Origin of the sequence: Variovorax sp. DAIF25 (genome assembly GCF_050711835.1) — a bacterium.
GTDB lineage: Bacteria > Pseudomonadota > Gammaproteobacteria > Burkholderiales > Burkholderiaceae_C > Variovorax.
Map to the genome: position 1 here is coordinate 1,968,290 of NZ_CP136636.1, position 224,827 is coordinate 2,193,116.

The following is a 224,827-nucleotide window of genomic DNA, read 5'->3' on the forward strand; positions in this document are numbered from 1 at the left end:
GCTGGGGCTCACCTTGCGGCTGCCGCTGCATGGCGGCCCAGTGCCGGGCTGAAGTTCAGCCGGGCAGGCGCTGCGCCCAGGGCAGCACCTTGTCGAGCGGCATCGGCCGCGCGAGGTGATAGCCCTGCATCAGCGGGCAGCCGAGCGCGTTGAGCGCCTCGAGCTCCTCGCCGGTCTCCACGCCCTCGGCCACCACGTCGATGCGCAGCGAATGGCCCAGCCGGATCACCGACTCGACCAGCACGCGGTTGCCCGGCGAGGCGGCCAGGCCGAGGATGAAGCTGCGGTCGATCTTGACCTGGCGCACGTACTTGCTGCGCAGCGAGGCCAGCGAGGAATAGCCGACGCCGAAGTCGTCGACCACGATCGCCACGCCCGCGTCCGCCAGCGCATGCAGCCGCGCGCTGGCGGCGAAGGTGTCGAGCGCGATCTCCTCGGTGATCTCGATCTGGATGCGGTGCGGCGCGATGCCGTGGCGCGCGATCTCGCCGAGCACGATGCGGTCGAGCGCGAGCTGCGACATCTCGCGCGGCGAGACGTTCATCGCCACCGGCACGGCCTCGAAGCGCGGGTCGGCCGCGGCCAGTTCCTGCAGCCCGACGCAGATCTCGGCCAGGATGTGGCGCAGCAGCGATTCGGCCAGGCCGGTGCTCGCGGCTGCGCGGATCACGTCCTCGGGCGGGATCCAGCCGTGGCGCGGATGCTGCCAGCGCAGCAGCGCCTCGAGGCTGTGCAGCCGGCGGCCGCCGTCGGCCAGGATCGGCTGGTACCAGACGCCGATGGCGCGCGAGGCGACCGCGCCGGGCAGGTCGCGCTCGACGTCGCGCCGCGTCACCAGGCGCTCGCGCAGCGCTTCGTCGAAGCGGCGGCAGCGGCTGCGGCCCGCGCGCTTGGCCTCGTGCAGCGCCTCGTCGGCCGAGCTCAGCATGTCGGCGATGGACACGCCGCGCTCGACGCAGATGCCCACGCTCGCGCTCAGCTTGCCGCCGTACTGCGCGGTGGCCGAGGCGATCGATTCGATCAGCGCCTGCCCCACCTGGTCGGGCGAGGGGCCGCCGTCCTCGGCGATGAACAGGGCGGCGAACTCGTCGCCGCCCCAGCGCCCCAGGATGGCGTCGCGCCCGGCCAGCTCGCGCTGCAGCCACTGCGCCACGTCCTGCAGCACGCGGTCGCCCATCTTGTGGCCGAAGGCGTCGTTGACGGCCTTGAAGCCGTCGATGCCGAGGATCAGCAGGCCGTGCTCGCGCTCCTTGCCGCCGGCATCGATGCGCAGGCTCGAGGCCTGGGTGAAACCCTCGCGGTTGAGCAGGCCCGTGAGCGCGTCGTGCGCGACGCGGAAGGCGAGCTGGCGCGTCGATTCGAGCGACAGCGTGTGCGACTGGCGCAGGCGCGCGGCCATCGACACGGCCTCGTTCTTGAGCCGGCTGCCCTCGCGGAAGCCGCGCGCGCTCTGCAGCGCCGCGCGCACCAGCGCCGCGAGGTAGACCAGCACCATCGCGGCCAGCGCGAGGTGGTCGAAGCCGCCGGCCCAGACCAGGCAGCCGAACACCGAGAGCAGCGCCGGCGTGATGAAGCTGATCGGCACCGGCGCGTAGGCGATGCCGTAGGTGACCGAGCCGGCGCAGATGCCGCAGACCACGGTCAGGTAGAACAGGGTCTGCGGCGAGGTGTAGCCCTCGCACAGGATCGGGATCAGGGCCCAGACCGAGCCCGAGAGCAGCGCGAACAGCCAGGCCAGGCGCAGCTCGTGGTCGACCGCGGGATCGCTGCCGTTGGCGCCGGGCGAGGCCACGAAGGGGCGGCGGCAGACGAAGATGCGCGTGATGTTGACGGCCAGCGAGAGCGTCAGCCAGGCCAGGCCGAGCGCGGTCAGGTCCGAGTGGTGGGCCAGCAGCGCCACCGTGAGGCTCAGCACCAGGTTGACCGGGATCGCGGCGAGCACGCTGCGGCGCACCGCCAGCATCTGCTCGGTGCGCACCATGCGCGACAGCGCGGGGCTGTCGGGCGAGCCAGCGGCTTCTTCTTCCTGCGGGGCGGAGGAGGCGTTCATGAGATGGATCGGCGACGCATCATGCACCGGTCCGCCGCATTGCGCAGCGCGGCACGGCCGCCGTGGGCGGCCTGCGCGGTTCCCCTCGGGGTCACCGCGCGCGGGAGGGTTGCCGCAACGGCACCCTTCAGCGCACCGTCGACATCACGGTCGCGCGGCAGCGCGGCTGGTCGCGCGGCGCGAGCAGGACGCAGTTGTCGAGCGCGCGCTGCTGCATGTCGCTGAGCTTCGGCGGCTCGCGGTAGACCGGCGGGGGCGGCGGCGCGGCATAGCGCTGGCGGCGCTCGTACTCCCAACGGTCGCGGTCGTCGCGGCTGCGTTCCCAGCGTTCGCGTTCCCAGCGATCGCGGTCGCGCTGGCGGTCGAAGCGCAGCCGGTCCATGCACGAGTGGAAGTCCATGCCCGAACGGCCGCTCGCGCAGTAGCGGCGGTCGGCTTCATAGACGTCCATGTCGCGCTGGGCCAGCGCGGGGGCGGTCTGGATCAGGCCCAGCAAGGCCAGGGCGGCAAGTTTCTTCATGGTGCGCTCGTCGAAGAGAAGCCGTGAGGCGGGTGGATCGGGGCGGTGCCTGCTCGGGGCCGCAGTCTGACCGTCGGCATGGCACGAAGTTTCTCATGCTCCGGACCCCTCGCTCTTCGGACGCGCGAGCTTCTTGTTGTAGGCGCGCGCGGACTGCATGCCGCGTCGCGCCTGCGCCACGCCGGCCCGGACTTCTAGCGCGGAACGGTCACCGCGCCGACGTGCATCGTGCGGCCCGCGCCGACGCCCGCGATCAGCATCGCGACGCCGACCGCGACGAACAGCCACGAGGCGGCGCTGAAGCTGCCGGTCCAGCCGTGCAGCAGCCCGGCCAGCAGCGGGCCGAAGGCCGCGATGACGTAGCCCACGCCCTGCGCCATGCCCGACAGGTGCGCGGCCACGTGCGAATCGGGCGAGCGCAGCACGATCATGGTGAGCGCCAGCGCGAAGGTGCCGCCCTGGGCGATGCCCAGCAGCACGGCCCAGACCCATACGCCGCCGAGCGGCGCGAACAGCTGGGCCAGCATGGCGGCCACGGTGAGCAGCGCGAGCGCCACGGCCAGGCCGATCTGGTTGCGCAGCCTGACCGCGAGCGCGGGGATCACGAGGCAGGTCACGACCTGCGTGATGACCGAGACCGAGACCACGTAGCCGGCGGTGTCGCTGGCCAGCCCGCGTTCGCGCAGGATCGGTGCGAGCCAGCCCATGACGATGTAGGCCAGCGCGGACTGCAGCCCCATGAAGCAGGTGACCTGCCAGGCCAGCTTGTCGCGCCACAGGCCGCGCACGGTGAAGCCCGCTTCGCTGGCGATCGGCTTCAGCGGCAGCGCCTGCGGCGCCCACAGCAGCGTGACCAGCGCGGCCGGCAGCGCCCAGACCGCGAGTGCCGCGGTCCAGCCGCCGCCCAGCGCATGCTCGATCGGCACCGTGAGGCCGGCCGCGCTCGCGGCGCCGCCGCACACGGCCATGGTGTAGAGGCCCATCATCAGCGCCGCCTGCCCGGCGAAGTCGCGCTTGACCAGGCCCGACAGCAGCACGTTGGCGACCGCGATGCCGCTGCCGGCGATCGCCGAGGCGACGAACAGCAGCGGCACATGGCCGGTGCCGCGCAGCAGCGTGCCGACCAGGATCAGCGCCATGCAGCCCAGCAGCGTGCGCTCGGTGCCGAAGCGCCGGCCGAGGCCGGGCGCGAGCGGCGCGAACAGGCCCAGGCACAGCACGGGCAGGGTGGTCAGCAGGCTGGCGGCAGTGGCCGACAGGCCGGTGGAACGGATGATCTCGGGCAGCACCACCGAGAGGCTGGAGAACACCGGCCGCAGGTTGAAGGCGATCAGCACCACGCTGGCGCCCAGCAGGATGCGGCGGCCGCGACTCGGCGCCGGGGTGGGCGGCGGCGCGGGCTGGCTGTCGACCTCGGCGTCGATCAGCAGCTGGCCGGCATCGGCATCGGCGGGCGCGTTGCGGCGGGTGGCCGTGGGGAGGGTGGTGGCGGTCATGGGCGGGACGGCGCGCGTGGGCCGCCGGTGGGGGTGTCGGTGCCGGCGGCGAGCGTCGCGATCATGGGCGTCATGAAGGCGCGCACGGCGGCGTCGGCGCGCTCGGGGTCGCGGCTGGCGATGGCCTCGACGATCGCGCGGTGGGCCGCGTCGTCGGGCTCGGGCAGCAGCGTGCCCATGGTGCTGGCGATCGTGTCCTTGATGTAGCCGCCGATGAAGCGCACGGTTTCGGCGAGCGCGAGGTTGCCCGCGATGTCGACGATGGCCAGGTGGAAGGCGAGGTCGCGCTCGATGAAGGCCGCGCCGCCGTCGCCGGGCGCGGGCGTGCCGCGGCCATCGAGCAGGGCGTGGAGCTGGCGCAGGTCCTTGGGCGTGTGGCGCAGCGCGGCCAGCCGCGCGGCCTGCACCTCGAGCGCGCAGCGCACCTCGAACTGGTCGAGCAGGCTGGCCAGGCGCAGCTTCTGCAGGCTGGCGCCGGGATCGAAGCCCGAGCGCACGTAGGTGCCCGAGCCCTGGCGCACCTCGAGCAGGCCGCGCGAGACCAGCGTCTTCACGGCCTCGCGCACGGTGCCGCGGCTCACGCCGAGCAACTGGGCGAGCTGCGGCTCGATGGGAATGCGCGCGCCGACCGGCCAGCGGCCGGCGGAGATTTCGGCGCGGATGCCGTTGGCGGCGGCTTCGACCAGGGAAGTGCGGGGGGCTTGGGCGAGCATGAGGTGCTAATTCATTGAATCATCGGATGAATTGTGTCGGGGCTTCGGTAGGCCTGCTGGTGGGAGGGGCTTGGCTGAGCACGGGGCGTTTGGGGTGCGTGCGCAGGCCACCGGGTACTCCCCTCCGCGAATGCCCCCCGGCCTGCGGCCTCCTCCTTGATTTCGCTGCGGGGAGTACCCGGTGCCCTGCGCACGTGGGCACGATGTCGGGAGTCGACGCGTGCGACGCGGGCGTGTTGCTACCTGCTACCAGCTTCCCGAGGCACCGCCGCCGCTGCTCGAGCCGCCGGAATCCGACGAGGACGACGAGGACGACGAGGAGGAATCCGACGACGAGGACGAAGAGGAGTCGGACGACGAGGAGGAACTGCTGCTCCATCCGCTGTCGCCGTAATCGCGGTCGCCGCCGCCACCCCCGCCGCCGTCGGCCGGGAAGAAGGCCACGAGCAGCGCCACCACCGTGACGGCCGCGAGCACGATCCAGAACAGCTGCGGATCGAGCTCGTCGTGCGCCAGCCCGACGAACAGGCCCACCAGCACGCACACCACGATCCAGCGCGTGACGAAGCTGCGCACGCCCTTGTGCCAGGCCTTGCGCATGCCGGTCACGATCAGCAGGCCGACCAGCACGGCCGCGCCCAGCGCCAGCATGCCGAGCAGGGACCAGCCCACGCGCTCCCAGCCCAGTTGCTGGCCCGCGATCACCACGCCCGCGATCAGCAGCGCGATGCCGGCGACGACGAGGCGCATCGTGCGCCACAGGCCGCAGCCGTAGCCGAGGCCGAAGCCCATCGGCACCGGCATCATCGCGAGCGCGATCGCGAACATCGGCTCGCCGAGCGTGGCGGCCGCGGCGACCGGCGCGGCCGCGAGGGCGCCGAAGGTCCAGGGCCAGCGCCGCAGGGTCTTGCCGGGCGCGGCCGCGGCAATGGCCGAGGCGCTTTCCAACTCGGCGGCGACGCTGGCCTGCGCGCGGCGTGCGCGCTTCGACGAGCGGCGCGCGCTGCTGCGGGCCTGCCGCGCGCGCCGCCGGGCGAGCCAGTCGGCGTCGGTGCGCAGCTCGGCCGCGCTCTTCTTCTGCCGGCTCTGCCAGAGCCCGACCAGCGCGGACCAGCCGATCACGGCGAAGAAGGCCCAGCCCTCGGGCGTGACATGCGATCCGCGCGGCTCGGGCGCCGTCGATTCGACGGGCTCGCCCGGATCGATCAGCGGCAGTTCCTGGGCCATGGCCATCGGCTCGCCGCGGATCAGCTGCGCGATGCCGTCGACCGCGGCACCCAGGCCGCCGTCGAAATCGCCGGCGCGAAAGCGCGGCGTCATCTCCTGGTCGATGATCCGCGCGGCCTGGATGTCGGTGATGCGGCCCTCGAGGCCGCGGCCGACCTCGATGCGCATGCGCCGGTCGCGGATCGCCACCAGCAGCAGCACGCCGTCGTCCTCGTCCTTGCGCCCGAGCTTCCACTGTGCGAACACGCGCGTGGCGTACTGCTCGATGCTGTCCTCGCCGGTGGTCGGCACGATCAGCACCGCGAGCTGGGCCTGGGTCTCGCGCTCGATGTCGGCGATGCGCTCGCGCAGCGCCTCGGCCTGCGCTGCATCGAGCGTCTTGCTTTGGTCGATCACGCGCGATTTCATCGCCGGCACGGGCAGGGGCCTGGCCTGCGCGCCGAACACGGCGGCGAACAGGAGCACGAGGCACAGCCACAGGCGCGGGCCGGATCGGAAGTCCAGGGCCGTCGCCTTCATCGTTGGGCGCTCTTCGTCACGACGCCCGCGCCGCGCACCTCGAGCCGGCGCTGGTCCACCACCTTGCCGCCGGCATCGACCAGCTCGATCAGGTGGCGGCCCGGCCAGGGCAGCCACTGCGCGCTGTTGCCGCGCGCGAAGTGCTTGCCGTCGATGCGCCATTGCACGCCGCGGCCTTCCGATTCGAAGCGCACGCGCTGGCGCAGCGGCGGGATATCGGGATCGAGCGCGATGATCGTGCCGTCGGCCGGTGCCGTGATGCGCGCGACGCTGGCCGCGCCCGCGGCGCCGGGTTCGTTCGCGAGCGCGAACAGCGGCTGCTCGGTGCCCTGCACGAACCATTCGTCGCGCGCGGCCTCGAGCGCATTGCCGTCGGGGCCCGGGCCGAAGTCGATGTGCGTGCGCACCAGGCCCGGCGGCGGTGCGGGCGCGCGGCTCGGCTCGCGCGCGTGCAGGAAGCGCATGACCTCGGCCCAGACCGGCGCCGCGCCGCTGGTGCCGCTCACGTCCCACATCGACGCGCCGCTCGCGTTGCCGACCCACACGCCGACCGTGTAGCGCTGCGACCAGCCCACGGCCCAGTTGTCGCGCATGTCCTTGCTGGTGCCGGTCTTCACCGCGCTCCAGAAGCGGGTCGAGAGGATGCTGTCGAGGCCGAAGGTGCGGGTGCGCGCGTTGGGGTCGGACAGGATGTCGCCGACGATGAAGGCGGCGCGCGGGTCGAGCACCGGTGCCGGGGCGGCCTTTGCGGCGGTGGCGGCGGCGGCGGTGGGGGTCTTCTTCGACCTGTCCGGCGCGGCCGGCGCCAGCAAGGTGGTCGTGCCGTAGCGCCCGCCGTTGGCCAGCATGCGGTAGGCATTGGTCAGCGACAGCAGCGTGACCTCGGCGCTGCCGAGCGCGAGGCTGTAGCCGTAGTAGTCGCCGCTCTCGCGCAGCGGCAGGCCCGCCGCGCGCAGCCCGCGCGCGAAGGATTCGGGCGACACCATCACCAGCGTGCGCACGGCCGGCACGTTGAGCGAGGCCGCGAGCGCGGTGCGCGCCGACACCGGGCCCTTGAAGCGCCGGTCGTAGTTCTGCGGGATGTAGAGGCCGCTCGCGGTGTTGATCTGCGCCGACGAGTCCTCGATCAGCGAAGCGGCCGTGAGCCGCTGCTCGGCGATCGCCTGGCCGTAGAGCAGCGGCTTGAGCGTCGAGCCCGGCTGGCGCATCGCGGTCACGCCGTCGACCTCGGCCGCCTGGCTCAGCGGCCCCGAGGAGCCGACCCAGGCCAGCACCTCGCCGGTGGCGTTGTCGAGCACCACCAGCGCGCCGTCCTCCACGTGCCGGCCGCGCAGCTCGCGCAGGTGGCGCTGCAGGGTGCCGAGCGCGAAGCGCTGCAGCGGCGCGCGCAGCGTGGTGCGCACGCTGCCGTCGCCGGCGTCCTTCGCGGCCGTCTTGGCCTCGCCCGGCTGCGTGTCTTCCTGCCCGGGCTCGCGGCCCTCGCGCGCCTGGCGCAGCGCGCGCCGCGCGGCATGCGGCGCGATGCCCTCGCTGGCATCGAAGGCGCGCCGCTGCACCGCGGCGCTGGTGAACATGTCGAGCGCCTCGCAGTCGGCCTTGCGCTGCGGTTCCATGGCGCGCAGCACCTCGCAGGCGCGCTGCGCCACCAGGGCCGGCCGCGCGTTGGGCGCGCGCACCAGCGCGGCGGCCACCGAGGCCTCGCGTGCGTCGAGGCCGCTCGGCGCCTTGCCGAACAAGGTGCGCGAGAGCGCGTCGATGCCCACGATCTCGCCGCGGAACGGCACGCTGTTGAGGTAGGCCTCGAGGATCTGGTCCTTGCGCCACTGGCGTTCGAGCTGGGCCGCGGCCACGGTCTGGCCGAGCTTCTGCGTCAGGCTGCGGCCGCCGCCGCCACGCCGCAGGTCTTCGTCGAGCAGGCCCGAGAGCTGCATCGTGATGGTCGAGGCGCCGCGCGTGCGCGTGTTCCAGAGATTGCCCCAGGCCGCGGCCGAGACCGCGCGCCAGTCGACGCCGCTGTGCTCGTAGAAGCGCCGGTCCTCGCTGAGCACCATCGCCGTGCGCAGCGCCGGCGAGATGTCGGCCAGCGCGGTCCACTGGCCGCGCCGCACGCTGGCGTCGGTGCGCACGCGCTGCAGCAGTTCGCCGTTGCGGTCGAGCACCGCGGTGTCGGACGAGCGGAAGTCGCGCTTCACCTCCTCGAAGCCGGGCACGGCCCATGCGGCCTGCGTCGTCAGCATCAGCGCGGCGAGCGCCAGCATGAGGCGCGGGAACGCGGGAGAAGGAAACAAGGCGGTGGGCGTCGGCATCAGGGCAGGGGTGCGCGCGGGGAATGCGCCGGGCTGGAAAGCGGCCGCCATTCTCGGCCATGCGCGTCGGGCTGCCGTCCTGCCGAAAGATGTAGACGGAAGTTCGAACCGGCGCCGCGCGGCATGCGCCTACTCGCGGACGCGGGGCGCACCGCCACGCGGGGGCCGGGCGCGTCGCTCACAGTCGGCAGCAGCTGCCACATCCGGTCACACAACTTCACCGCGGCGCAGCCATCGCGACACCGGGGCCCGACCTGCGTGGCCTTCAATGCGCTACCGCTGCGGTGCCCAGAGGCCAGCCGCTGCGGTGCCCAGAGGCCAGCCGCCGCGGTGTTCCACAACCATTCCAAGGAGAACCCTCATGAAGAACAACAGACTCGCCACCCTGGCCGTCGTGCTGTCGGCCTCGGCCGTGCTGGCCGGCTGCGTGGTCGCCCCCGGCTACGACCGCCCGCCGCCGCCGCGCCATGGCGACCGTGACCGCGACGGCGTGCCGAACCGCTACGACCGCGATCGCGACGGCGATGGCGTGCCCAATCGCTACGACAGCCGTCCGGGCGATCCGCGCCGCAACTGATGGAGGGGCCGGCTCAGGCCGGCCGGCGCGCCATCAGCGCCCACAGGCCCGCCGCGCTCAGCAGCGCACCGCCGCCGAGGTTGAAGCGGCGCTGCGCGCGCGGCGACGACAGCAGGCGCCGCGCCGAACCCGCGAACACCGCGTAGAGCGTGGCGTTGAGCGTGGCCATCGCGACGAAGGTCAGCGCCAGCACCCACATCTGCGGTGCGACCTCGGCCTTCTGGCTGATGAACTGCGGCAGGAAGGCCACGAAGAACACGATGCCCTTGGGGTTGAGCGCCGTCACCAGGTAGGTGTTGGCGAACAGCCGCCAGCGCGAGGCGGGTGCTTCGGGCGTCGCGATCTCGGCGCTCGACACGCCCGCGCGCAGCAGCTTGATGCCCAGGTACAGCAGGTACAGCCCGCCCACCCACTTCACCGCGTTGAACCAGAAGGCCGAGGCCGCGAGCAGCGTGCCCAGGCCCAGCAGCGACACCACCAGCGCGGTCGAATCGCCGAGCGCCACCGCGGCCACCAGCGGCACGTTGGCGCGGCGGCCATGCGACATCGAGTAGCTGATGACGGTGAGGATGGTCGGGCCGGGAATGATCAGCAGCACGGCCGAGGCGGCCACGAAAGCGAGCCAGAGTTCGAAGGGCATGAGGGTGTCTCCTGGGGTTGTGTTTGTTGGCTTGTCTGTATGTCGTCTGTCGCCGTCGTCAGGGATCGATGGCCGTGCGCGCCACGTGCCAGGTGCCGCGGTGGCCGTCGACGTAGCGCAGGGGCGAGTTGACCAAGTCGTCGAGGTCGACGTCGTCGAGGCAGGTCACGTTCACGCCATAGGCATGGGCGCCGGTCTCGGGCGAATGGCCCACGCCGAAGGAGCGCACGCCGCAGAGCTTGCAGACGATGTAATGGCTGCTGCGGCTGTCGAGCATCTGGTCGCTGAGTTCGGATTCGCCCTCGAGCAGGCGAAAGGCCTCGGGCTCGACGATGGCCGGCCAGAAGCGCGTGCGCGTGCAGATCGCGCAGTTGCAGCGCAGCGTGCCCAGGCTCAGGTCGATGTCGGCTTCGAAGCGCACGGCGCCACAGTGGCAGCCTCCGATATAGGTCTTTCTCATTCGGTCGATGTCCGCGTCTTCTTGAATGTGTTTCGGCTTGCAAGGCACGATACCAAAGGCCTTTTGGCCCTGCGCCGCGGCAGGCGCAAAAACCGTGCGCGGCGAAGGCCGAACGCGGCGGGCTCAGGCGAGCGTGCCGGCCGCGGTCACGAAAGCTGCGTGCCGAAGCGCGCCGCCGAGCGGGCCTTGGCGCGCTCGGCCTCGATCTCGCGGTCGCGCGGCTCGGCCGTGGTCACCAGCGATTCGAGCAGCCGCGCCGCGCTGGCGCTGACGTCCTCGACGGCGCGTTCGAACGCGGCCTCGTTGGCGCGCGAGGGCACGTTGAAGCCGCTGAGCTTGCGCACGAACTGCAGTGCCGCGGCGCGGATCTCCTGCTCGGTGGCGGGCGGCTCGAAGTTGTAGAGGGTCTTGATGCTCCTGCACATGGTGTCGTGTCTCCGGGCTCTTGTCGGGTACGGTCAGTTTGCCAGCGGACTTGGTCGAATTGAAGATGCTCTTCCTGGTTGGGCCGTTGGCCGGGTCTCGCCCCGGCAGGCGAGTCACTTTCTTTTGCTTCGCCAAAAGAAAGTAACCAAAGAAAAGGCGACCCACTGTCTGCGACCCCTTCGCTTCGCTACGGGGCAACCTGCGGTGCTCGCGTTTCGCGGGGTCTCGCAGAACTCGCTCCACTTCGTTGCGCTCAGACAGCTGCGAGCCCTTATCCGCGAAACGCTGCGCTCCTCGGCGCAGTCAGAGGGGTGGTTCGGGCCGTCGCTACGCTCGGCCGCAGATATCCGACGGGCCTTCGCTTCGCTCGGCCGGGAGAGGGGTAGAAGAAGGCCCAAGGCCTTCGCACTCGCACCCCACACACAAGGACGCGCCACGGCGCGTTGACCCTAATCCCCTCTGGCTGTGCCGAGGAGCGCAGGAGAAAGCGGGATAAGGGCCGCAGCTGTCTGAGCGCAGCGTAGCGGAGCGAGTTCTGCGGACCCCCGCTTTCTCCGAGCACCGCAGGTTGCCCGTAGCGAAGCGGAGGGACACAGACAGTGGGGTCGCCTTCTTTTGCTTACTTTTCTTGGCGAGACAAGAAAAGTAAGTCGCCCGCCGGGGCGAGACCCGGCCAACGGCCTAAAAAAAAACCCAACCTCAATTCAACCGCAGCACGTCCTCGACAGCCAAAGCCACCCCAGCCAACCGCGAGTCATCCCCATTCACCGAAGACAACATCAACCCAACAGGCAGTTCCCCAGCCGAATGACAAGGCAAGCTGAACGAACACCCATCCATCAAATTGACCGCAAACGTATTCCGCAACAACAACCCGTTCGCCTGAAAGAACGCCGAATCCTCAGCCAGCGACTCGATGGCAGGCGCCACGATAGGCACCGTAGGACAAAGCAACGCATCGAACCCCTCGAGCCGCCCCTCGACTCGAGAGATCCACTCCCGCCGCCGATCCAGCAGCGCGATGTAATCGGCAGCCCGCACCTCGGTCCCCAGGGCAATCCGCGCCGCAACCCGAGAATCGAAAGCCTCGCGCTTCGAAGCAAACCGTTCCCGATGCACAGCCGAAGCCTCGATAGGCGACAACCCCCCCGGCGCATTGACCGTCCCGATCTCCGCCAGCTCGCTCAACGGAATCTCCACGATCTGCGCTCCGGCTTTGGACAGCGCCTGCACCGCCCGCTCGAAAGCCCGCGCCACCCCAGGCTCGATCGCATCGAACATCAGCGTCTGCGGCACCGCGAGCCGCAACCCTTGCGCCGGCCGGCGCCGCACCACGAGCGGCGCATCGGCGATCGCGGCGTCGGCGATCAGGCAATCCTCGACGCTGCGCGCCATCGCGCACACCGTGTCGAGCGAACGCGCGAGTTCGAAGGCGCCGGTGCGCGGCACGCGCGACTGCGTGCTCTTGAAGCCGACGATGCCGCACAGCGCGGCCGGGATGCGGATCGAGCCGCCGGTGTCCGAACCCAGGCCCGCGACCGCGAGGCCCAGCGCCACCGACACCGCGGCACCCGACGAGGAGCCGCCGGGAATGCGCGCGACCTCGGCATCGGCCGGATTGCGCGGCGTGCCGTAGTGCGGGTTGATGCCCACGCCCGAGAACGCGAACTCGGTCATGTTGGTGCGGCCCACGATGGCCGCGCCCTGCGTGCGCAGCCGCGTCACCACGGCCGCGTCGCGCGTGGCCGGAGGTTCGCCCTGGCAGGCGATGGAGCCGGCCAGGGTGGTCTCGCCGGCCACGTCGTAGAGGTCCTTGATCGAGACCGGCAGGCCGGCGAGCGGCGCGGTCTGCACGCCGGCCTTGCGCGCGGCATCGGCATGGCGCGCGGCGGCCAGGGCGGCGTCGGCGTAGAGACGGGTGAAGACGTTCGCGGCCGCGGGTTGTGTGGCGCCGTCGAGCACCTGCTCGATCAGCGCCTCGTGCGTGAGTTCGCCGCGGGCGATGCGCGCGCGCAGCGCGCCGATGGTGGAGTCGTTCTGTGTTGTCATGAAGGAGAAGAGGGCGTTCAGGCGATCACGGGCAGGACGCGCACCGCATAGCGGTGGACGATGCGCCGCTGCAGGCGCGCGTCATGCAACTCGATTTCCATCTGCGCGGCGGGTCGGATGGCCTCGCCGCGCGCGTTGGGCAGCGCCGCCAGTGTGCCGCAGGTCATGAAAAGTCCCTCGGGATCCTTGCCAAGACCCGGCATGCCGTCGCGCAGCGAAGCCAGCGGCCGGATCGCGGCCAGGGTGCCGCGCTGGTAGTCGACCCAGCGGCCGTCCTCGAGGATGCGCGAGCGCAGCTCGATGGCGTCCTGGTGCGCCTCCACGTCGCGCCAGCGCCAGGCCGAGGCGGCCAGCGGCTTGGCGCACATCTGCTTGGAGACGGCGACCGAATAGCTCTCGACCTGGCGGTCGGTGTGGTCCGAGGCCACGCCGAGCCACCACTCGCCCTGCGAGAAGAACAGCAGCGGTTCGGCCTCGCCCGAACTCTGGTCGCCGAGCGCCTCGATCTCGGCGGACTGCGTGAGCAGCAGCGAGGCCATGCGGTAGTACAGCGGCACGCTCGAGGGGCGCGGCACGCCGAGCGCGGCCAACTCCTCGATGTGGTGCTCGATGGCGGCGCTGTCGCGGCCGGTCCAGCCGGCCACCACCAGCGCGCTGGGCGCGACGGCGTGCAGCGCGCTGCTGCGGGTGCCGTCCTCGGCGATGCTTTCGCACGTGATGTGCAGGGTGTTGCGGGTCATCGCTTCAGGCCTCCAGCGGTTCGTGCGCGGTCTCGCGCGCCACCAGCAGCGCGACCAGCGTGAGGCATAGCGCGCCGGTCACGTAGAGCGAGACCGCGAGCGTGCTGCCGTAGGACTTGAACAAGCTGGCGATGATCAGCGGCGCGAAGCCGCCGCCGAGGATGCCGGCCAGCGTGTAGGCCAGCGAGGAGCCGGCATAGCGCACGCGGTTCGGGAACTGCTCGGTGACGAAGGCGGCCTGCGGGCCGTACATCATGGCGTGGATCACGAGGCCGACCACCACGGCGGCGCAGATCGCGAGCGGCTTGGCGCTGTCCATCAGCACGAAGAACACGAAGGCCCAGACGATGCCGCAGAGCGCGCCGATGATGTAGACCGGACGGCGGCCGATGCGGTCCGACAGGCTGCCGAACCAGGGCACCGAGATCGCGTTGCAGGCCGCGCCGATCATGGTCGCGGTCAGCGCCAGCGGCCGCGACAGGTGCAGCACGGTGGTCACGTAGGTGAGGGTGAACACCACCACCAGCGCATAGAGCACGTCGGAGCCGATGCGCGAGCCGCCGGCCACCAGCAGGCGGCGCCAGTGCTGGCCCAGCACTTCCTTGATCGGGGTCTTGGCGGTCTCCTGCTTCTGCTCCATCTCGCGGAACACCGGCGTTTCCTCGACGCCGCGGCGCAGCCACAGGCCGAACAGCACCAGCGCCACGCTTGAGACGAAGGGGATGCGCCAGCCCCAGGACTGGAAGTCCTCGGGGCTGAGCCAGGCCGAGACGGCGGCGATGAAGCCGGTGCCGATCAGCGTGCCGGCCGAGGGACCGACCTGCGTGAACGAGGCGTTGCGGCCGCGCTCGTTCGGCTTGCCGTGTTCCATCGACAGCAGCACCGCGCCGGCCCATTCGCCGCCGAGCGCCACGCCCTGCACGAAGCGCAGCGCGACCAGCGCCACCGGTGCCCAGATGCCCCAGCTCGCGTAGGTCGGCAGCAGGCCCATGAGGCCGGTCGACACGCCCATGATCACCAGCGTGGCGACCAGCACGAAGCGCCGGCCGAGCCGGTCGCCGAGGTGGCCGAAGACGACGCCGCCGAGCGGGCGCGAGATGTAGCCGACCGCGTAGGTCGAGAAGGCGAGGATGGTGCCGGTCAGCGGATCGAAGGAGGGGAAGAAGATCGCGTTGAAGACCAGCGCCGCCATGATGTTGTAGACGGTGAAGTCGTACCACTCGAGCGTGGTGCCGATGGAGCTGGCCATCGCGAGGCGGCCCATCTTGGCGGGCTTGGCGCCGTGCGCGGCGGACGCGGCCGGGAGAGCGTGTTCGGTCATGAGGATCCTGGAATGAGGAAGAAGGTGAAGGAGGCGGTCGGTCAGGCCAGCTCGCCGGCGTGCAGCTTCCAGCCGAGCGCGAGCAGCCAGCCGCTCGCGGGATCGGCATCGAGCGCGGCGGCGGCCGTGGCGCGCGCGGCGCGGGCCGCGTCGGCGCCGCTGGTCTCGACCACCAGCATCGGCTGCAGCACGCGGCCTTCGCTGCTTTCGCGCGGCAGCGGCGTGCTCAGGGCGACATCGGGCTGCAGCAGGAAGGACTGGACGAAGCCCGGCTGTTCGGCCAGGCGGCGGCCGGTCTCGGCGGCGCGTTCGGCGAGCGCCGCGGCATCGGTGGCCACCTCGAGCGGCAGCACCGCGATGTGGCTGCCGCTGCCGAAGCCGGTGACGGCGCGCACCGCGCAGACGCGGCGGATCGGGTCGCGCATGCGGTCGAGGTTGGCGATCGACCACGGCGTCTGGCGCTCGAAGGCGGCGCGGTAGCCGGCCGAGCGGAACACCTCGAGCGAGGCGGTGCGGTACAGGCCGAGGTAGCGGCGGCCGCCTTCGAGCGAGACATAGCGCGCGCCGGAAAGGAAGCCCGGGATGCGCACGCGTTCCTCGACGTGCTCGCGGTCGTACCAGCGGTTGAAGTCGGCCTCGTCGGCCGCGGGATCGACGTCGCAGGCGACGAAGAGCAGGCCGTTCTCGGCGGCGATGGGTTCAGTGACGGAAGCGGTGGAGGTCATGGCGGCGGAAGCGGGAGCGGGCCTTCGAAAAAAGAAGGCGCGATCTTCCGTCGCGGGGTCAGGCTGTCACAAACGAGTTTTTCTGGGCGACAGCCACAAGAATTACTGGCCCCTCGATGGGGCGCAAAAGCGCTGCTCCGAGGGTTAACCCTCTATGACTCCGCTCCAGATTGGTGCGACCGCCGCGGCCGTGAACTGGTCGGAGGCCCGGCAGGCCAGCTCGGCCACGAGACGGATGGCGTCGGAGTCGGCGGCCTCGAGATGGCTCACCACCAGCCGTTGCGGCGAGATCAGCGCATCGCATTCGATGATGCGCACGTCGCCGGCCGCCACGTACTCGTAGACCGGCGGCAGCGGCACCAGTGCATTGCCGAAGCCGGCCTTCACCAGCCGCGCCAGCGCCGAGATCGAGCTCACGCAATGCACCTTGCCCAGCGGGATGCCCACCGCGCGGTAGAGGTTCTTGAGCGCCTCGTGCGGCTGCGAGCCCGGGCTCATGGTCAGCACCGGCTGGCGCAGCAGCTGCTCCACCGTCTGCGTGCCCTCGGCGCTCATCTGTCCGACCCAGCCCATGGGCATCGGCAGGCAGGGCGTGCTCACGATGCCCGCGCCCGCGATGTGGTCGGTCTGCAGCGCGATGTCGAGCGCGCCCTCGCGCAGGCCGCGGTGCAGCGCGAGCGTGGTCTCGGAGGTGAGCTGCACCTCGATGCCCGGGTAGGTGGAGCGCAGGTTGGTGAGGAAGCCCAGCAGCCAGGTGTGGACCACGGTCTCGATCGCGCCGATGCGCACCAGGCCCAGCAGGTCCTCGCGCGGGCGGCCCAGCGAGACGATCTCGCGGCGCAGCTCGAGCAGCCGCTCGCCGTAGTCCATCAGGCGCACGCCAACGGGCGTGAGCCGCAGCTCGCGCGCGTCGCGTTCGAACAGGCGCGCGCCGATGTCTTCTTCCAGCGAGGCGACGCGGTTCGACACGGCCGCCTGCGTGATGTGCAGCCGGTCGCTCGCGGCCCGGAAGCTGCCCAGTCGCGCGGCCCAGAGAAAGGCTTCGACGAATCGTGTGTTCATGCAGGTGTGTCCGCGGGGATTGTGCCGGCAATCGCGCGGCGGCCAACCCGGGACGGCCCGCATGGCTATCTGGCGGCAAGGGGCAGCGTGAGCGCGTCCAGCACCGGCACCACCGCGGCCGCGTCGTTGCTCGCGAGCAGCACCAGCGCCTCGCTGGTGGCCGGCGAGAACGCGAGCAGCGCGCGGTAGCCGCCGGTCTGGCCGGTGTGGAAATAGATGCGCCGCTGCGCGCCGCCCGCGGCCGGATCGCGCATGCGCAGCGCGTAGCCGACGTCGTACTCGCCCTGCGCCGACAGCGGCTCGCGCAGCCGCTCGGCCGCGGCGCCCAGCGGTCCTGCGCGGCCGGCCATCAATGCGCGTGCGAACAGGAGCAGGTCGGGCGCGGTGCTGCGCAATGCGCCGGCCGCGGCCAGCGCGCCGAATTCCCAGGGCGCGCGCGCCGCGTGGCCGGCGTAGCCCTGGGGCAGCCGTTTCGCGCGTGCCGCGTCGAGGTGCTGCACCGTGTCCTTCATGCCCAGCGGCACGGCGATGCGCTCGCGCACCAGCTGGTCCCAGGGCTGGCCATAGCGCTCCGACAGCAGCTGCCCGACCAGCGCGATGCCCAGGCTGCCGTAGCGCGGCGCGCAGGGCGGCGACTGCGTGAGCTCGAGCGTGGAGAGCGCCACCATCAGGTGGGCGCGGGTGGGCCTGGCGAAGGGATTGGAGTCGGGCCCGGGCGGGCGCGCCGGCAGCGCGGGCAGGTTCGGCAGGCAGGCCGTGTGGGTGATGAGCTGGCGCAGCGTGATCGCGGCCACGGGCGGCGGCAGCGTGGCCTTGTCGGCGAGCAGCCGGCCCAGCGTGTCGTCGAGCGAGAAGTCGCCGCGCTCCACGGCCTGCGCGAGCAGCAGGCCGGTGAAGACCTTGCTGATCGAGCCGATCTCGAACACCGGCTGCGCCTCGCCGGGCGCCATCGCCTTCGCCTTCGCCTTGCCGACGTGCTTAGGCGCATTGCGCTGGATCGCGTAGCGCGCCGTGCCGTCGCGCCAGGTGCCCGCGACGACGGTGCCGGGGCGCTCGCCGAGGACTTGCGCGGCGAGCGATGAGGGAGGGCTGTCGAAGCCGGCCGATTTCGCATGGCCGGCCAGCGGCAGCAGCAGCGCCGACAGCGCGAGGAGGGAGGCAGGAAGATGTCGCATGGCGCGCATCTTCGAAGCGCGAGGGCGCCGCGGCAACGCGCGGCGGCGCCCGCCGCGTCACCGCCGTAACGCGCGTAACGACGGCCCGTGGCTCGGCGCTTGTCAGCGCTTGTCGGTGGGCAGCACGTTGCGCGCGTCCTGCCGCAGCACCAGGTCCCAGAGCTGCTGCCCCGTGGGCGCGCGCGATTCCTCGCAGACATGCGCGACCAGCCCGGCGGCGCGCCCGACCAGCGCCAGGCCGCGGCCCAGCAGCGGGTCGAGGCCCATGTCGGCGAGCACCGCGCCGTTGGCGCCGGCCGCGTTGAGCGGCAGGTGGCGACCATGGTCCTCGCGCAGCACCTCGACCAGCGCGAGCGCCAGCCGCCAGTGGCGCCCGAAGTAGCCGTTGGCCTTCGACACGGCCAGGAGCGTCGGCACGCGCGGATCGCCGTCGACGTGGATCGGATGCCCGATGCCCGGGATGCTGCGCCTGGACTGCCGGCGCTCGCGCACCAGCGTGGCCGCGCGTTCGCGCAGCTCGGCATCGCTCGCGTCGTCGGTGAGGCCCGCGGCGGCCGCGAGCAGCATCTCGCTGACGTTCTGCACCGTGCCGAGGAAGTTCGAGCCCGCGCCCAGCAGGCCCGCGGCCACCGCGCCCTGCAGCGACTCGGGCGCGCCCAGCCAGGTCATGCGCGCGGCGATCGCGCTCGGCGTGAGGCCGTGGTCGGCCGCGGTCACCAGCAGCATGTTGACCATGGCCTTCTCGCGCGGCTCGGGCAGCCGCGCCATCGCGAGCAGCCACAGCATCTCGACGAAGTCGAGCTTGCCGATGATCTCGGTGGCGAGGTTCAGGCCGCGCACGTGGATCGCGTCGGGGGTGGTGTAGCCGATCTCGGTGGTGATCGTCATCGCCGGCCCCTCAGCCCGCCAGGCCCACGGTGATGCCGCCGCAGACGTAGAGCACCTGGCCCGTCATGAACGAGGCCATCGGGTGCATGAAGGCATCGACCGCGTGCGCCACCTCGGCGGGCTCGCCGAAGCGCTGCACCGGGATGCCCTCGGCGATGCGCCGCGTGCGCGGGCTGTCGGCCGGGTTCGCGGCCTTGAAGGCCTCGGTGGCGATAGGGCCCGGCGCCACCGCGTTGACCGTGATGCCCTGCGCCGCGAGCTCGAGTGCCCAGGTGCGCGTGAGCGCGTTGAGCGCGCCCTTGGCGGCCGAGTAGCCGCTGCGCAGCTCCTTGCCGAGCGCGGCGCGGCTCGTGATGTTGACGATGCGCCCGCCGCCGCCCGCGCGCATCGCGGGCAGCACGGCCTGCACGCACTGCAGCGCGGCGCGCGCGGTCACGCCGATCTGCAGGTCGAAGTCGTCGAGCGAGGTGCTCTCGAGCGGCGCCGGGCGGATCGCGGCCACGTTGTTCACCAGGCCGGTGAAGCGGTGGCGGCCGCAGGCTTCGGCGAGCGCGGCGGCGAGCGCCTCGCGGTCGCCCATGTCCACGCGCAGGTGCGCGCCGCTGCGCGCGTCGGGCGGCGGCTGGATGTCGAGGCTGGTGACCTGCCAGCCGCTCTCGATGAGGCGGCGGCAGATCGCGAGGCCGATGCCCGAGGAGCCCCCGGTGACGAGGGCGTGGCGGTCGGATGGCGGAGTCGGGTTCATGGCGTGGCGTGATGCGGTGGGGAGGTCTCGCTGCTGGCGCCCATGCGCCGCAGCACTTCGATGCGTGCGTCCTTCTTCGAGGCCTTGCCGTTCGCGGTGCGCGGCAGCGCGTCGAAGAAGTGCACCGCCTTCGGCGTCTTGACGGGATCGAGCCGCTCGCGCACCCAGGCGACGAGCTCGGCGGCCTCGCAGGCCGCGCCCTCGCGCAGCTGCACCGCGGCATGCACGGCCTCGCCCCACTTGTCGTCGTCGATGCCGATCACCACGCAGTCGTAGACGGCCGGATGGCGGCCCAGCACGTTCTCCACGTCGGTCGGGTAGACGTTGAAGCCGCCGGTGATGATCAGGTCGCGGATGCGGTCCTTGAGGAACAGGAAGCCGCGCTCGTCGAGGTAGCCGCCGTCGCCGGTGCGCAGCCAGCCGTCGTGGAAGGCCTCGGCGGTCTTCTCGGGCTGCTTCCAGTAGCCCGACATCACGAGGTCGCCGCGCACCACCACCTCGCCGCCCTGGCCCGGCGGCAGCAGCGCGCCGGACGGGTCCATGATCGCGACCTCGGTCATCAGCGCGGCGCGGCCCACCGACTCGAGGTTGCGCGGATCGAGCGCGTCCTCCACCGGCATGTAGGAGATGATGGCCGGCGCCTCGGTCTGGCCGTAGCCGGTCTCGACATGGCCGAACACCTGCTGCGCCTCCACGATCTTCGCGCTGCGCATCGGCGCCGCCGCATAGACGAAGTGGCGCAGCGCGCGCCAGTCGCGCCCGCGCGCCGTCGGGTCCTCGAGCAGGCTGTAGATCAGCGTGGGCGGCATGAACACCGCGGTCACGCGGTCGTGCTCGAGCTGGTCGAGCACCTCGCGCGGCCTGGTCGAGCGCGGCAGCAGCACCGTGCCGCCGCTGCCGAGCACCGGCAGCAGGAAGGTCGAGGTGCCGTGCGTGATCGAGGCCACCGCGAGGTAGCGCTCGTCGGCGTCGAGCTTCATCGCCTGCATGATCGAGACGATGGTCGTGTTCCACGCGCGGTAGCTCTGCATCACGCCCTTGGGCGCGCCGGTGGTGCCGCCGGTGAACTTGATCGCCTGGATCTCGGCCAGGTCATGGCGCACCGGCGCGGGCCGGTGGCCCGCGTGCGCGGCCAGCAGCGTCGAGAGTTCGCAGCCGGTGGGCGCCGTGCCGAGCGCGCCCGGCCGGTAGACCACGCGCGGCGCGCCGGTGGCCTCGAGCTTGGGCGCCTGCTCGTGCTCGGCGATCACCAGCGCGGCCTCGGTGAAGTCGACGATGCGGCACAGCTCGTCGGCGCCGGCGCGCGGATTGAGCGGCACCCAGATGCGGCCCGCGAGCAGGGTCGCGAACAGCGACACCACGTGCGCGAGGTGGTTGCCCGCGCAGATCGCGATGCGCCCGCGCGGATCGGGCACCAGCGCCTGGAACGCGGCGGCCAGCGCCTCGGTGTGGGCCAGCAGTTCGGCGTAACTCAGCGCGCCCTCGGGGCCCGAGAGCGCGATCTTGTCGGGGTGGCGACGCGCGGCGCGCAGCAGGAAATCGATCGGCCGCATCCGCTCACTCCGCCTTCGCGCCCGAGACGCGCACGATCTCGGCCCACTTGTCGTACTCCTTGCGCACGAACTGGTCGAAGGCCGGCTGCGGCATCGGCAGGATGTCGGCGCCGAGGTCGCGGTAGCGCGCCTTCACGCGCTCGCTGCGCAGCGCCTTGTCGACCTCGTCGTGCAGCCGCGCCACCACTGGCGCGGGCACGCCGGTGGGCACGAACAGGCCCGACCAGGCGGTGGACTCGTAGCCCGCGAGGCCGGCCTCGGCCATGGTCGGCACCTCGGGCAGCAGCGGCGAGCGCTGCGCGCCGGTCACGGCCAGCGCGCGCAGCGAGCCCTTGGCGATGTGCGGCAGCGAGGTCGGCAGGTTGTCGAACATCAGGTCGATCTGGCCGCCGATCAGGTCGGTCAGCGCGGCCGCGCCGCCGCGGTAGGGCACGTGCAGGATGCTCACGTGCGCGAGGTGCTTGTAGAGCTCGCCCGACAGGTGGATGCTGCTGCCGTTGCCCGAGGAGCCCATCGTGAGCTTGCCCGGCGAGCGCTTCGCGAGCGCCGTGAGCTCGGCCACCGTCTTGGCCGGCAGCGCCGTGTTCACCACCAGCACGTTGGGCACCGAGCCCACCATCGCCACCGGCACGAAGGCCTTGCGCGTGTCGTAGGGCAGGTTGCCGTAGAGCGTGGGATTGATGGCATGCGTGCCGACCGTGCCGAGCATGAGCGTGTAGCCGTCGGCCGGCGCGTTGGCGACCTCGCGCGCGCCGATGTTGCCGCCGGCGCCGGGACGGTTGTCCACGATCACCGGCTGGCCCAGCGCCTGCGCGAGCTCGGTGCCCACGAGGCGCGCGAACAGGTCGGCCGCGCCGCCGGGCGGGAAGGGCACGACCAGGCGCAGCGGCTTGGCGGGCCAGGCGGGTGTCTGCGCCATGGCACCGGTGGCGAGGGCGGCCAGCGCGAGGGCGCCGGCGCCCAGGAGGGATCGTCGTTTCAAGGCTTGTCTCCGGAAGCGGGGAAAAAGAAAGAGAAGGCTCAGGCCGCAGCGCCGGGTGCGCGCGCGATGCCGTGGCGCAGGCCGCCGTCCACCGGCAGCTCGGCGGCATTGATGTAGGCGGCCTCGTCCGAGAGCAGGAAGCAGGCGGCGTTGGCGATGTCCCAGGCGCTGCCCTGGCGGCCGAAGGGCAGCGGCCCGCTCGCGCGGCCCGGGCGCGCGGCGCTGGCGGCGCGGCCCATGGGCGTGTCGATCAGGCCCGCGCGCACGATGTTGGCGCGGATGTCGCGTGCATGGCCCTCGAGCGCGACGGCGCGGCACAGCGCCGACAGCGCGGCCTTCGAGCTCTCGTAGGCCGGGTTGCGGCCCGCGGGCATCAGCGCGGCGAGCGAGGAGACGAACACGATCGCGCCGCCGTGCTGCATGGCGGGCAGCGCCGCCTGCGCGCACAGCAGGTGGCCGCGCAGGTTCACGCCGAGGATCGCGTCCCAGCTCTCGGGCGTGACCTCGGCCAGCGGCCGGCGGTCGCTGATGCCGGCGTTGAGCACCAGCGCGTCGAGCACGACGTCGCCTTCGGCCAGCGTGGCGAAGAGCGCGCGCACCTGGGCCGGGTCGCCGATGTCGGCGGCCAGGGCCACATGCTGCGCACCGGGTGCCTGCGCTTCGAGCGCGGCCACCGTGTGCCGCGCGGCCTCGAGGTCGCGGTCGGCGCACACCACGCGCGCGCCGCGCTGCGCGAGCCGCAGGCAGATCGCGCGGCCGTTGCCCACGAGTTGAGGGTCGCCGCCGGCGGCCTGGCCGCCACCCACCACCAGCACCGTGCGGCCGGCGAAATCTCGCCTTGTTTCTGAGAACGTTTCCATATCGATTCCAAGGTTAAAGTGAGCGCCCAGGAGGCCGCAATCCATGGAACGTTTGCATAAGGGAAAACTATGAGCCGAACGCCCAGCCAGGCGGTCTCTCTGCGCGACGTGGCGCGCGCCGCCGAGACCTCGGTGGCCACCGTGTCGCGCGTGCTCAACCACAGCGGCTACGTCAGCGCCGAGGTGCGCAAGCGCGTCGAGAAGGCCGCGCAGGGCATCGGCTACGTGCCGAACTTCAGCGCGCGCCACCTGAAGACCGGGCGCAGCAAGGCGATCGGCTTCATGGTCTCGAACATGGCGAATCCCTTCCTCTCGGCCTTCTTCGCGGCGGTCGAGGCGCGGCTGCAGTCCGAGGGCTTCTCGGTGCTGGTCGGCAGCACCTTCGACCAGCCGCAGCGCGAGGCGCAGTTGCTGCACCTGTTCGAGAACCGCCGGCTCGAGGGCGTGTTCGTCTCGCCGAGCCGGGAGGACCTGCCCGCGGCGCAGGACGCCTTCGCGCGCTGCAAGCTGCCGCTGGTGGTGCTCGACCGCGAGACCGGCTTCGAGGCCGACGCGGTCTGCCAGGACCACCGCCAGGGCGTGGCCACGGCGGTCGACTACCTGGTGTCGCTGGGCCACCGGCGCATCGCGCTGTTCGGTCCCAATCCCGCGATCCGGCCCGGGCGCGAGAAGCTGCTCGGCTACCGCGACGGCCTGCGGCGTGCGGACATCGGCTACGACGAGGCGCTGGTGTGCATGCTGAGCTCGGCCATCGAGTCCTCGGCCGCGCAGATGGACGCGATGCTCGCGCTCGCGGCGCCGCCCACCGCGCTGATCGCGCTCGGCACGCGGCTGCTGTCGGGCGCGCTGCGCAGCGCGCGCGAACGCGGCCTGCGCATTCCGGCGCAGCTGTCGGTGGTGGGCATCGGCACCGACGACGCCTTCGCGCTGATGGACCCGCCGCTGACCACCTTGCGCTTCGACATCGAGGGCGCCGCGCATGCCGCGGCCGAACTGATGCTCGAGCGGGTGGAGGGGCGCGCGCCCGAGGCGCGGCGCAGCGTGCACGTGCCGCTGGCGCTCACCATCGGCGCCTCGTGCGCGGCGCCCGCGCGCTGAACGGCCTCAGTCCTCTTCGACCAGGCCGCGCGCGATGGCGAGCGGCTCGTCGCGGAAGATCGCCATCGCGGTCTTCATGCGCCGGAAACCGAGCTTGCGATAGAACGGCTCCTTGCCGGCCACCGCGTACAGGATGATCTTCTTGTGGCCGCGCGAGAGCTCGACCAGTTTGGCGACGATCTCGCGGCCCAGGCCGGTGCCCTGGCGCTCGGGGTGCACCGCCACGTCGCAGATGTAGGAGCAGTCGAGGCCGTCGGCCAGCGCGCGGCCCGCGCCGACCAGCCGGCCGTCCTCATAGACCAGGCACTTGAAGAGGCTGGCGGCGTACACCTGCTTGAGGCTCTCGGGCGGCTTGTGGCCCAGCGGCGCGATCTCGTAGAGCCGCGACAGCTCGTCCCAATCGACCGCGTCGATCGCGTGGCGCCACTCGAGGGCCATGGGCTCAGGCGGCGTAGAAGAATTCCTCGCGCACGATCTTGCCGTCTTCCACCGTGTAGAGCGCCATCTCCTCCATGGTGAAGCGCTCGCCGCTGGTCTTGAAGGTGGCGTCGATCTTGAAGCCGACGATGAAGCGGTCGTCGTGCGGCCACGGGCCCGCGACGATCATGCCGTGCACCTCGTGGTTCGAGGTCCACCATTCGCCCTTGCCGCGGATCGCCTCGATGCCGCGCACCTCGCGCGCCATGTCGGGCGGGCCGCCGGCCTCGACGCTCACCGCGTCGCTCGCATAGAGCGCCAGCGCCTCCTCGTAGGCGCCCTGGCGGCACAGCTCGACGAGCGTGTTGGCGATTTCCATCGTGTCCATCGTGGTCATGGGTAGCGGCCTTTCTGCGGATCGCAGCAACGGGGTTGGGGGGAATGGGAACGGCTGGAGTCAGTGTAGGCCGCCGGCCGCGCGGCGCCCATCGGGAAAGACCGGGAATGACAAGCGCGCCGGGCCGGACTCAGTCCGGCGCGTTGAGCGCGCGCATGCTGTCCACCGCCTCCTCCGAGGCCCAGAGCAGCGTGTTGAGGTAGGTCTCGATGCGGTCCACCAGCGCGGCGCGCGGCCCCTCGCGCCATTCGGTCGAGCCGTAGAAGGCCGACTGCTCGGCCTCGAGCGCCTCGCGGCTCGCATAGGCGCGCACGAGGTGGTAGCTCTCTTCCTCGTGGTCGCTGCGGCCGTAGCTCACCACGTCCATGCCCCTGGCGCGCAGCATGGGCACGGCGCGCGCGTGCATGGCCTCGTGGAAGGCCTCGAGGGTGCCGGGCTTGAGGCGGTAGGTGCGGATTTCGAGCAGTCGCCGGGTCATGAAGAGGTCCTTCCTGGATGCCGGCCACCGTTGTACCGCGTGCCGCGCCGGCGAGCCAGCGCGGCGTGCTTCAGCAGAACACGATCGCCGTGCGGTGCGCGATGCTCAGCCGCGCCGCTTCGTACAGCAGCAGCCAGGCCGCGTACTCGCGGTAGAGGCCGTTGTCGTCCTCGATCAGCGCGTCGATGCGCTCGGCCTCCTCGTCGCCGAGCTTGCCGTTGTTCAGGTGGATGCCGAGCGCGGGCGCCACGTAGACCAGTTCCTCGAGCAGGCGGTACGAGGAGCCGAGCATGCCGCCGGGCAGGCCCAGGGCTTCGTCGTCCTCCTCGTCCTCTTCCTCGTCCTCGATGTCGTCTTCCTCGGGGCCGCGCGAGAGGTCGACGTCCTCGTCGTCCTCCTCCTCGTCCTCTTCCTCGGCTTCATCGTCCTCGTCGCGCTCGTCGAACAGCACTTCCTTGAAGTCCACCGGCACGTAGAAGCCCTCGGCATCCGAGTGGCACAGCAGGTGGCTGTCCTCGCTGTCGAGCAGGGTCTGGATCTTCGGATCGGCCGTGGGATCGACGTCGTCGGCCAGCGGCGTGGCCACCCAGTCGGGCGCGAGCACGCGGTGCGCGTAGGCGCGGCGCAGGTAGTGGATGAAGGAGTAGGGGAAGCTCTCGATCGAGGCGCGCGAGTCGAACTCGATCGCCTCGCGCGGCTCGGTGTGCGGCGGCAGGCCGGCGGCCGCCAGCACGCGGTTGACTTCCGCCAGGTCTTCCTCGAACGCCTCGGCGCCCTCGGGGTCGTCTTCGAGCAGCTCGGCAAGCATGCCGACGCAGATGGCCAGGCCCATGGATCACTCCTCGTGGTTCGTGGCGGCGATGGTGACGAACCCAGATGAAGGCGGGATGACGGCCGGCCGCGCGTTGCGCCGAACCGTCATCCGCGCGGGCGGCTTCAGCGCGCCGCTTCGACCTTGATGCGCTCGTTCGGCACCTCGCCGAACATCTCGGGCGCGTACATCGCCTCGACGCGGCTCGGCGGCAGCGCGAAGTCGCCGACGTTGTTCAGGCGCACCGTGTACTCCATCTTCACCACGCCCTTGGGCAGGTACTGGTAGTAGCTGCGGAAGGCCTCGAAGCTGCGTTCCTCGAAGGCCGGCCAGCCGGCGCCCGACTTCTTCTCGCCCTGGGTGGCGATCTGCGAGTCGCGGCCCAGGCCGCTGCCGAGGATTGTGGCGCCGCCGGGCACCGGGTCGCTGATGACGACCCAGGTCATGTCGGCGCTGGCGTTGACCTCCAGGCTCACGCGCAGCACGTCGCCGCGCGTGTACTTGCCGGCCACCGCCTGCTCGACCGGCGTCACGGTCTTCTTGATCGCATAGCCGGCCGCGAACGGCGCCTTGAGCTGCACCGCCGCGATCGACTGCATCGTGAGCCAGGGCTTGCCCGTGCCCTGCTGGGTCACGAGCAGGGTGTCGCGCACCGGCGCGCCGCCCGGCGACGCGGCCCACGGCAGGAACATGCCGTTGTTGCGCAGGTTGCCCGGCGAGGCCGGGGCGCCGAAGAAGGTGGTCTGGTTCGGCGCGCCGCCCGGATCGCTGGCCTTCACGCGCTCGACCTTGCTCCAGTCGACCTGCGCCTTGGCCGCGCCCAGGGTGGCGGCGGTGATGCCGGCCACCGGCGTGCTCTCGAACACCTTGCTGAACTTCTCGAGCGCCAGCCCGCCCCAGAGGTTGGCGGTGGTGGTGTGCCAGGCGCCGTTCTGCTGCCGGCCGATGAAGCCGTTGGCGAGCTTGCCGATATCGTCCTTCCAGCTCGGGTCGTCCATCACCGTCAGCAGCAGGCGCGCGGTGTTGACGTCGCCGTTGGTCATCAGCCACCACCAGTAGTCGTCGCGCTCGGTGCTGAAGATCAGCTTGGTGCCCTGGTAGGACAGCCGCGCCTTGAGCACGTTGTTGGCCTCGTCCATGCGCTGCTGGCGCTGCGGCACGTCCTGCACGCGCTTCAGGATGTTGAGCCAGTCGATCACCGCGCTGGTGGGCCACTGGTTCGGCGCGATGGTGATGCTGCCGAGCATGGCGCCCGAGGCCTTGCCGTAGCGCGACAGCGCCTCGAGCGCGGCCAGCTTGCGCACGTCCAGGTCCTTGCGCGGGCTCCAGAAGTCGCGCGTGAGGCGGCCTTCGACGAAGGCGATCAGGCCGGCTTCCATCGGCGCGCGCACGTCGTCGGCGAGCGCGAAGGCAGGGTCGAGCGAGGCCGCTTCGTTCGTGGCCGCCAGCAGGTACGAGGTCAGGATGTCGCTGCCGCCGTTGGCCTCGCCGTCGCGCGGCGGGAAGTAGCTCGCCAGGCCGTCGCTGTCGAGGTAGGTGGGCAGTTGCGCGAGCACGCCCTGCCACATCTTCGCGTCGCGCAGGCCGACCGACTTGCTGGTCTTCTGCTCGAGGCAGACGAAGGGGTAGTTGGCGAACCAGTCGCGCACGCCCGGCAGGCCTTCGGCCAGCCTGGGCTGCAGCGACAGCTTCAGGCCGCCGCGGCCGGGCAGGGCGTCGGCCGGCGGCGCCACGTCGATGGTGAACGGGCCGTCGACCTGCACCAGCGTGGCCTGCTGCACCGTGAGCGGCACCGAGGGCACGATGCGCTGGCGCACCTTGAGCGCGTCGCGTGCACCGCCCAGCGTGTCCTTGGCCTCGATCTCCCACAGGATCGCCTCGGCGCGCGTCTGCGCGAGCTGCGCCGGCGCGGTCACGTTCCAGGCCACCTCGCGCGCCTCGCCGGCGGGGATGTCCACCGTCTGCGGCTGCAGCGTGAGCAGCGTGGCGCGCGGCGTGGCTTCCACCTTCATCGCCTTCTGCGTGGTGTTGCGCAGCGTGATCTGGGCGCGGAACTGGTCGTCCTCGCGCACCAGCGGCGGCAGGCCGCTGATGATCTGCAGGTCCTGCGTGGCCTGGATGCTGGCCTGGCCGGTGCCGAACAGGTCGGTGCCCGAGTCGGCCACCGCCACGATCTTGAAGGTGGTCAGCGCGTCGTTGAGCGGCACCGTCACCACGGCCTGGCCGTTGGCGTCGAGCACCACCCGCGGGTTCCAGATCAGCAGGGTCTCGAGCAGCTCGCGCGTCTGGCCCTTGCCGCCGCCGCCGCCCGCGGGCACGGCCTTGCGCCCGTAGTGGCGCCGGCCGACGATCTCCATCTGCGCGGTCGAGGTGCTGACACCCCAACTGCGCCGCTGCAGCATCGCGTTGAGCAGGTCCCAGCTGTCGTTGGGCATCAGCTCGAGCAGCGCCTGGTCGACCGCGGCCAGCGCCACCTCGGCGCCGGCGGCCGGCTTGCCGTCGGGCAGCTTGGCGGTGATCGTGACCTGCGCCTTGCCGCGCACCGGGTAGCTGGGCTTGTCGCTGGCCACCGTCACGTCGAGCTGGTGGGCGCGCGTGCTGACGCGGATCTCGGCCATGCCGAGGCGGTAGGCGGGCTTGCTGAGGTCGACCATGGCGGTCGGCGCAACGTACTCCTTGCCCTCGTACCAGAAGGCGGTCCACCATTCGCGCGGCGCCTTCCAGCCCCAGCTGAAGAAGCTGTACCACGGCACCTCGCGCAGGCGCCCGCGCAGCGCGAGCACGCTCACGTAGGCGTTCGGGCCCCACTCGGGCTTGACCTGCAGCGTGACCGTCGGGTCCTGGCCGTTGAGCTGCACCACGTGGGTCTCGATCACGCCCTCGCGCTCGACCGACACCAGCGCGGTCGCGAAGCGGAACGGGCTGCGCACCTGGAACTTGGCGATCTCGCCGGGCTGGTAGCTCTTCTTCTCGGGCAGCACGTCGATGCGGTCGTTGTCCTCGCCGCCGAACCACAGCTCGCCCTGCTTGGTCACGTAGACCGAGCTGGCGGCGCGGGCATCGCGGCCCTCGCTGTCGGTGGCGCTGGCGACCAGCTCCACCTCGCCGGCGTCCTTGAGCTCGGTCTCGCACAGCAGCAGGCCGCGCGCGTCGCTCTTGCCGCTGCAGACGGTGCCGATGTCCTTGGTCTCGGTCTTGTTGTCGTAGGTGTAGAAGCCGCCCACCATGCGCTTGCGGCTGGTGGTGGTGATGCGCGCCACGGCGCGCACGTTGAGCGTCACGCCGGCCTGGGGCTTGCCCGCGAGGTCGAGCGCGAGCGCCTGGAACTTGACCTTCTGCGCGGTCGAGACCCAGCCCTCGGTCTTGATGCCGGCGATCACGCCCGCGGGCCACAGCGTCTGCGTGCTGCGGATGGTCTGCACCTCGCCGTTCGGGTCGGCGTAGGTGGCTTCCAGCAGCAGCTCGCGCGCGGCCTTGACCTTGGGCACCTTGTCGATCGTGAGCTTGCCGGCGCCGTCCTTGTTGAGCGTGAGCGGCAGCTTGTCGGCGATCACGCGGGTGTCGCTGACGCTGTTGAGGTCCTCCTCGCCGCCCGTGGCCTCGGGGCCGGCCGCGGTGGCCGCCTGCAGGCCCGCGGCCTCCACCGGCCGCGGCGGGCTGAAGCTGAAGGCGTCGTAGTCGGAGAAGCTCAGGCTCTTGCCGCGCACCATGGCCGACACGCGCACCGGCAGGTTGGCCGCGCCGCCGCCGGCCACGTAGTTGATCTGCACGTCGGTGGGCACGGCCGTGGCCGCCACCAGCGGCTTCTTGTCGCTGGGCGCGATGCGGCCCTCGAGCACCGGCAGGCGGAATTCCTCGACGCGGAAGATGCCGGTCGCGAAGCTGCGACCGCCGCCGTCCTCCTCGTCGTCGCTCTCGTCGTTGTTCTTCTTCGCACCGCCGCTGCGCAGCTGCACCTCGTACACGCCGAGCTTGGCCGCGGCCGGAATGGCGAAGCTGTTCTCGGCGCTCAGGCCGCCGGTGGCGGTCTTGCGCCAGGCCAGCGGCTGGGTGAACTGCTGGCCGCTGCCCTGGTGCGTGATGACCAGCGTGTCGGGCGTGCCGTCGGGCAGGCCGAAGCCCTTGCGGGTCTGGGTGCGGATCAGGCTCTTCATCGACACCGTCTCGCCGGCGCGCAGCAGCGTGCGGTCGAAGATGGTGTGGGCGATGCGGTCGGGCTCGGGCTGCAGGCTGGTGGGCACGTTGAAGCGCCAGGGCTCGATGCCGCGCTGCCAGTCGCTCTGGGTGAAGGCGAGGTCTTCCACGCCCTTCTCGTCCTTGGCGCGCGCGCTGACGAACCAGAAGCCCTCGCCGTACTCGTCCTCGCCGTTGCAGTTCGGCGCCTTCGAGGGCACGCCCTCGAGCATCACGGTGCCGTCGGCGCCGGTGGTGCCCGAGGCCACGGCCTTGCCGCGGCAGTCGGACACGCGCACCTGCGCGCCGGCCACCACCTTGCCCTTGTCGAGCGTGGTGACCCAGGCCATCGAGTTCTCGCGGCCCAGCTTGAAGTGCACGGCCAGGTTGGTGGCCAGCGCGCTGGTGCGCACGTACATCGTGCGGTTGGCGCCCAGGCGCTCGTCGAGCAGCGCGTCGCCGAGCTTCTGCGAGGCGATCTCCAGCACGTGGAAGCCCGGCGTCAGCGGGATGCCGATGACCTCGAACGGGCGCGGATCGTCGCTCTCGGCCTTGGGCATGTCGAGCGACTTCACGCCCGGCTGGCCCGAGAGCAGCGACAGCGTGCGGGTCTGCACGTAGCTCTTGTCGCTGCTGTCGAGCACCGGCGGCAGCGGCGTGCGCAGGTCCTTGCGCGCCTCGGTGCGCGCGATGGTGTAGCTGTCGTAGCGGCGCACCTTGCGCAGCCACTCGATGATCTCGGCGTCGGTCTTCGGGTTGATGTCGCTGACCTTGCCGGGCGTGAGCGCCTGCACCATCAGCTGCGGCTCCACGCGGCGCACCGTCACCGGCATCATGGCCGGGGTGTCGGGCTCGGCCAGGCGCTCGATCACGCCGAAGGGCGAGGCCGCGAACTTGGCCAGCGGCGGCATGGCGCCGGTCGCTACTTTCAGCGGAAAGCTGTCGGGCGAGGCCAGCGGCCGGCCCGAGGCGTCCTCGAACTTCGAGGGCAGTTCGATGCTGAAGGAGGTGCTCTCGGCCAGCGGCGGCGCGAACTCGATCGAGCTCACCACGTCGTCGGCGTTCTGGGCCGAGCCCTCGTCGTCGAACTTGGGCGAAAGCGTCTTGCCGCCGCCCTTGAGCTGGATCGCCGCGGCCACCTTGCGCGTGACCGGCGCGTTGAACTGCAGCGTCATCGGGCGCAGCGGCAGGCAGGCGGCCTGCGCGTTCTCGCGCTCGCAGGTGAAGGAGACCGCGAACGGTTCGCGCACCGTGAAGCTCAGCCGGCGCTCGACGCTGTTGGCGATGCCCGAGGGCGTGGCCACGCCCTTGCCGTAGACGATCTGCAGCTTGCTGCCGGGCGTCAGCGTGCGGTTGCACTGCAGGGTGACGAAGCGCAGCGGCGTCTTGGCGGCGGCCTTGTCGCGGCCATGGGCCTTGAGCAGCTCGGTGCGCTGGGCGCCTTCGATCAGCTTCACGGGCACGCGCTCGCCGACGCCGTCGGCCGCGCACCAGACGTTCTCGCGCACGCTGTCGAGCGTGGCCGGGCCGTTGAGCTCGAGCATGAACATCTGCTGTTCGTCGATCTTGGCGTAGCTGCCGGGCTCGAAGTCGCGGATGAAGGGACCGCCGGTGGAGAACTGGTAGCGCTCGGGGCCGGTCAGCTCGCCGCTGGCGGGCTTGAACGAGGCGATGCGGCTGATCGTGCAGCGCACGCCGGGCGGCAGGTCGTTCTCGAAGTCGTAGACCCACTGCTTGGCGTCGGTCCAGCGGCCCTGGCCCTTGCCGGCCTGCGCGTCGGTGCAGCTCACGGACAGCGGGGCCGGTGCCTTCGGATCGCCGAAGTTGACCGCGGCCTGGTCGAACTTGGCGACCACCTGCCGCACGCGCGAGACCTCGCCCTGGGGCGTGAGGCTGGTGATCTGCAGCGCGAACGCGGGAGCGGCCAGTGCCGCAGCGCCGATGGCCAGCCAGAGGGATCGCGCACTCATCGAACTGTTCACAACTAACTCCTCCTGAGGACAGCGCACGAGGGTAGCCGATTTGCATGGCGCCACGGCAGTGCCGTCCGTCATAGGCCAGCCGGGCTGGCCCTGCGAAGTCGCCCCTTCCAGAACGTGTTCATGGTCTTTTCATAGTGCCCGCAAGGCAGCAAAACGCCGCAATCTAGGCGCGCGCCGCCGTCCAGGCTCATGCCTGGACAAGGTGCGCAACGACGAGTGCGGCGTTTTGCTGCCTTGCCCGAAGGGTTGCCCCGCAAAGCTGGCATCTGCGGCGTTGCAAATGCTCGCCGGGCCACCAGCCCGGCTGCGCTTTGCGCCTTGCACCTGCCAGCTTTGCGGGGCAACGGGCACTATGAAAAGACCATGAACACGTTCTTACAATCGCTCACCCCGGGCGAGCGTCGCGCGGACGAAGTCAGGAAACCGCCGCCAACCGATGAAACGCTACTGGGAAATCGACGCCTTGCGCGGGCTGATGCTCGTGCTGATGACCGTCACCCACCTGCCGACACGGCTGACGGACCCGCTGGGCCAGCCCTTCGGCTTCGTCTCGGCGGCCGAGGGCTTCGTGCTGCTGTCGGCCTTCGTCGCGGGACTGGTCTACAGCCGCATCGGCCATGTGCGCGGGGTCGAGTCGATGCGCAGCGCGTTCTGGCGCCGCGTGGTCAAGGTCTACCTCTGCCATGCGGCCACCCTGCTGTTCCTGTTCACCGTGATCACCGGCGTGGGGCTGCACATCGACCAGCCGGCGGTGAAGAACCTGGTCTCCTACTACCTGGCGGCGCCGCGCGACGGCTTCCTCTACGGGCTGCTGCTGGTGTACGAGCCGGCGCTGCTCGACATCCTGCCGATGTACATCTTTTTCATGCTCATGAGCCCCTGGGTGCTGGCCTTCGCGATGCGCCATGGCTGGCTGCCGGTGATGGCGGTGAGTGCGGCGCTGTGGGCGGCGGCGCAGTTCGGCTTCAGCGAATGGGTCTACGGGCTGGCGGTGCGCCACCTGGGCCTGCCGGTGCCGTACCACGAGATGGGCGCCTTCAACACCTACGCCTGGCAGTTCCTCTGGTTCTCGGGGCTGGCCATCGGCGCCAGCCGCAATGCGCCGGGCATGCGGCCGCTGCGCTTTCCGGCCTGGCTGCTGGTGCTGGCGGCGGGCGTGGCGCTCTACTGCTTCTACTGGCGCCACACCGGCATCAACGGCCAGGCGCCGTTCGGTGGCGACGTGGAGCGCAACCTGCTGTTCGACAAGTGGCTGCTCGGGCCGCTGCGGCTCGTGAACCTGGTGGCGCTGGGCATCCTCGCGGTGCGCTTCGGTCCCTGGCTGATGCGCAAGCTGCCGCGCCTGGGCTGGCTCGAGGCCATGGGCTCGGCCTCGCTGCCGGTGTTCTGCGCCCACCTCGTGGCCGTGCTGCTGGTGCTGGCCTTCTATGGCGACAGCCAGACCGCGCGGCCCTGGTGGGGCGACGCGCTGCTGCTGGCGGCGGTGTTCACGGGCATGTACCTGGTGGCGCGCGTGTCGCGCGGCGCCGACGTGCCGCCGCCGGCCGACGAGGTGCCGACGGAACCGGCCCGAGCCTAGTACCCCGTCAACGGTTCATGCCTGGCCGACCGGCTCGCCGCGGCGAGCAGGGCGTCGGGGTCCACCGCGTGCAGCGCCATGTGGGCGACGCCCTCGCGCTTGGGCACCCAGCAGCGCCAGGTCAGGAACACCTGCGCGAGGCCGCCGCGCAGGTCGACGTGCACGCCGTCGAGCATCAGCGGCACGCTCTCGGACTTTCCGTCCTCGCGCTGCACGGTCGTGCTCAGCCGCACGCCGGGAAGCCAGACCTGCACGTGCGCATGGTCGGGATGCATGTGCAGCAGCTGCAGCTCCTCGTCGCCCGCGAGCGGCGCCTCGTGCACCAGGCCCGGCGCCGCATATTGGTAGAAGCGGTAGTCGAAGTCGTCGGGCAGCAGCGGATGCTTGCGCGCGAGCCAGTCGTCGTCGTAGCGGCCCGCATGCCGCTGGCGCGGCCGCCACACCGGCGGCAGCGGCGCGAAGCCCTGCGGCACGTGGTCGTGGCGGCGCCAGTCGGCGATGGGGTCGGCGGGATCCTCGATCGCGGGCGCGGGCCACTCGGCACCAGCGTCGCAATGCGCGGCATCGACGATGCCGCGGCCCAGCGGATTGGCGCGGTGCACGTCCGGGGGCGCGCTGCCGGGGACCGGGCCGCCGAAGGCCTCGTGCCAGGCCAGCGGCACGGCGCGCGCGGGCTGCGGTGCCGACAGCGTCCAGTCGGCTTCGCGCTTCTCGTCGTCCTCGGGCGGGTCGCGCCGAACGGGACACCAGCGCCTCGGCCCATGCACGCGCACCAGCTTCTCGAGCCGCCCCAGCCGCGCGCCCACGAGCCACGACGCGGCCGCCTCGCCGCGCGGCGCCCAGCCCGTGCCGAGGATCGTGAGATCGGCCGCCGGCTTGTGCGGCACGAGGTCGCAGCAGCGCACCAGCAGGCCGTCGGCCGGGTCGCCGTCGTAGCGGTCGGCCAGTTCCAGCGCGGCCTGGCGCGGCGCCAGCGCGAGCGGCTGGCCCGGCACCAGGTGGAAGCTGCCGCGCACCGCGAGCACGGCCATGTCGGTGCCGTCGCGGTGGAACTGGGAGAAGGCGAGCGCGGAAAAGGGCGTGTGGTTGTCGAGGTCGGGCGCCATGCTCAGCGTCGCAGCAGCGTGTAGATGCGGCAGGCGCCGTCGCGCTGGCTGCCCAGCAGCTGGACCGGCAGCGCGGGCAGCGCGTCGGCCAGGCTCTCGAAGGCCACGGGATCGTCGACCGCGAGCACCAGCAGCTGGCCCGGCGCGCTGCGCGCGATCGCCTTGCGCAGCCGCAGCATGGGCTGCGGGCAATGCGTGCCGCGGGTGTCGATGCGCAGGGCCGGGCCGTGGCTGTCGTCGATGCCGTCCGCGGTGGGCGCGGGCCGGGCCGGCAGGAAGGCGGCGTGCGGATCGCTCATGGCGTGGCGCCCGGCGCCGCCAGCGTGCGGAAGTCCGGCATGGCCCCGAGGCGCTGCAGGTGCAGCCCCTCGATGCCGACCATCGACGGCTTGAAGATCACGCCCACCACGCGGCCGTCGGGCAGGTAGTGGACGATGCGGTGGTTGCCGTCGCGCAGGTCGATCGGGCGGCCGAAGGCGGTGTCGGCCGAGAGCTTGCGGCGCGCGCCCTGCGGCGTTTCGCCGCGCGCGTCGAGGCCGAAGGGCAGCGGCAGCGCGGCGGCATCGAGCTGCAGGTCGTAGAGCACCCAGGCCTGCGGGTCGGCCTGGGCGACGCGATCGGCGAAGGGATGGACCAGCGCCATGCGCAGGCCGTTCGACGCGCTCGCGTAGTCGGCCCGGGCCGCGAGCCCGGCCGGCGGGCATCCGGTGGGCGCGAGCTGTGCCCAGGCCGCGAAGCCGGCCAGCCACTCGGCGATGCCGCAGCAGCCGATGCGCTGCGCGGCCTCGTCGATCCAGTCGATCTCGCGCTTCCACAAGGCCATGGCGCCTCAGCGGATCGGCGGATTGCCGGGGAAGGGGATGCGCTCCCAGGCCGTGCCGTCGAAGCGCGCGATGTCGGCGTAGCCGATCGACCAGAGCACGCCGTCGACCACGCGCAGCAGGTGGCCGTCCTCGTACTCGGGATCGAGCCGGGTGCGGATGCGGTGCGTCGCGCCGTTGGCATGCAGGTAGAGGCCGGTCTCGGTGGCCAGGAAGATCTGGCCGTCGTAGCTCGTCACGTCGACATAGGCGCGCGTGTCGTCGAGCGCCGAGACGTCCTGGAAGCCGTCGGCATGGTTGCCGTGCAGCAGCGTGCCGCCGCGGCCACAGGCCCAGACCGAGTCCTCGCGCTCGACATGGATGCGCGAGATGGCCGGCATGCCGCTGGCGACGGCTTTCCACGGGCGCCGGCCGTCGCCGCAGTACAGCACGCCGTCGTTCACGTTCTGGAACCAGCCGCCCGCGTAGACCTCCCGTTCGTTCGCGCCGGCGATCGTCTTGAAGCTGATGCTCTTCTTCTCGCCCTTCTCGCGCAGCAGCCCGGTGTCCATGTGTTCCCAGGCCCCCGGCTTCGTCCGGCGATAGATCTGGCCGCCGCCGCCGCAGGCATGGAGCCGCCCGCCGATCTGGGCCAGCGCGATCATGCTGCCCCAGCCTTCGGAGTCGTCGCTCCACAGGCCGGCGCCTTCGATGCGCTCGGTCATGGCCTCGCCGCCGGGCGGCAGCTGCATCACGTCGCCTTCCTCGGTGAGGAAGACGAAGGCCGCGGCCGCGCCGGTGTCGCCGGGCGGGGGCGAGAAGAAGAGGCCGTCGGCGATCGTGGCCGGCAGGTCGGTGGAGCGCCAGAGCGGATCGTGGCCCGCGCGGTACTGGCACAGGCGCGCGAAGCCCTCGAAGCGCGCGTCGGCGTTGGAGCAGGCCAGGAAGAGATCGTCGCGTCCGCGCGGCGCCGCGGCCTCGATCTGCAGCCGTATCCGGTCGGGTTGGGTCAGGGGCGTCATCGTCGGGCTCGGTGCTTTCTCGTCGTCATTCCACGCGCCACGCGTTCTGCAGCAGTTCGCGCAGTTCGGCGGAGGTCTTCGTCAGGCCCCGTCCGAGCATTTCGTCGGGGATGGTCTTGAAGGCGTCCCGGATCGGCTGCTCGAACTGCCGCTTGCAATCGGGCTTGACCTCGTCCAGCGCGTCGATCGAGATGTCCAGGACATCCTTCAGCGTGACCGTGCCGTTGCTGCCTATTTTCGCGCGCATGCCTTCGGAGATCTTCCGATGGACTTCGGCATGGTCGTCCTTGTTCAGGCAGATCGACGGCCCCTTGTCGAGCGAGGGCGCGCCGGGCATGCGCACGCCCGGGTCGAGGCGGGTGCCCACGCGCAGGATGAAGTCGGGCACGACGTGGTGCGCGGCCTCGCCGTCGCCGCACTTGTTCTCGTCGTAGGGCTCGGGCTCGCAGTCGTCCTTGTCGCCCGTGATGCGGGTGCCGTCCTTGCCGCCGCCGCCGCTGGTGTCGGTGGCCGGCGCGGGCGCCGTGGTGGTCTCCTTGGCGCGGGCGCGTTCCTCGGCGATCTGCTGCTCGAGCGAATCGCGCACCTTGGCGTCGTAGGCATGGAAGCCCTTCGATTCCCAGGGCAGCAGCGACTCGAGGAAGTTGCTGCTGGCGTAGTCCTGCTTGTAGGCGGCGAGCTGCTCCACCGCCTGGTCGTAGAGCGACTGTTCGCGCGGGGTCTGCGGCGTGATGCCGGTCAGCGCCTTCTTCGCCTCGTGGATGGCCGCGTAGTGGTCGCCGATCGGCATCACCACCAGCACGATGACCGCGATCAGGTTGCCCTTGCCGCCGCCCGCGGGCTTGGGCAACTGGGTGCGCGGCATGGTCGCCGGCGGGCGCCACTTGGGCATGTCGGTGACGGTCGGCGTCTTGCCGGTGTCGAGGAAGGCCAGTTGCACCGGCTGCTCGCCCAGCGAGGCGCGCAGCAGCGAGCTGTAGCCCGACAGGTTGGCGGCGCTGGCGATCTTCGCCTTGCCGGTCTTCTCGTCGTCGCTGCCGTAGTAGGCGATCTCGGCGCCATCGGCCTGCGCCTTGGCCAGCAGGGCCTCGGCCTCGCTGTCGTCGATCGCCGGCCGGTCCTCGGGCGGCCAGCGCTTGCCGCGGTCCTTCTTGTAGATCAGCTCGCCGCCGGTGTTGCGCCTGTTCATCCAGAAGCTGTCGCCGTCGCGCACCAGCCACTGGCCGTTGACCCGCACCACCGTCGAGGCGGTCTTGGGCTCGGCGATGTCGCCCACCGTGCCCGAACTGATGCCCTTGGCCGCGCCCGGCTCGTCGCCCGTGACGTGCGTGACCTGGCTGTCGAACTTGAAGGCCTTGAGCGAAGTGAGGAAGACGTTGCGCGAGGCGTTGGCGTCGTCGCCGAGCCGGCCGGTGATCTGGTAGGGGATGGGCGGCGTGGACGAGCCGATCGGCGTCTTGCAGACGTCGGGCGAGGTGCACACCACCAGCGCCTGGCCGACGTCGCGACCCGCCTCGGGCGGCGGATCGCTGGCCGGCGTCTGCGGCCGGGGCTTGCCCACGATCACCGCGACGCGGGCGATGCGTCCCGTCGCGCCCGAGGGCAGCGCCGTGCCGAGGCCATCGAGGCCGGCGGGCTTGGCAAGCGAGGCACCGGCCTTGGGGTCGAGCGCCATGCTCAGCAGAGGTCGATGACGTGGCCGTTGATGCGCACCGGCCCCGCGGCGCGGAAGTCGAAGCGCGTGCCGGTCAGGGTCACCTGGCCATCCTTGGTCATCTCGAGCCGGCTCTTGCCGACGGTGATCACCAGCGTCTCGCCCACGTCGAGCGAGAAGTCCTCGCCGATGGTCTCGGTCTTGCTCTTGCCGACCGCCACCGTCTGCGTCAGGCCGACCAGCGAGGTCTTGGCGATGCCGACCTCCTCGGAGGAGGTCAGCGCGACGAAGCGGTTCATGTTCTGCAGCACCGTCAGCAGCTCGTTGGCCTTGATCGTCTCGACGCGGTTGTTGCCGATGGTGATGGTCTCGTCGTGGCCGACGTTCTCGGTGCGGTCGTGGCCCACCTTCACGGTCTCGTCGTGGTCGATGGTCTTGGCGCGGTCGTGGCCGACCCAGTGCGTCTCGTCGTGTTCGACCTCGATGTCCTGGTTGCGCTCGGCATGCAGCCACACCTGCTCGGCCCCCTTCTTGTCCTCGAAGCGGAAGGCGTTGGCATTGGCATCGGTCGCGCCCTCGGAACTGCGCGACAGCAGGCCGCTCTGCGTGGCGTTGGCCGGCAGGTCCCACGGCGGCATGTTGTCGGCGTTGTAGACGCGGCCGGTGACGATCGGCCGGTCGGGGTCGCCGTTCTCGAAGTCGACGATCACCTCCTGGCCGATGCGCGGGATCTGGATGCCGCCGAAGTTGGTGCCGGCCCAGGGCGAGGAGACGCGGACCCAGCACGAGCTGTTCTCGTCCTTCGGGCAGTAGCGGTTCCAGTGGAAGCTCAGCTTCACGCGGCCGTACTGGTCGGTCCAGAGCTCGCGCCCGGCCGGGCCGGTGACGATGGCGGTCTGCGGGCCCGTGGTGCGCGGGCGCGGCACGGTGGGCGCGTCGGCGCGGTAGATCTTGCTGGTGGGGATCGCCTCGAAGTCGACGCGGCACTCGAACTGCTCCTGCCCCGAGGCCTCGCCGGGCTCCTGCAGGCGCAGCCGCGCGGCGGTGACGAGGTAGGCGCGGTTGGCCTCGTTCTGCGGATGGCGCTCGAGCGTGAAGGTGCAGCCCGGCACCACCGCGCGCAGGTTGCCCGAACCGCTCGCGCGTTCGCCGCGGCTGCCGGTCTCCTCCATGCGCCGGCGCACCAGCTGCTCGCCCTCGGACTCGGCCGTGTAGTCGCCGGGCCAGGCGTAGCGCTCGCGCTCGTTCTGCGCGGTCTTGCGCGGCATCGCGCTGACCTGCTGCAGCCGCGCCTTGGGCCGCTCGAAGTCGAAGTCGTCGGTCACCCAGCGCCCGCTCTGCAGCGCCTCGAAGGCGCTGAAGCTGTCGCAGTGCTCCTCGCGCACCGTGTCCTCGGCGGCGTGGAACGGGATCTTCTCGTAGGCCGCGTTCGCGAACGGCTGGTGAGCGCCCATCTCGTCGACGATCACCAGCGTGTGCTTGTCCTGCGCATGCTCGAACCAGAAGTACAGGCCCCATTCGTGCAGCAGCCGCGCGACGAAGTCGAAGTCGGTCTCGCCGTACTGCACCTGGAAGTCGCGCGGCGGATAGCTCTGCGAACTGCGGATGTCGAGCGGCAGGCCGTAGGGCGAGAGCACCTCGCGCACGATGTCGAGCACGGTCTTGTGCTGGAAGATGCGGTAGTCGCTGCTGCGCGTGGCGAGCGTGAGCCAGGGCTCGATCACCGCCTCGTAGAGCGCGCGGCGGTGCTCCAGCCGCAGGAAGCGCACGCGCGTGACCAGGCCCGCGATGTGGCGCTCGCCACCGCCCGCGCCGGGCCGGCCGTCGAGCAGGATGTGAACCGCGAGCGGCTCGCCCACGAGCTGCTTGATCGCGACGTTGGCGGCCTGGCGTTCGTTGAAGCCCGGCTGCTCGGGCGTGGTCAGCGTGACCGTGTAGGCGTAGAGCTGGCTCAGTCCCTCGCTGCCCTCGATGGCCACCGGCTCGAGCGCCGGCGCGTTGCCCCATTGCGGCATGGCGCTCGAGGTGACTCGCAGGACGCGCGTGGATCGCGATGCGCTCGGCATGGGTTCGGTCTCCCTGGAACCTCGCCCGGGTCGCGGACCGCCGCGGCAGGCTGGGGCATGCCCTGTTCTACCGAGCCGTCATGAAAGTTCGAAGACCGCCGATGTAGGACGGCGTCCGGCGCGCCTGGAGAACGGCCGGGAAGTGCAGGCGAAAGAATTCGGAATCGGCCGGCCGGGCCTGGAGGGCAGGGGCCTCAGGGCGCCGGCACGAGGTGCGAGGCGATCACCGACTGCCACAGCCGGTAGCCCTCGTCGGTCATGTGCAGCCGGTCGCCGCGGAACAGCTCGGGGCGCGGCTTGCCGTCGGCACCGAGCATCGGCGTGAAGATGTCGATGTACTCGCTGTTGGGCAGCCGGTTGAGGTAGGCCGAGACCATGTGGTTGGTCTCGCGGATCAGCGGCATCAGGTGCTCGCGCGAGGGGCTGGGCTTGACCGAGACGAAGCTGATGCGCGCATCGGGCAGCTCGTTGCGCACCGCGTTGGCGAAGCGCACGAAGGCATCGAGCACCTGCAGCGGCGTGCGGCCCTCGGCGAGGTCGTTGTCGCCCGCGTAGACGATCACCTGGCGCGGCCGGTAGCGCACCACCAGGTCGTGCGCGAACAGGCTGCAGTCGGCCAGGGTGGAGCCGCCGAAGCCGCGGTTGACGATGCCCGGCACGCCGGCGAAGTCCTGCGAGAGGCGGGTCCACATGCGCACCGTGGAGCTGCCCACGAACACCACGCCGCCGGGCGGCGGCAGGCCGTCCTGGTCGGCGCGCGCGAAGGCCTCGAGCTCGCGGTGCCAGCGCACGCGCGCGGCGAGGTAGTCGGCCGAGGAGACGACCGGGTCGAAGCTGGCGGCGGGGGCCGGGGCGGTGACGGGGGCCTGGGCCTGGGCGGCGAGCGAGGCCGCCAGCAGGGCCAGCGCGGCGAGCGCGGTCTTCATCGAGAACATGGGGCGGGAAGGAAAAGCGGGCAGGCGGACCATCGGAAAAGCCGAAGCTGGGCAGGGAACGGGCGCCGCGCGCGGCGCCCGCCAGGCCTCAGATTGTCTTCTCGATCAGCGCGCCCTTGAAGAGCACCGGGCCGGTCGGCCCGCCTTCGCTCGGCACGCCGCCCTTGGGCTCGAGGCTGATCGCGAGCGTGGGTACGGCGCGCACGTCGGCTTCGCTGGCCGGCAGCCGCAGGCCCGGCGCGCGGTCGAGCACGCCCAGCGAGCGCGGCGCGCCGCCCGGCGGCAGGGCCCACAGCTGCAGCGACTTGTCGGCGCCTTCGCTGAAGCCGCCCACGCGCTGCAGCACCAGCTGGCGCTTCTTCGGATCGAAGGTCACGAGCATCGAGGCCGCGTCCTTGTCGTCGGACAGCACGGCCACGTACTGCACCGCGGGTGCATTCAGCAGCTGGTCGCGCAGGTTCAGGCCGACCGTGACCGCGAGCACCGTGGCCAGCGCGCCGGCCGCGGTCGCGCCGCGCCACAGCGCGAGGCTGCCGAGCCAGCCGCCCGCGGGCTTGCGCTGCTGGGCGGCGCTGGCCGCTTCGCGCTGGCGGGCCAGCGCGAGCTGGGCCTGCTCGGCGTCGATCATGTTGCGGATGCGGGTCCAGACGGCCGGATCGGGCACGACCGGGCTCTGCAGCTCGGTCATGCTGGCCAGGCGGCCCTGCCAGACCAGCGCGGCGGCGCGCACCGGCGCCTGTTCGCGCGCGAGGGTCTCGAAGCGGCGGCGCGCGCCGCCGCGCAGGGTGCCGAGCGCGTGGCTCGCGGCCAGCAGCTCCAGCAGTTCGGGATGGGCGGTGAGTTTCATGGCGGGGCTACTTTCTCTGCGCCTACGCGAAGCGTCCCATGCAGACGCGCAGTTTCTCCAGGCCGCGCCGGATCCAGGTCTTGACCGTGCCCAGCGGCAGCTTGAGCTGGTCGGCCAGTTCGCCATGGCTGAGCTCGCGCAGGTAGGCCAGGCTGACCACCTCGCGCTGCCGGCCCTCGAGCTGGCTCAGGCACTGGTGCAGCGCCCAGGCCTGCTCGCTGGCATCGGCCGTGTCGGCCGGGTTCGGTGCATCGGATTCGAGGGTGTCGGCCAGCAGCTCGTCGAATTCCTGCGTGAGCTGGGCCCGGTCGGCGGTGCGGCGGCGCAGCAGGTCGAGCGCGCGGCTGCGCACGATCAGCCCGAGCCAGGCCAGCGGCGGGCTCAGGCTGGCGCGGTAGTCGCCGGCCACGCGCCAGACGGTGAGAAAGCTCTCCTGCAGCACGTCCTCGGCCCATTCGCGCTGGCGTACCACGCGCATCGCGAGGCCCATGAGCTTCGGGGCGGTCCGGTCGTACAGGATGCGCAGGGCGGCTTCGTCGCGATGGCCGATCCGGTCGATCAGCGCCATCAGCTCGGCGTCGGGGCTGGGTGCGGTCATGCGCGGATTGTGGGGCATCGCTTTCCATCCCTGGAATACGCCCGCGCCGCGGCGCCGGATTCAACCGCTTTCCGGCGCCGGCTGAATCCATCGGCGCACCGTGCGCGTACAGGCGCAAGAGGCCGTCGAAACTCACGACAACAACGGACCGCTTCTTCTTTCACCTCTCCCGAAGCCGATCTGAAAAAGGAAACGATCATGCACATCCGCACCCTGAACGCCCTGGCCGCCGCGCTGGCCGTGGTTGGGCTCGCCGCCTGCTCCGGCATGGGCGCCAAGCCCGCCGCGACGTTCTCGCAGGCCTCCCTGCCCGACGCGGTGAAGGTGCCGGCCGGCCACACGGTGGCCATGGAAACCGTGGGCACCGGCGACATCACCTACGAATGCCGCGTCAAGGCCAACGCCGCCGGCCAGTACGAGTGGTTCTTCGTCGGCCCCGATGCGAAGCTGTGGGACCGCGCCGGCAAGCAGGTCGGCAAGTACTACGGCCCGCCGGCCACCTGGGAAAGCGCCGACGGCTCGAAGGTCACGGCCACGCAGGTCGCGGTCGCTCCGAACGGCACCGGCAACATCCCGCACCAGCTCGTGAAGGCCAACCCCGCCACGGGCGCCGGCGCCATGCAGAACGTGAGCTACATCCAGCGCGTGGCGACCCAGGGCGGCGTGGCGCCGGGCGCGGCCTGCGGTGCCTCGAACATGGGCCAGAAGCAGGTCGTGAAGTACCAGGCCGACTACATCTTCTACCGCGCGGGCTGAGCCTTCGCGCGCCTTGAAGACCGGGGCCGCGACCCCGGTTTTCCGTTGCTCCATCCCCCCGCGCGGCCCCCCTTTTGGGTGGGTCGTTTGAAACATTTGTGAACGTATACTGCCCCGCACATAACAGGAGCGGGGCGCTGCGGCGCGCGGGGCGGAGCATGAGGAACATCGCGATCGTGATCGCGCTCTGCGTGGGCGCGTGGTACTACTTCATCGGCGGTCGCAAGCTCGATGAACCGCTGGTCCGCCAGTACTACGAGCAGGAGGCGCACGCCATCCTCTCGCGCGATCCCGAGCGGCTGTGCAAGCAGCTCAGCAGCCGGGCCGTGGTGCAGGACCGCACCACCGTGCTCGGCCAGTCGCAGGACAGCACGCTGAACCGCGCCCAGGCCTGCGATGCCGCGCGCGAGAGCTTCAAGACCTTCGAGGTGATCGGCGAGGCCATGGGCGGCATCCTGACCATCGAGTACGACTACCACCTCGATTCGGTCGAGCTCGCCTCCGACCGCAAGAGCGCCATCGTCAAGGGCACCAGCCGGCTCAAGATGGGCGAGCAGGCGATGCAGTTCGCCTCCAGCTTCGAGCAGCGCATCGAGCGCGAGCTCGGCCAGGTGCGGCTGGTGCGCTCCGACCAGAGCACGCTGGTGCGCCTGCAGGGCGCCGGCGCGATGCGGCAGAGCGATTTCTTCAAGAAGTGAGGGCCGTGCCATGAGCACCCGTGACCGTATCCGCGAGGACGACGACCGGCCCGCGCCGCCGCCGTTCTGGCACCGCCTCAACAGCTTCTTCGCCTTTCCGTTCCAGATGCGCCCGCTGATGTACGGGCTGGCGCTCGCGCTGTGCAGCCTGCTGTTCGAGGCGGTGTTCTTCCTGCCCGACGTGCTGGCGATCCTGCTGATCGAGCTGGGCATCGTGCTGGCCGCGAGCCGCTACGGCTTCAAGGTGGTGGCGCTGGGCTCGCGCGGCATCTGGCGCTCGGCCGACTTCCCGCGCACGCTCGACGACGAGTGGGTCAACCTGCCGTGGAAGCTGTTCGCGATCTCGCTGGTGCAGGGCATCGCGATCGGCGCGCTGGCCAAGCTCGACCCGATGCTCGCCACGGTCGGCGTGTTCGTCATGTCCTTCACCTTCCCGGCCGCGGTGATCGTGCTGGTGCAGTCGTGCAGCTTCTTCCAGGCGATGAACCCCGGCTACGTGTGGGAGACGATGCGCATCATCGGCTGGCCCTATGCGCTGCTGTGCTTCTTCCTGTTCCTGCTGAGCACCGGCGCGCAGATCGCGATCGCCATGCTGCTGCCGGTGATGAACGGGCGCATCGCGCTGCCGATCATCAACTTCGCCTTCATCTATTTCGGCTGGGTGATGGCCAGCCTGCTGGGCTACGTGATGTACCAGCACCATGCGGCGCTGGGCATCGACCTGCTGCCCGGCGGCGGCGTGGACGACGGCGCGCCGGTGGACCGCCGCACGCCCGAGCAGATCGCGGCGCAGCGCCTCGACGCCGAGGTCGCGCAGTGCATCACCGACGGCGACCTCGCGGCCGCGCTCGGCCTCGCCTACGAGGCGCAGCGCACCGCGCCTTCGGACGACCTCGCGGCGCAGCGGCGCTACCACCGCGTGCTGGCGCTCGTGCCCGACAAGAAGGACACGATGCTCGACCAGGCGCGCCGCTTCATCCCGCTGCTGATGCGGCGCGACCTCGCGTCCGAGGCGCTCAAGGTGTTCAAGACCTGCCGCGAGAAGGACAAGGCCTTCGCGCTCGAGGACGCCGCGATGGTGATCGCGATGGCGCGCGCTGAGTGGCGCGGCGGCGATGCCCACGGCACCCTGGCGCTGCTGTCGGGCTTCGACCGGCGCTTCCGCGGCCATGCCGCGATCCCGCAGGCCTACGAGCTGGCCGCGCGCGTGCTGGTGCAGGGGCTGGGCCGCTCGGACATGGCGCAGCCGATCCTGACCACGCTCGAGAACCGCTACCCGGACAGCGAGCAGACGAAGGAAGTGCGCTGGCTGCTGCGGCCGGCGCCGGGCGTGGCGGCTTCGGCCTGAGCCGCCTCAGCTCTCCTTCCAGCCCCCGCCCAGCACCTTGTAGATCGTGAGCCGGTTGGTCTGCTCGGTGAGCTGCAGGCCGATCAGCGTCTGCTGCGCGGCGTAGTAGGCGCGCTGCGCATCGAGCACGTCGAGGTAGCTGCTGGCGCCGCTGCGGAACAGCGACTGCGACAGCGAGAAGCTGCGCGAGGTGGCGTCGAGCAGCGAGCGCTGCGCGTCCAGCCGCTCGGCCAGCGTGCGGCGCTCGGCCAGCGCATCGGCCACTTCGCGGAACGCGGTCTGCACCGTCTTCTCGTAGCTCGCGAGCTGGATCTTCTGCTGCGCCTCGGCCACGCGCAGGTTGGCGCGGTTGGCGCCGCCATCGAAGATCGGCACGCTGATCGAGGGCGCGAAGCTCCAGGCGCTGCTGCCGCTGGCGAACAGGCCCGACAGCGTGCTGCTGGCCGTGCCCGCCGAGGCGGTGAGCGCGATGCGCGGGAAGAAGGCGGCGCGCGCGGCGCCGATGTCGGCATTGCTCGCGCGCAGCGCATGCTCGGCCGCGAGCACGTCGGGCCGCTGCTGCAGCACGCTCGAGGGCAGGCCGGCCGGCGGCACCAGCAGCCGCGCGGCGGGCGCGGGTTCGGCGGTGGCTGCCGTGGCGGTGCCCGGGTCGGTCGCGGCCGGCGTGGGCAGCAGCTCGGCCGGCGGCGTGGTGCCGACCAGCAGCGCGAGCGCATTGCGGTCCTGCTCGACCTGGCTGTCGAAGGCGGCCGCGTCGGCGCGTGCCGCATCGACCGTGCTCTGGGCCTGCGCGAGCGCGAGGCCCGACTGCGCGCCCAGGCCATGGCCGCGCTGGATCAGGTCGAAGGAACGGCGCTGGCTCTCGAGCGTGTGGCGCGCGAGCTGCAGCCGCTGCTCGTCGGCCGCGAGCTGCAGCCAGGCGGTGGCGACCGCGGCCACCAGGCTGATCTGCGTGCCGCGCTGCGTGGCCTCGGTCTGGAAGAAGCTCTGCAGCGCCGCCTCGCTGAGGTTGCGCACGCGGCCGAACAGGTCGATCTCGTAGCTCGTGAGGCCGAGGTCGGCGCTGTACTGCGTGGCGTAGCGCGGCTCGCCGCCGGTCGAGAGGCTGCCCGGCGTGCGCGAGCGGCTGCCGCCGGCGCCGGCGTCGATGGTGGGAAAGAGGCCGGCGCGCGCGATGCCGTACTGGGCGCGCGCGCGCTCGATGTTGAGCGCGGCCACGCGCAGGTCGCGGTTGTTGGCGAGCGCGAGCTCGATGGTGCCGCGCAGCTTCGGCTCGACGAAGAAGTCGCGCCAGCCCGCATCGAGCGGCGTGCCGGCTTCGACCTTGGCCGAGGGCAGGGTCTGCGGCACCGGCAGCGCGGGCGCCTGGTAGTCGGGCGCGAGGTTGACGCAGCCCGCGAGCACGGCGGCGGCGACGAGCGTCAGCGAACGCAAGGGGAGGGCGTGTCGCATCAGTGGCCTCCTTGCTCGGCGGTCTGTGCGGGTGCGAGGGGCTCGTCCTTCGGCGCGGCCTTGCGCCGCCCCGCGAGCCAGCCGCGGATCAGCGCGAAGAACAGCGGCACGAAGAAGATGCCGAGCGCGGTGCCCACCACCATGCCGCCGAGCACCGCGGTGCCGATCGACTGGCGGCCACCCGCGCCGGCGCCGGTGCCGATGGCCAGCGGCAGCACGCCGAAGCCGAAGGCCAGCGAGGTCATCAGGATCGGGCGCAGCCGCAGGCGCACCGCCTGCAGCGTGGCGTCGAGCACGCTCCTGCCCTGTTCCTGCAGCTGCTTGGCGAACTCCACGATCAGGATCGCGTTCTTCGACGACAGCCCCACGGTGGTCAGCAGGCCGACCTGGAAGTACACGTCGTTGCTCAGGCCGCGCAGGCTGGTGAACAGCAGCGCACCCACGATGCCCAGCGGCACCACCAGGATCACCGAGAACGGCACCGACCAGCTCTCGTAGAGCGCGGCGAGGCACAGGAACACGAACAGGATCGAGATCGCGTAGAGCAGCGGCGCCTGCGCGCCCGACAGCCGCTCCTGGAACGAGGCGCCGGTCCATTCGTAGCCGATGCCCGGCGGCATCTGCTTCATCACCTCCTCGACCGCGGCCATCGCGTCGCCCGAGCTCACGCCCGGCGCGGCGTCGCCCACGAACTCGTAGCTCGGGCTGCCGTTGTAGCGCTGCAGTTGCGGCGAGCCGTAGCTCCAGCGCGAGCTCGAGAAGGCCGGGAACGAGACCATCTGGCCCAGGCCGTTGCGCACGCTCCAGCGGTCGATGTCCGAGGGCAGCATGCGGAAGTCGGTGTCGCCCTGCATGTAGACGCGCTTCACGCGGCCCTTGTCGAGGAAGTCGTTGATGTAGGTGCCGCCCATGGCGCTCGACAGGGTGCTGTCGATGTCGGAGGTGGCCAGGCTCAGCGCGCCGGCGCGCGCGTCGTCGATGTCGACCGCGAACTCGGGCGTGTCGTCGAGGTTGTTGCTGCGCACGTTCATCACCTCGGGCCGGCGGCTCAGCAGGTCGATGGCCTGGTCGCGTGCCTTCACCAGCGCGTCGTGGCCCAGGCCGTTGATGTCCTTCAGGTGGAAGTTGAAGCCGGCGTTGGCGCCCAGGCCGCGCACGGCCGGCGGCAGCAGCACGAAGATGCGCGCGTCGCGCACCGTCGACAGGTCCTTGTTGGCGCGCCGTGCGAGCTCGGCGGCCGACTGGCCCTTGCCGGTGCGCTCGTCCCAGTCCTTGAGCTTGACGAAGGCGCGCGCCGAGCTCTGGTCGCCGTTCTGGCCGGTGAGGATGTTCACGCTCAGCACCTCGGGCTGCCTGGCGAAGTACTGCTGCACCTGCTCGGTCACGGGCTGCAGCCGCGCGTTCGAGGCGCCCGGCGGCAGCGTCACCTGCACCTGCAGGAAGGCCTGGTCCTCGTCGGGCAGGAAGGAGGTCGGCAGGCGCATGAAGAGCAGCGCCATCACGCCCGCGATCAGCAGGTAGACCACGATGCTGCGCTTGCCGCGCCGCACGATGCCGCCGACCACGCCCTCGTAGCGCGCGGCATTGCGGTCGAAGCCGCGGTTGAAGGCCGCGAAGAAGCGGTCGACCCGGCCCAGCAGGCCGGCGCGCGGCGCCGCATGGCCGCCCTTGGCGACCGGCTTGAGCAGCGTGGCGCACAGCGCGGGCGTGAGCGTGAGCGCCACGAACACCGACAGCGCCATCGCCGAGACGATGGTGATCGAGAACTGGCGGTAGATCACGCCGGTGGAGCCGCCGAAGAAGGCCATCGGCACGAACACCGCCGACAGCACCAGCGCGATGCCCACCAGCGCGGGCGTGATCTCGGCCATCGACTTGCGCGTGGCCTCCTTGGGCGAGAGCCCTTCCTCGTGCATCACGCGCTCGACGTTCTCGACCACCACGATGGCGTCGTCCACCAGGAGGCCGATCGCCAGCACCATGCCGAACATGGTGAGCGTGTTGATCGAGTAGCCGGCCATCGACAGCACGCCGAAGGTGCCCAGCAGCACCACCGGCACGGCGATCGCGGGGATCAGCGTGGCGCGGAAGTTCTGCAGGAACACATACATCACCAGCACCACCAGCAGCATGGCCTCGAGCAGCGCCTTCACCACCTCGTCGATCGAGGCGCTGACGAAGGGCGTGGTGTCGTAGCTCACGAAGGTCTGCAGCTGGTTCGGGAACAGCGGCTTGAGCTCCTCGACCTTGGCATTCACCGCCTCGGCCACCTGCACCGCGTTGGCGCCGTCGGCCAGCACCACGCCCAGGCCGGCACCGGGCCGGCCGTCGAGCTGCGAGCGCACCGTGAGGTTCTCGGCGCCGAGCTCGACGCGCGCCACGTCCTTCAGCCGCACCACCGCGCCGTCGGGCGTCACGCGCAGCACCACGTTCTCGAACTGCTCCGCGGTCTGCAGCTTGCTGCGCGCCGTGATGGTGGCGTTGAGCTGCTGCTGCGCGGCCGCCGGCAGCGCGCCGAGCTGGCCGGCCGACACCTGCGCGTTCTGCGCCGTGATGGCGGCGTTCACGTCCGACGGCATCAGCGCGTACTTGCGCAGCTTGTCGGGGTCGAGCCACAGCCGCATGGCGTAGCCGGTGCCCAGGGTCTGGACCTCGCCCACGCCGTCGATGCGGCTGATCACGTCGACCAGGTTGCTGCTGATGTAGTCGCCCACGTCCACGGCCGAGGCGCTGCCGTCGGCCGAGAACATCGAGACGATCATCAGGAAGTCGTTGCCGCCCTTGGTGACGGTGACGCCGCGGCTCTGCACCTGCTGCGGCAGCCGCGACATGGCCTGCTGCAGCTTGTTCTGCACCTGCATCTGCGCCACGTCGATGCTGGTGCCGGGATTGAAGGTCAGCGACAGCCGGGCCACGCCCGAGGAGTTGCTGGTCGACTGCATGTAGAGCAGGTTGTCCAGCCCCTTGAGCTGCTGCTCGATCACCTGCGTGACCGAGTCCTCGACCGTCTTGGCCGAGGCGCCGGTGTAGGTGGCGTTGATCGACACGCGCGGCGGCGCGATGTCGGGGTACTGCTCGAGCGGCAGCGTGCGGATCGCCATCAGGCCCGCGAGCATGACGACGATGGAGAGCACCCACGCGAAGATGGGTCGGTCGATGAAGAACTGCGCCATGGCCCGACCTCAGCGCGCCACGGGATCGGTGGCGGCATCGGCCGCGTCGGGCGCGACGGCGGCCACCGGGCCGGCCGCGGCGCGTGCGCCGAGGTCGACCACCTTGACCTTGTCGCCGACCTTCACGCGCTGCGAGCCCTCGGTCATCACGCGGTCGCCCGGGGCGAGGCCGTCGAGCACCTGCCAGCGCGTGCCGATCGCGCGGCCGACCTGGATCGGGCGCTTCGCGACCTTGTTCTCGGCATCGATCACCAGTGCCGACGCGCTGCCGTCGGGCGCGCGCGTCACGGCCTGCTGCGGCACCAGCAGCGCGGCGGCGTTCACGCCCTCCTGCAGCACGGCGCGCACGTACATGCCGGGCATCAGCAGCCGGTCGGGGTTGGGCACCACCGCGCGCAGGGTCACGCTGCCGGTGCCGGCATCGACGGTGACGCCGCTGAAGGTCAGGCGACCGGGGTGCGGGTACTTGCTGCCGTCCTCGAGCACCAGCTGGATGCGCGCCTCGGCATCGCTGGCGCGCTGCAGCCGGCCGCTGGCGAGCTCGCGCTTCAGGCGCAGCAGCTCGCTGCTCGACTGCGTGACGTGCACGTGGATCGGGTCGAGCTGCTGCACCGTGGTCATCGCGGTGGCCTGGTTGGCCGTGACCAGCGCGCCCGGCGTGACGCTCGAGAGCTCGGCCCAGCCGCTGATCGGCGAGGTGATGCGGGTGTAGCCGAGCTGGATGCGCGCGGTCTGCTCGGCCGCGCGCGCCACGCCGAGGTCGGCCTCGGCCTGCTGCTCGGCGGCCTGCGTCTCGTCGAACACCTGGCGGCTGATGGCGTCGATCTTCACCAGCTCGGCATTGCGGCGCGCCACGGTGCGCGCGGTGGCGAGCGCCGACTCGGCCTTGCGCACGCTGGCCTGCGCACTGGCGTGGGCCGCCTGCAGCGAAGCCGGGTCGAGCTGGTAGAGCACCTGGCCGGCCTTGACCTGCGAGCCCTCGGTGAACAGCCGCTCCTTGAGGATGCCGCCGACCTGCGGCCGGATCTCGGCGATGACCGGGGCCGCGGTGCGGCCCGGCAGCTCGGTGCTCAGCGCCAGCGTCTCGTGCTTGAGCGTGACGGTGCCGACTTCCCGTTCCGGCGCGGCGGCCCCTGCCTTGGGCGTGGCGGCCTCGTTGCGCGAGCAGCCGGCGAGCGTGATGGCGATGGCCATCGCGAGGGCGGTCATGAGCAGCGGGAAGGGACGGCGTGTGTGAGCGGGCATGGGCAGGGGAAGTGACGAAGGCCCCAAATGGAGCGAACGGGCGCTCCCGAGTTCAATGCGGCGGGAGGCCGGAGGCGAGCTTTACAGAGAGGCCCTGCAAGTCCAGTGCCAAAGATTGACAAAGTCTTGTGACAGACGCTTTGCCGGATTGCAAAGTTAGATGTACTTGGGGTGCTTCATGCGCGTTGCAGCGCGCGCGTGACCATGTCGTCGGGTGCGAGCCGCAGCAGGTGCGGCAGCAGGCCCACCGCCTTGTCGCGCTCGCCCGCGTGCAGCAGCCCGTTGGCGCACACCGACAGCGTGTCGGCCAGCTCGGGATGGTCGGGCGCGGTCTTCAAGAGGATGGTGCAGAGCCGGCGCGCGTCCTCGAACTGGCGGATGCGCACGAAGCGGCGCGCCAGCCGTGCCATGTCGTCGGGCTTGAGGCGCACGCCGGGCTTCGCCTGGTCGAGGTAGGTGGTGAAGCTCGCATGCTGCAGCGCCAGCGTGTCGGGGTCGGTGGCGCTCAGGCGGAAGATGCGCCGCGCCGCGGCATGGAAGTCGTCGCCGGCCGGCTGCAGCCGCGCGGTGTTGAACCAGGCGCGCAGGGTGTCGGCATCGTTCGGGCGCAGCGCCGCGGCGGCGCGCCACTCGCTGCTGGCCGACTCGAACTTCATCGCCGCGCCCAGCCGCCGTGCGTTGGCGACGCGGCGCTGGAATTCGCCATCGCCGCCGTCGTGGTCGCGCGCGCTCGCGCGCTCGGCCGCCAGCGTCTCGGGCGCCTTCACGCGCTTCAGCGCCGTGGCGCAGGCCATCAGCGCGGCGCCGCTCAGCAGCCCGCCCAGGTGCGCCATGTAGGCGATGCCCTGGCCGCCCACCAGGTGCTGCAGCAGCTCGTTGGCGATCCAGGCCGGCAGCAGGAGCAGGGCCGGCGCCGTGACGTAGTTGAAGTAGAAGAACAGCTGGTAGAAGAAGCGGATGCGCCGCAGCCGGTACATCACGGCATACATGCCCATCAGCGCCGACACCGCCCCCGAGGCGCCGAGCCCGTAGCTGCCCTTGCCCGCATAGGCCCAGTCGGCCAGCGCCGAGGCACCGACGGCACCCAGGAGGTAGAAGCTCAGGAAGGTGGTGCGCCCGAGCGCCAGTTCGACCGAGAAGCCGAACAGGAACAAAAACAGCATGTTGCCCAGCAGGTGGCCGGTGCTGCCGTGCAGGAAGGCGGCCGTGATCCACGTCCAGGGCTTGAACTCGGCGTCCTTCGCGTAGTCCTGCGCCCAGCGCTCGGTGAAGGGCGCGGGCCACTGGGCATCGAACTGCTGGCGCTCGCGCTTCCATTCGTCGAAGCGCGGATGCGCGGGCGTGATCACCTCGTCGGCGCGCAGCTGGCGCAGGAAGACGCGCTCGTGCTGCAGGCCCTCGAGCAGCTCGTCGGTGCGCTTGAGCTTGAGCAGCTGCCGCGCGGCCTCGGCGCGCGGCGACCGGGTGCGCTCGAGCCAGTCGACGAAGGCCGGCAGCTCGAGCGCCGGCAACGCGCTCTTCGCGTAGTAGCGCGCGGCGCGTTCCTGCGCGTTCTCCTCGCTGCGCTGCGGGCCCCAGAACACCAGCATGTTCACGAGGATCAGCAGCACCGTCATCCACGGCGGGTTGCGCCAGCTCGGGCGGTTCTCGAGCGGGATGGCGTAGAACATGGCGGGCCCTGCGGGTCGCTGCGCTGCCGAGGGCCGGCGCGATCAGCCGAGGCGGGCGCGGTGGCGCGCGATCTGCGCCTTGACCTGCGCGGGCGCCGTGCCGCCGAGGATGTTGCGTGCGTTGAGCGAGCCGCGCAGGCTCAGCACGTCGTACACGTCCTTCTCGATCTTCGGGTTGAACTGCTGCAGCACCGCCAGCGGCAGCTCGGCCAGGTCGACCTTGTGCGAGGTCGCGGCCTTGACCGCGTGGGCCACGATCTCGTGCGCGTCGCGGAACGGCAGGCCCTTCTTCACCAGGTAGTCGGCCAGGTCGGTGGCGGTGGCGTAGCCGCGCAGCGCGGCCAGTTCCATCGCCTCGGGCTTGACCGTGATGCCGCCGATCATCTCGGCGAAGATGCGCAGCGTGTCCTTGAGCGTGTCGACGGTGTCGAACAGCGGCTCCTTGTCTTCCTGGTTGTCCTTGTTGTAGGCCAGCGGCTGGCCCTTCATCAGCGTGATCAGCGCCATCAGGTGGCCGACCACGCGGCCGGTCTTGCCGCGCGCCAGTTCGGGCACGTCGGGGTTCTTCTTCTGCGGCATGATCGACGAGCCCGTGGTGAAGCGGTCGGCGATCTGGATGAAGGCGAAGTTCTGGCTCATCCAGAGGATCAGCTCCTCGCTCATGCGGCTGATGTGCACCATGCACAGGCTGGCGGCGGCGCTGAACTCGATCGCGAAGTCGCGGTCGCTCACGGCATCCAGGCTGTTCTGGCACACGCCTTCCATGTTCAACGTCCTGGCGACCAGCTCGCGGTCGAGCGGGTAGCTGGTGCCGGCCAGCGCGGCGGCGCCCAGCGGCAGGCGGTTGACGCGGCGGCGCACGTCGGCCAGGCGCTCGGCGTCGCGGCTGAACATCTCGACGTAGGCCAGCATGTGGTGGCCGAAGCTCACGGGCTGCGCCACCTGCAGGTGGGTGAAGCCCGGCAGGATCACCTCGACGTTCTTCTCGGCGATGTCGACCAGCGACTTCTGCAGGGTGACCAGCAGCTCGGCGATCAGGTCGATCTCGCCGCGCAGCCACAGGCGCACGTCGGTCGCGACCTGGTCGTTGCGGCTGCGGCCGGTGTGCAGGCGCTTGCCGGCGTCGCCCACGAGCTGGGTCAGACGGGCCTCGATGTTCAGGTGCACGTCTTCGAGGTCGAGCTTCCACTCGAAGGCGCCGGATTCGATCTCGGCGCGGATCTGCGCCATCCCACGCTCGATCTCGGCGTGGTCCTGCATGGTGATGATCCCCTGCGCGGCCAGCATGCCGGCATGGGCGAGCGAGCCTTCGATGTCGGCTTGCCACAGGCGCTTGTCGAAGAAGACGCTGGCGGTGTAGCGCTTCACGAGGTCGCTCATGGGTTCCGAGAACAGGGCGGACCAGGCTTCGGATTTCTTGTCGAGTTGGTTTTGGGTCATGGGAGCCGTTCGGGAGGCAATAATGGGCTGGTTACCCAATGTATCTGCGAATGCGCAAGCCGGCGATTTTATCGGCCACCCCACCCGCCGCGTCCTCCGACCGCGCCCGCCCGCCCGCGCGCGCGCAGGCCGTGCTGTTCGACGCCTGCCAGATCGGCGTGGTGCTGCGCACCGTGGTCTTCGTCGAGGCGGTGGTGGGCGTGGCCGCGATGTTCGTCTCGGGCTCGCCCGGCGAGTGGCTGGTGCAGGCCGCCACCGTCACGGGCGGCGCCTTGCCGGCCACCCTGCTGTGGCTGGTCGCGGCCTGCGGGCTCAAGAAGCCGCTGCGGCGGCTGCCGGTGCCGTGGCAGTACGCGGTGGGCGCGCTGCTGGGCGCCATCTCGGCGCTCTACGGCTGCGGGCTGCTGCGGCTCACGGGCGTGCTGGTCAGCGCGCCCTGGTTCGCGAGCGCGCTGGCCGGTGCCTTCTTCGCGGGCATGGTGATGGCGGCGATGGTGCTGCGCGCGCGCGGCCAGACGCCGGCCGCCACCACCGCGCGGCTCGAGGAGCTGCAGTCGCGGATCCGGCCGCACTTCCTGTTCAACACGCTCAACAGTGCCATCGCGCTGGTGCGCGAGGAGCCCGCCAAGGCCGAGACCATGCTGGAGGACCTGAGCGAGTTGTTCCGCCAGGCGCTGGCCGATCCCGGCGAATCGGGCACCCTGGCCGACGAGATCGCGCTGGCCGAGCGCTACCTCGCGATCGAGCAGGTGCGCTTCGGCGAGCGGCTGCGCATCCGCTGGGACCTCGATGCCGCGGCCAGCGACGCGCGGCTGCCGCCGCTGCTGCTGCAGCCCCTGGTCGAGAATGCGATCAAGCACGGCGTGGAGCCGAGCCCGGACGGTGCCAAGCTGCGCATCCGCACCGAGCGGCGCGGCTCGATGGTGGTGATCGAGGTGGTCAACAGCCTGCCGCCGCTGCGCTGGGCCGACCAACCACTGCCGCGCGGCCACGGCATCGCGCTGGCGAACGTGAGGGACCGGCTGCGGCTGCTGCACGACATGCGCATGCAGTTCAGCGCCGGCATGGATCAGAAGAGCTACCGGGTGCGCATTGCGATACCCGCCGAATCATGAACGCATGCCATTGCGTGGGGGGACATGAATGAGCCTGAGGACATTGATCGTCGACGACGAAGCGCTGGCCCGCTCGCGGCTGCGCACCCTGCTGCGCGACTGCAGCGCGCCCGCGGCCGAGGTGGTGGCCGAGGCCGCGCAGGGCGCCGAGGCGCAGGCGCAGCTGGCCTCGATGAAGCTCGACGTGGTGCTGCTCGACGTGCACATGCCCGGCATCGACGGCATCGAGGTGGCGCGCGCGCTGCGCGAGCGCGCCGACGCGCCGGCCGTGGTGTTCGTGACCGCCCATGCGGCGCATGCCGTCACCGCCTTCGAGCTCGACGCGGTCGACTACCTCACCAAGCCCGTGCGCGCCGAGCGGCTGCAGCAGGCGCTGCAGAAGGCCGAGCGCTATCTCAAGGAGCGCGCCAGCGACAAGGTGGCGCAGGAGAGCGTGCTGATCCAGGACCGCGGCCGCGCCGAGCGCGTGCCGCTGGCGGAGATCGTCTACCTGAAGTCCGAGTACAAGTACCTCACGGTGCGCACGGCCGCGCGCAGCCACATCCTCGACGGCTCGCTCAACGATTTCGAGGAGCGCTATCCCCAGCGCTTCCTGCGCGTGCACCGCAATGCGCTGGTGGCGCGCAGCGCGATCCGCGCGCTCGAGCGCTACGACGACGGCGAGGACGCCGAGGGCTGGGCGCTGCGCCTGTCGACCGTGCCCGAGCTGGTCGCGGTATCGCGCCGGCAGCTGGCGGCGGTGCGCGAGGTCATCAAGGACGCACGATGAACGACAAGGCGCGCGAGGACGACGCACCGCGGCCGCCGCCCGCGCAGGAGGAGGTGCCCGCGCCCGAGCTGGCGCCGGTGCCCGAGGAACCAGTGACGGCCGCCGCCGTTCCCGCGCCCGCGCTGCGCCCCGAGCCGCCGCCCGCGCCGAAGTCCGAGGCCGACGCCGAGCGCGACCTGCCGGTGCTGCGCGTGCCGGTCGACGTGCGCAGCTTCTCGCTGGTGGTGCTCGCGGTGCTGGCCAGCGTGTTCGCGCTGCAGTGGGCGCAGTCGGTGTTCATCCCGCTGATGCTGAGCCTGCTGCTGAGCTATGCGCTGTCGCCGCTGGTCGACCGGCTCGAGCGCTGGTGGCTGCCGCGCTGGATCGGTGCCGCCGTCATCCTGCTCGGCCTGTGCGGCGCCATCGGCTGGACCGGCTATTCGCTCTCGGGCAGCGCCTCGTCCCTGCTCGATTCGCTGCCGGCCGCGGCGCAGAAGCTGCGCCAGGCCACGCGCACCGACAAGAGCACCGGCGGCACGCTCGACAGCGTGCAGCAGGCGGCCTCGCAGCTCGAGCGCGCGGCCGAGGAGAACTCGCGCGCGCTGGCGCGCCGCGGCGTTGCGCGCGTGGTGATCGAGCGGCCGCCGTTCAACGTGCGCGACTACCTCTGGACCGGCACCGTCGGCCTGCTCGGCGCGGCCGGGCAGCTCACGCTGGTGGCCTTCCTCACCTACTTCGCGCTCTGTTCGGGCTCCACCTTCCGGCGCAAGCTGATCAAGATCTCGGGCTCCAGCCTCGAGAAGAAGAAGATCACCGTGCACGTGCTCGACGACATCACGCGCAACATCGAGCGCTACCTGCTGGTGCAGATCTTCACCAGCGTGCTCGTGGGCGTGGCCACCGGCCTGGCCTTCTGGGCTCTCGGGCTGCAGAACGCGGCCGTGTGGGGCATCGTGGCCGGGGTCACCAACCTCATTCCCTACATCGGCTCGGTGATCGTGCTCTCGGCCGCGGGCCTGGTGGCCTTCCTGCAGTTCAATACCCTCGAGATGGGCATCCTGGTGGCCGGCACCTCGCTGCTGATCCACACCCTGGTCGGCAACCTGCTGATGCCCTGGCTCACCAGCCGCACCAGCCGCATGAACCCGGTCGCGGTGTTCGTCGGCGTGATCTTCTGGGGCTGGCTCTGGGGCGTCTGGGGGCTGCTGCTGGGCATCCCGATCACGATGGTGATCAAGGCCATCTGCGACCGGGTCGAGGACCTGCAGCCGATCGGCGAATTGCTGGGCGAGTAGGGCGGCTCAGCGCGCCGACTTGAAGGCCGGCCGCCCGCCCGGCGCCGGCTTCTCGGGCAGCTTCTTCACGAAGGTCGCCGCCGGCGCCAGCGGCTTGCCGTCGTGCGTGCGCAGATCGATGCGCTGCACCGGCTTGCCGCTCTCGCGCTCGACCAGCACCGAGTGCGGCTCGCCCTTGGCATAGAGGTGCTGCTCGCCCCAGTGGCGCAGCCCCACCACCACCGGGAAAAGCCCCTCGCCCCTGGGCGTCAGCAGGTACTCCTGGTAGAGCGAGCCGTCGGAGGCCGGCGCCTGGCTCAGCACGCCCTCGTTCACCAGGTTCTTCAGGCGGTCCGCGAGGATGTTCTTCGCCACGCCCAGGCTCTGCTGGAATTCGCCGAAGCGCTTCATGCCGTCGAAGGCGTCGCGCACGATCAGCAGCGACCAGCGGTCGCCCAGGATGTCGAGCGTGCGCGCCATGGGACAGGCGTCTTCCTTGAGGCTTTTGCGGCGGGCCATGGCGATGCGTTGCGGGTGGATGTGGTTGCAGGATTAAACCATCTCGGCGCCACCTGCATGCGCGCTGCCGCAAGACCTTGCGGCGCGGCGGGGCTGTCCGGCCCATCAGGTCGCAAATAAAAACCGATCTGCCTAGGATCAGTCAGGTTTCAAATAAAAACCAGATAGCCGATTCGATCCCTCCCTTTGCCAGCGCGCAGAAAGCCATCCATGACCGCTTCATCCGATACGCAACCGTCCCCCGCCGCCGATATCGGCCGCGGCGCCGATGCCATTCCCGGCCTGCGCGCCAGCCCCGTGCGCGTGGCCGTGGTCCAGTTCGACCCGCAGGTCGGCGTGGAGAACCTCGCGCGCAACAGCGCGGCGATCTACCAGCGGCTCGATGCCGCGGTCGCCAACGGTGCGCAGCTGGTGGTGCTGCCCGAGCTCGCCACCACCGGCTACTGCTTCAGCGGCCGCGCCGAGGCCTATGCCCATGCCGAGCCCGTGCCCGGCGGGGCCGCGGTGCAGGGCTGGGTGTCGTATGCGGCGCAGCACGGCATCTACATCGTCGGCTGCCTGGTCGAGCAGGACGGGCTGCAGCTGTTCGACACCGCGGTGCTGGTCGGGCCCGAGGGCTACATCGGCCGCTACCGCAAGACCCACCTGTGGAACAACGAGAAGCTGTGGTTCACGCCCGGCGACGAGGGCTATCCGGTGTTCGAGACGAAGATCGGCCGCATCGGCCTGATGGTGTGCTGGGACATCTGGTTCCCCGAGGTGCCGCGCATCCTCGCGCAGCTGGGCGCCGACATCGTCTGCCTGCCCACCGACTGGGTCTGGACGCCGCCGCCGCTGTACGACGCCAGCGGCACCTGCATGGCGGCCTACCTCACGATGACGGCGGCCCATGCCAACGGCATCTTCATCGCGGCGGCCGACCGCATCGGCACCGAGCGCGGCGCGGGCTTCATGGGCAACTCGCTGATCGCGGGCACCAACGGCTGGCCGATCGGCCGCATCGCGGGCCCCGACGAGGACACCATCCTCTATGCCGACGTCGACATCGGCGCGGCGCGCTCGGCACCGATCTGGACGCCGCTCAACGACCTGCACCGCGACCGCCGCACCGACCTCTACGACCCGCTGCTCGGTTACGTCGGTGCGCGGGCGCTGCCGCGATGAGCGAGACCTTCGGCTTCTTCGCGCGGCAGACGATCGCGGCGCTCGCGAACGACCTGCGCGCGGGCCGCCGCACCTCGGCGCAGTTGATCGAGGCCTCGCTGGCCGCGATCGAGTCTCGGAACCCGCGCCTCAATGCCTTCGTGCGCGTGGATGCGCAGTGCGCGCGCGCCGCCGCGCTGCGCGCCGACGACGAGCTGCGGCAAGGCATCGACCGCGGCCCGCTGCACGGGATGCCGGTGGCGATCAAGGACCTGATCGACATCGCGGGCCAGCCCACCACGCAGGGCTCGGCGCTGTACCTCGAGCACGTGGCGCATGACGACGCGGCCTGCGTGCGGCAGTTGCGCGCGGCCGGCGCGGTGCCGGTCGGCAAGACCACGCTGCACGAGTTCGCCTACGGCGCCACCGGCGACCGCTCGGTGCATGGCGCGGCGCGCAATCCGCACGCGCCCGCGCGCATGTCGGGCGGCAGCAGCGGCGGCAGCGCGGTCGCGGTGGCCGCGGGCATGGTGCCGCTGGCGCTCGGCACCGACACCGCGGGGTCGGTGCGCGTGCCGGCGGCGCTGTGCGGCGTGGCGGGCTTCAAGCCGGCCTGGGGCGCGATCTCGTGCGAGGGCGTGCGGCCGCTGGCCGCGTCGCTCGACCACGTGGGGCTGTTCGCGCGCAACGCCGAGGACGTGGCGCTGGCCTATGGCTGCCTGGCGCCGCTCGATGCGGCCGTGGCGCCCGCGGCGCGCATCGGCTGGATCGTTCCTTCGCTGCTCGCGCGCACCGATCCGCGCATCGCGCGCGCCGTGCGCGAACGCCTCGGTGCCGCCGGCCTGCCGGTCGACGAGGTGGACCTGCCCGCGCAACTGCCGCAGGCGCACGAACTGTTCGAGATCTTCTCCACGCTGCAGGCCAGCGAGGCCTTCGCGGTGCATGCGGAGGACGTGGCGCGCGGCGCCGAGGCCATCGATGCCGAGGTGCTGCAGCGCCTGCGCCGCGGCGAGGCGATCCCGGCCTGGCGCTATGTGCGCGCGCTCGCGCAGCGCGAGGCCGTGGCGCGCGCCGTGGCCGACCTGCTGCGGCGGCACGAGGTGCTGGCGCTGCCGACCGTGCCGATGCTGGCGCCCACCATCGGCGAAAGAATGCCCCGGATCGATGGCGCGGCGGTCGAGGTGCGCGCCGCGTTGCTGTCGCTCACGAGCCCGTGGAACCTGGTCGGGCTGCCCGCGATCAGCGTGCCCGTGGGTCGCATCGACGGCCTGCCGATCGCGCTGCAACTGGTGGCCGCGGCCGGCAGGGAGGCCGCGCTGTTCCGCCTCGCCGCCACCCTCGAAGGAGTCGCCTGACATGCCCTATCTGCAACTCGACGTGAACGGCCGCCATGCGGCCACCGACAAGCGGCGGCTCGCGCAGCGCCTGTGCGAAACCTATGCCGCGATGATGAGCGTGGACATCCGGCGCATCAGCGTCGCGGTGCGCGAGGCGGGCGAGGGCGGCGTGTGGCGCATGGTCGATGGCGAGCCGGCGGAGGTCTCGGTGCTGATGTGCGACATCCGGCGTGGCCGTTCGGCCGAAGTGCGGCTCGCGGTCGCGAAGGCGCTGTGCCGCGACTGCGCGGAGATCCTCGGGCTGCGCGAGGACCGGCTCAACGTCGAGTTCACCCAGCATGCGGGCGACGAGATGTACCACCCGACGCTGGGCGGCTACAGCCCGGAGTGGGCGCAGGGCGAGGGCGACTGAGGGCGCTCAGCGCGGTGGCCTGGCCAGCCGCGCGAAGCGCGCGATCATCAGCGGCCCGAGCAGCGCGCCGAGCCCGACCGTGGTCCATGCGGCGACCCAGCCGTGGGTGCTGCCGACGCCGAAGCGCGCCTGCCCCCAGTCGAGCGCGAGGCCGAACGCCCAGGGGCTGATCGCGCCCGCGCCGAAGCCCATCACCGAACGCACCGAATAGGCCACGCCCAGGCGATGCGGTGCCACCACGTCGGCCAGCGCGGTCGAGTAGACCGAGGAATCGGCGATGGCGAACAGGTTGTAGAGCGCGGCGGCCGCCGCCAGCAGCCACAGCGGCCAGCTCCACATCCAGCCGAAGGCGAAGGACATGCACAGGCTCGCGAGGGTGGCGACCATCATCACGTGCGCGCGACCCCAGCGGTCGGAAGCGGCGCCGCCCGCGATGCTGCCGAACACGCTGACCAGGTGCGCCAGCGCCGCGAGCGCGATGCCCGCGCCCTTCCACGCGGCCGGCACATCGCCCGACGCGGCCACGAGGTAGGCGGGCAGCCAGGCCCACAGCGCCATCAGCTCCCAGCAGTGGAAGGCATAGGCCCAGTTGCCGGCCATCGCGGGCTTGTCGCGCACCGTCTCGGCCAGCGCGCGCAGCGTGCTCTCGCGCGCGGCCGGCGGCGGTGCCGTGGGCAGTTGCATGCGGCGCAGTGCCGGCACGGTGAGCAGCGCGCCCACCGCGGTGCACAGCGCCGCCGCGATCAGGCCGTGGCGCCAGTGCGCGAGGCTCGCGAGCGCGGCCACCACCGCGAGCGAGAGCGCATAGCCGAGCGACGAGGCGCCGAGGAACAGCCCCATCGCGCGGCCGCGCACCGCGGGTTCGGCATTGCGCGCGAGCAGTTGCAGCCCCGGCGTGTACGAGGCACCGGCGCACAGCCCCGCGAGCCCGTACAGCAGCAGCGCCGAGCGATGGCCGCTCGCGAACAGCGCGAAGCCCAGCGCCGCGATCGCGCTGACCGCGCTGCCGAGCAGGAACACGCGGTGCGCGCCGAAGCGGTCGGCGAGCAGGCCGACGGCGAACAGCGAACTCATGTAGCCCACGTGCCAGGCGCTCTGGATCGAGCCGGCCTGCGCGGCGCTCATCTGCCAGTCGACCATGGTGAAGGGCAGCACGCCGGCATAGGCCGTGACGATCATGGCCTGCAGCAGCCGGCTCGCGCAGAGCATCGCGAGCCAGCCCGGCGCGGGCAGGGACGGCTGTGCCGCCATCAGGCCAGCGCGCGCTGCATCAGCACGGTGTCGACCCAGCGGCCGAACTTGAAACCCACGTCGCGCAGCACGCCGACCCGTTCGAAACCCAGGCTCTCGTGCAGCCGCGTCGAGCCCGCGTTGCCGCTGTGGCCGACCACCGCGACCATCTGGCGCAGGCCCCGTGCGGCGCAGCGTTCGATCAGTGCCGCGAGCAGCGCCTTGCCGATGCCGCGGCCGTGCTCGCCCTGCGCGACGTAGATCGAATCCTCGACCGTGTGACGGTAGGCGGAGCGCGCGCGGTAGGCGCCGGCATAGGCATAGCCGACCACGCGGCCCTCGCGCAGCGCGACCAGGTAGGGCAGGCCCAGGCGCAGCACCTCGAGGCGGCGCGACAGCATCTGCGCCACGGTCGGCACCTGCTCCTCGAAGGAGCAGAGGTCGTGCAGCACGTAGTGGCTGTAGATGGCCTGGATCTGGTCCAGGTGCTGGCGCTCGGCGTCGGCGATCTCGAACGCGGCGGAAGAGGGAGAAGGGTCGGAAGAAGGCATGGCGCGATCTTGACGCGCGGCTTTCGATAAATGAAGCTTCGATCACCTATGCAAGCCATGAGAAAAACTTTGGACAAGCCGCTGCAGCGCTCGCTCAACCTCGACCAGCTGCGCGCCTTCGGCCTGGTGGTCGAGACCGGCAGCTTCTCGGCCGCGGCCGAGCGCCTGGGCCTGAGCCAGCCCGCGGTGAGCCTGCAGGTGCGCCAGCTCGAGCGTCGCCTCGCGGTGCGGCTGGTGGAGCGCGTGGGCCGGCGCGCGCGGGCCACGGCGGCCGGCAGCGAGCTGCTGCGGCATGCGCAGCACATCGATGCGGCGGTCGAGAACGCGATCGAGGCGCTGGCCGACCATGCGAGCGCGGTCGCGGGCCGCGTGCGGCTGGGCACCGGCGCCACCGCCTGCCTGCACCTGCTGCCGCCGCTGCTGCGCGCGCTGCGCGAGCAGTACCCGGCGCTCAGCGTGGTGGTGAGCACCGGCAACACCGACGACTGCGTGCGCAAGGTGGAGGAGAACAGCATCGACCTCGCGCTCGTCACCTTGCCGGCCACGGGGCGTTCGCTCGAGGTGACGCCCGTGCTCGACGACGAGTTCGTGGCCATCGGCCGCGCCGACCTCGCGCCGCTGAAGGCGCGCGTGGGACCGGCCGACCTGGCGCCGCTGCCGCTGGTGCTGTTCGAACCCGCGGCCAACACGCGCCGGCTGGTCGATCGTTGGTTCGCGGCCGAGGGGCTGCAGCCGCAGCCGGTGATGGAGCTCGGCAGCGTCGAGGCGATGAAGGAGATGGTGGCCGCGGGGCTGGGCTACGCCATCGTGCCGGGCATGGCGATGCGCGGGCGCGGTGCCCATCCCGAGCTGAAGATCAGCCGGCTGGTGCCGCCCATGTCGCGCACTTTGGCGATCGTGCTGCGGCGCGACAAGCCGGTGGGCAAGGGGCTGCGCGTGGTGCTCGATGCGATCGCGCGGGCCGGGGCCGAAAGCAAGCGGCCGGGCACGCCACGCGGGCGTCCCGGCCGTTGAAGGGAAGGCTGCCGCTCAGGCCGCCACGGCGGCGCTGCGCGCACGGCCCAGCGTGACCACGATCAGCGCCGCGACCAGCACCAGTCCGCCGCTCATCACCATGGTGCTCGAGATGCCCCAGCCGTCGACCACGCGGCCGCCGAGCAGCGCGCCCGAGGCGATCGCCACCTGGAAGCCGCTGACCAGCAGCGCCTGGCCGGCCTCGGGCGCATCGGGCACGGCCTCGAGCATCCAGCCCGTGAGCGCCACCGGGATCAGGCCGAAGGCCACGCCCCAGATCACGACCACCACCGCGCCGGCCACCATGCCGGTGCCGAGCAGCGTCGACAGGATCAGCGCCGTGGCCAGCAGCAGCGCGGCCAGCAGGGTGGTGCCGCGCACGCTGCGCGCCACCATGCTGCCGCCGAGGAAGGTGCCGAAGAAGCCCACGGCGCCGTAGACCAGCAGCAGCGTGGTCACGCCGTTGGGGTCGAGGCCGAAGACCTGCTGCAGCAGCGGCTTGAGGTAGGTGTAGGCGGCGAAGTGGCCGGCGATGAAGAACAGCACCGCGAGCAGCCCGACCTGCGCCATGCGGCGCGTCAGCGGGATCAGCAGGTCGCGCGCGCCGATGGCGCGCGCCGAGGGCAGCGGCGGCAGCAGCCACAGCTGCACCAGCAGCACGGCCCCGGCCAGCGCGCCGGTGGCGGCGAAGGAGGCGCGCCAGCCGAAGGTGGTGCCGAGGAAGGCACCGGCCGGCACGCCGAGCACGGTGGCGGCCGACACGCCGGCCAGCACCAGCGACATCGCGCGCGCCTGCTGGGCCGGCGGCACCAGTTGTGTGGCGGCCGGCGGCGCGAAGGTCCAGAAGCCGCCCACGCACAGGCCGAGGATCAGCCGCGCGATCAGCATGGTGGCGAAGTTGGGCGCGAAGGCCGCGAGCAGGTTCGAGGCGATCAGCGCCACCGTGAGACCGATCAGCAGGGTGCGGCGGTCGAGCCGGCCCGAGGCCACGATCAGGCCCGGTCCCGCGAAGGCCGCGAGGATGCCGGGCATGGTGATCATCAGGCCCGCGGTGCCGTTCGAGACGTTGAGCGTGCTGGCGATGTCGGTGAGCAGGCCGATCGGCATGAACTCGGTCGAGACCATGGCGAAGGAACCGACCGAGAGCGAGCCGACCGCCAGCCAGGTCGAGCGCGAGGTCTTCGCGGAATCGGGCGGCAGCGCGTCGATGCAGGGGGCGCCGCTGGGAGCGTTCATCATGGGAAGGAAGTCCGGTGGGCATCGGCCGGCACGGCGGTCGATGCTTGTTGCAAAGGGCTTCGCAGTGTGGTCGCCGGGGCGCCCGCGACAAAGGGGGCGCGCGGCAGTTGTCAGTTTCCCCAGGGCGAACAATCGAGGGGTTTGCGTGCTTTCGGCCGCACGCAGGTGCCCGGGAGCGGCGCCTTGCCGTCCATCGACGGCAAGGGCGCGCTCAGGGCTTGGGCGGCGCGGCCTCGGCGAACGAGGGGAGGTCCTCGCCGCAGGCCATCCACGGCACGTCGTGCGAGCGCCAGATGTGCTGGCTGGGCCGCACGCCGGGATCGTCGTCGAGCGAGCCCACGCGCAGGATCACCTGCGGCTGGGCCACCCACTCGGCCACGAGGTGGCTGCCGCAGCGGCGGCAGAAGTGGCGCAGCTTGCCGGGCGTGGACTCGAAGGCCGCGAGCGCGTCGTCCTGGCCGCGCAGCCAGCGGAAGTCGGCGCGGTCCACGCGCGCCGTGCTCGCGAAGGCGGCCGCATGCGCCTTGCGGCAGGTCCGGCAGTGGCAGTGGCCGATCGGGCCCGCGAGCTTCGCGGCCTCGTAGGCCACGGCGCCGCAGAGACAGGAGCCTTGCATGCGCGCCTCCTCAGCCGGTGTTGCGCAGGCCCGCGGCCACGCCGTTGATCGAGATGTGGATGCCGCGCTGCAGCCGCTCGCCGCCGTCGCCCGCGCGGTAGCGCCGCATCAGCTCGACCTGCAGGTGGTGCAGCGGGTCGATGTAGGGGAAGCGGTGGCGCACCGAGCGCTGCATCTCGGCATTGCCCTCGAGCCGCTGCTTGGCGCCGGTGATCAGCGTGAGCGCGTCCGAGGTGCGGTGCCATTCGGCATCGATCATCGAGAACACCTTCTGGCGCAGCTTGCGGTCGCTCACCAGTTCGGCATAGCGCGAGGCCAGCGCGAGGTCGCTCTTGGCGAGCACCATGTCCATGTTCGACAGCAGCGTGCGGAAGAAGGGCCACTGCGCGTACATGCGCTGCAGCAGCGCCTGGCGCTCCTTGCGGCCCGCGGCATTGCCGGCGGCCGCGAGGAACTGCTCCACGCCCGCGCCGAAGCCGAACCAGCCCGGGATGGTGAGGCGGCACTGGCCCCAGCTGAAGCTCCAGGGCACGGCGCGCAGATCGTCGATCTTGTGGCTGGGGTTGCGCGAGGCGGGGCGCGAGCCGATGTTGAGCTCGGCGATCTCGCGGATCGGCGTGGCGCTGAAGAAGTATTCGCCGAAGCCCGGGGTCTCGTAGACCAGCTTGCGGTAGGCGGCCATGCTCGCGCTCGAGAGTTCGCCGGCCGCCGACAGGAAGGTGGCGGGCGCCGACTTGCCCTGCGGCAGCAGCGTGGCCTCGAGCGTGGCGGCCACCAGGGTCTCGAGGTTGCGCCGGCCGATCTCGCGGTTGGCGTACTTCGAGCCGATGACCTCGCCCTGCTCGGTCAGGCGGATCTGGCCGCGCACCGTGCCGGGCGGCTGCGCGAGGATCGCCTGGTAGCTCGGGCCGCCGCCGCGTCCCACCGTGCCGCCGCGGCCATGGAACATGCGCAGGCGGATGGGGTTGGCCTTCTTCTTGTTGAGCTCGTCGAACAGCGCCACCAGCGCGATGCCGGCGCGGTAGAGCTCCCAGTTGCTCGTGAAGATGCCGCCGTCCTTGTTGCTGTCGCTGTAGCCGAGCATCACGTCCTGCTCGGCGCCCGAGCGCTCGATCAGCGCCTGGATGTTCGGCAGCGCATAGAAGGCACGCACGATCGGCGCGGCATTGCGCAGGTCCTCGATGGTCTCGAACAGCGGCACCACGATCAGGTCGCAGGTGGCGTCCTTGTCCATCGCGCCGCGCAGCAGTCCCACTTCCTTCTGCAGCAGCAGCGCCTCGAGCAGGTCGCTCACGGTCTCGGTGTGGCTGATGATGTAGTGGCGGATCGCCGCGTTGCCGTAGCGCGCGCGGGCCACGCGCGCGGCCGCGAAGATCGCGAGCTCGCTGCGGGCGAGCGGCGAGTAGTCGGCATCGGGCACGCGCAGCGGGCGTGCGTCGTCGAGCAGCTTGAGCAGCAGCGTCTGCTTGGCCTCCTCGGCCAGCGATGCATAGGCGGGCTCGATGCGCGCGGTGGCCAGCAGCTCGGCGATCACGGCCTCGTGCTTGTCGGAGCTCTGGCGCAGGTCGACCGTGGCGAGGTGGAAGCCGAACACCTCGACCGCGCGGATCAGCGGCTTGAGGCGCGGCGCGGCCAGCAGGCTGCTGTGCTTCTCGCCGAGCGAGTCGTCGATGGTGCGCAGGTCGGCCAGGAACTCCTCGGCCGAGGCGTAAGGGTTCTGCGGCGCCACCGCGTGGCGCGCGGCCTCGCCGCCCGTGAGCTCGCGCAGCGTCGCCGCGAGCCGCGAATAGACACCGGTCAGCGCGCGGCGGTAGGGCTCGTCCTTGCGGTGCTCGCTGGTGTCGGGCGAGCGCTCGGCCAGCGCCTGCATCTCGACCGACACGTCGATCAAGGTGGCCGACAGCGAGAGCTCGCCGCCCAGGTAGTGCACTTCGGTGAGGTAGTGGCGCAGCGCCAGTTCGGCCTGCCGGCGCAGCGCGTACTCGAGGGTCTCGGCCGTCACGTTGGGATTGCCGTCGCGGTCGCCGCCGATCCACTGGCCCATGCGCAGGAAGGTCGCGACCGAGGGCGTCTGGCCGCCCTGTGCCAGCGCCTTCTCGAGGTCGGCATAGACGCGCGGGATCTCGCGCAGGAAGGTGGCTTCGTAGTAGCTCAGCGCGTTCTCGATCTCGTCGGCCACGGTGAGCTTGGAGAAGCGCAGCAGGCGCGTCTGCCACAGCTGCGTGACACGGATGCGGATCTGGGCCTCGTTGTCGGCGAATTCGAGCGGCGACAGCGCGTCGGTGCCGCCGGCATAGGCCTGCTGGCGCAGGCGGATCTCGTCGCGCGTGGTCAGCAGCTGCGCGATGGCGCGCTCGGCGTCGAGGATGCTCTTGCGCTGCACCTCGGTCGGGTGCGCGGTGAGCACCGGCGACAGATAGCTGTGGGCCAGCGTGGCGACGATCTCGTCGGGCTTCACGCCGGCCTTGCGGATGCGCGCCAGCGCGGTCTGCAGGTCGCCGTCGGCGCTCTCGCCGGCGCGTTCGGCCTCGGTGCGGCGGCGGATCAGGTGGCGGTCTTCGGCCAGGTTGGCCAGGTGGCTGAAGTAGCTGAAGGCGCGGATCACGCGCACCGTCTCGGCCGCGGTCAGGCTCTTGAGCAGGTTCTTGAGCGCGCGGTCGGCGGCCTGGTCGGCATCGCGGCGGAAGGCCACCGACAGCGTGCGGATCTTCTCCACCAGTTCATAGCTCTCCTTGCCCTCCTGCTCCCGGATCACGTCGCCGAGGATGCGGCCCAGCAGGCGGATGTCGTCGATCAGCGGCTGGTCTTCGGCTTGCCTGCGCTTCGGTGGGGCGGCAGGGGTCTTGCTGGCTTTCATTCGATGGTGTTCCTGGAGACTTGGAGTGCTGTTGGAATGGAGCTTCGCCGCCGTTGCTGCGGCGCAACATGCTAGCATCCCGCCGGTTTCTGTTCATGTACTTTTCGGGGGCGGTTTTGAGCAATATCGTGATTGCCACGCGCGAAAGCCGGCTGGCCTTGTGGCAAGCCGAGCACGTGCAAACGCTGTTGCAAGAAAAAGGCCATTCGGTCCGCCTGCTGGGCATGACCACGCGCGGCGACCAGATCCTCGACCGCACCTTGAGCAAGGTCGGCGGCAAGGGCCTGTTCGTGAAGGAACTCGAGCTCGCGCTCGAGGAAGGGCGTGCCGACATCGCGGTCCATTCGCTCAAGGACGTGCCGATGGAGCTGCCCGAGGGCTTCGTGCTGGCCTGCGTGCTCGAGCGCGAGGACCCGCGCGACGCGCTGGTGTCGCCGCGCTATGCCTCGCTCGACGAACTGCCGCAGGGCGCCGTGGTCGGCACCTCGAGCCTGCGCCGCGTGATGCTGCTGCGCGCGCGCCGGCCCGACCTGCGCATCGAACCGCTGCGCGGCAACCTCGACACCCGGCTGCGCAAGCTCGACGAGGGCCAGTACGACGCCATCGTGCTCGCCGCCGCGGGCCTCAAGCGCCTGGGCCTCGAGGACCGCATCCGCATCGCCTTCGAGCCCGAGACCATGCTGCCGGCCGCGGGCCAGGGCGCGCTGGGCATCGAGGTGCGCGCCGACCGCGCCGACCTGATCGCATTGCTGGCACCGCTGTCGCACCGCGGCGACTGGCTCGCCACCGCCGCAGAGCGCGCCGTGAGCCGCGCGATGGGCGGCAGCTGCTCGATGCCGCTGGCCGCGCATGCGCGCTGGCAACCCGACGGCAGCCTGCGCATCGACGCCGCCTGGGGCGATCCCGAGGGCGCCGAGCCGATGCTGCAGGTGAGCGCGCGCGCCGACGCCGGCGATCACGCGCAGGCCGATGCGCTCGGGTTGCACGCGGCCTCGCTGCTGCGCGACGCGGGCGCCCACTGAAACGCGTGGGGACCGTGGCGACGACCGCAGCGCCGACCGTCCTCGTGACGCGACCGGCGCGCGAGGCGCCGCCTTGGATCGATGCACTGCGCGACGCGGGCTTCGACGCACGCGCGCTGCCCTTGATCGAGATCGCGCCGATGGCCGATGCCGCGCCGCTGCGCGCGGCCTGGAACGAGCGCCATGCAGCGCGGATGTTCGTGAGCGCCGCGGCGGTCGACCGCTTCTTCGAAGCCAACGCCGGCACCGCGCTGCAAACAGGTTGCCGCTTCTGGGCCACCGGCCCCGGCACCGCGCGCGCGCTGCAACGGAACGGTGTTCCGCCCGAGGCCATCGACACCCCCGCGGCCGACGAAGGCCGCTTCGATTCCGAAGCCCTGTGGGCGATCGTGGGGCCACGGGTCGTGCCCGGCCTGCGCGTGCTGATCGTGCGCGGCGGCGATGCGCAGGGCCGGCCCGCGGGCCGCGACTGGCTCGCGCAGGCGCTCGACGATGCGGGCGCGCGGCGCGACACGGTGGTGGCCTACCGCCGGCTCGCGCCCGTGCTCGACGGCGCGCAGCGCCGGCTGGCCGAGCAGGGCGCCGCGGGCCGCGCGCTCTGGCTCTTCAGCAGTTCCGAGGCGATCGCCAACCTGCGCGCCGCGCTGCCGGCCATCGATTGGCGGGTCGCGCGCGCCATCGCCACCCACCCGCGCATCGCGCAAGCCGCGCGTGGCGCGGGTTTCGGCACGGTGCGCGAGAGCGCGCCGCTGCTGGAAGCGCTGGTCGCGTCGATAGAATCCCTCGCATGAGCGCCGTGCCTCCGTCCGACGAGTCTTCTTCCGCCTCCGCCGCACCCCAGGCACCCGTGCCGGCTCCGCTGACGACTTCTTCCCAATCTCCCGCCGCCCTCGCCGCGGCCGCCACCACCCTGACGCGCATCGGCCTCGGCCTGCTGGCGCTGGTCTCGCTGGGCGCCTTGCTGACGTCGATCGCGCTGTGGCAGAAGGTCGGCAACATGAAGGAACAGCTCGCGCGCCAGAGCAGCGAGGCGCTGATGCAGTCGCTCGAGGCGCGCACGCTGGCGCGCGAGGCCAAGGACACGGTGCGCGACACCGCCGCGCGCGTGGCGCTCACCGAGACCCGCGTCGCCGAGGTCGCGCTGCAGCGCTCGCAGCTCGAGGAACTGATGCAGAGCCTCTCGCGTTCGCGCGACGAGAACCTGGTGGTCGACATCGAATCCACGCTGCGGCTCGCGCTGCAGCAGGCGCAGGTCACGGGCAGCGTCGAGCCGCTCCTGGCCGCGCTGAAGGCCGGCGACCTGCGCATCGCGCGCGCCGCCCAGCCGCGGCTGGCGCCGCTGCAGCGCGCCATGCAGCGCGATGCCGACCGGCTGCGCAGCACCGCCAGCGCCGACGGCGGCGAGGCGCTGCAGAAGCTCGACGAACTGATGCGCGGCGTGGACGACCTGCCGCCGCTCAACGCGGTCGCGATGCGCGGCACCGGCCTCAATGCCTGGCAGTCCGACCCGGTGCCGGCCGACGCGCCCTGGTGGGAGCGCGCGCTGCTCACGGTGCGCAACGAGGCGCGCTCGCTGGTGCGCGTGGGCCGCATCGAGCGGCCCGAGGCGATCCTGCTGGCGCCCGACCAGACCTACTTCCTGCGCGAGAACCTCAAGCTCAAGCTGCTCAACGCGCGCCTGTCGCTGCTGTCGCGCCAGGTCGACGTCACGCGCACCGAGCTCGCCAACGTGGCGGCCTCGCTCAACCGCTATTTCGATCCCGCGTCGCGCCGCACGCAGACGGCCGCCACGCAGTTGCAGCAGCTGCAGGCGCTGGTGAAGACCACCGAGCCGCCGCGCATCGACGACACGCTCGCCGCCCTGGCCACCGCCGCGGCCGGCCGCTGAGAGGGCAGGGCTTTCCATGCGCGCCGCACTCTGGCTCCTCGCGCTGTTCGCCGTCGCCGCGGCGGTCGCGCTGTTCGCTGGCAACAACCAGGGCACGATCACCGTGTTCTGGCCGCCCTGGCGGGTCGACCTCTCGCTCAACCTCGTGCTGGTGATCCTGCTGACGCTGTTCGTGCTGCTGCATGCGGCGCTGCGCGCGCTGGCCGCGCTGTTCTCGCTGCCGACCCAGGCGCGCCAGTGGCGCATGCAGCAGAAGGAACGCATGCTGCATTCGGCGCTGCTCGATGCGATGGTGCAGCTGATCTCGGGCCGCTTCTCGCGCGCGCGCAAGGCCGCGCAGGCCGCGCTCACGCAGGAGAAGACCCTGGCCGCGCTCGGCGCCAGCCTGCCGCAGGCGCAGCAGGTGCGCGTGCTGTCGCACCTGCTCGCGGCCGAGAGCGCGCAGGCGCTGCAGGACCGCCCGGCGCGCGACGCCCATCTGCAGCAGGCACTCAACGAGAGCGCCGACCGCAACCTGCTGGCCAGTCCCGAGACCCGCGAGGGCGTTCAACTGCGCGCCGCGCGCTGGGCGCTCGAGGACCGCGATCCGGCCGCCGCGCTCACGCGACTGGAGGAGCTGCCGCAGGGCGCGCAGCGCCGCACGCTGGCGCTGCGGCTGCGGCTGAAGGCCGCGCGCCAGGACCGCCGCACGCTCGAGGCGCTCGAGACCGCGCGGCTGCTGGCCAAGCACCGCGCCTTCTCGGAGGCCGCGGCGCAGAGCATCGTGCGCGGGCTCGCGACCGAGCTGCTGTCGGGTGCGCACGATCCGGCGCAGCTGCTGCGCGCCTGGTCCGAACTCGAGACGGTCGAACGCGAGATGCCCGAGGTCGCCATCCATGCCGCGCAGCGCATGGTGCTGCTCAAGGGCGACCTGCCGGTGGCGCGCAACTGGCTGCTGCCGGCCTGGGAGCGCATGGTGTCGCTGCCGCGCGGCCTCGGCGACGCGTTGCGCGTGAAGCTCGCGCTGGCGCTCGAGGCGGGGCTCGACTCGGTCGATGCCGACTGGCTCGCGCGCATCGAGAGCGCCCAGCGCAACAACCCGCGCGATGCGAACCTGCAGTACCTCGCGGGCATGGCCTGCATGAAGCGCCAGCTCTGGGGCAAGGCGCAGCAGCTGCTGTCGCAGGCCGGCATGGGGCTGCAGGACCCCGAGCTCTACCGCCGCGCCTGGCTCGCGCTCGCGCAACTGGCCGAGGACCGCGGCGATGCCGAGCAGGCCGCGCTGGCCTGGCGCAACGCGGCGCAGATCGAGAACCACCCGGTTTCGCTGCGCTAGACCGTCCTCAGGGGCGCGAGGCGCAGGCGACCGTGGGCCGCCTGCTGCCGCCGTGGAAGGCCAGCGCGCTCAGCGCCGCGAGCACCCACACGCCGAGCGCGCCGTAGAGCATCACCCCGCCGAAGCCCTGCAGCAGTGCGCCGTGGGCGATCGCGCCCGAGGGATCGAGCGCGGCGAGCGCCGGAAACTCCGGGTGCAGCGTCGCGAGATGGCCGGCCGCGATCCGTTCGGCGAGCGCGGGCAGCGACGGCGCCAGTTCCGGCAGCGCGCGGCGCAGCGCGGCCCCGATGCCCGCGAGCAGCAGGAAGCCCATCAGCGCGATGTTGATCGCCAGCGTGATGAGCCGCGCGCTCATGTCGATGCCCGAGGCCATGCCGGCGCGGCTCGCGGGCACCGAGCCGGTGGTGGTGTTGGTCACCGGCGTGTTGATCACGCCCAGGCCGAGGCCCGCCAGCAGGCAGCCCGGCAGCAGCGTGAGCCAGCTCGCCTCGGCGACGCCGCTGCCCCAGCGCATCAGCAGGAAGCCCGCGCCGATGGCGAACAGGCCGGCCGGGATCACGAGGCCGGCGCGAAAGCGCGCGGCGAGCCGCTCGCCCAGCGGCGGCGCGACCAGGGTCGGCAGCGTGTAGGCCAGCAGCGCCGTGCCGGCCTGCACCGCGTCGTAGCCCAGGCCGGCCTGGAAGTAGATCGGCAGGTAGATCATGAAGGGCCAGAAGCTGAAGTTCATGCCGACCGAGCCGAGGATCGCGCCCGAGAACGCGCGGATGCGGAACACCGAGAAGTCGAACATCGGATGGGCGCGGCTTCGCTCGATCGCGACGAAGGCGGCGAAGCTCGCGGCCGACGCGCCGAGCAGGGCCAGGCCCGCGGCGCTCGCGAAGCCGAGCCCGGGCCCCTGCGTGATGTAGCCCGTGAGGCCGAGCACCGCGAGCGACAGCGTGACGATGCCCGCGAGGTCGAGCCGCTTCGCCTCGGGGTCGCGCGACTCGCCGATGCTGACGGCCGCCAACAGCCAGGCGATGGCGGCCAGCGGCGCATGGACCAGGAACACCCATTCCCAGCGCCACAGCGCGGCGATCGCGCCGCCGACGATCGGCCCGAAGCCCAGGCCGACGCCGAACACCACGCCCCAGATGGCGAAGGCCCGGCTGCGTTCGCGGCCCTCCTGGAATTGATGCGACAGGATGGCGATCTGGCAGATCAGCATGGTGCCGCCGCTCAGGCCCTGCAGGAAGCGCGCGCCGATCAGCAGCGGCGCGCTCTGCGCCAGGCCGCAGGCCAGCGAGGTGAGGCCGAACAGCAGCAGGCTGATCGCCAGCACGCGCTTGCGGCCATAGCGGTCGGCCAGCGTGCCGGCCGCCATCAGCACCGTGGTGCAGGCGATGGTGTAGGCATTCATGATCCATTGCATGGCCTCGAAGTCGGCGTGCAGCGTCTTCTCGAGCGTGGGCAGGATCACGGGAATGCTGGAGATCTCGAGGCCGAACATCGCGGCGACGAGGCAGAGGGCGACCAGCGCGAGGCGGTTGCGTGCGGTGGGTGAGAGGGTCATGGGGCGTCCGGTTGGCGCGGCGCGGCGAGGAGGCCGGCCGTGAGGAGCGCGATTCTGGGCAAAGGGTCTTCATGAGGGAAATGATTTAATTTCGTGAGATTCATTAATCTCTGTCACTACTCAAACGACCCGCCCACCCTCGCCATGGACTTCGATCCCACCCTGCTGCGCGCCTTCGTGGCCGTGAAGGAGACCGGCAGCTTCACGCGCGCCGCGCAGCGCCTGCATCTGACGCAGTCGGCCATAAGCCACCAGATCCGCCGGCTCGAGGAGCAGGTGGGCCGCGCGCTGCTGCACCGCACGACGCGCCGCCTCACGGTGACGGAGGACGGCGAGGATTTCCTGCGCTATGCCGAGCAGATCCTGACGACGCTCGATGCCATGACGCAGCGCTTCCAGCCCTCGCCGATCTCGGGCGTGGTGCGCTTCGGCGCGCCCGACAACTTCCTGGGCGAGCGCCTGGCGCCATTGCTGTCGCAGTTCGCGCGCGCCTTTCCGTCGGTGCGCATGGAGGTCTGCGTGAGCATGCACGTCGACCTGCGCGCGGCGATCAAGGCCGGCGAGCTCGACCTCGCGGTCGTGATGTCGCCGCCCGAAGTGGAGGAGGGCACGCGGCTGCGGCGCACGCAGCTGGTCTGGGCCGCGGCCGAGACCTTCGAGCCGCCCAAGGGAGGCTCGCTGCCGCTGGCCTTCTTTCCGAAGCCCTGCGTCTACCGGCAGGTGGCCGGCTCGGCGCTCGACCTCGCGCCGATCGACTGGCATGTGGTGTTCACCTCGGCCAGTCCGCAGGGCATTCGCGCGGCGGTGCTCGCGGGGCTCGCTGCGACGGTGATCACGCGCGAGGACGTGGAGCCGGGCATGAAGATCGTCGACGGCCGCTATGGGCTGCGGCCCTTGCCGAGCGTGGACTTCTCGCTGATCTGGAGCGAGAACGGCCACACGCCCTGTGCCTGCCGCTTCGGGCAGCTGATCCTCGAGATGCCGGGGCTGGTGGCGCCGGCCCCATGAAAAACGGCGCCCGAGGGCGCCGTCTTCATTGCACTCGAGCAGGTGCTCAGAGCGTGCGCTGCTCCGGCTGCGCTTCGCCAGCCGGTTGCTCGAACGGCAGCGTCATCGCGGCCAGTTCGCGGCGGGTTTCGACCAGCACCAGCGGGCCTTCGTCGAGCACGATCACCGGCGGGCGCTCGCGCGGCACGTGGACCGGCTTCGGCTCGGCGGCGATCGCGGCGCGCGCCTGCGCGATGCGTTCGGCGTCGGAGTTGACCCACTGCAGGCCCGAGCTTTGCGCGATCTGCGCGAGCTCGTCGAGCGGCAGCTCGAAGGACTGGACCTTCGGCAGCGCGCGGCCATTGGTGGCCGGTTGCGGCGCGCTCGCGCGTTCGACCACGATGGGTGCCGCGGGCGCTGCGGGTTGCTGCGGCTGCTCGAAGCGCGCTTGCGGCGCGGGCTCGCGCACCTGCGGTGCGGCGGCCGGGGCTTCGGCGACGACCGCGACGCTGTCGGCAGTCTCGGCGACCTGGGCCACCGCTTGCTCAGCGAACGGCTGCGGCTGGCGCGCGACGGGTGCGTCCTGCAGGTTCTGCGCCTCGGCGGGCGCGCCGTCGAAGGCGGCCACGGGTTGCGCTTCGCCTTCTTCGCGCGGTGCGCGTTCGCGGCGATCACGGCCGTAGCGGTCGCGCGAACGGCCGCGGCGCTCTTCGCCATCGCGGCGCGGTGCCTGCTCGGCGCCGTCCTGCGGTGCGGCTTCGCGGCCGGCTTCGGCGTCGGCCGATGCGGTGGCGGCGGCTTCGCCTTCCTCGTTGAAGCGCGGCTGGCCATCGTTGCGGCGCTCGCGGCGGCCGTCGTTGCGTTCGCCACGCGGGCCACGCTCTTCGCGGCCGTTGCGCGGTGCACGCTCGGTGCGTTCGCCCTGCGCGGCGTTGCCGTCTTCGCCGGCGGCTTCGCTGCGCGGCGCGTCGCCGTTCAGGTTGCGCTCGCCGCGTTCGCTGTTGCGTTCGCCACGTTCACCGCGCTCGCCGCGTTCACCCCGTTCGCGACGGGCGCGCGGTGCGCGTTCGCCGCCAGCCGTGCCTTCCTCGCCCGGCACCGCGTTCGGTGCGAGCTGCTGGGCTTCGAGGCTGACGCCTTCGAGCGCTTCGGCCGGCACGTTGCGGCCTTCGCCCTCGCGGCGTTCGCCGCGACCGCGGCGCTGATCGCCCTCGCGCGGCGGACGGCCTTCGCGGTTGTTCTCGCGCGGCTGGCCATCGGCGCGCAGCTCGGCGCTGCGGTTGTCGCGGCCTTCGCGACCTTCACGGCCCTCGCGACCGCCTTCGCGGCGCTCGCCATTGCGACCACCGCCACGGCGTTCGCCGTCGCGGTTGCCCGAACGGGCGCCGTTCTCGCCACGGCCTTCGGCATTGCGGCCTTCGCCGCCGCGGCCGCCACGGCGCTGTTCGCCGTCGCGTGCACCGCGCGATTCGCCATCGCGGCCCGGACGGCCGTCACGGCCTTCGCGGCGCGTCGGCTTCGGCGGCTCGACCGGAATCGCCGAGGGCGCGGGTGCCGGCGCGGCCGCCGGCGTGCCGCCGCCGAACCAGCTCTTGATGCGGGCGAAGAAGCCCAGCTCGGCCGGCGCGGGCGCCACCGCCACGGGCGGCGCGACCGGCGCGGGGGCGGCGACGGGCGCGCGCACCGGCTCGGGCTTGACCGGCACCACGGGTGCCGGCGCGTCGGGCAGCACGCCCTTGATGACCGGCGTCTGCTTGTTGGTGGGCTCCTGCGAGCGGCGCGTGACCGAGGTCGGGTCCTCGATCTCGTCAGCCATCTTGTAGCTGGCCTCGATGTGGTCGAGGCGCGGGTCGTCGTGCTTCAGGCGTTCGAGCTTGTAGTTGGGCGTCTCGAGCGTCTTGTTCGGCACCATCAGCACGCTCACGCGCTGCTTGAGCTCGATCTTGGCGATCTCGGTGCGCTTCTCGTTGAGCAGGAAGGACGCGACTTCCACCGGCACCTGCACGTGCACGGCGGCGGTGTTGTCCTTCATCGACTCTTCCTGAATGATGCGCAGGATCTGCAGCGCGCTCGATTCGGTGTCGCGGATGTGGCCCGAGCCGCCGCAACGGGGGCAGGGGATCGACGAGCCTTCGCTCAGCGCCGGCTTCAGGCGTTGGCGGCTCATTTCCATCAGGCCGAACTTGCTGATCGAGCCGAACTGCACGCGCGCGCGGTCCTGGCGCAGCGCGTCGCGCAGGCGGCTTTCGACTTCGCGGCGGTTCTTCGACTCGTCCATGTCGATGAAGTCGATGACGATCAGGCCGCCGAGGTCGCGCAGGCGCATCTGGCGCGCCACTTCGTCGGCGGCTTCGAGGTTGGTGCGGGTCGCGGTTTCCTCGATGTCGCCGCCCTTGATGGCGCGGGCCGAGTTCACGTCGACCGAGACCAGCGCCTCGGTGTGGTCGATCACGATGGCGCCGCCCGAGGGCAGCTGGACGGTGCGGGCGTAGGCCGACTCGATCTGGTGCTCGATCTGGAAGCGGCTGAACAGGGCGGCGTCGTCGCGGTAGCGCTTCACGCGGGCGGCATGCTCGGGCATGACGTGCGCCATGAACTGCTGCGCCTGGTCGTAGATGTCGTCGGTGTCGATCAGGATGTCGCCGATGTCGTGATTGAAGTAATCACGGATCGCGCGGATCACGAGCGAGGATTCCTGGTAGATCAGGAAGGCGCCCTTGCCGCCCTTGGCCGCGCCGTCGATGGCGGTCCAGAGCTTGAGCAGGTAGTTCAGGTCCCACTGGAGTTCGGGCGCCGAGCGGCCGATGCCGGCGGTGCGCGCGATGATGCTCATGCCCTTCGGGTACTCGAGCTGGTCCATCGCCTCCTTGAGCTCGGCGCGGTCGTCGCCCTCGATGCGGCGCGAGACGCCACCGCCACGCGGGTTGTTCGGCATCAGCACGACGTAGCGGCCGGCCAGCGAGATGAAGGTGGTGAGGGCCGCGCCCTTGTTGCCGCGTTCTTCCTTCTCGACCTGGACGACCAGTTCCTGGCCTTCCTTGATCACGTCCTGGATCCGGGCCTGGCTGGCCGAGACGCCTTCGGCGAAGTATTGCTTGGAGATTTCCTTGAACGGCAGGAAGCCGTGGCGGTCCTCGCCGTAGTCGACGAAACAGGCTTCGAGGCTGGGCTCGACGCGGGTCACGACGGCCTTGTAGATGTTGCCCTTGCGCTGTTCGCGTCCCTCGATCTCGATTTCGTAGTCGAGGAGCTTCTGCCCGTCGACGATGGCCAGGCGGCGTTCTTCGGCCTGCGTGGCATTGATCAGCATCCGCTTCATGATGCGTTGTCCTTATATGTATCGTTCTACCGGCCCTGGAGGGCCAACGATGCACGGACGACGCCCGCGAAACTTGGGGAATTGCCGCTTGGCTCCGGATGCTGGGTGCCGCGGCGCGCGAGCGCGAGCGGCCGTCTCGAGCGTCAGCTCGGTGACGACAGCCGGAGTGGGGGCGCGTGGATGGGGGCGAGCCCTTCGTGGTGCTGAGAGGCTGTCTTTTTGACAGCCCGTTGCGCAAGGGTGGCGCGCGGTTCTGGCGATTCGATGCCTGAGGCCGCTGGTCGGGACCAGGTCAGCCAGCGCAGGCATATTTGAATCAGCAGCATCAGCACAAAGGGACTCGCTTCGATCCGCCGGCAGCTGGAGGCTGCAGGCTGGTATTCCGTATCGGTGTTTCGTGGGTGTCGGCTTGACTTGGGCGTCTGGCCTGCCACTTTGCGCAGTTGCGCGGGGTTTGCAGGCTCGTCGCCAAAGCGGCATCGACCTCGCAGCGCCGCCGGGGTGTTTGACAGCAGTGCTCTAAACTTCTGTCTAATCAAGCACTTACACGACCGCGCTGGTGAAAAACATTATAGGTGCGAAGCAAGCCCCCGCGGCTAAGGAGTTTGCCGGAGAGCCGGCGGCCATCCGCTTCCTCACGATCGACGCCGAGTCGGCCGGGCAGCGCCTCGACAACTTCCTCTTCCGCCATCTGAAAGGCGTGCCGAAGACCCACGTCTACCGGATCATCCGGTCGGGCGAGGTGCGCATCAACAAGGGGCGGGCGCAGGCCGAGACCCGCGTCGAGACCGGCGACGTGGTGCGGCTGCCGCCGATCCGCGTGGCCGAACGCGCCGAGGAGGCTGCGAGCGCCGCGCCGGCGCGCGAATTCCCGCTGCTGCTCGAGGACGAGGCCGTGCTGGCCGTCGACAAGCCCGCCGGCGTGGCGGTGCATGGCGGCAGCGGCGTGAGCTTCGGTGTGATCGAGCAGCTGCGCACGGCGCGCCCGGGTGCGAAATTCCTCGAGCTGGTGCACCGGCTCGACCGCGAGACCTCGGGCATCCTGCTGGTCGCCAAGAAGCGCAGCGCGCTGGTGGCGCTGCAGGAGCAGTTCCGCGAGCGCGAGACCGGCAAGACCTACCTGGCGCTGGTCGAGGGCGCCTGGCCCGCCAACAAGAAGGTGCTCGACGCGCCGCTCGCCAAGTACCTGCTGCCCGACGGCGGCGCCGGTGCCGGCGAACGCCGCGTGCGCGTGGTGGCCAAGGACCATCCCGACGCGATGCGCGCCGTGACGCTGGTGCGAGCGCTGGCCACGCTGTCGCTGCCCGGCGATGCCACGCCGATGTCATTGCTCGCCGTCACCATCAAGACCGGCCGCACGCACCAGATCCGCGTTCACCTGGCGTCGGCCGGCCATCCGATCGCCGGCGACGACAAGTACGGCGAATCCGAGCGCCGGCGCGCGCTGCAGAAGCTGGGCCTCAAGCGCATGTTCCTCCACGCCTGGCGACTGCAGTTCAACCATCCCGCCACCGGCGAGCGTGTCGCGCTGCAGGCCGAACTGCCGCCCGAATTGCGCTCGCTGATGCCGCCCGCCGCGCTCGACGCGATGACACGACACCCCACGCCCACGACCCATGACTGACTCTGCAGACAACGCCCGTCCCCCGCGCTTCGACCTGATCGCCTTCGACTGGGACGGCACCCTCTACGACTCCACGCGGCTGATCGTGCGCTGCATCCAGGCGGCGGTGGTCGACGTCGGCGGCGCCAAGCCCAGCGAGGACGATGCCGCCTGGGTCATCGGCCTGGGACTGGCCGAGGCGCTGGCGCGTGCCGCGCCCGACGTGCCGAAGGAGAAGTACCCCGAACTCGGTGCCCGCTACCGCTACCACTACCTGCAGCACCAGGACGACATCGTGCTGTTCGGCGGCGTGCTGCCGATGCTCGATGCGCTGCGTGCGCGCGGCCACAAGCTGGCCGTGGCCACGGGCAAGTCGCGCCGCGGGCTCAACGAGGCGCTCAAGACGGTGGCGCTGCGCGACCGCTTCGATGCCTCGCGCACCGCCGACGAGACCTTCGGCAAGCCGCATCCGCGCATGCTGCTCGAGCTGATGGAGGAGCTCGAGGTGGCCCCCGAGCGCACGCTGATGATCGGCGACACCACGCACGACCTGCAGCTGGCGGTGAACGCGGGCTGCGCCAGCGTCGGCGTGAGCTACGGCGCGCACGAGCCCGACAGCTTCGCCGAGTTCAAGCCGCTGCACATCGCGCACTCGATCGCCGACCTCGAGGCCTGGCTGCTGGGCAACGCCTGACACGACAATCGCCTGCCATGAGCGAAGACAGCATTCCCCTGTGCAATGGCGCCGACCTGGTGGAGGGCAGCCAGGCCGTGCCTTTCGACGTGGTCTACGGCGGCGAGACCTGCCGCGCCTTCGCGGTGCGCTTCGAGGGCCAGCCGCACGCCTACCTCAACCGCTGCAGCCACGTGGCGATGGAAATGGACTTCCAGCCCGACCGCTTCTTCGACGACACCGGCCAGTGGCTGCTGTGCGCCACCCACGGCGCCGTGTACCGGCCCGACACCGGCGAATGCGCGGGCGGGCCGTGCCGCGGCGGCCTCGTGAAGATCGCGCTGAGCGAGCGCAACGGCGTGGTGCACTGGCATACTGCCTGGAACCTTCAACCCCTCAACTTCTAGCAAGCGCCGCGCTTCGCGACTGCCTGTTCGCCTGCCGCTTCCATGAACGACCAGAACCGCACCGATCCCCACGGTTTCGAGCCTTTCGAGCCGGCCCCGCCTTCTCTTTCGTCTTCGCCCGATCCCCAACGCACCATGTCCAACGATCCCACTCAGCGTCCCGGCTGGGAGCGCGCCACGCTCGAGAAGCTGGCTTTCGCGGCCCTCAACGAGCAGAAGTCCACGCGGCGCTGGAAGACCTTCACGCGGCTGGCCTGGCTGGCCTTCTTCATCTTCCTGGCCTGGTTCGCGCTGTCGCGCGGCGCGCCGAGCACCGCCAAGACCACGGCCCACACCGCGGTGGTCGAGATCAAGGGCGAGATCGCCAATGGCGGCGACGCCAGCGCCGAGTTCGTCGTGGCGGCCATGAAGTCCGCCTTCGAGGACGACGGCGCCAAGGGCGTGGTGCTGCTGATCAACTCGCCGGGCGGCAGCCCGGTGCAGGCCGGCATCATCAACGACGAGATCAAGCGCCTGAAGGCCAAGCACAAGAAGCCGGTCTATGCCGTGGTCGAGGAAACCTGCGCCTCGGCGGCCTACTACATCGCGGCCGGCGCCGACAAGATCTACGTCGACAAGGCCAGCATCGTGGGCAGCATCGGCGTGCTGATGGACGGCTTCGGCTTCACTGGCGCGATGGAGAAGGTCGGCGTCGAGCGCCGCCTGCTGACCTCGGGCGAGAACAAGGGCTTCCTCGATCCCTTCAGCCCGATGAACGACGCGCAGCGCGAACACGCGCAGAAGATGCTCGACCAGATCCACGAGCAGTTCATCAACGTGGTGAAGACCGGCCGCGGCGACCGCCTCAAGCTCGACACCCCGGGCCTGTTCAGCGGCCTGTTCTGGAGCGGCGAGCAGGCCGTGAGTTACGGCCTGGCCGACCAGCTCGGCAACGTCGACTACGTGGCGCGCGAGGTGATCAAGGCCGAGGAAGTCATCGACTACACCCGCCGCGACAACGTGGCCGAGAAGCTGGCCAAGAAATTCGGCGCCGCCATGGGCGACGCCACGATCCGTTCGCTGAAGTCGGTGCCCGCGCTGCGCTGAGGCGCAGTCAGTCGCCGCGCATGCCGGCCGCGGCGTAACGCGCCGAGGCCGCCAGCGCGACCGCGAACACCACCACCACGTAGAGCGCCGCCGTCAGCGAGGTGGCGCGCGCGATCAGCCCGATGACCGCCGGGCCCGCCATGAACCCCAGGTAGGCGATCGCCGAGACGGCCGCGATGCCGCGCGCCGGCTCCACGCCCGGCACCTTGGCCGAGGCCGCGAACAGGATCGGCACCACATTGGCAAAGCCGATGCCCACGCCCGCGAAACCCACCAGCGCGAGCCAGGGCCAGTCGGTGAGCAGCACCAGCGCCATCGCCGCCGCCGCCAGCAGGCCGCTGCCGCGCAGCAGCACCGCGGGCGCGAAACGGGCGCGCAGCGCATCGCCACCGAAGCGCGCCGCCGCCATGGCGGCCGAGAAGCTCGCGTAGGCAAGGGCGGCCTGCTGCTGCGGACTGCCCAGTTCCTGCTGCAGATAGAGCACGCTCCAGTCGTAGATGGCGCCTTCGGCGATCAGCCCCAGCGCCGCGAGCACGCCCAGCACCGCCAGCGCGCCGCGCGGCAGGCGGAAGCCGTGATCGGCCTCGGTGGCGCCGGCGGCCGTGGGCGGCTTCGGCAGCATGCGCGTGGCCGACAGCGCGACCAGCGCCACCATCGCCGCCGACACCAGCAGCAGGTGCGCCTGCGGGGCAAGGCCGGCCGCGAGCGCCGCGCTGCCGCTGGCCGCGCCGGCCATGCCACCGAGGCTGAACATGCCGTGCATGCCGCTCATCAGTGGCTTGCCGCCGTGCAGCTCGAGCTGCGCGGCCTCGGTGTTGATCGCCACGTCGAACACGCTGGTGACGAGGCCGAACACCGCCAGCAGGCCCAGCAGGGCGGCATAGCCGGGCATCGCGATCAGGCCGCAGAGCAGCAGCGCGTAGACGCAGCCGCACAGCGCGGCCATGCGCCGCGGTCCGTGGCGGCCGATCCAGCGGCCGGCGCTGGTCAGCCCGTACATCGCGCCGGCGCCGGCCGCGAGCATGGCGAGGCCGAGCTGGGCCTCGTCGATGCCGTAGTGCCCCTTGACCGTGGGCACGTGCACGCCCCAGGTCGCGAAGATGAAGCCCGAGGCGAAGAATTGCGCGCGCGAGGCCCAGCGCGTGGCCGCAGTCACGGCCATCGTCAGCGCCCGATCGCGAACACGGCGGGCAGGCGTTCGTCGACGCCGGCCGGCGGCTTGTTGGCGCGCCAGCCCTTGATCGTCTCGCTGCGCAGGTTCGCCTCGGCCAGCGTGAGGCCGCGCGCGACCGCCAGCCGCGTGTTGTGCTGCAGGGTCTGCACCAGCGCCTGCAGCAGGGCGGCGTTGCGGTAGGGTGTTTCGATGAACAACTGGGTCTGTCCGGTCTTGAGGGCCAGCGCCTCGAGTTCGCGGATGCGGCGCTGGCGCTCGTCGGCGTCCTGCGGCAGGTAGCCGACGAAGGCGAAGTTCTGGCCGTTGAGGCCGCTGGCGGCCAGCGCCAGCAGCAGCGAGACCGGGCCGATCAGCGGCACCACCGTGATGCCCAGGTCGTGCGCCGCGCGGGCCACCGACGAGCCCGGATCGGCCACGGCCGGCATGCCGGCTTCGCTGAGCAGGCCGATGTCGTGGCCTTCGAGCGCGGCGGCCAGCAGCGGGCGGGCGTCGAACTGGCCGGCGTGGTCGCCTTTCTTGTGCACTTCGCGCGGCAGTTCCTGGATCGCCTGCGCCTGCAGCGGCGCCGCCAGCGGTGCCACGGCGTCGATGCGCTTGAGGTAGGCGCGCGCGGACTTGGCGTTCTCGCAGATCCAGTGCGTGATGCCGGCGGCGGTCTGCAGCGTGCCGAGCGGCAGCGCGTCCTGCAGCGGGGCCTGGGTGTCGCAGCCGAAATCGAGCGGCGCCGGCACGAGGTAGAGCTTGCCGCGGCTCACAGCAGGTCGATCCCGGCGGCGCGCAGCATGCGGGCGGTGCGGATCAGCGGCAGGCCCACCAGGGCGCTGGGATCGTCGCTGTCGATGGCCTCGAGCAGCGCGATGCCCAGGCCTTCGCTCTTGGCGCTGCCCGCGCAGTCGTAGGGCTGCTCGGCCAGCAGGTACTGCTCGATCGCGGCGTCGCTGAGCTCGCGGAACACCACGCGCACAGGGGCCAGGTCGCGCTGGACAAAGTCGGTCGCCTGGCAGACGACCGCCACCGCGGTCTGGAAGATCAGTGTCTGGCCGCGCATGCGCCGCAGCTGGGCGGTGGCGCGCGCATGGTCGCCGGGCTTGCCGAGCGCTTCGCCGGCCAGGTCGGCCACCTGGTCGGAGCCGATCACCACGGCGTCGGGAAAGCGGGTGGCCACGGCGTTGGCTTTCTCGAGCGCGAGCCGGTGGGCCAGGGCCTGCGGGGTTTCGCCGGGCAGCGGCGTCTCGTCGACTTCGGGCGCATGCACCTCGAAGGGCAGGCGCAGTCGGGTGAGCAGCTCGCGGCGGTAGCGCGAGGTGGAGGCGAGGATCACGGTGCGTTGCATGCGGCGATTGTGAAGGAGGCCCAACAACCCCTTCGGGGTCGGCCCGACGGGCAAGCCGGCGTCGGCGCGCTAGACTGGGGCGGATGAAGAGAGAATTTGCCCCCGGCCGACTCGATGTTGCCGGTTTTGCCGCCGCGGCGGCCACCCTGTCCGCCGACGATCCGGTGCGCAACTACACCCGGCTGGTCGACGAGATGGCGGCCGAAGCTCCTTCCGATGCCGTGGTGCATTGGGAGGCCGATGGCGAGCAGCGCGTCGGCGCGGAAGGCCGTGAAGAACCCTGGCTGCACCTGACGGCCGAGGCCACCGTGCCGCTGGTCTGCCAGCGCTGCCTGTCGCCGGTCGACACGCCGGTGCAGGTCGACCGCTGGTTCCGTTTCGTGGCCGATGAAGAGACCGCGGCGGTTCAGGACGAGGAGTCCGAGGAGGACCTGCTGGTCGCGAGCCGCGATTTCGACCTGCACGCGTTGATCGAGGACGAGCTGCTGATGGAAATCCCGGTCATGCCGGTGCACGACGTGTGCCCGGCGCCGGTCCAGCTCTCGGCCGTCGATCCGGATTTCGAGTCGCCCGACAAGGAGCGCGAGAACCCCTTCGCCGTGCTGGGTGCGTTGCGTTCGCGCAAGCCCGGACAGGGCGATTAGCCCCATCCGGGCAGTCTGGGCTATAATCATGGGCTTCGCGCGCGCCGCCGTACGCAGCAGTGCAGATTTCGGAGAAGACTTTCGGGGCTTTCGGAATCTGGGCATGTCCTTCATGCCGCCTCACTGCTACAGCCTGAGCCCGCATCCTCTCACCCACCTTACCGTCCAGGAGCCATCATGGCCGTCCAGCAAAACAAGAAGTCGCCTTCCAAGCGCGGCATGCACCGTTCCCACAATGCCCTGGGCGTGCCCGGCATCGCCGTCGAGCCGACCACCGGCGAAACGCACCTGCGTCACCACATCAGCCCCAACGGTTTCTACCGCGGCCGTCAGGTGCTCAAGAACAAGTCCGAAGCCTGATTTCGCACTCCAAGGCCAAGGCCCGAAGCTACTTTTTTTGTAGCATCGGGCCTTTGTTTTGATGGCTACGCCTTCTTCTTCCCCGGCTTCCACTGCTGCGCCTTCGGCAATCACGCTCGCCGTCGATTGCATGGGGGGCGACCATGGCCCGCGCGTCACGCTCGCGGCCTGCCGTGCTTTTCTCGAGCGCCATCCCGAGGCCTCGCTGTTGCTGGTCGGCGCGCCCGATGCGCTGGCTGGCTTTGCCGCGCATCCTCGCGCCCGGATCGTTCCGGCCAGCGAAGTGGTCGGCATGGACGATCCGATCGAGATCGCGCTGCGCAAGAAGAAAGACTCGTCGATGCGGGTCGCGATCCAGCAGGTGAAGGATGGCGCGGCGCAGGCCGCGATTTCCGCCGGCAACACGGGCGCGCTGATGGCCATTGCGCGCTACCTGCTCAAGACGCTCGACGGCATCGACCGGCCCGCCATTGCGCCCCAGCTGCCGAACGCGAAGGGCGGCGCCACGACGGTGCTTGACCTTGGCGCCAACGTGGATTGCGATGCCGAGGACCTGCTCCAGTTCGCCGTGCTCGGCTCGGCATTGGTGTCGGCGCTGACCGGCAACGAGTCGCCCTCGGTCGGTTTGCTCAACGTGGGCGAGGAAGCGATCAAGGGCAGCGAAACGATCAAAAAAGCCAGCCAACTGCTGCGTACGGCTGCCAATTCCAAGGATTTGAACTTCTACGGCAACGTGGAAGGCAACGACATCTTCAAGGGCACGACCGACATCGTGGTCTGCGACGGTTTCGTCGGCAATGTGGCGTTGAAGGCCAGCGAGGGCGTGGCTTCGATGATTGGCGAGTTCATCCGCGTCGAGTTCTCGCGAAGCATCTTCACGAAGATTGCTGCCATCGTGGCTTATCCGGTCCTAAAAGCGTTCAAGAACAGGTTGGATCATCGCCGCTACAACGGCGCGGCGCTGCTGGGCCTGCGTGGACTGGTTTTCAAGAGCCACGGTTCGGCCGACGAGACGGCTTTCGGCCATGCGCTGGATCGCGCTTATGATGCCGCTCGCAACAACCTGCTCGACCGCGTTCGGGCCCGTATCGCCCACGCCGCGCCTTTGCTTGCGCGGCAGGAATCGGCGGCGACGGCCGACGCGGTCTAGCTTCACGTTTTGATGAGCCCATATTCACGCATCACCGGCACCGGCAGCTATCTGCCGCCGCGCCGGGTGACCAACGACGATCTCGCCAAGGAACTGGCGGCGCGCGGCATCGAGACCTCCGATCAGTGGATCGTCGAGCGCACCGGCATCCATGCGCGCCATTTCGCGGCGCCCGACGTGGGCAGCAGCGACCTGGGCCTGCATGCCGCCCGCCACGCCCTCGAGGCGGCGGGACGCAAGGCCAGCGATGTCGACCTGATCATCGTGGCCACCTCGACCCCCGACATGGTGTTCCCCTCGTCGGCGGCCATCCTCCAGAACAAGCTCGGCATCGCCGGCTGCCCGGCTTTCGACGTGCAGGCCGTGTGCAGCGGCTTCGTCTATGCGCTGACCGTGGCCGACGCCATGATCCGCACGGGCAGCGCACGCTGCGCGCTGGTGATCGGCGCTGAGGTGTTCTCGCGCATCCTCGATTTCAACGATCGCACCACCTGCGTGCTGTTCGGCGACGGCGCCGGCGCGGTGGTGCTGGAAGCCAGCGACGAGCCCGGCATCCTGGCGACCGACCTGCATGCGGACGGCAAGCATGTCGGCATTCTTTGCGTGCCCGGCCACGTGTCGGGCGGCAACGTGCTCGGCACGCCGCTGCTGCACATGGACGGCCAGGCGGTCTTCAAGCTCGCGGTGCGCGTGCTCGAGGAAGCCGCGCGCGCCACGCTGGCCAAGGCCGGCAAGACCGAGGCCGACATCGACTGGCTGATTCCGCACCAGGCCAACATCCGCATCATGGAAGGCACGGCCAAGAAGCTGAAGCTGCCGCGCGAGCGGCTGGTCGTCACCGTCAACGAGCACGGCAACACGTCCGCAGCCTCGATTCCGCTGGCGCTCGACGAAGCGGTGCGTTCCGGCAAGGTGAAGAAGGGTGAAACCCTCATGCTCGAAGGCGTGGGTGGCGGTTTCACCTGGGGCGCGGTGCTGCTGAATCTGTAGTAATTAGTGGGCGAGACAGCCGGTCCTGCCTAGGCGGGCCGCGCGACGTGACGCATACAACAATGAAATCCTTTGCTTTTGTCTTTCCGGGTCAGGGTTCGCAGGCGGTCGGCATGCTCGATGCCTGGGGCGATCACCCGGCCGTGGCCGAAACGCTGCGCGAAGCTTCCGAAGCGCTCGGCGAAGATATCGGCGCGCTGATCAAGACCGGCCCGAAGGAAACGCTGGCGCTCACCACCAACACCCAGCCCGTGATGCTGGTGGCCGGTGTGGCCGCCTGGCGCGCCTGGCTGGCCGAAGGCGGCGCCACGCCGTCGGTGGTGGCCGGCCATTCGCTCGGCGAATATTCGGCACTGGTGGCATCGGGCGTGCTGACGCTCGCGCAGGCGGCGCCGCTGGTGCGCTTCCGCGCCCAGGCGATGCAGCAGGCCGTGCCGGTCGGCACCGGCGCCATGGCCGCCATCCTCGGGATGGAGGCTGCCAAGGTCATCGCCAACTGCCAGGAAGTCACTGCCTCGTTCGGCGCCGGCAGCGCCGAAGTGGTGGAAGCCGTGAATTTCAACGACCCGATGCAGACCGTGATCGCGGGCAGCAAGGCGGCGGTCGAGAAGGCCTGCGAGACGCTGAAGGCCAACGGCGCCAAGCGCGCGCTGCCGCTGCCGGTGTCGGCCCCGTTCCATTCGAGCCTGATGAAGCCCGCGGCCGAAGCGCTGCGCGAGAAGCTGGCCTCGGTGACGCTGGCCGCGCCGCAGATCCCGGTGCTCAACAACATCGACGTGGCGGTCGAGACCGATGCCGACCGCATTCGCGACGCACTCGTGCGCCAGGCCGCCGGCCCGGTTCGCTGGGTCGAAAGCGTCCAGGCCTTGAAACTGCGCGGTGTAGCCGCCATCATCGAGTGCGGTCCGGGCAAGGTGCTGGCCGGCATGGCCAAGCGCATCGCCCCCGAGCTCGAAGCCGCGTCGGTGTACGACCCGGCCACGCTCGCCGACGTTCGACAATCGCTCGCCGGCTGACCGGTGCCAGGCCCAGAGACCTCTTTCTTCTTATGAGCATTCCCAAATTCGAAGGGCAAGTCGCCCTGGTCACCGGCGCATCGCGCGGCATCGGCGCGGCCATCGCCCTGGAGCTCGCGCAGCGCGGCCTCAAGGTGGTCGGCACCGGCACCACGGAAGAGGGCGCGTCCAAGATCACCGCCATGCTCAGCGCCTACGACGGCCGCGGCCGCGCGCTGAACGTGAACGACGGCGCGGCCGTCGAGGCGCTGATCGACGAGATCGTGAAGGCCTACGGCGCGATCCACGTGCTGGTCAACAACGCCGGCATCACGCGCGACACGCTCGCGATGCGCATGAAGGACGACGACTGGGATGCGGTGCTCGACACCAACCTGAAGGCCGTCTTCGGCCTGTCGCGCGCCGTGATCCGCCCGATGATGAAGCAGCGCTACGGCCGCATCATCAGCATCACCAGCGTGGTCGGCGCCTCCGGCAATGCCGGCCAGGCCAACTACGCGGCCGCCAAGGCCGGCGTGGCCGGCATGACGCGCGCACTGGCGCGCGAGCTCGGCAGCCGCAACATCACGGTCAACTGCGTCGCCCCCGGTTTCATCGAGACCGACATGACGGCCAGCCTGCCCGAAGCGCAACAACAGGCGCTGCTGCAACAAATCCCGCTGGGCCATCTGGGCAAGCCCGCCGACATCGCGCATGCGGTGGCGTACCTCGCATCTCCCCAGGCCGCCTACGTGACGGGGCAGGAACTGCACGTCAACGGCGGCATGCACATGTAGCCGCAAGGCGCAAGCTTTTCGTCGTGCCGGGCCTGCGGGGAAGCTCGCAATCCGCCCGGCTAAAATCCACCGGTTACCTACAACCCTCAGAGGGAATCAAATGAGCGATATCGAAGCACGTGTCAAGAAAATCATCGCCGAGCAGCTCGGCGTGGAAGAGTCCCAAGTGACGAACGAAAAGGCTTTCGTGGCCGACCTCGGCGCTGACTCGCTCGACACGGTCGAACTCGTGATGGCACTCGAAGACGAATTCGGCATCGAGATCCCCGACGAAGACGCCGAAAAGATCACCACGGTGCAAAACGCCGTCGACTACGCCACCAAGAATCAAAAGGCCTGATCGGCCCCAACTGACGACACTGCGGCGGCCGGCGGCTTTCTTTCGGAACCGCATGCGCCGAGCGGCCGTCGTCCAGCGCTTCCAGAAAGGTTTGCCGGCATGACCAAACGCCGCGTCGTCGTGACCGGACTCGGTTGCATCGCTCCCGTCGGAAACACGGTGGCCGATTCCTGGGCCAACCTGTTGGCGGGAAATTCGGGCATCGCGAACATCACCGCGTTCGATGCGAGCGCCTTCGCCTGCAAGTTCGCGGGCGAGGTGAAGGGTTTCGACATCGCCCAATACATCTCCGAGAAGGAAGCGCGCCACATGGACCGCTTCATCCATCTCGGGATGGCCGCCGCGATCCAGGCGGTGCAGGACAGCGGGCTCAAGACCGGCGAAGAACTCCCGTACGAGGAAGCGGTCCGCATCGGCTGCAACATCGGTTCGGGCATCGGCGGCCTGCCGATGATCGAGGCCACGCACGGCGAGCTGGTGAACCGCGGCCCACGCCGCGTGTCGCCGTTCTTCGTGCCGGCGTCGATCATCAACATGATCTCGGGCCACGTGTCGATCAAGTACGGCTTCAAGGGCCCGAACATCGCCGTGGTCACCGCCTGCACCACCGGCCTGCATGCCATCGGCACTTCGGCGCGCATGATCGAGTACGGCGACGCCGACGTGATGATCGCGGGCGGCGCCGAGTCGACCATCTCTCCGCTCGGCATCGGTGGCTTCACCGCGCCGCGCGCGCTCAGCACGCGCAACGACGATCCCGCCACGGCCTCGCGTCCGTGGGACAAGGATCGCGACGGCTTCGTGCTCGGCGAGGGTGCGGGCGTGGTCGTGCTCGAGGAGTACGAACATGCCAAGGCACGCGGCGCCAAGATCTACGCCGAAGTCGCGGGCTTCGGCCTGACGGGCGATGCGTACCACATGACGGCGCCCGACGTCGACGGCCCGCGCCGTTCGATGGTCATGGCGCTCGCCAATGCGGGCGTCAATCCGGACCAGGTGCAGTACCTCAATGCGCACGGCACATCGACGCAGCTCGGCGACCTCAACGAGACGAATGCGATCAAGAACGCCTTCGGCGACCATGCGAAGAAGCTGGTCGTGAATTCGACCAAGTCCATGACCGGCCACCTGCTGGGCGGCGCGGGCGGCATCGAATCGGTGTTCACGGTGTTGGCCCTGCATCACCAGAAGAGCCCGCCGACGATCAACATCTTCAACCAGGATCCGGAGTGCGATCTCGACTACTGCGCCAACGAGGCGCGCGATCTGAAGATCGATGTCGCGGTCAAGAACAACTTCGGCTTCGGCGGCACCAACGGCACGCTGGTGTTCAAGCGCGCTTGAGTCTTCATCTCCCATGCACGGCGCACCGTCGGTGACCTACCCGGTGGGGCGCTCGCGTGGCGCAGCCCGCCTCCTGACCGTGGTCTGGGCACTCGGCGCGCTCTGCGCGGGTGCGTCCTGCTACTTTTTCGATAGCGTTGGCTGGCGCCATGCGCTGCTGCTGCTCAGCGTGCTGTTCGCAGGGGCGGCCGCCGGCATCGGCCTGCGCCGCGACGGCGCGGGTCTTCTTCATTTCGACGGCCAGTTCTGGTCGCTGGCGCCCGCGGCTTCCGATGCCGCGGATCCGGCGCGCTCGGTCCTGGCCGCGCGCGCCGTCGTCGCGCTCGACCTGCAATCGCTGCTGCTGCTGCGCCTGAGCGAACCGGGCCGGCCGCATCGCTGGCTCTGGGTCGAGCGGCAGACGATGCCCGAGCGCTGGCGCGATCTGCGCCGTGCGGTATATTCGCGCCCCCCCGCTGCCGACACCGGCGGCGATGTCTGGCGCGCGACCGCACCCGCCGACGCACCCTGAAATCCCCCTCTCGATGACCACGTCCCCGCCGCCCGTGCCGCCGGATTCCGGCTTGACCGACGCCGCTGCGGCGCCGCGTCCGGGCGAGATCGACTTCCAGCTCGTGCAGCGCACGGTGGCGGGCGACCAGAAGGCCTTCGAACTGCTGGTCATCAAGTACCAGCGCCGCATCGAGCGCCTGATCGGGCGCATGGTGCGCGATGTCGACCTGGTCGAGGACATCGCGCAGGAAACCTTCATCCGCGCCTATCGTGCACTGCACCAATTCCGCGGCGAGGCGCAGTTCTACACCTGGCTCTACCGGATTGCGGTGAACACCGCGAAGAAGGCGCTGGTCGACATGAAGCGCGACCCGACCATCTCGGAAAGCGCCCTGCGGCCTTCTTCCGAGGACGACGATGAAACTTACCGTCCGGGAAACGAACCAACCACCGACGAAACCCCCGAATCGGTCATGGCGGCCAACGAAATCGCGGCCGCGGTCGAGTCCGCCATGGAAGCGCTCCCCGCGGAGTTGCGCCAGGCAGTCACGCTGCGCGAGATCGAGGGCATGAGTTACGAAGAGATTGCCGAAGTCATGGATTGCCCTATCGGCACCGTGCGTTCGCGGATCTTCCGTGCGCGCGAGGCCATTTCGGCCAGGGTCAAACCGCTGCTCGACAACCAGTCGGGCAAGCGTTGGTAAGCAAAATCAGGTGAACGAAATGAATCAGACGATGACGGTTCGAGAACAGGTGTCGGCGCTCGCGGATGGTCATTTGCAGGGCGACGAGTTCGCGCAGGCCATCGACAAGGTCTGCGGCGACGAGGAGTACCGCGCGGCGTGGCAGGCCTACCATGTGGTGGGCGACGTGCTGCGTTCGAGCGCCAACGTGGCGTGCAGCGACAGCAGCGCTTTCCTGGCCCGCTTCCAGCAGCGGCTGGCGGCCGAGCCGGTGTCGATCCGGCCCGTGGCGGCCGTTCCCGAGGCCCAGGTGGTGCCGCTTCAGCGTCGCGCCGACGCGGCCAACGAGCCGGTCTTCCGCTGGAAGCTGGTGGCCGGTGCCGCTTCGCTGGTGGCCGTGGCCGCCATCAGTTGGAGCTGGGTCGGCAGCGGTGTCGTCAACGGCCCGGCCGGTGCCCAACTGGCGCAGCAACAACCCGTGTCGGGCCCGGTGCTCGCATCGGCCGCCACCAATGGCGCGCAGGGCTCGACGCTCACGCCCACGCGCGTGATCGTGGGCAACGGCAAGCCGCAGGTGATGCTGCGCGATCCGCGCCTGGACCAGTTGCTCGAGGCACACCAGCAGGCGGGCGGCGCCTCGCAAATGCCTTCCGGTTTCCTGCGCAACGCGACCTTCGAAGGGCCCACGCGCTGAGCGCGCGCCTCTGCCTCCTTCCCTGCCAATGACTGTTCAGATGCCGATCTCCGCACGTGCGTTCGTGCTCGTGCTTGCCGCTTTTTGCATCGCGCAGATCGCTTCCGCGCAGACCCGTTCCAGTGCGGCGAACACCCGGGGCGCGGCATCGGCCCAGGCGGCGGGCGAGCCGCCCGCCATGAGCGTCACCGAGTGGCTGCAGCGCATGCACGCGGGCGCGCGCCAGCGCAATTACGTCGGGACCTTCGTGGTGTCCGCGCCCGGCGGCGATCTGTCGAGTGCGCGCATCTGGCATGTGCGCGACGGCGAGCAGCAGATCGAACGCATCGAGGCGCTGAGCGGCCCGCAGCGTTCGACCTTCCGCCGCAACCAGAGCGTCATGACCTTCCTGCCCGAAGCCAAGGTGGTGAAGGTCGAGAAGCGCGAGAACCTCGATCTCTTCCCCAATCTGCCCGACAAGCAGGATTCGTCGATCGGCGAGTTCTACGACGTGCGGCCCATCGGCAAGGACCGCGTGGCCGGCTTCGACGCGGACGTGGTGCAACTGACGCCGCACGACGGCCTGCGCTTCGGCTATCGCATCTGGAGCGAGCGCCGCACCGGGCTGGTCGTCAAGCTGCAGACGCTCGACGACCAGTCGCGCGTGGTCGAGCAATCGGCCTTCTCCGAGCTGCAGCTCGACGTGCCCGTGAAGGCCCAGGCCTTGGCGCAGATGATGGCCAACACCGCCGGCTATCGCATCGAGAAGCTCGAGCTCGAGCGCACCAGCGCGCAGGACGAGGGCTGGACCCTGAGCGCGCCGGTGGCCGGCTTCAAGCCGCGCAGCTTCTTCCGGCGGCCGGCCGCGGGCGGCGACAAGAACGCCGCGACGCAGGACCGTACCGTGCAATGGATCTTCTCCGATGGCCTCGCCTCGGTGTCGCTCTTCATCGAGCGCTACGACGCCAAGCGCGCACCGCGCGACGGCGTGCTGACCATCGGCGCGACCAATGCGATCCGCAGGCGCTTGCCCGAGCCGGCCAACGACTGGTGGCTCACGGCGGTAGGCGAAGTGCCGCAGCAAACCCTGGACGCCTTCGCGCAGAGCCTCGCACGCACGCGTTGAAAAGAACATGTCCGACACCTTTCTCGCCCGATCCGGCGAGAAGCGGAAACTCTCAGTACCTGTTTCGAGTCGCAGCCGTTCTCTTTGAAAGACAACCGATGATGTTCAAGATCGAGGGACACAAGCTCCGTTCCGGCGTGTTCGCGTCCATGCTGGCGCTCACGGCCGGGTTGGCGTTCATGCCGGCCGAGCCGGTGCACGCGCAGACCGCCACCCGTACGCTGCCCGACTTCACCGACCTGGTGGACCAGGTCGGCCCGTCGGTGGTCAACATCCGCACCGTCGAGAAGGTGGCGCAGCGCAGCGGCAATGGCGGCGAGATGGATGAGGAGATGCAGGAGTTCTTCCGCCGCTTCTTCGGCCAACCGATTCCCGGCACTCCGCGCCAGGGGCCGCGCCCCAACCGGCCGCAGCCGCAGGAAGAAGAACGCCCGCGCGGCGTGGGCTCCGGTTTCATCCTCACAGCCGACGGCTACGTGATGACCAATGCGCACGTGGTCGAGGACGCCTCGGAGGTGATGGTCACGCTGCCCGACAAGCGCGAGTTCAAGGCCCGCATCGTCGGCGCCGACAAGCGCACCGACGTGGCTGTGGTGAAGATCGAGGCCACCGGCCTGCCGGCCGTGAAGGTAGGCGACATCTCCAAGCTGCGCGTGGGCGAATGGGTGATGGCCATCGGTTCGCCTTTCGGTCTCGAGAACACCGTCACCGCGGGCATCGTGAGCGCCAAGCAGCGCGACACCGGCGAGTACCTGCCGTTCATCCAGACCGACGTGGCGATCAACCCCGGCAACTCGGGCGGTCCGCTGATCAACATGCGTGGCGAGGTCGTCGGCATCAACAGCCAGATCTATTCGCGCTCGGGCGGCTTCATGGGCATCTCGTTCTCGATCCCGATCGACGAAGCGATCCGCGTGAGCGAACAGCTACGCACCTCGGGCCGCGTCTCGCGCGGACGCATCGGCGTGCAGATCGATCAGGTCACCAAGGACGTCGCCGAATCGATCGGCCTGGGCAAGGCGCAGGGCGCGCTGGTGCGCAGCGTCGAGGCCGGTTCGCCGGGCGAGAAGGCCGGCGTGGAGCCGGGCGACATCATCACCAAGTTCGACGGCAAGGCGATCGAGAAGCCGAGCGATCTGCCGCGCCTGGTGGGCAACACCAAGCCCGGCACCAAGAGCACGCTGACGGTGTTCCGCCGCGGCAGCTCGCGCGACCTGAGCGTGACCATCGCCGAGATCGAGCCCGACAAGCCGGCCAAGCGCGCCACCGACCGCGAGGAGCCGGCGCCCAAGCCGCAGGCTTCGGCCGCCGCCAAGTCGCTGGGCCTCGCGGTCAGCGACCTGAGCGATGCGCAGAAGAAGGAGCTCAAGCTCAAGGGCGGCGTGAAGGTCGACGCCGCGAACGAGGCCGCGGCGCGTGCCGGCCTGCGCGAGGGCGACATCATCCTGGCCGTGGGCAACATCGAGGTCTTGAACGCCCGCGAATTCGAGTCGGCCGTGGGCAAGGCCGACAAGAGCAAGCCGCTCAGCGTGCTGTTCCGCCGTGGCGAGTGGGCGCAGTACGCGCTCATCCGGCCCGCACGCTGATCCCGGCGGTGCCGTCAAGTGGCCCCACCCGTCAGTCGGGTTTGGGGCCATTTTTTTGAGCTGTTTGCGACGCTTCGGCGCGCCGCTCTAAAAAAATCTGCATCGGCCCCGAGCCGGTGATTTGTTAGTGATTGCTGACTTAAGGAAGGGCTAAGGACCGTTTTCGGTAGAATAGCGGCCTCTCGGCGGCGAGTCGGCGCATAAGCCGAGCGGTCTCCTTCACGATGCGAGATGTTAGGTGACAGTCCACCGACGCTCCACAGATCGCCCACAAGTTGTTCAGAGAGTGCTCCACCAAGCCTGTTGATAAGTTGTTTATAAGTTGCTTGTTGTTGACCCGCAACGACCTGTTTGGACCCTGTTCCCGGATGTACGTGCTTCCCTTTTTGCCTACAATGAAGTTCCAACTACTGCAGTTGCCATTGCTTGTTGGTTCAGGGCGCGTCTCCAGGAGACGCGCCCTTTTTTCTTGCCTGTTGCCCTCTGTGCACGAGCCAATTCAAGTACTTAAGCGTTCCCGTTGATGAATCACATCAGAAATTTTTCGATCATTGCGCACATCGATCATGGCAAGTCGACGCTCGCAGACCGTTTGATCCAGCGCTGCGGCGGCCTCGCGGAACGCGAGATGGAAGCGCAGGTGCTCGACTCGATGGACATCGAGAAAGAGCGTGGGATAACCATCAAGGCACAGACCGCGGCACTGCACTACAAGGCACGCGATGGACAGGTCTACAACCTCAATCTGATCGACACGCCGGGCCACGTCGACTTCTCTTATGAAGTGAGTCGCTCGCTGTCGGCATGCGAAGGCGCACTGCTCGTCGTCGATGCATCGCAAGGCGTGGAAGCGCAGACGGTGGCCAACTGCTACACCGCGCTCGACCTCGGTGTCGAAGTGGTGCCCGTGCTCAACAAGATGGATCTGCCGAACGCCGATCCCGACAACGCACGCACCGAGATCGAAGACGTGATCGGCATCGACGCGACCGATGCGATTCCCTGTTCGGCGAAGACCGGCCTGGGCATCGACGACATCCTCGAGGCGATCGTGCACAAGATGCCGGCACCGCGCGGCAATCCCGACGCCGCGCTGCGCGCGATGATCGTCGACAGCTGGTTCGATCCGTACGTCGGCGTCGTGATGCTGGTGCGCGTGGTCGACGGCCGGCTCGCGAAGGGCGACCGCATCAAGATGATGGCCTCGGGCGCCAGCTACAACGCCGACAACGTCGGTGTCTTCACGCCGGCCAACGAGCCGCGCGCTTCGCTCGAGGCGGGCGAGGTGGGCTACATCATCGCGGGCATCAAGGAGCTGCAGGCCGCGAAGGTCGGCGACACCGTCACGCTGATCAAGCCGGGCACGGGCGGTGCGGCCGCCACCGCGACCGAGGCGCTGCCGGGCTTCAAGGAAATCCAGCCGCAGGTGTTCGCCGGTCTCTATCCGACCGAAGCCAGCGAGTACGACTCGCTGCGCGACGCGCTCGAGAAGCTCAAGCTCAACGACTCCTCGCTGCGTTACGAGCCCGAGGTGAGCCAGGCGCTGGGCTTCGGCTTCCGCTGCGGCTTCCTCGGCCTGCTGCACATGGAGATCGTGCAGGAGCGCCTGGAACGCGAGTTCGACCAGGACCTGATCACGACCGCGCCGAGCGTGGTCTACCAGGTGGTGCGCAGCGACGGCGAGGTCATCATGGTCGAGAACCCGTCCAAGATGCCCGAGGTCGGCAAGATGAGCGAGATCCGCGAGCCGATCGTGACCGTGCATCTGTACATGCCGCAGGAATACGTCGGCGCCGTCATGACGCTCGCCAACCAGAAGCGCGGCGTGCAGATGAACATGGCCTATCACGGCCGCCAGGTCATGCTGACCTACGAGATGCCGCTCGGCGAGATCGTGCTCGACTTCTTCGACAAGCTGAAGTCGGTCAGCCGCGGCTATGCCTCCATGGACTACGAGTTCAAGGAGTACCGCGCCTCCGACGTGGTCAAGGTCGACATCCTGCTCAACGGCGAGAAGGTCGATGCGCTCTCGATCATCGTGCACCGCACCCAGTCGCAGTACCGCGGCCGCGCGGTGGTGTCGAAGATGCGCGAGATCATCTCGCGCCAGATGTTCGACGTGGCCATCCAGGCCGCCATCGGGGTCAACATCATTGCGCGTGAGACAATCAAGGCGCTGCGCAAGAACGTGCTGGCCAAGTGCTACGGCGGCGACATCACCCGCAAGAAGAAGCTGCTCGAGAAGCAGAAGGCGGGCAAGAAAAGAATGAAGCAGATCGGCTCGGTCGAGGTCCCGCAAGAGGCCTTCCTCGCGATCCTGCAAGTCGAAGACTGATCAACATGGCATTCATCACCTCCCTCATCCTCGCGGCATTCGCCGGCTACATCGGCGCCTGGTACTTCGGAGCGATCGAGGGCAACTTCGCCTTGCTGTTGTTCCTGGCCACGGTGGTCACCGGCCTTTACTGGCTGGCCGAGCGCTTCTACTTCCTGCCGCGGCGCGAGCGCGCGGCGGCCGCGCTCGAGAGCTCGCTGGCCGAGCGCAATGCGCGGCTGGCCGGCCAGGGCATCAAGCAGGTCGACACCGCCGACGCCAAGGCCAGCGAGCGGCTGCTGATGCAGCCCTGGTGGCTCGACTGGACCGCCGGGCTGTTCCCCGTGATCCTGGTCGTGTTCCTGCTGCGCTCGTTCCTCTACGAGCCGTTCAAGATTCCCTCGGGCTCGATGATGCCCACGCTGCTCACCGGCGACCTGATCCTGGTCAACAAGTTCACCTACGGCCTGCGGCTGCCGGTGATCAACACCAAGATCACCGACGGCACGCCGCTGGCGCGCGGCGACGTGGTGGTGTTCCGCTACCCGCCCAAGCCGAGCCAGGACTACATCAAGCGCGTGGTCGGCATTCCAGGCGACGAAGTGGCCTACCTGAACAAGAAGCTCACGATCAACGGCCAGCCGGTCTCGAAGGAGGCCGCGCCCGACTACCTCGACGGCGAGTCGATGCGCCTGCTCAAGCAGTTCGACGAGAACCTCGCGGGCAAGCAGCACAAGATCCTCAACGACGACGCCGGCCCCGCCTTCGTGCCCGGCGCCAGCGACTTCCCCTTCCGCGAGAACTGCCGCTACTCGGTCGAAGGCGTCACCTGCAAGGTGCCGGCCGGCAACTACTTCATGATGGGCGACAACCGCGATAATTCGGCCGACTCCCGTTTCTGGGGCTTCGTGCCGGACAAGAACATCGTGGGCAGGGCCTTCTTCGTCTGGATGAACTTCGGCGACCTGGGACGCATCGGTCCGTTTCAATAAGCATCAAGCAAATCGTTCGAGGGGTATGAGGGTATGAGAACTGTTCGGTCCAGCCGGAACAGTGCGGCGCGCCAGCGCGGCATCTCGTTCATCGGGCTCGTGTTCGTGGCCGTCGTGCTGGCCTGTGTGGGCGTCGTCGTCGCCCAGGTCATCCCGACGCTGATCGAGTACCAGGCGATCTACAAGGCCGCCAACAAGGCCAAGGAAGGCAGCACCGTGCCCGAGATCCGCGCCATCTTCGATCGCGCCCAGGCCATCGACGACTTCCAGTCGGTCACCGGCAAGGACCTCGACATCAAGAAGGTCAACGACAAGGTCGTGGTGGCCTTCTCCTACGAGCGCGAGATCCCGCTGTTCGGCCCCGCCTACCTCGTGCTCAAGTACAAGGGCGAGACCAACTGAACGCCCAGGGAAGCAAGGTGGACGGCGGCCTCACGGCGCTCCAGTCGCGCCTGAAGTACACGTTCGCCGACCCGCGGCTGTTGCAGCTCGCGCTCACGCACCGCAGTTTCTCCGCCGACCACAACGAGCGCCTCGAGTTCCTCGGCGACTCGGTGCTGAACCTGGCGGTCTCGCACCTGCTCTACACCCGCCTCGCGGCCCTGCCCGAAGGCGACCTGTCGCGCGTGCGTGCCAACCTCGTGAAGCAGGACACCCTGCACCGGCTGGCCGTGGGCCTCGCGCTCTCGCCGCTGCTGCGGCTGGGCGAGGGCGAAGCCCGCTCGGGCGGTCCGAACCGGCCCTCGATCCTGGCCGACGCGCTCGAGGCGCTGATCGGCGCGGTCTACCTCGATACCGGCTTCTCGGCCGCGCAGGCGCTGGTGCACCGGCTCTACGAGGCGGTCGAGATCAATCCGCGCATGGAAGCGGTGGGCAAGGACCCGAAGACCGAATTGCAGGAATGGCTGCAGGGTCACAAAATGAAGCTGCCCGTCTACCGCGTCGCGGGGACACTGGGGGCAGCGCACAAGCAGACCTTCGACGTCGAGTGCGAAGTGCCCGAACTGGGCCTTCGTGAACGCGGCATCGGCGGTTCGCGCCGCGCCGGCGAGCAGGCGGCAGCCGCCGCCATGTTGATCCGCCTCAAGGCACGCGGCGGCGCGTGAAAACGAAATGAACGACGCTATCAAATCAGCAGCACAGCCCCAGGACCCGACGGGCGAATCCAAACCATCGGAAGCCACGGGCCCGCAGCACTGCGGTCTGGTCGCCATCGTCGGCAAGCCCAACGTGGGCAAGTCGACGCTGCTCAACGCGCTGGTCGGCCAGAAGATCAGCATCACCTCGCGCAAGGCGCAGACCACGCGCCACCGCATCACCGGCATGCGCACGCTCGGTGCCACGCAGTTCGTGTTCGTCGACACGCCGGGTTTCCAGACCCTGCACGGCAACGCGCTGAACAAGTCGCTCAACAAGACCGTGCAGGGCGCGGTCGGCGACGTCGACCTGATCCTGTTCGTGGTCGAGGCCGGCAGCTTCACGCCGGCCGACGAGCGCGTGCTCAAGCTGCTCGGCAAGGGCATCCCGACGATCCTGCTGGCCAACAAGCTCGACAACGTCGGGCGCCGCGGCGACATCGCGCCCTGGCTGCAGCAGATGCAGACCAAGCACGAGTTCGCCGAGTTCGTGCCGATGTCGGCCAAGAACGCGAAGGACGTCGAACGCCTGTTCGGCATCTGCGAGAAGTACCTGCCCGAGCAGCCCTGGTTCTACGACGAGGACGAGCTCACCGACCGCAGCGAGAAGTTTCTCGCCAGCGAGCTGGTGCGCGAGAAGCTGTTCCGCCTCACCGGCGACGAGCTGCCCTACACCTCGACCGTCGTCATCGACAAGTTCGACGAGGAAGCGCCGCAGAAGAAGGGCCACAAGCGCCTGCTGCGCATCGCCGCCACCATCGTGGTGGAGCGCGACAGCCACAAGGCGATGGTGATCGGCGACAAGGGCGAGCGCATCAAGCGCATCGGCATGGAAACCCGCGTCGAGCTCGAGAAGCTGGCCGACGCCAAGGTGTTCCTCGAACTCTGGGTCAAGGTGCGTTCGGGCTGGGCCGACGACGAGGCCCGCGTGCGCTCGTTCGGCTACGAATGAAGTGGTCGCCGCCCACCGCGTTTCGCACGAACCGGCCTATGTGCTCCATCGCTACGACTGGAGCGAGTCGAGCCTGATCCTCGAGGTCTTCACCCGCCACCACGGGCGCATCGCGCTCGTGGCCAAGGGGGCGAAGCGGCCGAGCTCCAACTTCCGCCCGGTGCTGCTGCCGCTGCAGCCGCTGGAGATCAACTACGGCGGCGATGCCGAGATCCGCACCCTCAAGGGCGCGGAATGGATGGGCGGCCACGTCATGCCCACCGGCGATGCGCTGCTGTCGGGCTACTACCTCAACGAGTTGCTGCTGCGCCTGCTGGCACGCGACGACGCGCACGAGGCCCTGTTCGACGCCTACGGGGGCGTGGTGCAGGTGCTGGCCGGCGACCACGGCGGCGCCCAGGCCGCCACCCAGGCGGCCGCGCTGCGCGCCTTCGAGCTGCTGCTGCTGCGCGGGGTCGGCCTGCTGCCGCAGCTCGACGTGCAGACCCTGACGCTGGAGTCGCTCGAAGCCGGCACCCGCTACGCCCTGGTCGCCGAGGCCGGCCTGCGCGCCGCAGCCGACGACGAGGCCGCGCTGGCCGGCGCCGACTGGCAGCGGCTGCAGGCGGCGCTCGACGACCGCGCGCCGTTCACGGCCACGCTGCGGCTGGTCGCGACCCTGAGCAACGGCAGCAACAGCGCGCTGCGCAACCAGCTGCGCGCGCTGCTCAACTACCATTGCGGCGTGTCCACGCTGCGTACGCGGCAGTTGATGAGAGATATCCAAGCACTATGAGCACTTCCTCTGCCTCGGCCGGCACCACCGCGCTGTCGGTCAATCTCAACAAGGTCGCGCTGGTGCGCAACACGCGCCACCTGGGCATTCCGAGCGTGGTGAAGGCCGCCACCCTGTGCCTGCAGGCCGGCGCCCAGGGCATCACCGTGCATCCGCGGCCCGATGCGCGCCACATCCGCACGCACGACGTGCACGACCTGTCGGCGCTGCTGGCGAAAGACTGGCCCGGCATCGAGTTCAACATCGAGGGCAATCCGTTCCAGAACCTGATGGACTTCGTGCGCGAGCTGCGCCCCCACCAGGCCACCTTCGTGCCCGACAGCGAGACCCAGTCCACCAGCGACCATGGCTGGACCTTCCCCGACGATGCCGAGCGCCTGCGCCCGCTGATCGCGGAAGCCAAGGCGCTGGGCGTGCGCGTCAGCCTGTTCATGGACCCGATCCCCGAGATGATGGCCGCGGCCAAGGCCGTCGGTGCCGACCGCGTCGAGCTCTACACCGAATCCTTCGCAGCCTCGCGCGGCACGCCCGACGAGCAGGCCGTGCTCGAGCGCTACGCGGCCACGGCGCGTGCCGCGCTCGCTGCCGGCCTGGGCCTGAACGCCGGCCACGACCTGAGCCGCGACAACCTCACGCCCTTCCTGAAGGCGGTGCCCGGCGTGCAGGAGGTCTCGATCGGCCATGCCTTCGTGGCCGACGCGCTCGAGCTGGGCTATGCAGCGACCACGCGCGACTACCTGCGCTGCATCGCCGAGGCCCACGCCGCCGCATGATCTACGGCATCGGCACCGACATCTGCGACGTTCGCCGCATCGCCGCGACCTTCGAGCGCCAGGGCGAGCGCTTCGCGCGCCGGGTGCTCAGCGACGCCGAATTCGCGGTCTGGAAGGCCCGCAGCGAGCGCTGGCCCAAGCGCGGCCTCAGCTACCTCGCCACCCGTTTCTCGGCCAAGGAGGCCTTCAGCAAGGCCATCGGCATGGGCATGCGCATGCCGATGAGCTGGCGGCTGTGCGAGATCGCCAACCTGCGCAGCGGCAAGCCGGTGATCGTGCTGCACGGCGAGCTCAAGACCTGGTTCGAGGCGCAGAACCTCACGGCCCACGTCACCGTCACCGACGAAACCGAATACGCCGCGAGCTTCGTGGTGGTCGAACGCAAGGATGGGCCCGCGCCATGAGTGCGAAGACCGAGGAACTGCTTCTCTCGCCGCTGGTCGTCGACGTGGCCGGCACGGCGCTGACCGATGCCGACCGCCGCCGGCTGGCGCATCCGCGCGTGGGCGGCGTGATCCATTTCGCGCGCAACTGGGAAAGCCGCGCGCAGATGACGGCGCTCAATGCCGAGATCAAGGCGATCCGGTCCGACCTGCTGATCTGCGTCGACCACGAGGGCGGGCGGGTGCAGCGCTTTCGCAGCGATGGCTTCACCCACCTGCCGACGATGCAGTCGCTGGGCGAGCTCTGGATGCGCGACGCGATGCAGGCCACCCAGGTCGCGACCGCGGCGGGCCAGGTGCTGGCCGGCGAGTTGCGTGCCTGCGGTGTCGACTTCAGCTTCGCGCCGGTGCTCGACCTCGACCATGGCCGCAGCACCGTGATCGGCACGCGCAGCTTCCACCGCGATCCGCGCGTGGTCGCGCTGCTGGCCAAGAGCCTGATGCACGGCATGCTGCTCGCGGGCATGCGCAACTGCGGCAAGCACTTTCCGGGACACGGCTGGGTCAATGCCGATTCGCATGTCGAGATTCCCGTCGACAAGCGCAACCTCAAGGCCATCCTGGCCGACGACGCGCGGCCCTACGACTGGCTCGGCGGTGCGCTGGCGGCGGTCATGCCGGCGCACGTGATCTATCCGAAGGTCGACAGCCGGCCCGCGGGCTTCTCGCCGCGCTGGCTGCGCGAGATCCTGCGCGGCCGCTTCGGCTTCGACGGCGCCATCTTCAGCGACGACCTCAGCATGGAGGCCGGCCGCTACATCGACGGCGAACTGCTGAGCTTCGCCGACGCGGCGCTGGCTGCGCTGGGCGCCGGCTGCGATCTCGCACTGCTGTGCAACCAGAGCATCGGCGAAGGCCGGCCGCTCGACGAGTTCCTCGACGGCTTCGAAGCCGCCGAACGCGCCGGTCGCTGGCAGCCCGGTGCCGAGGCGCGCGCCAGCGAGGCACGGCGCCGCGGCCTGCTGCCGCAAGGCGAGCCTGTCGACTGGCAGGCGCTCACGCGTTCGCGCGGGTACCTCGATGCGCGCCGCTTGCTCGACATCTAGCGCGACGCCATCGTCGCCCGCGGCGGTCCGCTGCCTGGAGTGACCCATGCCCCTGTGCCTCAGCCTTCTTCAGCGCGCGGACGAGGCGGTGCTGCGCAACCATGCGCACTACTGCCGCCTGTTCGGCTATCCGCACCAGTGGGCCGACACCGAGCGCATCGCCCATCCGGCGCTGCGCGCGAGCGCCAAGTACAGCCAGATCCTGCGCCACCTGCGCACGCTGGCCGAGGGTGACTGGCTGCTGTTCCTCGACGGCGACTCGGTGGTGTTCCATCCGGTCGCGGTCGAGGCGCTGATGCAGGGGCGCGACCTCGTCGCGCTCGAGGGGCCATCGACCGGCGACCGCGCCGGTCCCGCCATGACCAACATGCTGGTGCTGCGCAACACGCCCGGCAACCGCGCGCTGTTGCATCAGCTGATCATCGACGCGGGCCACGTGGTCGCGCTCGAATCGCCGCGCCTCGACGAGACCGCGCGCCTGGCGCCGGCGGGGCTCCTGCCCTGCAACAGCGTGCTGGCCGAGGCCTACGTCAACGTCTCGTGGCGCGTCTCGCAGTGGCACGACGCGCGGGTCTTCGTGGTGAACCTCGCCGCGCTGCCGGTGCCGTTGCCCGACGGTGGCTGGCGCGACGAGATCCTGCACGACCTGAACCTGCAGGCGCTGCTGGTGCGCGAGGTCAACGGCGCCCTGATGCAGGGCCGCCCGGTGCTGCAGCCGCCCGACTATCCGGCGCTGTCCGACGAGGCGTGCACCAGCGTCAATCCGCAGGCGCGCATCGCCTTCCTCACGCTCTACACCCACCACATCGCCACCTACGCGCGCGTGTCGGAGCACAACGTGCGCCGCTACTGCGAGCGCCATGGCCACGCGTACCACGTGTACCGGGCGCTGCCCGAGGCGATCGGGCCCGGCATCAACGGCTCGTGGGTGCGCACCTGGCTGCTGCAGCAGCACCTGGCCCAGCACGACTGGGTGATCTGGGTCGACGCCGACGTGGTCTTCCGCAACCAGGCGCGCCCCTTCGAGCCGCTGCTGCAGGGCCGCGACCTGCTGCTGGCCAAGGACGTCGGTGCCTGGCGCTTCAATTCGGGCGTCATGGGCTTTCGCAACACGCCAGCCAACCTCGCGCTGCTGGAACGCATCTGGGCGCGCATCGGCGAGGTGGCCGACAAGTCCCAGGTCTACAGCAGCCTGGGCGACCAGCACTACACCAACGAGGTGCTGAAGGAGGAGGGCCTGCTCGGCGAGCACAGCGTGCTGGACAACCTCAGCCTCAACACCCCGCCGCTGCTGGCCGACGAGGACACGCTGCTGGTCCATTTCGTGAGCCTGTCCGAGCCCTACCGGTCGGTGTACATGGCCGCCATCGACGCGGCCTCGCAGAAGATCCGTTAGCCGCCGTCCGGGGCGATCAAAGCCCGCGCAACCGTGCAGAACCTGACACCGCGGCGCCCGCCGCGCCAGGGCGCTCCTGTACAGTCGTACGCCCCAGAACAGCAGCGAGAGCAGAGGGATTCCCATGGCACACATAGGCTATTCCTGGCCCACCTTCGACGTCCTGACGCAGGAGATCGTCCGGGCGATCGACCCGCAGCGCATCCTCGACATCGGCGCCGGGGGCGGCAAGTACGGCGCGCTGCTCAAGGACATCGTTCCACGCTGCGAGCTCACCGCGCTCGAATGCGACGAAGCGGCCTTCCCGGGCCTGCGCGAAACGGGCTACCACCACATCCTGCCGATCACCGCCGACGGGCTGTACAAGCAGAGCAGCGACCTCTACGACGTCGTCATCCTCGGCGACGTGATCGAGCACATGCTGCATTCGCAGGGCCGGGACCTGCTGGAGTTCCTCAACTACCGCTCGCGCTATATCCTCATCTCCACGCCCGAGTGCATGCCGATGAGCCGCCCCGTCTTCTTCGAGGGCCACAACTCGCTCTGGCGGCCCGATTCCTTCTCGTGGCACGACTACTGGGCGCACCAGCAGTGCGGCGTGATGCATTTCTACCTGCTGCGCGGCCATGACAACTGGGCCGGCCCCGGCCTGGCGGAAGTGGTCGAGAAGGTGAACGGCGCGGGCATCTTCAACCGCTACCAGGACGAGAAGACCCAGCCGGTGCAGCTCGAGATCCGGGACACCCGCTTCAAGCAGCCCGCGGGCGACGACAACTTCATCCTCTACCGGCCTTTCTGAGAGCCGCAGCGCCATGGCCGAAGCGAACAAGACCTCCCTGCGCGACATCGACATCATCGTGTCGTACCGCGAGGCCAACGAGGAGCGGCGCGAGAACCTCTACACCGTGCTCGCGCACCTGGGGCGCACCTACACCGACTACCGGCTGTGGCTGCTCGAGGCCGCGGCCACGCCGAGCTTCGACTGGCGCCGGCTCGACGATCCGCACATCCGGCATGTCTTCGTGCCGCACGACGGCCCGTTCCCCAAGTCGATGCTCTACAACACCGGCGTGCGGCTCGCGCGCAGCCCGGTGATCTGCTTCCACGATGCCGACTCGATCGCCATGCCGTGGGCGATGCGTGCCTGCGTCGATGCGCTGCTGGAAGGACCGGACAGCGATGCGCTGTGTCCCTACTGGTCGGTGATCAACATCGCCGGTGCGCTCAAGCAGGATTTCATGGCCGATCCGGATCATGCGCGTCTGGCCGTGATCGATCCGAAGAACCTGCCCGAGGACGCGATCGTGCTCTACCCCAATGCGAACGGTGGGATCGTGTTTTTCAAGCGCGGCGAATACATCCGCGTGGGTGGCTACAACGCGCGGCTCGAAGGCTGGGGTGGCGAGGACGACGAACTGCTGCGCCGCGCCTCGCGACTCGGCGTCCGTTGGCATTCGATGGACGTGCCGCTGTTCCATCTGCACCACGATTCGGCGTCGCGCCAAGAGCAAAAGGAGAGCATCCGGGACACGCAGAATCAGCGCGCCCCGGAGGCGATCGTCGACATGACGCAGGATGAAGTCGAGGCCCTGGCGCGCGAGTTGTCGGGCTTCTTCGGGGGCAACTGATCAGGACGCCGTGCCGGCCGCGGAAGTCCTGGCGCGCCACGCAAAGAAATCCGCGAGTGCGGGGCCCAGAACCGCGGTCTGTGGCCGAGCGCTGAACATCTCGAAACCTCGATGCGCCAATCGTTGGCGCAACCCGGGGGCGCTCGTCAGCAGCAGGGCCATGTCGGCCAGTTCATCGCGGGCGACGCCGGCGACGGCATGCCGAAGCTCCGGATAGAAGATCTCGCTGTCCGGATAGAGCTCGCACAGCACGGCCTTGCGGCGTCTGAAAAGCATCGCGAGCCGGGGGATCTCCAAGATGCGCGAGTTGTCGAAAAAATGCATGTTGAGGACCAGCTTGGCACGCCGGATCATCTGGTCGCGATGCGCGCTGTCCCAAAGCATGTTCTCGTTGGAGACCACTCGAAGCCCCTTTCTGCGCATCGCATCGAGGACCTGGGTGCGTCTCTGATTCAGCGAGCCGAAGAAAAGCACGTCGATGTCCTGCAGCGCTTCGGGAAGCAAGTCCTCGACGCTGAAGTTGTCGCCGGCGTCTTCTTCATAGCCGAGAGGGACGTGATGGCCGTTGGGTATGCCCAGCTCGGCATGGCGGGCGAGGTTGTGCCGGCTGTAGTCCCAGACGTAGTGATTGCGCAGCAGCGTCAGATAGGATTCGTTGAACGCCTGCGAGCCCGCGACGAGCTGCTCGAAGTTCAGCACGATGCAGTTGGTCTCCATGCCCTGCAGAACTTCTGGCGCCAGGTGGTGCGCGAAGCAGACCACGTTGATGGCGTCATGGCGCACGGCGGCATGCTCGGTGCTGACTTCGTAGCCCAGCTTCCTGGCAGCGGCGACGAATACATCGACCACGTCGCCGACCATGTGCCGGTCCGCCAGTGAGGTGAAATGCAGCGGGATCGGCGCTGTCACTTCGTGTGCCGTTTCGTAGCGAGTCGTTTACTGCAGGCCGAGGATGTTGCGCTTGTGATAGTAGTCGGCCAGTGCAGCGCGTAGTTCGTTCGCCTTCTGGATCGCCTCAGCAGAGGCTGCCTTGCCCAGGCCGAAGAAGTAGAGATCGTGGCTCGTGTGGTCGTAGTAGAACGACCAGACCGAGAACCAGGCATCGCAGGGAATGATCGCCTTGAAGTCTTCCTCGACCAGGTTCTGGTAGTAGTTCTGCTGCTTTTCCATGGTCAGCGGCGAATCGGTCGGCGCGTAGTCGACCGTGCCGTGCTGCCGCCGCCCCGTCGAGGCGCAGGTCATCACCACGAGACCGGAATCCTTGGCCAGCCGGAGCATGTTGAGCCAGGTCTTGCGCCAGCCGGGGTTGTGCTCCATCGCCTCGCATGAGATGACCACGTCGAACTCGTTGGCCTTGCCGCCGTAGTCCTCGCCATAGCAGACGAGGTCGACCCCCTTGCCTTCGCCCACGTCGAGGCCGATGTACTCGCACTCTTCGAAGAAGCTGCGCACGGAGCCGTTGATGTCCAGGCTGCCGATCTCCAGAACCTTGGTGTGCTGGAAGAGTTCGCCCAGGAACTGCTTGATGCCGCCGACGAAGAACAACTGCTGGGGATGCGACACGGCTGACCTCCGGAACGAAAAGCTCGGCAGTGTAGGGGCCAGCCATGCGGAATTGCGCGAGGCGAATTCAGCGATCCGGCGCTGGTGGGGAAAAGTTTACGATTTGCTCAGGACTTGTTCCGGATTCTTGCCGGCGGCCTCCACGCCCCAGAGTGGCAGGCCATTCGCTTCCAGGTGCGTCAGGTACAGCCGCAGATCGAACTCCAGCTGGTGGTAGTCCGGCTCCATGTGCGTGCACAGCGCATAGAAGGCCTTGTCGTGGTCGCGCTCCTTCATGTGCGCGAGCTCGTGCACGACGATCATGCGCAGCCAGGGGGCCGGCACGGCCTTGAACAGGTTCGCGACGCGGATCTCCTGCTTGGTCTTGAGCTTGCTGCCCTGCACGCGTGACACGGTGGTGTGGGTGCCCAGCGCATGGCGGATCACGTGCAGCTTGCTGTCGAAGATCACCTTCGACAGCGGCCCGGCCTTGCGCATGAACTCGTTCTTGAGCCCGGTCGTGTAGAGGTAGAGCGCCTGGTCGGTCTGCACGGCATGCGCGCCCTCGGGGTAGCGCTCGCGCAGCCAGGTGCCCAGGCGCTCTTCGTCGAGCAGCCGGCGCACCTGCGCCTGCAGCGTCGTCGGATAGGCCGAGAGGTACTTCATGCGCGATGGCGCGACCGATGACGCGGAGCCCGCCGCTCAGCGCGCCGCGAAGGCCAGCCCCGAAGCCACGCCGCCGAACAGGTCGCCCTCGACCAGCGGCACGCCCGCGAAGCTCTTGCGCAGCGCCTGCTGGAAGGGCCGCAGCGCCGACGAGCCGCCGGTGAGGTAGATCGCGTCGAGCTCGTTGCTGCGCAGGCCGGCGCGCTTGACGCAGGCATGGGCGCAGGCGATCACCGCCTCGAACTGCGCCGCGAGCTGCTGCGCCATGTCGGCCGGCGACAGGGTGCTCGTGAGACCGGGCTCGGCGCAGTCGAGGTCGATGACGGCGGGTGCGTCGCTGACCGAGGCGTCGATCTTGGCCTGCTCCACCGCGCCGAGCACGCGGTGGCCGTGGCGCTCGTCGAGCACCGCCATGAGTCGGTCGTGCAGCCGGGTGTCGGAATAGCTGGTGCGCAGCTCGCGCGCCTGCCGGGTGGCCTTGGCGAGGTACAGCCAGTTGATCAGGTGCCACGACGACAGGTCGAAGAACACCTTGCTCGGCACCTCGCGGCCCTGCGGCCCGTGGTGGCCGAAGCCCAGCAGCGGCATCACGCGGTCGAGGTTGAGCCGCTGGTCGTAGTCGGTACCGCCGATGTGCACGCCGGTGGTGGCCAGCACGTCGTCGCCACGCTCCTCGCGCACGGCGCGCTCGGGGCCCAGGCGCACCACGGTGAAGTCGGAGGTGCCGCCGCCGATGTCGACGATCAGCACCAGCGATTCCTTGCGCACGCGCTGCTCGTAGTCGAAGGCGGCCGCGATCGGCTCGAGCTGGAAGGCGATGTCGCGGAAGCCCGCCGCGCGCGCGGCGGCGCGCAGGCTCTGCTCGGCGCGCTCGTCGCGCTTGCTGTCGTCGTCGACGAAGTGCACCGGCCGGCCGATCACCACGCGCTCGGGCAGACGGCCCATCTCGCGCGCGGCACGCTCGGCCATCTCGTGCAGGAAGCGCGCGATGATGTCCTCGAAGCTCACGAGGCCGTCGAAGATCGCGGTCTTCTCCTGCATCAGCGGGCTGCCCAGCAGGCTCTTGAGCGAGCGCATCAGCCGGCCTTCGACGCCGGCCAGGTAGAGCGCGATCGCGTCGCGGCCGAAGTGCGTGCTGCGGTCCTCGGCGTTGTAGAAGATCGCGGTGGGCAGGGTCGTGGCCGCGCCTTCGATCGGCAGCAGCCGGGTGGCGCCCGCGATGCGGCAGGCGACGGCCGAATTCGAGGTTCCGAAGTCGATGCCGATCGCGGTGGCGTTCGCGGTCGCGGTGCTCAAGATTCCCTGCGCAGCGCGGGGAACAGGATCACGTCGCGGATGCTCGGCGAGTCGGTCAGCAGCATCATCAGGCGGTCGATGCCGATGCCGCAGCCGCCGGTGGGCGGCATGCCGTACTCGAGCGCGCGCACGAAGTCGTGGTCGTAGTACATGGCCTCGTCGTCGCCGCCGTCCTTGGCCGCCACCTGCGCGTTGAAGCGCGCGGCCTGGTCCTCGGCGTCGTTGAGCTCGCTGAAGCCGTTGCCGAACTCGCGGCCCGTGATGTAGAGCTCGAAGCGCTCGGTGACCTCGGGGCGTTCGTCGTTGGCACGCGCCAGCGGCGAGATCTCGGTCGGGTGCTCCATGATGAAGGTCGGCTGCCAGAGCTTCTCTTCGACGGTCTCCTCGAAGTACATCACCTGCAGGCTGGCCAGGCTGCGCTGCGAGAGCTTGTCCTTCTCCTCGCTCAGGCCCAGCTTGCGCAGGGCATTGACGAGCCAGGCGCTGTCGTCGACCCCATCGCCCGCATCGGTGTGCTTGAGGATCGCCTCGCGGATCGTCAGGCGCTCGAAGGGCTGCGTCAGGTCGACGGGCTTGCCCTGGTAGGTGAGCTGCTGCGTGCCCACGGCCTTGTCGGCGATGGTGCGGATCAGCGTCTCGGTGAAGTCCATCAGGTCGCGGTAGTTCCAGTAGGCCGCGTAGAACTCCATCATCGTGAACTCGGGGTTGTGCCGCACCGAGATGCCCTCGTTGCGGTAGCTCCGGTTGATCTCGAACACGCGTTCGAAGCCGCCCACGATCAGGCGCTTGAGGTAGAGCTCGGGCGCGATGCGCAGGAACATCTCCTGGTCGAGCGCGTTGTGGTGCGTCTTGAAGGGCTTGGCGTTGGCGCCGCCCGGGATCGGATGCAGCATCGGCGTCTCGACCTCGAGGAAGTCGTTGGCCACCATGAATTCGCGCAGCGCGCTCACGGCCTTGCTGCGCGCGGTGAAGCGCACGCGCGCCGATTCGTCGGTGATCAGGTCGACGTAGCGCTGGCGGTACTTCTGTTCCTGGTCGGCCATGCCGTGGAACTTGTCGGGCAGCGGGCGCAGGCTCTTGGTGAGCAGGCGCAGCGTCGTGACCTTGATCGACAGTTCGCCGGTCTTGGTCTTCATCAGCGTGCCTTCGGCACCGAGGATGTCGCCGAGGTCCCAGCGCTTGAACTCGGCATAGACCTCTTCGCCGACCGCGTCGCGCGTGACGTAGAGCTGGATGCGGCCGGTGGCGTCCTGCAGGGTCGCGAAGCTGGCCTTGCCCATCACGCGCTTGAGCATCATGCGGCCGCCCACGCTCACGGCGACGTTCTGCGCCTCGAGCGCTTCGGGCTCGACGGCGCCGTGCGCCTCGGCGAGCGCGGCGGCGCGGTGGCCCGGCTTGAAGTCGTTGGGGAACGCGACGCCCTTGCCTTCGGTCTGCGCGGTGCGCAGCAGCTTGAGCTTCTCGCGGCGTTCGGCGATGAGCTGGTTGTCGTCGACGGCGGGCGTGGTCGCGGCCGGAGCAGGGGTGGGCGGCTGTTGTTCGGACATGGGGAGGCGGTGGGGGAGGCGCGCGCAGGGAAATTCGGCGCGAAAGGCGGGATTTTAGCCCAGGCGATGGCGCGCGAATTCCGGCGAACCCGTCGCCGGCCTTGCGCCATCAGCTATCAAATTCGAAGCGCGAAACGAAGCGGGGCGGGCGCTTCGGCCGTGTCGCCCGAGCGCTCAGGCGATGCCGGTGCGCGCCAGCAGATCGCCGACCAGTTCGAGCCGCATCAGCGGGCTCTCGAGCTCCATCAGCCGCTGCCGCAGCTCGAGCTGCATCGGCACCAGCTCGCACCAGCGGTTGGCGACCCAGCCGCAGTCGTCGTAGCGGTAGGGCGCGCCGATCGGCAGGCGCACCGGCGGCGAGCCGGTGGCGTCCTGCGCGCGCTTGCGTTCCTCGAGCGTGTCGACCAGGCGCCGCAGCGCGGTGGCGGTGTGCTGCAGGTCCTCGGGGATCTCGAGCGCGACGTCGTCGGCGAGGATCGTGACATCGGCGATCCACAGGCCGTGCTTCTGCAGTTCGCTGTGGCGCACGCGAAAGCGCTGCGTGCCCACGCACTCGATCTGCAGCAGGCCGCTTTGCGGCGATTCGAATTCGCGGATCACGGCCAGCGTGCCGACCTCGGCGAAGCGCTCGGCCTGCGCGCCGGCCTTGCGCACCTCGGTGCCGCTCGTGAGGTTCACCACGCCGAAGGGCACGCCGCCCTTGCGGCACTTGCCGATCATGTCGAGGTAGCGCACCTCGAAGATGCGCAGCGGCAGCAGGCCGCCGGGGAAGAGGACCGTGCCGAGCGGGAACAAAGGCAGGGAGTTCAGAAGGGGTTGTGTCGTCATCGAAGAGCCTTGCGTGGCTATCATCGCACTCCGCTTCACCTCGCGCGCCATGCTCTATCAGATCCCATCGTTCCTCCTCGACGTGATCGTCGGCCTGCTCGGCGGCGCCTGCCTGCTGCGGCTCTACATGCAGTACCACCGCGTGCCCTTCGGCAATCCGCTGGGCCGCTTCATCTTCGCCATCACCGACTGGATCGTGCTGCCGCTGCGGCGCCTGCTGCCGGCCGTCAAGAAGTGGGACCTCGCGAGCGCTGTGGCCGCCTGGCTGCTGGTGATCGCCAAGTTCCTCGTGCTGTGGCTGCTGATCGGCAACCTCGGGCGCATCGGCGCGCTGCCGCTGGTGTCGTTCATCGGCCTGCTGCAGCTCGCGGTGTCGGGACTGACCGCGCTGCTGGTGGTGTACGCGGTGCTCTCGTGGGTACCGGGCGCCTCGCCGATGCTGCTCGACCTGATCTCGCGCCTGGCCGAGCCGCTGGTGCGGCCGTTCCGCCGCGTCATTCCGCTGCTCGGCGGCGTCGACCTGTCGCCGCTGGCCGCGATCGTCGTGCTGCAGGTGATCGCGATCGTGCTGAACAACCTGCTGGTGCTGGCCTACCGGCTCTGACCGTTTGCAGTCCCCATGAAAAAAGCGCCCGGAACCGCGAGGTTCCGGGCGCTTCGTCTTTCGGGAAGCCGGGACTTCAGCTCACCGCATCCGCCGGCTGGCGCAGCAGCATCGCGAGCGTGCTGGCGATGGTCTTGCGCAGTTCGCGGCGGTCGCTGATGAAGTCGATCGCGCCCTTGGTCTGCAGGAACTCGGCGCGCTGGAAGCCTTCGGGCAGGGTCACGCGCACGGTCGATTCGATCACGCGCGGGCCGGCGAAGCCGATCAGCGCCTTGGGCTCGGCGATCACCACGTCGCCCATGAAGGCGAAGCCCGCCGACACGCCGCCCATGGTCGGGTCGGTCAGCACGCTGATGTAGGGCAGCCCCTTCTTCGCGAGGCGCGTGAGCGCGGCGTTGGTCTTTGCCATCTGCATCAGCGACAGCAGGCCTTCCTGCATGCGCGCGCCGCCGGTGGCGGTGAAGCAGATGAACGGCACCTTCTGCTCGATCGCGGTCTCGACGCCGCGCACGAAGCGCTCGCCGACCACGCTGCCCATGCTGCCGCCCATGAATTCGAACTCGAAGCAGGCGACCACCACGCTGATGCTGTGGACCGAGCCGCCCATCACGACCAGCGCGTCGGTCTCGCCGGTGTTCTCCAGCGCTTCCTTCAGGCGCTCGGGGTACTTGCGGCTGTCCTTGAACTTGAGCGCGTCGACCGGCAGCACTTCCTGGCCGATCTCGTAGCGGCCCTCGGCATCGAGAAAAGCGTCGAGGCGCGGACGCGCGCCGATGCGGTGGTGATGGCTGCAGCTCGGGCAGACGTTCTGGTTGTGCTCGAGGTCGGTCTTGTAGAGCACCGTCTCGCAGGCCGGGCACTTGATCCACAGGCCCTCGGGCACCTGGCGGCGCTCGGCGGGGTCGGTCTGGGCGATCTTGGCGGGTAGCAGTTTTTCAAGCCAGCTCATGGGCATTCCTAGGTTCGCGCGAAGGCGGGAGAGCCTTCGGGGCCGTCAGTGCCCCTTCCGTGCTTTTTCGCATGACGAAAGGGGCCTGACGAGGGCAGCGGCGATTATCGGCCAGCCGCATTCTTCGCGGTAGCCGCCGGCAAGGCATCGAGCGCCTCGCGGATGCCCGCGAGGAATTCATGCACCGCGGGCACCACCTTCTCGCGCGGCTGGCCGTCGATCAACTGGATGATCTTGGTGCCGATCACGACCGCGTCGGCCGCCGAGCCCACCGCCTGCGCAGTGCTTGCGTCGCGGATGCCGAAGCCCACGCCGACCGGGATGCCCACGTGCTGGCGGATGCGCGGGAGCATGCGGCCGACCGCCTCGGTGTCGAGGTGGCCGGCGCCGGTCACGCCCTTGAGCGACACGTAGTAGACGTAGCCGCTCGCGATGCGCGCGACCTGCGCCATGCGCTCGTCGGTGCTGGTGGGGGCCAGCAGGAAGATCAGGTCGATGCCGGCTTCGCGCAGATCGGCGGCGAACTGCTCGCACTCCTCGGGCGGGTAGTCGACCACCAGCAGGCCGTCGACGCCGGCCGCGGCCGCGTCGCGGATGAAGGCGTGCTTGCCGTGCACGAGGTCGTAGCGCTCGACCGGGTTGGCATAGCCCATCAGCACCACGGGCGTGCCCGTGTCCTTCGCGCGGAAGGCCGCGACCATCGCCAGCACCTGCTTCATGCCGATGCCCAGCGCGAGCGCGGCTTCGCCGGCCTGCTGGATCACCGGGCCGTCGGCCATCGGGTCGGAGAAGGGCACGCCGAGCTCGATCACGTCGGCACCGGCCGCGACCATGCCGTGCATGAGCTCGGGCGTGATGTCGGCGTAGGGGAAGCCGGCGGTGACGTAGGGGATGAGCGCGCGGCGCCCGTCCTTCTTCAGCGCTTCGAAGGTGGCTGCGATGCGGCTCATCACTTGCCTCCCTTCACGCTCAGGCCGCGCATCGACGGCCGGTCGTAGAAGTCGACGCCCGCGAGGTCGGCGACGGTGCCGATGTCCTTGTCGCCGCGGCCCGAGAGGTTGACCAGGATCGACTGGTCGGGGCGCATGGTCTTCGCGAGCTTCAGCGCGTGGGCCACGGCGTGGCTGGATTCGAGCGCGGGAATGATGCCCTCCGTGCGGCACAGGTAGTGGAAGGCCTCGAGGGCCTCGATGTCGGTGACGCCCACGTACTCGGCGCGGCCGATGTCGGCCAGGTACGCATGCTCGGGGCCCACGCCGGGATAGTCGAGGCCGGCGCTGACGCTGTGCGTCTCGGTGATTTGGCCGTCCTCGTTCTGCAGCAGGTAGGTGCGGTTGCCGTGCAGCACGCCCGGGCTGCCGCGCAGGATCGAGGCGGCGTGCTTGCCGCTGTCCAGGCCTTCGCCCGCGGCCTCGACGCCGATCAGCCGCGTGCCGGCGAACGGGATGTAGGGATGGAAGATGCCGATCGCATTGCTGCCGCCGCCCACGCAGGCGACCACCGCGTCGGGCTGCTTGCCCTCGGCTTCGCCGGTGATGCCGTCGGCCGCCAGCATCGCGGGCATCTGCTCGATGCACTCGGTGCCGATCACGCTCTGGAAGTCGCGCACCATCATCGGGTAGGGGTGCGGGCCGGCGACCGTGCCGATGATGTAGAAGGTGTTCTCCACGTTCGTGACCCAGTCGCGCATCGCCTCGTTGAGCGCGTCCTTCAGCGTCTTGCTGCCCGACTCGACCGGCACCACCGTGGCGCCGAGCAGGTTCATGCGGTAGACGTTGGGGCTCTGGCGCTTCACGTCCTGGCTGCCCATGTAGACCACGCATTCGAGGCCGTAGCGCGCGCAGATGGTGGCCGTGGCCACGCCGTGCTGGCCGGCGCCGGTCTCGGCGATCACGCGCGGCTTGCCCATGCGGCGCGCGAGCATCGCCTGGCCGATCACGTTGTTGATCTTGTGGGCGCCGGTGTGGTTGAGGTCCTCGCGCTTGAGGTAGATCTGCGCGCCGCCCATCTCGCGGCTGGTGCGAGCGGCGTGGTAGATCGGCGAGGGCCGGCCGACGAAGTGCTTGAGCTCGTAGTGGAATTCGGCCAGGAAGGCCGGGTCTTCCTTGTACTTCGCGTACGCGTCGCGCAGCTCGTTGATCGCGTGGGTGAGCGTCTCGCTCGCGAAGGTGCCGCCGTAGTTGCCGAAATGGCCGGTGGCGTCGGGTTGCTGGTAGGTGCTTTGCATGGTTCTCGATCGTTGGGCCGCAGCCCGGTCGACAACCGGGTGCGGCGGCTAACTGGAGAAGGACGAGGCGTCGGCCGCTCTCACCGCGGCGACGAATTGCCGGATCTTGCCGGCGTCCTTCAGGCCCTTGTTCCCGGGACCGTCGATCTCGACGCCCGAGCTCACATCAACGGACAGCGTCTTGCAGCGTGTCCGCAGCGTGCGAATGCCATCGCCCACGTTTGCAGGTGTGAGTCCACCACTCAAGACGAGGTGAGCGTCGACGGCGGGTGGAAGAAGTGACCAATCGAATGCCTTGCCGCCACCGCCATAACCGTCGACATGGGCGTCGAGCAGGATGGCCTGGGCGTTTGAGAAATCGGATGCGTATTTTACGAGGTCGAAGCGGGCGCCGGCCTCGCCGAGGGGAATGCGGGCCGCGCGCATGAAGCGGAAGCGGCCGTTTCCGCTCGCCGCGAGGCAGTCGGCGGGCGTTTCATCGCCATGGAACTGGGCGATGGCACCCGGCACCCGGGCCAGGGCGGCGATGGCCTCGGCGGGTTGCGCATCGACGAACAGCAGCACCGGCGTGACGAAGGGCGGCAGGCGGGCGGCCAGCACGGCCGCGCGTTCGGGCGCGATGGCGCGCGGGCTCTTGGGGTAGAGCACGAAGCCGACGGCATCGGCGCCGGCTTCCACGGCGGCATCGAGGTCGGCCTCGCGCGTGAGGCCGCAGATCTTGATGCGGGTGCGCGGCGGGAGAAGGCTCATGGCGGGCCATCATAGGCCGCGCGGGCGGCCTGGAAGGTGGCCTCGGCCGGCAGACCCCACTTGGCGTCGTACAACGGGCCGAGGAAGTACAGCCCGTCGGGCGAGAAGGTCGGCGCCGCCGCGTCGCGGCTGCGCGCGGCGAGCACCTCGCTGATCCACTCGGGCGACTCGGCGCCCCGGCCCACGCGCACCAGGCAGCCCATCAGGTTGCGGATCATGTGGTGCAGGAAGGCATCGGCCTCGAACTCGAACTGCCAGCGGCAGCGCTCGCCCTCGCCGTGGCGCGTGATCTCGATGCGCCGCAGGTTCTTGACCGGCGAGCGGGCCTGGCAGGCCGAGGCGCGGAACGAGCTGAAATCGTGTTCGCCGATCAGCAGCGCGGCCGCGGCGCGCATCGCATCGCCGTCGAGCAGGTTCATCGACCAGCCGACCCGCCCCGCGTCGAGGCTGGGGCGCACCGGCGACTGCGAGAGCACGTAGACGTAGCGCCGCGCGAGGGCGCTGGCGCGGCAATGGAATTCGGCCGGCACCGGGTGCGCCCACTGCACCGCGATGTCGTCGGGCAGGTAGCGGTTGGTGCCGCGCATCCAGGAGAAGGGTTCGCGCTGCACCTCGGTGTCGAAGTGCACCACCTGCATCAGCCCGTGCACGCCGGCGTCGGTGCGGCCGGCGCACAGCGTGGAGATGCGTTGCGCGGCGAACTGGGACAGGGCCTTCTCGAGCTTGTCCTGCACCGTGCGGCCCGAGGACTGGCTCTGCCAGCCGTCGTAGGCCTGGCCGTTGTAGCGGATGCCGAGCGCCAGCCTCACGAAACCAGGAACAAAGAGGCCGGCGCCGCGCGCTCAGCGCAGCTCGGCGAGCAACTGCCGCGCCTGCGACTTGAGTTCGCCGGCGCTTTCGGCTTCGACTTCCTCGACCAGCGAGCGCGCCCCCTCGACGTCGCCGATGGCCTGCAGCTCGCGCGCCAGCGACAGCTTGACGGCATGCGGGCTCTCGTCGTCCTCGTGGGCCGAGGCCGATGGCGCGGGATGGTCGGCGCCGTTGCCCGAGCGGGCGGGCAGGCCGGCCAGGGCGCTCATGTCGAATTCGATGAAGCCCGAGTCGGCCGGCAGGCCGGCACCGCCGCGCAGCACGGCCGGGCGGGTGTTGTCGGCGTCGTTGAGCGAGCCGGGCAGGGTGTCGAGCGGCAGCGCGCCGGGGGCGGTGTCGAAATCGTTCTCGAGGTCGACCGTCGGCTGCGCAGCCAGGCTGGCGGACGGGGGCGTCGTCGGGCGCGCGGCCGGGGCGGGCGCATAGGCCGACTTCGGCAGGCTGGCGCCGACCGGTGCCAGCGGCGGCGGCGCGGGCGGCTGGCTCAGGTCCAGGTCGAAGTCGAGCGGTGCCACCGAGGGCACGAAGGCCGGAGCGGCTGCCACCGGGGCCGGCGCGGGCGCGGGCTTGGCGGCGACCGGCGGGCGGGCCGATGCGGCTGCCAGCGCGGTCGCGAGGGCGGCGCTCTCGGCAGGCGTGGCGCTGCGCGGCGTGCCCGATTCGTACAGCGGGTTGCCCGGATCGAGTTCCTTGCCCATGTCGACCACGCGGGTCCAGTCGGCGCCGTTGCCGCCGGTGAGCTTGTGCACTTCGGTGGCCAGGCCTTCGTAGGCGCGCAGGTCGCGGCGCTTGGCGTGGATCTCGAGCAGCTTCAGGTGGATCGCCGTGCGGTCGGGATTCACGCGCAGCGCTTCGCGCAGGATTTCCTCGGCCTGCAGGTCGCGGCCGTAGGCCAGGTACACGTCGGCCTCGGCCACCGGGTCGACGTCGCCGGCGTCGAGCTGGCTCGGCGAGTACGACAACGAGGAGACGGTGGAGTCGCCGCGGTTCTTGGTGTCGACCGATTCGCCGCCGCTGGCACCGAAGAAGGAGTCCTTGGGGATGCGGCTCTCGAGGAACACGCTTTCGCTCATTTCCTCGCGCCGACGGCCCAGCACGCGGTAGAGCAGGAAGCCGATCAGCAGCGCGATCAGCGCGATGCCGCCCAGCATCAGCGGGTTGTCGAGCAGTTCGTCGAGGAAGCTGCGTTCGGGCGGCGGAGGCGGCGGCGCCACGACCTTCTTGGGCGCGGGCTTGGGTGCGGGTGCCGCGGCACTGGCCGCGGGGCTCGGAGCGGGGGCGCCGGTGGCCGCAGCGCCTTCGGTGGGGGTGGCGGTCGCGGCGGCTGCGGCGGGCGCTGCCGCTGGCGCAGCCTCGACGGCGGGCGTCGCTGCGGCCGGGGCCGGCGTGGCTGCAGCAGCGGGTGCCGGTGCAGGCGCGGCAGCGGGGCTCGGTGCGGTGGCGGCGGGGCCGGCGACCGGCACCGGGATGCCCGGCGTCGTGGCGGGCGCGGCGGCTGGGGCGGCCGCAGCGGCGGGCGTGGGTGCTGCCGAAGGCGCCGCGGCGGTCGAGCCACCTGCGGCCTTGAGCTTGTTGAGCTCCTCGATGTTCTTCGACAGTTCGGCGGCGCGGGCGCTGCGATCCTGCGCCTGGCGGGTCTGCGCGACCTTTTCCTCGGCCGCACGCGCGGTGGCGCTGCCTTGCGAGATGGTGAGCTTGTCGGGCGCGGCGGCGGCTGCGTTGCGGTCCTCGACATTGGCCTGCACCCGGCCGCCGGCGCGGCGGCTGGCGCCGGCCACGTTCGAGGTCGGGGCGTTCTCGGCCAGCCGCTGGCGGTAGGCGCCGAAGTCGCGGCTCTGGGCCGTGACCGTGCGGCGGGCTTCCGCGGCCGGCACCGCGCCGGCTTCGGCGGCGCTCGGCAGGTCGAGCACGGCGCCGGCCTTGATGCGGTTAACGTTGCCGCCGATGAAGGCATCGGGGTTGGCCATCAGCAGCGCGACCAGCATCTGGTCGAGCGAGATGTCGGCCGGCTTGTTGGCCGCCGCGATCTTGCCGGCGGTGTCGCCGCGCTGCACCGTGAGCTGTTCGCCGCTGCCCGCCGGACGGGGCGAAGGGGCGACGGGTGCGGCGGAGGAGGCCGCGGACGGTGCCGGTGCCACGGCGACCGGCGCGGGCGCCGCGGCCGGTGCACGGCGCGTGCGCGCGACGACCGGGCCCGGGCGCTCGACGGGTGCCGCGACCCGCGGCGAGACGGGAGCGATCGGCGTGCCCGCATCGGCCGCGGGGCGCGCGGCCGGCGGATCGAGCAGCACGGTGTAGTCGCGCACGATGCGGCCGGTGCTGCCGTTGGCTTCGAGCAGCAGGTCGATGAAGGGGTCGTTGAGCGGACGACTGCCGTTGAGGCGCACCACGTACTGGCCGCCGGCGCGGCGCTGCAGCGTCGCGCGCACGTCGCTGAGGGCCGGGTTGTAGGGCACGCCGGCCGCCTTGAAGGCGTCGGCGGTGGCCACGTTGATCTTGAGGCTGTCGGCTTCGGCGGTCGTGATCTCGGTCACGTCGATCTCGGCCCGCAGCGGTTCGCCCAGCGCCGACTGCACCTTCAGCGGACCCAGTGCCAGCGCGCTCGCATCGGTGCTGGCCAGACCCATCGCCACGGCCACCGCCGCACTCAGGACGGACAGACGAACGCCGTTCAGGGGAAGGGAGGAGCGAGCGGCCGATGGGCAGGCCGCGGGCAACAGATGTCTTGTCATGCTGATAGGGGGGCGGCTCAGGCCCAGAAATTGTAAGAGGACGTTAGCATCATCACCCCCTACTGACAAGGCAGTGCGCCCGTTCTACCCAGTGCGCGCATACTTACGAACACATTTTCTGTCGCCTTTCGACAACAAGGGGGTAGGCAACGGGCGCGAACTGCCCCCATCAGGCTTCCAGCAGGATGCGCAGCATGCGGCGCAGCGGTTCGGCGGCGCCCCAGAGGAGCTGGTCGCCGATGGTGAAGGCGCCGACGTACTCCGGGCCCATCGCCAGCTTGCGGATGCGGCCGACCGGGATGCCCATGGTGCCGGTCACGGCCACGGGCGTCAGGTCCTGCAGGGTGGCTTCGCGGGTGTTCGGCACCACCTTCACCCAGGCGTTGTCGGCGGCGATCATGGCTTCGATGTCGGCCACCGGCACGTCCTTCTTGAGCTTGAAGGTCAGCGCCTGGCTGTGGCAGCGCATGGCGCCGATGCGCACGCAGAAGCCGTCGACCGGCGTGGCCGCGGTGCCGAAGCCCGCGCCCTGGCCGAGGATCTTGTTGGTCTCGGCGCCGCCCTTCCACTCTTCCTTCGACATGCCGTCGCCCAGGTCCTTGTCGATCCAGGGGATCAGCGAGCCGCCGAGCGGGGCGCCGAAGTTGGCGGTCTCGGCCGCGCTCAGGTTCTGCTGCTTGTGCAGCACCTTGCGGTCGATCTCGAGGATGGCGGACTTGGGGTCGTCGAGCAGCGAGCGGACCTCGGCGTTGAGCGTGCCGAACTGCGTCAGCAGCTCGCGCATGTGCTGCGCGCCGCCGCCAGAGGCGGCCTGGTAGGTCATGCTGGTCATCCACTCGACCAGGCCGGCCTTGTAGAGCGCGCCCACGCCCATCAGCATGCAGCTCACGGTGCAGTTGCCGCCGATCCAGTTCTTGCCGCCGTTGGTCAGCGCGTTCTGGATCACGGGCAGGTTGACCGGATCGAGCACGATGATCGCGTCGTCCTTCATGCGCAGCGTGGAGGCGGCGTCGATCCAGTGGCCGTTCCAGCCCGCGGCACGCAGCTTGGGGAACACCTCGGTCGTGTAGTCGCCACCCTGGCAGGTGATGACGATGTCGCACTTCTTCAGGGCCTCGATGTCGTGCGCGTCCTTGAGGGCGGTCTCGTTCTTGGCCATCGCCGGGGCCTTGCCGCCGGCGTTGGAGGTCGAGAAGAAGACCGGCTCGATGAGGCCGAAGTCGTTTTCGGCCTGCATGCGGTCCATCAGGACCGAGCCGACCATGCCGCGCCAGCCCACGAGGCCGACCAGAGGTTGAGATGCGTTCGCCATTTGAGTGTGCCCTTTAAGAAAAAAGAAAGTCGCTGGTTTCTCTTTGCGCCCGACTCGTCAGGAGCCGGGTGGGCGTGACGAAGCGGGCTGCGGTTAGCCGGTAATCGTCTTTTTGGTGATCGAGGCCGAGAGTGCCGCCACCACGGCGTCGCCCATCTCGATGGTGCCGACCTTGCGGGTGCCCTCCGACCAGATGTCCCCCGTGCGCAGGCCGGAGGCCAGCACCTGCTTGACCGCCGACTCGATCCGGTCGGCAGCTTCGGCTTGGTTGAGGGAGAAACGGAGCATCATGGCAGCGGACAGTATTGTAGCCAGGGGATTGGCGACCCCTTTGCCGGCAATGTCGGGCGCGCTGCCGTGGCTGGGCTCGTACAGGCCCTGGTTGCTGGCATTGAGCGAGGCCGAGGGCAGCATGCCGATCGAGCCGGTGAGCATCGCGGCCTCGTCCGAGAGGATGTCGCCGAACATGTTGCCGGTGACCACCACGTCGAACTTCTTGGGCGCCTTCACGAGCTGCATGGCGGCGTTGTCGACGTACATGTGGTCGAGCTCGACGTCCGGATAGTCCTTGCCGACCTCGGTCACGACGTCCTTCCAGAACTGGAAGGTCTCGAGCACGTTGGCCTTGTCGACGCTGGTCACGCGCTTGCTGCGCTTGCGGGCGGCCTCGAAGGCCACGCGCGCGATGCGCTCGATCTCGGGGCGCGAGTAGCGCATCGTGTCGAAGGCTTCCTCGGCGCCCGGGAAGTGGCCGTCGACCGCGGTGCGGCGGCCGCGCGGCTGGCCGAAGTAGATGTCGCCGGTCAGCTCGCGGATGATGAGGATGTCCAGGCCCGCGATCAGCTCGGGCTTGAGGCTCGAGGCGCCCACCAGCTGCTCGTAGCAGATGGCAGGGCGGAAGTTGGCGAACAGGCCGAGGTTCTTGCGCAGGCCCAGGATGGCCTGCTCGGGGCGCAGCGGCCGGTCGAGCTTGTCGTACTTCCAGTCGCCCACCGCGCCGAACAGCACCGCGTCGGCCTCCTTGGCGAGCTTGAGCGTCGAATCGGGCAGCGGGTGGCCATGGGCCTCGTAGGCGGCGCCGCCGACCAGGGCGGTCTCCAGCTCGAACTTCAGGTCGAGCACCTGGAGCACCTTGACGGCTTCCGCCACGATTTCGGTGCCGATGCCGTCACCAGGGAGAACTGCGATTTTCATTGGGTGGTTGTCGAAGGAAGTGAAACGGGAACGCTCAGGCGTTGGCGAGCATCGTGTGCGCGAGCCAGGGCTTCTGCGCCAGCCGCTCGGCCTCGAAGGCCTTGATCTTGTCCTTGTGGCGCAGCGTGAGGCCGATGTCGTCCAGGCCGTTGATCAGGCAGTACTTGCGGAAGGCCTGCACGTCGAAGGCGAACTCCTGGCCGTCGGGCTTCACCACCACCTGGCGCTCGAGGTCGATGGTCAGCGAATAGCCCGGGAAGGCGAAGGTCTCGTCGAACAGCTGGGCCACCTGCGTCTCGGACAGCACGATCGGCAGCAGGCCGTTCTTGAAGCTGTTGTTGAAGAAGATGTCGGCGTAGCTCGGCGCGATGATGGCGCGGAAGCCGTACTGGTCGAGCGCCCACGGCGCATGCTCGCGCGACGAGCCGCAGCCGAAGTTCTTGCGCGCCAGCAGCACCGAGGCGCCCGCGTAGCGCGGCTGGTTCAGCACGAAGTCGGGGTTCGGCTTGCGGCTGGCCGGGTCCTGGCCGGGCTCGCCCGGATCGAGGTAGCGCCATTCGTCGAACAGGTTCACGCCGAAGCCGGTGCGCTTGATCGACTTGAGGAACTGCTTCGGAATGATCGCGTCGGTGTCGACGTTCTCGCGGTCCATCGGGGCCACGAGGCCCTTGTGCACGGTGAATTTCTGCATGGGGTGTCTCCTGGTCAGGCGAAGGTGCGCACGTCGACGAAATGGCCGTGCACGGCGGCCGCGGCGGCCATGGCCGGGCTCACGAGGTGGGTGCGGCCGCCCGCGCCCTGGCGGCCTTCGAAGTTGCGGTTGCTGGTCGAGGCGCAGCGCTCCCCGGGCTCGAGGCGGTCGGCGTTCATCGCCAGGCACATCGAGCAGCCGGGCTCGCGCCATTCGAAGCCCGCGGCCTTGAAGATCTGGTCGAGCCCTTCGCGCTCGGCCTGTTCCTTCACCACGCCCGAGCCGGGCACCACGAGCGCCAGCTTCACGTTCTTCGCGACCTTCTGGCCCAGCTTCTTCACCACGGCCGCGGCCTCGCGCATGTCCTCGATGCGGCTGTTGGTGCACGAGCCGATGAACACCTTGTCGATGAAGATGTCGTTCATCTGCTTGTTCGGCTCCAGGCCCATGTAGACCAGCGCGCGCTCGATGGCGCCGCGCTTGCTGCTGTCCTTTTCCTTGTCGGGATCGGGCACGCGGCCGTCGATCGCCACCACCATCTCGGGCGAGGTGCCCCAGGTGACCTGCGGCTTGACCTGGGTCGCGTCGAGCTCGACCACGGTGTCGAACTTCGCGCCGGGGTCGGACTGCAGCGTGCGCCAGTAGGCCGCGGCCTGGTCCCATTCGACGCCGGTGGGCGCCAGCGGGCGGCCCTTGATGTAGGCGACGGTCTTCTCGTCGACCGCCACCAGGCCCGCGCGCGCGCCGGCCTCGATCGCCATGTTGCACACCGTCATGCGGCCTTCCATGCTGAGGTCGCGAATGGCCGAGCCGGCGAACTCGATCGTGTAGCCGGTGCCGCCGGCGGTGCCGATCTTGCCGATGATGGCCAGCACGATGTCCTTGGCCGTGCAGCCCAGGGGCAGCTTGCCCTCGACCTTCACGAGCATGTTCTTGGCCTTCTTGCCCAGCAGCGTCTGCGTGGCCATCACGTGCTCGACCTCGCTGGTGCCGATGCCGTGCGCGAGCGCGCCGAAGGCGCCGTGCGTGGAGGTGTGCGAGTCGCCGCAGACCACCGTCATGCCCGGCAGCGTGGCGCCGGTCTCGGGGCCGATCACGTGCACGATGCCCTGGCGCTTGCTCAGGAACGGGAAGAACGCGGCGGCGCCGAACTCGGCGATGTTGTGGTCGAGCGTGGTGACCTGTTCCTTGCTGGTCGGGTCGGCGATGCCTTCGTAGCCGCGCTCCCAGCCGGTGGTCGGCGTGTTGTGGTCGGCCGTGGCCACCACCGAGCTGATGCGCCACAGCTTGCGGCCGGCTTCGCGCAGCCCTTCGAAGGCCTGCGGGCTGGTGACTTCGTGCACCAGGTGGCGGTCGATGTAGAGGATTGCGGTGCCGTCTTCCTCGGTGTGGACGACGTGTTCGTCCCAGATCTTGTCGTAGAGCGTGCGTGCCATGTCGGTCTCTTCTCTTTCGTGGGGAATGGATTGTCTTGTGTTTCAGGCCGCGAGCCGGTCGGCGCCGGCTTCGGCCTCGGCCTCGGTGGAGGAGGCCGCGTGCAGGTGGTTCACCAGCGTGCGGGCCGCCACCGGCAGCGTGGAGAAATCGCGCGCCACCAGCCGGATCTCGCGCGCGGCCCAGGCGTCGGACAGCGCCACGCTGACCAGCCCGCGGCCGATGCCGTCCTGCATCAGTTCGAAGGCGCGCTGCGGCATCACGCCGATGCCCAGGCCGTTCTGGATCATCCGGCACATCGCATCGAGGCCGGTGACGTGGATGCGCAGCTTGACGCTGCGGCCCGCGAGCAGCGCGGCCTCGTGCATCGCCACGTAGATCGAGCTGTTGGTGTGCAGGCCGACGTGGTCGTAGTCGAGTGCGGCGATGAAGTCGATCGCACCCTGGTCGGCCAGCGCGTGGCCCGCGGGCACGATCAGCGCGAGGCGGTCGTGCCGGTAGGGCAGGCTCTGCAGCTCGCCCGCGCCGCCGGCCACGTGGCACACGCCGAGGTCGGCCGCGCCTTCCTGCACCGCGCGGATCACCTCGGTGCTCAGGTGCTCCTCGAGGTCGATCTTGATCGCCTCGTGGGCGCGCGTGAACACGCCCAGGTCTTCCGGCAGGAACTGCACGATGGCCGAGATGTTGGCGTGCACCCGCACGTGGCCGCGCACGCCGTCGGCGTACTCGCTGAGCTCGCCCTGCATCTTCTCGAGGCTGTAGAGCACCGAGCGGGCGTGGTGCAGCAGGCTCTCGCCGGCCGGCGTCAGGTCGACGCCGCGCGCATGGCGGTAGAGCAGGGTGGTGCCGAGCGTGGCCTCGAGGTCCGACAGGCGCTTGCTGATGGCCGAGGCGGCGATGAATTCGCGCTCCGCGGCGCGGCCGATGCTGCCCAGCTCGCACACGGCCACGAACAGCTGCAGCGACGTGAGGTCGATGCGGCGGGCAAAGTTGCGTTCGGACGTGCTCATGGGGGTTTGGGCATCGCATCTGGCGATGAGTCGGCTATTTTCTTCCTGTTTTCATGCTGCTGCCATCGTGATATGAGATGGCCTTGCTGCCCGGGCGCGAGGAGGGCCATGCCGAACGGGCAATAAAAAAGCTGCCCGGAGGCAGCTTTTGCAGGGAGCGGTCCAAAGAACCGATCAGCGGGCCGAGATCGGCTTCACGTCACGCTTGGGCGAGCCTTCGAACAGCTGGCGCGGGCGGCCGATCTTGTACTCGGGGTCGCCGATCATTTCGTTGAGCTGGGCGATCCAGCCGACGGTGCGGGCCAGCGCGAAGATCGCGGTGAACAGCGGCACCGGGATGCCGATGGCGCGCTGCACGATGCCCGAGTAGAAGTCGACGTTCGGGTAGAGCTTGCGCGACACGAAGTACTCGTCTTCGAGCGCGATCTTTTCCAGTTCCTTGGCGAGCTTGAACAGCGGGTCGTTTTCCAGGCCCAGCTCGGTCAGCACTTCGTTGCAGGTTTCCTGCATCAGCTTGGCGCGCGGGTCGTAGTTCTTGTACACGCGGTGGCCGAAGCCCATCAGCTTGACGTTCGAGTTCTTGTCCTTGACCTTCTTGATGAACTCGCCGATCTTCTCCACGCCACCTTCCTTCTGGATGTCGTAGAGCATGTTGAGCGCCGCTTCGTTGGCGCCGCCGTGGGCCGGGCCCCAGAGGCAGGCCACGCCGGCCGCGATGGCCGCGAAGGGGTTGGTGCCCGACGAGCCGCACAGGCGCACGGTCGAGGTCGAGGCGTTCTGCTCGTGGTCGGCGTGCAGGATGAAGATGCGGTCGAGCGCGCGCTCGAGCACCGGGTTCACCTTGTACTCCTCGCAGGGCGTGGCGAACATCATGTGCAGGAAGTTGCCCGCATAGCTGAGTTCGTTCTTCGGGTACATGTACGGCTGGCCGATCGTGTACTTGTAGGCCATGGCCACGAGCGTGGGCATCTTCGCGATCAGGCGGATCGCGGCGATCTCGCGGTGCTCGGGATTGTTGATGTCCGTGCTGTCGTGATAGAAGGCCGACAGCGCGCCCACCAGGCCGGTCATGATGGCCATCGGGTGCGCATCGCGGCGGAAGCCGCGCAGGAAGAACTGCATCTGCTCGTTGACCATCGTGTGGTTGGTCACGAGCTTGGTGAAGTTGGCCTTCTTGGCCGTATCCGGCAGTTCACCGTACAGCAGCAGGTGGCAGGTCTCGAGGAAGTCGCAGTTGGTCGCGAGCTGTTCGATGGGATAGCCGCGATACAGCAGTTCGCCCTTGTCGCCGTCGATGTAGGTGATGGCCGATTGGCAGGCCGCGGTGGACATGAAACCCGGGTCGTAGGTGAACATGCCGGTCTGCGCGTACAGCTTGCGGATGTCGATCACGTCGGGACCGACGGTGCCCTTGTAGATCGGCAGTTCGACCTTGTCGGCGCCGTTGCTGAACGATAGCGTGGCCTTGGTATCGGAGGCTTTCATTTCGGGTTTCTTTCAGAGGATTGTTCGAGAGGGCGAGGAGGGAGAGGTCGTGGAGGTTGCAGGCCGCTGCGCACCGTCGGCGCGCATCAGCTGCAGAAGCTCGACCACCTCGGCCCCGGCCCATGCGGGCTCGGGCTCCTTTCTACGAAGGAGAAGATCGAGCAAATCGTTGTCCGAGAGGTCCATCAGAACTTCCATCGCGCCGGCCTGGCCGACGGTGATGCGAGATTCGTGCCGCTCGAAGAAGCGGGCGATGAACAGATCGTTTTCGAGCAGGCCGCGCCGGCAGCGCCACTTGAGCTTGCTGAGCGCTCGTTCTCCGAGCGGCTCGGCCGCCGCGCTTCCCGCAGGAGGCGCCGAGGGCGATGGGGTGCCGGGCAAAGCAGCCATGTCGGGTCAGATGGCGCGACGCACCATCAGTTCCTTGATCTTGCCGATGGCCATGGTCGGGTTCAGGCTCTTCGGGCACACGTCGACGCAGTTCATGATCGTGTGGCAGCGGAACAGGCGGTACGGGTCCTCGAGGTTGTCGAGGCGCTCGGCGGTGGCTTCGTCGCGGCTGTCGGCGATGAAGCGGTAGGCCTGCAGCAGGCCGGCCGGGCCCACGAACTTGTCGGGGTTCCACCAGAAGCTCGGGCAGCTCGTCGAGCAGCTCGCGCACAGGATGCACTCGTACAGGCCGTTGAGCTCCTCGCGCTCTTCCGGCGACTGCAGGCGTTCCTTCTCGGGCGGCACGGTGTCGTTCTGCAGGTACGGCTTGATCGAGTTGTACTGCTTGAAGAACTGGGTCATGTCGACGATCAGGTCGCGGATCACCGGCAGGCCGGGCAGCGGCTTGAGCACCACGGTGCCCTTGAGCGTGTTCATGTTGGTCAGGCAGGCCAGACCGTTCTTGCCGTTGATGTTCATCGCATCGGAACCGCAGACGCCTTCGCGGCACGAGCGGCGGAACGACAGCGTCGGATCCTGCGCCTTGAGCTTCATCAGGGCGTCGAGCAGCATGCGCTCGTGGCCGTCGAGTTCGATCTCGACGGTCTGCATGTAGGGCTTCGCGTCCTTGTCCGGGTCGTAGCGGTAGATCTGGAATGTGCGCTTCATCGTTGTGACCTTGTGAATGCTTTTACGTGGCTGATCATTAGCTGGCGCTTAGAAGGTACGAACCTTCGGCGGCACCGAGGCGACCGTGAGCGGCTGCAGCTTGACGGGCTTGTAGGAGAGGCGGTTGTCGGCGCTGTACCAGAGCGTGTGCTTCATCCAGTTGGCATCGTCGCGGCCCAGCGGCGCGACCGGATCGTCGGCCGGGCGCTCGTAGTCCTCGACGGTGTGGGCACCGCGGCATTCCTTGCGGGCCGCGGCCGAGACCATGGTGGCCTGCGCCACTTCGATCAGGTTGTCGACCTCCAGCGCCTCGATGCGCGCGGTGTTGAACACCTTGGACTTGTCCTTCAGGCCGATGGCCTTCACGCGCTCGCGCACTTCGGCGATCTTGACCACGCCTTCGTCCATCGAGGCCTGCTTGCGGAACACCGCGGCGTGCTGCTGCATGGTGACGCGGATCTGGTTGGCCACGTCCTGCGCGTACTCGCCGCCGGTGGAGTTCTGCAGTTCGTTGAGGCGCTCGAGCGTGCGGTCGGCGGCGTTGGCCGGCAGCGGCTTGTGTTCCTTGAGCTTGTCGTTGAACTCGACGATGTGGTTGCCGGCCGCGCGGCCGAACACCAAGAGGTCGAGCAGCGAGTTGGTGCCCAGGCGGTTGGCGCCGTGCACGCTCACGCACGAGCATTCGCCCACGGCGTAGAGGCCGTTGACGACGGCGCTGTTGTCCTCGCCCTTCTGGATCACGACCTGGCCGTTGATGTTGGTCGGGATGCCGCCCATCTGGTAGTGGATGGTGGGCACCACGGGGATCGGTTCCTTGGTGATGTCGACGTTGGCGAAGTTGATGCCGATCTCGTACACCGAAGGCAGGCGCTTGTGGATGGTCTCGGCACCGAGGTGGTCGAGCTTCAGCAGCACGTAGTCCTTGTTGGGACCGCAGCCGCGGCCTTCCTTGATTTCCTGGTCCATCGAGCGCGAGACGAAGTCGCGCGGTGCCAGGTCCTTCAGCGTGGGCGCATAGCGCTCCATGAAGCGTTCGCCGTTGCTGTTGAGCAGGATCGCGCCTTCGCCGCGGCAGCCTTCGGTCAGCAGCACGCCCGCGCCGGCCACGCCGGTCGGGTGGAACTGCCAGAACTCCATGTCCTGCAGCGGGATGCCCGAGCGCGCGGCCATGCCGAGGCCGTCGCCGGTGTTGATGAAGGCGTTGGTCGAGGCCTGGAAGATGCGGCCCGCGCCGCCGGTGGCCAGCAGCACGGTCTTGGCCTGCAGGATGTGCAGGTCGCCGGTTTCCATCTCGAGCGCGGTCACGCCGACCACGTCGCCTTCGTCGTCGCGGATCAGGTCGAGCGCCATCCATTCGACGAAGAACTGGGTGCGCGCTTCCACGTTCTTCTGGTAGAGCGTGTGCAGCATCGCGTGGCCGGTACGGTCGGCCGCGGCGCAGGCGCGCTGCACGGGCTTCTCGCCGTAGTTGGCCGTGTGGCCGCCGAACGGACGCTGGTAGATCGTGCCGTCGGGGTTGCGGTCGAAGGGCATGCCGAAGTGCTCGAGCTCGTACACGACCTTCGGTGCTTCGCGGCACATGAACTCGATCGCGTCCTGGTCGCCGAGCCAGTCGGAACCCTTGATCGTGTCGTAGAAGTGGTAGTGCCAGTTGTCCTCGCTCATGTTGCCGAGCGAGGCGCCCACGCCGCCTTGCGCGGCGACCGTGTGCGAACGGGTGGGGAACACCTTGGAGAGCACGGCCACGTTGAGGCCCGCACGCGCCAGTTGCAGCGAGGCGCGCATGCCGGAACCGCCGGCACCGACGATCACGACGTCGAACTTGCGCTTGGTGATTTGTTCTTTTGTGTAGGTCATGGTGGGGATGGGGTCGTCAGATTTTCCAAAGCACTTGAATGGCCCAACCCGCACAACCGACCAGCCAGACGATGGTGAAGATCTGGAGCACGAGGCGGATCGCGACGGGCTGGATGTAGTCCATCCAGATGTCGCGCATGCCGACCCACACGTGATAGAGCAGGGACACGATGACGCAGAAGGTCAGGACCTTCATCCACTGCGCGGCGAAGATGCCGGCCCACAGGTCGTAGCCGATCGGGCCGCGCGTGAAGATCAGCTGCGCCAGCAGGATGATCGTGAAGAGCGCCATCAGGGCGCCCGTGACGCGCTGGCTGAGCCAGTCGCGCATGCCGTAATGCGCGCCGACGACGATGCGCTTGGAGCCGTAGTTCACAGACATTTGAGGCTCCTTCTCAGTACAGGCCGAACAGCTTGGCGCCGAGCACGATGGTCAGCAGGACGCTCGCGGCCAGCGTGAAGATGGCCGAGCTCTTGCCGAACTCCTTGGTCACGGCCTTGTGGCTCACGTCCATCCAGAGGTGGCGCACGCCGGCGATGAAGTGGTGCAGGTAGGCCCAGATCAGCGCGAGCACGACGAGCTTGAAAAACCAGCCCGGAACGAAACCAAGGCCGCTGTTGAAGGCGGCCTTGAACTTGGCGAACGAATAGTCGGACGAGAGCGAGGTGTCGAACATCCAGATGATGAACGGCAGCAGCAGGAACATCAGCGCGCCGCTGACGCGGTGCAGGATCGACACGATGCCGGCGGGCGGCAGGCGGTAGGTCGTGAGATCGGTGAAGGCGTTGATGTTGCGGAATTCGCGACGCCGTGGTGTGGAGGAGGATGCAAGCTCTGTCATGGAGGGGCTTTCGTGGCTTGTTGATTGACTTGTTCTGAGAGCGAACGCTTTTGTTTTCTCTTCGGGAAATGCAAACAACGCAAAATTCTATTGCAATGCACCATCGCGCATCGGTCGCGCTCGCGTCGACGCACCGCGGCAGTCGGATGCTCTTGACTTCATAGCGTCTTGCGCGCGCCGCGCGGCGGCTCGAAGCGTATTCGTTACGTGGTCCATCGTGAGGCGCATTCAGCCGAGCTGGTTGCGATAGTGGTGCGTGTCGGTGCGATAGAGGCCGCGGCGCAGTTCCATCGGCATGTCGTGGTAGGTGTGGGCCACGCGTTCGACGCTCAGCAGCGGCATCTGCGGCGTGACGTCGAGCAATTGCGCCTGCTCGGGGTCGGGCAGCACCGCGCGGATCTTCTCCTCGGCGCGCACCATGCGCACGCCGAACTCGGTTTCGAACAGCGCGTACATCGGGCCCGGCCAGGCGCGCAGCCGCTCGGCCGTGAGGCCCTTGAACGGCGTGCCCGGCAGCCAGAGGTCCTCGAGGATGGTCGGCACGCCGCCATAGGCGAGCACGCGCCGCACCTGCAGCACGGCATCGCCGGTGCGCAGGCCCAGCGCGCGCGCCACGTCGGCCGAGGCGCGCAGGCGCTTGCAGTCGACGATGGTGCGCTCGGCCGGGCCTTCGGCGCTCGGCAGGCCGCCATCGGGCACCAGCTTCAGGAAGCGGTACTGCACATGCTGCTCGGCATGCGTCGCGACGAAGGTGCCCTTGCCCTGGCGCCGCACCACGAGGTTCTCGGCCGCGAGTTCGTCGATCGCCTTGCGTACCGTGCCCTGGCTGACGCGAAAACGCACGGCCAGGTCCATCTCGCTGGGGATCGGCTCGCCCGGCTTCCACTCGCCCGCCTGCAGGCTCTGCAGGATCAGGGTCTTGATCTGCTGGTAGAGCGGGCTGAACGAGGGCGTCGTGGGCTCGTCGAGGGTGGTGGTGGGGCTGTTCATGGCAGGGCGTGGGTAAGCGCCGTGGCGGAACCCGGAGGATATCTTATATAAGACATAAGACGGGCCTCATCGAATCGGCTTAAAATGCCGGCCGTTCCCGCGCCGCGGCCGTCCGGCCCTTTTCGGACCTCCCGACCGCCCCGCGAGACTTCCGCCGCCGCGTTTCGCGCGTGCGCCGACACCGTCACATCACTTCTGGAGTCTTCCCATGAGCAAAAAGCCCGTCCGCGTTGCCGTCACCGGTGCCGCCGGTCAAATCGGTTATGCCCTGTTGTTCCGTATCGCGTCCGGCGAAATGCTCGGCAAGGACCAGCCGGTCATCCTGCAATTGCTCGAAATTCCCGACGAGAAGGCCCAGAAGGCGCTCAAGGGCGTGATCATGGAGCTCGAGGACTGCGCCTTCCCGCTGCTGGCCGGCGTGATCCCCAGCGGCGACCCGCTGGTGGCCTTCAAGGACGCCGACTACGCGCTGCTCGTGGGCGCCCGTCCCCGCGGCCCCGGCATGGAGCGCGCCGACCTGCTGGCCGCCAACGCGCAGATCTTCACGGCCCAGGGCAAGGCGCTCAACGCCGTCGCCAGCCGCGACGTCAAGGTGCTGGTGGTCGGCAACCCCGCCAACACCAACGCCTACATCGCCATGAAGAGCGCGCCGGACCTGCCGCGCAAGAACTTCACCGCCATGCTGCGCCTGGACCACAACCGCGCCGCCAGCCAGATCGCCGCCAAGACCGGCACCGCCGTGGGCGACATCGAGAAGCTCACCGTCTGGGGCAACCACTCGCCCACGATGTACGCCGACTACCGCTTCGCCACCGTCGGCGGCAAGAGCGTCAAGGACCTGATCAACGACCAGGTCTGGAATGCCGACACCTTCCTGCCGACCGTCGGCAAGCGCGGCGCCGCGATCATCGAAGCGCGCGGCCTGTCGTCGGCTGCCTCGGCCGCCAACGCCGCCATCGACCACATGCGCGACTGGGCCCTGGGCTCGAACGGCAAGTGGGTCACGATGGGCATCCCGTCGGACGGCCAGTACGGCATTCCGAAGGACGTGATCTTCGGCTTCCCGGTCACCACCGAAAACGGCGAATACAAGCTGGTCGAAGGCCTGGCCATCGACGAATTCAGCCAGGAACGCATCAACAAGACGCTGAAGGAACTGCAGGACGAGCAGGCCGGCGTCGCCCACCTGCTGTAAGCCAGGCACCGGCATGCTCGACTGGAACCCCGCGCTCTATCGTCGCTACGAGGACGAGCGCACCCGCCCCGCACAGGAACTCCTGGCGCGGGTGCCTCTGGCGGAGGCGGCCCGCGTGGTCGACCTCGGCTGCGGTCCGGGCAACTCCACCGAGCTGCTGGTCCACCGGTTCCCGAAGGCCGAGGCCCTCGGGACCGACAACTCCGAAGCCATGCTGGTCAGCGCGCGCGAGCGCCTGCCCGGCGCGCGCTTCGAGCTGAGCGACATCGCGACCTGGGCGCCTTCCACGGAAGCGGCGCCCGACCTCATCTATGCGAACGCGTCGCTGCAATGGGTGCCCGATCACGAAACGCTGATCCCGCGCCTGTTCGACGCGCTCGCCCCCGGCGGCGTGCTGGCCATCCAGATGCCCGACAACCGCCAGGAACCCACGCACCGCCTGATGCGCGCGCTCGCGGCCGAAGCGCCCTGGGCCGAGCCCATCGGCGATGCCGACCGGCTGCGCACCAAGCTGCTGCCGCTGGGCGGCTACTACGACCTGCTGGCGCCGCGCGCGGCCAACGTCGATGTCTGGCACACGATCTACCAGCACCGTATGGCCGATGCCGCCTCCATCGTCGAATGGGTGCGTGGCACGGGCCTGAAGCCCTTCGTCGATCGGCTGCCGCCCGACCTGCAGGCCAGCTACCTGGCCGAATACGAGCGCCGCGTGAACGAGGCCTACCCGGCGCGCACCGACGGCAAGCGGCTGCTGGCCTTCCCGCGCATGTTCATCGTGGCGCAGAAGAAGGCGTGACCATCGTGAGCGAACGCGCCCCCGCCCATCCCGCTGCCGTGCTGCTCGGCGCGCAGGCCGGCGCCGTCAGCCTGCCGGTGTGCGACCACTACAGCGGCGTCGAGGCGCGCATGAAGAAGAGCCTCGCGCTCCAGGCCGAGATGGCCGAGGAGTTCGGCGCCTGCGTGTTCGACGTCACCCTCGACTGCGAGGACGGCGCCCCGGTGGGCGGCGAGGCCGAGCATGCGGCGCTGGTCACCGAGCTGGCGCTGGCCGCCAGGCCCGGCATGCGCGTCGGCGTGCGCGTGCACCCGGTCGACCACCCGGCCTTCGCGGGCGACGTGGTCACCATCGCGGGCCGTGCCGGCCAGCGGCTCAGTCACCTGATGGTGCCGAAGGTCGAATCGGTGGCCGACGTCGAGCAGGCCGTGGCCGCGCTCGACGCCGCCGATGCCGAAACGCTGCCGCTGCACGTGCTGATCGAATCGCCTTTTGCCGTGCACAACGCCTTCGACATCGCGGCCCATCCGCGCGTGCAGTCGCTGAGCTTCGGCCTGATGGACTTCGTCTCGGCCCACGCCGGCGCCATCCCCGCCGAGGGCATGGGCGCCGCGGGCCAGTTCACGCATCCGCTGGTGGTGCGCGCCAAGCTGGCGATCGCCTCGGCCGCGCATGCGCACGGCAAGGTGCCCTCGCACTGCGTGGTGACCGAGTTCAACGACATGGACGCCATGCGCACCGCGGCCCGCAAGGCGGCCCGCGAATTCGGCTACACGCGCATGTGGAGCATCCATCCGAACCAGATCCGGCCGATCCTCGAGGCCTTCGCGCCCGACGAGGCGCAGATTCAAATTGCCACAAATATCCTGCTCAAGGCAGCGGCCGCGGATTGGGCGCCGACACAAATTGATGGCACATTGCACGACCGCGCGAGCTACCGCCATTTCTGGCAGGTGCTGACGCGTGCCCACGCAACAGGGCGCGCGCTGCCGCCAGAGGCCAAGGCCTGGCTGACGCCCGCGGTCTCCTGAAACCTCCGAACCAGCCTCAAGGAAACCCTCACATGAAGAAAATCGCCCTGATCGCCGCAGTGGCCCTGGCTCTGCCGTTCGGTGCCCTGGCGCAGAGCAGCACGCCCGCCAAGCCGGCCGCTGCCAAGCCCGCCGCCAAGTCCACCGAAGCCAAGAAGGCCCCGCCCAAGCGCCAGGTCACCCGCAAGGCCGCCAAGGCCGTCGAGGAAGTCACGCCGATCAGCGATGACACCAACGTCGTGCTCACCGAGTCCGACCTCGAGGTCGCCAAGCGCGTGTCGACCGGCAAGGCCCAGTGCGAACTCGGCGCCGACGTGACCGTGACCGAGGACGAGAAGAAGCCCGGCTTCTTCACCGTGACCACCAAGGGCCTGCGCTATCGCATGCACCCGGTCGAAAGCCGCACCGGCGCCATCCGCCTCGAAGACCCCCGCGCTGGCGCCATGTGGCTGCAGCTGGGCAACAAGTCGATGCTGATGAACCAGAAGGCCGGCCTGCGCATCGCCGACGAATGCCAGACGCCGGCCCAGGTGGCCTTTGCCGAAGAAATGAAGAAGAACCCGCCGAAGAGCCTTTTCGAAGGCGCTGACGGCGACAAGAAGTAAGTCGACCCCACGAGGGGCGGCGCGGCTCTTGCTTGCCGACCGGCGAAAGCCGGACGGCGGGTCGAACACCGCGCCGCATGCCCTCCAGCCCCAAGTTTCCGGAGAAAAGAAGATGTTGCAAGCCTACGTTGACCATGTCGCCGAACGCGCCGCGCTCGGTATCCCGCCGCTGCCCCTGAGCGCGAAGCAGACCTCTGAAGCGATCGAGCTCCTCAAGAGCGCGAACGACAAGGACGGTGCCTTCCTGCTCGACCTGCTGACCCACCGCGTGCCCGCGGGCGTGGACGACGCCGCCAAGGTCAAGGCCAGCTATCTCGCGGCCGTGGCGCATGGCACCGAGAAGAGCGCGTTCATCACGCGCGCCCGTGCCACCGAACTGCTCGGCACGATGCTCGGCGGCTACAACATCAGCCCCATGATCGACCTGCTGGACGACGCCGAAGTCGGCGCCGTCGCGGCCGAGGGCCTCAAGAAGACGCTGCTGATGTTCGACCAGTTCCACGACGTCAAGGAAAAGGCCGACAAGGGCAATGCCAACGCCAAGGGCGTGCTGCAGAGCTGGGCCGATGCCGAGTGGTTCACCAGCCGCCCCGAAGTGCCGCAGAGCATCACCGTCAGCATCTTCAAGGTGGCCGGCGAAATCAACACCGACGACCTGTCGCCCGCACCCGACGCGACCACGCGTCCCGACATCCCGATGCACGCCCTGGCGATGCACAAGAACGCGCGCCCCGGCATCGTTCCCGAGGAAGACGGCAAGCGCGGCCCGGTGAAGTTCATCGAGGACCTGCGCGCGCGCGGCCACCTCGTGGCCTATGCCGGCGACGTGGTCGGCACGGGTTCGTCGCGCAAGAGCGCCACCAACTCGGTGCTGTGGTTCACCGGCGAAGACATCCCGTTCGTGCCCAACAAGCGCTTCGGCGGCGTCTGCCTCGGCGGCAAGATCGCGCCGATCTTCTACAACACGATGGAAGACTCGGGCGCGCTGCCGATCGAGCTCGACGTGACGCAGATGAACATGGGCGACGTGGTCGAGCTGCGTCCCTACGAAGGCAAGGCCCTGAAGGACGGCCAGGTCATCGCCGAATTCACCGTGAAGAGCGACGTGCTGTTCGACGAAGTGCGCGCCGGCGGCCGCATTCCGCTGATCATCGGCCGCGGCCTCACGGCCAAGGCGCGCGAAGCGCTGGGCCTGCCGGTCTCCACGCTGTTCCGCCTGCCGCAAAGCCCGGTCGACACCAAGAAGGGCTTCTCGCTGGCGCAGAAGATGGTCGGCCGCGCCTGCGGCCTGCCCGAAGGTCAGGGCGTGCGCCCGGGCACGTACTGCGAACCCAAGATGACCTCGGTCGGCTCGCAGGACACCACCGGCCCGATGACGCGCGACGAGCTCAAGGACCTGGCCTGCCTGGGCTTCTCGGCCGACCTCGTGATGCAGTCGTTCTGCCACACGGCGGCCTACCCGAAGAAGGTCGACGTCAAGATGCACCATGAACTCCCCGAGTTCATGGCCAACCGCGGCGGCGTTTCGCTGCGCCCGGGCGACGGCGTGATCCACAGCTGGCTCAACCGCCTGCTGACGCCCGACACCGTGGGCACCGGCGGCGACAGCCACACGCGCTTCCCGATCGGCATCAGCTTCCCCGCGGGCTCGGGCCTCGTGGCCTTCGCGGCCGCCACCGGCGTGATGCCGCTGGACATGCCCGAGTCGGTGCTGGTGCGCTTCAAGGGCAAGATGCAGCCCGGCGTCACGCTGCGCGACCTGGTCAACGCGATCCCGCTGTACGCCATCAAGAGCGGCCTGCTGACGGTCGAGAAGAAGGGCAAGAAGAACATCTTCTCGGGCCGCATCCTCGAGATCGAGGGCCTGCCCGACCTCAAGGTCGAACAAGCCTTCGAACTGAGCGACGCCTCGGCCGAACGCTCGGCCGCCGGCTGCACGGTGCACCTGAACAAGGAACCGATCATCGAATACATCAACAGCAACATCACGCTGATGAAGTGGATGATCGCCGAGGGCTATGCCGACGCGCGCACGCTGCAGCGCCGCATCGCCGCGCAGGAAGCCTGGCTCAAGGACCCGCAACTGCTCAAGGGCGACGACGACGCCGACTATGCGGCCGTGATCGAGATCGACCTGGCCGAGATCCACGAGCCCATCGTGGCCTGCCCGAACGACCCCGACGACGTGAAGACGCTGAGCGACGTGGCGGGTGCCGTGATCGACGAAGTGTTCATCGGCTCGTGCATGACCAACATCGGCCACTTCCGCGCCGCGTCGAAGCTGCTCGAAGGCAAGCGCGACATCCCGGTCAAGCTGTGGATCGCGCCGCCGACCAAGATGGACGCGCAGCAGCTGACCGAGGAAGGCCACTACGGCGTGTTCGGCAATGCCGGTGCCCGCACCGAGATGCCGGGCTGCTCGCTGTGCATGGGCAACCAGGCGCAGGTGCGCGAAGGCGCCACGGTCATGTCGACCAGCACGCGCAACTTCCCGAACCGCCTGGGCAAGAACACCAACGTGTACCTGGGCTCGGCCGAACTGGCCGCCATCTGCTCGCGCCTCGGCCGCATCCCGACCCGGGAAGAGTACATGGCCAGCACCGGCGTGCTCGATGCGTCCAGCGCGCAGATCTACCAGTACCTGAACTTCGACAAGATCGAGGACTACAAGAACGTGGCCGATTCGGTCACGGCCTGAGCCTGAAGACAGGCCGGACGGTCTTCGGGCCGGCCCGGCCCGCGTCGACGAAGCCCCGCATCCGCGGGGCTTTTTTCATGGTGTCGGCGCTCAGAGCGTCGGCGGGTGGTTCGGATGCAGGTACTGCGTGCCCGTCAGTTCCATGGACACCCCCGCGGGGCCGCCCACCGCATGCGGCAGCGAGGTCAGCAGCGAGGTCGCGAAGTCGCCGCGGTAGAGCTTGGCGCCCTGGTGCGTGAGGTTGGAGTTGGCATCGATGTGGATCGATTCGCCCAGGCCCGACCAGAGGCGGCAGAAGCCGTAGTCCTCCGAGAGATAGCGGCGCGTCACGGGGTCGACCATCACGTCGAAGAAGCGGTAGTGAAGGCCGCGGTCGGCCTCGCCGATGCTGTCGGGCACGTAGTTGAGCTCGGGGTAGCTCGCCATCAGCCGCTCGAACACGCCGCGCTTGATTGCCATGAAGCCCGTGGGCGCCTCGGTCATCTTCATGAAGCCGTCGGGCTGCACCTCGAGCTCGACCTTGCCGCTGGCCTCGGAGGCGCTCGCATTGACCGTGTAGCGCGTGAAGGTGGCATCGAACTGCGCGCGCGTGGTGCCGGCCGCGACGCCTTCCGGCGGCCAGTCCTCGCGCTTGAGCGGGTAGACGCCGGCCGCGATCTCGTAGTCCGAGAGCAGCAGCCGGAACGCCGCCTGCGGCGAGAAGCCGATGTCCGCGTCGATCCAGAACAGGTGCGTCCATTCGGGGTTGGCGAGGAACTGGGCCACGCAGTTGTTGCGCGCCCGGGTCACGAGGCTTTCGCCCTGGTGGAACAGCACCTGCATCCGCATGCCGGCGCGTTCGGCCTCGATGGCGAAGTTCATCATCGACATCACGTAGTTCTGGAAGAACTTGCCGTCGTGGCTTGGCGTGACGACCACGGGGAAGAAGCGTTGAAGGGCGGAAGGTTCGAGCATGGCGGCTCCGGTTATCGGACGGGGCGCTGCATCAGGCCGAGCAGCAGCGTGTTGTACACCTCGGTGGCGGCCGCGTTGCCGGGCAGGTAGCGGTCGATGAGGCCGCGCTGGCGCTCGCGGTAGGCGAGCGACTGCGCATCGTGCGCGTCGATCGCCTCGAGCACGCGCGCGCTGCCCGCGGCCACGTCGTTGGCTTCGTAGTAGTAGCCGAGGTCCGCGCAGAGGTGGGCGTTGTGCACCAGCGGATAGCCCTGCCAGCAGGTCTCGAGGTAGAAGTAGTTGAGCGGGTTCTCCCACTGGTGCGAGATCACGATGTCGGTGTTCTGCGCCAGGAAGGTCGGCGTGTCGTGCCGGCCCAGGAACACGGCCTTGTGCTCGCGCACCAGGTCGAGCTGGTTCATCAGGGTGATGAATTCCATGTTCTCGCGCGCCATCTTCTCGGCATTGGCCACCTGCAGCAGCGCGATCGCCTCGCGCCGCGCGCGGTAGGCCAGTTCGGCGACCAGGATCGGGTAGAGGCAGAACTTCACCACGTTGATGTTCGGCTCCATCACGCTGAGGCGCCGCGGGCCGACGCGCGGCTGGTAGACACCGTTCTCGGGCAGCCCGCGCGTGCGCTCCTCGAGGAACACCGGGCTCCAGACGAAGGGCACGGCGCGCGCCTCGATCCGGCGCAGCACTTCGAAGTAGGGCTGGCTGATGTGCGCCACCTGCGGAACCATCCAGATGTCGTCGTAGCGCTGGTTGACGAACAGGTTCCGGCCCCACAGCGGCTTGTTGAACAGCATCGACTCCATCGCATGCACGTACTCGAAGCCGCAGCAGTACGACACCAGCCGGGCGCCGCGCTGCTTGAGGTAGTCGGTCTGCAGGTGGTCGATCTGGCCGCCCAGCTCGATCAGCACGTCGACCTGGTCCTTGGCGCCCTCGAAGTTCGTCGTGGGCCAGCGCGCCTGGTCCCAGGGCAGGACCGGCGTGATCGGCGTGGCCGTGGTGTTGACCAGCACCACCGACGCCACGCCGGGGCAGTGCTTGAGCGCCTCGGCCAGGAACACGGCGTTCTGCTTGATGCCGTTGTTCCAGAGGGTTTCGGCTTCGTGGTGAAGACCGATGGTGATGCCGATGCGGAGGGAGTCGTTTGAATTCACTTTTGTTGCCCAATTGTTAATTGGCGTCATCTGCGCTTTATGGCGAGAAATAAATCACGGATGAATAAATGGATCCGTGAACAAGTTCCAGGTCGGCGCGCATCGAGTGTGCTTTCTTACTCACTCGCCCAAGGTGGTGCTTACAAGTGTCAATGTGAATTAATTCCACGTAGTTGAAGAGAAAGTCCTTATGAAACAAGAACTTGCGTCGCATCTGCCGCCCCGTTTCGAGCGCTGGGGGGATTCTATGTTTTCGCGGTGCTTTCACCTTCAGGAGACAATTGTTAATCAATGTGAATGCTAATTTGTGTCCTTTTTTGTGAACTAAATCATCGAAGCTTTTTGAGCAATTTGGTTAGTTGCGTTCTGAATGTAAACAAGTATGTACATTCCACCGCTCTTGTGAACAGCGCGGTGATTGGGATCTCGACGACGAGCGCCAAGCACGACCCTTCACATTTTTCCTGGGACCTACCGCGCGGGTCCTGAGATTCCACACGCAGTTGGCAGTCAATGAACAAGTCATATAGAAGTATCTGGAATGAGTCGCTCGGTGCATGGGTGGCCGCTTCGGAAATCACTTCCGCCCGAGGCAAGCGCAGCAGTTCGGCTGCGGTGATCGCGGGTGCCGTGCTGAGCGTCGCCCTGGCGTCCTTCGGCTTGATGGGGAGCGCGAACGCCTACATCGTCGGACCGCCGAACGGCGCCTGCAACACGGGTGCGAACACCGGTCCCGACGGCAAGGCCTACCCGGCGACGGTAGATCCGGTCGACGGTTCCGGCGTGTACTCGACCGTGGTCGGCGGGTGCTCGGCCAATGGCGGCGGCTTCCTGGGCGTCACGATGTTCGGGTCGTTCACGACGGCGCGCGGCAAGGGCTCCAGCATGTTCGGCATGGGATCGACCGCCGGGCAGTACGCCTCGGCCTTCGGCCTCCAGGCCAATGCCTTCGGCATCGCCAGCATCGCGATGGGCCAGAACGCCCTCGCTGCGAGCAACAACAACATCGCGATCGGCGCGGGCGCGAACGCGGCGGCGGTCAGCGCGGGCACCGCCATCGCGATCGGTGCCAACTCCGTCGCCTCGTCCAACACCACGAGCGGCGATTCGCTGGCCTTCGGCACCGGCGCCAAGGCCACGGCGCAGGACGCGGTGGCGATCGGCGGCCAGGCCAACGCGAGCGGCACCAATGCCCTGGCCATCGGTGGCAACGAAGGTGGCGCCACCGGCACCAATGCGTCGGCCATCGGCGTGGGCGCCAACGCAACCGCCAACTACGCGACGGCGGTGGGTGCCGGCGCGACCGCGAGCGGCACCGGCGCAACGGCCATCGGTGCCAGCGGCACCGCGGCGGCCCGTGCCCTGGGCGCCAACTCGGTCGCGATCGGCGGCCAGGCCGTCGTCGGCAGCGCGGCCGATTCGGGCATCGCCATCGGCCTCAATGCCAATGCGCAGTCGCTCGCCACCATCGCCCTGGGAAGCGGTGCCAGCGTCGGAAGCGGCGCGGATTCGGGCATCGCCATCGGCGCGAATGCGGTGGCGTCCAGCAACATGAAGAACCTGGCGATCGGTGCCGGCGCCAGGGCGAACGGAGGCAGCGCGACGGCCGTCGGCGCCGGCGCCAACGCCGCCTTCGGCAACGACATGGCCTTCGGCACGAATGCGACGGCGCGCGGCGATGCCGTGGGTGCAGGCAATGCGCCTTCGACGGCCTTCGGCAACAACGCCAATGCCTGGGGCGGCAGTTCCACGGCCTTCGGCGTGTTCGCGCAGGCCTGGGGCAAGAACTCCGTGGCGTTCGGCTATTCCTCGAATGCCGCCGCCGAGAATGCCCTGGCGGTCGGCACGGTGGCGAACGCCTACGGCAATCGCAGCACCGCCATCGGTGCCGGGGCCACGGCCACGGGCGATTTCTCCTCGGCCCTGGGCCGCACGGCGAGCGCTACCGCCGCCGGCGCCCTGGCACTCGGAACGAATTCCGTGGGCGGCGCATCCGCCGCCGCGGCCGATTCGATCGCCATCGGCGGCCAGTCCAGCGTCGTGGCCGCGGCGACCTCCGGCATCGCGCTCGGCCGCGGTGCCATCGTCAACGGCGCATTCGGCATTGCCCAGGGCGACGGCGTCGTCAGTGGCGCCACGGGGCAGAACGTCGCCATCGGTTCGTCGGGCACGACCGCGAACTCCAGCACCGCCGCGGGCGGTGCGGTGGCCATCGGCCGCGGCCAGAAGGCCACGGGCGACGGCGCGGTCGCCATCGGCGATCCCAACGTCTCGAACGGCACCGGTGCCGTGACGATGGGTGCCAACAACACCGCCGCCGGCAGCCTGGACGGCACGACCGCGGCGAGCGGCGCGGTGGCCATCGGCAATTCCAACAATGCGATCGGACAGGGCTCGGTCGCGCTGGGCAACAAGTCCAACGCCACCGCGGCCGGCACGCTCGCCTTCGGCGACGCGGCCAGCGCATCGGCCGCCAATGCCATCGGTTTCGGCACCGGCGCGAACGCCGCGGCCGCGGCCGCCGTCGCCATCGGACAAAGCGCGCTGGCCTCGGGCAACGCCAGCGTTGCGCTCGGCTCCGGCGCGCGCTCGATCGCGGATGGCGCCATCGCCATCGGCAAGAACGCCGCCATCGGCTCGAACACCGACGTCAACACCATCGCGATCGGGACCAACGCGAACAGCTGGGGCGGCAGCATCGCGCTGGGCACCGGCGCATCCGCCGACCAGATCGGCGTGGCACCCCAGAACGCCTCGATCGCGATCGGCGGCAATGCCACGACCGACGACCGGACCACCCGCAGCATCGCGATCGGCAATGGCGCCGTCGTCAAGTCGGCCGACCTGTCGGTGACCGACGCCGCGATCGCCTTCGGCGCCAACGCCGTGTCGCTGGGCTCGAACGCGGTGTCGATGGGCACCGGCGCCAACGCCGCCTATGCCAACAGCGTCGCGCTGGGCGCGGGCAGCGTGACGGGCGCCAAGGGACCGACCGGCAACGGCTTCCTCACCGGTACCAACGCACCCGCCTCCGAAGTCTCGGTGGGTTCGTCGTCCGCCCTGCGGCGCATCACCAACGTGGCCGATGGCGCGGCGCTGCAGGACGCCGTGACGGTGGCGCAGCTGAGCACGGGCATGAGCACGACCGCGAGCAGCATCAGCAGCCTCTCGACATCGACCTCGACCGGCCTGAGCACCGCGACCAGCAGCATCGGCAGCCTGTCCTCGGGCCTCAGCACGACGAACAGCCGGGTGTCGAGCCTGTCGACGTCGACCTCGACGGGGTTGAGCACGGCGACCAGTTCCATCAGCAGCCTCTCCACTTCGACGTCGACCGGCTTGAGCACTGCCACGAGCAGCATCGGCAGCCTGTCGTCGGGTTTGAGCACGACGAACAGCAGCGTTTCGAGCCTGTCGACTTCGACGTCGACGGGTCTCAGCACGGCGACCAGTTCCATCGGCAGCCTGTCGACCTCGACCTCGACCGGCTTGAGCACTGCGACGAGCAGCATCGGCAGCCTGTCGTCGGGCCTGAGCACGACGAACAGCAGCGTGTCGAGCTTGTCGACTTCGACGTCGACGGGACTCAGCACGGCGACCAGTTCCATCGGCAGCCTGTCGACCTCGACGTCGACGGGCTTGAGCACTGCGACGAGCAGCATTGGCAGTCTGTCGTCGGGTTTGAGCACGACGAACAGCAGCGTGTCGAGCTTGTCGACTTCGACGTCGACGGGGTTGAGCACGGCGACCAGCTCCATCGGCAGCCTGTCGACCTCGACGTCGACCGGTTTGAGCACGGCCACTAGCAGCATCGGCAGCCTGTCGTCGGGTTTGAGCACGACGAACAGCAGCGTGTCGAGCTTGTCGACTTCGGCGTCGACGGGTCTCAGTACGGCGACCAGTTCCATCGGCAGCCTGTCGACCTCGACGTCGACCGGTTTGAGCACAGCCACTAGCAGCATCGGCAGCCTGTCGTCGGGGTTGAGCACGACGAACAGCAGCGTGTCGAGCCTCTCGACTTCGACCTCGACGGGTCTCAGCACCGCGACCAGCAGCGTCGGCAGCCTCTCCACGTCGACCTCCACGGGGTTGAGCACTGCAACGAGTTCCATCCGCAGCTTGTCGGCCTCCACCTCGACGGGGCTGAGCACCGCGACGAGTTCCATCGGCAGCCTGTCCACGTCTACGTCGACGGGTCTGAGCACGGCGACGAGCGGCATCACCAGCCTGTCGTCGGGCCTGAGCACGACGAGCAGCAGCGTGTCGAGCCTCTCGACTTCGACGTCGACCGGATTGAGCACGGCCATCAGCGGTGTCAGCAGCCTGTCCACCTCCACGTCGACCGGGTTGAGCACCGCGACCAGCAGCATCGGCAGCCTGTCCACCGGCGTGGGTTCGCTGTCCACGGGCCTGAGCACCGCCAACAGCAGTATCGGCACGCTGAGCTCGTCGATCAGTTCGATCTACAACACCGGCACCAAGTATTTCCATGCCAACAGCACGGCTGCGGACAGCCAGGCCGTGGGCACCGACAGCGTGGCCATCGGGCCGAACTCCAACGCTCTCGGAGACAGCAGCCTGGCCATCGGCAACGGCGCGCAGGCCAGCGGCCTGAGCACCGTGGCCATCGGCCAGGGCGCGGGCGCGGGCGGCCAGTCGGGCAACCTGGGCAACATCGGCATCGGCATTTCGGCCGGCACGAACGTGAACGGCAGCAACAACGCCGCCGTGGGTTCCCTGGCCGGCCAGAACGTGACGGGTGCGTTGAACGCCGCCTTCGGCTTCAACGCGGGCGGCAACGTCTTCGGTTCGAACAACACCGCCATCGGCGCCGGCGCCGGCGCCGGCGTGGGATCGGCCACCACGAAGGCGATCAACAACACGGCCGTCGGTACGGCCTCGGGCACCAACGTCAGCACCAGCCACAACGTGGCGCTCGGCGATGCCAGCGGCACCAATGTCTCGGGTGGCGACAACAACTTCGCCGCGGGCAGCAGCGCGGGCACCGACGTCGTGGGCGCCAACAACCTGGCCGCGGGTTTCCAGGCGGGCCAAAGGGTCACCGGCAACAACAACATCGCGATGGGGCGTCGTGCGGGGCAGGGCGTCACGGCCAGCAACACGATCTCTCTCGGCAACACGGCCAATGCCAGTGCCGACAACACCGTCGCCATCGGCGCCGGCGCGACGGCGAGCGTTGCGGACAGCGTGGCACTGGGAGGCGGCTCCACGGCCAGCCGCGGGGCCCAGGCGGGCTACAGCGCCTACGGCCTGGCGGCTCCGCAGACTTCCAGCGGCGAGGTGAACGTCGGCAACCGGCAGATCACGGGCGTGGCCGCGGGCAGCCAGGCGCTGGACGCGGTGAACGTGTCACAGCTGTCCACGACGGCGGGCTCGCTGTCCACGGGCTTGAGCACGGCCACGAGCAGCATCAGCAGCCTGTCGACCTCGACGTCGACTGGCTTGAGCACCGCGACCAGCAGCATCGGCAGCTTGTCGTCGGGGCTGAGCACGACCAACAGCAGCGTGTCGAGTCTGTCGACCTCGACGTCCACGGGGTTGAGCACCGCCACCAGTTCGATCGGCAGCCTCTCGACTTCGACTTCCACGGGTCTGAGTACCGCGACGAGCTCCATCGGCAGCTTGTCGACTTCCACGTCCACTGGCTTGAGCACGGCGACGAGCAGCATCGGTAGCTTGTCCACGTCGACCTCGACGGGGCTGAGCACCGCAACCAGCTCGATTGGCAGCTTGTCTTCGGGTCTGAGCACGACGAACAGCAGTGTGTCGAGCCTGTCGACCTCGACGTCCACGGGTCTCAGCACCGCAACGAGCTCCATCGGCAGTTTGTCGACCTCGACGTCCACTGGCCTGAGCACTGCAACGAGTTCGATCGGCAGCCTGTCCACATCGACGTCGACCGGCTTGAGCACGGCGACCAGCAGCATCGGCAGCCTCTCGACTTCGACGTCGACTGGCCTGAGCACTGCGACCAGCTCGATCGGAAGCCTTTCGACCTCGACTTCCACAGGTCTGAGCACCGCGAACAGCCGTATCGATGGCCTGTCGACCGGACTGAGCACCACAACCAGCAGCATCGGCAGTCTGTCGTCGGGCCTGAGCACGACGAACAGCAGCGTGTCGAGCTTGTCGACTTCCAGCTCCACCGGCTTGAGCACTGCAACGAGCTCCATCGGTAGCCTCTCGACGTCGACGTCTACGGGCTTGAGCACTGCGACCAGCAGCATCGACAGCCTTTCGACCTCGACGTCGACCGGCCTGAGCACTGCAACGAGTTCGATCGGCAGCCTGTCCACGTCGACTTCGACCGGCTTGAGCACCGCAACGAGCTCGATCGGTAGCCTGTCAACCTCGACCTCGACCGGCCTGAGCACCGCGACGAGCTCCATTGGCAGCTTGTCCACGTCTACCTCCACGGGTCTGAGCACGGCGACCAGCAGCATCGGTAGCTTGTCGACCTCGACATCGACCGGTTTGAGCACGGCGACCAGCAGCATCGGCAGTCTCTCGACTTCGACGTCCACGGGCTTGAGCACTGCGACCAGCAGCATCGGCAGCCTGTCGACCTCGACCTCGACCGGCTTGAGCACGGCCACGAGCTCCATCGGCAGCTTGTCGACTTCGACCTCCACGGGCCTGAGCACCGCGACCAGCAGCATCGGCAGCCTCTCGACTTCTACGTCGACCGGCTTGAGCACGGCGACGAGTTCTATCGGCAGCCTTTCGACCTCGACGTCGACCGGTCTGAGCACGGCAACGAGCTCCATCGGCAGCTTGTCGACTTCGACCTCCACGGGTCTGAGCACCGCGACGAGCAGCATCGGCAGTCTCTCGACTTCGACGTCGACGGGCCTCAGCACGGCAACGAGTTCGATCGGCAGCTTGTCGACCTCGACCTCCACCGGCTTGAGCACTGCGACGAGTTCCATTGGTAGCTTGTCGACCTCGACGTCGACCGGCCTGAGCACTGCAACGAGTTCGATCGGCAGCCTGTCGACCTCGACTTCGACGGGGCTGAGTACGGCCACGAGTTCCATCGGTAGCCTGTCCACCTCGACCTCCACGGGGTTGAGCACCGCGACGAGTTCGATCGGTAGCCTGTCGACGTCCACGTCGACCGGTCTGAGCACGGCGACCAGCAGCATCGATAGCTTGTCGACCTCGACATCGACTGGCCTGAGCACTGCAACGAGCTCGATCGGCAGCCTGTCTACCTCGACCTCGACCGGTTTGAGCACTGCGACGAGTTCCATCGGCAGCTTGTCGACCTCGACGTCGACGGGTCTGAGCACTGCGACAAGTTCGATTGGCAGCCTGTCCACATCGACCTCGACCGGTCTGAGCACGGCCACGAGCAGCATCGGCAGCCTCTCGACCTCGACGTCCACTGGCCTCAGCACGGCGACGAGCTCGATCGGTAGCCTGTCCACGTCGACCTCGACGGGTCTGAGCACGGCCACCAGCTCGATCGGCAGCTTGTCGACCTCGACGTCGACTGGCCTGAGCACTGCGACAAGTTCGATTGGCAGCCTGTCCACATCGACCTCGACCGGTCTGAGCACCGCGACGAGCAGCATCGATAGCCTTTCGACTTCGACATCGACTGGCCTGAGCACTGCGACAAGTTCGATTGGCAGCCTGTCCACATCGACCTCGACCGGTCTGAGCACCGCGACGAGCAGCATCGATAGCCTTTCGACTTCGACATCGACTGGCCTGAGCACGGCAACGAGTTCGATCGGTAGCCTGTCCACGTCGACTTCGACGGGTCTGAGCACGGCAACGAGCTCGATCAGTAGCCTGTCCACGTCGACGTCGACCGGTCTGAGCACTGCGACAAGCTCCATCGGTAGCCTGTCGACCTCCACCTCCACGGGCCTGAGCACCGCGACCAGCAGTATCGACAGTCTGTCGACCTCGACGTCGACTGGCCTCAGCACTGCAACGAGCTCCATTGGCAGTTTGTCCACGTCGACTTCGACGGGCCTGAGCACTGCAACCAGCAGCATTGACAGCCTCTCGACTTCGACGTCGACTGGCCTCAGCACGGCAACGAGTTCCATCGGCAGCCTGTCCACGTCGACCTCCACGGGTCTGAGCACTGCGACGAGCAGCATCGATAGCTTGTCGACCTCGACGTCGACTGGCCTCAGCACGGCAACCAGCTCGATCGGCAGCCTGTCGACTTCCACGTCGACGGGGCTGAGCACTGCCACGAGCAGCATCGATAGCCTGTCGACTTCGACATCGACTGGCTTGAGCACGGCCACGAGTTCCATCGGTAGCTTGTCCACCTCGACCTCCACGGGCCTGAGCACCGCGACCAGCAGCATCGACAGCCTTTCGACCTCGACGTCGACCGGGCTGAGCACTGCGACGAGTTCGATTGGCAGCCTGTCCACGTCGACTTCGACCGGCTTGAGCACGGCGACCAGCAGCATCGGCAGTCTCTCGACTTCGACATCGACGGGTCTGAGCACGGCGACGAGTTCGATCGGTAGCTTGTCGACATCGACCTCGACCGGTCTCAGCACCGCAACGAGCTCGATCGGTAGCCTGTCAACCTCGACCTCGACCGGCCTGAGCACGGCCACCAGCTCGATCGATAGCCTTTCGACATCCACTTCGACGGGCCTGAGCACGGCTACGAGCAGCATCGGCAGCTTGTCGACCTCGACCTCCACTGGCTTGAGCACCGCGACGAGTTCGATCGGCAGCCTCTCGACCTCCACGTCGACCGGCCTGAGCACCGCGACGAGTTCCATTGGCAGCTTGTCCACGTCGACCTCCACGGGGCTGAGCACGGCGACCAGCGGCATCGATAGCCTGTCGACTTCCACGTCGACCGGTCTGAGTACGGCGACCAGCAGCATCGGTAGCTTGTCGACCTCGACATCGACCGGTTTGAGCACGGCGACGAGCTCGATCGGTAGCCTGTCCACGTCCACTTCGACGGGCCTGAGCACGGCGACCAGCAGCATCGGCAGCCTTTCGACCTCGACGTCCACCGGCTTGAGCACGACAACGAGCTCCATCGGCAGCCTTTCGACCTCGACGTCCACCGGCTTGAGCACAGCAACGAGCTCTATTGACAGTCTGTCGACTTCCACCTCGACCGGGTTGAGCACGGCGACAAGCTCGATCGGCAGCCTGTCGACGTCGACCTCGACCGGTCTCAGCACCGCTACAAGCAGCATTGGCAGCCTCTCGACTTCGACGTCGACTGGGCTCAGTACGGCGACGAGTTCTATCGGTAGCCTGTCCACCTCGACCTCAACGGGTCTGAGCACCGCGACGAGCAGCATCGACAGCTTGTCGACCTCGACGTCGACCGGTCTGAGCACTGCGACGAGCTCCATCGGTAGCCTGTCCACCTCCACCTCCACGGGCCTGAGCACCGCGACCAGCAGTATCGACAGCCTGTCGACCTCGACCTCCACCGGCTTGAGCACCGCGACGAGTTCGATCGGCAGCCTCTCGACCTCCACGTCGACCGGCCTGAGCACGGCAACGAGCTCTATCGACAGCCTGTCGACCTCGACCTCCACGGGGTTGAGCACTGCGACGAGTTCGATCGGTAGCCTGTCGACGTCCACGTCGACCGGTCTGAGCACCGCGACCAGCAGCATCGGTAGCTTGTCGACCTCGACATCGACTGGCTTGAGTACGGCAACGAGCTCTATTGACAGCCTGTCGACCTCCACGTCGACCGGGTTGAGCACGGCGACAAGCTCCATCGGCAGCTTGTCGACGTCGACCTCGACGGGCTTGAGCACGGCCACGAGTTCCATCGGTAGCCTGTCCACCTCGACCTCCACGGGTCTGAGCACCGCGACCAGCAGCATCGATAGCCTGTCGACTTCGACGTCGACTGGCCTGAGCACGGCAACGAGTTCGATCGGTAGCCTGTCCACGTCGACCTCGACGGGTCTGAGCACGGCGACCAGCAGCATCGACAGCTTGTCGACCTCGACGTCAACCGGTTTGAGCACGGCCACGAGCAGCATCGGCAGTCTGTCGACCTCCACGTCGACGGGGCTGAGCACCGCGGCGAGCTCCATCGGTAGCCTGTCCACCTCGACCTCCACGGGCCTGAGCACCGCGACCAGCAGTATCGACAGCCTGTCCACGTCGACCTCAACCGGTCTGAGCACCGCCACGAGCAGCATTGGCAGCCTGTCCACGTCGACTTCTACGGGCCTGAGCACCGCGACCAGTAGCATCGATAGCCTGTCGACATCGACTTCGACTGGCCTGAGCACGGCAACGAGCTCGATCGGTAGCCTGTCCACGTCGACCTCGACCGGACTCAGCACCGCCACGAGCAGCATCGATAGCCTGTCGACTTCGACGTCGACTGGCTTGAGCACGGCAACGAGCTCCATCGGTAGCTTGTCGACCTCGACATCCACCGGCCTGAGCACTGCGACGAGCAGTATCGACAGCCTGTCGACATCGACTTCGACTGGCCTGAGCACGGCAACGAGCTCGATCGGTAGCCTCTCGACGTCGACCTCGACAGGGCTGAGCACCGCCACGAGCAGCATTGGCAGCCTGTCCACGTCCACCTCGACGGGTCTGAGCACTGCGACCAGCAGCATCGATAGCTTGTCGACATCCACTTCGACGGGTCTGAGCACGGCAACGAGCTCTATTGACAGCCTGTCAACTTCGACCTCTACGGGCCTGAGCACGGCGACAAGCTCCATCGGTAGCTTGTCCACCTCAACCTCCACGGGTCTGAGCACTGCGACGAGCAGCATCGACAGTCTCTCGACCTCGACGTCTACTGGCCTGAGCACTGCCACCAGCAGCATTGGTAGCCTGTCCACCTCGACTTCCACGGGGCTGAGCACCGCAACCAGCAGCATCGATAGCCTGTCGACTTCGACGTCGACTGGCCTCAGCACCGCAACGAGTTCCATTGGCAGCCTGTCCACGTCGACCTCGACGGGTCTGAGCACCGCGACCAGCAGCATCGACAGCCTGTCGACTTCGACGTCTACTGGCCTGAGCACTGCCACCAGCAGCATTGGTAGCCTGTCCACCTCGACTTCCACGGGGCTGAGCACCGCAACCAGCAGCATCGATAGCCTGTCGACTTCGACGTCTACTGGCCTGAGCACGGCAACGAGTTCCATTGGCAGCCTGTCCACGTCGACCTCGACGGGGCTGAGCACCGCAACCAGCAGCATCGATAGCCTGTCGACTTCGACGTCTACTGGCCTGAGCACGGCAACGAGCTCGATCGGCAGCCTGTCCACGTCCACCTCGACGGGTCTGAGCACCGCAACGAGTTCGATCGGTAGCTTGTCCACATCGACCTCGACCGGTCTGAGCACGGCCACGAGCAGCATTGGCAGCCTGTCGACCTCGACGTCCACTGGCCTCAGCACGGCAACGAGCTCCATCGACAGCCTGTCCACGTCGACTTCGACGGGCCTGAGCACGGCCACGAGCGGCATCGACAGTCTCTCGACTTCCACGTCGACTGGCTTGAGCACGGCAACGAGTTCGATCGGTAGCTTGTCCACCTCGACCTCGACAGGCCTGAGCACCGCCACGAGCAGCATCGATAGCCTGTCGACCTCCACGTCGACCGGCCTGAGCACCGCGACGAGCTCCATTGGCAGTTTGTCCACGTCGACCTCGACGGGGCTGAGCACGGCCACCAGCTCTATCGGCAGCCTGTCGACGTCCACGTCGACCGGTTTGAGCACGGCGACGAGCTCGATCGGTAGCCTGTCGACGTCCACTTCGACGGGCCTGAGCACAGCGACCAGCAGCATCGGCAGCCTGTCGACCTCGACCTCCACGGGCTTGAGCACTGCGACGAGTTCCATCGGTAGCCTCTCGACCTCGACGTCCACCGGCTTGAGTACGGCCACGAGCTCCATCGGCAGTTTGTCGACTTCGACCTCCACGGGTCTGAGCACTGCCACGAGCAGCATTGGCAGCCTTTCGACCTCCACGTCGACTGGCTTGAGCACGGCGACCAGCTCGATCGGTAGCTTGTCTACCTCGACCTCGACGGGTCTGAGCACAGCCACGAGCAGCATCGGCAGCCTTTCGACCTCGACGTCCACCGGCTTGAGTACGGCAACGAGTTCCATCGGCAGCTTGTCGACGTCGGCCTCCACGGGTCTGAGCACAGCCACGAGCAGCATCGGCAGCCTCTCGACCTCGACGTCTACCGGCCTCAGCACAGCGACGAGTTCGATCGGTAGCTTGTCCACGTCGACGTCGACGGGTCTGAGCACTGCGACGAGTTCCATCGGCAGCCTCTCGACCTCGACGTCTACCGGCCTCAGCACGGCGACGAGTTCGATCGGTAGCTTGTCCACGTCGACGTCGACGGGTCTGAGCACTGCCACGAGTAGCATCGGCAGCCTCTCGACCTCGACGTCTACCGGCCTCAGCACGGCGACGAGTTCGATCGGTAGCTTGTCCACGTCAACCTCGACGGGTCTGAGCACTGCCACGAGTAGCATCGGCAGCCTCTCGACCTCGACGTCTACCGGCCTCAGCACGGCGACGAGTTCGATCGGTAGCTTGTCCACGTCCACCTCGACGGGCCTGAGCACCGCCACGAGCGGCATCGGCAGCCTCTCGACCTCGACGTCCACCGGTTTGAGCACGGCAACGAGCTCCATCGGCAGCTTGTCGACCTCGACCTCCACGGGCCTGAGCACGGCGACCAGCAGCATCGGCAGCCTGTCAACCGGCCTGAGCACGGCGACGAGCTCCATCGACAGCCTCTCGACCTCGACCTCGACCGGTCTGAGCACTGCCACCAGCGCGATCGGTAGCCTGTCGACTTCGACGTCCACGGGTCTGAGCACGGCGACGAGTTCCATCGGCAGCCTGTCGACTTCCACGTCGACCGGTTTGAGCACGGCAACGAGCTCCATCGGTAGCTTGTCGACCTCGACCTCCACGGGCCTGAGCACGGCGACCAGCAGCATCGGCAGCCTGTCGACCGGCCTGAGCACCGCGACGAGCTCGATCGGCAGCCTGTCCACTTCGACGTCGACTGGCCTCAGCACCGCAACGAGCTCCATCGGCAGCCTGTCGACGTCCACGTCGACCGGCCTGAGCACCGCCACGAGCAGCATCGACAGCCTGTCCACCGGCCTGAGTACCGCCACCAGCGGCGTCAGCAGCCTCTCGACGTCGACGTCGACTGGCCTCAGCACCGCAACGAGTTCGATCGGCAGCTTGTCGACCTCCACGTCGACCGGCCTGAGCACCGCCACGAGCAGCATCGACAGCCTGTCGACCTCGACCTCCACGGGTCTCAGCACCGCCACGAGCAACATCGACAGCCTCTCGACCTCGACCTCGACCGGCCTGAGCACGGCGACCAGCTCCATCGGCAGCCTGTCGGTGGGCCTGAGCACCGTGAGCAGCGGCATCGGCAGCCTGTCGATCGGCCTGAGCACGACGAACAGCACCGTGAGCAGCCTGTCGACGTCCACGTCGAGCGGCTTGAGCACGGCGACGAGCAGCATCGGCAGCCTGTCGACGTCCACGTCGAGCGGCCTGAGCACGGCAACGAGCAGCATCAACAGCCTGTCGACGTCCACCTCGAGCGGCCTGAGCACGGCGACGAGCAGCATCAACAGCCTGTCGACGTCCACCTCGAGCGGACTGAGCACGGCGACCAGCAGCATCAACAGCCTGTCGACATCCACCTCGACCGGTCTGAGCACGGCCACGAGCAGCATCAGCAGCCTGTCGACCGGCCTGAGCACCGCGACCAGCAACATCGGCAGCCTGTCGTCGGGCCTGAGCACGACGAACAGCAACGTCTCCAGCCTGTCGACCTCGACCTCGACCGGCCTGAGCACCGTCACCAGCGGTCTCGGCAGCCTGTCGAGCGGCCTGAGCACGACGAACAGCAACCTCAGCAGCCTGTCGACGAGCATCAGCGGGTCGGTCAGCGGCATCGGCAGCCTGTCGACGGGGCTGAGCACCACCAACAGCACCGTCACCAACATCTACAACAACGGCACGAAGTACTTCCACGCCAATTCGACGGCAGGCGACTCGCAGGCCATCGGCAAGGAGTCGGTGGCGATCGGACCGCAATCGGTGGCCAGCGGCGCGAACTCCTTCGCCGCGGGCAACGGCGCGAAGGCGACGGCCGACGGCGCGGTGGCGGTGGGCTTCGGGGCGCAGGCCACGGGCACCAACGCGATCGCGATCGGTACCGGGGCACTGGCCACCGGCTCGCAGGCGATCGGTGCGGGTGCCAGCGCGGGCGGCAAGGGCGTCGCGATCGGCGACGGCGCGGATGCGGGCGGCACCTCGAGGAGCGCGGCGTCGAACGTCTCGAACGGCACGGCCGTCGGCTTCAACGCGGTGGTCCAGCAGACCGGCGGCGTGGCCCTGGGCTCGGGCTCGGTGGCTTCCAGGGGCGCGGGCGTGGCCGGCTACGTGCCAGGCAGCGCCACCGCGGCGCAGGAGGCGGCGATCAAGGCCACCACCAGCACGCAGGGCGCGGTGTCGGTCGGCGATGCGGCCAACGGCCAGTTCCGCCAGATCACCGGCGTGGCCGCGGGCTCGGCCGACAGCGACGCCACCAACGTGGCGCAGCTCAAGGCGGCCTCGGCGGCTTCGAAGGCCAGCAGCGTGCAATACGAGACCAACCCCGACGGGTCGGTCAATTACAACCAGATCACGCTGGGCGCCGGCCAGGCGGCGGGCGGCACGCGCATCAGCAACGTGGCACCGGGCATCCTGCCGGGCGACGCGGTCAACGTGCAGCAGCTGACCGACGTGCGCAACCAGATCGGCGACGTGGCGCGCGTCGCCTACTCGGGCACGGCGATGGCGTTCGCGATGTCGGGCACCTACCTGCCGACGCTCTACCCCGGCGAGAAGACCGTGGGCGTGGGCTTCGGCAGCTACAAGGGCTACAGCGCTGTGGCGCTGACCTTCAAGGCCCTGTCGGACGACGGCAAGATGTCCTGGGGCGCGGGTCTCTCGACCACGGGCAAGGAGTGGGGCATCAACGCCGGCATCGGCTGGAAGTGGAAGTAAGTCACAGGGAGAGAAAAGCCCCCTCGAAGGCTCCCGCGCCCCAGGCGCGGGGGCCTTCCTTTTTTGAGGGACACTCGCTGCCCATGCGCATCGGTATTTCAGTCCTCACCCACGCCGGCCAGAACATCTGGGAGAACGGCATGGGGCAGAACGTGCTGTTCCTGGCCCGGCTGCTGCAGCAGATCCCGTTCGTGGAGTCGGTCACGCTGATCGACGCGGGCGACCAGTCGGCGATGCCGCCGCAGGTCGACCTCGCGGCGCGCGGGCTCGCCATCGGCCGGGCGCGCGAGCTCACCGATGCGCTCGACGTGGTGTTCGAGATGGCGGGTGCGCTCGAGGTCTCGTGGCTGTCGTATTTCCGGGCCCGCGGCGGGCGCGTGGTGTTCCATTGCGTGGGCCAGCCCTTCGTGTCGCTGGCCGAGCCGATCCTCTTCTCCGACAAGGGCCACTTCAGCCGGCCCGACCGCTGCGACGAGGTCTGGCTGCTGCCCAAGGACCAGACCTTCGCGCCGATGATGCGCGTGTACAACCGCTGCCCGGTGCACGTGGTGCCCTATCTCTGGTCCCCCGAGTTCCTCGCGCAGCGCGTGGCCGAGGTCGAGGCGGCGGGCTTCCGCTTCGGCTACGTGCCGCGCACGGCCGAGCAGCCGGGCTTCCGGGTGGCGATCTTCGAGCCCAACATCTCGGTGGTGAAGGCCGGAACCCTGCCGATGCTGATCTGCGACGGCGCCTACCGCGCCGACCCGAAGGCGGTGAACTGGATGCATGCGCTCAACACGCTGCACATGAAGGACCACCCGACCATGCTCTACCTGGCGAACTCGCTCGACATCGTGCGCGAGCACAAGGCGATCTTCCATGGCCGGCACGACTTCGCGGGCTTCATGGTGCAGTACGCCGACGCGGTGGTGTCGCACCAGTGGCAGAACGACCAGAACTACAGCTATCTCGACGCGCTCTACGGCAACTACCCGCTGGTGCACAACTCGCCCTGGCTGCGCGACGCGGGCTACTACTACCCGGGCTTCGAGGTCGGCGCCGGCGTCGAGCAACTGCTGAACGCGGCGCGCCATCACGACGCGCAACTCGACGACTACAGGGCCCGCTCGCAGCGCGTGTTCGACGCGCTCGATCCGCTGGCGAGCGCCAACGTCGAGGGCTATGCGCAGCGGCTGCTGCAGCTGGTGGGCGGCGATGCGAACTTCCGCGCCGGAGGTGCCGCGCGATGAACGCCATGCCCGGCAAGCTGCGCGTCGGCGTCTCGATCTTCATTCGCAAGGGCGAGCAGAGCCTGTGGGAGAACGGCGTCTACCAGAACTGCCTGTTCCTCGTGATGCTGCTGCTGCGCTCGCCGCGCGTGGCCAGCACGGTGCTCGTGGCCGGCGGCGGCGACGGCGCGCCGGCCGATGCGGCCGGCTTCCTGGCCGATTCGCCGGTGCCGATCATCGACATGGCGACCGCCGCGCAGGAACTCGACGTGATGATCGAGATGAGCGCCCAGCTCGGGCGCGACTGGGCCGTGGCCTTCCGCGAGCGCGGCGGCAAGATCGTGTCGATGCGCGTGGGCAACGACTACGTGATCGACATCGAGCGCATGATCTTCGACAAGCCGCACGGCCTGCTGCTGACGCTCGCGCCCTACAACGAGGTCTGGACGCTGCCCGAGTACGAGGCCACCTGCAAACCCTATTTCGAGGCCGCGTTCCGCACGCCGGTGCGCCTGATGCCGCACCTGTGGAGCCCGATGGTGCTCGAGCGCGCCATGGCGCGCAGCGGTGGCGGCAAGCCCTTCGCCTACGAGCCCGGGCGCCGGCACTGGCGCGTGGCGATCTTCGAGCCCAACATCTGCATGGTGAAGACCAGCTTCATCCCGATGCTGGGCTGCGAGGCGGCGCACCGCGCGCAGCCCGACCTGATCGAGCGCCTGTGGGTCTACAACAGCTTCCACCTGCGCGAGAAGCCGCTGTTCGTCGGCTTCGCCCAGAGCCTGGACCTGGTGCAGCACGGGCTGGCCTCGTTCGAGGGGCGCTTCCCGGTCTACCAGGTGGTGCCGCCCAATGTCGACTGCGTGTTCGCGCACCATTGGGAGAACGGCCAGAACTACCTCTACTACGAGGCGCTGTACGGCGGCTATCCGCTGGTGCACAACTCGCACCTGATCGGCGACTGCGGCTACCGCTACCAGGGCTTCGACTGCGAGGACGGCGGTCGGGCGCTGCGGCGCGCCTTCGCCGAGCACGACGCCGACCTGCCCAACTACCGCGAGCGCGCGCGGGCGCTGCTCGAGCGGCTGGACCCCGAAGGCGAGGAGAACGTGCGCATCTACACCGCCGCGATCGAGGCGCTCTACGCCTGAGCGCGAATTCCCGAAGAACGTATGGCCATGACCCCGACCTCGATTCCGATCCGCCGCCTGCTGCTGTGCGCCGCGGCCTGCACCCTGACGGCCACCGCCCTCGCGCAGGGCGTGCTCGTGCCCCAGGCGCCGCCCGCGCCGCCGCAGGACACCCTCACGCGCGCGGCCGCCAGCGTGGGCGTCAAGCGTTGCCTGCCGGCGATCACGCGGCTGTCGTCGCTGACCGTGCAGGGCAGCCGCAGCCACGACGTGCTGCTCGACTGGGACCGCAAGCGCCCCGACAGCGGCCCGGTGTTCTCGCTGATAGGCATCGAGTTCCCGAATGCCGGCGTGGCGGGCTCGATCACCGCGATCCCCGACGACGGCGGCAGCTGCACCGTGGCGGCCGAGCGCATCTCGGTGGCGCCGTTCACCTGCGCGAGCATCGCCCAGCAGGAGCTGCCGAACTACCGCGCGACCAAGCTGCTGCCGGTCTACACGGTCTACACCGACGACAAGGAGCCGACCTCGTCGGTGTCGCTGATCGATTCGCCGCCGGGCTGCCTGGTGATCCGGCGCTATGTCGAATACGGCTGGCGCGATCCGGCGGCCGCGGCGGCCGCGCCGCAAGCGGCGCCCGCACCGGCGGCACCGGCCGCGCAGCAGGCACCGAAGCGGCGCTGAGCCGCGCGCTTGTCGCTCAGGCCGCGGCGCCGAGCAGCGGCGTCATCGCCTCGTGGATCCAGCGCCACTCGGTGCCCTGCGCGGCGGCCGCGCCGGCATCCTCGCCGCGCAGCACGGCCATCAGTTCCTGGTAGCGCGCCGAGCGTGCGTGGTGCTTGCGGTATTGCCCCAGCTGCCAGGCGAGAAAGTCAGCGTCGGGCGCGCGGCGCATGGCCTTCGCCGAGGCCGCGAGCCAGTCCTGCGCGATGGCCCGGCCGGCTTCCGACGCGGGCTCGGTGCGCGCGGCGATCGCGGCGCGCACGCGGGCCAGCGTGGCGTTGGCCGCTTGCGCATAGGCGGCGGGATCGAATTCGCCATTCCACATGCCGGCCGCCTCGGCGCGCATGCTCGCGATGAAGGCCTGGTCGCCGAGCATGGCGGCCAGTTCGGTCCAGGCGTCGATCTGCGCGGGCGTGGGTTCGGCCGGCAGCTCGGGCGTGGCGGCATCGACCATCTGGCGCTTCCAGTCGTCGCCCATGCGGGCGCCGGCGGCCACCTGGTCGTAGAAGTTCTCGATGGTCTGGCGAAGGCGGGTGTTCGAAAGGGTGGTCACGGTCCAGAGTCTCCGTAGCGAGGTTTCGGTGGGCTGCTTCTCGTCGGCCAGCGTCGCGCGCAGCACGGCGGCGATGCGGCGGCGGGAAGCGATTTCCGCTTCCAGGGCCTGGAGGCGGATCGTCAGAACGTCGGTGAGCGACAGCCGATCCGACAGCGTTCGCCCGATGGTCTCGAGCCCGATGCCGGCGTCGCGCAGCGAACGGATCAGGTCCAGCCGCGCCACGTCGTCGTGGGTGTAGCCGCGGTAGTTGGCCTCGCTGCGCGCCGCGGGCGGCAGCAGGCCCGCGTCCGAATAGAACCGGATGCGCCGCACCGACACGCCGCTGAGCTTGGCGATCTCGCCGATGGAAAGCAGTCGTTTGACGTTCATGGGCGGGTTGTAGCGTCTCCACCGGGTGGAGGGTCAAGCGTTGCGGAGCGCCTGGAATGCGAGCCCGTCTCCGACACGCGCGGTCGCCCTCGGCCGGCCGGCCTCGGGCCGCCCCGGTCGCACCATGGTCGAGCGCCGCGCGCCTGCCTCGCGGCGAAGGAGACACGCATGCCGCTGGCCTCGTTGATCGGCCGCTGGGCCATGAAGCCTTTCTCGAAGGCGCTGCCGCCGCTGGGCGACACCGAACGCGCCGCGCTCGAAGCGGGCACCGTCGGCTTCGAAGGCCAGCTGTTCGCCGGCCGCCCCGATTTCGACGCGCTCGCCGCCTTCGGGCCCAACCGCCTGACCGAGCGCGAACAGGCCTTCATCGACCGCGAGGTGCGCACGCTGTGCGCGATGCTCGACGACCATGCGATCGACGAAGCGAAGGACCTGCCGCCCGAGGTGTGGCGCTACCTGCGCGATCAGCGCTTCTTCGGGATGATCATTCCCGAGGAATTCGGCGGCCTCGGCTTCGGCCACCATGCGCATGCCACGGTGGTGGCGCGCATCGCCACCGTCAACGTCGCGACGGCGGTCACGGTGATGGTGCCCAACTCGCTCGGTCCGGCCGAGCTGCTGCTGCGCTACGGCACCGACGGCCAGAAACAGCACTACCTGCCGCGCCTGGCCGATGGCCGCGAGTTGCCGTGCTTCGGCCTGACCTCGCCCTATGCGGGCTCCGATGCCGCCTCGATCCCCGACCGCGGCGTGCTGGTGGAGCGCGAGTTCGAGGGCCGGCGCACGCGCGGCTTCCTGGTCGATTTCGACAAGCGCTACATCACGCTGGCGCCCGTGGCCACCGTGGTCGGCCTGGCCTTCCATGCGGTCGACGAGAGCCGGCCCGAGGGCCAGCGCGATCTCGGCATCACCTGCGCGCTGATCCCGGTGCCGCACGCGGGCATGGAGATCGGCCGGCGCCATCGCCCGATGGACAGCGCCTTCATGAACGGCCCCATCCACGGCCGCCAGGTCTTCGTGCCGATGGACTGGGTGATCGGCGGGGAGCCGCAGGTCGGCCAGGGCTGGCGCATGCTGATGGAGTGCCTGGCCGCGGGCCGCGCCATCTCGCTGCCCGCGCTCGGCTCGGCGATGCAGCAGACCGCGCTGTTCGTGAGCAACGGCTATGGCCGCATCCGCGAGCAGTTCGGCCTGCCCGTGGGCAAGTTCCACGCGGTGGCGGGGCTGGTGGCCCAGATGTCGGCCGAGCTCTATGCGAGCGATGCCGCGCGCCGCTTCACCGCCTGCGCGCTCGATGCCGGCGAGCGGCCCAGCGTGGCGAGCGCGATCCTCAAGGTGCAGCTGACCGAGGCCGGCCGGCGCGCGGTCAACCATGGCATGGACATCCTCGGCGGCAAGGGCATCATTTCAGGCCCCTCGAACCTGCTGGGCGTGGCCTACCGGCAGGCGCCGATCGCGATCACGGTGGAAGGCGCCAACATCCTCACGCGCGCGCTGATCGTGTTCGGCCAGGGTGCGGTGCGCTGCCATCCGCACGTGCTCGACGAGATGGCCGCGGTGCAGGCGAACGACGAGACCGCGCTCGGCAGGGCGCTGATGGCGCATGGCGGGCACGTGGCGCGCAACCTCTGGCACAGCCTGTTCGGCGCGCCGGTGCTGGGCCGCCCGCCCGAGGCCTTGGCGCCCGAGGCCCGGCTGATCGCGCGCATGAGCGCCAAGTACGCGCTCACCGCCGACCTCGCCATGGGCATGCTCGGCGGCAAGCTCAAGCGCATGGAACTGCTGTCGGCGCGGCTCGGCGACGTGCTGGCCCACCTGTACCTGGCGAGCGCCTGCGTGTGGCGCTACGGCGTGGAGGCGGCGCCCGAGATGCTGCCCTTCGCGCAGGCCGCGATCCGCGTGCAGCTCGACCAGGCGGCGGCGATCCTGCACGACCTCTATGCCAACCTGCCCACGCCGGGCCGGCGCTTCATCGGCGCGCTGGTGCTGCGGCGCACCGCGCACCTGGCGCCGCTGCGCGACGTGCAGCTGCTGGCGCTGGCCGAGACGCTGCGCACCCGGCCCGACGTGGTCGCCCGGCTGGTGCCCGATCTCAGCGAACCCGCGGCCGGCGGCCTGCGTGACCTGATGAGCGCGCTGGAACTCGGCGACCGGCTCGGCGAGGAAACCGCGGCCCTCAACAAGGTGTTGCGGCGCACGAACTCGCTCGAGGCCGCGGCCCGCACGGCGGCCGATCCGGCGCTCGCGCTGGCCTATCTGCGCGCGGCCGACAGGGTGATCCAGGTCGACGACGTGCCCGGGCCGAAGGCGCGCGACGAGGACGAGGCGGGGGAGGGCGCGCTCAGCCCGCCGCGCCAGCCAGCGCCTTCGCCTGCGCAACCAGGGCCGGCAGCGCCGCCGCCGTCTGCGCATCGGCCGGAAAGAACGACTCCACCGCGAGTTCCTGCAACGTGATGTCGACCGGCGTGCCGAAGATGGTGGTGGTGCTGATGAAGCTCAGCACGCCGTTCGGCGTCACGAGCTGGAACGGCACCACCACGCCCGACAGCTCGCCGCCCGCGGGCGGGGTGTCGTGGCCGACGTGGGGCACGGGGTAGGCCGCGAGCTCGTCGTGCAGCTCGACCAGCACGCGGTCGCCGGTGGCCGCGATCTGCTGCTGCAGCCGTTCGAGCAGGTGGGCGCGCCATTGCGCGAGGTTGGCGATGCGCGAGGCCAGCCCGTCGGGCCGCAGGCTCAGGCGCAGCACATTGACCGGCGGCGTCACCAGCTCGGCCGACGCGCCTTCCATCAACAGCGGCACCAGCGCGTTGTAGGCCACCAGGTTCCAGTGGCGGTCCACCGCCAGCGCCGGAAAGGGCTCGTGGCCCTTGAGCACCAGGTCGACCGCGCGGCGCGCCGAGGCCATGGCCGGGTCGTCGAGCGAGCGCTGGCGGTACATGGGCGCGAAGCCCGCGGCCACCAGCAGCGCGTTGCGTTCGCGCAGCGGCACGTCCAGCCGCTCGGCCAGCCGCAGCACCATCTCGCGGCTGGGCGCGGCGCGGCCGGTTTCCACGTAGCTCAGGTGCCGGGTCGAGACCTCGGCCTCCTGCGCCAGGTCGAGCTGGCTCAGGCGGCGGTGCGTGCGCCAGTGCCGCAGGTGCACGCCGAAGGGATCGCGCGCGCCCGGCTGGCCGGGCTTCGTGGGGTGGGGGCGGGGGGTGTTCATGGGGCCGCATTCTGGCGCGCGGCCCGCGCCTCGCCATGACCTGGCAGGTCATGGACGCTGTGCGCCGGTCCCGGAATCATCGACCCCAACGCAGCAGGACTGTTCTGCGGCGTACCACCCGAACCGAAGGAGAAACCTCATGACCGCACGTTTCACGCTCTTCGCCTCGCCGCGTTTCCTGCCCCGCGTGATGTGGGCCGACGCCGCCTCCTGCGCCGGCACCGGCGCGCTGCAGGTCGCTTTCACCGACACCCTGGCCCGTCTCACCGGTCTGCCGGCGGCGCTGCTGCTGGGCACCGGCGTGTTCCTGCTGGCCTATGCCGCCGCGGCCGCCTTCATGGCCAGCCGCGCCACCCCGCCGCGCACGCTGATCGGCGTGGTCATGGTCGGCAACCTGGGCTGGGCCGTGGCCTGCGCCGCCTTGCTGGCCGGTGGCCTGTTCCCGGTGACCGCGCTGGGCGTGGCCTGGGTGCTGGCGCAGGCGGTGTGCGTGCTGGTGCTGGCCGAGCTGCAATGGAGCGGGCTGCGCGCGAGCCGGCCGATGGCGCGGATGGCGCTGGCCTGAACGTCTCCTACCAGCAGACTGCCGAGGCGCCCCGTGAGGGCGCCTTTTTCGTGGCCACGCGGGAGGCCTTTTTGTCAATGGCCGCCATGGCCTTTTGCCCCCGCCGATGCGATGCCTGACTACAGCAATTGACATTCATCCCTGCTAACCTTTGAGGCGCTTCACGAACACATTCCCCAAGGAGTCCCACACATGGCCAAAGCACCGGCTCACGCCTTTGCGTCCACCCTCAAGACCTTCAAGACCGCATCGGGCAAGGCCGGCAAGTACTGGTCCCTCAAGGAGCTGGCCAAGCAGCACCCGAGCGTCGATCGGCTGCCGGTGTCGATCCGCATCGTGCTCGAGTCGGTGCTGCGCAATTGCGACGGCCAGAAGGTGTCGGCCAAGCACGTCGAGGAACTGGCCCACTGGGCGCCGAACGCCGAGCGCACCGACGAGATCCCCTTCGTCGTGACCCGCGTGGTGCTGCAGGACTTCACCGGCGTGCCGCTGCTGGCCGACCTGGCCGCCATGCGCAGCGTGGCCGCCAAGCTCGGCAAGTCGCCCAAGACCATCGAGCCGCTGGTGCCGGTCGACCTGGTGGTCGACCACTCGGTGATGGTCGACTACTACGGCACGCCCAAGGCGCTCGACCTCAACATGAAGCTCGAGTTCCAGCGCAACAACGAGCGCTACCAGTTCATGAAGTGGGGCATGCAGGCCTTCGACACCTTCCGCGTCGTGCCGCCGGGCTTCGGCATCGTGCACCAGGTCAACCTCGAGTACTTCGCGCGCGGCGTCTATTCGAACCCGAACGACAAGGGCGACGTCCCGGTCTACTACCCCGACTCGCTGGTCGGCACCGACAGCCACACCACCATGATCAACGGCGTGGGCGTGGTCGGCTGGGGCGTGGGCGGCATCGAGGCCGAGGCCGCGATGCTGGGCCAGCCGGTCTACATGCTCACGCCCGACGTGGTGGGCTTCGAGCTCACCGGCAAGCTGCGCGAGGGCGTGACCGCCACCGACCTGGTGCTGTTCGTCACCGCGATCCTGCGCGCCGAGAAGGTGGTGGGCAAGTTCGTCGAGTTCTTCGGTCCGGGCGCCGCCTCGATCGCCGTGCCCGACCGCGCCACCATCGGCAACATGGCGCCCGAGTACGGCGCCACCATGGGCTTCTTCCCGGTCGACGAGATGACCGTCGCCTACTTCGAGGGCACGGGCCGCACCAAGGAGGAGGTCGAGCGCTTCGAGGCCTACTACAAGGCGCAGGGCCTGTTCGGCATGCCCAACCCCGGCGACATCGACTACACCAAGGTCGTGCGCCTCGACCTCGGCACCGTCTCGCCGAGCCTGGCCGGCCCGAAGCGGCCGCAGGACCGCATCGACCTGGGCCACCTGTCGACCAAGTTCTCCGAGCTCTACAGCAAGCCCAACGACGCCAACGGCTTCAACCAGCCGGCCGACAAGCTCAAGCTGCGCTACCCGCTCGCACCGGCCGGCGCCGGCAACGACGAGGAGACCGCCGCGCCCGCGCCGGGCGCGCCGCGCGACCTGGTCGAGATGGTGGCCAACCGCACGACCAAGGCGGCCGCGCACGTGAGCGCCACCGCGCCGGCGGCGCCGTCCAAGTCCAAGGGCGAGGTGACCATCGGCAACGGCGACGTGCTGATCGCCGCCATCACCTCGTGCACCAACACCTCGAATCCGAGCGTGATGCTGGCCGCGGGCCTGCTGGCCAAGAAGGCGGTGGAAGCCGGCCTCTCGGTCAAGCCGCACGTCAAGACCTCGCTGGCGCCCGGCTCGCGCATCGTGACCGAGTACCTCGAGAAGGCCGGCCTGCTGCCCTACCTCGAGAAGCTGGGCTTCTACCTCGCGGGCTACGGCTGCACCACCTGCATCGGCAACGCGGGCGACCTCACGCCCGAGATCAACGAGATCATCACCAGGAACGACCTGATCGGCGCGGCCGTGCTGTCGGGCAACCGCAACTTCGAGGCGCGCATCCATCCGAACCTCAAGGCCAACTTCCTGGCCTCGCCGCCGCTGGTGGTGGCCTTCGCGATCGCGGGCAACGTGATGGTCGACCTGATGACCCAGCCGGTGGGCAAGGGCAAGGGCGGCAAGGACGTCTACCTCGGCGACATCTGGCCCACGCCGAAGGAGATCGACCAGAACCTGCGCTTCGCGATGAACGCCAAGTCGTTCCGCGCCAACTACGACAAGGTCAAGACCGACCCGGGCAAGTTCTGGAGCAGCATCAAGGGCACCACGGGCCAGGTCTACGACTGGCCCACCTCGACCTACATCGCCGAGCCGCCGTTCTTCGAGGGCTTCAAGATGAAGCCGCATGCCTCGGACGCGGGCTTCAAGGGCGCGCGCATCATGGCGCTGTTCGGCGACTCGATCACCACCGACCACATCTCGCCGGCCGGCTCGATCAAGGAAAGCTCGCCCGCGGGCATCTGGCTCAAGGCGCACGGCGTGCCCAAGGCCGACTTCAACAGCTACGGCTCGCGCCGCGGCAACCACGACGTGATGATGCGCGGCACCTTCGCCAACGTGCGCATCAAGAACCTGATGATTCCGCCGGACGCCAACGGCACGCAGGAGGAGGGCGGCGTCACGCTGTTCCAGCCCGGCAACGAGAAGATGTTCATCTACGACGCGGCCATGAAGTACATCGCCCAGGGCACGCCCACGGTGGTGTTCGGCGGCGAGGAGTACGGCACCGGCTCGTCGCGCGACTGGGCCGCCAAGGGCACGCAGCTGCTGGGCATCAAGGCCGTGGTGGCACGCAGCTTCGAGCGCATCCACCGCGCCAACCTGGTCGGCATGGGCGTGCTGCCGCTGCAGTTCCGCGGCGCCGATTCCTGGCAGACCCTGGGCCTCACGGGCGACGAGCAGATCGACGTGGTGATCGGCGGCGAGCTCAAGCCGCAGATGGACGTGAAGCTGGTCGTGCACCGCCCCGACGGCACGCACCAGGAGGTGACGGTGCGCCTGCGCATCGACACGCCGATCGAGGTCGACTACTACAAGCACGGCGGCATCCTGCCGTTCGTGCTGCGGCAGCTGCTGGCCGCCTGATTTCGGTGACGCGCGTCGGACTGATCTCCGACACCCACGGCCTGCTGCGCCCGCAGGCCGTGGCGGCCCTGCAGGGCTGCGACTTCATCGTGCACGGCGGCGACATCGGCAGTCCCGCCATCCTCGAGGCCCTGCGCGCGATCGCGCCGCTGACCGTGGTGCGCGGCAACAACGACCGCGAGGCCTGGGCCGAGGGCATTGCCGAGACCGAGCGCGTGGCCTTCGGCGGCGTGCATCTCTATGCCATTCACGATCTCGCGCAGCTCGACATCGACCCGGCCGCGGCCGGCGTGCGCGTGGTGGTCTCGGGCCATTCGCACAAGCCCAGGATCGAGGAACGCGGCGGCGTGCTCTACGTGAACCCGGGCAGCGCGGGGCCGCGGCGCTTCAGCCTGCCGATCGCCGTTGCCGAGTTGCGCATCGAGGGCGGCGCGGTCGACGCGCGCATCGTCGAACTGGCGGTCTGACCCTGCCTGTCACAGGGCTTTCATTACCATTCGGTAAGAAAAGCCCATCAGATGAGAATGGTTCTTGTTTGATGGGTTATCCTCGTCCGCTCCTCCGGGGAGCCGACATGCAGCGCCGCTGATCGCGCCGGTTCCGGAGGGCTCCTCTCGCCCTGATTTCCGAAGCCGATGCTCATCCCCTTTCTCATCATGCTGCGCGAAGGCATCGAAGCCGCGCTGATCGTCGGCATCGTCGCCAGTTACCTCAAGCAGAGCGGGCGCGGCGCGCTGATGCCCGCGGTGTGGGTCGGCGTGCTGCTGGCCACCGCGCTGTCGCTGTTCGCGGGCGCCGGGCTGCAACTGCTCGCGGCCGAATTCCCGCAGAAGCAGCAGGAGCTGTTCGAGGGCGTGGTCGGGCTGATCGCGGTGGTGATGCTGACCTCGATGGTGTTCTGGATGCGCAAGGCCGCGCGCTCGATCAAGGGCGAGCTGCAGGCCTCGATCGACCAGGCGCTCGCCAAGGGCTCGGACGGCCAAGGCTGGGCGCTGATCGGCATGGTGTTCCTCGCGGTCGCGCGCGAGGGCCTGGAGTCGGTGTTCTTCCTGCTCGCGATCTTCCAGCAGAGCAGCGGCTGGGAGGCGCCCGTGGGCGCGCTTGCCGGCATCGCTGTGTCGGTGGTGGTCGGCTACGGCCTCTATTCGGGTGGCGTACGGCTCGACCTGCGGCGCTTCTTCCGCTTCACCGGCCTGTTCATCCTGCTGGTGGCCGCGGGCCTGCTGGCCGGCGTGCTGCGCAAGCTGCACGAGGGCGGCGTCTGGAACCACCTGCAGACGGTGGTCTTCGACATGAGCGAGACCCTGCCGATGGACAGCCCGCTGGGCGCCGTGCTGTCGGGCCTGCTCGGCTACCAGGCCGCGCCCGTGGTGGGCGAGGTCGTCGTCTACCTGGCCTTCCTGGCCGTCGCCCTGTTCTTCTTCCTGCGTCCGGCCGTGCCGGCGCCGCGCGCGGCTGCGGCCCGCTGAAACCCCCTCGATGTCCTCTTCCTCCCCCGAACCCAAGGCACCTTCCTCCCACCTGATGCGCGCGGCGGTCGCCGCGTCGGCCCTGCTGGCGCTCGCCGGCCTCGCGGCCTTCTGGTATGCCTCCAACCACGCGCGCCAGGCGCCGCCGAAGGCCGCCGACAACGCGGTCACCGTCACGATCCGCGGCAATGTCTGCGAGCCCAACGAGATCACGGTGCCGGCCGGGCGCACCACCTTCACCATCGTCAACCAGTCGAACCGCGCGCTCGAGTGGGAGATCCTCGACGGCGTGATGGTGGTGGAGGAGCGCGAGAACATCGCGCCGGGCTTCTCGCAGACCATGACGGTGAAGCTGCAGCCCGGCGATTTCGCCATCACCTGCGGCCTGCTGAGCAACCCGCGCGGCAAGCTGCGCGTGACGCCCTCGGCCGCCTCCGAGGCCGAGGCGGCGCGGCCCTCGCTCGTCAACTACGTGGGCGCGCTGGCCGAGTACCAGACCTTCCTGCGCCTGGAGGCCGGCATGCTCGAGGACGCGGTGCGCGCGCTGGCCGACGCGGTCCAGGCCGGCGACCTGCAGCAGGCGAGGGCACTCTATGCGCCCGCCCACCAGGCCTACAAGCGCATCGAGCCGATGGCCGAGCTGTTCGCCGACCTCGACACGCGCATCAACGCGCGCGCCGACTACTTCGAGAAGCGCGAGGCCGATGCCGGCTTCACGGGCTTCCACCGCATCGAGTACGCGCTGTATGGCCAGAACGACCTGAAGCCCCTGGCCCCCGTGGTGGCGCAGCTGATCGCCGACATCGGCGTGCTCAAGGAGCGGCTGCGCGGCCTGAACATGCCGCCCGAGCGGCTCGCGAGCTCGGCCTCGAAGCTGCTGCGCCGCGTGGCCGACAACCTGCCCGCGGGCGGCGAGGACCACTACGGCCATGCCGAACTCGCGAACCTGCAGGGCAGCTACGAAGGCACGAAGAAGATCGCCGACCTGCTGCAGCCGCTGCTGGTGAAGGCCGCGCCCGCGCTGCAGAAGAGCGTGGACGAACGCTTCGCCGCCTTCGACGCCGCGCTCGCGCCCTACCGCGAAGGCGAGGGCTTCAAGCCCGCGCCGCTCGACGAGGCGCAGCGCAAGGCCCTGGCCGAACCCGTGCGCGCGCTGGCCGAGGAACTGGCCAAGGTGAATGCCGCGCTCGGCCTGGAATGAGGCTACCGCCGACCGACCTCTCATGACCACGAAGAACGAATCCCTCCCCACCGACGGGCCACCCGCCTCCCCGCATCGCCGCCGCATGCTCGGCGCGGCCGGTGCCGCCTTCGCCGGACTGGCCGCGGCCGCGCATGCCGCCGCGCCCTCGGGCCCGCCCAACGGGCCCGATGCCGGCGCCCAGGTCACCGACGCACCGCAGAGCACCCACACGCAGGACCGCGTGCCTTTCCGCGGCCGGCACCAGGCCGGCATCGTCACGCCGCGGCCGACGGCCGGCATGATCGCCTCGTTCTACGTGCTGGCCGAGAACCGCGCCGACCTCGAGCGCCTGTTCCGCACGCTGACCGAGCGCATCGCCTTCCTCACGCAGGGCGGCCCGCAGACCGATCCCGATCCCAAGCTGCCGCCCGCGGGCTCGGGCATCCTCGGGCCGGTGGTGCAGCCCGACGGGCTCACCGTCACCGTCTCGGTCGGCACCTCGCTGTTCGACGAGCGCTTCGGCCTCGCGTCGAAGAAGCCCAAGCGGCTGAACCAGATGCAGCGCCATCCGAACGACGCGCTCGATGCCGCGCTGTGCCATGGCGATCTGTCGATCCAGTTCTGCGCCAACACGCCCGACACCAACATCCACGCGCTGCGCGACATCATCAAGAACACGCCCGACCTGCTGGTGCTGCACTGGAAGCAGGAGGGCACGGTGCCGCCGATTCCGGCCGTGCCCGGCAAGCCGGCCGAGAGCGCGCGCAACTTCCTCGGTTTTCGCGACGGCTCGGCCAATCCCGACTCGGCCGACGACACGTTGATGGACCGCATCGTCTGGGTGCCGCCCGGCGGCGACGAGCCGGCCTGGGCCGTGGGCGGCAGCTATCAGGCGGTGCGCATCATCCGCAACTTCGTCGAGCGCTGGGACCGCACGCCGCTGCAGGAGCAGGAGGCCATCATGGGCCGGCTCAAGCCCACGGGCGCGCCGATGGACGGCGGCAGGACCGAGCACGACGTGCCCGACTACGCGAAGGACCCCGAGGGCAAGACCACGCCGCTCGACGCGCACATCCGGCTGGCCAACCCGCGCACCAGGGCGTCCGACAAGAACCTCATGCTGCGGCGGCCCTTCAACTATTCGAACGGCGTCACCAAGTCGGGCCAGCTCGAGATGGGCCTCTTGTTCATCTGCTACCAGGCCAACCTCGAGGACGGCTTCATCGCGGTGCAGACGCGCCTCGACGGCGAGCCGCTCGAGGAATACATCCGGCCCATCGGCGGCGGCTTCTTCTTCACGCTGCCGGGCGTGCGCGACGAGGCCGACTGGCTCGGCCGCAGCCTGATGGCGGCCTGAGCGCGCCGCGCGCCACCCAGTTTTTTCACCACCCTCAGAACCAAGGAGATCCATGACCGTGCAGTTCCGCCGTCGCTTCCTCGCCACCTTCCTCGCAGGCATCGCCGGCCTCTACGCCGCCGGCGCGCAGGCCGCGGTGTCGCCGCTCGAGCTGGTCGGCCCGATCTCCGACTACAAGATCTACGTCGCCGAGAACGTGCGCAAGCTGGCCGCGGACACCCGTGCCTTCACCGCCGCGGTGAAGGCCGGCGACATCGAGAAGGCGAAGAAGCTGTACGCGCCGACGCGCACGAGCTACGAGCGCATCGAGCCGGTGGCCGAGCTGTTCAACGACCTCGACAAGTCCATCGACTCGCGCGCCGACGACCACGAGAAGGCCGAGAAGGACCCGGCCTTCGGCGGCTTCCACCGCATCGAGTACGGCCTGTGGGTGCAGAAGAGCACGAAGGAACTGAACCCCGTGGCCGACAAGCTGCTGGCCGACGTGCTCGAGCTGCAGAAGCGCCTGGGCGCGCTGACCTTCCCGCCCGAGAAGGTGGTGGGCGGCGCCGCCGTGCTGATGGAGGAGGTCGCGGCCACCAAGATCTCGGGCGAGGAGAACCGCTACAGCCACACCGATCTGTGGGACTTCCAGTCGAACTTCGAGGGCGCCTTCAAGATCGTCGAGCTGCTGCGCCCGCTGGTGGTGAAGGAGAACAAGGCCTTCTCGGACAAGACCGACGCCAACTTCAAGGTGGTGTTCGACACGCTCGCGAAGTACCGCACGCCCGACGGCGGCTTCGAGACCTATTCGAAGCTCAGCGAGCGCGACCGCAAGCTGCTGGCCGGGCGGGTCAACACGCTGGCCGAGGACCTGTCGAAGCTGCGCGGCATGCTCGGCCTGAACTGACCCCGGATCCCCGGTCCTGCCGGGGTCGAAACGCACCGGCGCGGGGCGCGATCGTCGGATTTGTGGGGTCTTGGTCAGGTTTACGCGATTGAGAATTGATAGCATCCTGGTTTTGCTAACTGGCGCTCCCGGGGTTCCGAGCGCACTCCCACCGTGCAAACCAACAACATCGCCGCCGAGCCGGCCTCCGCGGGCCTGCGTCTCGACCAGCTGCCCGACCACCAGTGGGCCACCGTGCTCGATGTCGCCCGCCCCGAGGGCGCGGAGGACCGTGAGCTGGTGCTGCGCCTGACCGAGATCGGCTTCGTGCCGGGCGAGTCGGTGCGCATCGTCGCCAGCGGCATGCCGGGCCGCGAGCCGATCGCGGTGCGGCTGGGCCACACCACCTTCGCGCTGCGCCGCCACGAGGCCGCGCTGATCCACGTGGCGCCGGGCGCCGAGGTGGCCGGAGGTGCGCGCCATGGTTGAAGCCGTGATCCAGGGCCCGGGCGGTTTCGCCGCCACCGGCCAGCCCAACCGCATCGCGCTGCTGGGCAATCCCAACTGCGGCAAGACCGCGCTGTTCAACCTGCTGACCGGCAGCCGCCAGAAGGTCGCCAACTACGCGGGCGTGACCGTCGAGCGCAAGGAAGGCAGCTTGCGCACGCCCGCGGGCCGGCGCGTGTTCGTGCTCGACCTGCCCGGTGCCTACAGCCTCAACGCGCTGTCGGCCGACGAGGCCGTCACGCGCGACGTCGTCACCGGCCAGAGCCAGGAGGCGCTGCCCGACCTGCTGGTCTGCGTGACCGACGCCACCAACCTGCGCCTGAACCTGCGCCTGGTGCTCGACGCCAAGAAGCTCGGCCTGCCGATGGTGGTCGCGCTCAACATGACCGACATGGCGCGCAAGCAGGGCATCGCGGTCGACACGGCGGTGCTGTCGCGCGAACTCGGCCTGCCGGTGATCGAGACCGTGGGCGTGCAGTCCGGCGGCGCCAAGGAATTGCTGGCCGTGCTCGACACCCCGGTGGCCGCGGCCACGCCGCAGCCCTGGCATGCGCCGGGCCTCGACGACGTGCTCGCCACCCAGCGCGAGGTGCGCCGCATCCTCGGCCTGGCGGTGAAGGAGCCCGCGAGCAGCCTGGTCACCAGCGACCGCATCGACCGCATCGTGATGCACCCGGTCTGGGGCATGCTGGTGCTGGCGGTCACCATGTTCCTGATGTTCCAGGCCGTGTTCAGCTGGGCCAACGTGCCGATGGACGCCATCAAGGCCGCCACCGAGGGCCTGGGCGAGCTGCTCAAGGCCCACATGCCCGAGGGCATGCTGCAGAGCCTGCTGGTCGACGGCGTGATCGCGGGCGTGGGCGGCGTGATCGTCTTCCTGCCGCAGATCCTGATCCTGTTCCTGTTCATCCTGGCGCTCGAGGATTCCGGCTACCTGCCGCGCGCGGCCTTCCTGCTCGACCGCGTGATGGGGACCGTGGGACTGTCGGGCCGCTCGTTCATCCCGCTGCTGTCGAGCTTCGCCTGCGCCATCCCGGGCGTGATGGCCACGCGCACCATCAGCAACTGGCGCGACCGCATCACCACCATCATGATCGCGCCGCTGATGACCTGTTCGGCGCGGCTGCCGGTCTATGCGCTGCTGATCGCGGCCTTCATCCCGGCGCGCACCGTGGCCGGCGTGTTCAACCTGCAGGGCGTGGTGCTGTTCGCGCTCTACGTCTTCGGCATCGTCTCCGCGATGCTGGTGGCCTGGGTGATGAAGCGCTTCCGCGACAACACGCAGCGCTCCTCGCTGATGATGGAACTGCCGGCCTACCGCTGGCCCAATCCGCGCAACCTGCTGCTGGGCCTGTACGAGCGTGCGTGGATCTTCATCCAGCGCGTGGGCACGATCATCCTCACGCTGACCATCCTGCTGTGGTTCCTCTCGACCTTCCCGTCGCCGCCCGAGGGCGCGACCGGACCGGCGATCCAGTACAGCCTGGCCGGCATGATCGGCCGCGGCCTCGAGCACATCTTCGCGCCCATCGGCTTCAACTGGCAGATCTCGATCGCGCTGGTGCCGGGCATGGCCGCGCGCGAAGTCGCGGTGGGCGCGCTGGGCACGGTCTACGCGCTCTCGGCCACCGGCGACGACGTGGCCGGCGCGCTCGAGCCGCTGATCGCCGGCAGCTGGTCGCTGGCGACCGCGCTGTCGCTGCTGGTCTGGTACGTGTTCGCGCCGCAATGCATCTCGACCCTTGCCACGGTCAAGCGCGAGACCGGCCAGTGGAAGTACGTGTGGATCATGGCGGGCTACCTGTTCGCGCTGGCCTACATCGCGTGCTTCATCACCTACCACGTTGCGGTGGCTCTCGGGGCGGGGTAAAACCGTCCCTGAAAGGCTAGCTTCCATGGCACAAGAACTGATCGTCGGATTGATCGTCGCGAGCGCCGCGTTCTACGCGGTCTGGCGCTGGATGCCCGCGGGCTGGCGGCGCAGCGCCGCGCGCAAGGTCGCCACCGGCACGCAGCGCGCCGGCCTCGTCGATGCCGAGCGTGCCGAGCAACTGGCGGCCTCGCTCGCCAAGACCTCGGGCTGCGGCTCGTGCGACAGCTGCAACAGCTGCGGTCCCAAATCCCCCCAGACCCCGGCTTCCTCCTCCGCCTCTTCGTCCTCCGCGCGCTGAGGCCGATGCCCGCGCACATCCTCGTCGCCGGCGGCGGCATCGGGGGGCTGGCCACCGCATTGGCGCTGGCCGGCGGCGGCCATCGCGTCGACGTGTTCGAGCAGGCGGCCGCCTTCGGTGACATCGGCGCTGGCGTGCAGCTCGGCCCCAACGTCACGCGGCGCCTGTCGCAGCTCGGCCTCGAAAGCTCCCTCGCCCGGGTCGCCGCGCAGCCCGAAGCGCTGGTGGTGCGCAGCGCCGGCAGCGGTGCCGAGATCGGCCGGCTCGCGCTCGGCGTCGCCATGCGTGAACGCTACGGCGCCCCCTACCTCTGCATCCATCGCGCCGACCTGCATGGGCTGCTGCTCGAGGCCGTGCGCGCGCGCGGCACCGGCGCGCTCGTGACCGCCGCGCAGATCGAGCGCGTGGAGCTCAGCGACGAGCTCGTGTGCGTGTCGAGCAGCGACGCGCGCGCCTGGGAGGGCGAGGCGGTGGTCGGTGCCGACGGCCTCTGGAGCGTGGTGCGGCGGCGCCTCGACGCGGCCACGGCCGACCGGCCGCCGCGCATCACCGGTCACACCGCGTGGCGCGCGCTCGCGCGGCAGGATGCGCTGCCGCCCGCGCTGCGCCGTGGCGGGGTCGACGTGTGGCTCGGGCCGCAACTGCATGCGGTGGCCTATCCGGTGCGTGCCGGCGAATGGCTCAACGTGGTGGTCATCGCCGAGTCGGCGCCGGCCGGCAATGCGCATGACTGGGACCAGGCCAGCGGCCTCGCGGCGCTGCAGGCCGCCACGGGCCGCACGGGCGCCTCGCTGCAGGCGCTGCTCGAGGCCATGCCCGGCTGGCGCGCCTGGACCCTGAGCGATCGCCCGCCGCTGGCCTCGGCCGCCGAGATGGCGCACGAGCGGCTGGCGCTGGTGGGCGATGCCGCGCATCCGATGGTGCCGTACCTCGCGCAGGGCGCGGGCATGGCGATCGAGGATGCGGTGGCGCTGTCGGAGGCCTTGGGCGATGGCGGCAGCGATGCCGTGCCCGCGGCCTTCGCGCGCTACGCGGCCGCTCGCTGGCAGCGCAATGCGCAGGTGCAGGCGAAGGCGCGGCGCAACGGGCAGATCTTCCATGCCAGCGGGCCGGTGCGGCTGGGCCGCGACCTCGCGATGCGCGCGCTCGGCGAGCGGCTGCTCGACCAGCCCTGGCTGTACGGCGGCTAGAGCCTGAACGACTGCAGGTGTTCGATGCGCTCGGCCAGCCCCTCGGGCCCGAGGTAGTGCCCCATCGAGCCGCTGCGCACCTGGATCAGCGTGCCCTCGAGTTCGGCCAGCAGCGCGTCGCGGTCGACGATGAAGGCGGCCGGCACGTCGATGCCGGCGCGCGCGCAGGCCTCGGCGATCAGCCGCGCGCTCGCGGGTGCGCCACATGCCACGCAGGCGACCACGGCCGTCATGTTCGGCTCCGCGCCGTTGGCCAGCAGCGCGGTCGTGAGTTCGGGCGAGATCTGCCCATCGATGTTCGCCAGCACCTCGGCCGAGACCGGCGCGCCCGCGCGCACCAGCGCGGCCGCGGCCGCATAGGCGCTGCGGCTCACTGCCATGTCGGTGGCCAGCGCGCTGCCCTGCAGCGGTCCTTCGAAGCGAACGCCCGCGGCCGCGAGATCGACCACCAGCGCCGCGTCGTCGACCGAGATCGCATGGCGCAGCGCGGTGCGCGCCACCGCGGGCTGGCGGCGCAGGCTGCCGTCGGCCAACGGCGTGCGCCAGTCGACCACGGCGCGGCAGTAGAAGGTGACCAGCTTGTCCATCAGGTCGATGTCCAGCCCGTGCGTCTGGTGGCGGTCGTCGATGTAGGCCAGCAGCGCGTGGCCCGAGTAGCAGTCGCCCGTGGGCGCGAGCGGATCCTCGTCGAGGTGCAGCGCGGCGAAGGCGCCGAACAGGTCGTTCGCGACCACGCTCAGGCCGTCCTCGTGCAGTGCATGGGTCCAGGCCGGCGGCAGGCCCTGCTTCCAGGCCACGACCTGCCCGTGCTCGGCGCCGGGCTCGACCACCGTGTAGATGCGGTCGCAGTATTCGAAGCCGCCGAAGGGCAGGTGCGTGAGCTTGCCGCGCCAGCGCAGGCCGTGGGTCTGCGCGCCTTCCTCGGCCAGTTCCTGCTCGTGCTCGATCCAGCCCTGCAGGTCGCGGTAGCCGTCGCTGCCGTCCCAGAACAGCTCCGACCAGCTGATGTTCTCGATGTTGCCGTTCATCTCGAGCGCGAGGTCGTAGTCGAGGCGCCCGCCCGCCGTGAGCCGCCACAGCGCGAGCAGCGGTTCGGGCAGCGGGCCCGCGCACATCGCCTGGATCGCCGAGATGCGGTGCGCCGGCATCGGCGGCTGCGCATCGAAGATCACCCGATCCGCGAACAGCGCCACGCCGTGTTCGCGCAGGGTGTCGAGTTCATCGGCCGAAAACTGGATGTCGTTCATGGCGCCTCCGTTGTTCCCAAAATGTAGCGCGCTGGGCCGTGGGGGCAATGGGTGCCACCCTCGGTTCAGGCGGGCGCGGCGCCGGCCGGCCACTCGATGCGATCGAACAGGCGCCGCAGCCGGGCCTGGCGCGTCGGGCTGAACTGGCCGAACCAGGCGATGCGGCCCAGCAGGTGGCCGCGAAAATCGGCGAGCCCGGCGGCGTTCTGGCTCGCGGGACCATGCAGCGTGCATTGATGCAGCAGCGCGCGCAGGCGGTCGAAGTCGGCGCGCGGCGCATTGGGACGGTCGTTGACGACCACGCCGGTCACGCGCTGCTGGCGGTGCCGCGGCATGCAGCGCAGCTTGCGCGGATGGAGCTCGAAGCCCTCGTCGGCCGCGATGCCGCCGACCCAGGCCCGCAGCGCGTCGAAGCGCAGGCGCAGCGACTCGTCGCCCGAGAACACCAGGTCGTCGGCATAGCGCGTGTAGGTGGCGCCGAAGACCCAGGCCAGGCCCTCGAGCCGCAGGTCGAGCCGGAAGGCGCAGAGATTGGCCAGCGCGGGCGAGCAGGGCGAGCCCTGCGGCCGGTGCGGCTCGGCCAGCCGCTTGCCGCCCATGAGGTCGAGTCCGCCGTCGTCGCGCAGGCGCTCGATGACGGCGGCGTCGGTGCGGTGCGTGCACAGCTCGGTGAGCGTGCGCGCCACGCCGTCGGGATAGCCCAGCGTGCGCCAGGTGGCATGCACGCGCGAGGCGCGCACGCCGGCGAAGAAGTCGCGCAGGTCGAAGCCGATCACCACCGCCTTGCCGGCATGCGCGGCGGCATGGCTCGCGACCGAGCGGCCGGGCACGAAGCCATGCGCTGCCTCGTGCACGGGCACGCGCGCGAGCAGCGCGTCGAGGATGCGGCGCTGCGCGCGCTTCAGCTCGGGCCGCGGAATCTCGAGCAGCCGCAGCCCGCCGAGGCGCTTGGACTGCAGCTGGTAGCGGTAGTGGCGGGCGGGTGCGGGGCTCGTGCCCTGCGGCGCGCGAAAGGCCTGCGCGGGCGACGCCAGCCATTCGAGGCGCTGCGGATCGAGGTCCAGCCAGTGCGCGAGCTCGGTATGCGTCGGCAGCGCGGGCAGCGCGAGGTGGTCGAGCCCGAGCGGGCGCGGGAACATCTGCGCGGGCCGCAGGATGATGCGCCGCACGCGCGGCGGCTCGTCCTGCTCGAAGGCCGCGTCGAATTCGGGCAGGTCGTGGATCGCCTGCGCCAGCGCGGACAGGTCGGTGCGCCGCCACGTGGCCGGCGAGCGCCGGCCCAGTGCTTCGACGAGCGGCGCGAGCCAGGGTGCATCGCTGCCCAGCGTGGCCGCGGCCCGCGCGCGCAGGGCGCCCGGCGCGGTGCCGCCGGGCTGCCTCGCGTCGGCGAGCAGCGCGCGGGCGAGGCTGCGCGCGATCCACTCCCTGTAGTTCGGTTCAGCTCGGTTCACGCGTCATGGATGAGGGCCGCGAAGCCGTTGAAGAGGGTGGCCACGGCGCTTCAACCAGCCGGTGAAGCGCCAGCTGTCCTGCGCGTGAGCGCAGTTCCGCTTGCGCGCCGGAATGGGCAACCATCCATCCACCGCGGGGGTACCCTGCAGCACGAGGCAAGGCGACGGATCGCAGGGCCTCGTCGTGTCTTGAAGCGCCGGTGCCGCGCGGATTGTAGGAGGCGCATCGTGCGCGGCCGGGTGCGTCCGCGCGGGCACTCAGAGGTCGGTGCGCAGGCGCCAGATCTCGGGGAACAGCACCACGTCGAGCATCTTGCGCAGGTAGCTCACGCCGCCCGTGCCGCCGGTGCCGCGCTTGAAGCCGATCACGCGTTCGACGGTGGTGACGTGGCGGAAGCGCCAGAGGCGGAAGGCATCCTCGATGTCGGTGAGCTTCTCGCCGAGCTGGTAGAGGTCCCAGTGCCGGTGCGGCTCGCGGTAGACCTGCAGCCAGGCGGCCTCGACGCCGTCGCTGGCCTCGTAGGGCTGGGTCCAGTCGCGCTCGAGGCGGTCGGCGGGCACGTCCAGGCCGTGGCGCGAGAGCAGGCGCAGCGACTCGTCGTAGAGCGAGGGCGAGCGCCAGGCGGCTTCGACCTGGGCCAGCAGGTCGGGGCGATGCGCATGCGGCTTGAGCATGGCGGGGTTCTTGTTGCCGAGCGCGAACTCGATGCAGCGGTACTGCGCGCTCTGGAAGCCGCTCGAGCTCGCGAGGTAGGGCCGCATCGCGGTGTATTCGGGCGGCGTCATGGTCGACAGCACGGTCCAGGCACCGACCAGCTGTTCCATGATGCGGCTCACGCGCGCCAGCATCTTGAAGGCATCGGGCAACTGCTCGCTCGCGATGCAGGCGGTGGCGGCGCGCAGTTCGTGCAGCATCAGCTTCATCCAGAGCTCGCTGGTCTGGTGCTGCACGATGAACAGCATCTCGTCGTGCGCGGGCGAGAGCGGATGCTGGGCGTTGAGGATCTCGTCGAGATGCAGGTAGTCGCCGTAGCTCATCGACGCGCTGAAATCCAGCTGCGCCTTCTCTTCGCGAACGATGTCTTCGGGAAGCTTCTCGGTGCTCATGTCACTGCGTTCTTGCGGTTGAATTCGGGGCGCCGCCACTCGCCGCTCTCGAGCACCTGCACCAGCTGTTCGACGGAGTTCCAGACGTCCTCGAAGCCGAGGTACAGCGGCGTGAAGCCGAAGCGCAGGATGTCGGGCATCTGCGCGTCGCCGGCGCGGAAGTCGCCGATCACGTTGCGCGCGATCAGCGCCTGCACGATCGCATAGGCGCCTTCGTCGCGGCTCAGGCACACCTGCGAGCCGCGGCGCGCATGCTCGCGCGGCGTGACCAGCGACAGGCCGTGGCCCGCGCAGCGCTCCTCGACCAGCGCGATGAACAGGTCGGTGAGCGCGAGCGATTTGGCGCGCAGCGCGCCCATGCCGCCGCGCTCGCCGTCGAAGGGCTCGGCCGCGAGCACGGTGTCGAGGCCGCATTCGAGCGCCGACAGCGAGACGATCGGCTGCGTGCCGCAGAGGTAGCGCGCCACGCCCGGCGCGGGCCGGTAGTGCGGCGTGAACTCGAACGGCGCCGCATGGCCCCACCAGCCCGACAGCGGCTGCTCGAAGCGGCCGGCATGGCGCGTGTGCACCCAGGCGAAGGCCGGCGCGCCGGGGCCGCCGTTGAGGTACTTGTAGCCGCAGCCGATGGCGTAGTCGGCCTCGGCCTCGTTGAGCGCCACCGGCACCGCGCCCGCGCTGTGGGCCAGGTCCCAGACCGCGAGCGCGCCGGCCTCGTGCGCGGCGGCGGTGATGGCCTTCATGTCGTGCATGGCGCCGGTGCGGTAGTTGACGTGCGTGAGCATCAGCACCGCGACCTCGTCGGTCAGCGCGCCGGGCAGCTCGTCGGCCTCGATCAGCTTGAGCGTGAAGCCGCGCTCGCGGCACAGCGACTCGGCGATGTAGAGGTCGGTCGGGAAGTTGCTGCGCTCGCTCACCACCAGCTTGCGGCCGCTGTCCTTCTGCTGCGAGAGCGCGGCGAACAGCACCTTGTAGAGGTTGACCGAGGTGCTGTCGGTGCACACCACCTCGCCGGGCGCGGCGCCGACGAGGCGCGCGACCTTGTCGCCCAGGCGCTGCGGCAGGTCGAACCAGCTCGCGGTGTTCCAGGAGCGGATCAGGCCTTCGCCCCATTCCTTGGCCACCACTTCGGCGATGCGCGCGGGCGCGGCCTTGGGCAGCACGCCGAGCGAGTTGCCGTCGAGGTAGATCACGCCGTCGGGCAGCGTGAACTGGTCGCGCAGGGCGCGCAGCGGGTCTTGCGCGTCGAGCGCGCGGCAGTCTTCGAGGGTGGTCGTCATGGGTCTTGGCGGATCAAAGCTCGCGCAGCACGGCGCGAACGGGGGAGGCATCGGCGCTCACCAGCCTGAGCGGCAGCGCGATGAGTTCGTAGTCGCCCTCGGGCACCTCGTCGAGCACGAGGTTCTCGAGCACGCGCAGGCCGCGGCGGCGGATCGCCTGGTGGCTGTCGAGCGTCTTGCTGTCGGCCGGGTCGATGCTCGCGGTGTCGATGCCGATGAGCTTCACGCCCATGGCCGCGAGGCGCTCGACCGTGGAGGGCGCATAGGCGGCGAGCTGGCCGTCCCAGCGATCGACCGGCATGGCGGCATAGGTGCGCACCAGCACGCGCGGCGGCAGCTGGCTCGTGACCGCGTGGGCGATGTGCGCCCATTCGACCAGCGGGCCGCAGCCGATGGCGTGGATCACGCGGCAGGGGCCGATGAAAGCGTCGAGCGAGACGTCGCCGATGGTCGTGCCCTCGGGGTCGTAGTGCAGCGGCGCATCGGCGTGCGAGCCCACGTGCGGCGACATCGTGATCGCGCTCACGTTGACCGGGCAGCCGGGCCCGATGGTGGCGCACCACTGTTGCGTATAGGGCGTGTCGCCCGGGAACACCGGGCTGCCCGCGTGCACGGGGGCGGAGATGTCCCAGAGTCGGCGTGGTGCGGTCATGGTGGCTGGATCGGTGTCACGAAGGGTGGGGTTCGGGTGGCAACAATGCCGGTGGGCCGAGGCAGCCAGTGTGGGCCGGATGCCGGCTTGCCACAAGCCGTTGCGCGCAGCCGGATGCTATTCGCAAGAACTGCTTGAAGTCGAGAAGTTATCCATGGGTTCGAATGAAATTGGATAATCCATTCTAAAACGACCGATTCTGGAAAAAATCATGCAAGCCGACCTCGATCGCACCGACCTCCAGCTGCTGCGCGCGCTGCAGGACAACGCCCGCCTGACCTCGGGCGAGCTCGCGCAGATGGCGCACCTGTCGCAGTCGCCGTGCTGGCGGCGCGTGAAGAAGCTCGAGGACGACGGCGTGATCGGCGGCTATCACGCGGGCCTGAACCGGCGCGCGCTGGGCTTCGGCGTGATGGCCTTCGTGATGGTGGGCATCGACCACCAGACCGAGATCTCGTCGCGCGCCTTCGAGGACGCGGTCTGCGCCATTCCCGAGGTCGTGATGTTCCACGGCATCTCGGGGCCCGAGGACTTCATGCTGGTGGTGGTGGCGAAGGACCTCGACGCCTATTCGGAGCTGCTGCAGCGCAAGCTGCACCGCCTGCCGGGCGTGCGCCACGTGCAGACCTATTTCTCGCTGCAGGAATTCAAGGGCCGCGTGGGCGGCCTGCCGGTGCCGGCGACCTGATCAGTGCAGGGTGTCGGGCAGCGCGCCGAGCCCGTGGCGCAGCCGCGCGCGCTGGCAGGCGTCGCTGCCGGCCTGCAGCTCGTGGCAGGGATTGGGCCGCCACTCGTAGATGCCGCAGGCTACCGACTGGCCGATCCTGCCGGTGAGGGCCGCGCAGCGCGCGGGCGTGTGGTCGGTGCCGCGCATGCGGCACAGCGTGTCGTTGACCTCGACGGCCAGGCCCGAGGGCACCCGGCCGCCGTTGTCGTCGAGCTCGTGCACGCTGAAGTCGACGCGGTAGCTGGCGCAGCAGGCGCCGCATTGCTGGCAGGCGTTCATGGCGGGCCGGTGCTGCTGAAGCGGAAGAAGAGGGTGCTCAGAGCCTGCCGAGCAGCAGGAACTCCATCAGCGCCTTCTGCGCATGCAGGCGGTTCTCGGCCTCGTCCCAGACCACCGACTGCGGGCCGTCGATGACCTCGGCCTGCACTTCCTCGCCGCGGTGCGCGGGCAGGCAGTGCATGAACAGCGCGTCGGGCTGGGCCACGCGCATCATCTCCTCGTCCACGCACCAGTCGGCGAAGGCCTTGCGGCGCGCCTCGTTCTCGGCCTCGTAGCCCATGCTGGTCCAGACGTCGGTGGTCACCAGGTCGGCGCCGCGGCAGGCTTCCATCGGGTCCTTGTAGACCTTGTAGCTGTCGCCCGAGCGGATGCCGGCGATCGACTGGTCGACCTCGTAGCCGCTGGGCGTGCTCACGTGCACGGTGAAGCCGAGGATCTCGGCGGCCTGCAGCCAGGTGTTGGCCATGTTGTTGCCGTCGCCCACCCAGGCCACCGTCTTGCCCTGGATCGAGCCGCGGTGCTCGATGTAGGTGAAGATGTCCGCGAGGATCTGGCAGGGGTGGAACTCGTTGGTCAGGCCGTTGATGACCGGCACGCGCGAATGCGCGGCGAAGGCATCGATCTTGGTCTGCTCGTAGGTGCGGATCATCACCAGGTCGACCATGCGGCTGATGACCTTGGCGCTGTCCTCGATCGGCTCGGCGCGGCCGAGCTGGCTGTCGCCCGTGGTCAGGTGCACCACGCTGCCGCCGAGCTGGTACATGCCGGCCTCGAAGCTCACGCGGGTGCGCGTGCTGGCCTTCTCGAAGATCATGGCCAGCGTGCGGTCGGTCAGCGGCTGGTGCTTCTCGTAGGTCTTGAACTTCTTCTTGATGACCGCCATGCGGTCGAACAGGTAGGTGTACTCGTCGGCCGAGAAGTCCGAGAACTGCAGGTAGTGGCGGATGGCTGGCGTCGCGCTGGCACTCGTCATTTGGGGGCGGGCTCCGAGAGGAAGGTCTTCACGATCGGCGCGAGGATGGCGACGATCTCGTCGGCCTCGGCGATGCTCAGGATCAGCGGCGGCACCAGGCGGATCACGCTGTCGGCGGTCACGCTCAGCAGCAGGCCGGCGTCGCAGGCGCGGTTGAGGATCGCGCCGCAGGGGCGGTCGAGTTCGATGCCCAGCATCAGGCCCTGGCCGCGCACTTCCTTCACGCCGGGCAGGCCGCCGAGTTCGCGCTCGAGCGCGGCCTTCAGGTGGGCGCCGACGTTGGCGGCGTTCTCGAGCAGCTTCTGCTCTTCCATGATGCGGATGGTCTCGATGCCGGCGCGCATGGCGAGCGGGTTGCCGCCGAAGGTGGTGCCGTGGTTGCCGGGGCCGAAGATGTTGGCGGCCTTGGGGCCGGCCACCACGGCGCCGATCGGCACGCCCGAGCCCAGGCCCTTGGCCAGTGGCATGACGTCCGGCTTGATGCCGGCCCACTGGTGGGCGAACCACTTGCCGGTGCGGCCCATGCCGCACTGCACCTCGTCGATCATCATCAGCCAGTCGCGCTCGTCGCACAGCGCGCGCACCTGCTTCAGGTACTCGATGCGCATCGGGTGGATGCCGCCTTCGCCCTGGATGGTCTCGAAGAACACGGCGACCACGTTGGGGTTGCCCTCGGTGGCCTTCTTCAGGGCCTCGATGTCGTTGAGCGGCACGCGGATGAAGCCCTCGACCAGCGGGCCGAAGCCCTTCTGCACCTTGGGATTGCCGGTGGCCGACAGGGTGGCGATGCTGCGGCCGTGGAAGGCGGCTTCATAGACCACGATCTCGGGGCGCTCGATGCCCTTGTCGTGGCCGAACTTGCGCGCCAGCTTCAGGGCGGCTTCGTTGGCTTCGAGGCCGGTGCAGCAGAAGAAGGCATTGGTCAGGCCCGAGATCTCGGTCAGCTTGGCGGCGAGCTTCTCCTGGCCGGTCACGTGGTAATAGTTGGAGCTGTGGATCAGCTTGCTGACCTGGTCCTGCAGCGCGGGCACCAGCTCGGGATGGTTGTGGCCCAGCGTGTTGACGGCGATGCCGCCGAGGCCGTCGAGGTAGGCGCGGCCGTTCGTGTCCCAGACTCGGCAACCCTGACCGTGCGACAGCGCGATCGGAAGGCGGCCGTAGGTGTTCATGACGTGGGGCGAGGTGGGCTCGACGGTAGCGCTCATTCGGTTCTCCAGTAAGGGAAGGCGGATTCTAGGCGGCGAGTTTGACGCTGGCGTTGAGGATTCCGCATCACAGCAATGCCCTGCGGCGGGTGGAAGGCGGGAGGGCGCGGATAGAATCCTTGCTGCACCGCAACAGCTCGCTACGGCTCGCGGTCGCCTCTTCCCAAACGATGATTTCCCCCACCGCCACCGAGATCTTCATCCAAGGCATCACGCACGACGGCCGCACCTTTCGCCCGAGCGACTGGGCCGAGCGGCTGGCCGGCGTGATGTGCTCCTTCCGGCCCGGCGGGGCCTATCCGGGCAGCCACCTGAGCTATTCGCCGTGGTGCGTGCCGACCACCATCAACGGCGTGAAATGCGTGGTGGTGAACAGCGCGTTGCGCGAGGCCGAACCGATGGCCTGGGACTTCTGCGTGAACTTCGCGCGCGACAACGACCTGCAGGTGGCCGAGGCCTGCCTGGTGCCCGATCCGGACCACCAGCACAAGGAGGGGCTCCAGCGGACCCCGCCGACGCCGGTCAAGAAGCCCTGAGCGTTCGACCGCTTTTCCTTTTTCGACAAACCGTTCGCCCATGAAAAAACCGCCCGAAGGCGGTTTTTCACTTTGCTGCAGCGCACCCCGATCAAACGGCGGACCGGCGCGAACCGGTCCGGGCTTGCCTGACAGGTGTCAGGCGGCGGCCTTTTCAGGCGCGAGGGCCAGGGCCTTGACCTTGGCCGACAGGCGGCTCTTGTCGCGAGCAGCCTTGTTCTTGTGGAAGATGCCCTTGTCGGCGACCGTGTCGACGATGCTCTGGGCCTTGGCGAACAGCTCGGTCGCCTTGGTCTTGTCGCCGGCCAGGACAGCCTTTTCGACGTTCTTGACGGCGGTGCGGTACTTCGAGCGCAGCGAGGTGTTCGCTGCGTTCAGCTTGGTGTCCTGGCGGACGCGCTTGCGGCCCGACGCCAGGCGCGGGTTCTTCTTCTTGGGCTTGGTAGATGCCATGGTAGTGTTCTCTCAGTGTCTGAGGATGATGCAGCAAAGCCCTCCATTATAGGCCGGGCGGCGAAATCTGGCCAGAACCGCCATTTCATGCGCTTTGCGGGGCCTACACTCGCCCCGTGTCGCTGCTCAAATCCGCCTCCACCGTCTCCCTGCTGACCCTCGCCTCGCGCATCACCGGCCTCGTGCGCGACGTGCTGTTCGCCTCGGTGTTCGGCGTCAGCGCGCTGACCGACGCCTTCAATGTCGCCTTCCGCATTCCGAACCTGTTTCGTCGGGTGTTCGGCGAGGGCGCGTTCAGCCAGGCCTTCGTGCCGGTGCTGGCGGCCACCCGCACCGAGCGCGGCGACGCGGGTGCCAAGGAACTGGTCGACCATGTCGCCACGCTGCTGACCTGGATGCTGGTGGTGGTGTGCGTGGCCGGCGTGGTCGGCGCGCCGTGGCTGGTCTGGGCCATGGCCAGCGGCCTCGCGGGCTTCGATGCCGCGGTGGTCATGACGCGCTGGATGTTCCCCTACATCGGCTTCATGTCGCTGGTGGCGCTGGCCGGTGGCATCCTCAACACCTGGCGCAAGTTCGCGGTGCCGGCCGCCTCGCCGGTGCTGCTCAACATCGCGCTGATCCTGTCGATCCTGTTCGGCGCGCCGCTGTTCCGGCGCTGGGGCATCGAGCCGATCTATGCCCAGTGCGTGGGCGTGATGGTGGGCGGCGTGCTGCAGCTGGCGCTGCAACTGCCCGCGCTGCGCAAGCTGGGGCTGCTGCCGCGCATCGGCGCGAGCTTCAAGGCGCTGCGCACGGCGTGGTCGGATCCCGACACGCGCAAGATCGCGCGGCTCATGCTGCCCGCGCTGCTCGGCGTGAGCGTGGCGCAGATCTCGCTGCTGATCAACACGCAGATCGCCTCGCACCTGGCCACCGGCAGTGTGACCTGGGTCACCAATGCCGACCGGCTGATGGAATTTCCGACCGCCATGCTCGGCGTGGCGCTGGGCGTGGTGCTGATGCCGCAGTTGGCCGGCGCGCGCGCGGCCAAGGACGACGCGCGCTACTCGTCGCTGCTCGACTGGGGCCTGCGCCTGGTGCTGCTGCTCGCGGCGCCGTGCGCGGTGGCGCTGCTGCTGTTCTCGCAGCCGCTGGTGGCGGTGCTGTTCCACAACGGCGCCTACGGCGGCGAGGACGTGCGCCGTACCACCGTCGCGCTGATGGGCTACGGCGTCGGCCTGGTCGGCATCGTGGCCATCAAGGTGCTCGCGCCCGGCTACTACGCCAAGCACGACACGCGCACGCCGATGCTGATCGCGGTCGGCGTGCTGATCCTGACCCAGGTGCTCAACCTGTTCCTGGTGCCGGTGCTGCAGCATGCGGCGCTGACCCTGACCATCGGCATCGGCGCACTGGTCAACGCGAGCTGGCTGCTGGCGGGGCTGATCCGCCGCGGCAGCTACAAGCCCGAGCCCGGCTGGGGCCGCTTCGCGCTGCAGGTGCTCGCGGGCTCGCTGGTGCTGGCCGCGCTGCTGGCCTGGGCCTCGGGGCATTTCGACTGGATCGGCCTGCGCGAGCAGCGCTTCTGGCGCATCGGCCTGCTCGCGATGCTGGTGACCGGCGCCGCGCTGCTCTATTTCGCGGTGCTGGCCGCCGCCGGCGTACGGCTGCGCAGCTTCATGCGCCGCTGAGCCCCTGACGATCGGCAGTGCGGACCGCCTTGGCAATCCGCATGTCCCCCGCCTTGACGCTGCCGGCCCCGCTCCTCTACAAAGCCACATGACGACGTTCAGCTTCCAGGTCCCCACCGCACTCGAGTATTTCGAGTCGCTCGTGCAGAGCGACGACCAGTTCCCGCTGCTCGAAGCCGCCGCCAGCATCGCGCAGGACGAGTACCCCGACCTCGACGTCCAGCAGGTGCTCGGCGACGTCGACCAGCTGCTGGCCCGCCTCAAGCGCCGCCTGCCGTCCGACGCCGCGCCGCTCGCGCGGCTGCGCGCGCTCAACCAGTTCTTCTTCAACGACCTGAACTTCGGCGGCAACGTCAACGACTACTACGACCCCGACAACAGCTACCTCAACGCGGTGCTGCGCACGCGCCGCGGCATCCCGATCTCGCTCGCGGTGCTGTGGATGGAGCTGGCGCAGGGCCTGGGGCTGCAGGCGCGCGGCATCGGTTTCCCGGGGCACTTCATGCTCAAGGTGACGCTGCCCAAGGGGCAGGTGGTGATCGACCCGTTCACCGGCAAGTCGCTCTCGCGCGAGGAGCTCAGCGAGCGGCTCGAGCCCTACAAGCGCGGCAACGGCCTGGTCGGCGAATTCGACGTGCCGCTGGGCCTGTACCTGCAGCCCGCGAGCTCGCGCGAGATCATCGGCCGCATGCTGCGCAACCTGAAGGAAGTGCACCGCGCGCAGGAGGACTGGCAGCGGCTGATCGCCGTGCTCGACCGCATCATCGCGCTGCTGCCCGAGGCCTGGGGCGAGTACCGCGACCGCGGCATCGCCCATGCCGAGCAGGGCAGCACGGCCGCCGCGGTGCGCGACCTCGAGGCCTACCTGGCCCACGCCGAGGACGCGCTCGACATCGACGCCATCGCGGAGCGCGTGGCCGCGCTGCGGCGCGCCGCCAGCTGATGGTCACCCGGGCGGGCCCCACCGGCGCGCCCGCCCTCGGCGCCGTGCACGGCTTCCATGGCATGGAGCCGGTGCTGCCGGTGGCCGACGTCGGCCGCGCCGCGCGCTGGTTCTGCGATGTGCTGGGCTTCGAGCTCGACTTCATCGCGGGCGAGCCGCCGAGCTACGGCCGCGTCAGGCAGTTGCCGGCCGGCGCCGGCCAGCCGATCTACCTGCGCCTGTGGCAGACCGGCGCGCGCGAGCCGCGTCCCTGGCGCGGCGAGTTCGTGATCCAGGTCGGCCACGACATCGACGGCCTGCATGCGGCCTACCTGAAGCGCGGCGTCACGGTCATCGAGGCGCCGGTGTCGCAGCCCTGGGGCACGCGCGAGTTCGCGATCCGCGAACCCGACGGGCATGTGCTGCGCTTCTGCGGCCGCCCGTAGCGGCCCGCTCGCCGAAATTGAAACGATTTTTTACAACTGGGCCGGCCGATTCCTGTCGATCCGGCCGGCCGTCGCTCGACGTGTCAACAGGAGCAGGCAGATTCGAGGCTTCGACGCCGTTCCCGATTTCCACTTCCAACCCTCTAGGAGCAACGACATGCGATTCATGATTCTGGTCAAGGCCAACGCGGATTCCGAAGCCGGCGTGATGCCCAGCACCGAGATCCTCACCGCGATGGGCAAGTACAACGAGGAACTGGTGAAGGCCGGCGTGCTGCTGGCCGGCGAGGGCCTGCATCCCAGCTCGAAGGGCGTGCGCGTGCGCTGCGAGGGCCCGACCAAGCGCACCGTCATCGACGGTCCCTTCGCCGAAACCAAGGAGCTGCTGGCCGGCTTCTGGCTGTTCCAGGTGAAGTCGAAGGAAGAGGCCATCGAGTGGATCAAGCGCAGCCCGTTCCAGGAGGGCGAGATCGAGATCCGCCAGGTCTTCGAGGCCGCCGACTTCGGCGATTCGATGACGCCCGAGCTGCTCGCGCAGGAGGACCGCCTGCGCGCCGAGACCGAGGCCCGCACCAAGCCCGGCCACTGAATCCAGGAGAACCGCCATGCGATTCATGCTGCTGATGATCCCCCACGGCTACGAGAACGCCGCGCCCGGCACCATCCCCGACGACGTCGACGCGGTGTCGGCCATGATGGCCTACAACGCATCGATGCAGGAGGCCGGCATCCTGATCAGTTGCGACGGCCTGCACCCGCCCTCGATGGGCGCGCGCGTGAGCTTCCCGGGCCGCAAGCCCAAGGTGGTCGACGGTCCCTTCGCCGAGGCCAAGGAAGTGCTCGGCGGCTTCTGGATCATCGACGTGCCCTCGCGCGCCGCCGCCATCGAATGGGCCACGCGCTGCCCCGGCGGTGAGAACGAGGTCATCGAGGTGCGCCAGATCCAGGAGGTCGAGGACTATCCGGCCGAGGTGCAGGCGCTGACCGCCGAGGCCTTCCCCTCGATGCAGACCCTCAAGAAGCCCGCCGACTGAGCCGGTGAGCCAGAACCCGGGCACCGCCGCGATCCATCGCACCGTCGAGGCGGTGTGGCGCATGGAGTCGGCCAAGATCATCGCCACCGTCGCGCGCATGGTGCGCGACGTGGGCCTGGCCGAGGAGCTGGCCCAGGACGCGCTGGTCTCGGCGCTCGAGCAGTGGAGCGAATCCGGGGTGCCCGACAACCCCGCGGCCTGGCTCACCGCCGTGGCCAAGCGCCGCGCGCTCGACCGCCTGCGCCACCTGCAGCTGGCCGAGCACAAGGCCGGCGAGATCGGCCGCGAGCTCGATGCGCGGCACGAGATCGCGCAGGCCGATTTCGCCGAGGCGGTCGACACCGCGCTCGACGACGACATCGGCGACGACCTGCTGCGGCTGGTCTTCACCGCCTGCCACCCGGTGCTGTCGACCGAGGCGCGCGTGGCGCTCACGCTGCGCCTGCTCGGCGGCCTCGCCACCGACGAGATCGCGCGCGCCTTCCTGGTCACCGAGCCCACCGTCGCGCAGCGCATCGTGCGCGCCAAGCGCACCCTGGCCGAGGCGCGCGTGCCCTTCGAGGTGCCGCGCCGCGCCGAGTTCGAGCCGCGGCTGGCCTCGGTACTCGAGGTGCTCTACCTGATCTTCAACGAGGGCTATGCCGCCACCGCGGGCGACGACTGGATGCGTCCCGCGCTGTGCGAGGAGGCGCTGCGCCTGGGCCGCATCGTGGCCGAGCTGATGCCCGCGGCGTCGGAGGTGCACGGGCTGGTCGCGCTGATGGAGATCCAGGCCTCGCGCACCGCCGCGCGCGTCGGGCCCTCGGGCGAGCCGGTGCTGCTGCTCGAGCAGAACCGCGCGCGCTGGGACCACGTGCTGATCCGCCGCGGCCTGGCCGCGCTGGCACGCGCCGAGGCGCTCGGCGGCGCGCTCGGCCCCTATGCGCTGCAGGCCGCCATTGCCGCCTGCCATGCGCGGGCGCGCACGGCCGAGCAGACCGACTGGGGCCGCATCGCCGCGCTCTACGACGCGCTGGCCCAGCTCGCGCCTTCGCCGATCGTGGAGCTCAACCGCGCGGTCGCGCTGTCGATGGCCTTCGGCCCAGCCGCGGGGCTCGAGGTGGCCGACGCGCTGCTGGCCGAGCCCGCGCTGCAGGGCTACCACCTGCTGCCGACGGTGCGCGGCGACCTGCTGTTCAAGCTGGGCCGGCTCGACGAGGCGCGGCGCGAGTTCGAGCGCGCGGCCGGCCTGACGCGCAACGGCCGCGAGAAGGCGCTGCTGGCGGCGCGCGCACGCGCCTGCCTCGGCTGACTCAGCCGCGCGCCAGTCCGGCCGCGTCCGACGGCGAGCCCGGCAGCCCGAACTGGTGCCAGGCGCGGCGCAACTGCGTGTCGGAACCGAAGCCCGACAGCTCGGCCGCCCGCGTCACGCTGGCGCCCGAGGCTAGCGCCAGTTGCGCGGCCGCCAGCCGCAGCCGGCGCAGGTAGGCCAGCGGCGCCACGCCGGCATGCTCGACGAACAGCCGCGTCAGATGGCGCGCCGAGGTGTGGGCCACCTCGGCCATGCGCGGCACGTTCCAGTCGGCCTGCGGCCGTTCGCTGACCGCGTCCTGCACCCGGTGCAGCGCCGCATGCAGGTGGTTGCGGTAGGCCAGGAAGGGCGACAGCTCGGGGTCGTGCGGGCCGCGCCGCAGCGCCACCACCATGGTCTGCGCGACCTGCGCCGCCAGCGCCTCGCCGCAGGTGTCGGCGATGCGGTGCAGCAGCAGGTCGATGCCGGTGGTGACGCCGGCGCTGCTGTAGACCGGCGGGTCGAGCACGAACACCCGGTTGCCCACCACCTCGCAGCGCGGCTCGACGGCGCGCAGTTCGTCGAGGTGATGGTGGTGCGTGGTGGCGCGCCGACCGGCCAGCGCGCCCGCGTGGGCGGCCAGCAGGCTGCCGGCGCAGATGGTCAGCAGCTCGAGCCGTCCCGCCTCCAGCCGCAGGCCGCGCAGCCAGTGCAGCAGGTCCTGGGTCTCGGGCGTGTCGATCGGGATCGTGTCGCCCGGCATGCCGACCAGCACCACCCAGGCGGCGCTGTCGGCACCATCGGCGGCAGGCAGGTCCGGCAGCGGCGCCAGCCCGGTCAGCGCGATGCCGACCGAGCCGACCGTGTCGGGCCGCGGGCTCGCGAACTCGATCGCGAAGCGCGGCGGCGCCCCGGTGGCGCGCAGCCGCTGGTTGGCGATGCGCAGCGCCTCGGCCGGCCCGGCCCAGTCGAGTACCAGGCTGCCGGGCAGCAGCACGAAGACGACGCGGATCAGGGTGGGTTGTGCGTCCATGCGTAGTCCATCTGGCGCGCGGTGCGCTCGGCCAGTTCGCGGCCGGCCAGGCGCTCGACCAGATGCAGGCTCATGTCGATGCCGGCGCTGATGCCGGCCGAGCTCAGGATCCGGCCGCCGTCGACCCAGCGCACGCCTTCGCGCACCTCGAGCGCCGGGAAGCGTTCGCGCAGATCGGCCAGGTCCTCCCAGTGCGTGGTGACGGCCTGGTCGGTGACCACGCCGCTGGCCGCGAGCAGGAAGACGCCGGTGCAGACCGAGGCCACCAGCCGCGCACCCGCGGCCTGCCGCGCGATCCACTGCAGCGTGGCGGCGCTCGCGAGCGCCGCGTCGACCACGCCGCCGGGCACGAGCAGCAGGTCGGCCTGCGGCGCATCGGCCAGGTCGTGCGCGGCCAGCAGCTGCAGCCCGGCGCGCGCCTGCACCGGCCGCGCGGGCGCGCCCTCGGCCACGGCCGCGACCTCGAAGGGCGCCGGTTCGTCCGGCCGCAGCCGCCGGTGCACGCGGCTCGCGGTGGTGAACACCTCGAACGGGCCCGCGAAGTCCAGGGCCTCGATGCCGTCGAAGGCCAGGATCAGCACGCGCAGCGCGGCGCCCGGTGAAGAACTCATGCCGCGCGTTCCAGCGCCTGCGCCACGTTGCAGATGGTCGCGAAGCGCCCCGCCAGCACGGTCGCGGTGCGGGCCTTGATGTCGGCGGCCGAGAGCGGCGTGCCGTCGGGCTGCGTCATGTCGAAGGTCAGCGTGGCGTCGGTCACGTAGTCGACCTCCCAGCCCAGGTCCGAGGCGTGGCGCGTGGTGGTCTCGCAGCACTGCTCGGTGCGGATGCCGCTCACGATCAGCCGGCCGATGCCCTGCTGGGTGAGCCAGATATCGAGCCCGCTGTTGACCAGCGCGCTGTGGCGGTGCTTGGTGAAGGTGGCGGCGGCCTCGAAGCCGGCCACGCCCTCGATCGGGCGGACGAAGCCCGATTCGACCGCGAAGGGGTTGGCGGCGGTGCTCGGTCCGTCGACGTGGTAGATGCGCACGATCGGCAGGCCGGCTTCGGCCGCGCCAGCGATCAGCGCGTTCTGCGCCGCGAAGTAGGGCGCCGCGACGGCTTCGTTCCAGTACGGGCGCTGGCGGAACGATTCCTGGGCGTCGATCACAATCAGACAGGTCTTCATGGCGGATTTTCCGAAGGCGAAGTGGATGATGCGCCCAATTCTTGGCGGTTTCACCGCCGCGGGCCGCTCGGGAGCGGACCAGAATCGATCAGATCAGGACATCGCCCGGCGCGCAGGGCGCCGCCGCCTCAGACCAGGCCGCCGGCCTGCAGCTCTTTCTTGAGATAGGCGTAGAACAGCGGCGCGGCCACCAGCCCGGCCGGGCCGAACACCGCCTCGGCCACGAACATCACGGCCAGCAGCTCCCACACGCTCATCTGCGTGCGGCTACCCACCACCTTGGCGTTGATCACGTACTCGGCCTTGTGGATCAGGATCAGGAAGGCCAGGCAGGCTGCCGCGGTCACCGGCGACACCGACAGCGCCACCAGCGTGATCACCGCGTTGCACACCAGGTTGCCCACGATCGGCACCAGCCCGGCCACGAAGGTCAGCGTGATCAGCGCGGGCGTGTAGGGCAGGTGCGGGCCCCACAGCGGCATCAGCACCAGCAGGAAGATGGCGGTCAGCAGCGTGTTGAAGGCGGCGATCCAGAACTGCGCCGCGACGATCTGGCCGAAGGCCTGGCCGAACATCGTGATGCGCTGGTGCAGTTCCTCCGACAGCGGCCGGCGCGGTCCGCGCGCATGCGCCACGGCGGCCAGCCCGCCGATGATCAGTCCCACGTAGGCGAACAGCAGCGCCCCGAGCCAGGCCCGGCCGGTGAGCGCCAGCATGCCGGCCTGGGCGCGCATGTAGTTCGCCACCATGCGCTGGATCTCGGCCGCGCCCTCGGGCAGGTAGACCGCGATCTCGGGCGGCAGCTTCAGCCGCAGCTCGAGCACCGTGCGCGCCGTGTAGTCGAGCAGCTCGCGGTACTGGTCGGGCGCGTCGATGATGTATTCCCGCGCCTGCGAGAGCCCCAGCGTGATCAGCGCGATCGGCGCCAGCAGCACCAGCGTGACCGCCACCACGCGCGCGATGCCGTCGCCGCGCGCGCGCAGCGGCGCGACGCGCGCCAGGCCGCGCCCGATCAGCCGCGCGAAGAAGCGCGTGGCCAGGAAGCCGATGCAGGCGCACAGCAGGCCCGGCAGCAGGTGCTGCCACATCACGAGCATCAGGCCCGCGAGCATCAGCAGGTAGCTGGCGATCACCACGTTGCGCGGGGCGCTGCGTGGCGGCACGGGAGCGATGGGGGCGGTGGGCAGGGGCTTGGTCATCCGGGAGGGCGCTCGCGCGTCGAAACCCGGTTCGTTCAGGCGACGACCACGGCCGCGCCCTCGCCGCGCTCGGCGATGACGCCGATCTCGTGCACCGTCTCGCCAGCGGCGCGCAGCGTGGCGGCACATGCGGCGGCCTCGGCCGCGTCGATCACCACCACCATGCCGATGCCGTTGTTGAAGGTGCGGTTCATCTCGATGTCGTCGATGCCGGCCACCTTCTGCAGCCAGGCGAACAGCTCGGTCTGCGGCCAGCTGCCCTTCTTCAGGTGGGCGGCCGTGCCTTCGGGCAGCACGCGCGGGATGTTCTCGAGCAGGCCGCCGCCGGTGATGTGGGCCAGCGCCTTGATCGGGTGCTTGCCGAGCGCCTCGAGCACCGGCTTCACGTAGAGGTGGGTGGGCTCCATCACGGCCTCGCGGAAGGGCTTGCCGTCGAGCGTGGCGGGCAGGTCGGCACCGTCTTGTTGAGCGCGCTCGATCACCTTGCGCACCAGGCTGAAACCGTTGGAATGCACGCCGGCCGAGGCCAGGCCCAGCACCACGTCGCCGGGCTTGACGTTCTGGCCGGTCAGGATCTTCGATTTCTCGACCGCGCCGACCGCGAAGCCCGCCAGGTCGTACTCGCCGGCCGGGTACATGCCGGGCATTTCGGCGGTTTCGCCGCCGATCAGCGCGCAGCCCGAGAGCTCGCAGCCGCGCGCGATGCCGCCCACCACCGCCGCGGCGGTGTCGACGTCGAGCTTGCCGCAGGCGAAGTAGTCGAGGAAGAACAGCGGCTCGGCGCCCTGCACCAGCACGTCGTTGACGCTCATGGCCACCAGGTCGATGCCGACCGTGTCGTGCATGTTCCACTCGAAGGCCAGCTTGAGCTTGGTGCCCACGCCGTCGGTGCCGCTCACCAGCACCGGCTCCTTGTAGCGCTTGGGCACCTCGAACAGCGCGCCGAAACCGCCGATGCCGGCCAGCACGCCTTCGCGCATGGTTTTCTTCGCGAGCGGCTTGATGCGGTCGACCAGCGCGTCGCCGGCATCGATGTCGACGCCGGCGTCCTTGTAGCTGAGCGGAGTGGGCAGAGGGGAGGTCATGGCTGGTTGGGAGCGAGAGGAATGGAAAGCGCACCGGCCGCGATGGCACCCCGGGGGGAGGGTCAAAGGGCGAAACGGCCGGGCCGATAGAATTCCGGACGATTTTACGGGCGTTGACCGCCCCCTCCATGAACCTTCCCGGGATGAAACAGCTCGCGCTCGATATCGGCATCGCGACGGGCCCCAGCTTCGACGCCTTCTTTGCCGGCCCGAACGAGGCGGCGCTGCGGCACCTGCAACTGTGGGTGGGCGGCGCCGGCAGTCCGGCGCTCCACTCGCCCGTGCCCACCTACCTGTGGGGCGAAAGCGGCAGCGGCAAGACCCACCTGCTCGAATCGGTGCGCGTGGCGCTGCGCGAGCAGGGCGCCAGCGTGGGCTGGCTGCACGCCGGCCTGCTGGAGCCGCCCGAGTTCGACGAGCGCTGGGTCGCCGTGCTGCTCGACGACGTGCACCTCTACACCGCCGTGCAGCAGCACGCGGCCTTCAACTGGTTCGTCAACGCGCAGAGCCTGCAGCGTGGCGTGGTGGCCGCGGGCGCGCTGCCGCCGGCCGACCTGCCGCTGCGCGAGGACCTGCGCACCCGCCTCGGCTGGGGCCACGTGTTCCATCTGCAGGTGCTCGGCGAGAGCGAACGACGCGCCGTGCTGCGCCAGGCCGCCGATGCGCGCGGCGTGATGCTGTCCGACGATGTCCTCGACTACATGCTGCACCGCTTCAGCCGCGACCTCGGCAGCCTGATGGAGCTGCTCACGCAGCTCGACGGCTATGCGCTGCAGACGCAACGCGCGATCACCATTCCGTTGATCCGCTCCATGCTCGAAAACGAATAAGAAGAACCCTTCTCAACCAATGATCAAGAAATTCATCGACAAGCTGCTCGGCAAATCCGCCGGCGGCGCACAGGGAAAGAGCCGCTTCGGCAAGCGCGAGGAAGTGCCGGCGGAGGTTCACCGGATCGATCCGGCCCTGGTCGACGAACGCGCGAAGAACGTGGTCACCACCCTGCAGCAGGCCGGCTTCGAGGCCTACGTGGTGGGCGGCGCGGTGCGCGACCTGCTGCTGGGCCTGCGGCCCAAGGACTTCGACGTGGCGACCAATGCCACGCCCGAGCAGGTCAAGGGGCTGTTCCGCCGCGCCTTCATCATCGGGCGGCGCTTCCGCATCGTGCACGTGGTGTACGGGCGCGGCCGCGAGCACGAGGTGATCGAGGTCTCGACCTTCCGCGCCTACATGGATGCCGCCGCCGCCGGCCAGGTCAGCGGCAACGAGCGCACCAGCAAGGGCGAGCTCGCGGGCATGACCCATGCCGTGGACGCCAGCGGCCGCGTGCTGCGCGACAACGTCTGGGGCCCGCAGGAGGAAGACGCCGCGCGCCGCGACTTCACCGTCAACGCGATGTACTACGACCCGGCGCGGCAGGTGGTGATCGACTACCACCACGGCATCCGCGATGCCCAGAAGCTGGTGCTGCGCATGATCGGCGACCCGGCCGTGCGCTACCGCGAGGACCCGGTGCGCATCATCCGCGCCATCCGCTTCTCGGCCAAGCTCGCGGCCCTGGGCTTCAAGCTCGAGCCCAAGACCGGCGCGCCGCTGGTCGAGTCGAGCAAGCTGCTGGCCGACGTGCCGCAGAGCCGCCTGTTCGACGAGATGCTCAAGCTGCTGCAGACCGGCCATGCGATCGCCACCGTCGAGCAACTGCGCAAGCTGGGGCTCGCCAAGGGCATCTATCCGCTGCTCGACGTGGTGGTGGAGCGTGCCGACCTGCCGTTCGTGAAGGCCGCGCTGCAGGACACCGACCGCCGCGTCGGCGAGGGCAAGCCGGTGGCGCCGAGCTTCCTGCTGGCCTGCGTGCTGTGGGCCGACGTGCGCGACGGCTGGGCCCAGCGCCAGGAAGGCCGCAACGGCCAGCGCGCGCAGCCGCCGTTCCCGGCGCTGCAGGACGCGATCGACGACGTGTTCAACGCGCGCATCGGCGACGTCTCGGGCCGCGGCAAGCTGGCCGCCGACATGCGCGAGATCTGGATGATGCAGCCGCGCTTCGACAAGCGCACCGGCTCCACGCCCTACAGCCTGGTCGAGCAGGCGCGCTTCCGTGCCGCCTTCGACTTCATGCGCCTGCGCGCCGACGTCGGCGAGGTCAGCGAGGCCATCGCCGAGTGGTGGCAGGAGTTCAGCACCTCGGACGACACGCGGCGCCAGGACCTGCTGGACCAGGTGCGCGACGAACAGAAGACGCGCCAGCGCGTGCGGGTGCGCAACACCGCGCCGGCGGCGGCCGCGCCCGGGGGCGCAGCTCCCAGGAGCGCCGCTGCGCGTAGCGACGAGCGCGAGGACGACGAGACGACCGAAGGCGAGGGCGGCACCGTGCCGCCCGATGGCGAGCCGGCCGCGCCGCGCAAGCGCCGGCGCCGCCGCAAGCCGCGTACCGGTGGTGAGGGCGGCGCGCCAGCCGCATCCGAATGAGCACCGCCAAGCGCCCGCCGGGCGGCAAGGCTGCGCCGGGGCCCAAGCCCGCGGGGGGCGGCGAGGGCCGCCGCCAGGCGCCGCGCGATGCCCGCGATGGCGATGGCAAGCCCGGCCGCGCGCCGGGCCGCGGCGCCAATTCCGCCGGTCCCGCCCGTGGATCCAACGCCGCCGGTCCGGCCCGCAAGGGTGCCGCACCGGCGCGCAAGCCGGCCGGTCGCTCGGGGGGCTCCGGTTCTGCCCGGCCCCCGAGTCGGTCCCGCGACGAGTACCCCACCGTCCAGGCCTTCATCGCGATCGGCGCCAACCTCGGCGATGCCGCCGCGGCGGTGCGCGCCGCCATCCTCGCCATCGGCGCGATCGAGCGCACCACCGTGACGGCCAGTTCCTCGCTCTACCGCAGCGCGCCGGTCGATGCCACCGGCCCCGATTTCATCAATGCCGTGGTCGCGGTGCGCACCGGCCTCACGGCCGAGGCGCTGCTGGCCGACCTGCAGCTGCTCGAGCTCGAAGCCGGGCGCGAGCGGCCGTTCCCGAACGCGCCGCGCACCCTCGACCTCGACCTGCTGACGCACGGCAACACGGTCAAGGACACGCCCGCGCTCACGCTGCCGCATCCGCGCATGCGCGAGCGCGCCTTCGTGCTCAAGCCGCTGGCCGAGATCGCGCCCGACAAGGTGCCGCGCGCCGCGCTGGCGCGCGTGTCGAAGCAGGTCATCGAGCGGCTGCGCGACACCGACGCCAAGGCCTGAGCGAAGGTTTCGGGGGAGGGCGGGCGCCATGCTGCTGTACGTCCTCGATCTCGCCGGCGTCGCGGTGTTCGCAGTCAGCGGCGTGCTGGCCGCGGCCCATGCGGGGCTCGACTGGCTCGGCGTGGTCGTGATCGCCTCGGTCACCGCGGTCGGCGGCGGCACCCTGCGCGACCTGCTGCTCGACCGCCATCCCGTGTTCTGGATCCGCGACACCCGCTATGCCTGGGTGATCCTCGCCGTCTCGGCGCTGGCCATCGCCTGGCTGCACGCGTTGCCGGTGCCGCAGCACGCGCTCGCGGTGGCCGATGCGCTGGGCCTCGGGCTGTTCGCCGTCATGGGCGCGCAGGTGGCCGAGGAGCAGCGCCACGGCGCGCTGATCGTGGTGCTGACCGGCACCATGACCGGTGCCGCCGGCGGCCTGCTGCGCGACGTGCTCACGGGCCACGTGCCGCTGCTGCTGAGCGGCGGCTTCTACGGCTCGGCCGCCATCGCGGGGATCGTCGCCTACCTGCTGCTGCAGGCGGCGGGCCTGCCGCGGCGCTGGGCCTTCCATGCCGGCATCGCGCTGGTCGTGGCGCTGCGGCTCGGCGGCATCTATGGCGGATGGCAGCTGCCCGTGCTGAAGCTCGCGGCCTGAGTCGTTTTCGGACCGGAAGGCGGCCGCGGCCGCCGCGCCTCGCGCATATACAACGAAAAGATCAACCCCCCAAGGTCCGGATCGCACGATCCGCCCGTTTAAACTTCGCGGGTTTTTTCATCAAGGCGTCATCAAGTTGTGATTGACGTCCTCCAGGAGTCGCCATGTTCGGCAAGCTGCTGCCCCGCGAGGGCAATTTCTTCGAGATGTTCAACCAGCACGCCGAGCGCATCGTCGAGGCGGCCCGGGCCTTCGAGCAACTCGTCACCAACTACAACGACGTGCACCTGCGCGAGCAGTACAACCGCGACGTCGACAACGCCGAGCGCGCGGCCGACCGCGTCACGCACGACGTCAACCGGCTGATCCACAAGACCTTCATCACGCCGATCGACCGCGAGCAGATCCACAAGCTCATCAACACCATGGACGACGTGGCCGACCTGATCCAGGACTCGGCCGAGACCATGGCGCTGTACGACGTGCGCCACATGACCGACGAGATCGTGCGCCTCACCACGCTGAGCGTGAAGTGCTGCGACCGCCTGAAGGACGCCGTGAAGTACCTCGGCAAGATCGCCGACCCGGCCGTGGCCGAGGCCACCCTGAAGACCTGCGAGGAGATCGACCGCCTCGAGTCCGACGCCGACCGCGTGATGCGCAGCGCCATGAGCAAGCTGTTCCGCGAGGAGCCCGACGTGCGCGAGGTCATCAAGCTCAAGGCGATCTACGAGCTGCTCGAGACGATCACCGACAAGTGCGAGGACGTGGCCAACGTGATCGAGGGCATCGTCCTCGAGAACTCCTGAGCGGGCACGACCGATGGCAACGGTGCAGGTCGCCCTCTGGGTGGTGATGGTGCTGGTCGCGCTCGCGATCCTGTTCGACTTCATGAACGGCTTCCACGATGCCGCCAACTCGATCGCGACCGTGGTGTCCACGGGCGTGCTGCGGCCCGGCCAGGCCGTGGTGTTCGCCGCCTTCTTCAACCTGATCGCGATCTTCGTCTTCCACCTGAGCGTGGCGGCCACCGTGGGCAAGGGCATCGCCCAGCCCGGCGTGGTCGACGTGCACGTGGTGTTCGGCGCGCTGATCGGCGCCATCAGCTGGAACCTCGTCACCTGGTACTACGGCATCCCCAGCAGTTCCTCGCATGCGCTGATCGGCGGCATCGTCGGCGCCGTGATCGCCAAGACCGGCACCAGTGGCCTCGTCGCCTCGGGCATCTGGAAGACCGTGGCCTTCATCTTCGTCTCGCCGGTGCTGGGCTTCCTGCTCGGCTCGCTGATGATGGTGATCGTGGCCTGGACCTTCCGCCGCGCCACGCCCTCGCGCATCGACCGCTGGTTCCGGCGGCTGCAGCTGGTCTCCGCCGGCGCCTACAGCCTGGGCCACGGCGGCAACGACGCGCAGAAGACCATCGGCATCATCTGGATGCTCTTGATCGCCACCGGCTACGCCTCGGCCGGCGAGGCCGAACCGCCGACCTGGGTCATCGTGAGCTGCTATGCCGCGATCGCGCTGGGCACCATGTTCGGCGGCTGGCGCATCGTGAAGACCATGGGCCAGAAGATCACCAAGCTCAAGCCCGTGGGCGGCTTCTGCGCCGAGACCGGTGGCGCGCTCACGCTGTTCCTGGCCACCGCGCTGGGCATTCCCGTGTCGACCACCCACACCATCACCGGCGCCATCGTCGGCGTGGGCTCGGCGCAGCGCGCGAGCGCGGTGCGCTGGGGCGTGGCGGGCAACATCGTGTGGGCGTGGATCTTCACGATCCCCGCGTCGGCGTTCGTGGCGGCGATTGCTTATTGGGTGAGCTGGCAGATCTTCTGAGCGCGGCTACCAGGCCTGAAACACGGCGCCCGGAATGACGAGCGCCGCCAGCGACGGCCCCGCGCTCTCGACCAGCGCGATGCACTCGTCTAAGGGCGCCATCTTCACCAGCGAGCCTCGCCGTGCCTCGACGATGAAATCGATCTGGACCGTGCGGTCGTCGTTCACGTAGAACTGAAGCGTCTCGCCGAACTGGTCGATGAGGCCGAAGAAATTCCCGGGGTGGACGAGTACGCCGCGCATGTACTCCCTGATCTGCTCGAAGTCGAAGTAGGACTCGTCCTCCGGCTTCCCGAGGCCCCACCCGTCTTCGCGGTAGTCATGGTGGAACGCGACGAAGCCGGGGCGGTTTCTCTCGGGCCATTCGATCATGCGCAACTCCTTGGGGCCTGGATCGACGTGCTGCGATCGACAGTGGGCGAACAAGCCGTCGTTGTAGCGCGAGCCCGTCGTCGATGCGCGCCGCGCAGTGCGTTTCAGCACAACTTTCTGAGCCTGTTGTTATCGCGCCAAAGAGTCCCGATTCCATCGATGGGCTCTAAGGGTTGTCACGGACTCTTCACTCGCACACGAGACCATCACTGCACCCGATTGCAGATGCATCGTGTGCAGCGTCGCTCGAAGCCGGTCCCACGCCGGTGCCGAAAGAAACGCGATCCGATGCGCACGAGAAACCGCGGCGAGCCGCCGCGGAATCCCCGGTGTCCCCCCCGTTCCGGGGTGGTTCCTCGAAGGACCGCCCAGGACGCTTGTTGTGCTTAAGAAAGAGGAAGCTGAAATGAAAAAATCCCTGGTGGCATTGGCCGCCGTGCTGGCGGCCGGCGGAGCGGCTGCTCAATCGTCGGTGACGCTGTTCGGCGTGGTCGATGCGAGCGTGAGCAACTACTCGACCAAGAGCGAGTACCGTGGCACGAACCCGCTGCTGATCGGCGCTTCGCGCAAGCAGAGCCAAACGGCCCTGGCGAACGGCAGCAGCAGCTCCAGCCGCCTCGGCTTCCGCGGCACGGAAGATCTGGGCGGTGGCCTGGCAGCGAGCTTCTGGCTCGAATCGGGCATCACCAACGATGACGGCAAGACCGGCGTGGCCGCGTTCGACCGTCGCTCCACCGTGAGCCTGTCGGGTGGCTTCGGCGAAATCCGCCTCGGCCGCGACTACACGCCCACCTACTGGAACGACAACGTGTTCGATCCCTTCGGTCTGCGTGGCGTGGGCACGAGCCTGATCAGCCGCGTCGGCGATTCGCTGTCGCGCAAGGGCGGCACCGCTCCCAACGGCGCTTCGGCCAGCGACAACTACGCGCGCGCCAGCAACAGCATCGGCTACTTCCTGCCGCCGAACCTCGGTGGCTTCTACGGCCAGTTCCAGTACGCGCTGCACGAGAACGTGAAGTTCGACGAGAACGTGATCGAGTCGCCGTCCAAGCGCGGTTCGTACTTCGGCGGTCGCGTCGGCTATGCCAACGGCCCGCTCGACGTGGCTGTTTCCTACGGCCAGGACAACAAGGACTCCACGCCGCTGACCGCGACCACGGTCCTGACCCCGGCGCTGGCTTCGCAAGCGTTCAAGAACCGCATCAACACCTTCAACCTCGGTGCGAGCTACGACCTCGGCGCTGCGAAGCTGTTCGGCGAGTACTCGTCGGCCCGCAACAAGTTCGACAACGTCACCACCCTGGGTGCTCTGAACTACGTCAACAGCGTGACCGACAAGTACGACGGTTTCCTGCTCGGCGTCAGCGTGCCGGTGGGCCCGGGCCAGATCAAGGCTTCGTACGGCTACCTGAAGTACAAGGCTGGCCAGAACCCCGTCGTGAACCCGGCCCTCGCGCTGTTCGGCAACCCCGAGCTGTCGACCAAGGCCAACCAGTTCGCGATCGGCTACGTGCACAACCTGTCGAAGCGCACCGCGCTGTATGCCACGCTCGCTCGCGTGCGCATCAAGGACGGTCAGAACAACCCGACCGTCTTCGGTCGCGTGACCACCGGTGGCGCCCCGGCCTACCTGGCCACCGCCGGCTGGGCACCGCGCTCGTCGACGGGCTACGACTTCGGTCTGCGTCACAGCTTCTGATTTCCGCGTCTTTTTTGTCTCCAAGGTTTGCCACCCGGCTCTGGTCGGGTGGTTTTTTTGGTTGGTACCCGGTGTCGGCACGACCGACCGCGCAGGCCCACCGGATGCGCGAGCCCTCGGGGCGCCGGGTCCTTCCCGCCTGATTTCCTTTTTTTCTTCGCAGTGGACGGCCTCGCGCCGCGCCGCCGCATGGGCGTTCGCCGCCGGACGCTACGCCACCGACAGTGCCATGCGCACCAGGTCGATCTGCCGCTGGCAACCCATCTTGTCCATCAGCGCCGCGAGTTGCGTGCGCACCGTGTTGATGGAGACCGCCTGCGCCGCCGCATGCTGCTTGAGCGTCTGTCCCTCGACCAGCGCGACCAGCACCCGCGCCTCGGCCGGCGTGAGGCCGAAGGCGCCGCGCAGCAGCTCGGCATCGAGCGGCTGCACCCGATCGGGCAGATGCAGGCGCACGAGCAGCAGCGGCTCGTTCGCGACGCGCAGATGCGCCTGTGCCTTGGTGAACTGCAGGCCGCAGGCCAGGCTGTCGCGGTCGGCGGGCATCAGCAGCCGCGTGGGCGCGCTGCCGGGCGCCGAGGCGCGCGCGAGGGTCGCCGCCAGCGCATCGCGCGCCCGCGCGGCGGGATGCCAGAGCCGGCCCTGGTGCACGCGCAGCGCGCTGCGGTGCGACAGCAACTCGGCCGCGTGGGCCGACACGTGCTGCACCGTGCCCGTGGCATTGACCAGCAGCATGGCCTCGCCGAAGGCCTCGAAGGCCGATTCGGCCGTGGCGAGCCAGCCTTCGGCGTATTCGCGGCGACGCGCGAGCGCCGACTGCAGCGCGTGGGTGAAATGGCGCACCCGCTCGGAATCGAGATGGCTGCGCGTGCGCTGCAGCGGCCGGCTGCGCTGCAGGGTCAGGCCGCCGCGGCGATGCGGGCCGTCCTCGATCTGGTAGCTGAGCATCTGGCGCATGCCGTAGCGCAGCATGTAGTCGGCGTAGTAGGCATTGCCCGACAGGTCGCCCGCGTTGAAGAATTCCGCCGTGTCGAGCCAGGTGCCGGGGGCCGCGCCGAGGGCCTTCGGCGTGATGATGTCCTGCTGGACGTAGTGCTCGCGGTAGACGCGCTCCGCCTCGGGGTCGACGTTCCATTGCTGGGCCGACAGCAGCTGGCCGCCGGCATCGACCATGATGAAGGTCGCGCTCTCGCCGCCGATCAGGCCGCACGCGCCTTCGAGCACGCCGAGCCAGGGTGGCTCGGGGTCGGTCAGATGATGTACCGCGTCGAGCGCGCGACGCAGCACGGGGTCCTCCAGCATGGCAATGCTCCCTCGGCCCGTCGTGATTTATGGGCACACCATAACCGGGAGGGAGCGGCCGTCAATCATGGAAACCGGTGGTTGCGCCCGATCTCCGCGGGGCGCATCGACCGGCCGGGGTGCGCGGACTACTGCGAGATCTTCCGGCCCTCTTCGACCTGGTGCTCGAAATAGCGCTGGAAGCTGAACACGATGCTGGCCATGAGGATGGTGCTACCGAAGAACAGCGCGAGCACCACCGCGCCGATGGTGGCCCAGCTCGTGCGGCCGGGTTCGGCGTCGAGGGCGGCGCCGGCGTTGTAGCGCGCGTTCCACTTCTCGGGCGTCATCAGGCCATAGACGATGGCCGTGAGCGCGCAGCCGGCGATGGTGAAGCCGAGGAAGGGGATCAGCACCCAGCTCCAGCCGTCGTCCACGCCGTACATGCGCACGCGCTCGACGCCGTAGAGGCCGAGCGCGGTCGGGATCGGCAGCAGCCAGCCGAGCCAGTCGCCGAGTCCGCGCAGGTAGAAGCGGTGCAGGCCCAGCGGGCCGCCGAGGAAGGCCAGCCAGGCCGTGGTCGTCTTGCTTTTCATGCGGTGCTCGATCCTTGTTTCGTTGCTTCGTTCATTCGGGATGGGTGCTGCTGCCTTCGCCGATGGTCTTTTCCATCAGCACGACGTCGCGCCACTGGCCGAACTTCCAGCCGCAGTCCTTGAGCACGCCGACCTGGGTGAAGCCCTGGCCGCGGTGCACGCCGATCGAGCCGGCATTGGCCGAGTCGCCGATCACCGCGATCAGCTTGCGCACGCCGGCGGCCTCGGCCGCATTGCTCAGTGCGCTCAGCAGTTGCGCGCCCAGGCCCTGGCCGCGCGCGGCCTCGGCCAGGTAGATCGAGTCCTCGGCCGAGTAGCGGTAGGCCGGGCGCGGCTTGAACCAGTTGCAGTAGGCGAAGCCGAGCAGCTCGCCGTTGCGCTCGGCGACCAGGTAGGGCAGCCCCTTGCCCAGTACGTCGGCACGCCGGCTGGCCATCTCGGTCGGCGAGGGCGGCTCGGTCTCGAAGGTGCCGGTGCCGTGCAGCACGTGATGCGCGTAGATGGCGGCGATCGCCGGAATGTCGTCTTCGCGGCTGGGGCGGATCGTTGTCATGAGGGGAAATTGGGGAGGCGGAATGGCCGGAAATGGGCCGGAAACTGGCCAGTACAGGCAGGAATTCTCGGCCGGAACGCGGCGCGGGCTATAATCGCAGGCTTTTCAGCGTGTCGCTGGCCGGGTGGCCATGTCGCGTGTCTCGACGCTGGAAGAACATCGTGAGCAGGTTTTCATCTTCAAACACGAAGGCCTGCGACCCACCCAAGGATAAATCATGGTCGTCATTCGACTCTCCCGTGGCGGTGCCAAAGGCCGTCCGTTCTTCAACATCGTCGTGTCGGACAAGCGCGTTCGCCGCGATGGTCGCTTCATCGAGCGCCTGGGTTTCTACAACCCGACCGCCAAGGAAAACGAAGAAAGCATCCGCATCGCTCAGGACCGCCTGACCTACTGGAAGAGCGTCGGCGCCCAGCCGTCGCCCACCGTCGCGCGCCTGATCCGTCAAGCCGCAGCGGCTGCTCCCAAGGCCGCGGCCTAAGGCCCGCCGGCTCCCGCACGGCGATGCTGCCCGCGCTCGAAGCCGCCGAATTGCCAGCGGATGCGATCGAAGTAGGACGCATCGCCGATGCCTGGGGCATCAAGGGCTGGTTCAAGGTCCTGCCCCACAGCGCCCAGCCCGAGGCGCTTTTTTCTTCCAAGCGCTGGTTCCTGCAGGCCCCCGGGACTTCGGCGACCACCGCCTTCCGGCTCGCGATCAGCGAAGCCAAGGAACACTCCGACTGCATCGTCGCCTCGTCGCGTGACGTGCCCGACCGCAATGCGGCCGAGGCACTGCGTGGCGCGCGGGTGTTCGTGCCGCGCTCGAGCTTCCCGAGCACCGGCGACGACGAGTACTACTGGGTCGACCTGATCGGCCTCGAGGTCGTCAACCGCGAGGGCATCGTGCTCGGCACGGTGCGCGAGCTGCTCGCCTCCGGCCCGCAGACCACGCTGGTGATCGCGGCCGAGCAGGACGGCAAGGCCATCGAGCGCATGGTGCCCTTCGTCTCGGCCTTCGTCGACGGCGTCGACCTCGCGGGCCGGCGCATCACGGTCGACTGGCAGCCCGACTACTGACCTCGGCCCCGCCGCCGCGGTCCGCGCGCATGCGCTTCGACATCCTCACGCTGTTTCCCGAACTGTTCGCGCCCTTCATGGCCAGCGGCGTGACGCGCCGCGCCTACGAATCGAAGCAGGTCGAGGTGGTGCTGTGGAATCCGCGCGACTACGCGCCCGGCAACTACAAGCGCGTGGACGACCGCCCGTTCGGCGGCGGCCCCGGCATGGTGATGATGGCCGAGCCGCTGTCGGCCTGCCTGGCCGCGGCGCAGTCCGCGCGCGGTGCGCCGGCGCCGGTGGTGCTGTTCTCGCCGATCGGCGAGGCCCTGCGCCACGAGGCGGTCGAGCGCTGGTCGGCCAGCGAGGGCGCGGTGCTGGTCTGCGGCCGCTACGAAGGCATCGACCAGCGCTTCATCGACGCCCATGTCACGCACCAAGTCAGCCTCGGCGACTTCGTGCTGTCGGGCGGCGAGATCCCCGCGATGGCACTGCTCGACGCGGTGGCGCGGCTGCAGCCCGGCGTGCTCGGCGACGAGGCCAGCCATGTGCAGGACAGCTTCAATCCCGCGCTCGACGGCCTGCTCGACTGCCCGCACTACACGCGGCCCGAGCAGTGGAACGGGCAGGGCGTGCCGGCGCCGCTGATGTCGGGCCACCATGCGCAGATCGAGCGCTGGCGCCGCGACCAGCGGCTGGCGATCACCGCCCGGGAACGCCCCGAATTGATAGACGCGGCCCGCTCTGCCGGCCGCCTGAACGCCGCCGATGAGGCGGTGCTCAAAAAAAAGCTATAATCGCAGGCTCCCCGATCCTCTGGCCGGCCGCGTCCGGTGCAGGCGTCTACTCTTCATAGAGCTTCAGACCCTGCCAACGACGCCTTTTGTGCAGCGCGGACACGATCGATTTCAGGAAATCATGAACCTCATCCAGATCCTCGAGCAGGAAGAAATTTCCCGTCTCGGCAAGACCATCCCCGATTTCATGCCCGGTGACACGGTCATCGTCAGCGTGAACGTCGTCGAAGGCACCCGCAAGCGCGTGCAGGCCTACGAAGGCGTGGTGATCGCCAAGCGCAACCGTGGCCTCAACAGCGGCTTCACCGTGCGCAAGATCTCCAGCGGCGAAGGCGTGGAACGTACCTTCCAGACCTACAGCCCGCTGATCGCCAACATCGAAGTCAAGCGCCGCGGCGACGTGCGCCGCGCCAAGCTGTACTACCTGCGCGATCGCAGCGGCCGTTCGGCTCGCATCAAGGAAAAGCTGCCGGGCAAGTCGTCGGGCGCAGCGGCCGCGTAAGCTGCCTGCAGGCTTGCCTGTTGCGAAAAAGCCGCCGCTCTGGCGGCTTTTTGCGTTCTGGCAGTGGCCGATCCGGCAGGCCCTCCGCGCGTTCTTCCGGGCCCGGGTCCTGCTTTCATCACGACTTCCTTTCACTTCTTCACGATCCACACTTGACCGCCACCATCGCCGCCCCGTCCATGTCCTCCATTCCCACCGAACCCGTCAATGCCGTCGTGCCCACGATGCTGCCGCCATTCGACCCGCGCAAGGTCCCGGTGGTGGGCGGTGGCACGGCCGACGGGCTGCCCGCGGTGGCGCTGGAGCAGCTGACGGCGCAGGCCCTGCGCGCGCGCTTCGCTGCGCCGCCGGCCTGGGCGCCCGAACTGCGCCGCGAGCCGCGCATGACCGGCCGCGAGCCCGCGCAGGCCGCCGTGCTGGTGCCGATCGTGCAGCGCCCGCAGGGCCCGACCGTGCTGCTCACCGAGCGCACCGCGAACCTGTCGACCCATTCGGGCCAGGTCGCCTTCCCGGGCGGCCGCGTCGATCCCGAGGACGCCAACATCGCGGCCGCCGCGCTGCGCGAGGCCTGGGAAGAGGTCGGCCTGTCGGCCAGCTACATCGAGGTGCTCGGCAGCCTGCCGACCTACACCACGGTGACCTCGTTCATCGTCACGCCGGTGGTGTCGCTGGTCGAGCCCGGCTTCGAGCTCACGATCAATCCCTACGAGGTCGCGCAGGCCTTCGAGGTCCCGCTGGGCTGGCTCATGGACCCGGCCAACCATCGCCGCCATGCCGTGCCCGCGGGCGACGGCACGCAGCGTCACTGGTACTCGATGCCCTACCAGGACGGCACCGAGGAGCGCTTCGTCTGGGGCGCCACGGCCGGCATGCTGCGCAATCTCTACCGCTTCCTGAGCGCCTGAGTCGCCTGAAGAAACGGCGAGTTCTGTCGGCCTCATAGGTCCGCAAGCCCCGAATGACGGGGCTGTCTCGCTATCATCTCTGGATGAGCTTCTTCGCCATCCTGTGTGCGTTGCTGATCGAGCAGGTGCGGCCGCTGGCCCCGCACAACCCCGTGTATGGCGGCGTGCTCGCATGGACGCGCTGGACCAGCCGCAACTTCGACGCGGGCAAGCCGCACCATGGATGGATCGCCTGGGGCCTTGCTGTCTTCGTGCCGACGCTGCTCGCGCTCGGCATCCACTGGCTGCTGGTGCTCACGCTGGGGCTGCCGTTCGCGGTGCTCTGGAGCATCGCGGTGCTCTACGTCACCCTGGGCTTTCGCCAGTTCAGCCATCACTTCACCGACATCCGCGACGCCCTCGACGAAGGCGACGAGCCGCTGGCGCGCTCGCTGCTCGCGCACTGGCAGGGCGTGGATGCCGCCGAGCTGCCGCGCAGCGAGATCGTGCGCCACGTGATCGAGCATTCGGTGATCGCCGCGCATCGCCACGTGTTCGGCGTGCTGGCCTGGTTCTCGGTGCTCGCCGCGGTCGGCCTGGGGCCGGCCGGCGCGGTCTTCTACCGCATGAGCGAATTCGTCGCGCGCTACTGGCTGCACAAGAACGGCGCGGCCGTGCAGCCCTCGAGCGAATCGGTGCAGCAGGCCGCCGACGGCGCCTGGCATGCGATCGACTGGCTGCCCGCGCGCATCACGGCGCTGGGCTTCGCGGTGGTGGGCAGCTTCGAGGAAGCCATCGATTGCTGGCGCAACGACGCGCGCCGCTTTCCGAGCGAGAACGACGGCGTGATCCTCGCGGCCACCTCGGGCGCGGTCAACGTGCGCCTGGGTGGCGGCCGGCTGCGGCCGATTCCCAGCGTCGACCCGCTGCCGCGTGCACAGGCCGGCGAATCCTTCGCCGACACCCGGCGCCCCGACAGCGGCAGCACGCCGGGCCGCGAGCCCGAGCCCGGCCACCTGCGCAGCGTGGTGGGCCTGGTCTGGCGCTCGGTCGTGATGTGGATGGTGCTGCTCGCGCTGCTCACGCTCGCGCGGCTGCTGGGCTGAGCCCATGGCCGACTCGATCGATCCGGCGACGAAGCGCGCGCCTTCGTTCTGGAGCCCGCGCATCGCGGACCTCGAGCCCTACGTGCCCGGCGAGCAGCCGCGCATCCGGGACCTCGTGAAGCTCAACACCAACGAGAACCCGTACCCGCCATCGCCGCGCGCCATCCAGGCGATCCGCGAAGCGGCCGAGAACGGCCTCGAGCTCTACCCGGACCCCACCTCGCTCGCATTGCGTGAAGCCGTCGCGCGCCGCCACGGGCTCGCGGTCGAGCAGGTCTTCGCGGGCAACGGTTCCGACGAGGTGCTGGCCCACGCCTTCTTCGCCTTCTTCCAGCAGCGCGAGCCGCTGCTGATGCCCGACATCAGCTACAGCTTCTACCGCGTCTATGCGCAGCTCTACGGCATCGCCTGCGAGCAGTTGCCGGTCGACGAGGACCTGCGCATCGACGTCGATGCCATGGCCGATCGCGCGCGCGAAGGCTGCGCGGGCGTCGTCGTTGCCAACCCGAACGCGCCCACCGGCATCGGCCTGCCGCTGGCGCGCATCGAGGAACTGCTGCGCGCCTGTCCCGAGCGCGTGGTGCTGGTGGACGAGGCCTATGTCGATTTCGGCGCCGAGAGCGCGCTCCCGCTGATCCCGCACCATCCCAACCTGCTGGTGGTGCAGACGCTCTCGAAGTCGCGTTCGCTGGCCGGCTTGCGCGTGGGCTTCGCCTGCGGACAGGCGCACCTGATCGATGCGCTGGTGCGCGTGAAGGACAGCTTCAACTCCTACCCGCTCGACCGGCTCGCGAGCGCCGGCGCCGTGGCGGCGCTCGAGGACGAGGACTGGATTCGCCGGACGCGCGACGACGTGGTCGACACCCGCGAGGGGCTGGTGCTGCAGCTCGATGACCTGGGCTTCGAGGTGCTGCCCTCGCAGACCAATTTCGTGTTCGCGCGGCATCCGTCGCGCGATGCCGCCGAACTGGCCGCGGCATTGCGCGAGCGCGCCGTGCTGGTGCGGCACTTCCGCCAGCCGCGCATCGCGCAGTACCTGCGCATCAGCATCGGCACGCGGGCGCAGTGCAGCGTGCTGGTGGAGCGGCTGCGCGAGATCCTGCAGGCTCAGTAGCGCGTCTCGCTGAGCTCCGCGAACAGATCGCCGTAGATCCTGTAGCGCGAGGCGCTGATCGGCCCGTCGTTGGCCGCCGACTCCACGTGCGCGATCACGCCGCAGCCCGGCTCGTGCAGGTGGGTGCAGTTGTAGAACTTGCACTCGCCCGCATGCTCGGCGATGTCGGGCATCAGGCCCGCGAGCTGCATCGGCGCGATGTGGTGCAGGCCGAACTCCTGGAAGCCCGGCGAGTCGATCAGCGCGGTGCTGCGCGCCGCGTCGACCCAGTACCAGGTGGTGCTGGTGGTGGTGTGCTTGCCCGAATTGAGTGCCTGCGAGATCTCGCCGGTGAGTGCGGTGGCGCCCGGCACCAGCAGGTTGATCAGCGTGCTCTTGCCCGCGCCCGAGGGGCCGAGCACCAGCGTGGTCTTGCCTGCGAGGCGCTGCATGAGCGAGGCGTGGTCGACCTCGCCCGAGGCCTTGAGCGACAGCGGCAGCACGCCGTGGTGCATGCGCCGGTAGGGCGCGAGCTTGCGCCAGGCGCGCTCGAAGGGCTCGACGAGGTCGCTCTTGTTGAGCGCGATGATCGGCGTGATGCGCTCGGCCTCGGCCGCGATCAGGGCGCGCGCGAGCTGGTGTTCGGAGAACTCGGGCTCGGCCGCGATCAGGATCAGCACATGGTCGAGATTGGCTGCGAAGGACTTGGTGCGGATGTCGTCCTGGCGGTAGAACAGGTTGCGCCGCGGCACCACCTGCTCGATCGTGCCTTCGTCCTCGCTGGCCTGCCAGCACACGCGGTCGCCGACCACGGCCTGGCTCTTCTTGCCGCGCGGATGGCAGATGCGCCGTTCGCCTTCGGGCGTTTCGACGAGGCAATGGCGGCCGTGGCTCGCCACCACGAGGCCGTCGTGCAGCGCATCGACCGAAGCACGGCCTTGCTGGCGCTCGCGGCCCGGCTTAGCCAAAGGCGATCGCTCCGGTCATGCCGTGGGCGCGGCCGCCAGCAGCGCATCGGCCTGGCGTGCGCAGTCGAAGTCGGTGACCGAGATGCCACCGACGTCGTGCGTGTTGAAGCGCACCACGCAGCGGTTGTAGTGCACCGACAGGTCGGGGTGGTGGTCCTGTGTGTGGGCCACCATCGCCAGCGCGTTCACGAAGGCGATGGTCTCGAAGTAGTTCGTGAAGCCGTAGGTCTTCTCGATCGCGACGTTCGCGCCGTCGCCGCTGAGCTTCCAGCCTTCGAGCCGCGCGAGCGCCGAGACGATCTCGGTCGCGCTCAGTGCCTTACGGGGGATGGACTTCCAGTCCTTGATCTTCAACATGCTGGCGGTGCTCATGGCGCTGCTTTCGAAAGGGGGGCGAGGGAGATGGAAAAGAGATGGCGCTCAGGCGGTCGCCAGCATGCGCGCGAGGCGCTCGGAGGCGGGCGGGTGGGAGTAGTAGAACTTGACGAACACCGGGTCGGGGGTGAGGGTCGAGGCGTTGTCCTGGTAGAGCTTGAGCAGCGCGGCCGAGAGGTCGGCGCCGCTGGTCTGGGCGATGGCGTAGGCGTCGGCCTCGAACTCGTGCCTGCGCGACAGCCGCGCCGACAGCGGCGCGACGAAGAAGCCGAACACTGGCACCGCGAGCATGAACAGCAGCAACGCCAGCGCGCTGTTGGGCGCCGTCATCGACATGTTGGGTTGCACGCCCAGGCCCGTGTAGAACCAGGCCTGGGTCGAAACCCAGCCCAGCAGCGCGAAGCCCGCGAGGCTCAGCGTGAACATCGCGACCAGCCGCTTGACGATGTGGCGGTGCTTGAAGTGGCCGAGCTCGTGCGCGAGCACCGCCTCGACCTCGCCGGCATTGAGCTGGCGCAGCAGGGTGTCGTAGAACACCACGCGCTTGCTGGCGCCGAAGCCGGTGAAATAGGCGTTGGCATGCGCGCTGCGGCGGCTGCCGTCCATCACGAACAGGCCCTTGGCGCGGAAGCCGCAGCGGCTCATGAGCGCGGTGACGCGGGTCTTCAGCGTCGGGTCGTCCAGCGGCTGGAACTTGTTGAAGATCGGCGCGATGAACATCGGATAGACCAGCATCAGCAGCAGGTTGAAGCCCATCCACGCGGCCCAGGCCCAGAGCCACCACAGCGTGCCGGTCGCGCCCATGATCCACAGGATCAGCGCCGCGATCGGCAGCCCGATGGCCGCGCCGACCAGCGTCGAGACGACCGTGTCGCGCAGCCAGAGGCCCCAGGTCATCTTGTTGAAGCCGAAGCGCTCCTCGAGCCTGAAGGTCTGCCACAGCGTGAACGGGAGTTCGAGCAGGCCGCCGATGGCCGCGAAGGCCGCCAGCAGCACCAGTTGCTGCACCATGCCGCCGCCGAGCCAGGCCAGCAGCACTTTGTTGAGCAGGTCGAGGCCGCCGAGCAAGGTCCAGCCCAGCAGCAGCGCCGTGCTCCAGGCCATCTCTATCAGTCCGAAGCGGGCCTTCGCCACCGTGTAGTCGGCCGCCTTCTGGTGCGCCGAGAGGCTGATCGTCTGCGCGAAGGCCTCGGGCACCTCGCCGCGATGCCGCGCCACGTGCCGGACCTGCCGCGAGGCCAGCCAGAACTTCACGAGCAGGCCGGCCACCAGCGCGGCGGCAAAGGCGATGGTGAAGAGAAGCGAATAGGACATAGGGGGCGGAGTTTAGTCCTCGCATCCAAGGCCCCAGGGCCATCGGCGACAATCCCGCGATGCCCGAATCCTCCGCCTCCACGGCCGCCGCAGCGGTCCCCACCCTGAAGAAAAGCGACCAGAACCTGGTCTGGCTCGATTGCGAGATGAGCGGGCTCGACCCCGAGAAGGAACGCCTGCTCGAGATCGCCGTGGTCATCACCGGCCCCGACCTCACGCCGCGCATCGACGGCCCGGTGCTGGTCATCCACCAGAGCGACGCCGTGCTCGACGGCATGGATGCCTGGAACAAGGGCACGCACGGCCGCAGCGGCCTGATCGACAAGGTCAAGGCCTCCACCGTCGACGAGGCCACGGCCGAGCAGCAGCTGATCGAATTCATCGCGCGCTACGTGCCCAAGAGCGGCTCGCCGATGTGCGGCAACACCATCGGCCAGGACCGGCGCTTCCTGGTCAAGTACATGCCCAAGCTCGAGGCCTACTTCCACTACCGCAACCTCGACGTCAGCACGCTCAAGGAGCTCGCCAAGCGCTGGAAGCCCGCGGCCTACAACGCCTTCAAGAAGCAGCAGGCCCACACGGCGCTGGCCGACGTGCACGAATCGATCGAGGAACTGGCGCACTACCGCGAGACCTTCCTGCGCCTGACCGACTGAGGCCTGGTGGGCCGGAACAACGGCCAAAAATCCCATTGCATACGGGGATTAGGTAAAAACCCCGATGCATGTCATAATCGTGGGCTTCGCTGACCGGGGTGCCCGGCCATTCTTCAAAAAGGATGGCGCGTGCATGAGCAGAATCGGTTCCCCGCCGGCATATCCCGCATCTCCCTATCTTGCACACCGCGCCCGATCGCATGGATCGATCAAAAAGGGCCGCAGCCTCGGGTTTCAGAACCGGAAGCTGAATGTCGTTGGATGGTTGATGTTTTTAACCACCAACGGGGCGCCGCCCACGGCTGCGCTCGCGTTTGAAATTTGACATTCATGACCGACGCTTTTGAAGCGCAGGGCGAGCTCGCGCCTGTGCAATCGATTCACAACAACGAATTTTCCGCTGTCACCTCCGAAGTGCCCGTGCTCGAGGCGCTCGACGCCGCCAGCACCGAGGCCAACGAAGTCCTCGAGGTCGCCGATCAGGACGCGCAGACGTCCGACGCACCCGAGGCACCGCGCGGCCCCAACGGATTCATTCCGCTGGGCCTCGCACCCGAACTGATCGCCGCCGTCGAGGACCTGGGCTTCCACCAGCCCACGACTGTGCAGGAAAAGGTGATCCCGCTGGCCCGCGGCGACGAATCGGCCCGTTTCGTCGACCTGATGGTCTCGAGCCAGACCGGCAGCGGCAAGACCGCGGCCTTCCTGCTGCCCGTGCTGCACACGCTGATCCGCCGCCAGGCCGAAGCAGCCGCCGCCGAGCGCGCCGAATTCGACCGCCTCGCGGCCGAAGCCGCCGAACGCGGCGAAGCGCCGCCCAAGCGGCCCAAGCGCGTCAACCCGACCAGCAACCGCAACTTCAAGGCCGCCACCCCCGGCGCCCTGGTGCTGTGCCCGACGCGCGAACTCGCGCAGCAGGTCGCGCACGACGCCATCGAGCTGGTGCGCCACTGCCGCGGCCTGCGCATCGCCAACGTGGTGGGCGGCATGCCCTACCAGCTGCAGATCGCGCGCCTGCAGAACGCCGACCTCGTGGTCGCCACGCCGGGCCGCCTGCTCGACCTGCAGCGCTCGATGCAGATCAAGCTCGACAAGGTCAAGTTCCTGGTGGTCGACGAGGCCGACCGCATGCTCGACCTGGGCTTCGCCGACGACCTGGCCGAAGTCAACCAGCTCACCATCGAGCGCCAGCAGACCATGATGTTCAGCGCCACCTTCGCGCCGCGCATCCAGCAGCTGGCCCAGCGCGTGATGCGCGAGCCGCAGCGCGTGACCATCGACAGCCCGCAGGAAAAGCACGCCAACATCAAGCAGTCGCTGTTCTGGGCCGACAACGCCGCCCACAAGCGCAAGCTGCTCGACCACTGGCTGCGCGACACCAGCATCAACCAGGCGATCGTGTTCGCCAGCACCCAGGTCGAGTGCGACGGCCTCGCCAACGACCTGCAGCAGGACGGCTTCAGCGCCGTGGCGCTGCACGGCGCGCTGAGCCAGGGCCTGCGCAACCGTCGCCTGATGGCGCTGCGCCAGGGCCAGGTGCAGATCCTGGTGGCGACCGACGTGGCCGCGCGCGGCATCGACGTGCCGACCATCACCCACGTCTTCAACTTCGGCCTGCCGATGAAGGCCGAGGACTACACCCACCGCATCGGCCGCACCGGCCGTGCCGGCCGCGACGGCCTGGCGATCACCTTCGCCGAGTTCCGCGACCGCCGCCGGATCATGGACATCGAGCAGTACAGCCGCCAGCAGTTCAAGGCCGAGGTGATCCCCGGCATGGAACCGCAGCAGCGCATGCCGCAATCGCGCCCGCAGGGCGACTTCGGCGGCCGTGGCCGTGGCGGCGATCGTCGCCAGGGCAACGGCGGCGGTGGCTACCGCGGCGGCAATGGCGGTGGCAACGGCTACGCCAATGCCAGCGGCTTCAACGACCGCGGCGCACGCGGTCCCGGCCCGGGTGCCGGCGCTCCGCGCGGTGGCAGCTTCCATGGCGGTGGCCAGAACGCCGGTTTCGGCGGCGGCGGCCGCGACCGTGACGAATCGGCCGGCTTCGGCCGCAAGCCGGGCTGGGGCGACAGCGCACCGCGCGGCAATGCCGGCGGCAGCCGCAACGAAGGCTTCGGCGCCCGCAGCGGCGGCCCGCGCAACGAAGGCGGCTTCGCACCGCGCAACGACGGCTTCGCGCCCCGCAAGGGCCCGGGCCACGCCGGCGGCCCCGGCAAGGTGTTCGTGCCGCGCGACGCGCAGAAGCGCGCCTTCAAGCCCAGCCGCTGATCGGCCCTCGAGCTGCTCGCAAAGCCCGCGTTCTCCGGAACGCGGGCTTTTTGCATTGGGGGTTTGCGAGCAGTCGAAGGCGCCGATTTTGGTTGACGCCTGAATTGATGAAAAGTAATGTATTGGACGCGCGCAGTCCTGCATTCCGGTTCCGCATCGTCGGTGGCCGGTTCATCAACCTCAGCTTTTCGACCCTTCGACCATGAAAATCGCGATCCTGGGTGGCGGCCATGGGGCCTATGCGGCCGCCGCCGATCTGTCCGAAGCCGGGCATGAAGTGCGGCTGTGGCGCCGCGACGCGGCCGCGCTGCAGCCGGTCATCGACAGCGGCAGCATCGTGCTCAAGGATGCGCGCGGCGTGCGCGAGGTGCCCATTGCGCTGCCCACCGCCGACATCGGCGCAGCGCTGCGCGATGCGGAACTCATCGTGCTGCCGACCCCGGCCATCGCGCAGGACTTCATCGCGCGCGCCATGGCGCCGCACCTGGTCGACGGCCAGGTGGTGTTCCTGCCGCCCGGCACCTTCGGCAGCTACGTGATGGCGCGCACCGTGCGCGAGGCCGGCAACCGCGCCGACGTGGCCTGGGCCGAGACCGGCACCTTGCCCTACCTGGCGCGCAAGCATGGCGAGCGCGAGGTCAACGTCACGATCCGCGCGATCCGCCTGCCCACCGGCGTCTATCCGGCGCGCAAGGCCGCGCAGGCGATCGACACCATCCGCGTGGCCTACCCGAGCGTGCACGGCTGCGGCGACGCGCTCTCGGGCGCGCTGATGAATGCCGGCCCCGTCATCCATCCGCCGCTGATGGTGATGAATGCCGCGCCGCTGCAGCACTTCGAGCGCTGGGACATCCACAACGAAGGCACGCAGCCCGCGGTGCGCGCCGTGACCGACCAGCTCGACCGCGAGCGCATCGCGGTGCGCGAGGCCTTCGGCCACGGCGGCCCGCACTATCCGCTGGCCGACCACTACGACAACGACCGCTGGATGTACGGCGACGCCCACAAGCAGCTCGTGAAGTCGGGCGACTGGCGCGAGAACATCGACCTGCACGGCCACCGCTACATCACGGAAGACACCGAGCTCGGCCTGGCCTTCCTCGCCTCGGCCGCAAGGCATGCGGGCGTCGACGCGCCGATCGCCCACGGCCTGCTCGCGATCGTCGGCGGCTTCCTCGGCCGCGACCTGCGACAGGGGCCGCGCAGCTTCGAGGCCCTGGGCCTCGCGGATCTTTCGGCCGACGCGCTGCGCCAGAGGCTGCACGATGGCGAATGAGCCGGTCCGCTTCGCCGCGGTCGGCGCGGGGCGCATGGGCCGCGGCATCGCGATCGCCTTCGCCTACGCGGGCCACCGCATTGCGCTGGTCGACCTGCGCGTGCGCAGCGAGGAGGCCTGGAACAAGCTGCACGACGAGGCACGGCAGGAGATCGCGGCCAGCCTCGCGGGCCTGGCGCAACTCGGCGTGATCGATGCGGCCCAGGTCGAGGCCATCGCGGCGCGCGTGCAGTACGTGCGCGCGGCGCAGGCACCGGCGGCGCTTGCGCAAGCCGAGCTGGTGTTCGAGGGCGTGCCCGAAACGCTCGAGGCCAAGCGCGAGGCCTTCGAACAGATCAACGCCCATTGCCGCGACGACGCGATCCTGACCTCGACCACCAGCAGCATCCTGGTCACGCAGCTCGCGGCGCTGGTGCGCAGGCCCGAGCGCTTCCTCAACATGCACTGGCTCAACCCGGCCTACGTGATCCCGGTGGTCGAACTGAGCTGCCATCCGGGCACCGACCCCGCCGTGCTGGCGCGCACGCGCGCGATCATGGAAGCAATCGGCAAGCTGCCCGTGGTGTGCGGGCCCACGCCCGGCTACATCGTGCCGCGGCTGCAGGCGCTGATCATGAACGAGGCCGCGCGCATGATCGAGGAGGGCGCCGCCACCGCCGAGGAGATCGACAAGGCCACGCGCCACGGCCTCGGCCTGCGCTTCGCGGCGCTCGGCGTGGTCGAGTTCATCGACTTCGGCGGCTGCGACATCCTGCACCACGCGAGCCGCGAGATGTCGGCCTCGATCGACAAGGGGCGCTACACCGCGCCGGCCATCGTCGACCGCATGGTGGAGGAAGGGCGGCTCGGCCTCAAGAGCGGCAGCGGCTTCTATGCCTACGAGGGCACCGACACCGCCGCCTACCGCCGCGACGTGCTCTCGCGCACGCTCGGCATGCTGCGCCATGCGGGCCTCTGGCGACCCGCGGCCGAACGCACGCTGCCATGACGCCGACCATCCGCCGCGCCTTCGCCGATCTGTCGGTCGGGCAGGTGCACTGCGCGAGCTGCGGCGATGTCGATGCACCGCCGGTGCTGCTGCTGCACCAGTCGCCGCGCAGCTGGCGCGAGTACGAGGCGGTGTTGCCGCTGCTCGGCGCGCGGCATCGTGCGATCGCGATGGACACCGTGGGCTTCGGCGATTCGGCCGCGGGCAGCGAGCCCGCCTCGATCGCGCACTGGGCCCGCGTCGCGGCCGAGCTGCTCGATGCGCTGCGCATCGAACGCACCGCCGTGGTCGGTCATCACACGGGCGGCGTGATCGCGATCGAACTCGCGGCCGCGCTCGGCGAGCGCGTGCGCGCGCTGGTGTTGTCCTCGACGCCCTACACCGACGAAGCCTTTCGCCGCGCGCGTGCCGAGCGTCCGCCGATCGACGAGGTCGAGCCCAGCGAAGACGGCAGCCACCTCGCGGCGCTATGGGGCAAGCGGCAGGGTTTCTATCCACCCCACCGGCCCGAGCTGCTCGAAGCCTTCGTGCTCGATGCGCTCAAGGTCGGCCGGCGGCTCGAGGAAGGCCATCGCGCCGTGGCCTCGTACCGCATGGAAGAGCGCATCGATCGCGTCACGCAGCCCGTGCTGATCGTGCGTGCGCCCGAGGATCCGTTCGCGTCGCCGCATGCACAGGAACTCGCGCAGCATCTGCGCCAGGCGGCCAGCGTGCGCATCGCCGACATCGAAGGCGGCATGGTGCCGCTGCCCGACCAGTTGCCCGAGGCCTTCGCGCGCTGCGTGGGCGACTTCCTCGCGGGCCTCGCATGAAGGCCGTGCGTATCGCGCAATGGGGCGAGCCGCCGCGCATCGAGGAGCGGCCCGACCCCGTGCCCGCGCCGGGCCGCAGCCTGGTGCGCATGCAGGCCGCGACCGTCGGCCACATCGATCGCACCGTGTGGCGCGGTGGCTTCCTGCGCCCGCCGCCCTTGCCCTACACGCCCGGTGTCGAGGGCGCGGGCATCGTGGTCCACAGCGAACGCTTCGCGCCGGGCCAGCGCGTGTGGCTGCGCGGCAGCGGCCTCGGCACGCAGTTCGACGGCACCTGGTGCGAGATCGCCGACGCGCCCGATGCCGCGCTCGGCGAACTGCCCGAGGGCCTCGACATGGCACTGGGCTCGGCCTTCTTCTCGCCCTGCACCTCGGCCTGGGTCGCATTGCATGAAGTGGCGCGCGTGCGCGAAGGCGAGCGCGTGATGGTCACGGGCGCGAGCGGTGCGGTCGGCTCGCTCGCGGTGCAACTCGCGCTCGAGATCGGTGCGAAGGTCTGCGCGGTGGTGGCCGATGCGTCCGCCGACCATGGCTTGCCTTCGGGCGTCGACATCGTCGAGTGGCGGCCCGGCATCGAAGCGATGTCGCAAGAGGCCGAGGTGCTGATCGATACCGTCGGCGGCGATGTGCTCGCCACGCTGCTGGGCCGCGTGCTGCCCGGCGGCCGCGCGGTGCTGATCGGCTACACGGCGGGCGAGACCCTGTCGCTCTCGCTGCCGGCCTTCATGCAGCGCGACGTGAGCCTGCTGCCGCTCAACATGTTCCGGCGCGAGGCGCAGGGACGCGCGGCCGTGCCTCGATTGCTCGAGCGATTGGCCGACGGAAGGCTGCGGCTCGCGGTGCAACGCTTCGCGTTCGACGAAGCGGCACGGGCGCTGGAGTGGATCGCGCAGCGCGGCCATCGAGGCCGTGCGGTGCTCGTCGCGGACTGAGCTTCAGCGCTACGCGTCGTCCTCTTCCTGCGCCGCGTCCGTCGGCGCATGCGCATGCAGCTGGATCATCAGCCGCAGCGTGTTCTTGAGTTCCTCCGCGCGCGTGAGACCGAAGGGTTCGAGCACGCGGCGCTCGTGCTCGCTCGCGAGCTGCATCAGATGCTCCACCTTGGCCGCACCCTTGCGGGTGATGCGCACCAGCGTGATGCGGCGATCGCTCTCGTGGGGAATGCGCTCGACCTGGCCCTGCGTCTCCATGCGATCGAGCAGCCGCGTCACGGTCGGCTGCTTGGTCACGGTGATCTGCGCGAGCCTTCCGATGCTCACCGCATCGCCGCCCGCGAGCGAGGCCATCACGCGCCACTCCGACACCGAGAAACCCTCCTGCCGCGCCACCTCGTGGAACTCCGAGGAGATCAGCTGGCTCGCCTGCGCGAGCAGCGCGGGCAGGTAGTTGTCGACGAAGCGCTGCGGCTTCTTTTCAGTGCTTCCCATGCGTTCTCCCGATGCACATCGAACGACCCGAAAGTGGCACGCGGCTTGCGTGTCTAGGGTTATTCATGATTGTGGATAGATTCATTTCTAAACAGTATACGTACCAAGGCCCGTACAAGCACTCATCGCTTTTCTGCAGGTGATGCATGAACGGGCCACCGCCCACACGGTGACGTCGATCCAGGAAAAGAGCAAGCCATGGCCGAGCGTTCGTTTGTCGAAGAAGTGAAGAAACTGCGGCTGTCCGCCGGTGAAGTGTTCCGCGGCGAAGGCATCCTCGCCGTCACCAAGGCGCTGCTCGAATCGGGCGTGTCGTACGTCGCGGGCTACCAGGGCGCGCCGATCTCGCACCTGATGGACGTGCTGGCCGACGCGCAGGACATCCTCGCCGACCAGGGCATCCGTTTCGAGAACAGCGCGAGCGAGGCCACGGCCGCCGCCACGCTCGCGGCCTCGGTCAACTATCCGCTGCGCGGTGCCGTGACCTTCAAGGCCACGGTCGGCACCAACGTCGCATCCGATGCGCTGGCCAACCTCGCCTCGGGCGGCGTGACCGGCGGCGCGCTGGTGATCGTGGGCGAGGACTACGGCGAAGGCTCCTCGATCATGCAGGAGCGCAGCCACGCCTTCGCGATGAAGTCGCAGATCTGGCTGCTCGATCCGCGGCCCAACCTGCCGAGCATCGTCGAAGCCGTGAAGCAGGGCTTCGAGCTCTCCGAGGCCAGCCACACGCCCGTGATGCTGCAGCTGCGCATCCGCGCCTGCCACGTGCACGGCCAGTTCGTCGCCGCCGACAACCGCCGCGCCGCCTACTCGGTGCAGGAGGCGGCCGAGAACCCGCAGCGCGACGTGAGCCGCATCGTGCTGCCGCCCGCGAGCTTCGTGCACGAACAGGAAAAAGTGAAGGAGCGCTGGCCCGCGGCCGTGCGCTTCATCGAGGAACGCGGCCTCAACGAGTTCTTCGCCGACGGCGCCGACGACATCGGCATCGTGGTGCAGGGCGGCAGCTACAACACGCTGGTGCGCGCGCTCGAGCGCCTGGGTCTGGCCGACGTCTACGGCAACAGCCGCATCCCGCTGTACGTGATGAACGTTGCCTACCCGGTGATCGACAGCGAGGTGGTGCGCTTCTGCGAAGGCAAGCGCGCGGTGCTGATGGTGGAGGAGGGCCAGCCCAACTTCATCGAGCAGAACATCGCGACCATCCTGCGCCAGCGCGGCGTGACCACCGCGCTGCACGGCAAGGACATGCTGCCGGTGGCCGGCGAATACACGGCCGCCGAGCTGCTGCAGGGCGCGCGCGTCTTCTGCGAGCGCTACGGCCGCCTCGCGCCGCAACCGGCCGCGCCCGTGCCGGCCCCGGTGCGCAAGGTGATCCCGCTGATCGAGCTGCCGAGCGAGCCGGCCGCGCCGCTGGCCGACAGCGTGCACGCGCGCCCGCCGGGCTTCTGCACCGGCTGCCCCGAGCGCCCGATCTTCAGCGCGATGAAGCTGGTCGAGCGCGAGCTCGGTCCGCACCACGTGAGCGCCGACATCGGCTGCCACCTGTTCTCGATCCTGCCGCCGTTCCACATCGGCAACACCACCATGGGCTACGGCCTCGGCGGCGCGGGCGCGGCCGCCATGGGCGCGCCGCGCGGCAAGCGTGCGATCGCGATGATGGGCGACGGCGGCTTCTGGCACAACGGCCTCACGAGCGGCGTCGCCAACGCGGTGTTCAACCAGAGCGACAACCTCACCATCGTCGTCGACAACAACTACACCTCGGCCACCGGCGGGCAGGACATCCTGTCGTCGAAGGCCGTCAACGCCACCCGCAGCACCGGCCATGCGATCGAGCGCGCGGTGCGCGGCGTGGGCGTGAACTGGGTGCGCACCATCCGCCGCACCTACGACGTGGCCGGCATGCGCGATGCGCTCAAGGAGGCGCTGACCACCAAGGAGAAGGGCCCGAAGGTCCTGATCGCGCAGTCCGAGTGCATGCTCAACAAGCAGCGGCGCGAGAAGCCGCTGGTGCGCAAGGCCATTGCCGACGGCAAGCGCATGGTGCGCGAGAAGTTCGGTGTCGATGCCGACACCTGCACCGGCGACCACTCCTGCATCCGGCTCTCGGGCTGCCCCTCGCTGTCGATCAAGACCAATCCCGATCCGCTGCGCACCGACCCGGTCGCCACCGTGCTCGAGAGCTGCGTGGGCTGCGGCAACTGCGGCGACGTCTCGCACGCGGCCGTGCTCTGCCCCTCGTTCTACAAGGCGCGCATCGTCAGCAATCCCACCGGTTGGGACCGACTGCGCGAGTGCGTGCGCGGCGCCGTCATCGGCTGGCTGCAGCGCGGCGCGGCGCGCCGGCGCGCGGCCTATTCGTTCTGAGCGCGCCGATGACCAAGCAACAACCGATCAAGATCGCGATCCTCGCCATGGGCGGCGAGGGCGGCGGCGTGCTGGCCGACTGGATCGTCGACATGGGCGAGGCCAACGGCTGGTACGCCCAGACCACCTCCGTGCCCGGCGTGGCGCAGCGCACCGGCGCCACCATCTACTACGTGGAGCTGTTCCCCGAGGCCGCCGCGCGCGCCGACGGCGGCCAGCCGGTGCTGGCGCTGATG

207 protein-coding genes and 2 pseudogenes (2 of these 209 cut by a window edge) are annotated in these 224,827 nt (G+C 69.5%); 101 read left to right on the forward strand and 108 right to left on the reverse strand.

Annotated features, from left to right (window positions below):
* Window positions 1-52 carry the end of an ATP-binding protein gene (locus R0232_RS09000; protein ID WP_431511888.1) on the forward strand. The gene continues 470 nt to the left of window position 1, outside the view, so the window shows 52 of its 522 coding nt (coding positions 471-522); its start codon lies off the left edge, out of view; the stop codon is at window positions 50-52.
* A 3-nt stretch (window positions 53-55) separates the two neighbouring features.
* On the opposite strand, the gene R0232_RS09005 is transcribed toward R0232_RS09000, so the two are convergent.
* The 6 genes from R0232_RS09005 to pbpC all read right to left on the reverse strand — a co-directional run bounded on the left by R0232_RS09005 (window position 56) and on the right by pbpC (window position 8,831).
* Window positions 56-2,050, reverse strand: coding sequence for a putative bifunctional diguanylate cyclase/phosphodiesterase (locus R0232_RS09005; RefSeq protein ID WP_093348496.1), 1,995 nt, complete (start codon window positions 2,048-2,050; stop codon window positions 56-58).
* A 127-nt stretch (window positions 2,051-2,177) separates the two neighbouring features.
* Window positions 2,178-2,570, reverse strand: a complete 393-nt coding sequence (locus tag R0232_RS09010; protein WP_093348498.1) for a hypothetical protein — start codon at window positions 2,568-2,570, stop codon at window positions 2,178-2,180.
* Between the two features lie 194 nt (window positions 2,571-2,764).
* Complete coding sequence (locus R0232_RS09015; protein ID WP_431511889.1) at window positions 2,765-4,066, reverse strand: CynX/NimT family MFS transporter; 1,302 nt, start codon at window positions 4,064-4,066, stop codon at window positions 2,765-2,767.
* A complete protein-coding gene (locus tag R0232_RS09020) occupies window positions 4,063-4,779 on the reverse strand; it encodes a FadR/GntR family transcriptional regulator (RefSeq protein ID WP_208512496.1) in 717 nt (238 codons plus the stop codon). Before R0232_RS09020 ends, R0232_RS09015 begins: the two co-directional genes overlap by 4 nt.
* Before the next feature lie 246 nt (window positions 4,780-5,025).
* Window positions 5,026-6,525 (reverse strand): TPM domain-containing protein, encoded by a 1,500-nt coding sequence (locus R0232_RS09025; RefSeq protein WP_431511890.1) that lies wholly within the window; start codon window positions 6,523-6,525, stop codon window positions 5,026-5,028.
* On the reverse strand, window positions 6,522-8,831 hold the full coding sequence (pbpC, locus tag R0232_RS09030) for a penicillin-binding protein 1C (protein ID WP_431511891.1): 2,310 nt from the start codon (window positions 8,829-8,831) through the stop codon (window positions 6,522-6,524). Before pbpC ends, R0232_RS09025 begins: the two co-directional genes overlap by 4 nt.
* A gap of 361 nt (window positions 8,832-9,192) precedes the next feature.
* On the opposite strand from pbpC, the gene R0232_RS09035 reads away from it, so the two are divergent.
* Window positions 9,193-9,408, forward strand: a complete 216-nt coding sequence (locus R0232_RS09035; protein WP_093348507.1) for a hypothetical protein — start codon at window positions 9,193-9,195, stop codon at window positions 9,406-9,408.
* Window positions 9,409-9,421: 13 nt separating this feature from the next.
* Here the strand turns inward: R0232_RS09035 and R0232_RS09040 are convergent, their stop codons facing one another.
* The 14 genes from R0232_RS09040 to R0232_RS09105 form a co-directional block, all read right to left on the reverse strand.
* Window positions 9,422-10,048 carry a LysE family translocator gene (locus tag R0232_RS09040; protein WP_093348510.1) on the reverse strand — a complete coding sequence of 209 codons (627 nt, stop codon included), beginning with the start codon at window positions 10,046-10,048 and terminating at the stop codon, window positions 9,422-9,424.
* Window positions 10,049-10,106: 58 nt separating this feature from the next.
* Window positions 10,107-10,508: a GFA family protein gene (locus tag R0232_RS09045; protein WP_431511892.1), complete on the reverse strand. Its 402-nt coding sequence runs from the start codon at window positions 10,506-10,508 to the stop codon at window positions 10,107-10,109.
* Window positions 10,509-10,654: 146 nt separating this feature from the next.
* A complete protein-coding gene (locus tag R0232_RS09050) occupies window positions 10,655-10,933 on the reverse strand; it encodes a DUF2277 domain-containing protein (protein WP_431511893.1) in 279 nt (92 codons plus the stop codon).
* A gap of 700 nt (window positions 10,934-11,633) precedes the next feature.
* Window positions 11,634-12,983, reverse strand: a complete 1,350-nt coding sequence (locus R0232_RS09055) for an amidase (RefSeq protein ID WP_431511894.1) — start codon at window positions 12,981-12,983, stop codon at window positions 11,634-11,636.
* 17 nt (window positions 12,984-13,000) lie between these two features.
* Window positions 13,001-13,723, reverse strand: a complete 723-nt coding sequence (locus R0232_RS09060; protein WP_431511895.1) for a DUF2848 domain-containing protein — start codon at window positions 13,721-13,723, stop codon at window positions 13,001-13,003.
* 4 nt (window positions 13,724-13,727) lie between these two features.
* Window positions 13,728-15,044, reverse strand: a complete 1,317-nt coding sequence (locus R0232_RS09065) for an MFS transporter (RefSeq protein WP_093348525.1) — start codon at window positions 15,042-15,044, stop codon at window positions 13,728-13,730.
* Between the two features lie 41 nt (window positions 15,045-15,085).
* On the reverse strand, window positions 15,086-15,769 hold the full coding sequence (locus tag R0232_RS09070; RefSeq protein WP_431511896.1) for a hypothetical protein: 684 nt from the start codon (window positions 15,767-15,769) through the stop codon (window positions 15,086-15,088).
* Between the two features lie 144 nt (window positions 15,770-15,913).
* Window positions 15,914-16,831 (reverse strand): LysR family transcriptional regulator, encoded by a 918-nt coding sequence (locus R0232_RS09075; RefSeq protein ID WP_431511897.1) that lies wholly within the window; start codon window positions 16,829-16,831, stop codon window positions 15,914-15,916.
* Between the two features lie 65 nt (window positions 16,832-16,896).
* Window positions 16,897-18,006 carry a serine hydrolase domain-containing protein gene (locus tag R0232_RS09080; protein ID WP_431511898.1) on the reverse strand — a complete coding sequence of 370 codons (1,110 nt, stop codon included), beginning with the start codon at window positions 18,004-18,006 and terminating at the stop codon, window positions 16,897-16,899.
* A 102-nt stretch (window positions 18,007-18,108) separates the two neighbouring features.
* Complete coding sequence (locus R0232_RS09085; RefSeq protein WP_431511899.1) at window positions 18,109-18,894, reverse strand: citryl-CoA lyase; 786 nt, start codon at window positions 18,892-18,894, stop codon at window positions 18,109-18,111.
* A gap of 10 nt (window positions 18,895-18,904) precedes the next feature.
* Window positions 18,905-19,639 (reverse strand): SDR family oxidoreductase, encoded by a 735-nt coding sequence (locus R0232_RS09090; protein WP_431511900.1) that lies wholly within the window; start codon window positions 19,637-19,639, stop codon window positions 18,905-18,907.
* Window positions 19,636-21,192 carry a class I adenylate-forming enzyme family protein gene (locus R0232_RS09095; RefSeq protein ID WP_431511901.1) on the reverse strand — a complete coding sequence of 519 codons (1,557 nt, stop codon included), beginning with the start codon at window positions 21,190-21,192 and terminating at the stop codon, window positions 19,636-19,638. Before R0232_RS09095 ends, R0232_RS09090 begins: the two co-directional genes overlap by 4 nt.
* 4 nt (window positions 21,193-21,196) lie before the next feature.
* A complete protein-coding gene (locus R0232_RS09100) occupies window positions 21,197-22,174 on the reverse strand; it encodes a tripartite tricarboxylate transporter substrate binding protein (RefSeq protein ID WP_431511902.1) in 978 nt (325 codons plus the stop codon).
* Between the two features lie 38 nt (window positions 22,175-22,212).
* Entirely contained in the window at window positions 22,213-23,034 is an 822-nt protein-coding gene (locus R0232_RS09105; RefSeq protein WP_431511903.1) for an SDR family NAD(P)-dependent oxidoreductase, read from the reverse strand.
* Between the two features lie 69 nt (window positions 23,035-23,103).
* On the opposite strand from R0232_RS09105, the gene R0232_RS09110 reads away from it, so the two are divergent.
* The gene (locus tag R0232_RS09110) at window positions 23,104-24,132 is read left to right on the forward strand and encodes a LacI family DNA-binding transcriptional regulator (protein ID WP_431511904.1); all 1,029 of its coding nucleotides are present in this window, start codon (window positions 23,104-23,106) and stop codon (window positions 24,130-24,132) included.
* Between the two features lie 6 nt (window positions 24,133-24,138).
* Here the strand turns inward: R0232_RS09110 and R0232_RS09115 are convergent, their stop codons facing one another.
* The 5 genes from R0232_RS09115 to R0232_RS09135 form a co-directional block, all read right to left on the reverse strand.
* The gene (locus R0232_RS09115; RefSeq protein ID WP_431511905.1) at window positions 24,139-24,570 is read right to left on the reverse strand and encodes a GNAT family N-acetyltransferase; all 432 of its coding nucleotides are present in this window, start codon (window positions 24,568-24,570) and stop codon (window positions 24,139-24,141) included.
* Between the two features lie 4 nt (window positions 24,571-24,574).
* The gene (locus tag R0232_RS09120) at window positions 24,575-24,946 is read right to left on the reverse strand and encodes a nuclear transport factor 2 family protein (RefSeq protein ID WP_261217756.1); all 372 of its coding nucleotides are present in this window, start codon (window positions 24,944-24,946) and stop codon (window positions 24,575-24,577) included.
* A 130-nt stretch (window positions 24,947-25,076) separates the two neighbouring features.
* Window positions 25,077-25,424: an NIPSNAP family protein gene (locus R0232_RS09125; protein WP_431511906.1), complete on the reverse strand. Its 348-nt coding sequence runs from the start codon at window positions 25,422-25,424 to the stop codon at window positions 25,077-25,079.
* 70 nt (window positions 25,425-25,494) lie between these two features.
* Window positions 25,495-26,256 (reverse strand): hypothetical protein, encoded by a 762-nt coding sequence (locus tag R0232_RS09130; RefSeq protein WP_057596396.1) that lies wholly within the window; start codon window positions 26,254-26,256, stop codon window positions 25,495-25,497.
* A gap of 104 nt (window positions 26,257-26,360) precedes the next feature.
* The gene (locus R0232_RS09135; RefSeq protein WP_431511907.1) at window positions 26,361-32,378 is read right to left on the reverse strand and encodes an alpha-2-macroglobulin family protein; all 6,018 of its coding nucleotides are present in this window, start codon (window positions 32,376-32,378) and stop codon (window positions 26,361-26,363) included.
* 448 nt (window positions 32,379-32,826) lie between these two features.
* Between R0232_RS09135 and opgC the strand changes: the two genes are divergently transcribed.
* Window positions 32,827-33,969: an OpgC domain-containing protein gene (opgC, locus tag R0232_RS09140; RefSeq protein ID WP_431511908.1), complete on the forward strand. Its 1,143-nt coding sequence runs from the start codon at window positions 32,827-32,829 to the stop codon at window positions 33,967-33,969.
* Here opgC and R0232_RS09145 read toward each other — a convergent pair.
* From R0232_RS09145 to R0232_RS09185, 9 genes are all read right to left on the reverse strand, one after another.
* A complete protein-coding gene (locus R0232_RS09145) occupies window positions 33,966-35,075 on the reverse strand; it encodes a DUF2169 family type VI secretion system accessory protein (RefSeq protein ID WP_431511909.1) in 1,110 nt (369 codons plus the stop codon). The two genes, opgC and R0232_RS09145, sit on opposite strands and share 4 nt — an antisense overlap.
* Window positions 35,076-35,077: 2 nt before the next feature.
* Window positions 35,078-35,374, reverse strand: coding sequence for a sulfurtransferase TusA family protein (locus R0232_RS09150; protein WP_208514203.1), 297 nt, complete (start codon window positions 35,372-35,374; stop codon window positions 35,078-35,080).
* Complete coding sequence (locus tag R0232_RS09155; protein ID WP_431511910.1) at window positions 35,371-35,898, reverse strand: hypothetical protein; 528 nt, start codon at window positions 35,896-35,898, stop codon at window positions 35,371-35,373. Before R0232_RS09155 ends, R0232_RS09150 begins: the two co-directional genes overlap by 4 nt.
* Before the next feature lie 6 nt (window positions 35,899-35,904).
* Window positions 35,905-36,897 carry a hypothetical protein gene (locus R0232_RS09160; protein WP_431511911.1) on the reverse strand — a complete coding sequence of 331 codons (993 nt, stop codon included), beginning with the start codon at window positions 36,895-36,897 and terminating at the stop codon, window positions 35,905-35,907.
* Window positions 36,898-36,922: 25 nt separating this feature from the next.
* On the reverse strand, window positions 36,923-38,572 hold the full coding sequence (locus R0232_RS09165; RefSeq protein WP_431511912.1) for a DUF4150 domain-containing protein: 1,650 nt from the start codon (window positions 38,570-38,572) through the stop codon (window positions 36,923-36,925).
* A 2-nt stretch (window positions 38,573-38,574) separates the two neighbouring features.
* Window positions 38,575-40,617 carry a type VI secretion system Vgr family protein gene (locus R0232_RS09170; RefSeq protein ID WP_431511913.1) on the reverse strand — a complete coding sequence of 681 codons (2,043 nt, stop codon included), beginning with the start codon at window positions 40,615-40,617 and terminating at the stop codon, window positions 38,575-38,577.
* A gap of 194 nt (window positions 40,618-40,811) precedes the next feature.
* Window positions 40,812-41,543: an SGNH/GDSL hydrolase family protein gene (locus R0232_RS09175; protein ID WP_208514209.1), complete on the reverse strand. Its 732-nt coding sequence runs from the start codon at window positions 41,541-41,543 to the stop codon at window positions 40,812-40,814.
* Window positions 41,544-41,640: 97 nt separating this feature from the next.
* Window positions 41,641-42,399 carry an anti-sigma factor gene (locus R0232_RS09180; RefSeq protein ID WP_296792684.1) on the reverse strand — a complete coding sequence of 253 codons (759 nt, stop codon included), beginning with the start codon at window positions 42,397-42,399 and terminating at the stop codon, window positions 41,641-41,643.
* A 22-nt stretch (window positions 42,400-42,421) separates the two neighbouring features.
* Window positions 42,422-42,997: an RNA polymerase sigma factor gene (locus R0232_RS09185; protein WP_256222759.1), complete on the reverse strand. Its 576-nt coding sequence runs from the start codon at window positions 42,995-42,997 to the stop codon at window positions 42,422-42,424.
* 198 nt (window positions 42,998-43,195) lie between these two features.
* On the opposite strand from R0232_RS09185, the gene R0232_RS09190 reads away from it, so the two are divergent.
* The 3 genes from R0232_RS09190 (at window position 43,196) to R0232_RS09200 (ending at window position 45,799) form a co-directional block, all read left to right on the forward strand.
* Window positions 43,196-43,753: a DUF3455 domain-containing protein gene (locus tag R0232_RS09190; RefSeq protein WP_093348576.1), complete on the forward strand. Its 558-nt coding sequence runs from the start codon at window positions 43,196-43,198 to the stop codon at window positions 43,751-43,753.
* A gap of 158 nt (window positions 43,754-43,911) precedes the next feature.
* Window positions 43,912-44,451: a hypothetical protein gene (locus tag R0232_RS09195; protein ID WP_296780004.1), complete on the forward strand. Its 540-nt coding sequence runs from the start codon at window positions 43,912-43,914 to the stop codon at window positions 44,449-44,451.
* Between the two features lie 10 nt (window positions 44,452-44,461).
* Window positions 44,462-45,799 (forward strand): hypothetical protein, encoded by a 1,338-nt coding sequence (locus R0232_RS09200; RefSeq protein WP_093348581.1) that lies wholly within the window; start codon window positions 44,462-44,464, stop codon window positions 45,797-45,799.
* Between the two features lie 6 nt (window positions 45,800-45,805).
* Here R0232_RS09200 and R0232_RS09205 read toward each other — a convergent pair whose 3' ends face one another.
* The 5 genes from R0232_RS09205 to argH form a co-directional block, all read right to left on the reverse strand.
* Window positions 45,806-47,251 (reverse strand): efflux transporter outer membrane subunit, encoded by a 1,446-nt coding sequence (locus R0232_RS09205; protein WP_431511914.1) that lies wholly within the window; start codon window positions 47,249-47,251, stop codon window positions 45,806-45,808.
* Window positions 47,251-50,424, reverse strand: a complete 3,174-nt coding sequence (locus R0232_RS09210; protein WP_431511915.1) for an efflux RND transporter permease subunit — start codon at window positions 50,422-50,424, stop codon at window positions 47,251-47,253. The genes R0232_RS09205 and R0232_RS09210 overlap by 1 nt, the downstream gene beginning before the upstream one ends.
* 9 nt (window positions 50,425-50,433) lie before the next feature.
* Entirely contained in the window at window positions 50,434-51,669 is a 1,236-nt protein-coding gene (locus R0232_RS09215) for an efflux RND transporter periplasmic adaptor subunit (RefSeq protein ID WP_431511916.1), read from the reverse strand.
* Window positions 51,670-51,845: 176 nt separating this feature from the next.
* Entirely contained in the window at window positions 51,846-53,339 is a 1,494-nt protein-coding gene (locus tag R0232_RS09220; protein ID WP_431511917.1) for a rhomboid family intramembrane serine protease, read from the reverse strand.
* 42 nt (window positions 53,340-53,381) lie between these two features.
* The gene (gene argH / locus R0232_RS09225) at window positions 53,382-54,779 is read right to left on the reverse strand and encodes an argininosuccinate lyase (protein WP_093348594.1); all 1,398 of its coding nucleotides are present in this window, start codon (window positions 54,777-54,779) and stop codon (window positions 53,382-53,384) included.
* Between the two features lie 50 nt (window positions 54,780-54,829).
* On the opposite strand from argH, the gene R0232_RS09230 reads away from it, so the two are divergent.
* Genes R0232_RS09230 through R0232_RS09240 form a run of 3 tightly spaced genes read left to right on the forward strand, consistent with a single transcriptional unit; the run spans window position 54,830 to window position 57,937 of the window.
* Window positions 54,830-55,894, forward strand: a complete 1,065-nt coding sequence (locus tag R0232_RS09230; RefSeq protein WP_208507508.1) for a sensor histidine kinase — start codon at window positions 54,830-54,832, stop codon at window positions 55,892-55,894.
* 28 nt (window positions 55,895-55,922) lie between these two features.
* Window positions 55,923-56,663, forward strand: a complete 741-nt coding sequence (locus R0232_RS09235; protein ID WP_057592325.1) for a LytR/AlgR family response regulator transcription factor — start codon at window positions 55,923-55,925, stop codon at window positions 56,661-56,663.
* Window positions 56,660-57,937, forward strand: coding sequence for an AI-2E family transporter (locus R0232_RS09240; protein WP_296780025.1), 1,278 nt, complete (start codon window positions 56,660-56,662; stop codon window positions 57,935-57,937). Before R0232_RS09235 ends, R0232_RS09240 begins: the two co-directional genes overlap by 4 nt.
* A gap of 6 nt (window positions 57,938-57,943) precedes the next feature.
* Here R0232_RS09240 and R0232_RS09245 read toward each other — a convergent pair whose 3' ends face one another.
* Window positions 57,944-58,435 carry a winged helix-turn-helix transcriptional regulator gene (locus tag R0232_RS09245; protein ID WP_431511918.1) on the reverse strand — a complete coding sequence of 164 codons (492 nt, stop codon included), beginning with the start codon at window positions 58,433-58,435 and terminating at the stop codon, window positions 57,944-57,946.
* Window positions 58,436-58,645: 210 nt separating this feature from the next.
* Here R0232_RS09245 and R0232_RS09250 point away from each other — a divergent pair, with 210 nt between their 5' ends.
* From R0232_RS09250 to R0232_RS09260, 3 genes are read left to right on the forward strand one after another with little or no spacing between them, the layout of a single operon-like run.
* The gene (locus tag R0232_RS09250) at window positions 58,646-59,599 is read left to right on the forward strand and encodes a nitrilase family protein (protein WP_431511919.1); all 954 of its coding nucleotides are present in this window, start codon (window positions 58,646-58,648) and stop codon (window positions 59,597-59,599) included.
* Window positions 59,596-60,933 (forward strand): amidase, encoded by a 1,338-nt coding sequence (locus tag R0232_RS09255; RefSeq protein WP_431511920.1) that lies wholly within the window; start codon window positions 59,596-59,598, stop codon window positions 60,931-60,933. Before R0232_RS09250 ends, R0232_RS09255 begins: the two co-directional genes overlap by 4 nt.
* A 1-nt stretch (window position 60,934) precedes the next feature.
* Window positions 60,935-61,327: a tautomerase gene (locus R0232_RS09260; RefSeq protein WP_208507503.1), complete on the forward strand. Its 393-nt coding sequence runs from the start codon at window positions 60,935-60,937 to the stop codon at window positions 61,325-61,327.
* 6 nt (window positions 61,328-61,333) lie between these two features.
* On the opposite strand, the gene R0232_RS09265 is transcribed toward R0232_RS09260, so the two are convergent.
* The gene (locus R0232_RS09265; protein WP_431511921.1) at window positions 61,334-62,578 is read right to left on the reverse strand and encodes an MFS transporter; all 1,245 of its coding nucleotides are present in this window, start codon (window positions 62,576-62,578) and stop codon (window positions 61,334-61,336) included.
* Complete coding sequence (locus R0232_RS09270; RefSeq protein ID WP_431511922.1) at window positions 62,578-63,108, reverse strand: N-acetyltransferase family protein; 531 nt, start codon at window positions 63,106-63,108, stop codon at window positions 62,578-62,580. Before R0232_RS09270 ends, R0232_RS09265 begins: the two co-directional genes overlap by 1 nt.
* Window positions 63,109-63,156: 48 nt before the next feature.
* On the opposite strand from R0232_RS09270, the gene R0232_RS09275 reads away from it, so the two are divergent.
* Window positions 63,157-64,122, forward strand: coding sequence for a LysR family transcriptional regulator (locus R0232_RS09275; RefSeq protein WP_431511923.1), 966 nt, complete (start codon window positions 63,157-63,159; stop codon window positions 64,120-64,122).
* A gap of 15 nt (window positions 64,123-64,137) precedes the next feature.
* Here R0232_RS09275 and R0232_RS09280 read toward each other — a convergent pair whose 3' ends face one another.
* The 3 genes from R0232_RS09280 to ppc form a co-directional block, all read right to left on the reverse strand.
* Entirely contained in the window at window positions 64,138-65,361 is a 1,224-nt protein-coding gene (locus R0232_RS09280) for an MFS transporter (protein ID WP_208507499.1), read from the reverse strand.
* A 211-nt stretch (window positions 65,362-65,572) separates the two neighbouring features.
* Window positions 65,573-65,977 (reverse strand): GFA family protein, encoded by a 405-nt coding sequence (locus tag R0232_RS09285; protein ID WP_093348620.1) that lies wholly within the window; start codon window positions 65,975-65,977, stop codon window positions 65,573-65,575.
* A 10-nt stretch (window positions 65,978-65,987) separates the two neighbouring features.
* Window positions 65,988-68,834 carry a phosphoenolpyruvate carboxylase gene (gene ppc, locus R0232_RS09290; protein ID WP_093348623.1) on the reverse strand — a complete coding sequence of 949 codons (2,847 nt, stop codon included), beginning with the start codon at window positions 68,832-68,834 and terminating at the stop codon, window positions 65,988-65,990.
* Window positions 68,835-68,929: 95 nt separating this feature from the next.
* Between ppc and hemC the strand changes: the two genes are divergently transcribed.
* Genes hemC through R0232_RS09310 form a run of 4 tightly spaced genes read left to right on the forward strand, consistent with a single transcriptional unit; the run spans window position 68,930 to window position 73,059 of the window.
* Window positions 68,930-69,856 carry a hydroxymethylbilane synthase gene (hemC, locus tag R0232_RS09295; RefSeq protein WP_431511924.1) on the forward strand — a complete coding sequence of 309 codons (927 nt, stop codon included), beginning with the start codon at window positions 68,930-68,932 and terminating at the stop codon, window positions 69,854-69,856.
* 14 nt (window positions 69,857-69,870) lie between these two features.
* Window positions 69,871-70,647: a uroporphyrinogen-III synthase gene (locus tag R0232_RS09300; RefSeq protein ID WP_431511925.1), complete on the forward strand. Its 777-nt coding sequence runs from the start codon at window positions 69,871-69,873 to the stop codon at window positions 70,645-70,647.
* A complete protein-coding gene (locus R0232_RS09305; protein WP_093348629.1) occupies window positions 70,644-71,744 on the forward strand; it encodes a uroporphyrinogen-III C-methyltransferase in 1,101 nt (366 codons plus the stop codon). The genes R0232_RS09300 and R0232_RS09305 overlap by 4 nt, the downstream gene beginning before the upstream one ends.
* 16 nt (window positions 71,745-71,760) lie before the next feature.
* A complete protein-coding gene (locus R0232_RS09310; protein WP_431511926.1) occupies window positions 71,761-73,059 on the forward strand; it encodes a heme biosynthesis protein HemY in 1,299 nt (432 codons plus the stop codon).
* Between the two features lie 7 nt (window positions 73,060-73,066).
* On the opposite strand, the gene R0232_RS09315 is transcribed toward R0232_RS09310, so the two are convergent.
* Window positions 73,067-74,611 (reverse strand): MFS transporter, encoded by a 1,545-nt coding sequence (locus R0232_RS09315; protein WP_431511927.1) that lies wholly within the window; start codon window positions 74,609-74,611, stop codon window positions 73,067-73,069.
* A 144-nt stretch (window positions 74,612-74,755) separates the two neighbouring features.
* On the opposite strand from R0232_RS09315, the gene R0232_RS09320 reads away from it, so the two are divergent.
* Entirely contained in the window at window positions 74,756-75,619 is an 864-nt protein-coding gene (locus R0232_RS09320; RefSeq protein ID WP_208513641.1) for a LysR family transcriptional regulator, read from the forward strand.
* A 46-nt stretch (window positions 75,620-75,665) separates the two neighbouring features.
* Here R0232_RS09320 and R0232_RS09325 read toward each other — a convergent pair whose 3' ends face one another.
* Window positions 75,666-78,917 carry an Rne/Rng family ribonuclease gene (locus tag R0232_RS09325; RefSeq protein ID WP_431511928.1) on the reverse strand — a complete coding sequence of 1,084 codons (3,252 nt, stop codon included), beginning with the start codon at window positions 78,915-78,917 and terminating at the stop codon, window positions 75,666-75,668.
* 559 nt (window positions 78,918-79,476) lie between these two features.
* Here R0232_RS09325 and R0232_RS09330 point away from each other — a divergent pair.
* From R0232_RS09330 to R0232_RS09345, 4 genes are read left to right on the forward strand one after another with little or no spacing between them, the layout of a single operon-like run.
* Window positions 79,477-80,541 carry an RluA family pseudouridine synthase gene (locus R0232_RS09330; RefSeq protein ID WP_208513642.1) on the forward strand — a complete coding sequence of 355 codons (1,065 nt, stop codon included), beginning with the start codon at window positions 79,477-79,479 and terminating at the stop codon, window positions 80,539-80,541.
* The gene (locus R0232_RS09335) at window positions 80,534-81,214 is read left to right on the forward strand and encodes an HAD family hydrolase (protein WP_093348645.1); all 681 of its coding nucleotides are present in this window, start codon (window positions 80,534-80,536) and stop codon (window positions 81,212-81,214) included. Before R0232_RS09330 ends, R0232_RS09335 begins: the two co-directional genes overlap by 8 nt.
* Before the next feature lie 17 nt (window positions 81,215-81,231).
* Window positions 81,232-81,600, forward strand: a complete 369-nt coding sequence (locus R0232_RS09340; protein WP_431511929.1) for a Rieske (2Fe-2S) protein — start codon at window positions 81,232-81,234, stop codon at window positions 81,598-81,600.
* Window positions 81,601-81,642: 42 nt separating this feature from the next.
* Window positions 81,643-82,686: a S49 family peptidase gene (locus tag R0232_RS09345; RefSeq protein WP_093348650.1), complete on the forward strand. Its 1,044-nt coding sequence runs from the start codon at window positions 81,643-81,645 to the stop codon at window positions 82,684-82,686.
* 7 nt (window positions 82,687-82,693) lie between these two features.
* Here R0232_RS09345 and R0232_RS09350 read toward each other — a convergent pair whose 3' ends face one another.
* Genes R0232_RS09350 through R0232_RS09360 form a run of 3 tightly spaced genes read right to left on the reverse strand, consistent with a single transcriptional unit; the run spans window position 82,694 to window position 85,193 of the window.
* A complete protein-coding gene (locus tag R0232_RS09350; RefSeq protein WP_431511930.1) occupies window positions 82,694-83,848 on the reverse strand; it encodes an MFS transporter in 1,155 nt (384 codons plus the stop codon).
* Between the two features lie 2 nt (window positions 83,849-83,850).
* Entirely contained in the window at window positions 83,851-84,615 is a 765-nt protein-coding gene (locus R0232_RS09355; RefSeq protein ID WP_208513643.1) for an SAM-dependent methyltransferase, read from the reverse strand.
* The gene (locus R0232_RS09360) at window positions 84,612-85,193 is read right to left on the reverse strand and encodes a Maf family protein (protein WP_431511931.1); all 582 of its coding nucleotides are present in this window, start codon (window positions 85,191-85,193) and stop codon (window positions 84,612-84,614) included. Before R0232_RS09360 ends, R0232_RS09355 begins: the two co-directional genes overlap by 4 nt.
* 83 nt (window positions 85,194-85,276) lie before the next feature.
* Between R0232_RS09360 and R0232_RS09365 the strand changes: the two genes are divergently transcribed.
* The 11 genes from R0232_RS09365 (at window position 85,277) to R0232_RS09415 (ending at window position 93,682) form a co-directional block, all read left to right on the forward strand.
* Window positions 85,277-85,837, forward strand: a complete 561-nt coding sequence (locus tag R0232_RS09365) for a YceD family protein (protein WP_431511932.1) — start codon at window positions 85,277-85,279, stop codon at window positions 85,835-85,837.
* 177 nt (window positions 85,838-86,014) lie between these two features.
* Window positions 86,015-86,197 carry a 50S ribosomal protein L32 gene (gene rpmF, locus R0232_RS09370; protein WP_057592299.1) on the forward strand — a complete coding sequence of 61 codons (183 nt, stop codon included), beginning with the start codon at window positions 86,015-86,017 and terminating at the stop codon, window positions 86,195-86,197.
* Window positions 86,198-86,258: 61 nt separating this feature from the next.
* Window positions 86,259-87,347, forward strand: a complete 1,089-nt coding sequence (plsX, locus tag R0232_RS09375; RefSeq protein WP_208513645.1) for a phosphate acyltransferase PlsX — start codon at window positions 86,259-86,261, stop codon at window positions 87,345-87,347.
* A gap of 12 nt (window positions 87,348-87,359) precedes the next feature.
* Window positions 87,360-88,337 (forward strand): beta-ketoacyl-ACP synthase III, encoded by a 978-nt coding sequence (locus R0232_RS09380; RefSeq protein WP_093348663.1) that lies wholly within the window; start codon window positions 87,360-87,362, stop codon window positions 88,335-88,337.
* 62 nt (window positions 88,338-88,399) lie between these two features.
* On the forward strand, window positions 88,400-89,353 hold the full coding sequence (fabD, locus tag R0232_RS09385; protein ID WP_431511933.1) for an ACP S-malonyltransferase: 954 nt from the start codon (window positions 88,400-88,402) through the stop codon (window positions 89,351-89,353).
* Window positions 89,354-89,385: 32 nt separating this feature from the next.
* Complete coding sequence (gene fabG / locus R0232_RS09390; RefSeq protein WP_057592295.1) at window positions 89,386-90,129, forward strand: 3-oxoacyl-ACP reductase FabG; 744 nt, start codon at window positions 89,386-89,388, stop codon at window positions 90,127-90,129.
* Between the two features lie 100 nt (window positions 90,130-90,229).
* Window positions 90,230-90,469: an acyl carrier protein gene (acpP, locus tag R0232_RS09395; RefSeq protein ID WP_007830471.1), complete on the forward strand. Its 240-nt coding sequence runs from the start codon at window positions 90,230-90,232 to the stop codon at window positions 90,467-90,469.
* 99 nt (window positions 90,470-90,568) lie between these two features.
* Window positions 90,569-91,813, forward strand: coding sequence for a beta-ketoacyl-ACP synthase II (gene fabF / locus R0232_RS09400; RefSeq protein WP_057592294.1), 1,245 nt, complete (start codon window positions 90,569-90,571; stop codon window positions 91,811-91,813).
* Window positions 91,814-91,826: 13 nt separating this feature from the next.
* The gene (locus R0232_RS09405) at window positions 91,827-92,324 is read left to right on the forward strand and encodes a hypothetical protein (RefSeq protein ID WP_093348668.1); all 498 of its coding nucleotides are present in this window, start codon (window positions 91,827-91,829) and stop codon (window positions 92,322-92,324) included.
* 13 nt (window positions 92,325-92,337) lie between these two features.
* Window positions 92,338-93,009 carry an RNA polymerase sigma factor RpoE gene (rpoE, locus tag R0232_RS09410; RefSeq protein ID WP_093348670.1) on the forward strand — a complete coding sequence of 224 codons (672 nt, stop codon included), beginning with the start codon at window positions 92,338-92,340 and terminating at the stop codon, window positions 93,007-93,009.
* A gap of 19 nt (window positions 93,010-93,028) precedes the next feature.
* A complete protein-coding gene (locus R0232_RS09415; protein WP_093348672.1) occupies window positions 93,029-93,682 on the forward strand; it encodes a sigma-E factor negative regulatory protein in 654 nt (217 codons plus the stop codon).
* Window positions 93,683-93,718: 36 nt separating this feature from the next.
* On the opposite strand, the gene R0232_RS09420 is transcribed toward R0232_RS09415, so the two are convergent.
* Window positions 93,719-93,871: a hypothetical protein gene (locus R0232_RS09420; RefSeq protein ID WP_256222762.1), complete on the reverse strand. Its 153-nt coding sequence runs from the start codon at window positions 93,869-93,871 to the stop codon at window positions 93,719-93,721.
* Between R0232_RS09420 and R0232_RS09425 the strand changes: the two genes are divergently transcribed.
* From R0232_RS09425 to R0232_RS09490, 14 genes are all read left to right on the forward strand, one after another.
* On the forward strand, window positions 93,861-94,787 hold the full coding sequence (locus tag R0232_RS09425; RefSeq protein WP_256222763.1) for a MucB/RseB C-terminal domain-containing protein: 927 nt from the start codon (window positions 93,861-93,863) through the stop codon (window positions 94,785-94,787). The genes R0232_RS09420 and R0232_RS09425 overlap by 11 nt on opposite strands.
* 98 nt (window positions 94,788-94,885) lie before the next feature.
* A complete protein-coding gene (locus R0232_RS09430) occupies window positions 94,886-96,373 on the forward strand; it encodes a DegQ family serine endoprotease (protein WP_431511934.1) in 1,488 nt (495 codons plus the stop codon).
* Between the two features lie 523 nt (window positions 96,374-96,896).
* Complete coding sequence (lepA, locus tag R0232_RS09435) at window positions 96,897-98,708, forward strand: translation elongation factor 4 (RefSeq protein ID WP_208513648.1); 1,812 nt, start codon at window positions 96,897-96,899, stop codon at window positions 98,706-98,708.
* Between the two features lie 5 nt (window positions 98,709-98,713).
* Window positions 98,714-99,679 (forward strand): signal peptidase I, encoded by a 966-nt coding sequence (lepB, locus tag R0232_RS09440; protein ID WP_208513649.1) that lies wholly within the window; start codon window positions 98,714-98,716, stop codon window positions 99,677-99,679.
* Window positions 99,680-99,712: 33 nt separating this feature from the next.
* Window positions 99,713-100,081: a DUF4845 domain-containing protein gene (locus tag R0232_RS09445; RefSeq protein ID WP_093348686.1), complete on the forward strand. Its 369-nt coding sequence runs from the start codon at window positions 99,713-99,715 to the stop codon at window positions 100,079-100,081.
* A 17-nt stretch (window positions 100,082-100,098) separates the two neighbouring features.
* Window positions 100,099-100,785: a ribonuclease III gene (rnc, locus tag R0232_RS09450; RefSeq protein ID WP_431511935.1), complete on the forward strand. Its 687-nt coding sequence runs from the start codon at window positions 100,099-100,101 to the stop codon at window positions 100,783-100,785.
* A gap of 7 nt (window positions 100,786-100,792) precedes the next feature.
* Window positions 100,793-101,767 (forward strand): GTPase Era, encoded by a 975-nt coding sequence (era, locus tag R0232_RS09455; RefSeq protein ID WP_431511936.1) that lies wholly within the window; start codon window positions 100,793-100,795, stop codon window positions 101,765-101,767.
* 1 nt (window position 101,768) lies between these two features.
* Entirely contained in the window at window positions 101,769-102,542 is a 774-nt protein-coding gene (gene recO / locus R0232_RS09460; protein WP_431511937.1) for a DNA repair protein RecO, read from the forward strand.
* Complete coding sequence (locus tag R0232_RS09465) at window positions 102,539-103,315, forward strand: pyridoxine 5'-phosphate synthase (RefSeq protein ID WP_296780127.1); 777 nt, start codon at window positions 102,539-102,541, stop codon at window positions 103,313-103,315. The genes recO and R0232_RS09465 overlap by 4 nt, the downstream gene beginning before the upstream one ends.
* Entirely contained in the window at window positions 103,312-103,719 is a 408-nt protein-coding gene (gene acpS, locus R0232_RS09470) for a holo-ACP synthase (RefSeq protein ID WP_057592281.1), read from the forward strand. The genes R0232_RS09465 and acpS overlap by 4 nt, the downstream gene beginning before the upstream one ends.
* Window positions 103,716-104,804 (forward strand): beta-N-acetylhexosaminidase, encoded by a 1,089-nt coding sequence (gene nagZ, locus R0232_RS09475; protein WP_431511938.1) that lies wholly within the window; start codon window positions 103,716-103,718, stop codon window positions 104,802-104,804. Before acpS ends, nagZ begins: the two co-directional genes overlap by 4 nt.
* Window positions 104,805-104,850: 46 nt before the next feature.
* The gene (locus R0232_RS09480) at window positions 104,851-106,200 is read left to right on the forward strand and encodes a galactosyl transferase GMA12/MNN10 family protein (protein WP_431511939.1); all 1,350 of its coding nucleotides are present in this window, start codon (window positions 104,851-104,853) and stop codon (window positions 106,198-106,200) included.
* A 124-nt stretch (window positions 106,201-106,324) separates the two neighbouring features.
* Complete coding sequence (locus tag R0232_RS09485; protein WP_093348704.1) at window positions 106,325-106,999, forward strand: methyltransferase; 675 nt, start codon at window positions 106,325-106,327, stop codon at window positions 106,997-106,999.
* 13 nt (window positions 107,000-107,012) lie between these two features.
* The gene (locus R0232_RS09490) at window positions 107,013-107,828 is read left to right on the forward strand and encodes a galactosyltransferase-related protein (protein ID WP_431511940.1); all 816 of its coding nucleotides are present in this window, start codon (window positions 107,013-107,015) and stop codon (window positions 107,826-107,828) included.
* Here the strand turns inward: R0232_RS09490 and R0232_RS09495 are convergent, their stop codons facing one another.
* The 6 genes from R0232_RS09495 to R0232_RS09520 all read right to left on the reverse strand — a co-directional run bounded on the left by R0232_RS09495 (window position 107,829) and on the right by R0232_RS09520 (window position 113,707).
* Window positions 107,829-108,737 (reverse strand): hypothetical protein, encoded by a 909-nt coding sequence (locus R0232_RS09495; protein WP_208513656.1) that lies wholly within the window; start codon window positions 108,735-108,737, stop codon window positions 107,829-107,831.
* Between the two features lie 27 nt (window positions 108,738-108,764).
* Complete coding sequence (locus R0232_RS09500; RefSeq protein ID WP_208513657.1) at window positions 108,765-109,391, reverse strand: hypothetical protein; 627 nt, start codon at window positions 109,389-109,391, stop codon at window positions 108,765-108,767.
* A 96-nt stretch (window positions 109,392-109,487) separates the two neighbouring features.
* On the reverse strand, window positions 109,488-110,036 hold the full coding sequence (locus R0232_RS09505) for a YgjP-like metallopeptidase domain-containing protein (protein ID WP_431511941.1): 549 nt from the start codon (window positions 110,034-110,036) through the stop codon (window positions 109,488-109,490).
* A gap of 36 nt (window positions 110,037-110,072) precedes the next feature.
* Complete coding sequence (locus R0232_RS09510) at window positions 110,073-111,332, reverse strand: Hsp70 family protein (RefSeq protein ID WP_431511942.1); 1,260 nt, start codon at window positions 111,330-111,332, stop codon at window positions 110,073-110,075.
* Window positions 111,329-112,879, reverse strand: a complete 1,551-nt coding sequence (gene lysS / locus R0232_RS09515) for a lysine--tRNA ligase (RefSeq protein ID WP_431511943.1) — start codon at window positions 112,877-112,879, stop codon at window positions 111,329-111,331. Before lysS ends, R0232_RS09510 begins: the two co-directional genes overlap by 4 nt.
* A gap of 174 nt (window positions 112,880-113,053) precedes the next feature.
* Window positions 113,054-113,707: an LON peptidase substrate-binding domain-containing protein gene (locus tag R0232_RS09520; RefSeq protein WP_431511944.1), complete on the reverse strand. Its 654-nt coding sequence runs from the start codon at window positions 113,705-113,707 to the stop codon at window positions 113,054-113,056.
* A gap of 49 nt (window positions 113,708-113,756) precedes the next feature.
* Here R0232_RS09520 and R0232_RS09525 point away from each other — a divergent pair, with 49 nt between their 5' ends.
* A complete protein-coding gene (locus R0232_RS09525) occupies window positions 113,757-114,311 on the forward strand; it encodes a YggT family protein (RefSeq protein WP_057592332.1) in 555 nt (184 codons plus the stop codon).
* A gap of 76 nt (window positions 114,312-114,387) precedes the next feature.
* Here R0232_RS09525 and accD read toward each other — a convergent pair whose 3' ends face one another.
* The 18 genes from accD to R0232_RS09615 all read right to left on the reverse strand — a co-directional run bounded on the left by accD (window position 114,388) and on the right by R0232_RS09615 (window position 133,752).
* On the reverse strand, window positions 114,388-115,260 hold the full coding sequence (accD, locus tag R0232_RS09530) for an acetyl-CoA carboxylase, carboxyltransferase subunit beta (protein WP_057592272.1): 873 nt from the start codon (window positions 115,258-115,260) through the stop codon (window positions 114,388-114,390).
* Between the two features lie 104 nt (window positions 115,261-115,364).
* On the reverse strand, window positions 115,365-116,210 hold the full coding sequence (gene trpA / locus R0232_RS09535; protein WP_431511945.1) for a tryptophan synthase subunit alpha: 846 nt from the start codon (window positions 116,208-116,210) through the stop codon (window positions 115,365-115,367).
* The gene (gene trpB / locus R0232_RS09540; protein WP_057592270.1) at window positions 116,210-117,487 is read right to left on the reverse strand and encodes a tryptophan synthase subunit beta; all 1,278 of its coding nucleotides are present in this window, start codon (window positions 117,485-117,487) and stop codon (window positions 116,210-116,212) included. Before trpB ends, trpA begins: the two co-directional genes overlap by 1 nt.
* A 48-nt stretch (window positions 117,488-117,535) precedes the next feature.
* Window positions 117,536-118,237: a phosphoribosylanthranilate isomerase gene (locus tag R0232_RS09545; RefSeq protein ID WP_203204874.1), complete on the reverse strand. Its 702-nt coding sequence runs from the start codon at window positions 118,235-118,237 to the stop codon at window positions 117,536-117,538.
* A complete protein-coding gene (truA, locus tag R0232_RS09550; RefSeq protein WP_057592268.1) occupies window positions 118,234-119,046 on the reverse strand; it encodes a tRNA pseudouridine(38-40) synthase TruA in 813 nt (270 codons plus the stop codon). The genes R0232_RS09545 and truA overlap by 4 nt, the downstream gene beginning before the upstream one ends.
* A gap of 33 nt (window positions 119,047-119,079) precedes the next feature.
* Window positions 119,080-121,746, reverse strand: coding sequence for a FimV/HubP family polar landmark protein (locus R0232_RS09555; protein ID WP_431511946.1), 2,667 nt, complete (start codon window positions 121,744-121,746; stop codon window positions 119,080-119,082).
* A 262-nt stretch (window positions 121,747-122,008) separates the two neighbouring features.
* Window positions 122,009-123,151, reverse strand: coding sequence for an aspartate-semialdehyde dehydrogenase (gene asd / locus R0232_RS09560; RefSeq protein ID WP_057595813.1), 1,143 nt, complete (start codon window positions 123,149-123,151; stop codon window positions 122,009-122,011).
* Window positions 123,152-123,244: 93 nt separating this feature from the next.
* Complete coding sequence (leuB, locus tag R0232_RS09565) at window positions 123,245-124,345, reverse strand: 3-isopropylmalate dehydrogenase (protein ID WP_431511947.1); 1,101 nt, start codon at window positions 124,343-124,345, stop codon at window positions 123,245-123,247.
* A gap of 34 nt (window positions 124,346-124,379) precedes the next feature.
* On the reverse strand, window positions 124,380-125,036 hold the full coding sequence (gene leuD, locus R0232_RS09570) for a 3-isopropylmalate dehydratase small subunit (RefSeq protein WP_093348732.1): 657 nt from the start codon (window positions 125,034-125,036) through the stop codon (window positions 124,380-124,382).
* 14 nt (window positions 125,037-125,050) lie between these two features.
* Window positions 125,051-126,472, reverse strand: a complete 1,422-nt coding sequence (gene leuC, locus R0232_RS09575; RefSeq protein WP_093348735.1) for a 3-isopropylmalate dehydratase large subunit — start codon at window positions 126,470-126,472, stop codon at window positions 125,051-125,053.
* 42 nt (window positions 126,473-126,514) lie between these two features.
* Window positions 126,515-127,480, reverse strand: coding sequence for a LysR substrate-binding domain-containing protein (locus tag R0232_RS09580; RefSeq protein WP_431511948.1), 966 nt, complete (start codon window positions 127,478-127,480; stop codon window positions 126,515-126,517).
* A 174-nt stretch (window positions 127,481-127,654) separates the two neighbouring features.
* Window positions 127,655-128,965 carry a citrate synthase gene (gltA, locus tag R0232_RS09585; RefSeq protein WP_093348745.1) on the reverse strand — a complete coding sequence of 437 codons (1,311 nt, stop codon included), beginning with the start codon at window positions 128,963-128,965 and terminating at the stop codon, window positions 127,655-127,657.
* 12 nt (window positions 128,966-128,977) lie between these two features.
* Entirely contained in the window at window positions 128,978-129,355 is a 378-nt protein-coding gene (locus R0232_RS09590; RefSeq protein WP_208513664.1) for a succinate dehydrogenase assembly factor 2, read from the reverse strand.
* A gap of 6 nt (window positions 129,356-129,361) precedes the next feature.
* Window positions 129,362-130,063, reverse strand: a complete 702-nt coding sequence (locus R0232_RS09595; RefSeq protein WP_093348750.1) for a succinate dehydrogenase iron-sulfur subunit — start codon at window positions 130,061-130,063, stop codon at window positions 129,362-129,364.
* 48 nt (window positions 130,064-130,111) lie between these two features.
* The gene (gene sdhA / locus R0232_RS09600; RefSeq protein WP_093348754.1) at window positions 130,112-131,920 is read right to left on the reverse strand and encodes a succinate dehydrogenase flavoprotein subunit; all 1,809 of its coding nucleotides are present in this window, start codon (window positions 131,918-131,920) and stop codon (window positions 130,112-130,114) included.
* 16 nt (window positions 131,921-131,936) lie between these two features.
* Complete coding sequence (sdhD, locus tag R0232_RS09605; protein WP_093348757.1) at window positions 131,937-132,302, reverse strand: succinate dehydrogenase, hydrophobic membrane anchor protein; 366 nt, start codon at window positions 132,300-132,302, stop codon at window positions 131,937-131,939.
* A gap of 13 nt (window positions 132,303-132,315) precedes the next feature.
* Window positions 132,316-132,762, reverse strand: a complete 447-nt coding sequence (sdhC, locus tag R0232_RS09610) for a succinate dehydrogenase, cytochrome b556 subunit (protein ID WP_057595822.1) — start codon at window positions 132,760-132,762, stop codon at window positions 132,316-132,318.
* A gap of 228 nt (window positions 132,763-132,990) precedes the next feature.
* Window positions 132,991-133,752, reverse strand: coding sequence for a GntR family transcriptional regulator (locus R0232_RS09615; protein WP_093348760.1), 762 nt, complete (start codon window positions 133,750-133,752; stop codon window positions 132,991-132,993).
* Between the two features lie 208 nt (window positions 133,753-133,960).
* Here R0232_RS09615 and R0232_RS09620 point away from each other — a divergent pair, with 208 nt between their 5' ends.
* The 5 genes from R0232_RS09620 (at window position 133,961) to R0232_RS09640 (ending at window position 140,056) form a co-directional block, all read left to right on the forward strand.
* Window positions 133,961-134,947 (forward strand): malate dehydrogenase, encoded by a 987-nt coding sequence (locus R0232_RS09620; RefSeq protein WP_057595824.1) that lies wholly within the window; start codon window positions 133,961-133,963, stop codon window positions 134,945-134,947.
* A gap of 13 nt (window positions 134,948-134,960) precedes the next feature.
* Window positions 134,961-135,743: a trans-aconitate 2-methyltransferase gene (tam, locus tag R0232_RS09625; protein ID WP_431511949.1), complete on the forward strand. Its 783-nt coding sequence runs from the start codon at window positions 134,961-134,963 to the stop codon at window positions 135,741-135,743.
* A 5-nt stretch (window positions 135,744-135,748) separates the two neighbouring features.
* Window positions 135,749-136,753: an HpcH/HpaI aldolase/citrate lyase family protein gene (locus tag R0232_RS09630; protein WP_431511950.1), complete on the forward strand. Its 1,005-nt coding sequence runs from the start codon at window positions 135,749-135,751 to the stop codon at window positions 136,751-136,753.
* 32 nt (window positions 136,754-136,785) lie between these two features.
* A complete protein-coding gene (locus tag R0232_RS09635) occupies window positions 136,786-137,358 on the forward strand; it encodes a hypothetical protein (protein WP_431511951.1) in 573 nt (190 codons plus the stop codon).
* 112 nt (window positions 137,359-137,470) lie between these two features.
* On the forward strand, window positions 137,471-140,056 hold the full coding sequence (locus tag R0232_RS09640; RefSeq protein WP_093348770.1) for a bifunctional aconitate hydratase 2/2-methylisocitrate dehydratase: 2,586 nt from the start codon (window positions 137,471-137,473) through the stop codon (window positions 140,054-140,056).
* 90 nt (window positions 140,057-140,146) lie between these two features.
* On the opposite strand, the gene R0232_RS09645 is transcribed toward R0232_RS09640, so the two are convergent.
* Together R0232_RS09645 and R0232_RS09650 are read right to left on the reverse strand one after the other, a co-directional pair.
* A complete protein-coding gene (locus R0232_RS09645) occupies window positions 140,147-141,010 on the reverse strand; it encodes a hypothetical protein (protein ID WP_431511952.1) in 864 nt (287 codons plus the stop codon).
* A gap of 11 nt (window positions 141,011-141,021) precedes the next feature.
* Window positions 141,022-142,158, reverse strand: a complete 1,137-nt coding sequence (locus tag R0232_RS09650; RefSeq protein ID WP_431511953.1) for a DUF2827 domain-containing protein — start codon at window positions 142,156-142,158, stop codon at window positions 141,022-141,024.
* Window positions 142,159-142,671: 513 nt separating this feature from the next.
* Between R0232_RS09650 and R0232_RS09655 the strand changes: the two are divergent.
* Window positions 142,672-142,755 (forward strand): annotated as a pseudogene (locus R0232_RS09655) (ESPR domain-containing protein); the annotation flags it as partial.
* Window positions 142,756-142,904: 149 nt separating this feature from the next.
* Here R0232_RS09655 and R0232_RS09660 read toward each other — a convergent pair.
* The 3 genes from R0232_RS09660 to R0232_RS09670 all read right to left on the reverse strand — a co-directional run bounded on the left by R0232_RS09660 (window position 142,905) and on the right by R0232_RS09670 (window position 145,079).
* Window positions 142,905-143,405: a hypothetical protein gene (locus tag R0232_RS09660; RefSeq protein WP_431511954.1), complete on the reverse strand. Its 501-nt coding sequence runs from the start codon at window positions 143,403-143,405 to the stop codon at window positions 142,905-142,907.
* A 27-nt stretch (window positions 143,406-143,432) separates the two neighbouring features.
* Window positions 143,433-143,909 carry a hypothetical protein gene (locus R0232_RS09665; protein ID WP_431511955.1) on the reverse strand — a complete coding sequence of 159 codons (477 nt, stop codon included), beginning with the start codon at window positions 143,907-143,909 and terminating at the stop codon, window positions 143,433-143,435.
* Window positions 143,910-144,017: 108 nt separating this feature from the next.
* The gene (locus R0232_RS09670; RefSeq protein WP_431511956.1) at window positions 144,018-145,079 is read right to left on the reverse strand and encodes a hypothetical protein; all 1,062 of its coding nucleotides are present in this window, start codon (window positions 145,077-145,079) and stop codon (window positions 144,018-144,020) included.
* Between R0232_RS09670 and R0232_RS09675 the strand changes: the two are divergent.
* Window positions 145,072-145,287, forward strand: a pseudogene (locus tag R0232_RS09675) (YadA family autotransporter adhesin); the annotation flags it as partial. The gene R0232_RS09670 and the pseudogene R0232_RS09675 sit on opposite strands and share 8 nt — an antisense overlap.
* Before the next feature lie 1,334 nt (window positions 145,288-146,621).
* Here R0232_RS09675 and R0232_RS09680 read toward each other — a convergent pair.
* The 4 genes from R0232_RS09680 to R0232_RS09695 form a co-directional block, all read right to left on the reverse strand.
* The gene (locus R0232_RS09680) at window positions 146,622-147,389 is read right to left on the reverse strand and encodes a hypothetical protein (RefSeq protein ID WP_431511957.1); all 768 of its coding nucleotides are present in this window, start codon (window positions 147,387-147,389) and stop codon (window positions 146,622-146,624) included.
* 33 nt (window positions 147,390-147,422) lie between these two features.
* Window positions 147,423-156,128: a hypothetical protein gene (locus tag R0232_RS09685; protein ID WP_431511958.1), complete on the reverse strand. Its 8,706-nt coding sequence runs from the start codon at window positions 156,126-156,128 to the stop codon at window positions 147,423-147,425.
* A 51-nt stretch (window positions 156,129-156,179) separates the two neighbouring features.
* Complete coding sequence (locus tag R0232_RS09690) at window positions 156,180-156,539, reverse strand: hypothetical protein (protein ID WP_431511959.1); 360 nt, start codon at window positions 156,537-156,539, stop codon at window positions 156,180-156,182.
* Window positions 156,540-156,614: 75 nt separating this feature from the next.
* A complete protein-coding gene (locus R0232_RS09695) occupies window positions 156,615-156,848 on the reverse strand; it encodes a hypothetical protein (RefSeq protein WP_431511960.1) in 234 nt (77 codons plus the stop codon).
* Window positions 156,849-157,307: 459 nt separating this feature from the next.
* Here R0232_RS09695 and R0232_RS09700 point away from each other — a divergent pair, with 459 nt between their 5' ends.
* Genes R0232_RS09700 through R0232_RS09710 form a run of 3 tightly spaced genes read left to right on the forward strand, consistent with a single transcriptional unit; the run spans window position 157,308 to window position 160,243 of the window.
* Window positions 157,308-158,453, forward strand: coding sequence for a DUF2827 domain-containing protein (locus tag R0232_RS09700; RefSeq protein ID WP_431511961.1), 1,146 nt, complete (start codon window positions 157,308-157,310; stop codon window positions 158,451-158,453).
* On the forward strand, window positions 158,450-159,580 hold the full coding sequence (locus tag R0232_RS09705) for a DUF2827 domain-containing protein (RefSeq protein WP_431511962.1): 1,131 nt from the start codon (window positions 158,450-158,452) through the stop codon (window positions 159,578-159,580). The genes R0232_RS09700 and R0232_RS09705 overlap by 4 nt, the downstream gene beginning before the upstream one ends.
* A gap of 27 nt (window positions 159,581-159,607) precedes the next feature.
* Window positions 159,608-160,243: a hypothetical protein gene (locus R0232_RS09710; RefSeq protein ID WP_431511963.1), complete on the forward strand. Its 636-nt coding sequence runs from the start codon at window positions 159,608-159,610 to the stop codon at window positions 160,241-160,243.
* A gap of 16 nt (window positions 160,244-160,259) precedes the next feature.
* Here the strand turns inward: R0232_RS09710 and R0232_RS09715 are convergent, their stop codons facing one another.
* The gene (locus tag R0232_RS09715) at window positions 160,260-161,207 is read right to left on the reverse strand and encodes a MerR family transcriptional regulator (RefSeq protein WP_431511964.1); all 948 of its coding nucleotides are present in this window, start codon (window positions 161,205-161,207) and stop codon (window positions 160,260-160,262) included.
* A gap of 168 nt (window positions 161,208-161,375) precedes the next feature.
* On the opposite strand from R0232_RS09715, the gene R0232_RS09720 reads away from it, so the two are divergent.
* Window positions 161,376-163,661 (forward strand): acyl-CoA dehydrogenase, encoded by a 2,286-nt coding sequence (locus R0232_RS09720; protein ID WP_431511965.1) that lies wholly within the window; start codon window positions 161,376-161,378, stop codon window positions 163,659-163,661.
* Here the strand turns inward: R0232_RS09720 and R0232_RS09725 are convergent.
* Complete coding sequence (locus tag R0232_RS09725; protein ID WP_209541271.1) at window positions 163,549-164,412, reverse strand: helix-turn-helix domain-containing protein; 864 nt, start codon at window positions 164,410-164,412, stop codon at window positions 163,549-163,551. The two genes, R0232_RS09720 and R0232_RS09725, sit on opposite strands and share 113 nt — an antisense overlap.
* Window positions 164,413-164,551: 139 nt before the next feature.
* On the opposite strand from R0232_RS09725, the gene R0232_RS09730 reads away from it, so the two are divergent.
* From R0232_RS09730 to R0232_RS09780, 11 genes are all read left to right on the forward strand, one after another.
* Window positions 164,552-164,977 carry a hypothetical protein gene (locus R0232_RS09730; RefSeq protein WP_431511966.1) on the forward strand — a complete coding sequence of 142 codons (426 nt, stop codon included), beginning with the start codon at window positions 164,552-164,554 and terminating at the stop codon, window positions 164,975-164,977.
* A 192-nt stretch (window positions 164,978-165,169) separates the two neighbouring features.
* Complete coding sequence (locus R0232_RS09735; protein WP_431511967.1) at window positions 165,170-168,046, forward strand: aconitate hydratase; 2,877 nt, start codon at window positions 165,170-165,172, stop codon at window positions 168,044-168,046.
* Window positions 168,047-168,051: 5 nt separating this feature from the next.
* Window positions 168,052-168,513 carry a metallophosphoesterase family protein gene (locus tag R0232_RS09740; protein ID WP_431511968.1) on the forward strand — a complete coding sequence of 154 codons (462 nt, stop codon included), beginning with the start codon at window positions 168,052-168,054 and terminating at the stop codon, window positions 168,511-168,513.
* Window positions 168,514-168,681: 168 nt separating this feature from the next.
* Window positions 168,682-169,515 (forward strand): iron uptake transporter permease EfeU, encoded by an 834-nt coding sequence (efeU, locus tag R0232_RS09745; RefSeq protein WP_296798625.1) that lies wholly within the window; start codon window positions 168,682-168,684, stop codon window positions 169,513-169,515.
* Window positions 169,516-169,525: 10 nt separating this feature from the next.
* A complete protein-coding gene (gene efeO / locus R0232_RS09750) occupies window positions 169,526-170,716 on the forward strand; it encodes an iron uptake system protein EfeO (RefSeq protein ID WP_431511969.1) in 1,191 nt (396 codons plus the stop codon).
* A gap of 22 nt (window positions 170,717-170,738) precedes the next feature.
* Window positions 170,739-172,055, forward strand: coding sequence for an iron uptake transporter deferrochelatase/peroxidase subunit (gene efeB, locus R0232_RS09755; RefSeq protein ID WP_431511970.1), 1,317 nt, complete (start codon window positions 170,739-170,741; stop codon window positions 172,053-172,055).
* 52 nt (window positions 172,056-172,107) lie between these two features.
* Window positions 172,108-172,944, forward strand: coding sequence for an iron uptake system protein EfeO (gene efeO / locus R0232_RS09760; protein WP_093348822.1), 837 nt, complete (start codon window positions 172,108-172,110; stop codon window positions 172,942-172,944).
* A 153-nt stretch (window positions 172,945-173,097) separates the two neighbouring features.
* The gene (locus R0232_RS09765) at window positions 173,098-173,412 is read left to right on the forward strand and encodes a FeoA family protein (protein ID WP_431511971.1); all 315 of its coding nucleotides are present in this window, start codon (window positions 173,098-173,100) and stop codon (window positions 173,410-173,412) included.
* The gene (gene feoB, locus R0232_RS09770) at window positions 173,405-175,300 is read left to right on the forward strand and encodes a ferrous iron transporter B (RefSeq protein ID WP_093349278.1); all 1,896 of its coding nucleotides are present in this window, start codon (window positions 173,405-173,407) and stop codon (window positions 175,298-175,300) included. The genes R0232_RS09765 and feoB overlap by 8 nt, the downstream gene beginning before the upstream one ends.
* Before the next feature lie 25 nt (window positions 175,301-175,325).
* On the forward strand, window positions 175,326-175,601 hold the full coding sequence (locus tag R0232_RS09775) for a DUF6587 family protein (RefSeq protein ID WP_296798615.1): 276 nt from the start codon (window positions 175,326-175,328) through the stop codon (window positions 175,599-175,601).
* A 5-nt stretch (window positions 175,602-175,606) separates the two neighbouring features.
* Entirely contained in the window at window positions 175,607-176,791 is a 1,185-nt protein-coding gene (locus tag R0232_RS09780) for an FAD-dependent monooxygenase (protein ID WP_431511972.1), read from the forward strand.
* On the opposite strand, the gene R0232_RS09785 is transcribed toward R0232_RS09780, so the two are convergent.
* The 5 genes from R0232_RS09785 to kynB form a co-directional block, all read right to left on the reverse strand.
* Window positions 176,788-178,038, reverse strand: coding sequence for an SMI1/KNR4 family protein (locus tag R0232_RS09785; protein ID WP_431511973.1), 1,251 nt, complete (start codon window positions 178,036-178,038; stop codon window positions 176,788-176,790). The two genes, R0232_RS09780 and R0232_RS09785, sit on opposite strands and share 4 nt — an antisense overlap.
* Window positions 178,039-178,103: 65 nt before the next feature.
* Window positions 178,104-179,489: a reverse transcriptase family protein gene (locus tag R0232_RS09790; protein ID WP_431511974.1), complete on the reverse strand. Its 1,386-nt coding sequence runs from the start codon at window positions 179,487-179,489 to the stop codon at window positions 178,104-178,106.
* 258 nt (window positions 179,490-179,747) lie between these two features.
* A complete protein-coding gene (gene kynA / locus R0232_RS09795; protein WP_431511975.1) occupies window positions 179,748-180,596 on the reverse strand; it encodes a tryptophan 2,3-dioxygenase in 849 nt (282 codons plus the stop codon).
* Window positions 180,593-181,873 (reverse strand): kynureninase, encoded by a 1,281-nt coding sequence (gene kynU / locus R0232_RS09800; protein WP_431511976.1) that lies wholly within the window; start codon window positions 181,871-181,873, stop codon window positions 180,593-180,595. Before kynU ends, kynA begins: the two co-directional genes overlap by 4 nt.
* Window positions 181,874-181,886: 13 nt before the next feature.
* Complete coding sequence (gene kynB, locus R0232_RS09805) at window positions 181,887-182,525, reverse strand: arylformamidase (RefSeq protein ID WP_431511977.1); 639 nt, start codon at window positions 182,523-182,525, stop codon at window positions 181,887-181,889.
* 211 nt (window positions 182,526-182,736) lie between these two features.
* On the opposite strand from kynB, the gene R0232_RS09810 reads away from it, so the two are divergent.
* Window positions 182,737-183,213 carry an Lrp/AsnC family transcriptional regulator gene (locus R0232_RS09810; protein WP_208510211.1) on the forward strand — a complete coding sequence of 159 codons (477 nt, stop codon included), beginning with the start codon at window positions 182,737-182,739 and terminating at the stop codon, window positions 183,211-183,213.
* Here R0232_RS09810 and R0232_RS09815 read toward each other — a convergent pair whose 3' ends face one another.
* From R0232_RS09815 to R0232_RS09825, 3 genes are read right to left on the reverse strand one after another with little or no spacing between them, the layout of a single operon-like run.
* A complete protein-coding gene (locus R0232_RS09815) occupies window positions 183,214-183,531 on the reverse strand; it encodes a YkgJ family cysteine cluster protein (protein WP_057590670.1) in 318 nt (105 codons plus the stop codon).
* A gap of 37 nt (window positions 183,532-183,568) precedes the next feature.
* Window positions 183,569-184,504, reverse strand: coding sequence for an ornithine carbamoyltransferase (gene argF, locus R0232_RS09820; protein ID WP_208510212.1), 936 nt, complete (start codon window positions 184,502-184,504; stop codon window positions 183,569-183,571).
* Window positions 184,501-185,709 (reverse strand): aspartate aminotransferase family protein, encoded by a 1,209-nt coding sequence (locus R0232_RS09825; protein WP_208510213.1) that lies wholly within the window; start codon window positions 185,707-185,709, stop codon window positions 184,501-184,503. The genes argF and R0232_RS09825 overlap by 4 nt, the downstream gene beginning before the upstream one ends.
* A gap of 170 nt (window positions 185,710-185,879) precedes the next feature.
* Here R0232_RS09825 and R0232_RS09830 point away from each other — a divergent pair, with 170 nt between their 5' ends.
* On the forward strand, window positions 185,880-186,245 hold the full coding sequence (locus R0232_RS09830; protein WP_431511978.1) for a DUF3579 domain-containing protein: 366 nt from the start codon (window positions 185,880-185,882) through the stop codon (window positions 186,243-186,245).
* 138 nt (window positions 186,246-186,383) lie between these two features.
* On the opposite strand, the gene rpsT is transcribed toward R0232_RS09830, so the two are convergent.
* Window positions 186,384-186,698 carry a 30S ribosomal protein S20 gene (gene rpsT, locus R0232_RS09835; RefSeq protein ID WP_057590666.1) on the reverse strand — a complete coding sequence of 105 codons (315 nt, stop codon included), beginning with the start codon at window positions 186,696-186,698 and terminating at the stop codon, window positions 186,384-186,386.
* A gap of 116 nt (window positions 186,699-186,814) precedes the next feature.
* Between rpsT and murJ the strand changes: the two genes are divergently transcribed.
* The 6 genes from murJ to R0232_RS09865 all read left to right on the forward strand — a co-directional run bounded on the left by murJ (window position 186,815) and on the right by R0232_RS09865 (window position 192,061).
* The gene (murJ, locus tag R0232_RS09840) at window positions 186,815-188,368 is read left to right on the forward strand and encodes a murein biosynthesis integral membrane protein MurJ (protein WP_431511979.1); all 1,554 of its coding nucleotides are present in this window, start codon (window positions 186,815-186,817) and stop codon (window positions 188,366-188,368) included.
* 88 nt (window positions 188,369-188,456) lie between these two features.
* A complete protein-coding gene (locus R0232_RS09845; RefSeq protein WP_057590664.1) occupies window positions 188,457-189,311 on the forward strand; it encodes a SirB1 family protein in 855 nt (284 codons plus the stop codon).
* Window positions 189,311-189,736, forward strand: a complete 426-nt coding sequence (locus tag R0232_RS09850; RefSeq protein ID WP_431511980.1) for a bleomycin resistance protein — start codon at window positions 189,311-189,313, stop codon at window positions 189,734-189,736. Before R0232_RS09845 ends, R0232_RS09850 begins: the two co-directional genes overlap by 1 nt.
* A gap of 157 nt (window positions 189,737-189,893) precedes the next feature.
* Window positions 189,894-190,325: a YciI family protein gene (locus R0232_RS09855; RefSeq protein WP_296800381.1), complete on the forward strand. Its 432-nt coding sequence runs from the start codon at window positions 189,894-189,896 to the stop codon at window positions 190,323-190,325.
* A gap of 16 nt (window positions 190,326-190,341) precedes the next feature.
* Window positions 190,342-190,770, forward strand: a complete 429-nt coding sequence (locus R0232_RS09860; RefSeq protein WP_431511981.1) for a YciI family protein — start codon at window positions 190,342-190,344, stop codon at window positions 190,768-190,770.
* Between the two features lie 61 nt (window positions 190,771-190,831).
* Complete coding sequence (locus tag R0232_RS09865) at window positions 190,832-192,061, forward strand: RNA polymerase sigma factor (RefSeq protein ID WP_296800385.1); 1,230 nt, start codon at window positions 190,832-190,834, stop codon at window positions 192,059-192,061.
* Between the two features lies 1 nt (window position 192,062).
* Here R0232_RS09865 and R0232_RS09870 read toward each other — a convergent pair whose 3' ends face one another.
* From R0232_RS09870 to purM, 5 genes are all read right to left on the reverse strand, one after another.
* The gene (locus R0232_RS09870) at window positions 192,063-193,073 is read right to left on the reverse strand and encodes a GlxA family transcriptional regulator (RefSeq protein ID WP_431511982.1); all 1,011 of its coding nucleotides are present in this window, start codon (window positions 193,071-193,073) and stop codon (window positions 192,063-192,065) included.
* Window positions 193,052-193,684 (reverse strand): DJ-1/PfpI family protein, encoded by a 633-nt coding sequence (locus R0232_RS09875; RefSeq protein WP_431511983.1) that lies wholly within the window; start codon window positions 193,682-193,684, stop codon window positions 193,052-193,054. Before R0232_RS09875 ends, R0232_RS09870 begins: the two co-directional genes overlap by 22 nt.
* Window positions 193,681-194,238: an isochorismatase family protein gene (locus R0232_RS09880; RefSeq protein WP_208509992.1), complete on the reverse strand. Its 558-nt coding sequence runs from the start codon at window positions 194,236-194,238 to the stop codon at window positions 193,681-193,683. The genes R0232_RS09875 and R0232_RS09880 overlap by 4 nt, the downstream gene beginning before the upstream one ends.
* 128 nt (window positions 194,239-194,366) lie before the next feature.
* The gene (locus R0232_RS09885; RefSeq protein ID WP_203204922.1) at window positions 194,367-195,437 is read right to left on the reverse strand and encodes an AI-2E family transporter; all 1,071 of its coding nucleotides are present in this window, start codon (window positions 195,435-195,437) and stop codon (window positions 194,367-194,369) included.
* A gap of 35 nt (window positions 195,438-195,472) precedes the next feature.
* Complete coding sequence (gene purM, locus R0232_RS09890) at window positions 195,473-196,522, reverse strand: phosphoribosylformylglycinamidine cyclo-ligase (RefSeq protein ID WP_431511984.1); 1,050 nt, start codon at window positions 196,520-196,522, stop codon at window positions 195,473-195,475.
* A gap of 143 nt (window positions 196,523-196,665) precedes the next feature.
* On the opposite strand from purM, the gene hda reads away from it, so the two are divergent.
* From hda to R0232_RS09920, 6 genes are all read left to right on the forward strand, one after another.
* Window positions 196,666-197,352, forward strand: a complete 687-nt coding sequence (hda, locus tag R0232_RS09895; protein ID WP_281077707.1) for a DnaA regulatory inactivator Hda — start codon at window positions 196,666-196,668, stop codon at window positions 197,350-197,352.
* 19 nt (window positions 197,353-197,371) lie between these two features.
* Entirely contained in the window at window positions 197,372-198,988 is a 1,617-nt protein-coding gene (gene pcnB / locus R0232_RS09900; RefSeq protein WP_431511985.1) for a polynucleotide adenylyltransferase PcnB, read from the forward strand.
* Window positions 198,985-199,740 (forward strand): 2-amino-4-hydroxy-6-hydroxymethyldihydropteridine diphosphokinase, encoded by a 756-nt coding sequence (folK, locus tag R0232_RS09905; RefSeq protein WP_431511986.1) that lies wholly within the window; start codon window positions 198,985-198,987, stop codon window positions 199,738-199,740. The genes pcnB and folK overlap by 4 nt, the downstream gene beginning before the upstream one ends.
* 28 nt (window positions 199,741-199,768) lie before the next feature.
* Window positions 199,769-200,377 carry a trimeric intracellular cation channel family protein gene (locus R0232_RS09910; RefSeq protein WP_431511987.1) on the forward strand — a complete coding sequence of 203 codons (609 nt, stop codon included), beginning with the start codon at window positions 199,769-199,771 and terminating at the stop codon, window positions 200,375-200,377.
* A 164-nt stretch (window positions 200,378-200,541) separates the two neighbouring features.
* Window positions 200,542-201,186: a DUF47 domain-containing protein gene (locus R0232_RS09915; RefSeq protein WP_057590652.1), complete on the forward strand. Its 645-nt coding sequence runs from the start codon at window positions 200,542-200,544 to the stop codon at window positions 201,184-201,186.
* Between the two features lie 13 nt (window positions 201,187-201,199).
* A complete protein-coding gene (locus R0232_RS09920; RefSeq protein ID WP_057590651.1) occupies window positions 201,200-202,210 on the forward strand; it encodes an inorganic phosphate transporter in 1,011 nt (336 codons plus the stop codon).
* Window positions 202,211-202,216: 6 nt separating this feature from the next.
* On the opposite strand, the gene R0232_RS09925 is transcribed toward R0232_RS09920, so the two are convergent.
* Window positions 202,217-202,582 (reverse strand): hypothetical protein, encoded by a 366-nt coding sequence (locus R0232_RS09925; RefSeq protein ID WP_431511988.1) that lies wholly within the window; start codon window positions 202,580-202,582, stop codon window positions 202,217-202,219.
* Window positions 202,583-202,988: 406 nt separating this feature from the next.
* On the opposite strand from R0232_RS09925, the gene R0232_RS09930 reads away from it, so the two are divergent.
* Window positions 202,989-204,281 (forward strand): porin, encoded by a 1,293-nt coding sequence (locus R0232_RS09930; RefSeq protein ID WP_093348891.1) that lies wholly within the window; start codon window positions 202,989-202,991, stop codon window positions 204,279-204,281.
* A 210-nt stretch (window positions 204,282-204,491) separates the two neighbouring features.
* Here the strand turns inward: R0232_RS09930 and R0232_RS09935 are convergent, their stop codons facing one another.
* From R0232_RS09935 to R0232_RS09945, 3 genes are all read right to left on the reverse strand, one after another.
* Window positions 204,492-205,583 carry a helix-turn-helix transcriptional regulator gene (locus R0232_RS09935; RefSeq protein ID WP_431511989.1) on the reverse strand — a complete coding sequence of 364 codons (1,092 nt, stop codon included), beginning with the start codon at window positions 205,581-205,583 and terminating at the stop codon, window positions 204,492-204,494.
* A 128-nt stretch (window positions 205,584-205,711) separates the two neighbouring features.
* Window positions 205,712-206,158 carry a TM2 domain-containing protein gene (locus R0232_RS09940; protein ID WP_093348893.1) on the reverse strand — a complete coding sequence of 149 codons (447 nt, stop codon included), beginning with the start codon at window positions 206,156-206,158 and terminating at the stop codon, window positions 205,712-205,714.
* A 31-nt stretch (window positions 206,159-206,189) separates the two neighbouring features.
* Window positions 206,190-206,711: an N-acetyltransferase family protein gene (locus R0232_RS09945; RefSeq protein ID WP_431511990.1), complete on the reverse strand. Its 522-nt coding sequence runs from the start codon at window positions 206,709-206,711 to the stop codon at window positions 206,190-206,192.
* A 217-nt stretch (window positions 206,712-206,928) separates the two neighbouring features.
* Between R0232_RS09945 and rpsP the strand changes: the two genes are divergently transcribed.
* The 7 genes from rpsP to hisC all read left to right on the forward strand — a co-directional run bounded on the left by rpsP (window position 206,929) and on the right by hisC (window position 212,152).
* Window positions 206,929-207,192: a 30S ribosomal protein S16 gene (gene rpsP / locus R0232_RS09950; protein ID WP_057590647.1), complete on the forward strand. Its 264-nt coding sequence runs from the start codon at window positions 206,929-206,931 to the stop codon at window positions 207,190-207,192.
* Window positions 207,193-207,215: 23 nt separating this feature from the next.
* On the forward strand, window positions 207,216-207,770 hold the full coding sequence (gene rimM, locus R0232_RS09955; protein WP_431511991.1) for a ribosome maturation factor RimM: 555 nt from the start codon (window positions 207,216-207,218) through the stop codon (window positions 207,768-207,770).
* A gap of 29 nt (window positions 207,771-207,799) precedes the next feature.
* Window positions 207,800-208,546 (forward strand): tRNA (guanosine(37)-N1)-methyltransferase TrmD, encoded by a 747-nt coding sequence (gene trmD / locus R0232_RS09960; RefSeq protein ID WP_431511992.1) that lies wholly within the window; start codon window positions 207,800-207,802, stop codon window positions 208,544-208,546.
* Window positions 208,547-208,667: 121 nt separating this feature from the next.
* Window positions 208,668-209,048, forward strand: a complete 381-nt coding sequence (gene rplS, locus R0232_RS09965; RefSeq protein ID WP_431511993.1) for a 50S ribosomal protein L19 — start codon at window positions 208,668-208,670, stop codon at window positions 209,046-209,048.
* 179 nt (window positions 209,049-209,227) lie between these two features.
* On the forward strand, window positions 209,228-209,953 hold the full coding sequence (locus tag R0232_RS09970) for a CoA pyrophosphatase (RefSeq protein ID WP_431511994.1): 726 nt from the start codon (window positions 209,228-209,230) through the stop codon (window positions 209,951-209,953).
* Between the two features lie 83 nt (window positions 209,954-210,036).
* Window positions 210,037-211,038 carry a CobD/CbiB family protein gene (locus tag R0232_RS09975; protein ID WP_208513765.1) on the forward strand — a complete coding sequence of 334 codons (1,002 nt, stop codon included), beginning with the start codon at window positions 210,037-210,039 and terminating at the stop codon, window positions 211,036-211,038.
* A gap of 4 nt (window positions 211,039-211,042) precedes the next feature.
* Window positions 211,043-212,152 (forward strand): histidinol-phosphate transaminase, encoded by a 1,110-nt coding sequence (gene hisC, locus R0232_RS09980; RefSeq protein ID WP_431511995.1) that lies wholly within the window; start codon window positions 211,043-211,045, stop codon window positions 212,150-212,152.
* Here the strand turns inward: hisC and rsgA are convergent.
* From rsgA to R0232_RS09995, 3 genes are read right to left on the reverse strand one after another with little or no spacing between them, the layout of a single operon-like run.
* Window positions 212,146-213,099: a ribosome small subunit-dependent GTPase A gene (gene rsgA, locus R0232_RS09985; RefSeq protein ID WP_431511996.1), complete on the reverse strand. Its 954-nt coding sequence runs from the start codon at window positions 213,097-213,099 to the stop codon at window positions 212,146-212,148. The genes hisC and rsgA overlap by 7 nt on opposite strands.
* Window positions 213,100-213,114: 15 nt before the next feature.
* Entirely contained in the window at window positions 213,115-213,471 is a 357-nt protein-coding gene (locus R0232_RS09990) for a 4a-hydroxytetrahydrobiopterin dehydratase (protein WP_057590639.1), read from the reverse strand.
* Window positions 213,472-213,519: 48 nt separating this feature from the next.
* Window positions 213,520-214,788: a M48 family metallopeptidase gene (locus R0232_RS09995; RefSeq protein ID WP_431511997.1), complete on the reverse strand. Its 1,269-nt coding sequence runs from the start codon at window positions 214,786-214,788 to the stop codon at window positions 213,520-213,522.
* Window positions 214,789-214,847: 59 nt separating this feature from the next.
* On the opposite strand from R0232_RS09995, the gene orn reads away from it, so the two are divergent.
* The 6 genes from orn (at window position 214,848) to R0232_RS10025 (ending at window position 221,726) form a co-directional block, all read left to right on the forward strand.
* Window positions 214,848-215,444, forward strand: a complete 597-nt coding sequence (gene orn / locus R0232_RS10000; protein ID WP_431511998.1) for an oligoribonuclease — start codon at window positions 214,848-214,850, stop codon at window positions 215,442-215,444.
* A gap of 330 nt (window positions 215,445-215,774) precedes the next feature.
* Window positions 215,775-217,718, forward strand: a complete 1,944-nt coding sequence (locus R0232_RS10005; protein WP_431511999.1) for a DEAD/DEAH box helicase — start codon at window positions 215,775-215,777, stop codon at window positions 217,716-217,718.
* A 202-nt stretch (window positions 217,719-217,920) separates the two neighbouring features.
* Window positions 217,921-218,994 carry an NAD/NADP-dependent octopine/nopaline dehydrogenase family protein gene (locus tag R0232_RS10010; protein ID WP_093348923.1) on the forward strand — a complete coding sequence of 358 codons (1,074 nt, stop codon included), beginning with the start codon at window positions 217,921-217,923 and terminating at the stop codon, window positions 218,992-218,994.
* Window positions 218,984-219,982 carry a 3-hydroxybutyryl-CoA dehydrogenase gene (locus R0232_RS10015; protein ID WP_431512000.1) on the forward strand — a complete coding sequence of 333 codons (999 nt, stop codon included), beginning with the start codon at window positions 218,984-218,986 and terminating at the stop codon, window positions 219,980-219,982. Before R0232_RS10010 ends, R0232_RS10015 begins: the two co-directional genes overlap by 11 nt.
* Window positions 219,979-220,794, forward strand: a complete 816-nt coding sequence (locus R0232_RS10020) for an alpha/beta fold hydrolase (RefSeq protein WP_431512001.1) — start codon at window positions 219,979-219,981, stop codon at window positions 220,792-220,794. The genes R0232_RS10015 and R0232_RS10020 overlap by 4 nt, the downstream gene beginning before the upstream one ends.
* On the forward strand, window positions 220,791-221,726 hold the full coding sequence (locus R0232_RS10025) for a quinone oxidoreductase family protein (RefSeq protein ID WP_431512002.1): 936 nt from the start codon (window positions 220,791-220,793) through the stop codon (window positions 221,724-221,726). Before R0232_RS10020 ends, R0232_RS10025 begins: the two co-directional genes overlap by 4 nt.
* 9 nt (window positions 221,727-221,735) lie before the next feature.
* Here the strand turns inward: R0232_RS10025 and R0232_RS10030 are convergent, their stop codons facing one another.
* A complete protein-coding gene (locus R0232_RS10030) occupies window positions 221,736-222,221 on the reverse strand; it encodes a MarR family winged helix-turn-helix transcriptional regulator (protein ID WP_431512003.1) in 486 nt (161 codons plus the stop codon).
* A 198-nt stretch (window positions 222,222-222,419) separates the two neighbouring features.
* Between R0232_RS10030 and R0232_RS10035 the strand changes: the two genes are divergently transcribed.
* The gene (locus R0232_RS10035; protein ID WP_431512004.1) at window positions 222,420-224,591 is read left to right on the forward strand and encodes a thiamine pyrophosphate-dependent enzyme; all 2,172 of its coding nucleotides are present in this window, start codon (window positions 222,420-222,422) and stop codon (window positions 224,589-224,591) included.
* 8 nt (window positions 224,592-224,599) lie between these two features.
* A protein-coding gene (locus tag R0232_RS10040) for an indolepyruvate oxidoreductase subunit beta family protein (RefSeq protein WP_431512005.1) crosses the window boundary here: on the forward strand, window positions 224,600-224,827 show its 5' end (the start). The gene runs 1,266 nt beyond the window's last position; 228 of the gene's 1,494 nt are visible here — the first part of the coding sequence; the start codon lies at window positions 224,600-224,602; its stop codon lies beyond the right edge, outside the window.

Coding starts and splice junctions, on each gene's coding strand:
- R0232_RS09005 (WP_093348496.1), bottom strand. CDS start 2,050: ATGAACGCCTCCTCCGCCCCGCAGGAAGAAGAAGCCGCTGGCTCGCCC.
- R0232_RS09010 (WP_093348498.1), bottom strand. CDS start 2,570: ATGAAGAAACTTGCCGCCCTGGCCTTGCTGGGCCTGATCCAGACCGCC.
- R0232_RS09015 (WP_431511889.1), bottom strand. CDS start 4,066: ATGACCGCCACCACCCTCCCCACGGCCACCCGCCGCAACGCGCCCGCC.
- R0232_RS09020 (WP_208512496.1), bottom strand. CDS start 4,779: ATGCTCGCCCAAGCCCCCCGCACTTCCCTGGTCGAAGCCGCCGCCAAC.
- R0232_RS09025 (WP_431511890.1), bottom strand. CDS start 6,525: ATGAAGGCGACGGCCCTGGACTTCCGATCCGGCCCGCGCCTGTGGCTG.
- pbpC (WP_431511891.1), bottom strand. CDS start 8,831: ATGCCGACGCCCACCGCCTTGTTTCCTTCTCCCGCGTTCCCGCGCCTC.
- R0232_RS09035 (WP_093348507.1), top strand. CDS start 9,193: ATGAAGAACAACAGACTCGCCACCCTGGCCGTCGTGCTGTCGGCCTCG.
- R0232_RS09040 (WP_093348510.1), bottom strand. CDS start 10,048: ATGCCCTTCGAACTCTGGCTCGCTTTCGTGGCCGCCTCGGCCGTGCTG.
- R0232_RS09045 (WP_431511892.1), bottom strand. CDS start 10,508: ATGAGAAAGACCTATATCGGAGGCTGCCACTGTGGCGCCGTGCGCTTC.
- R0232_RS09050 (WP_431511893.1), bottom strand. CDS start 10,933: ATGTGCAGGAGCATCAAGACCCTCTACAACTTCGAGCCGCCCGCCACC.
- R0232_RS09055 (WP_431511894.1), bottom strand. CDS start 12,983: ATGACAACACAGAACGACTCCACCATCGGCGCGCTGCGCGCGCGCATC.
- R0232_RS09060 (WP_431511895.1), bottom strand. CDS start 13,723: ATGACCCGCAACACCCTGCACATCACGTGCGAAAGCATCGCCGAGGAC.
- R0232_RS09065 (WP_093348525.1), bottom strand. CDS start 15,044: ATGACCGAACACGCTCTCCCGGCCGCGTCCGCCGCGCACGGCGCCAAG.
- R0232_RS09070 (WP_431511896.1), bottom strand. CDS start 15,769: ATGACCTCCACCGCTTCCGTCACTGAACCCATCGCCGCCGAGAACGGC.
- R0232_RS09075 (WP_431511897.1), bottom strand. CDS start 16,831: ATGAACACACGATTCGTCGAAGCCTTTCTCTGGGCCGCGCGACTGGGC.
- R0232_RS09080 (WP_431511898.1), bottom strand. CDS start 18,006: ATGCGACATCTTCCTGCCTCCCTCCTCGCGCTGTCGGCGCTGCTGCTG.
- R0232_RS09085 (WP_431511899.1), bottom strand. CDS start 18,894: ATGACGATCACCACCGAGATCGGCTACACCACCCCCGACGCGATCCAC.
- R0232_RS09090 (WP_431511900.1), bottom strand. CDS start 19,639: ATGAACCCGACTCCGCCATCCGACCGCCACGCCCTCGTCACCGGGGGC.
- R0232_RS09095 (WP_431511901.1), bottom strand. CDS start 21,192: ATGCGGCCGATCGATTTCCTGCTGCGCGCCGCGCGTCGCCACCCCGAC.
- R0232_RS09105 (WP_431511903.1), bottom strand. CDS start 23,034: ATGGAAACGTTCTCAGAAACAAGGCGAGATTTCGCCGGCCGCACGGTG.
- R0232_RS09110 (WP_431511904.1), top strand. CDS start 23,104: ATGAGCCGAACGCCCAGCCAGGCGGTCTCTCTGCGCGACGTGGCGCGC.
- R0232_RS09115 (WP_431511905.1), bottom strand. CDS start 24,570: ATGGCCCTCGAGTGGCGCCACGCGATCGACGCGGTCGATTGGGACGAG.
- R0232_RS09120 (WP_261217756.1), bottom strand. CDS start 24,946: ATGACCACGATGGACACGATGGAAATCGCCAACACGCTCGTCGAGCTG.
- R0232_RS09125 (WP_431511906.1), bottom strand. CDS start 25,424: ATGACCCGGCGACTGCTCGAAATCCGCACCTACCGCCTCAAGCCCGGC.
- R0232_RS09130 (WP_057596396.1), bottom strand. CDS start 26,256: ATGGGCCTGGCCATCTGCGTCGGCATGCTTGCCGAGCTGCTCGAAGAC.
- R0232_RS09135 (WP_431511907.1), bottom strand. CDS start 32,378: ATGAGTGCGCGATCCCTCTGGCTGGCCATCGGCGCTGCGGCACTGGCC.
- opgC (WP_431511908.1), top strand. CDS start 32,827: ATGAAACGCTACTGGGAAATCGACGCCTTGCGCGGGCTGATGCTCGTG.
- R0232_RS09145 (WP_431511909.1), bottom strand. CDS start 35,075: ATGGCGCCCGACCTCGACAACCACACGCCCTTTTCCGCGCTCGCCTTC.
- R0232_RS09150 (WP_208514203.1), bottom strand. CDS start 35,374: ATGAGCGATCCGCACGCCGCCTTCCTGCCGGCCCGGCCCGCGCCCACC.
- R0232_RS09155 (WP_431511910.1), bottom strand. CDS start 35,898: ATGGCCTTGTGGAAGCGCGAGATCGACTGGATCGACGAGGCCGCGCAG.
- R0232_RS09160 (WP_431511911.1), bottom strand. CDS start 36,897: ATGACGCCCCTGACCCAACCCGACCGGATACGGCTGCAGATCGAGGCC.
- R0232_RS09165 (WP_431511912.1), bottom strand. CDS start 38,572: ATGGCGCTCGACCCCAAGGCCGGTGCCTCGCTTGCCAAGCCCGCCGGC.
- R0232_RS09170 (WP_431511913.1), bottom strand. CDS start 40,617: ATGCCGAGCGCATCGCGATCCACGCGCGTCCTGCGAGTCACCTCGAGC.
- R0232_RS09175 (WP_208514209.1), bottom strand. CDS start 41,543: ATGAAGACCGCGCTCGCCGCGCTGGCCCTGCTGGCGGCCTCGCTCGCC.
- R0232_RS09180 (WP_296792684.1), bottom strand. CDS start 42,399: ATGAAACTCACCGCCCATCCCGAACTGCTGGAGCTGCTGGCCGCGAGC.
- R0232_RS09185 (WP_256222759.1), bottom strand. CDS start 42,997: ATGACCGCACCCAGCCCCGACGCCGAGCTGATGGCGCTGATCGACCGG.
- R0232_RS09190 (WP_093348576.1), top strand. CDS start 43,196: ATGCACATCCGCACCCTGAACGCCCTGGCCGCCGCGCTGGCCGTGGTT.
- R0232_RS09195 (WP_296780004.1), top strand. CDS start 43,912: ATGAGGAACATCGCGATCGTGATCGCGCTCTGCGTGGGCGCGTGGTAC.
- R0232_RS09200 (WP_093348581.1), top strand. CDS start 44,462: ATGAGCACCCGTGACCGTATCCGCGAGGACGACGACCGGCCCGCGCCG.
- R0232_RS09205 (WP_431511914.1), bottom strand. CDS start 47,251: ATGCGACACGCCCTCCCCTTGCGTTCGCTGACGCTCGTCGCCGCCGCC.
- R0232_RS09210 (WP_431511915.1), bottom strand. CDS start 50,424: ATGGCGCAGTTCTTCATCGACCGACCCATCTTCGCGTGGGTGCTCTCC.
- R0232_RS09215 (WP_431511916.1), bottom strand. CDS start 51,669: ATGCCCGCTCACACACGCCGTCCCTTCCCGCTGCTCATGACCGCCCTC.
- R0232_RS09220 (WP_431511917.1), bottom strand. CDS start 53,339: ATGTTCTACGCCATCCCGCTCGAGAACCGCCCGAGCTGGCGCAACCCG.
- argH (WP_093348594.1), bottom strand. CDS start 54,779: ATGACCCAAAACCAACTCGACAAGAAATCCGAAGCCTGGTCCGCCCTG.
- R0232_RS09230 (WP_208507508.1), top strand. CDS start 54,830: ATGCGCAAGCCGGCGATTTTATCGGCCACCCCACCCGCCGCGTCCTCC.
- R0232_RS09235 (WP_057592325.1), top strand. CDS start 55,923: ATGAGCCTGAGGACATTGATCGTCGACGACGAAGCGCTGGCCCGCTCG.
- R0232_RS09240 (WP_296780025.1), top strand. CDS start 56,660: ATGAACGACAAGGCGCGCGAGGACGACGCACCGCGGCCGCCGCCCGCG.
- R0232_RS09245 (WP_431511918.1), bottom strand. CDS start 58,435: ATGGCCCGCCGCAAAAGCCTCAAGGAAGACGCCTGTCCCATGGCGCGC.
- R0232_RS09250 (WP_431511919.1), top strand. CDS start 58,646: ATGACCGCTTCATCCGATACGCAACCGTCCCCCGCCGCCGATATCGGC.
- R0232_RS09255 (WP_431511920.1), top strand. CDS start 59,596: ATGAGCGAGACCTTCGGCTTCTTCGCGCGGCAGACGATCGCGGCGCTC.
- R0232_RS09260 (WP_208507503.1), top strand. CDS start 60,935: ATGCCCTATCTGCAACTCGACGTGAACGGCCGCCATGCGGCCACCGAC.
- R0232_RS09265 (WP_431511921.1), bottom strand. CDS start 62,578: ATGGCGGCACAGCCGTCCCTGCCCGCGCCGGGCTGGCTCGCGATGCTC.
- R0232_RS09270 (WP_431511922.1), bottom strand. CDS start 63,108: ATGCCTTCTTCCGACCCTTCTCCCTCTTCCGCCGCGTTCGAGATCGCC.
- R0232_RS09275 (WP_431511923.1), top strand. CDS start 63,157: ATGCAAGCCATGAGAAAAACTTTGGACAAGCCGCTGCAGCGCTCGCTC.
- R0232_RS09280 (WP_208507499.1), bottom strand. CDS start 65,361: ATGATGAACGCTCCCAGCGGCGCCCCCTGCATCGACGCGCTGCCGCCC.
- R0232_RS09285 (WP_093348620.1), bottom strand. CDS start 65,977: ATGCAAGGCTCCTGTCTCTGCGGCGCCGTGGCCTACGAGGCCGCGAAG.
- ppc (WP_093348623.1), bottom strand. CDS start 68,834: ATGAAAGCCAGCAAGACCCCTGCCGCCCCACCGAAGCGCAGGCAAGCC.
- hemC (WP_431511924.1), top strand. CDS start 68,930: ATGTACTTTTCGGGGGCGGTTTTGAGCAATATCGTGATTGCCACGCGC.
- R0232_RS09305 (WP_093348629.1), top strand. CDS start 70,644: ATGAGCGCCGTGCCTCCGTCCGACGAGTCTTCTTCCGCCTCCGCCGCA.
- R0232_RS09310 (WP_431511926.1), top strand. CDS start 71,761: ATGCGCGCCGCACTCTGGCTCCTCGCGCTGTTCGCCGTCGCCGCGGCG.
- R0232_RS09315 (WP_431511927.1), bottom strand. CDS start 74,611: ATGACCCTCTCACCCACCGCACGCAACCGCCTCGCGCTGGTCGCCCTC.
- R0232_RS09320 (WP_208513641.1), top strand. CDS start 74,756: ATGGACTTCGATCCCACCCTGCTGCGCGCCTTCGTGGCCGTGAAGGAG.
- R0232_RS09325 (WP_431511928.1), bottom strand. CDS start 78,917: ATGAAGCGGATGCTGATCAATGCCACGCAGGCCGAAGAACGCCGCCTG.
- R0232_RS09335 (WP_093348645.1), top strand. CDS start 80,534: ATGACTGACTCTGCAGACAACGCCCGTCCCCCGCGCTTCGACCTGATC.
- R0232_RS09340 (WP_431511929.1), top strand. CDS start 81,232: ATGAGCGAAGACAGCATTCCCCTGTGCAATGGCGCCGACCTGGTGGAG.
- R0232_RS09345 (WP_093348650.1), top strand. CDS start 81,643: ATGAACGACCAGAACCGCACCGATCCCCACGGTTTCGAGCCTTTCGAG.
- R0232_RS09350 (WP_431511930.1), bottom strand. CDS start 83,848: ATGGCCGTGACTGCGGCCACGCGCTGGGCCTCGCGCGCGCAATTCTTC.
- R0232_RS09360 (WP_431511931.1), bottom strand. CDS start 85,193: ATGCAACGCACCGTGATCCTCGCCTCCACCTCGCGCTACCGCCGCGAG.
- R0232_RS09365 (WP_431511932.1), top strand. CDS start 85,277: ATGAAGAGAGAATTTGCCCCCGGCCGACTCGATGTTGCCGGTTTTGCC.
- rpmF (WP_057592299.1), top strand. CDS start 86,015: ATGGCCGTCCAGCAAAACAAGAAGTCGCCTTCCAAGCGCGGCATGCAC.
- plsX (WP_208513645.1), top strand. CDS start 86,259: ATGGCTACGCCTTCTTCTTCCCCGGCTTCCACTGCTGCGCCTTCGGCA.
- R0232_RS09380 (WP_093348663.1), top strand. CDS start 87,360: ATGAGCCCATATTCACGCATCACCGGCACCGGCAGCTATCTGCCGCCG.
- fabD (WP_431511933.1), top strand. CDS start 88,400: ATGAAATCCTTTGCTTTTGTCTTTCCGGGTCAGGGTTCGCAGGCGGTC.
- fabG (WP_057592295.1), top strand. CDS start 89,386: ATGAGCATTCCCAAATTCGAAGGGCAAGTCGCCCTGGTCACCGGCGCA.
- acpP (WP_007830471.1), top strand. CDS start 90,230: ATGAGCGATATCGAAGCACGTGTCAAGAAAATCATCGCCGAGCAGCTC.
- fabF (WP_057592294.1), top strand. CDS start 90,569: ATGACCAAACGCCGCGTCGTCGTGACCGGACTCGGTTGCATCGCTCCC.
- R0232_RS09405 (WP_093348668.1), top strand. CDS start 91,827: ATGCACGGCGCACCGTCGGTGACCTACCCGGTGGGGCGCTCGCGTGGC.
- rpoE (WP_093348670.1), top strand. CDS start 92,338: ATGACCACGTCCCCGCCGCCCGTGCCGCCGGATTCCGGCTTGACCGAC.
- R0232_RS09415 (WP_093348672.1), top strand. CDS start 93,029: ATGAATCAGACGATGACGGTTCGAGAACAGGTGTCGGCGCTCGCGGAT.
- R0232_RS09425 (WP_256222763.1), top strand. CDS start 93,861: ATGAGCGTCACCGAGTGGCTGCAGCGCATGCACGCGGGCGCGCGCCAG.
- R0232_RS09430 (WP_431511934.1), top strand. CDS start 94,886: ATGATGTTCAAGATCGAGGGACACAAGCTCCGTTCCGGCGTGTTCGCG.
- lepA (WP_208513648.1), top strand. CDS start 96,897: ATGAATCACATCAGAAATTTTTCGATCATTGCGCACATCGATCATGGC.
- lepB (WP_208513649.1), top strand. CDS start 98,714: ATGGCATTCATCACCTCCCTCATCCTCGCGGCATTCGCCGGCTACATC.
- R0232_RS09445 (WP_093348686.1), top strand. CDS start 99,713: ATGAGAACTGTTCGGTCCAGCCGGAACAGTGCGGCGCGCCAGCGCGGC.
- era (WP_431511936.1), top strand. CDS start 100,793: ATGAACGACGCTATCAAATCAGCAGCACAGCCCCAGGACCCGACGGGC.
- R0232_RS09465 (WP_296780127.1), top strand. CDS start 102,539: ATGAGCACTTCCTCTGCCTCGGCCGGCACCACCGCGCTGTCGGTCAAT.
- acpS (WP_057592281.1), top strand. CDS start 103,312: ATGATCTACGGCATCGGCACCGACATCTGCGACGTTCGCCGCATCGCC.
- nagZ (WP_431511938.1), top strand. CDS start 103,716: ATGAGTGCGAAGACCGAGGAACTGCTTCTCTCGCCGCTGGTCGTCGAC.
- R0232_RS09480 (WP_431511939.1), top strand. CDS start 104,851: ATGCCCCTGTGCCTCAGCCTTCTTCAGCGCGCGGACGAGGCGGTGCTG.
- R0232_RS09485 (WP_093348704.1), top strand. CDS start 106,325: ATGGCACACATAGGCTATTCCTGGCCCACCTTCGACGTCCTGACGCAG.
- R0232_RS09490 (WP_431511940.1), top strand. CDS start 107,013: ATGGCCGAAGCGAACAAGACCTCCCTGCGCGACATCGACATCATCGTG.
- R0232_RS09505 (WP_431511941.1), bottom strand. CDS start 110,036: ATGAAGTACCTCTCGGCCTATCCGACGACGCTGCAGGCGCAGGTGCGC.
- lysS (WP_431511943.1), bottom strand. CDS start 112,879: ATGTCCGAACAACAGCCGCCCACCCCTGCTCCGGCCGCGACCACGCCC.
- R0232_RS09520 (WP_431511944.1), bottom strand. CDS start 113,707: ATGACGACACAACCCCTTCTGAACTCCCTGCCTTTGTTCCCGCTCGGC.
- R0232_RS09525 (WP_057592332.1), top strand. CDS start 113,757: ATGCTCTATCAGATCCCATCGTTCCTCCTCGACGTGATCGTCGGCCTG.
- accD (WP_057592272.1), bottom strand. CDS start 115,260: ATGAGCTGGCTTGAAAAACTGCTACCCGCCAAGATCGCCCAGACCGAC.
- trpA (WP_431511945.1), bottom strand. CDS start 116,210: ATGAGCCGCATCGCAGCCACCTTCGAAGCGCTGAAGAAGGACGGGCGC.
- trpB (WP_057592270.1), bottom strand. CDS start 117,487: ATGCAAAGCACCTACCAGCAACCCGACGCCACCGGCCATTTCGGCAAC.
- R0232_RS09545 (WP_203204874.1), bottom strand. CDS start 118,237: ATGAGCCTTCTCCCGCCGCGCACCCGCATCAAGATCTGCGGCCTCACG.
- asd (WP_057595813.1), bottom strand. CDS start 123,151: ATGGCGAACGCATCTCAACCTCTGGTCGGCCTCGTGGGCTGGCGCGGC.
- leuB (WP_431511947.1), bottom strand. CDS start 124,345: ATGAAAATCGCAGTTCTCCCTGGTGACGGCATCGGCACCGAAATCGTG.
- leuD (WP_093348732.1), bottom strand. CDS start 125,036: ATGCAGAAATTCACCGTGCACAAGGGCCTCGTGGCCCCGATGGACCGC.
- leuC (WP_093348735.1), bottom strand. CDS start 126,472: ATGGCACGCACGCTCTACGACAAGATCTGGGACGAACACGTCGTCCAC.
- R0232_RS09580 (WP_431511948.1), bottom strand. CDS start 127,480: ATGAGCACGTCCGAACGCAACTTTGCCCGCCGCATCGACCTCACGTCG.
- gltA (WP_093348745.1), bottom strand. CDS start 128,965: ATGAAAGCCTCCGATACCAAGGCCACGCTATCGTTCAGCAACGGCGCC.
- R0232_RS09590 (WP_208513664.1), bottom strand. CDS start 129,355: ATGGCTGCTTTGCCCGGCACCCCATCGCCCTCGGCGCCTCCTGCGGGA.
- R0232_RS09595 (WP_093348750.1), bottom strand. CDS start 130,063: ATGAAGCGCACATTCCAGATCTACCGCTACGACCCGGACAAGGACGCG.
- sdhA (WP_093348754.1), bottom strand. CDS start 131,920: ATGACCTACACAAAAGAACAAATCACCAAGCGCAAGTTCGACGTCGTG.
- sdhD (WP_093348757.1), bottom strand. CDS start 132,302: ATGTCTGTGAACTACGGCTCCAAGCGCATCGTCGTCGGCGCGCATTAC.
- sdhC (WP_057595822.1), bottom strand. CDS start 132,762: ATGACAGAGCTTGCATCCTCCTCCACACCACGGCGTCGCGAATTCCGC.
- R0232_RS09615 (WP_093348760.1), bottom strand. CDS start 133,752: ATGAACAGCCCCACCACCACCCTCGACGAGCCCACGACGCCCTCGTTC.
- R0232_RS09620 (WP_057595824.1), top strand. CDS start 133,961: ATGAGCAAAAAGCCCGTCCGCGTTGCCGTCACCGGTGCCGCCGGTCAA.
- tam (WP_431511949.1), top strand. CDS start 134,961: ATGCTCGACTGGAACCCCGCGCTCTATCGTCGCTACGAGGACGAGCGC.
- R0232_RS09635 (WP_431511951.1), top strand. CDS start 136,786: ATGAAGAAAATCGCCCTGATCGCCGCAGTGGCCCTGGCTCTGCCGTTC.
- R0232_RS09640 (WP_093348770.1), top strand. CDS start 137,471: ATGTTGCAAGCCTACGTTGACCATGTCGCCGAACGCGCCGCGCTCGGT.
- R0232_RS09645 (WP_431511952.1), bottom strand. CDS start 141,010: ATGCTCGAACCTTCCGCCCTTCAACGCTTCTTCCCCGTGGTCGTCACG.
- R0232_RS09660 (WP_431511954.1), bottom strand. CDS start 143,405: ATGGCCGACGCATTGGTGCCGGTGGCGCCACCTTCGTTGCCACCGATG.
- R0232_RS09685 (WP_431511958.1), bottom strand. CDS start 156,128: ATGCCGCTGACCGACCCGCTGATGCTCGTCGACAGGCTGCTGAGGTTG.
- R0232_RS09700 (WP_431511961.1), top strand. CDS start 157,308: ATGCGCATCGGTATTTCAGTCCTCACCCACGCCGGCCAGAACATCTGG.
- R0232_RS09705 (WP_431511962.1), top strand. CDS start 158,450: ATGAACGCCATGCCCGGCAAGCTGCGCGTCGGCGTCTCGATCTTCATT.
- R0232_RS09710 (WP_431511963.1), top strand. CDS start 159,608: ATGACCCCGACCTCGATTCCGATCCGCCGCCTGCTGCTGTGCGCCGCG.
- R0232_RS09715 (WP_431511964.1), bottom strand. CDS start 161,207: ATGAACGTCAAACGACTGCTTTCCATCGGCGAGATCGCCAAGCTCAGC.
- R0232_RS09720 (WP_431511965.1), top strand. CDS start 161,376: ATGCCGCTGGCCTCGTTGATCGGCCGCTGGGCCATGAAGCCTTTCTCG.
- R0232_RS09725 (WP_209541271.1), bottom strand. CDS start 164,412: ATGAACACCCCCCGCCCCCACCCCACGAAGCCCGGCCAGCCGGGCGCG.
- R0232_RS09730 (WP_431511966.1), top strand. CDS start 164,552: ATGACCGCACGTTTCACGCTCTTCGCCTCGCCGCGTTTCCTGCCCCGC.
- R0232_RS09735 (WP_431511967.1), top strand. CDS start 165,170: ATGGCCAAAGCACCGGCTCACGCCTTTGCGTCCACCCTCAAGACCTTC.
- efeU (WP_296798625.1), top strand. CDS start 168,682: ATGCTCATCCCCTTTCTCATCATGCTGCGCGAAGGCATCGAAGCCGCG.
- efeO (WP_431511969.1), top strand. CDS start 169,526: ATGTCCTCTTCCTCCCCCGAACCCAAGGCACCTTCCTCCCACCTGATG.
- efeB (WP_431511970.1), top strand. CDS start 170,739: ATGACCACGAAGAACGAATCCCTCCCCACCGACGGGCCACCCGCCTCC.
- efeO (WP_093348822.1), top strand. CDS start 172,108: ATGACCGTGCAGTTCCGCCGTCGCTTCCTCGCCACCTTCCTCGCAGGC.
- feoB (WP_093349278.1), top strand. CDS start 173,405: ATGGTTGAAGCCGTGATCCAGGGCCCGGGCGGTTTCGCCGCCACCGGC.
- R0232_RS09775 (WP_296798615.1), top strand. CDS start 175,326: ATGGCACAAGAACTGATCGTCGGATTGATCGTCGCGAGCGCCGCGTTC.
- R0232_RS09780 (WP_431511972.1), top strand. CDS start 175,607: ATGCCCGCGCACATCCTCGTCGCCGGCGGCGGCATCGGGGGGCTGGCC.
- R0232_RS09785 (WP_431511973.1), bottom strand. CDS start 178,038: ATGAACGACATCCAGTTTTCGGCCGATGAACTCGACACCCTGCGCGAA.
- kynA (WP_431511975.1), bottom strand. CDS start 180,596: ATGAGCACCGAGAAGCTTCCCGAAGACATCGTTCGCGAAGAGAAGGCG.
- kynU (WP_431511976.1), bottom strand. CDS start 181,873: ATGACGACCACCCTCGAAGACTGCCGCGCGCTCGACGCGCAAGACCCG.
- kynB (WP_431511977.1), bottom strand. CDS start 182,525: ATGACCGCACCACGCCGACTCTGGGACATCTCCGCCCCCGTGCACGCG.
- R0232_RS09810 (WP_208510211.1), top strand. CDS start 182,737: ATGCAAGCCGACCTCGATCGCACCGACCTCCAGCTGCTGCGCGCGCTG.
- R0232_RS09815 (WP_057590670.1), bottom strand. CDS start 183,531: ATGAACGCCTGCCAGCAATGCGGCGCCTGCTGCGCCAGCTACCGCGTC.
- argF (WP_208510212.1), bottom strand. CDS start 184,504: ATGACGAGTGCCAGCGCGACGCCAGCCATCCGCCACTACCTGCAGTTC.
- R0232_RS09825 (WP_208510213.1), bottom strand. CDS start 185,709: ATGAGCGCTACCGTCGAGCCCACCTCGCCCCACGTCATGAACACCTAC.
- R0232_RS09830 (WP_431511978.1), top strand. CDS start 185,880: ATGATTTCCCCCACCGCCACCGAGATCTTCATCCAAGGCATCACGCAC.
- rpsT (WP_057590666.1), bottom strand. CDS start 186,698: ATGGCATCTACCAAGCCCAAGAAGAAGAACCCGCGCCTGGCGTCGGGC.
- R0232_RS09845 (WP_057590664.1), top strand. CDS start 188,457: ATGACGACGTTCAGCTTCCAGGTCCCCACCGCACTCGAGTATTTCGAG.
- R0232_RS09850 (WP_431511980.1), top strand. CDS start 189,311: ATGGTCACCCGGGCGGGCCCCACCGGCGCGCCCGCCCTCGGCGCCGTG.
- R0232_RS09855 (WP_296800381.1), top strand. CDS start 189,894: ATGCGATTCATGATTCTGGTCAAGGCCAACGCGGATTCCGAAGCCGGC.
- R0232_RS09860 (WP_431511981.1), top strand. CDS start 190,342: ATGCGATTCATGCTGCTGATGATCCCCCACGGCTACGAGAACGCCGCG.
- R0232_RS09865 (WP_296800385.1), top strand. CDS start 190,832: ATGGAGTCGGCCAAGATCATCGCCACCGTCGCGCGCATGGTGCGCGAC.
- R0232_RS09870 (WP_431511982.1), bottom strand. CDS start 193,073: ATGGACGCACAACCCACCCTGATCCGCGTCGTCTTCGTGCTGCTGCCC.
- R0232_RS09875 (WP_431511983.1), bottom strand. CDS start 193,684: ATGAGTTCTTCACCGGGCGCCGCGCTGCGCGTGCTGATCCTGGCCTTC.
- R0232_RS09880 (WP_208509992.1), bottom strand. CDS start 194,238: ATGAAGACCTGTCTGATTGTGATCGACGCCCAGGAATCGTTCCGCCAG.
- R0232_RS09885 (WP_203204922.1), bottom strand. CDS start 195,437: ATGACCAAGCCCCTGCCCACCGCCCCCATCGCTCCCGTGCCGCCACGC.
- purM (WP_431511984.1), bottom strand. CDS start 196,522: ATGACCTCCCCTCTGCCCACTCCGCTCAGCTACAAGGACGCCGGCGTC.
- hda (WP_281077707.1), top strand. CDS start 196,666: ATGAAACAGCTCGCGCTCGATATCGGCATCGCGACGGGCCCCAGCTTC.
- pcnB (WP_431511985.1), top strand. CDS start 197,372: ATGATCAAGAAATTCATCGACAAGCTGCTCGGCAAATCCGCCGGCGGC.
- folK (WP_431511986.1), top strand. CDS start 198,985: ATGAGCACCGCCAAGCGCCCGCCGGGCGGCAAGGCTGCGCCGGGGCCC.
- R0232_RS09910 (WP_431511987.1), top strand. CDS start 199,769: ATGCTGCTGTACGTCCTCGATCTCGCCGGCGTCGCGGTGTTCGCAGTC.
- R0232_RS09915 (WP_057590652.1), top strand. CDS start 200,542: ATGTTCGGCAAGCTGCTGCCCCGCGAGGGCAATTTCTTCGAGATGTTC.
- R0232_RS09920 (WP_057590651.1), top strand. CDS start 201,200: ATGGCAACGGTGCAGGTCGCCCTCTGGGTGGTGATGGTGCTGGTCGCG.
- R0232_RS09925 (WP_431511988.1), bottom strand. CDS start 202,582: ATGATCGAATGGCCCGAGAGAAACCGCCCCGGCTTCGTCGCGTTCCAC.
- R0232_RS09930 (WP_093348891.1), top strand. CDS start 202,989: ATGAAAAAATCCCTGGTGGCATTGGCCGCCGTGCTGGCGGCCGGCGGA.
- R0232_RS09935 (WP_431511989.1), bottom strand. CDS start 205,583: ATGCTGGAGGACCCCGTGCTGCGTCGCGCGCTCGACGCGGTACATCAT.
- R0232_RS09940 (WP_093348893.1), bottom strand. CDS start 206,158: ATGAAAAGCAAGACGACCACGGCCTGGCTGGCCTTCCTCGGCGGCCCG.
- R0232_RS09945 (WP_431511990.1), bottom strand. CDS start 206,711: ATGACAACGATCCGCCCCAGCCGCGAAGACGACATTCCGGCGATCGCC.
- rpsP (WP_057590647.1), top strand. CDS start 206,929: ATGGTCGTCATTCGACTCTCCCGTGGCGGTGCCAAAGGCCGTCCGTTC.
- rimM (WP_431511991.1), top strand. CDS start 207,216: ATGCTGCCCGCGCTCGAAGCCGCCGAATTGCCAGCGGATGCGATCGAA.
- trmD (WP_431511992.1), top strand. CDS start 207,800: ATGCGCTTCGACATCCTCACGCTGTTTCCCGAACTGTTCGCGCCCTTC.
- rplS (WP_431511993.1), top strand. CDS start 208,668: ATGAACCTCATCCAGATCCTCGAGCAGGAAGAAATTTCCCGTCTCGGC.
- R0232_RS09970 (WP_431511994.1), top strand. CDS start 209,228: ATGTCCTCCATTCCCACCGAACCCGTCAATGCCGTCGTGCCCACGATG.
- R0232_RS09975 (WP_208513765.1), top strand. CDS start 210,037: ATGAGCTTCTTCGCCATCCTGTGTGCGTTGCTGATCGAGCAGGTGCGG.
- hisC (WP_431511995.1), top strand. CDS start 211,043: ATGGCCGACTCGATCGATCCGGCGACGAAGCGCGCGCCTTCGTTCTGG.
- R0232_RS09990 (WP_057590639.1), bottom strand. CDS start 213,471: ATGAGCACCGCCAGCATGTTGAAGATCAAGGACTGGAAGTCCATCCCC.
- R0232_RS09995 (WP_431511997.1), bottom strand. CDS start 214,788: ATGTCCTATTCGCTTCTCTTCACCATCGCCTTTGCCGCCGCGCTGGTG.
- orn (WP_431511998.1), top strand. CDS start 214,848: ATGCCCGAATCCTCCGCCTCCACGGCCGCCGCAGCGGTCCCCACCCTG.
- R0232_RS10005 (WP_431511999.1), top strand. CDS start 215,775: ATGACCGACGCTTTTGAAGCGCAGGGCGAGCTCGCGCCTGTGCAATCG.
- R0232_RS10010 (WP_093348923.1), top strand. CDS start 217,921: ATGAAAATCGCGATCCTGGGTGGCGGCCATGGGGCCTATGCGGCCGCC.
- R0232_RS10015 (WP_431512000.1), top strand. CDS start 218,984: ATGGCGAATGAGCCGGTCCGCTTCGCCGCGGTCGGCGCGGGGCGCATG.
- R0232_RS10020 (WP_431512001.1), top strand. CDS start 219,979: ATGACGCCGACCATCCGCCGCGCCTTCGCCGATCTGTCGGTCGGGCAG.
- R0232_RS10025 (WP_431512002.1), top strand. CDS start 220,791: ATGAAGGCCGTGCGTATCGCGCAATGGGGCGAGCCGCCGCGCATCGAG.
- R0232_RS10030 (WP_431512003.1), bottom strand. CDS start 222,221: ATGGGAAGCACTGAAAAGAAGCCGCAGCGCTTCGTCGACAACTACCTG.
- R0232_RS10035 (WP_431512004.1), top strand. CDS start 222,420: ATGGCCGAGCGTTCGTTTGTCGAAGAAGTGAAGAAACTGCGGCTGTCC.